A 230,686-nucleotide genomic window follows, 5' to 3' on the forward strand; every position below is an offset into this window, starting at 1 on the left:
TGAGTAATTATCGACGTTAGCGTTTCTTTTTTGATGTTGTTTGTAGTTTATTATTGGGTTGATATGTTGGTTCGACTCAGAAACTTTTTTAAAAAAGGGAAAGGTTATAAATGAAAATATTGTCAACCCAGCGGCAAAAAGTGCTTTACACTACAATTTTTGCAACCTTGTTGATGGCGGGGATTTCAGCGTACTCGTCGATACTCAGCCAGCAGGCCAGCATTGACGGTTGCAAACAGCACGAAATGGACGTCGCCGTTTCCATAATTCAGAGCAGTCTTCAAAGTGAAATGAACAATGCAGCGTCTAAAGCATCTGTAGTGGCGCATCTGCCATCTATCATAGATGCTTTTCGTGCAGGTAACCGTGAACAGATTTTAGCTAGACTTTTACCTGCGTTTCTAATACAGCGGGATCGTTATGGTGTAAATGAAGGGCAGTTTCACACTGCACCCGCGACATCATTCCTGCGAATTTATACGCCGGAAGCCGGACACGGTGAAGATCTGAGCAGCTTTCGCGAAATGGTCGTTAATACCAATAAAGAACACGCACCGAAAAAAGGCATTGAAGTCGGACGAGCGGGCATTAGTATTCGCGGGGTCGATTTGCTTAAGGACGCCGACGGCTACATCGGCAGTTTTGAAGTTGGCATGAGTTTCATGACTGTTCTGGATTATTTGAAGAAAAATACAGGTTTTGAAGGCGGGGCATTTGTGGATAATGAGCTGGTATCCCGCGTTGCAACTTTGCTTCCTCCGCCTGATGCCGAGCGAATTGTCGCGGGCCTTCGTAATGTGGAAGCAACCGACTGGAACGTCCTCAAGACGATAGTGACTCCTGAATTGCTGGCATCGGTGACTGGTGTAAAAACAGTATTGAAAACAGTAGCCGGTTCTGATTTTGGCATCGTTATTACTCCGCTACAGGATTACAAGGGCGTTGGTATCGGAGCCATCGTGGCGGTGAAAAAATTCGATGTGTTTCAAAAGGAATCGTCTGCCGCTGTAGTTCGAGCAATCGCTTTCGCGCTGTTGCAGGTACTGGTGCTTGCGGGAATCGTGCTGGTGATGATAAATATCATGTTTGTTCGGTCGGCATCGGTACAGGAGTCATCAAAATGATGCGGCATATACTGACGTTACTCCTGCTGATTTTCGTATCGGAAGGCGTGCTGCACGCAGAAGAGCTTCAAATTCCGGAGAATGCGCCCCGCCCGCTGAAAGTCGGCGTGGCGGTGACAGTTAATAATATCTCCAAAATCAATGATCAAGTTGGTACGATGGAAGCCGAAGTGGATGTCCAGTTGCGCTGGAAGGATCCTGATCTTGTTTTTGACTCTCGGGTAGTGGGTATGAATCGCATGGAGTTTAACCATGAGTCCGCTGAAAAAAAACTGGCAGGAATATGGACTCCCGCGTTGACGGTCGCAAACGTGACGATGCAGAGTACGGAGAAGGGGCTGTTTATTTATCCTAATGGCACAGTGGTACTCATTCAGCGGGTGAAAGGAGTTTTCAATGTCAAGTATCGGCTGGATGCTTTCCCTTTCGATACCCAGTCGCTGGCTGTTTCCATCGTGTCGGAAAAATATGATACGAACCAGATCGAACTCGTTCACGATCAGCGTGATATTAACGACTCGGGGCTCGGCAAAGACGTGAGGTTATCAGCTTGGCGGCCGCAGGCGCTTACGTTCTCCTCATCATACACATCTGGCTGGGATAAACGCAATTATCCTGCAATGCAAGCCAAAATTGTGCTTGTCCGGAATTCGTTTCCTCACCTGCTGATGATAGTCATGCCCTTTTTTCTTGTTATGCTCGTTCCGACCATTGGCATGTTTTACACTAAACTGGGCATACAATTCAGGCTGAACTTCTGGGCCGGATCCGTTCTGGCTCTGATTGCCCTGAGTTTTACTTACGCACAACGCTATTCAGGGTTGCCTCCGGACAGTATCATTACGCAGGTTATCGTGATTGGCGCAGGATATCAAACGCTCATGACAGTGCTGACCGTCACGCTTTTCGATCAGGATTACACTGACCGTTATTTTTCAAATACGGTTCTTGTTCAGGAGATAATAATTTACCTGCGTTGGGCGATTCCTCTGGGTCTGGCCGGCCTGATTCTTTCGCGAATTATGTTGACCGCATATATCGTGTGACATTTTCCACGGCTATAGTGAGCATTGAGTTGCAATTGGGCGGAAAGTCGGGTTGTACAGGAGTAAGCGGTCTGGAGTGCTGCTGTAACGAATTGCGAGCGAAACCGCTCAGACGGTATGCAACCAGCTTCTTTTAAGTCTCGGATTACCGTGTAAACCGCGTAGCGAACTCCGCGCGAACGATCTTGTCGGGGTGCCGGCGCGCAGACGCGTTGTCGTCAATATATGGATAACGCTCGGGATAGTTTTTTGATCGATCGCGTACCGGCACAGTTCATGCCGGTATGACGGATTAAATCAGTCGATCAGCTCGCGATGATCGTCAAGGATGGAAGTAGAACGCAGTTCCTACCACGGCGTAAACCATCAGCAACAGTACGCCTTCCAGCCAGTTGGAGCGTCCGTCGTTACTGATGGAATTGGTGATTAATACCGCTACCGCAATGGCTACCAGCTCGAAGGGGTGAAACTCCAGGTTCATCGGTTGCCCCCACAGCCGGCCGACGATGACAAGCAGCGGTGCGACAAACATGGCAATTTGCTGGCTGGAACCGGTTGCAACGGCGATGGCCAGGTCGATCTTGTTGCTTCTGGCGAAGCGTATCGCGGTCAAATACTCAACCATGCCGCCGAACAGCGGAATCAGAATAACACCGGTAAACAGCTGGGTCAGGTGCAGTTCATGTATGGTTTCTTCCAGACTGTGAACCAGTACTTCCGATACCAATGCCAGAATAATACTGGCAATCATCAAGGACACTATCGGGCGCACCAGTACATACGATGCGCCTTGACCGGTAGCCACTCTTTGCTGCGTATGTTCGGAAATCGCCCCGGTTTCGTACAGGGTGCGATGGGTTTTTATCGAAAACAGCAGGGTGAGCAGATAGTAGGTGAGCAATAAGATCGAGGCGATCAGCGAAAACCCGTCCAGCCAGCCCGGATCCGTGGTGCTGGATGTGGTTCGTATCGCGGTTGGAGTCAGCATAACCACCAGCGCCAGGTTTAAAGAGGATGCATTGATGCGCGCGACGCGCTGATTGAAATGCTGTTCGCTGAAACGCAGACCGCCGGCAAATATCGCCAGACCCATAGCCAATAACAGGTTGGCGACTATCGTGCCGCTGATGCTGGCCTTGACCAGATCCACCAGCCCGGATGACAATGCGACCAGCGCGATAATCATTTCGGTTGCATTGCCGAAAGTTGCATTAAGCAACCCGCCAAGGGTGGAGCCGACTTTGTCCGCAATGGTTTCTGTGGCCGATGCAATGATCGAAGCCAGAGGAATGATGGCGAGCCCGGATAGTACAAAGACCAGCAAGGGATCCCAAGCAAGCCAGTATCCTGCAAAACAGGCCGGAATGAAAACCAGCATGAACAATACCATGTGCTGTTTATCCGGCCGTGCGGCTTGTTTTAATAGTTTGGACTGTAATCTTGTATAACTCGCTCTACGATACACGGCTTTCGCCCTCAGCCGTTTTTAGAGTAAATGCGGACGATCTGTGGTTCATGCTTGCTTAAGTTGTAGTGTTTATCGATCTCAGGCAACTGTGCATCTGCACAGGATCCATTTCGTTTTGAATATCGAAAGAGTGCCAAATGTGCCGGGCACAAAAAAATGCGGCCCCTGGGGCAATCCGCCCAGGGGTCATGCATCACATCAGTAGTCGCCGCCTCAGGCGGTGGGGGAAATGCTGTTCCTGGTTTCTGCTACGGCGTCGAGTGCTGCGCGTGCGCCGTCAGTCAGACCGTGAGCAACCGGATTGTTTTTGGGGAATACGCCTGTGACAAAAACAACGCCGTACACGACGCCATAGGACAGCGTATAGGTGCTCTTGTAGACCAGCTTGGATAGCGAGTTGGAAATATTGATGCGTTGCAAGCCGGAACGCAGGTTTTCACTGGCGTTGCAAACGGCGTTTGATACGGATTTTAGCGGGCTTGAGCCTTCAATTTCACTAATGGTTGCTGCGGTCATTCGGTATCTCCTGATGAATAATAGATTTTACGAGTCTGCATGTACGTTCATTGAACATGCTAGCGTCAAATAAGACACCCGGCAAGGAAATTTGTTCAATTTCTGTACTCTATTGATATAGATAAATAATAACTATTGATTGGGTGACGAACGAAAAGTTCAGTCTGATTAAGCGGCGCTGCGCCTGATGTTCGGCGTTTCCGAGGATACAGCCTGACGTATGCTAAGGGGCAGGAAAAGTGTGCTTTTTATTGTCTTCGAGATAGGCTGTTTTCCCATGCAGGTTGGAAATAGGCCGGTAAAACCAATGCGGTTTTTACGTGGCTTGAACGAAGCGGACGGTTGTACTTTCCATGCTTTCCGCTTCATGCGAAGATAAGCGGAGCAGCTTTTTCATCCATTATCAAGATTGAAGGGGGCATTATGACTGTAAACCGTCGCTACATACGCTGGTTTAACGAGATTACCCTGGCCGATGTGCCGCTGGTCGGAGGTAAAAATGCCTCACTGGGTGAAATGTATCGAGAATTGACGGCGCATGGTGTGAACATACCCAACGGCTTTGCCGTGACGGCCGACGCCTATCGTCATGTGCTGGACAGCGCCGGTCTATGGGAAAGGCTGCATGAGTTGCTCGACGATCTGGAGGCGGACGATGTCGTGCAGTTGGCCGAGCGCGGCGCGCGCGTACGCGAACTGATCAATCTGGCGCCGCTTCCCGAAGATCTGCAGCGCGAAATCATCGGCGCTTATCACGACCTGCAGGCCGAATACGGCGATAATTTCAGCGTCGCGGTACGCAGTTCCGCCACTGCCGAAGATCTGCCCACGGCAAGTTTTGCCGGCCAGCAGGACACCTATCTTAATGTCAGCGGTGAAGTCGCATTGCTGGAGGCCTGCAAGCGCTGTTTCGCCAGCCTGTTTACCGACCGGGCCATACATTACCGCTACGATCAGGGTTTCGATCATTTTAAACTGGCGCTTTCCATCGTCGTCATGAAAATGGTGCGTTCCGATCTGGCGACCAGCGGCGTGATGTTTTCGCTCGACACAGATACCGGGTTTCGCGATACCGTGTTTATTACCGGCGCATACGGGCTGGGCGAGAACGTGGTTCAAGGCGTGGTCGATCCCGATGAGTATGTGGTTTACAAGCCCACGCTGAAACGCGGGCATCGCCATGTTTTGAAGCGTGTTAAAGGCGCCAAGGCCATTAAAATGATCTACGGCACCACGACGACCACGCTGAACGTGGAAACCTCGAAATTCGAACGCGACAGCTATTGTCTGAGCGGGGAAGAAGCGGTCAGGCTGGCGGAATACGCCGTTATCATTGAGGATTATTACAGCAAACAGGCCGGTTACGATAAACCGATGGACATGGAGTGGGCCAAGGACGGCATCGACGGGCAGTTGTACATCGTACAGGCGCGGCCGGAAACCGTGGCTTCACAAACGCAGCACAATGTGCTGGTGACGTTCGAACTGACCGGTAACGGCGAAGTGCTGGCCGAAGGGCGCGCGGTGGGCGCGCAAATAGGCATCGGACCCGCGCGGCTGATCAGCGGTCCCGAGCAAATGGCTCAATTCCGCAAAGGCGATGTGCTGGTCGCCGACATAACCACGCCGGATTGGGAACCGGTCATGAAAATTGCCTCCGCCATAGTTACCAATCGTGGGGGGCGCACTTGTCACGCCGCGATCGTCGCTCGCGAGTTGGGTATACCCGCCGTTGTCGGTTGTGATAATGCGACCCGTGTGATACCTGATGGCGAGTTGATTACCGTCGCCTGTTCGGAAGGCGATATCGGCAGAATTTATCGTGGTGAAATCGGGTTTCAACGCAACGAGACGCGGCTTGACGAACTGGCGCGCCCCAAAACCCATATCATGCTGAATCTTGGCAACCCCGATCTGGCGTTCAAGACCAGCTTCCTGCCGAACGAGGGGGTAGGGCTGGCGCGCATGGAATTCATCATCGCCAACCATATCAAGGCGCATCCGATGGCCTTGCTATATCCCGAACGCGTTGCCGAGGCCGACGCGCGTCAGGAAATTCAAACGCTGATACGCGATTATCCTGACGGCGCCACTTATTTCACGCACAAACTGGCGGAAGGGGTGGGAGTTATCGCCGCGGCTTTTTATCCTAAGCCGGTGATTGTGCGCATGTCCGACTTCAAAACCAACGAATATGCAACCTTACTGGGCGGTGCGGCGTTCGAACAGGACGAAAGCAATCCGATGATTGGTTTTAGAGGAGCTTCGCGTTATACTCATCCGGCATATGAAGAAGGTTTCGCATTGGAATGTGCGGCGATGAGGCGGGTGCGCGACGAATTCGGCTTAAGCAACGTCAGGTTGATGATTCCATTCGTGCGACGGGTGGAAGAAGCGCGGTGCGTGATCGAGCGTATGGCCGAGCTGGGTCTGGCGCGAGGAGAGAGGGGGCTGGAAATTTACATGATGTGCGAGATTCCGAATAACGTGGTGCAGATTGATGCGTTTCTCGAATATTTCGATGGCTTGTCGATAGGCTCCAACGATTTGACTCAGCTTGCGCTCGGCGTCGATCGCGACTCCGAGATTGTGGCTTTCGATTTCGACGAGCGTGATCCCGGCGTAAAAACATTGATCAGGCAGGCGGTGGAAGGCGCTGCCCGGCACGGTAAACATTCCGGTATCTGCGGTCAGGCGCCGTCCGATTATCCTGATATGGCCGAATATCTGGTGGAAATCGGTATCGATTCCATGAGTCTCAACCCCGACAGCGTACTGGATGTAACGCGGTCCGTGCTGGCGCTGGAGGCGAAGCTTGCCGGATGATACGAAGTTTCGGCAACCATTTCGCCCTGGATTTTGAGGTACGGGATTCGGCTCGCATACGCTTTGTTGCAAATCCTATTGTGGACAGATGAGCAACGTGTTACTGGTGTCAAATAGCCGATGTATTATTGGGTTTTTTTCTTAATGCTCCAGTGGTCGCTGTGCGTTCATGCCGGCGACTTTTTCGACGACCCGCTCGATACCGATAGTCTGGTAGGCGCCAGCGCCGGCAAGCAGGCGAATAGTCCGCAGAAGGGCGATCCCTGCCTGACAACGGGTAGAAAGCCGGAGGTCTGGAGCCTGCTGGAAATTATCGACCAGGCTTTGTGCCACAATCCGCAAACATGGCAGGCCTGGGCCGGCGCGCGCGTTCAAGCCGCGCAGGTCGGTGGCGCCAAAACGGCTTATCTGCCTACCGTATCGGTCAGTGTTCCCGTGAACGAAAGCAAGAATTCATCTTCGGTCAATTCCGGGACTGGCGGCAGCAACATTTCCGGCGCCGCAGTGGGGCTGCAGACGCGCATGACGCCAGCAGCAACGCTGAATTATCTGCTGTATGATTTCGGCGGCAGAAACGCGCGCCTGGACAATGCCATCGCCGCTCTGGAGGCAGCCAACTGGAGCCAGAACGTGGCGATACAGAACGTCATGTTTGGCGCGGTTCAGGCTTATTACCAGATGTTTGCTGCGCAAGCCGCCGCTGAAGCGGCACTGATATCATGGCAAACCAGCGACGAAATACTGAAAGCGACCCAGCTTCGTCACGACGTCGGCGCCGTAGCCATTTCGGATGTGCTGCAGGCCCAGACCGCTGCTACCCAGGCCAAGCTGACGCTGCAGCAAGCCGAGGGCAACTCCAGGATCTCGATGGGCGCGCTGGCAACCGCGATGGGCATGGATGCCGGCCCCAAACTCCGGGTGGCCACGCCGGATTACCAGAATCCCGACAATGAGCGCGAACAGGATGTCAACCATTTGATCGAACAGGCGAAAAACATGCGTCCCGATCTCGCGGCGGCGGCAGCCCAGGTCAAGGCTGCGGAAGCCAATGTTCGCGCAGCCGAAGCAACCGGCATGCCGCAAATCTCATTGACAGGTACTTATGGCTATAACTTTTCCTCGTTGAATAACTATGCCGCTCTTGTCAGCTGGTCGGCGGGCTTACAGATAAGCATGCCGTTGTTCAACGGTTTTTCGACTACCTATCAGGTTCACTCGGCCAAGGAGCAGGTCGCGCTTCAGGCGGCGAATCGCGATCAATTGGAGCAAACCATCTCTCAGGCGGTGTGGTCCAGCTATCACAGCATGAATACCGCGCGTGAAACTCTGCGCACCTCCCTGGTTTTGCTGGATAACGCCACGCAGAACGAAGGAGTTCTCTATGGACGCTATCAGGCTGGGGCGGGCAATATCATCGATTTGCTCAACTCGCAGGTCAATCTGTCCAATGCCCGCGTGCAACTGGTGCAGTCGCGTTATAACTGGAGCATCGCCAAGGCGCAACTGGCGCAGGCTATAGGCCGTCTTGATCTGGACGAATTAATGCGTGACTTCAAACTGACTTCCGGTAAACCCCGTTCTTGAGAATATTGATGAATATTCAGTTCCGTTCTTCTTGCGCGCCCATGCAAAGTCCGATGTTGCGGGAGGGCGGTTTATGAGCACGCGGAAACGTAGCGCGCTGTTGCTTATCGGCCTGGTGTTGCTTGCCGCAGCCGCTACCTGGTTTTTGTTCGCAGGCAAAAAAGATGCCGGGTTACGACCCGAACGCAAGACCGCGCCGATACCTGTTAAAACCGAGCAGGTGCGGTCCGGCGATCTGGCTGTTTATCTTAATGCCTTGGGCAATGTAACGGCTTTCAACACGGTTACCGTGAAAACCCGTGTCGGCGGCGAGCTGATGCGTATCGCCTTCAAGGAAGGGCAAACGGTTAGACAGGGCGATCTGCTTGCGGAAATCGACCCTCGTCCCTATCAGGCTCAATTGGATCAGGCTCAGGGGAAAATTACCGGGGACCGGGCACAGCTCGACTTTGCACGGCTGGAGCTCGATCGAGACAAGGTGCTGATCAAGAAGGACTATATTCCGCTTTCGCAGATGCAGACCCAGAGCGCATCGGTCAATCAGTTGCTTGGAACCATAGCTTCCGACCAGGGAGCGATAGACTCGGCGCGTTTGCAGTTGTCGTTCTGTCATATCCAGGCGCCGCTCAGCGGGCGCATAGGATTAAAAATGGTCGATCAAGGCAATATTCTGAATGTTTCCGATCCCATCGTCGTGATCACCCAGCTGCAGCCGATTTCGGTCATTTTCAGCGTGCCGCAGGATCAGCTTCCTGCTTTGCAGAGACGCATGAAAGAGGGGGCTGCGCTTCCTGTAGATGCCTTCGATCGTGATCGTAAAAACAAACTTGCGATCGGCCAGCTTTGGAGTAGCGATAATCTGATCGATACCACGACCGGAACGCTACGCTTAAAAGCGGTTTTCGACAATCAGGACGGCGCGCTCTTCCCCAATCAGTTTGTCAATATCCGCTTGCTGCTGGAAACGCGTGCGCAGCAGATACTGGCTCCTCGCTCCGCCGTGCAGCAGGATCCGCAGGGGTTTCATGTTTTTGTAGTCAAGCCGGACAACACCGTTACCGTCAGGCAGGTATCGACCGGACCTTCCGAAGGGGACTTCACCGTTATCGCCGCAGGGCTGGAAGCGGGAGAAAACGTGGTCACCGACGGGCTCGACAAGCTGCGAGAAGGCAGTACGATACGTCCGCCGGGCGACGCTGCGGAGAATACTTCCGCGCCTGCAGCCGGCGCGCCCGAGCGCAGCGCAGGAAAAAGACCTCCACAGTGAATATTTCCAAGCCGTTCATCCTGCGTCCGGTCGCCACCACCATGCTGATGATGGGGGTGCTGCTGGTCGGGTTACTCAGCTTCAAGCGTCTGCCGGTTTCGGCCTTGCCGCAAGTGGAATATCCGACCTTGCAGGTGCAGGTTTTTTACCCGGGCGCCAGTCCTGAAGTCGTCGCTTCCACTATTACCGCGCCGCTGGAAAAACAGCTGGGCCAGATTGCCGGTTTGCAGCAGATGTCGTCATCGAGTTCGCTGGGCGCGGCTGCGATCACGCTGCAATTTGCGCTCGAACTGAATATCGATATTGCCGAACAGCAAGTACAGGCGGCGATTAACGCCGCATCCAGTTATCTGCCTCGCGATCTGCCCACGCCGCCCACTTACAGCAAGCGTAATCCGGCCGATGCGCCGGTAATGACGCTGGCGCTGACTTCTTCGACCTTGCCGTTGACAGCGGTCGAAGATCTGGCCGATACGCGCATGGCGCAGAAAATTTCGCAGATGCCGGGGGTGGGTATGGTGAGTTTGAACGGGGGGCAAAAGCCCTCTACTCATATACGCGTAAACCCCACCGCGTTGTCGTCCTACGGCATCAGTATGGAGGACTTGCGGTCGGCATTGACGCTGGCCAGCGTCAATCAGGCCAAGGGCAGTTTCGACGGCACTACACTGGCGCACACCATACTGGCGAACGATCAGGTGATGAGCCTGGACGAGTTTCGCAAGCTGGTGATCGTATGGCGCAACAATGCGCCGGTGCGCATTTCCGATATCGCGGAAGTGAGCGAGGAGCCCGAAAATACCCGCCAGAAAAGCTGGATGGACGAGCAGCCGGCCATCGTATTGAATATACATCGCCAGCCCGGCGCGAATACCATAGAAGTTGTCGATCGCATCAAGGCGTTGTTGCCCCAGCTTAGGAGCAGTTTGCCTGCTTCCGTGGACGTGCGGGTGCTTTCCGATCGCACCGTTACCATACGCGCTTCCATAGAGGCCGTTGAGCATGAATTGCTGCTGACTATCGCGCTGGTGGTGATGGTGATTTTTCTGTTTCTGCGCAACCTGCCCGCCACATTGATACCCAGTTTATCGGTGCCGTTATCGCTGGTAGGTACTTTTACGGTGATGTACGCGCTGGATTACAGTCTGAATAACCTGACGCTGATGGCGTTGACCATCGCTACCGGTTTTGTTGTTGACGACGCCATCGTCATGCTGGAAAACATCATGCGCTACATCGAAAAAGGCATGTCTCCGCTTGATGCGGCATTGAAGGGGTCGGGCGAAATCGGTTTTACCATCCTGTCTCTGACCGCCTCGCTGATCGCGGTGCTGATCCCGTTGCTGCTGATGGGCGATGTGCTAGGGCGTTTGTTCAGGGAGTTTGCGGTGACGCTGAGCATCGCTATCCTGGTTTCCGCTTTCGTGTCGCTGACTCTGACGCCGATGTTGTGCGCGCGTTTGGGGAAACGGGATCGGCCTGATCAAGACACGGAGCGCGACGTCGATTTCTTTCACAAACTTGTTGCTGCATATGGACGCAGTCTGCAGTGGGTGCTGGCGCGCAGCAACCAGACCATCGTGATTGCCGTTGCGATGCTGGCGGTAACGGGCGCTTTGCTATGGATTGTTCCGAAGGGGTTTTTTCCGATCCAGGATACCGGCATGCTGCTGGGTTTTACCGAAGCGGATCAATCCATAGCCTACGATGCGATGACCGCTCGCCAGGAAGCCTTGAACCGTCTGATACTGCAGGATCCGGCAGTGGAAAGCCTGTCTTCCTTTGTCGGCGTGGATGGAGTCAACACCACTCTGAATAACGGCCGTATCCAGATCAACCTCAAATCGCTGGCCGAACGCGAGGGTGCCGATATCGTGATCAAACGTCTGCAGGCGGCCGCGGATACCATTAAAGGCATACGCCTCTATTTGCAGCCGGTGCAGGATCTTTCTGTAGAGGATAGATTGAGCCGTACACAATTCCAGCTCACACTGGAAAGCGCGGATCGCGCCGTACTGGACGAATGGACGCCGCGCGTATTGGAGAAGCTGAGCGCACTGCCCGAGTTGCGTGATGTTGCAGGCGATCTACAGAACAATGCACGCGTCACCCGTCTGATAATCGACCGCGATAGCGCGTCGCGTTTGGGTATTACGCCGCAAATGATAGACGATAATTTATACGATGCCTTCGGTCAGCGTCAGATCATTACCCGCTTTACGCAAATCAATCAGTATCGCGTAATCCTGGAAGTCGGCAGGCGTTTTCAGCGCGACCCGGAAAGTCTCGACCAGATTTTCATACCGGTAAATGGCGGCCGTGTCGTGCCATTGTCGGGTTTGACCCGGCGCGAAGAGCGCAATGGCCCGCTGGTTATCAACCGTCAGGGGCAGTTTCCGGTAGTTACGCTGTCATTCAATCTGGCGCCGAAAGCTTCGCTGGGCGATGCGGTGGATCAGGTGCAGACGGTGATCGACAGGCTGGAATTGCCTGCCAGCATACGCGTGCGTTTTCAGGGGACGGCAAAAGCGTTTCAGGGTGCGCTGGGCAGCGAGTTGCCGCTGCTGCTTGCCGCCGTGGTGACGGTTTATATCGTGCTGGGCGTATTGTATGAAAGCTATATCCATCCGGTGACCATACTGTCCACGCTGCCGTCTGCCGCGGTCGGCGCGGTACTGATGCTGCTGATTTTTGGGGCGGACCTGGATATCGTGGCGTTGATAGGTATTGTATTGCTGATCGGCATAGTCGAGAAAAACGCAATCATGATGATCGACTTCGCGCTGGACGCGCAGCGCAATGACGGTCTGTCGCCGCAGGAAGCGATTTTTCAGGCCTGTTTGCTGCGTTTTCGTCCGATAATGATGACAACCATGGCCGCCCTGCTGGCCGGCGTTCCGCTTGCCTTGGGTTCCGGGATGGGTCAGGAAATGCGCCGTCCATTGGGTATCGTCATCGTCGGAGGATTGGTGTTCAGTCAGCTGATGACGCTTTACACTACGCCCGCGATATATCTGGGTTTCGATCGGTTGGCGCAGCGGCTTAAAGTGTATGGAGCGAGCTAGAAAAGGGCTGCGCGTCTGACTTATAAAACCGGTCATTGCTGAAATAACGGCTGAGCGAACCATTCATTTCCTGTCAATCCCTGCAGGAGCGAACTTAAACCCGCTTCTGCAGGGAAATTCATCCGAAGCTGTTTTTTATGGACCCTGCGGACGGCGCAAGCGAATTTGCCGCGCGCTTGCCCGGCATTTATTTCAAAATTGCAGGATGCGAGTGTCGCAAATTGCCGGTCCTGTCCATTGGTGCCAATAGCTGCCGATATCGACGACGATAACCGTGTCATGTCGTGTATCCAGTTTTTTCGGCGCGGCTTCTCTTCAGTTTTCCTTGCCGTAGAGTATGTTGAGCGCAAAGGTTTTGCCATGTAGCGTAATCGAAATATCTTCGCCTTGTGGTACCTGTTTCAGGCGCTCCGGTGAACGCTGGTGCAATTCAATGAAGTTGACGGGATACAATCTTTCTCTTGTTATCAAAACATACATGTCTTATGTGCGTTGCAGGTATTCTGGTGTACGGGATGAAATGCGCTGAATAATGTTTACGAGCTTTATCTATGGCTAAGCATCCCTTTTTGGCGGATGCTGTTTTAATGTCATCGTTCAGATGGAAAGAAGCGGAGCGAGTAACCCTTAAGTAGTGTATGCGTAGGGTGAAATGATAGTGTATTGTTTTATAATGATTATTTATGGCATGTTATAGATAAAGCCAAAGATTACCCAGAAAGGTGTTGACGGTAACAGGAAGTTCTGTATAATGAGCGGCTCAGTTCGGCAGTAGATCAAAACGAACGGTTCTTTAAAAAAGCGGACAGATAATGGATGTGGTTTCCTGCGTTGGGTAAGGCGTAAGAAATCGGCGAAAGGGATGCGATGCAGGCGAAGCCTGTGTTGATTGCTTTGGCCAAAAGAAAGAAAAGATAAAAGCGTCGGGTTTAAACCTGATGCCTTGCAATTAAACTGAAGAGTTTGATCATGGCTCAGATTGAACGCTGGCGGCATGCTTAACACATGCAAGTCGAACGGTAACAGGCCTTCGGGCGCTGACGAGTGGCGGACGGGTGAGTAACGCGTAGGAATCTGCCCACGGGTGGGGGACAACTCGGGGAAACTCGAGCTAATACCGCATAAGCCCTGAGGGGGAAAGGGGGGGCTCGCAAGACCTCCCGCCGGTGGATGAGCCTGCGTAGGATTAGCTGGTTGGTAGGGTAAAGGCCTACCAAGGCGACGATCCTTAGCTGGTTTGAGAGAACGACCAGCCACACTGGGACTGAGACACGGCCCAGACTCCTACGGGAGGCAGCAGTGGGGAATATTGGACAATGGGCGGAAGCCTGATCCAGCAATGCCGCGTGTGTGAAGAAGGCCTGCGGGTTGTAAAGCACTTTGAGGTGGAAAGAAGGGTTCGGGGTTAATACCCCTGGACATTGACGTTACCACCAGAACAAGCACCGGCTAACTCCGTGCCAGCAGCCGCGGTAATACGGAGGGTGCGAGCGTTAATCGGAATTACTGGGCGTAAAGCGCGCGTAGGCGGTTTGTTCAGTCTGATGTGAAAGCCCCGGGCTTAACCTGGGAACGGCATTGGAAACTGGCAAGCTAGAGTGTGGGAGAGGGTAGTGGAATTTCCGGTGTAGCAGTGAAATGCGTAGAGATCGGAAGGAACACCAGTGGCGAAGGCGGCTACCTGGACCAACACTGACGCTGAGGTGCGAAGGCGTGGGGAGCAAACAGGATTAGATACCCTGGTAGTCCACGCGGTAAACGATGTCAACTAGCCGTTGGTGGCAATTGAGCTGTCAGTGGCGCAGCTAACGCGATAAGTTGACCGCCTGGGGAGTACGGCCGCAAGGTTAAAACTCAAATGAATTGACGGGGGCCCGCACAAGCGGTGGAGCATGTGGTTTAATTCGATGCAACGCGAAGAACCTTACCTGGCCTTGACATGTCGCGAATCCTGCAGAGATGCGGGAGTGCCTTCGGGAACGCGAACACAGGTGCTGCATGGCTGTCGTCAGCTCGTGTCGTGAGATGTTGGGTTAAGTCCCGTAACGAGCGCAACCCTTGTCCTTAGTTGCCAGCACGTAAAGGTGGGAACTCTAAGGAGACCGCCGGTGATAAACCGGAGGAAGGTGGGGATGACGTCAAGTCATCATGGCCCTTATGGCCAGGGCTACACACGTGCTACAATGGTCGGTACAGAGGGCAGCGAAGCCGCGAGGTGGAGCCAATCCCAGAAAGCCGATCTTAGTCCGGATTGCAGTCTGCAACTCGACTGCATGAAGTCGGAATCGCTAGTAATCGCAGATCAGAATGCTGCGGTGAATACGTTCCCGGGCCTTGTACACACCGCCCGTCACACCATGGGAGTGGGTTGCACCAGAAGTAGGTAGTCTAACCGCAAGGAGGGCGCTTACCACGGTGTGATTCATGACTGGGGTGAAGTCGTAACAAGGTAGCCGTAGGGGAACCTGCGGCTGGATCACCTCCTTAATAAGCCGGCCCCCGGCGCAGGAAGCCACAATCCATTATCTGACCGCAGAAAAAGTCGAGAAGTAAAGAAGCAAAAAAGCCAAAACCGCGCTTGGGTCTGTAGCTCAGGTGGTTAGAGCGCACCCCTGATAAGGGTGAGGTCGGAGGTTCAAATCCTCCCAGACCCACCACTGGCGGCGCAGAAAGCCAGGAGCGGAACAAACTTGGAAAGCCTAGACGGGGCCATAGCTCAGCTGGGAGAGCGCCTGCCTTGCACGCAGGAGGTCGGGAGTTCGATCCTCCCTGGCTCCACCAGACTCAGCGAAAGAGTCGAAAGTCTTGTACAGGTGAAAAGCCTTTACTTCAAGAAGTGATGAGCCGTAAGCGGGGCATTATGCATTGTACGGAAACATTGTTGCAGAAAGCGCGAAGAAAAGCGCGTAAAGCAGCGATAAAAAGACCGATACATAGCGGAAAGAAGACACGCTTACGAGTCATCATTGCATGACCGATCTTTAACAAACTGGAAGATGTACACTGTAACAAAACGCAAAGGCGCACGGAAACAAAAGGCCGTGTGACCCAAGTATGTGACATGCGAAACGATGTAAACCTGAGGTGGAGTCGCCGTAACAACGGAGGCCCGACCGATTGGGGTTATATGGTCAAGTGAAAAAGCGCATACGGTGGATGCCTAGGCGGTCAGAGGCGACGAAGGACGTATCAGCTTGCGAAAAGCTTCGGGGAGGTAGCAAAAAACCTTAGATCCGGAGATCTCCGAATGGGGCAACCCACCTGCAAAGGTATCCTGTCATGAATCCATAGTGGCAGGAAGCGAACCGAGGGAACTGAAACATCTAAGTACCTCGAGGAAAAGAAATCAACCGAGATTCCCCAAGTAGTGGCGAGCGAACGGGGAACAGCCCTTAAGTTGGTTGTGTGTTAGTGGAACAGACTGGAAAGTCCGGCGATAGAGGGTGATAGCCCCGTACACGAAAATGCGCATCCAATGAAAACGAGTAAGGCGAGGCACGTGAAACCTTGTCTGAACATGGGGGGACCATCCTCCAAGGCTAAATACTACTGACCGACCGATAGTGAACCAGTACCGTGAGGGAAAGGCGAAAAGAACCCCGGAGAGGGGAGTGAAATAGATCCTGAAACCGTATGCGTACAAGCAGTGGGAGCAGACTTGTTCTGTGACTGCGTACCTTTTGTATAATGGGTCAGCGACTTACTTTCAGTGGCGAGCTTAACCGACTAGGGGAGGCGTAGCGAAAGCGAGTCTGAACAGGGCGTTCAGTCGCTGGGAGTAGACCCGAAACCGGGCGATCTATCCATGACCAGGGTGAAGGTTAGGTAAAACTGACTGGAGGCCCGAACCGGGATCTGTTGAAAAAGATTCGGATGAGTTGTGGATCGGAGTGAAAGGCTAATCAAGCTCGGAGATAGCTGGTTCTCCTCGAAAGCTATTTAGGTAGCGCCTCGTGTATCACTGTTGGGGGTAGAGCACTGTTACGGCTAGGGGGTCATCCCGACTTACCAAACCGTTGCAAACTCCGAATACCAACAAGTGCGAGCACGGGAGACACACGGCGGGTGATAACGTTCGTCGTGAAGAGGGAAACAACCCAGACCGCCAGCTAAGGTCCCAAAATCATGGCTCAGTGGAAAACGATGTGGGAAGGCACAGACAGCCAGGAGGTTGGCTTAGAAGCAGCCATCCTTTAAAGAAAGCGTAATAGCTCACTGGTCGAGTCGGCCTGCGCGGAAGATTCAACGGGGCTCAAGCCATGTACCGAAGCTGCGGATTTGCCGCAAGGCAAGTGGTAGAGGAGCGTTCCGTAAGCCTGTGAAGGTCAATTGTAAAGTTGGCTGGAGGTATCGGAAGTGCGAATGCTGACATAAGTAACGATAAAACGGGTGAAAAACCCGTTCGCCGAAAGCCCAAGGATTCCTACGCAACGTTAATCGGCGTAGGGTAAGTCGGCACCTAAGGCGAGGCCGAAAGGCGTAGTCGATGGAAAACAGGTTAATATTCCTGTACCGGTCATTACTGCGATGGGGTGACGGAGAAGGCTAGGTTGGCCGGAGATTGGTAGTTCCGGTTCAAGCATGTAGGGAGTGTTCTCAGGCAAATCCGGGAGCACAATCCTGAGGTGTGATAACGAGTCTGCTTGCAGACGAAGCAACTAATGCCCAGCTTCCAAGAAAAGCCTCTAAGCATCAGGTAATGAGTGGCCGTACCATAAACCGACACAGGTGGGCAGGGTGAAAATCCCAAGGCGCTTGAGAGAACTCGGGTGAAGGAACTAGGCAAAATGATACCGTAACTTCGGGAGAAGGTATGCCCGTGGTAAGTGAAGTCCCTGCGGATGGAGCTGAAGCGGGTTGCAATAAAATGGTGGCTGCGACTGTTTATTAAAAACACAGCACTCTGCAAACACGAAAGTGGACGTATAGGGTGTGACGCCTGCCCGGTGCCGGAAGGTTAATTGATGGGGTCAACGCAAGTGAAGCTCTTGATCGAAGCCCCGGTAAACGGCGGCCGTAACTATAACGGTCCTAAGGTAGCGAAATTCCTTGTCGGGTAAGTTCCGACCTGCACGAATGGCGTAACGATGGCCACACTGTCTCCACCCGAGACTCAGTGAAATTGAATTGGCTGTGAAGATGCAGTGTACCCGCGGCTAGACGGAAAGACCCCGTGAACCTTTACTATAGCTTTACACTGGACTTTGAATCGACTTGTGTAGGATAGGTGGGAGGCAATGAAACTTGGACGCCAGTTCGAGTGGAGCCAACCTTGAAATACCACCCTGGTCTATTTGGAGTTCTAACCTAGATCCGTGATCCGGATCGGGGACCGTGTATGGTGGGTAGTTTGACTGGGGCGGTCTCCTCCCAAAGAGTAACGGAGGAGCACGAAGGTGCGCTCAGCGTGGTCGGAAATCACGCAAAGAGTGTAAAGGCAAAAGCGCGCTTGACTGCGAGACACACACGTCGAGCAGGTACGAAAGTAGGTCTTAGTGATCCGGTGGTTCTGAATGGAAGGGCCATCGCTCAACGGATAAAAGGTACTCCGGGGATAACAGGCTGATACCGCCCAAGAGTTCATATCGACGGCGGTGTTTGGCACCTCGATGTCGGCTCATCACATCCTGGGGCTGTAGTCGGTCCCAAGGGTATGGCTGTTCGCCATTTAAAGTGGTACGCGAGCTGGGTTTAGAACGTCGTGAGACAGTTCGGTCCCTATCTGCCGTGGGCGTTGGAGATTTGAGGGAAGTTGCTCCTAGTACGAGAGGACCGGAGTGAACGAACCGCTGGTGTTCCGGTTGTCATGCCAATGGCATTGCCGGGTAGCTATGTTCGGACAGGATAACCGCTGAAAGCATCTAAGCGGGAAGCCCCTCCCAAGATGAGATCTCCCTGGGACTTGAGTCCCCTGAAGGGCCCTGGAAGACTACCAGGTTGATAGGCTGGGTGTGGAAGCGCAGTAATGCGTGAAGCTGACCAGTACTAATTGCCCGAGAGGCTTGACCATATAACACCCAATCGGTTGGGCGTGTGTCACAACACAGTGGAGCGGCGTACGAGAATAAAAAAAACGTACGGTGGACCGAAAAAACAGAGTACATCCGACAGTTTGAAAGGCTTTGATAAAAACAATCAAAGCCGCTTGCAACAAGCAACCAGTTTTGCCTGGTGGCCAGAGCGAGCGGGAACCACCCGATCCCATCCCGACCTCGGAAGTGAAACCGCTTAGCGCCGATGATAGTGTGGACCTCCATGCGAAAGTAGGGAACTGCCAGGCTCCTATATCTAATCAACCGCCATGCAGTTGAAACTAAAACCGCTATCCTCCGCCAGAGGGTAGCGGTTTTTTTTCTTGATAAATTCGCCAGTTTATAACATATGGAGCCGCTAATTCGGCTACGGATGTAATAAAAAAATTAAAATCTTAGTATCTCCTGTTTTTTATAACTAAAAATGATTTGTCAGCGCCTGCCAACAATGTATAACTGACCCAAAAGCAGAAATGCCGCAAATCTACCTCATGCCAAGAGGTGCGGGTTACCGGCAGCAGTCGCGGTTGAGTGTACATTGGAGCATAAGCCTATGAATCCAGATGTCGTTTCAAGTCCGGAACTTTGGCCGTTAGTGGCCTATTTTCTTGCCGTGCTGGTGATAGTCGCCTTCATGATGGGCGCATCGCATCTGCTCGGCGAACGCAGCAGGAATCCATCTCCAGCTACTCTTGAGCCTTTCGAGTCCGGTATCGTCCCTACCGGTACCTCGTTGCTGCGCTTTTCCGTGCAGTTTTATCTAGTCGCCATTTTTTTTGTCATCTTCGATATCGAAGCCGTGTTCATCTTCGCGTGGGCCATTGCCTTTCGCGAAAGCGGATGGGCCGGTTATATCGAAATTCTGATTTTCATCGCCGTCCTGGTTGCTACCCTGGCCTATCTATGGCTGATCGGCGCTCTCGACTGGCGCACTGAACGCCAGAAATCCATAGCGCGTGATTTTGCCTAATGTAGAGGAGGAGCGATGTCCTGGACGCTTTCCCCTGTTAGTGTGAGTCCTGCCCCGAAACCGGGCGCACAAAGTTACGAAGAAGTTTTACGGCGCAATGTTTTTTTTGCGCGTCTCGAAGACATGGTTGCATGGGGACGCAAAAACTCGGTCTGGCCGTTCAATTTCGGCCTTTCCTGCTGCTATGTGGAAATGGCTACAGCATTTACCAGCCATTTCGATATCGCCCGTTTCGGATCCGAGGTGATACGCGCCAGTCCGCGCCAGGCCGACTTGATGGTGATTTCCGGCACCGTTTTCCTGAAAATGGCGCCGGTGGTCAAGCGTCTCTACGACCAGTTGCTGGAACCGAAGTGGATTATTTCCATGGGGTCCTGCGCAAACTCCGGCGGCATGTACGACATCTATAGCGTAGTGCAGGGCGTCGACAAGTTTCTGCCGGTGGATGTCTACGTACCGGGTTGTCCACCGCGCCCGGAAGCACTTTTACAGGGTTTGCTGCTGCTGCAGGAATCCATAGGCAAGGAAAGACGATCTCTAAGCTGGGTGGCAGGACCGCAAAATAATGAAAAACCAGAGGCCTACAGTCTCAGGGATCTGAAGCAGCAGGCGCGAATGAGGGCAACGGAATTGCGCGACCCGTTTCATCTGAAATAGCGGCTCGGAGGATATTCCATGGTCGCAGTGATTCAGACAGAACAGACCGCTTTCGCGCCGCCGCTGGTTCAACTACTGTATAGGCGCTTCGGCATGGAGGGCTTTACCGTACAAGCCACTGCCGACGAGATTGTGACCGTGTGGATAGGGAGGGAGCGTGTGATCCCGGTATTGCAATTTCTGAAGCGCAATATCGATTTCCCCTTTGCGATGCTTTACGATCTGACCGCGATCGACGAACGCGCTCGCACCCATCTTGACGGTCAGCCTGCAAGCGAATTCACGGTGCTTTATCATCTGCTGTCGTTCGGGCGCAATGAAGATCTGCGTTTGAAGGTTGCATTGTTCGAGCAGGATCTATGTATCCCCAGTATCACCTCTTTATGGTCTGCAGCGAACTGGTACGAGCGCGAAGCGTGGGATATGTTCGGCATACATTTCGACGGACATCCAAACCTGCGCCGCATCATCATGCCGTCAACTTGGCAGGGACATCCGCTACGCAAGGACCATCCGGCGCGCGCGACCGAGATGGAACCCTTTTCCCTGCCGGACGAACGAGAAGAGCGGGAGCAGGAGGCCTTGCGTTTCGTTCCTGAGAAATGGGGCATGCAACGGCAGAACGTAGACAGCGATTTCATGTTTCTGAACCTGGGTCCCAATCATCCCAGTGTGCATGGCGTGTTTCGCGTCGCGCTACAACTGGACGGCGAGGAGATAGTCGACGCGGTCCCCGATATCGGTTATCACCATCGCGGCGCCGAAAAAATGGGCGAACGTCAATCCTGGCATACTTATATACCTTATACAGACCGGGTTGATTATCTCGGCGGCTCAATGAACAATTTGCCGTATGTGATGGCGGTGGAAAAACTGGCGGGTATCGAGGTTCCCGAGCGCGCCCAGGTGATCCGCGTGATGATCTCGGAGTTCTATCGCATCGCCAGTCATCTGCTGTTTTACGGGACATTTGCCCAGGATGTCGGACAAATGTCGCCGATATTCTATATGTTCAGTGATCGCGAGCTGGTTTTCTCCATCCTCGAATCCATCACCGGCGCGCGCATGCATTCCAGTTTTTTTCGAATCGGCGGTGTGGCGATGGATTTGCCGGAAGGATGGTACAAGCTGATTTGCGAGTTCATCGAGTATTTTCCAAAACGTCTGCAGGAATATGACCGCACAGTATTGCAAAACCGGATACTGAAGCAGCGTACCCAGGGCATCGGCGCTTACAGTACGGCGGAGGCGATCGAGTGGGGGGTGAGCGGAGCGGGTTTGCGCGCCACCGGTTTCTGTTGGGATTACCGGAAGAAAAGACCCTATTCGGGCTATCAGAACTTCGAGTTCGACATTCCGGTCGCACAGCATGGCGATTGCTATGACCGTTGTGTGGTGAGAGTGGAGGAAATGCGGCAGAGCTTGCGCATCATCGAACAATGCATGCTGCAGATGCCCGCCGGACCCTTCAAGGCCCGGCATCCGCTGACCACGCCACCGTCAAAGCAACATGCGACGCATGATATAGAAACCTTGATCCAGCATTTCCTGAACGTGAGCTGGGGGCCGGTCATTCCACCCGGCGAGGCATGCTTCGCGATTGAGGCGACCAAGGGGGTGAACAGCTATTACCTGATTTCCGACGGCGGTATCCAGTCTTACCGGACGCGTATCCGCACGCCTTCATTTCCTCATTTGCAAATGATACCGCTGATGAGCCGCGGGATGATGGTGGCTGATCTGATCGCGATACTTGCCAGCATCGATTTCGTGATGGCGGATGTGGACCGATGAAGGAATAACATTGCAGGTTGGATTAGCCGCCAGTAGCAAAGCGCAACCCAACAAATAAACCAAGCGTGACGAACGGTCAATAGCAGGAGGAACAGTCCGGTGAGCCTGAGTCTAGCCGAAATAGAAGCGATACGCGCGGAGGCGGGCAGGTGGCCCGAAAAGTCCGCAGCAGTGATCGAAGCGTTGAAAATTGTGCAGCAGCAGCGCGGCTGGGTCAGCGACGACAGCGTAGGTGCGATTGCCGGGTTGCTCGGCATGTCGCTGGCGCAAGTCGACAGCGTCGCGAGTTTTTACAATCTGATTTACCGCAAGCCGGTCGGAAAGAAAGTCATTCATTATTGCAACAGCGTCGTGTGCTGGATGCTGGGCGCCGATCAAAACCGCGAGTGCATCAGCCGCTGTCTGGGCATAGACGTTGGAGAAACCGGAACGGACGGCGAGTACACCTTGCTGCCGATCGTATGCCTGGGTGCATGCGACAAGGCTCCGGTGCTGATGATAGGAGAAGAAACGCATTTCAATGTAGATCAAACCGCACTGAAGCGGATACTGGATGGCGGAGGGCAAGGCGATGGATAAACCATTGACTCGCAACATCAAGGGGGACGGTTCCGTCACCACGCTGAAGGACTATCAGCAGTCCGGCGGCTACGAGGGGCTACGGAAGGCGCTGAGCGGACATACGCCCCTGGAAATCCAGCAGCAGGTCAAGGATTCCGGCTTGCGCGGACGCGGCGGAGCGGGATTTCCTACCGGCGCCAAGTGGAGTTTTGTGCCGATGGGCGAAAATGCTCCGGCTACCAGGTATCTGGTGGTCAATGCCGATGAAATGGAACCGGGAACATTCAAGGACCGGTTGCTGATGGAGGGCGACCCGCATCAGTTGATTGAGGGCGTCATCATTAGCGCCTATGCGATTCAAGCGTCGACCGCCTATATCTTTCTGCGCGGCGAATATCATCTCGCCGCGCGCCGGATTCGAGCTGCCATAGCCGAAGCTTATGAAAATCGCTATTTGGGCGCGCATATCATCGGTTCGGATTTCAGCCTGGAACTGCATCTGCATACCAGCGCCGGACGCTATATCTGCGGTGAGGAAACCGCGCTGATCAACGCTTTGGAAGGCAAACGCGCGACGCCGCGCGCGAAACCCCCGTTTCCGCAAGCCGCCGGTCTGTTCGGCAAGCCGACCATCGTCAACAACGTGGAAACGCTCAGCAACATTCCTCATATCGTGAACCATGGCGTCGAATGGTACAAAAGCCTGAGCCGTAGCGCCGATGCCGGCACCAAGCTCTACGGCGTCAGTGGCCGCGTGAAACGGCCCGCCATCTGGGAGCTGCCGCTGGGCGTCACGGCCAGAGAGATAATCGAAGGGCATGCCGGCGGCATGCAGGACGGGTTTCAGTTACGCGGCTTTATGCCGGGCGGCGCGTCCACCGATTTTCTGTTGCCAGAGCATCTGGATGTGCCAATGGATTACGGCTCGATCGGCAAGGCCGGCAGCCGCCTTGGAACCGGCACCATGATCCTGCTGGACGATAAGACCTGTCCGGTCGAAATGGTGCTGAATCTGGAGCGATTTTTCGCTCAGGAATCCTGCGGCTGGTGTACGCCGTGCCGTGACGGTCTGCCTTGGGTCGCGACGCTGCTGGAAGATTTGCTGGCCGGACGCGGACGGGCAGAAGATCTGGCGACGCTGGAGTGGATGTGTTCCTTCCTGGGGCCGGGCAACACATTTTGCGCACTGGCTCCGGGAGCGATGGAGCCGCTGCAGAGCGCGCTGAAATATTTTCGCGCCGATTTCGAAAAATATCTGAACCAACCCGCATTGGCCGGAGGCGTTCATGTCTGAAAAAGTCGCAGAAATCGATTTGGCGCAGCCGCAAACCGGCCCGCAAATAGAAGTCGACGGCACCCGATACCCGGTCGCGCCCGGCGACAATCTGCTGCGCGCTTGTCTGTCGCTGGGTCTGGATCTTCCCTATTTCTGCTGGCATCCGAGCCTCGGTTCTGTGGGAGCCTGCCGCCAGTGCGCGGTCATTCAATACCGGAACGCGGAGGATCAGCACGGGCGCATCGTGATGGCCTGCATGACGCCGGTTGCCGACGGCATGCGCATCGGCCTGCAACACCCGGACGCACGGCGCTTCCGCGCCGGCGTGGTCGAATTGCTGATGACCAACCATCCGCACGACTGCCCGGTTTGCGAGGAAGGCGGCGAGTGTCATCTGCAGGACATGACGGAAATGACCGGCCATACCGCGCGCCGGTTTCGCGGACGCAAGAGGACGCATCGCAACCAGTATCTGGGGCCGTTCATCAATCATGAAATGAACCGCTGTATCGCCTGCTACCGCTGCGTGCGCTATTACCAGGATTATTGCGGCGGCAGCGATCTCCAGGCTTTCGCATCCCATAACCACGTTTATTTCGGTCGCGAACGGGATGGCGCGCTGGAAAACGAGTTCAGCGGCAATCTGGTGGAGGTCTGTCCCACCGGCGTATTCACCGACCGGACCTTCAGCCGGCATTATGCCCGTAAGTGGGATTTGCAGACCGCGCCGTCGATTTGCGTACACTGCGGCGTCGGCTGCAACATCAGCCCCGGCGAACGCTACGGCAGTTTGCGGCGTGTCGTCAACCGCTATCACGGCGAGATCAACGGTTATTTTCTGTGCGACCGAGGACGTTTCGGCTACGACTTCGTGAATAGCGAACAGCGTTTGCTGCAGGTTTTGCCGGGTAGCCACAACAATCCGGATGGGAAAGGCTCGGGCGATTGCTTTTCCTGGCTGCTCGACCATGCCGCGGGCGTGATCGGCATCGGTTCGCCGCGCGCCAGCGTGGAAGCCAACTTTGCGCTTCGCGAGCTGGTAGGCGCGGAAAATTTTCATCTCGGGTTTTCCGAAAGCGAATACCTGTTGATGGAATTGCTGCTGGATATCCTGCATTCTGCTCCGGTGCGAATCGCTTCGTTGCGAGAAACCGAAGAAGCGGATGCCGTGTTTATCCTGGGCGAAGACGTCACCCAGACGGCTCCGCGTCTGGCCTTGTCGTTGCGGCAATCCATCCGCAAACCGGCCTATCGGCGCGCGGACCAGCTCGGCATCCCGCGCTGGCAGGATGCGTCGGTGCGCGCTTCCTCGCCGCAAGAGCGTAGTGCATTGTTTATAGCCTGCGTCGCCGCCACCCGGTTGGACGATGCAGTGGTTGCGGTTAGTCATGGAGCGCCGGAAGATTTGGCCCGGCTCGGGTTTGCGGTAGCGCAGCGGATACACCCGGATGCGCCCGATGCGGCGGATCTGAGCCCGGAATGGCAGGAGCGGGCGGCTTTAATTGCGCAGGCATTGTCCGCTGCGCAACGCCCGCTGATCGTTTCCGGTCTCGGCTGTCAAAGCGCCGCCGTGCTGCAAGCCGCCGCGCAAGTGGCCTCGGCGCTAGCGGCGCGGCGCGGCGGAGCCGCTACCGACGTGCATTTTGCGGTTCCTGAATGCAACAGCATGGGGCTGGCCATGCTGGGCGGCGCTTCATTGGCGGCCGCGTTTGCCGCCGTCGAGGAGGGAAGAGCCGATACGGTCGTCGTGCTTGAAAACGATTTATACCGCCGAGCGCCGAAAAAAGCGGTCGACCGTTTCCTGTCCGTAGCGAAAAGCGTGGTCGCTATCGACCACATTCGTCATGAAACCGTGAACAAAGCCCAGCTCGCCCTGCCTGCGGCTACGTACGCCGAAAGCGAAGGAACGCTGATCAGCAGCGAGGGCAGGGCTCAGCGCTATTTTCCGGCATTTCCGCCATCAGGCGACGTTCGTGCGAGCTGGCGCTGGGTGGGTGGCGAGCGCGGCTTCGATCAGCTGCTCGCGGACTGCGCTGAACAGTTGCCGGTTTTCAGCGCGATCAAGCAAGCCGCTCCCTCGCAGGATTTTCGCATTCATGGACAAAAGATTCCGCGTCAAACTCAGCGTTACAGCGGGCGCACCGCGATGCTGGCCGATCAACATATCCATGAACCGAAACAAACGGCTGACTCAGATTCCGCGCTGGCTTTTTCGATGGAGGGCGCGCTGTCCGGCCTGCCGCCGGCGTTGCGTCCCTTTGCCTGGTCGCCGGGGTGGAACTCCAATCAGTCCGTCAACAAGTTTCAGCAGGAGATCGGCGGGCATTTGCAAGGCGGCGATCCCGGCATACGCCTGATTGAGGCGCGAGCCGGAGGCGAGCCGCGCTGGTTTACGCCAGCGGCCGTTTCCCCACCGTCGCAGCCGCCGCGTTTCCGTCTGGTTTCGCTATATCATCTGTTCGGCAGCGAGGAATTGAGCGCGCTGGCTCCGGCGATTGCGGAGCGTGTTGCGAAGCCTTATATCGCGTTGCATCCCGACGACGCGGCGGCAGCCGGACTCGAGCCGGGAGTCTGGGTCGAAGTTGAGGTAGCCGGCGAAACGCAGCGATTGCCGTTAATCATCCTGCCGAGTCTGGCTCGCGGCTTGGCGGCGCTTCCATCGGGTCTGAACGGTTTGCCAGGAGCCGCGACTGCGGCGGAGTTTTGGGAATATCGGCCGGACGCATCGGCCAAACAACAGGAGACGAGCCCATGACCATCGGTTCTCCGGCGAATATTGCGGGCATCCTGATAGTCGTCATCAGCTTGTCCGCCATGCTGATCTGGGTGGAGCGCCGCCTGATTGCGATCTGGCAAGATCGTCTGGGGCCGAACCGAGTCGGCCCGCTGGGCTTGCTGCAGGTGGTGGCGGACATGATCAAGATCTTCTTCAAGGAAGACTGGATTCCGCCCTTCGCCGACAAGCCGGTTTTTTTGCTCGCGCCCGCCGTAATCATGACCACCATGCTGCTCGGGTTCGTGATCGTGCCGTTTGCGCCGGGCATCGGCGTCATCGATTTCAATTTCGGTCTGCTGTATTTCTTCGCTTTGACCTCGCTGGCGGTCTATAGCGCGGTACTGGCCGGTTACGCGTCCAATAATAAATATGCGTTGCTCGGCAGCCTTCGCGCGGCGGCGCAGAGCATCAGCTACGAAGTATTCATGGGATTGTCGGTGATGGGCGTGGTGATACTGTCCGGCAGCTTCAATCTGCGCGAAATCGTGCTGGCGCAGCAGGGCGGCTGGTACTGCCTGCCTCAGTTCGTCGGCTTCGTGACTTTTACCATTGCCGCCGTCGCCGAAAGCCGCCGCGCGCCGCTCGATTTGCCCGAGGCCGAGCAGGAAATCGTCGCCGGTTTTCATACCGAATATTCCGGCATGAAGTTCGGCATGTTCTTCGTCGGTGAATATCTGGGCGTTACGCTGAATTCGGCGATGATCGTCACGCTGTTCTTCGGCGGCTGGCTCGGCCCCGCGTTGCTGCCGCCGCTGCTGTGGTTCGCGTTGAAAACCTCGATCGGTATCGCCTTTTTTCTTTTGATCCGCGCCGCCTTGCCGCGTCCGCGCTACGATCAATTGATGGCTTTCGGCTGGAAAGTGATGTTGCCGCTGAACCTGCTGAATATCGTCGTCACCGGCGCGGTTTTGCTCGCTTGGCCGGGAGGAGGGTGATATGTTCAGCCTGTTGCGTACCTTGTGGCGGGTGTTGCGGCATACCTTTACTCCGGCGGACACCGTTCAGTATCCCGAGGAAATGCCGGCTCTGTTTCCGCGCTATCGGGGCCGCATTGTGCTGACCCGCGACCCGGACGGACAGGAGCGCTGCGTTGCCTGCAACCTGTGCGCCGTCGTCTGTCCTGTGGACTGCATAGCGTTGCAGAAAGCGGAAGACGAGAACGGCCGCTGGTATCCGGAGTTTTTTCGCATCAATTTTTCCCGCTGCATACTCTGTGGCTTTTGCGAAGAAGCCTGTCCGACCTATGCGATACAACTGACCCCGGATTTCGAGATGTGCGAGTACGACCGGCGCAATCTGGTCTACGAAAAGGATAATCTGCTGATCCAGGGCACCGGTAAGTATCACGATTACAACTTTTACCGGGTTGCCGGAAAAGCGGTAGCCGGCAAGGACAAAGGCGAAGCGGAAAACGAAGCGCCGCCTATAGATGTAAGGAGCCTGATGCCATGAATAAAAGGGGCTTTCCACTTTAAACAGGGAAAGAAATGGTCCGCGAAAAACACGAAAGGCACGAAAAATTTACGGGGAAGTATTTAGTGAGTGCTTTTTTAGTCATGACTGAAGCGGTCGGGTTGTGGCTGACCAGACAAGACATGCGGAAGCGTGTCGGTAATACAGAAAAACTAGTGCCAATATCATTTTCGTACCTTTCGTGGATAAATTGCTTTTTCAGATAAAAAAGGGGTAAACGATGGAGCAGACGCTGTTTTTTATATCCGCGCTGATTGCGCTGATCTCCACTTTCATGGTGGTGATACAGCTCAATGCGGTTCATGCGTTGCTGTATCTGATCGTGTCCCTGCTGGCGTCCGGTTTCATTTTTTTTCTGCTGGGTGCTTATTTCGCAGCGGTGCTGGAAGTGATTATTTATGCGGGAGCAATCATGGTGCTGTTCGTCTTTGTGATCATGATGCTGAATCTGGGGCATAAAACCATCGATCAGGAAAAAAGCTGGTTCACTCCCGGCATCTGGCGCGGTCCGGTGAGCCTGTGCGGATTGCTGCTGGCGGAGCTGGTCTATGCCTTGTCTGCGGGACAGGCCGGCGGCGATGTTCATGTGGTCAGCGCCAAAAACCTCGGCATTGCGCTGTTCGGCCCGTATCTGTTGACGGTGGAAGCGGCTTCCATGCTGCTGCTGGCGGGGCTGGTCGGCGCTTACCATCTGGGCCGGCCGTTAAAGTCGAAGGTGACGTCATGACGGGGGTATCCATACAGCATGCCTTGTTGCTGGCGGCGCTGCTATTCACTCTCGGTCTGGTGGGGCTGCTGGTCAGGCGCAACCTGATCATGATGCTGATGTCGGTCGAAATCATGCTGAATGCGGCGGGACTCGCCTTTATCGCAGCCGGTTCGCGTTGGGGGCAGGCGGACGGACAGGTAATGTTCTTGTTGATTGTGGCGCTCGCCGCGGCGGAGATCGGCGTAGGACTGGGGCTGGTCATGCTGGTTCACCGGCGCTTCAATACCGTGGACGTAGATCGCTTGAGCGATATGCGAGGGTAAGGCGTGGGGTTGATAGCGTTTACGGTACACGCACAGTGTACCCCACCTTTGTAAAAAGGAGGCGTGGATGTTGAATCTGTTGTGGCTGGTGCCGGCCTGTCCGCTGCTGGGTTTCCTGGTGTTGTTCGGCACGGAGGGTAAGCTGTCGAAAAACCGGGTTCCGTGGATAGGCGCGGGCTCCGTCGGCGTGTCGGCCTTGCTTAGCGCCGGCATCGGCGTCGATTTTCTGGCGCATAATCCGGATCAATCCGTTTTCCGCCAGATGCTGTGGAGCTGGGTCGCTGTGTCCGACTTCAAGGTCGATTTTGCGCTCTATCTCGACGCCTTGTCGTTGAACATGATGTTGGTGGTGACCGGCGTCGGTTTTCTGATCCATGTCTACTCCGCCGGCTACATGGCGGACGATCCCGGTTACAGCCGCTTTTTCGCCTGCATGAATCTGTTCGTATTCGCGATGCTGATGCTGGTGCTGGCGGATAATCTGGGCCTGCTGTTTCTGGGCTGGGAAGGCGTCGGGCTGTGCAGCTATCTGCTGATCGGATTCTGGTACGACAAAGCCGAAAACGGCCATGCCGCGCGCAAGGCCTTTATCGTCACCCGCGCGGGCGACACCGCGATGGCGCTGGGTCTGTTCCTGCTGTTTACGCAATTAGGCAGCCTCGATATTCAGACCGCGATGGCCAAAGCCGTAGCCGGCTGGCCGCCCGGATCAAGCTACGCCGTCGCCGCAAGCCTGTTGCTGCTGGGCGGCGCGGTCGGCAAATCGGCGCAGCTGCCGCTGCAGGTCTGGCTGCCGGATGCGATGGCCGGCCCGACTCCGGTCAGCGCGCTGATACATGCGGCGACGATGGTGACGGCGGGCGTCTATCTGATTGCACGCACCCATGAGCTGTTCGCGCTGGTGCCGGACGTGCAGTTGCTGGTCGCGGCGATCGGCGCAATCACGCTGTTGCTGGCCGGTTTCGCCGCGCTGGCCCAGACCGATATCAAGCGGATACTGGCCTACTCCACGATCAGCCAGATCGGCTACATGTTTCTTGCTTTGGGCGTAGGGGCCTGGTCGTCGGCGATTTTTCACCTGATGACGCACGCCGTCTTCAAAGCGCTGTTGTTTCTTGCGGCTGGTGCGGTCATCCTGTCCATGCACCATGAGCAGAATATTTTCAACATGGGCGGTTTATGGAAGCGCCTGCCCGTTACTTTTTGGACTTTTCTGATCGGCGCGGCGGCCCTGGTTGCGCTGCCGTTTACGTCGGGTTACTACAGCAAGCATGAAATATTGCTGGCGGTTTATGCCGCGGGCTCGCATGGGCCCTGGCTATGGGCTGCGGGAATCGCGGGCGCGCTGCTGACAGCGTTGTACAGCGCACGGCTGATACTAGTGGCCTTTTTAGGCCCCGAGCACGGGCAGGTAAAAGAAGACTTGCCCGCAACCATCACCATGCCATTGGTGCTGCTGGCTTTGTTGGCAATGTTCGGCGGACGGCTGAAAATGCCGCTGGTCCCAGCGCTTGACTGCTCCGAACCGGAAAGCACCGTCGTTTGGATAACCGCGCTGATGCCGTGGGTAGGCATTTTTGCCGCTTATCTGATTTACGGCAGGGGTGCGGGTTTTATCAAACGCCTGAACGAAAACGCCATCGTTTCCGCTTTACAGCGCTTCTGTTTCAACGGCTGCGGATTCGATGCGCTTTATAGCCGACTGCTGGTGCAACCGTTTCTATGGCTGGCGGCGGTGAACAAGCGCGATGTAATCGATACTTTTTACCGGGATCTCGTCGCGCTGGTCATGGCCGGTCATCGCCTGCTGGCGCTGACCCAGAACGGCCGTTTGCGCTGGTATGCCGCCGCGATGGTGTGTGGCGTCGTAGCAGGTCTGACCTGGGGAATGCGGCCATGATCCTGTTCATTCTGATTATGATTCCATTGTGCGGCGGCACGCTGGCCTGGTTGGCGGAACGGCTGCGGCTCGCCGATCCGCGCTGGGTTGCGATTGCCGCTTTAATCCTTGAGGCTGCGCTGCTGTCCACTTTACCGTCAGCCGGAGACGGCTTAGGCGGTAATGGCTGGATACGGCAACTGGTCTGGCCATGGATACCGCGCTTCGGCATCGGTTTCCACCTGGGGCTCGACGGCGTCAGTTGGCTGCTGATCGCTCTGGCGGTTTTTCTCGGTTTCATCGCGGTCGGCTGTTCCTGGACCGAAATCGGCGAAGCCAGAGGCGCATTTTATTGCAACCTGCTTTTGACCCTGGCGGGAGTAATCGGCGTGTTCCTGGCGCTGGATTTATTCCTGTTTTTCGTTTTCTGGGAAGTGATGCTGATACCGATGTACTTTTTGATCAGTATCTGGGGCCATGAGCGGCGCGTCTACGCGGCGATGAAGTTTTTAATTTTCACCCAGGTAGGCGGCTTGTTGATGCTGATCGCGATACTGGCGCTGGTGTTCCTGCATAGGCAAGCGACCGGGAGCCTCAGCTTCGATTATTTCCAGTTGCTCGGCGATTACCTCGACCCGGCTGCGGCGTTCTGGATCATGCTGGGTTTTTTCATTGCCTTTGCCGTCAAGCTGCCCGCGCTGCCTTTTCATACCTGGCTGCCGGACGCCCATACCCAGGCGCCGACCGGCGGCAGCGTGCTGCTGGCGGGCATCCTGTTGAAAACAGGGGCTTACGGGCTGTTGCGTTTCGCGGTGCCGCTGTTCCCGGAAGCCGCGCATGCGTTTTCGCCGGTTGCGATGACGCTCGGAGCCGCCGGTATCCTGTACGCGGCGGAAGTCGCGTTCGCCCAGAACGACCTGAAACGGCTGATCGCCTATACCAGCGTCAGCCACATGGGGTTTGTGCTGGTGGGTATTTTCGCCGGCAGCGCGCTGGCTCTGCAGGGCGCGGTCATGACCTTGCTGGCGCATGGCGTTAGCGCCGCCGCATTGTTCATGATTGCCGGCGCGTTGCAGCAACGTCTGCATACACGGGATATGGACAGTATGGGCGGGTTTTGGAAATCCGTGCCTCGCATCGGCGCAATCACTCTGTTCTTTTCGGTCGCGTCGCTGGGCATGCCGGGACTCGGGAACTTCATCGGCGAATTCCTGGCGTTGCTCGGCACTTTCCGCGTCAGCATTCCGGTCACCGTTGTCGCCACGCTGGGTTTGATTCTGGCTCCTGTTTATTCGTTGCACGTCATCCAGAAAGTGTTCCACGGCCCTCCGAGCACTACTGTTCCGGGCAGCGATTTCGGTTTGCGCGAAATGCTGCTGATGCTGGCGATGATGACGGCCAGCGTAGTGATCGGGACTTATCCGCAGCCGCTGCTGGATATTTCCGCTCCGGCATTGCAAGGCCTGGCGGCCTCTCGGTTGGAGCGGGGAGCACAGCCATGAACATGACCGGACTCCTGGCATTGTTGCCGATGATTGTGGTGGCCGCGACCGCCGTCGTGGTGATGCTGGCCATCGCGTTGCGCCGCGACGGCCGTCTGGTTTTTTTCCTGACGCTGGCGGGATGCGCGCTGGCGCTGGCAGCGTTGCCGGTTGCGTTTCGGCTAGCGCCGGTCACGGTTACCGGACTGATACGAATCGACGCCTATGCGATTTTCTTCAGCGCGATGATACTGGCGTTGGCGGCGATCGTCGCATTGTTGTGCCGCGAATATTTTATCGGCGATCGATCCGAAAACGAGGAATTGTTCGTACTGCTGTCGACCGCCACGCTGGGCGGGATGATACTGGTGTCCGCCAGTCATTTCGCCTCGTTTTTCCTGGGGCTGGAGATACTGAGCATATCGCTGTTTCCGATGATCGCCTACCAGATGCAAAACACGCGCGCGCTGGAAGCGGGCGTCAAATATCTGATGCTCTCGGGCGTCGCTTCCGGCCTGCTGCTGTTCGGCATGGCGCTGATCTACAGCGAGAGCGGCGCAATGTCCTTCCAGCAATTGGGCCATTGGCTTGGAGATGCGAAAGCGTCGCCGCTGGTTCTGGCCGGAGCTGTGATGCTGCTGGCGGCGTTGAGTTTTAAACTCTCGCTGGTCCCTTTTCATTTATGGACGGCGGATATTTACGAAGGCGCGTCCGCTCCGGTTACCGCTTTCGTATCCACGGTATCGAAAACGGCGATATTCGCGCTGCTGCTGCGTTTCTGGCTGGTTACCGGGGCCTGGCGCTCGGCGGCTTTGATGGAGATGCTGATACCGGTCGCGGTGCTGTCCGTGCTGGCCGGCAATCTGCTGGCTCTGCGGCAAACTCGGCTCAAGCGGCTGCTGGCGTATTCTTCGATAGCGCATATGGGATATTTGTTGATCGCGCTGATAGCCGGGAGTATGCTGAAAACGGAATCCCTGGTGGAAAGCGTCGGCTTTTACCTGCTGGCCTATACGATCAGCAACCTGGGCGCAGTGGGCGTCGTGTCGGCCTTGTCCTGCGCCGGGCGCGAAGCGGAAAACCTGGATGATTTTGCCGGGCTGTTCCGGCGCGATCCGCTGCTGGCAGGGATTTTGACGCTGAACCTGCTGTCGCTGGCAGGCATTCCGTTGACGATAGGATTCATAGGGAAGTTTTACATCTATGCCGCAAGTGTCCATGCGGCGCTCTGGATGCCGGTGGTCGTGGTGATCATCGGCAGCGGCATGGGGCTTTATTATTACCTGCGCGTCGTCCTGGTAATGCTTGATCAAGCCCGGGTGTCCATGCAAATCAGGCCGGCGGATCAGATGCCGGTCAGGTTTGCCCTCGCGGGTCTTGCCTTATTGCTGCTATGGTCCGGAATTTTTCCGGAAGCCTTGATGGAAGCGTTGATGTCTGTTGCACAGGCCTTATCCTGATCAACCGCTCGACGCGTTTCGAGAATAATAATGAGGGGAATGTCCATGCACAATTTCGAACAAGTCAAAGATGTTATTCATTACGGCAAGGAAACCCATGCCGGGTTGCAACACCTGTATTCCACGATCAATACCTGCGATCAACACGTCCGCGTCGGCATGCTGCTGGATTTTCTGAGTCAGCACGAGCATCAGCGCGAACAGGGTCTAGCCGCTTTCGAGCAGGGAGGCGACGCGCACATACTGGATACCTGGATGCAGTATGCGCCCAACATCGATATCGGGCGTCAGATCGACGGCACACCCATACATGCCGGTATGTCGGTGGACGACGTGATCGGGCTGGTAATCAACTTCAACAACTCGTTGATGGAGCTTTACCGCGAGGCGGCCATGGAAACCGATATCCCGAGCGCCAGAGCGGTGTTCGATAATCTGCGCTGCATGGAAGGCAAGGAAAAGATGAAAATCGTGCGCGATGCCATGATGCTGCAGGATATGTAGCCTTGCCGGCGTTCCATATCCTTGGGGTTGGTTAGGCTAAAAGTGGGGCGAGATACGCCGTGATTCATGTTGGCATAGAAAGCGAGACGATCTGGCGTTCCCGCTTGAGCGCACTGCCTTTGCACGGACGCGAGCAAAACAAGACGGTTGTCCTTTTTTCCTCCGAGGCTGGATTGCCGGCTCGTATCTTGGCGGTGCAGCGAATTTTGATCAGGCTGTTATGGCTGCGATGGGGAACGCCCCTTCGCAGCCATAGCCGGAAATAAAAGAGTCCAGCTTACGCAACGGTTAGGCGCTGCCCGCTTTTTTTCTGTTTTTTTGCCAGATTCAGGGTAAGCACGCCATTATCGTAAGCCGCTTTGCTGGCCTGTTCGTCAATTTCCGACGAAAGTTTGAAACTGCGCGACACTTCACCGTAATAACGTTCCGTGCGCAGTGTTTTTTCATCTTTATTGCTGCTGTCAATCTGGCTGATCTGCGCGCGAATACTGATCACCTCACCATCTATATCCACATGGATATTTTCCTTGCTTGCTCCAGGAATCTCGGCGTGGATGATAAATTCGCCGGGGTTTTCCTTTACGTCCATTTTGATTTGGGCGGGCAAGGGGTCTCCATGTAACGGCTTTACAAAATATCCCGGATTCATTCCGCGAAACAGTTCGTCAAATAGGCTGTTGCTAACCAACGGATTAATGCTGCTCATGCTAATTCTCCTATGTATTTTGTGTAACAATGGTGCTACGTAGACGGATATGGAGTTTAAAAGCCGAAAATCAATACCGCCTGATAGACTTCGCCCGGAAAACCCGGTCTTGATTGACAGGTCAGACCGTGAGTGGGAAAGTCCGATCAACTTTGTGGGCCTCGATCCCGATAACGTGATAGGGACCCCACTCAGCGGATTCCATCAGGGACAGAAGCGTCAGCTTCAAGCAAAGTCCGGATGTATGAATGCAATCTTCACCTTAAACTGAAAAAAGCTCCATGTGAACCACCGCGGCGGATTCACTCATAATGCGACCACATTCTGAGTACACGAACAATACGTTCTGTCTCGAAAACCTCGTAAACAAGCCGGTGCTGAATATTGATACGGCGTGAATATGCGCCTTGAAGATCACCTACAAGTTTCTCGAAAGTAGGAGGGTTCTGAAACGGGTTGGATTCAAGCACCGCAAGCAGTTCCTGAGCCTTCGGTTTTAGACCGGATGCAGCAAGTTTCTTAGCGTCCTTGAGCGCTTGCTTGGCATACATCAGCTTCCAATTCACCACTCCAATTCCGTTGCTGACGACGCCAAGGGTTCAGCCATGCCTTGCTTGATGGACTCGCGCATGCCGGGCACGGCCAACAGAAACAGCGTTTCCTGAATTGCCTGCCAGTCTTCATTTGAGATTAGAACTGCGCTTGTTCGCTTCCCAGTAATGATGATCGGTTGGTGTGACTCAGCGGCCTGATCCATGAGCCGGTATAAATTCGCGCGGGCTTCGCTAGCGGTCAGTGTTTGCATGTTGTCCTCCATGAAGAGGGATCGTACGTTAAGGCGTACTTTGTGTCAACCAGCGAGCGATTGAAAAACCTTAAGCTGGAAACGCCGGCAAACCACCAGCAAAAATAACGGTAACACCTGGATAAGCCAATTATTTTACGCAAATGCCTAGGTTCTGTTGACGTATCACCGCAACCAAATGAGAGCTGAGACGAAGTGAAGGAAGGCCATGTAGTTGCGAGCTGTTTTTTCAAAACGCGAAAATATTCGTCGGTAATGTTTGATTTTGTTGAAGAAGCATTCAATCAGATGGCGTTCTTTGTAAATAAACCAATCGCACTCGCGTACCTTGTTTCGATTGCAGCGCGGAGGAATGACGGCTTTCATATCTCTCGCTACGATGGCCTGGACGAACGCATCGCTGTCATAGCCTTTGTCACCGACAAACGCACGCGCACCCGCCGGCGTCAGCGCCGGCAAGGTTTCAGCCTGTCCAATGTCACTGGCCTGCCCTCCTGTCAATACGAATTCGAGGGGATTCCCCAAGGCATCGGTGATGGCGTGAATCCTGGTAGTAAAGCCGCCCTTCGATCGTCCCAAGGCTTCATCCTCGGCATTGCTGCCCGCCGCGCCACCAGCGCAGGGATGAGCCCGGTTGATGGTGGAATCGATAAACACGCTTTGCAAATCAGGATGATGGATGCATCCGGCGAACAGCGACTGCCAAACCCCATGCTTGCTCCAGCGGGAAAAACGCTTGAACACGGAGTTCCACTTGCCATGCGCTTCCGGCAGCAAACGCCATTGCGATCCCGATCGAAGAATTTGCAGAACGGCAACCAGAAAGGCCCGGCACTGTTCCTCGGACGTCGATCGGACATGCCGATGTTTCACCAGTATGGGATAGATAACGTTCCAGTCTTCGGCGCTAATTTCGAGTCGGTCAGCCATTTTCGAAATGGTTCCAGCTTCACGGGTGGCGCGTGCTAATGTCAACAGAACCTAACGTAATGGGATGGACGCCCACTTTCCTTCAAGCCATCCACGCAGGCAATGAAGATGTCCTGTACTCCGCGGTTCTTGAGCTCGGTCAGCACCTGTAGCCAAAACCTGGCGCCTTCTGTCCGGGCGATCCGGATAACCCAGCAGTTCCTTCTCGCCGGACAGGTTGAGGCCCAGGGCCAGATAGACGGCCTTCGCCCTGACCGTGCCGGCATCTCGTGCCTTGACGTGATGCAGTCCAGATAAACGATGGGATATAGCGCCTGCAGCTGGCGGGATTGCCATGCCCTGGCATCGTCAATGACGGTATCGGTGACGGACGAGATCAGCGTCGCTGAGACTTCGGCCCCATACATCTCTTCCAGATGGCTCTGGATTTCCCGCACCGTCATGCCACGGGCATAGAGTGATGGAATCGTCGAAGTCCGTCCAGCGGGTTTGATGCCTGGGGATGATCTGTGGCTCGAAGCTGCCATGGCGGTCGCGGGGGATTTCTATCGGCAGTTCGCCAAACTCGCCTTTGAGCGTCTTCTTGCTCTTGCCGTTGCGGGTGTTACCGGCGGGGTTGGTTATAGGCTCATTGCGGGCGTGACCCAGGTGTTCGCTCATCCCGGCTTCCAGCGCCCGCTCGACCGGTTTCTTGGTGAGTTGCTTGAGCAGGCCATGCTCGCCTATCAAATCATCAGGTTTTTTGTAATCGGCCAGCAGCCTGTCGATCAATTCTTTGCTTACGGTCATTTTTACTCCTTAGATTAAAGTTACGGCAGTTTCCTGCCGAATGACCGTTTACATAAAGTTTCTTACACCCCCCAAGGGTGGAGGGTACCGCCGTTTTTTGCAGTTTGGTAATAACTTCCGCTTGCAGCTCGCTGAACCCGGCGTTTTTAAGTTCGGTTACAAATTCGTGGTATCGAATGTGATTGTGGACATGACTGGACCTTCTGCGCGTAGTCTAGCGCATTTGACATTTACAATCTTCCTGCGCCCGGGTGTTTACCCTGCCGGTTTCGACATTCGGTCCACACTCACCGGTTCCGCAGCATGGGCTTTTCATCCTTAGTGCTTTACGACCATGCTTGCACGCGCCATACTTCAACTACCATTCATTTTTAACATCTTTCAAGCTTCAGGGAGCAAGTATGACGCAAACAAGACATGCCAAACTGTTGATTCTGGGTTCCGGGCCGGCCGGTTACACTGCCGCGGTATATGGCGCAAGAGCCAATCTGAAGCCGCTGCTGATTACCGGTCTGCAACAGGGCGGACAGTTGACTACGACAACCGAGGTGGATAACTGGCCTGGCGACGCCGACGGCGTGCAGGGTCCCGAGTTGATGGAGCGCATGTTGAAGCATGCGCAACGTTTCGAAGCTGAAGTCGTATTCGACCATATACATACCGCCCGTCTGGGGCAAAAACCGTTCGAGCTGGTCGGAGACTCCGGTACTTATACGTGCGATGCGCTGATTATAGCGACTGGCGCATCGGCGCGTTACCTCGGTCTGGAATCGGAAGAAGCCTTTAAAGGCCGCGGCGTATCCGCTTGCGCGACCTGCGACGGGTTCTTTTATCGCAACCAGCATGTGGCTGTTATTGGCGGCGGCAATACCGCTGTTGAAGAAGCGCTCTATTTATCCAATATCGCAGCGAAAGTGACGGTGATTCATCGCCGTGACAAGTTCCGTTCGGAAAAAATTCTGGCGGACAAGCTGATCGAGCGTTCTGTGAACGGCAATGTGTCGATAGTCTGGAACCATCAGCTGGCTGAAGTGCTGGGCGATAAAACCGGGGTTACCGGCATGCGGGTCAAGGATGTGAGTACCGGCGAAACTCAGGATATCGAATTGCAGGGCGTCTTTATCGCAATAGGACATTCTCCCAACACCGAAATTTTCAACGGGCAATTGGAAATGCGCAACGGCTATATCGATATCCAGACCGGATTGGGCGGAAATGCCACTGCCACGAGTATACCAGGGGTCTTTGCCGCCGGTGATGTCGCCGACTCCGTTTACCGGCAGGCGATTACCTCGGCAGGCTCGGGATGCATGGCGGCACTGGACGCGGAGCGTTATCTCGATAATCTGGCGCCATAAGCCGCCGTTCGCACGATGCGTAAGCGGGCGGTTCCGGGTGCCCGCTTTGCGTTTCCGATTACGGCAATTGCACTGTCTCCGGATGATGCTGCCCATGTATATGGCTTTCGCTTTGTTTTACCGCTTTTACGCCTACACCGTAACGATAAACCATGTACCCGCCCAGATCGGCTCCGAAGAACAGCGCGACGACCATTAATGCCGCCAGTACCAGGTAAAATGTTTTCGCCATTGTGGTTTGCGGCAAGGGCCATTTCCAGCGCCATAGACTCAAACCCGTTGCGAGGCTGGCGACGGTCAGTCCGATGCGGCCATGCCACTCCATGATCTCATGCACTTCCTGTGAGTGCGGAACTGTTTTTGATGCGTATAAGCCGGCAGCCGTCGTTACGATGGCGCTGATTGCGCCCAAGTACAGCAACAGGCCGGAAAGCTGCTGCGGCTTTGTTTTGCGTGTAGCGACGGCATAACATTCGAATACGAAAAAGGCGTATAGAAAAGCGATCGGGAAATGCACCAGCAACGGATGAGGGTTGTCGGCCAGTGTATACAAGCCGGGCAGCCATTCCAGCGCCGGGCCGGACGCGGGCGGTTCGCCGCCGTCTCCTCCGATGCGCTGGGTTAAGTTCTCCAGCGCTTGATTAAGCAGGCCAACCCAGCCGCCGTCCGCAGTCGCATTGCCGCCATGCGCGGCAGGCAGTGCAGGCCAAAAGATATTGCTGTTATTAAAGCCGGTCATTACGTGTCCTCGCTTTTACGTTGTTTTTCAGGATTTTTTGTATTTCTGTTCAGTGTTTCCCGAACGGAACAGTGTGGCAGAACGAAGCTGTATATTCAAAATCGAAAGAGGTTTGGTATTTTCGGCCGAGGACCAGCAATTTTTTCTTTATATTGGAACGCGGATGAGTTTATAATACCCTCCTGCAAACAGCAGGCGCGTAGCTCAGTTGGTCAGAGCACCACCTTGACATGGTGGGGGTCGTTGGTTCGAGCCCAATCGCGCCTACCATGCAGGCTGTTAGCATAGGCCGCCGCGAGGCGGTTTTTTTATGTCGCACCGTTTACGGAGCGCGATCGGGCGCAAAGGGGTATCCTGATTGGCGCTTTCTCCCCGTTCTGTAATATCATGGCTGCCAGTCGTTTTTGTCTGTTGAGATTTCGTCATGCCGTTACGCTACGTTTTAGCTTTTTTATTGGTCATGCTAGCCTGTCCCGGTTTTGCGGCTGACGGAGAGCGTCAGCCTGAGTTGGTGCCGCTTGACGATCAACCCGATATCCCTGCGCCGATTGAAAGCGGCGAAACCATGCAGCCGGATGTGACGATCACCAAGCGCGGCAAGGATACGGTGGAAGAGTACCGTATCAATGATCGGCTCTATATGATAAAGATTACGCCGGTTATTGGGCCTTCATACTATATGGTGGATAGCGATGGCAATGGCACCCTGGATCAACGCAGGGGAACCATCACGGAAGGTATGAAAATACCTCAGTGGGTATTGTTCAGCTGGTAACCGGTAATCGCGTGTTTTAAAACAGCCTGTCTGAAAACACGTACTGAGAGCATGATGCGTAGTGAGTAAATTGTTTTTAAATATCAGTATAGAGCCGCGGCTTAAGCTTTTGACCGGCGGCGGCGCTGCGGAACTCTTGAAAGGCGGCCTCAAGGGGCTCGAAAAAGAAAGTTTACGCGTAACTCCCGAAGGCGGAATTGCCCAAACGCCGCATCCCGAAGCTTTAGGCTCGGCGCTGACGCATCCGTATATTACTACCGATTACTCCGAGGCTTTGCTTGAGCTGGTGACGCCAGCGTACGCGGATGCCGGCGATACGCTGGCTTTTTTGCACGACTTACACCGTTTCGTGTACGCGCAAATCGGCGATGAGGCGTTATGGAGCAACTCCATGCCTTGTCCGATTCGCGACGAGCGCAGCATACCGATAGCGCAATACGGCACGTCGAACGTCGGCACCATGAAACACGTTTACCGGCGCGGCCTTGATTGGCGCTATGGGCGTGCGATGCAGGCTATAGCCGGCATCCACTATAATTATTCCATTAACCAGGCGTTATGGCCGGTCTGGCAGGAATTGCTGGGCAATGGCTGCGCGCCCGAGCAGTTTATTTCCGATCAATATTTCGGGATGATACGCAACGTCAAGCGTTACGCATGGATCGTAATGTATCTGATGGGCGCTTCTCCGGCGTTTTCAAGCAGTTTCTTCTCCGGGCGGGATGAACTGTCGCGACGGTTTGAGCGTCTCGATGCCGATACGCTGTACCGCCCTCATGCCACGACCTTGCGCATGAGCGACATCGGTTATCGCAATGACAGTCAGGTCGATCTGGGGATTTGCTTTAACAGTCTGGATGGTTATGTCGCCAGCCTAGCCAGGGCGATCGATACCGCGAGTCCGGTGTTTGAGAAAATCGGCGTCAAGGTGGACGGCGAATATCGTCAGCTCAACGCCAATATCCTGCAAATTTCCAACGAATACTATAGCCCGGTCAGACCCAAGCAGATCGCGTTTGCGGGAGAACGTCCGACCATGGCGCTGTATAATCGCGGGGTACGCTACATCGAGCTGAGAGCGATAGATCTGGGCTGGCAGCGCCCATCAGGCATCAGTCTGGAAGACATGCGTTTTCTCGAGGTTTTTTTATTATTCTGTTTTTTACAGGAAAGCCCGCCGATTACCGCCGACGAAGACAGCGAAATTGCCAGAAATACCCTGGCTGTCGCCTGTTGCGGGCGTGGGCCGGAGTTTACCTTGCAGTGGCATGGACGGCATATCGCAATAACCGAGTTTGTGCGGGCATTGCAGGAGCCGATGCAAGCCATCACGGCAATTCTGGATCAGGGCGAGTCCATGCCGCTGTACCGGAAAAGTCTGGCGCATGCGTTCGTGGAGAACCCCGAGTCCACTCCTTCCGCCCGCATGCTGGCCGATATGCGGAGCCGCGGCGAAAGTTTTGCCGAATATCATTTGCGGCAGTCTCTGGAGCATGCAGCCGTATTTCGAACCGAACCTTTGGTGGGAACTCATGCGATTGATTTTGAAAGCGAAGCCACATTGTCACACGCAGAACAGGCGCGCATGGAAGCCGAGGATACGATGAGCTTCGATGATTATCTGCAGCATTACTTTTCCCAGGATAGGGTTCAGACTCAACCCGCGCGACGAAAGCAGTTGCTGAGTACGGCTCGGTATCCATGTTCTCCGGAGTGAACCATGAAAACACAATCTCCTTTTGATTTATCCGCGCTTCAGCAAACGCTGAAAGGCAAGGGCCCGTTGCCGATACTCAAAGCGGCGCTGGCTCATTATGAAAATATTGCAATTTCCTTCAGCGGCGCAGAGGATGTGGCATTGATCGACATGGCGTCGCGGCTGCGCGCCGGTATACGGATATTTACCCTGGATACCGGCAGATTGCATCCGGAAACCTATCAGTTTATTGAGAAGGTTCGCGAAACCTTCGATATTCGCCTCGAAATACTGAGTCCTGAAGCCGCACCGTTGCAGCAGATGGTCAATGAAAAAGGGCTTTACAGCTTTTTGCGCGATGGGCATCAGGAATGCTGCGCTATCCGCAAGGTCGAACCTCTGCGCCGGCAGCTGCAGGGGCTGGATGCCTGGCTTACCGGGCAGCGCCGGGATCAAAATCCGACTCGCGCCGAACTGGCGGAAGTGGAAATCGATGTTACATTTTCAGGTCCCGGAAAAACGCTGGTCAAATTCAATCCGCTTGCCAATTGGTCGTCGTCCCAGGTCTGGGATTATATCGAAGCCTATCAGGTGCCTTACAACGGTCTGCATGAGCGCGGCTTTATCAGTATCGGTTGCGAGCCTTGCACGCGTCCGGTCAGGCCCAATCAGCATGAGCGCGAAGGCCGTTGGTGGTGGGAGGACGGTGCCAAAAAAGAATGCGGTTTGCATGCCGCCAACCTGGAATCCTGAGATCGCCCACCATGCAGGCAATCAGTTCAGGAGACGGCGCGCATGCTTTGCAATGGGAACGCGGCATGGCAACCAAGCCCGGCCGCGAAGCCACGAGCGCCGCATATGGCGATTCAGCGTCATGAATCAACTGTTGGCCATCGTTGCGGGTGGATCGGTGGGCGCGGTGGCGCGTTTTTGGGTGGCAAACGCGGTGTACGCGTGGATCGGACGGGATTTTCCTTACGGCACGCTGGTGGTCAATGTATCAGGCGCATTGTGCATAGGCTTGCTGAGTGAAATGCTGTTGCAGCGTTTCGCATTTTCCGCCGAAGCGCGCGCTGCGTTGATGATTGGATTTTTGGGCGCCTACACCACTTTTTCGACCTTTGCGCTGGAAACGATTTATCTACTGGAAGCCGGTAGCTGGGTCAAGGCCGTTGTCAATGTCGTCGCCAGCGTCATCTTTTGTTTGCTGGCGGTATGGGGCGGCATCCTGGCGGGGCGCTATTTGACGACCCAGTTGATTGCGAGGTGCCTGTGAAACGAGAAACTGTCAGTGTCGTTCGTATCTATCTGCGGGAGTCGGAGCATCTGCTGCACAGAATAGAAAAACTGCTGCGCGAGGAAGGGAAGGTGGCCGGTTTGACGGTATTGCGCGCGGTGGAGGGCTTTACCGGTCAGGGCGAAAAACATTCGGCTTTTCTGCTGGATCTTTCGCTGGATTTGCCGCTGGTGATCGAGTTTTTCGACAGCCCGGAGCGTGTCGAGCAGTTGCTGGCGCTATTGACCGCGCATTTCGATCTTCCCCATATCATTACCTGGTCTGCGGATCGCGTATCCGCATAAATCCCGTTTTTCAAGGAGCTTGTAAATCATGCTGGATCCTCGTCTGTTCAGAACCAATCTTCAGGACATAGAAGCGGGTTTGGCCCGGCGCGGCTTTAAACTCGATACCGATGCGTTCACACAGCTGGAAGAGCGGCGTAAAGTGATCCAGGTTCAAACCCAGAATCTGCAGAATGAGCGTAACACGCGATCCAAATCCATAGGCCAGGCCAAGGCTCAGGGCCAGGATATCCAAGCCTTGCTGGACGAAGTGCAGCATTTGGGCGACGATTTGAAACAGCATGAGCAGCAGCTCGACGCCATACAGAGCGAGCTGGAAGCGCTGCTGCTGGCGATTCCGAACCTGCCGGATGCCGGCGTGCCCGAGGGGTTGAGCGAAAACGACAACGTCGAGCTGCATCGCTGGGGGACTCCTCCTCCGTTCGATTTCGAAGCGCGCGATCATGCCGACCTGGGTCTGAAACTGGGCATGGATTTTGAAGCTGCGGCGCGGATTACCGGTTCGCGTTTCGTCACCCTGCAAGGGCCGCTGGCGTCTTTGCAGCGTGCATTGGGGCAATTCATGCTCGATATCCATACCCGGCAGCACGGCTACACCGAGGTTTATGTGCCGTTCATGGTCAACGCCGAAAGCCTGCAAGGCACCGGGCAGCTGCCGAAGTTCGAGGACGAACTGTTCAGGGTGGTGCGCGATCCTGCGTATTACCTGATTCCTACCGCCGAGGTGCCGGTTACCAATCTGGTGCGCGATCAGATTCTCGATCCGTCGCAGCTTCCGTCCAGGTGGGTGTGCCATACCCCGTGTTTCCGTAGCGAGGCGGGCGCTTACGGCAAGGACACGCGCGGCATGATCCGCCAGCACCAGTTCGAAAAAGTAGAGCTGGTGCAGGTAGTGCGCCCGGAAGAATCCGAGACCGCGCACGAGGCGTTGACGCGCGATGCGGAATCGATATTGGAGCGCCTGCAACTGCCTTATCGCCGCATCGTGCTGTGCGCCGGCGACACCGGATTCTCTTCCGCGAAAACCTACGATCTCGAAGTATGGCTTCCCGGTCAGTCCGCTTACCGGGAAATCTCTTCCTGCAGTAATTTTCGCGATTTTCAGGCGCGCCGTTTGCGCGCGCGCTGGCGCAATCCGCAAACCGGAAAAACCGAGCTGGTGCATACGCTCAACGGTTCCGGGCTGGCGATAGGGCGCACGCTGGTCGCGGTCATGGAGAACTATCAGGACGAACACGGCCGTATACGCATTCCGGAAGTGTTGCAGTCCTATATGGGGGGCGCGCAAGTCATAGGTTAAGCGTGATCATGTAAATCGTAGCGGCCAAAATACGGTCGTGCCTGGATCGTGAATTTCTGGATAGTCTCATTAATGAAAATTTTTAACTCAGCTTGCGTCACGCCCAGCTAGGAGTCCAACCAATGTAAACGCATGACTCTTCTTGTGGTTTTTGCGATGTGGTTGCTGCCGTGTACAATGGATTTGGGTTGTATAAAGCCGTATTCAAGGCCTCACTGAATGTTTGGGGGACTCTTGTCCATGTTTCATCCAATGCGTAGTAGCATTTTCCGCGTGTGTCAAAGTGCTCGCCGTTTAGCATTAGACCGCGCTTAAAGTCGCCTTCTCTATTTGAATGTATAATCACAGCTTTTCCTGCAAGAAAAGCAGTATTGATATCATGCTCGGTTACTTCTGTTCCATCTTTGGTTCTGTACATTTTATTTCCGCATCTATTCGAATGGCAATATAATATTATTGTTGCTAATTGCTGATATTTTCACTCGAGCGTTAAATTCAGCGGCTGGCGCAGGTCAGTCGATACTCGCAATACATTGCCTGTTTTGCCGTTATACCAGCAACCATGAACAGGAATATCGCGCGGCACCAATGGATGATGGCGAATACGGCGCGCATGTTCGGCAAGGCGCTGTATGTGATTTTTGGGAGTACGCAAGTTTCTTGAGTCTTGCCTCCTGTCCCGGCGATTATCGTTCGAACTGTAAGAAAACTCGTCGAGCGACAAATTCTCATCGCAATTCGTATGGTGAATAATATACCATTCTCGAGTGCCAAGCAGTTTGCTGGAGTCTATCAATGCAAGTATGGCATCGCGCGTTGCCTGGCCGCCATTGCTATAAACGATATGTGTCTCTCTATCTGATATGCCGATGAGTTTGGCTGGATTCACCCGCCCATTTCCAATGCATTTGCATGTCAAAATGGCGTTGTGACGGCTGACTGTCGGCGTAGCTGCCAATGATTGCGATGATGGCGCTATGACCTGTTCATCGCGACCACAATTTTTCACATCAAGGTACTTAACATAAGGCGTGCGCGAGTTTTTCTGGTTCATCGGTATCTCTTTACAGTCCACGTAAAATCATTATAAAAATATTTTTGGCTGGATTGAGGATGGGATGGTTGAATTTTATTTTTGTCAATTTTAAAAACCTCATTGTATTGAGTGTAAGAATCGTTAAACTTAAACTGCCGGTTTTATCAAGATTATCATAAAATAATTATTTAATATTTTTTCCATAAAGGCGAATGGTTGCCATTTTGTTCTACGTTCCTGTTCTCGGCGTTTGTTTGATTAATCCAGTGATTCACAAATCACCGGAAAACCGGATTTGATGATCAGTTTGCTTTGAAAATGACGGATTATCAATCGGGTGGTTGCTTAAAAATATTAGGGAAATATTTAAAATAAATAGGGAAGTCCCTACACATATTTAAATAAAACATTATTGATATGATGTCGTTTATGAAATAAAATAATTCCCGATCGATTCAATCAGGGTATGTCTGGCGGAGACCGGCTATGGATACTCGCATGTGCGGGTAGAATCAGCATTGGTTGGGACGCATCAAAGGTCAAACGGCATCGAAACATTCGATGCCGTTTGACACCCGAGAGCAGCCGAGAGTAGCTGGGGCAGCGGCACAGGCCTTGGCGATCTCCCGCCACTTAACATCTAACAATGAATCAATAAAATACAAATTAACCTTTAGGGAACCGCTGGTTTAATCGAAATATTTTGATAAAAATCACGTAAAATCAATTAATTATGATGAAATTTCGTGCGGCAAGCCGATTAAATCAGTGCTACCTTAATCGTTGACTCAGTACAGGGCCGCATTGCGTTTAGAGCAATACCAAAGTCGGGCGGTTTGAAGATTCCGGTCTACTGAATAAACTGGATTACGCCTTGCGCTTCACAAAATGTACTGGATTGCAAACTTTGTGAGTTCATTGAATCAACAGGTTGGTGCATCTATATAGTGCTATCGCTTTGCCTATTTCCCTGTATGACCGGCTATCCCCCGGAAACTTCGTTATAATAAGCGCTGCCGTCTGTTTTCCTGGATCGAGAAGATGAAAAGAATCGAGTTTGGCCATGATTGGGTTCGTATCGAAGACCAGGATGTTTTCGGTTTTGGCGCCGAGGCGGCGAAGAGACTGTTCGCCAGACGTGTTTTCGGGCTGCCCGAGATTGCGTCGGCTGTTATCGAGCCGTCCTCGGGATTTGCGCTGCTTCGTTACCGGTTGCAGTCGAGCAGTCCGGACAGTTTCAGAAACAGGTTGAGCGGCGTGGTTGCCGGTCAGCATGGCGAGCTGGACGATCATAAACTGCCGGTCTGGTCCGGCAACGATAGAATTGCTTTACACCGCTGGAACGACAATATTTCCAGTCTACAAATCAAACACAGCGGGCGCGGGCGGCTGACGCTCCATCATCCGCTATTTAAAAAGGACCCGAACAAAACCGCAAACCGGGTAAAGCGTGCGCTTGATTCCCTGCCGGGAGTGGCGGCGGTTTCGATTTCCCCGTTGAGGGGCAATGTCCATGTGCGCTACTCCGCGGAAGTGGAACCTCTCAGTCTGGTACGCAAGGCCGAAGCCCAGATGCTCCCAGGTCTTATCTATCATCCGCTGCCGCAGCACAAGGCGGTAGGTTTCAGCGCCGCCAATGTGAATATGCTTTTGTGCACGGCGGGACACTTCGTGTTTCCGGCGATGATACCGCTGGCGTCCGGGGTGCTGCTTGCAACCCGTCACAAATTGATTCGTCAAGCCGCCACATCGCTTATCCACGGCAAAGTGGATGTGCCGGTATTTCAATCGTTGGTGGTCGCCTGCTCCGTCGCAACGGGGGCGCCGTTGGCATCGGCCCTGGGCGAATGGTTTGGCTGTTACTGGCAGCGGCGCTGGCGCAAAAAAGTGGCGGTCGAAACACGGGAGTTGCTTGATGAAGCGCTACCCATGACTGGCCGTGCGATACTGGTAGACGAAGCGGGCCGAGAAAATCCCGCTTCCGTTTCCGAACTCAATCCGGGCGACCGCATCAAGGTCGGCTCATCCGAGTTGATACCGGTGGACGGCATTGTGGTATTCGGAGAAGCGCTGGTCAGCGAGGCCGCAATACGCGGCATTCCGGGCACGAAACGCAAGCGTCCGTCTGACGATGTGTTTAACAGCAGCGTAGTCGTTTCCGGCAGTCTGGTCATCGAAGTGCGCCGCACACTGGCGCAAACGGAATCGGCAAAATTGGCGGACAGCATACTTGCGATGACGGCGCAACTGGCCGGCGATCGCGAGTTGAAACGGAAAGAACACGGCATGGCGCAGCGCAGCGTGCTGCCTACCCTCGCTCTTGCCGGCGTCGGCTGGGCGACCGGAAGTTTGCATACAGCCAGCGCCATTCTTCATCAGGACTGGATTACCGGTCCGTTCATTACCCTGCCTATGCAATCGTTTCAGGGAATGCGCGAATCCCTGCGATATGGCGCGCTGGTCAATACGGCAACCTCCTTGCCGCGTCTGGCTGAAGCCGACGTTCTGGTTATAGACGGTGACTACGATGCGCTGCTGGCGGCGCGTGTGGAGTTGAAAAGCGTACATACCGGGTTGAAGGATATCGATACATTACTGGCATTATGCGCTTCAGTGGCCGTATGCCTGGGCGACGCGCGTGCCGAAGCCATGATCCGTATCTGCAGCGAAAGGGGGCTGGAATTACGCGAACTCGATTCGGTTGCCTTGGCGCCAGGTAATACTCAGGTTGTCATTGGCGGGCATCGTATCGGTCTGCTGGAGCAGGAAAGCTCGCCTGAACAGCCCGGCCAGTCGTTGCTGTTGCAGGTGGATGGCATGGATATCGCCAGATTCACTTTCGGTTTTTCCACCTTGCCCAGAGCAGCGGAAAGTATCGCCGCGCTCAAAGCGTCGGGTCTGCATATTGCTGTCGTTTCTTCGCAATCCGATGAGGCCGCGCAGGATATTGCACTGAAACTTGGCGCCGACTTGTCATGCGGAGGCATGGGCAGCGCCGAGAGGGGCCGTTTTCTGCGGCGCTTGAAACAAGCAGGGCATAAGCCGGCCTATCTTGGTAAATACAATACCGTGCAGGAGCTTGTCAACGACGCGCACGTTTCCATAGCCATGGGCGGCGTTTTTGACGATGACGGGTCGGTCGATATTTTCATATTGAGCGAACTTATGGATCCGTTGCCACAGTTGCAGGCTGTAGGCCGGGAACAGGAGTCCCAGGTCGGTGCTGCCTGCAATAAAGTAATATTGCCGAATCTGCTCTGTATCGCGGGCGCCTTTAGCGGGGTATTGAACGGATCGACTTCGACGCTGCTCGCCAACGTCGGCGTGTCGAATGTCGATCAACACCAGCGTAAAGCGCTAAATAGCAGGGTATCTGCATCAAGGGTTAATGCAGCTGTTCCCCGTTTGGTAGCGACGGATTCGTCTTTGCAGCGCCTATTGGCGTCGGATGCCGGTTATGGAAGGCAATCCGGTTGGACTCCGGTTTATGCCGTCGATGCGGAATAGTCTGTTTTCCGCGTGTGCAATATCAACATAGCCTAAACGACCCAGTATGAGCGATTATCAAAAAATTTTTAATGACGTGCTGTCGAACAAGCCGTTTTTCGATGGCTTGACGCCATGGGATGATGCGAAAGTGTCTGAGCTGGAAGCTCGCGCCGCTACGCGCGCAGACAAACTGGCCGGTTTGCGGCAACAGAATCTGGAGCGGATACTGGGGCTGGCTCAACAGGTGGCCGTACCCGGGGAAATCAATAAAATGGCGCCGCATTCGGATGGTTGGCTGGCGCAGTTTCTAAGCTTTGCTCAGGATGTCACCGATGAGCGCGCGCAACAGTTCTGGGCGGATATCCTGGCTCATTATATTGCCGACCCGGACAGCATTTTCAAGCGCAGTCTGTTCCAGCTGCACCAGATGGATATGTGGGAACTGGAGGCGTTCATCGAATACTGCGCTTTTTCGTTCAGTCTCGAAAGCGGCTGGCGCTTCATGTTCGAAGAGGCGCTGACGCGTCAGGAATTGTGGGGTTATGTGCAGGGTAACGACTATACCCAGCACTTTATCAATGTAGGTCTGCTGTCCGGCGACATCAGCACGCTACATGCACGCAGCGCGCGCGGCATGCGTATCCGCTATGCGGAAAAAGAATACGCATTGCAATTCTCTGCCTCGGCGCAAACGGAATTTACCGCTGCGGGGGGGGAGGATGCTGCTGTACCGGCCCAGGCTGCATTTGGCTATCGCAAGTTTACCCCGGCAGGCCAGCAGCTGGCGCGTGCGGTGCGCTCCAAAACCTTTTACGGCTATGCCCGCAATCTGATCAAGGCGCTGGACAGTGAGCGCGGCGTCGTTTTTCAATTAATAGAGTCTGAAGCGGCTTCGTGAAACAGCATTCCGATAATCTTTCGGTCTTTTGTTCAGCCGTCGTAGCGTCCGGCCTCTGACTTCCCGTAAATACAATAGGTGCTTTGCCGCCTCTTTCCTTACAGGCCGAGAGACACTCTGCGCGTCATGCGCTGAGAGCCTGAACACTTGACATTAGCCTTGCAACTGGCACAGGATCATCTTTAGCCACAAACACCAAGAGATTCATCATGCATATGCATCGGCTATTAATTGTGCTCGGAATACTGGCGTCGCTGAACGTATATGTCGCTTTTCGTATCATTAGCCGTACAGACTGGCTGATACGGCATCGGTTTTGTGCATGGTTGATGGCTACCGGCTTCTTCGCGCTGCAATTGACAGCGCCTTTGGGGGACAGCGCTCTGTTTCCGGCGCTGAAGAAGCAAATCGCCATGGAAGCGCCATTCACCGTCATTAATTGGCTGTCCTATAGCGCGCTGGGTATTTTCTCTTGTCTGTCCGTTTACATGATCGCCGCCGATTGCATGGGGGCAGTCTGGAAACGGATTCCCAGGGCGCAGTCACTCCCCTTTAATTTTGAGCGGCGAGCGTTGCTTACATTGGGGGCTGCGGCGCTTGGCACCGGGGTTACCGGCATCGGACAGGCCGTATCCGGTCCGAGGGTGCGCGCGGTCAATATCCCTCTGTCCGGGCTTCCCGCCGGTTTTGATGGATTCAGGATAGCCCAGATATCCGATTTACATGTCGGGCCGACTATAGGACGCGACTATACTGAAAATGTGGTGCGTATGGTCAATGCGCTAAAACCGGATCTGATCGTACTCACCGGCGATTTTGTCGACGGCTCCGTCCGGGAGTTGAAGGACGATGTGGCGCCCTTGCGCGAGCTCGAAGCGCCGCACGGGACATTCTTTGTCACCGGAAATCACGAATACTATTCAGGGGCAGCCGAATGGATTGATGAATTCACTACGCTGGGCGCGCGCGTTTTAAGCAATGAACACGTCCTGATCCGGCGCAATAACGAAGAAATCGTGCTGGCCGGCGTGACCGACTACTCGACTTTGCACATGCAGACTCCCGACGCATCGAACCCGAAAAAAGCGCTCGAAGGGGCTCCGCATTCTCGCGTCAAAGTCCTGCTTGCCCACCAGCCGGTCAGTTACCGGATGGCGCAAGCGGCCGGCTTCGATCTGCAGCTTTCCGGCCATACACATGCCGGACAATATTTTCCGTTCAGCCTGTTCATCCGGCTATTTCAACGTTATTACAAAGGTTTGAATCGGTATGAAAATATGTGGGTATATGTCAACAGCGGTACCGGATATTGGGGGCCGCCATTAAGAGCGGGCGTGCCATCGGAAATTACTTTAATTCAACTAAAGCAGGAAGCTTAGAAGATATCCCATGAATAAGTTAATAGTGTTGCTGATAGTTTTTGTTGTGAACGGCTTGTCATCCTGCACATGGGTGGACGAAGAGAAGATGGGCGATCTGGTATATAACGAATACCCCAAGGGAAGTTCACCCCTGAGAATAACGCTGATTGACGATAACTCGCACATTAAAAACCCGACAGTAGAACTTTACAATATAAGTCTGGAATACGATCTTAAAGAAGCTTATTTAAACGGAATTAAATCCATGCTCATGTCGATATTTTCAGGTGTTGATATTAGCTCGTCTCCTGTTAACACGGATCGGTTTTATGCAATTCCCTACTTCGACTATGTAACCGATTATAGCGGCAAATATAACGCTGCATTTAAGTTTATGGTGCGTATCGATATATTCGAGTCGGATACCGGGGCGCTGGTAAAAAGTTACAGGACATCGGATCGTGTGGATTTCCAATCGCCGCATCATGCCACTAGTATCGGGATGCTGAATGCGTTTACGTTTTATTCCATGGCGCCCGTGACTATGCCTATCGCCTCCAAAATAGATGGCGAGTACGGAAAAAACTTGATTGAAGCAACTATCAAAAACTCGCTCGATGACATAAGATCTGAGATTAACAACGACGCGAGTCTTATCATGGATAAATCATCCATAGTCAATTGTTATTCAATCCTGAAATCAGATCCGTCTGTTGGTAATATCGCCTCCAAAATAGCAATAGGCAATATCGATGATCAATCTGTAGCGATGATGTCCAATGATGATAAACCCACTTTTGCCGAAACGAAGGAAATAGAAATATACAAGGAAAAAGCAGCCCAGTGCTGGGGCGATGCAGACCGGTTCTACTCGAACTCATACGTTTCCAAAGCGTTAAAGGTGCTGCACGAAGAAACAAAATCCGTTTTTCTTAATCTGCTTACGCTGTTGGAGAACAAGGCGATAACCTACGGAGAGTTTGCACGAATGAGGCAAAGTATAGCCAGTGCTTCCATTGCCGCCCGAGAGGATATAAATATTGAACTAAGCAAGGAAACAGCACCGCATGCTTGGAAAGCGCTGCAAATTGCTTCGGAAGCGCATAGTTCGGATAATAAAATAATCGAGGATATAGCGCATAAACTTCATGTAAATATAATCAATATAAAAAAGGAAAATGCCGAAAACTTTACCATGCATTAAATGCGCGGCCACCTTCTGCGATGACGCGGCTGCAACAACAGGCGTTCATGATAGAGGGCGATGCTCACGCTGTGGCCAGTCGATAGAGTAACGAAACAGCCACTCAGTCAAGGTCCGGGGTGCCGTATAAAACCATTAATACTCGCATAAAAAAGGAGAGTGTGAACATGATCAGAAAAATTGCTATCCCTTTATTGACCGCGGTTGCGATTTCGGGTTGCGTGACGCAAAAGCAATACGACAGAGATATGGGAGCCGAACGGCAGCTGAATCAGCAACTCAGTGCGGAAGTTCAGGCCGACAGGGTCAAAATTACCCAGCTTAACGATCGCTTAAGAGTGACGATGGAGGATGAGTTGCTTTTTTCTGAAGGCGGCTGGGAAATCCACTCAAACGGTAAGAGCGTTTTGGATAAAATCGTCCCGGCTTTACAGAAGACGACTGATCGCCGGGTCGAAGTGGAAGGCTATACGGATAATGTGCCTATCGGCGCTCATCTTCAGCATCGTTTCCCGAGCAACTGGGAGTTGTCCGCCTCCCGCGCTGCCGAGGTGGTCAAATATCTTCAGAAAAAGGGCGTCGATCCCAGCCGTTTGACGGCTGCGGGGCATGGCGAGTACCAACCGGTTGCCTCCAATGCGACGCCGGTGGGAAGGCAGCAAAATCGCCGTACGGATATCGATTTAGTGCCGATCCTGAAACAGTAAATAGTGGGTATTTATTGTTGATTTGTATCAGTTCAGCAGCCGGTTTGGGATTGGGGTAAGCCGTGTTCAGACTGGCTTACCTCAATCCGATGGTCTTCATTTCAAGCTCAATCGCTTTTTTTCAGCAAAGCGCCTAAATCGGCGAAGGCCTTGAAGGTGCCGGTTGTATCCTTGCCTCCGCTGTTCGAGCTGCGCGTCAGTTCGGCATTGATATAGCGTGAATGCTCATTATCATGGCAATACAGGCACAGCAACTCCCAATTGCTGCCATCTTCCGGATTGTCGTCATGATTATGATTTTTGTGATGGACAGTCAGCTCGGTTAAACTCTTGAGCGTGAATTCCCGTGCGCAACGTCCGCAAATCCACGGATACAATTTAAGCGCCCTTTCTCGATAGCCGCGTTCGCGATCTTCCTGATTGCGTCTGGCTTCGACAACGATACGGTCGAGCTTGGCATGATCCGGGTTGTTTTTTCTTACTGGCATGGACTTACCTTTGCAGTGCGCCGGTTTTGTCGAGCGAAGCCACGGGTACAACCGTTGACGGTTGGTGTGACCCTGTCCCCGCTGGTTTCACAAAAACCGTGTAGTCTTGATGAAATTATTTTGTCTTTTCGCTTTTTACTTCAACCTTGGCTGCCGACATAGTGTACTCAATGGTCACTTTCGCGCCTTTTTGCAGGTCGCCTTTAGTTTGAGTCTGTGCGTCGCGGGCAATTTCCCACTTTTCCTTGCCCTTCGCTACGGTAATGGTGCTGTCGGTAAGGTCCAGAACCGGTCCGGTGACTTGATAGGTTTTGCCGGCGAATGCCGGAGTGGTGACGGACAAGACGCCTACGAGAGCTAAAGCCTGTTTTAATGGTGATTTCATGGTAACAACTCCTTAGATAGTTTGTGAGAGCGTCAATAAGATAAAGACTTTTCTCGATAAAGGTCAAATAATATCGTTATCGAACCGAATAAAAAGATGACAAAGATTTTGAAAACCATGCATGTACAGTTCTTGTTCGTATACGGCAGTTTGATGCGCGGCGCCAGTCTGGATACTCACCCTTTGCTGGCGCAACACGCCGCGTATGTCTGCGCCGCGATGTGGCAGGGGAGGCTTTACCGGGTAGATTATTATCCGGGGGCGGTGAAAACCCAGACTGTCTCGGATCGCGTGCATGGGGAACTGTATCGGTTGCATGAACCCGGCGATTTGTTGGCGCGTCTGGATCAATATGAAGAGTGCGCTCCGGAGTTTCCCGAGCCGACCGAGTATGTTCGCAGCAAAGAAAGCGTGGTCATCGAGAATGGCGATAGTGTGCGCGCGTGGATTTATCTGTACAATTGGCCGCTGGTTAAACTCGAACGTATCGAATCCGGCGACTTCAGGCGTGGAGGGTAGGCTCTGACGTGGCGTCCAAGAAGCTGTTCATAATCTTTTCAGTAATAACGCCAGGAAGGCCAGATGGATAAACTGCAAGCCGGTATTGAGCTCGCGCTCGCAGTTTTTCCATAAACGCCGGCATTTTTCCAACCAGGCGAATGAACGTTCAACCATCCGGCGTTGAGGTATCACCGCAAAGGTATGTAGCTCGTTACGCCTGGCTGCCTGCACGGTTGCCCCCGGTTTCTCTTTAACCGCCCGGGCAAACGGTTGTCCGCTGTAACCGCCATCCACCAATCCGCTACGCACCTGCTGAAGACTCGAGAAACATCGATCGAAGGCCCCCGGCGCTCCCTGGCGATCGGTTACTTCCGCCGTGCTGACCGCAATCGCATGCGGCAGACCCTGCGTGTCCACGGCACTATGCCGCTTGATGCCGGAAGCTTTTTTGCCCGCGTCGTAGCCTTTATGCCGCGAGCTATCCGTGTTCCTGACGCTCTGCGCATCGACGATCAAAAAGCTTGTCGAGGCGTTACTGATATCGCTCGGGTATTTTTTCTCATTCTGCTATTTTACGACTTTTCAGCAAAAATCGTGAACAGCTTCTAAAGAGGTTTCGGCTATGATGATCGAGGTGAAGAGGTGAAGAGGTGAAGAGGTGAAGAGGTGAAGAGGTGAAGAGGTGAAGAGGTGAAGAGGTGAAGAGGTGAAGAGGTGAAGATCAATAAAGGCAAACGCCCTTCATGAGGCAAGACCAAGCTTGGTCCGTTAATGAAGAAGGGCGTCCTTTTTCCTCAATGGTTTTGCAGTATTAATAGTAATAGAATTATTTATTATTCATCGGGTAGGTCAGTGTCGTATTTCCTTTGCATTTGCCGTACTCAGGAATTGTCGGTCTTCCTTTGCCGCCCCATGGCGTTCCTGTATTGAAAACAGTGTAAGGAATGGAAAAGTTGCCAGCAAATAATTTTACAGTAGCATTCGGAGGTAAGTTATATAATACATGGGGGCTGTTTTTGACTGCATTGCGCATATCGCCAAGCGATAAGTCAATGACACGTTTTACGCCCCCGGAAGTAACTTCCGCTTTAATTGTGAGTTGACCTCCGTTTTTTCCCGGCTGCTTGAATTTTTCGAAAAATGATTCCTCAATCTCTATTGTAACGCATGCCGGTTCTGTTTTTTTCCAGTCAAAATTCCATAATGTAAAGTGAGATACGGCGCCTTCATAGCGGCCCGTATTCTTGTTTAAAGACGCTTCTTTAGCATCTTCTTTCCACGCGCCTTTGTTTTCATCATACGACCAGAGTTGTACTGATGATTCGGTACTGCTTGCCGGTATGGAAATGGCTGCCTGCTTTCCTGCCGCGAGTTTGTATTTAGCGCTGCCGTTGGCGTCGGTAAAATCGGCGGAAAAAACCCCTGCGCTTTCCAGGTAACCCGCAGTTGCATTGCTGCCGTCCATAAATCCCATGTCGCCCGGCATTTGTTCATTATCAAGATTGTATGTGTATACCGATACAGTTACGGGCGTGTTGGCTTTTAGTAATCGGCCTGATGCGTCCGTTAATGAGTTGGCGCCCAGTATGATTTGAGTTCCGCGTGAATCTTTTATGGTGTTGTCAATAGAGGAAATAATATTGATGGTTTCCGCCTTGGGTAAGGTGAGCTTAAGGTTTGTGTTCCCATAGTCATGCTCAACCTGGGAGGAAAAGCCGTAGCCGAATTTTTTTGCATTAATTGTGTAGCGGTTTGTTCGCGCAACTACGATTTCAAAATAGCCGTTTTTATCCGTTTTATAACCTGCGCCGTTCACAGTTACGGTTGCATTCTCAACCGGTTTTCCTGTCTGGTCATACACATAGCCTGCAAAAGGTTCTTGTTCGCCTGCAGCATAAGCCGACAGGGTGCTTGCTGTCAATAAAGTGTAAACAAGTATTGCCTTGTAAGTTAGTTTCATTGTGTTTTTCCCTGAGTCGACTCAAAACGTAACGTTTGAAGGTTGAATTATAAATATCAGGTAACGACCAATTCTATTCATCGACCGGTTTGCCTGCAGGCTATAATATGAGCCGCTGCTTATGTATGTGGATGAATAAGGGTTGTTGGATAAAACCCTGATGGTAAGCAGGCTGGAGTCTACGTTGCTTTGCTTGCACGGTCACCTGTCAAAGTTGACAGGTGACCGTGTGTTCCGTCAATTCATGGGGGTTGAGGGCGCCTGAATAAAACAACGCAGGGATCAATTGGGCCAGCAATCAGTCAAAAGTCTTGCGTAATCACATACCGTTACGCCGACTCTACCAGCTCCAATAGCGTTTCCACGAGTTCTTTACGTTGCCGTTCTTCGACCAGAGGACGATCATTCTGGTCGGTGATGTAAAAAATATCCTCGACGCGGCTGCCAAGCGTCGAGATTCGGGCATTGTGCAGGCGTATGCTGTGTTTATGAAACGCCCGGCCTACCCGCGACAGCAAACCGGGCCGGTCGGTTGAGATAAGCTCGAGGATCGAATAGCGGTTTTGAGGATCGTCGTGAAAGCGGATGTCGGTCGGCACTTTGAAATGCCTGGATTGACGGGACTGGCGGCGCTGCACATGAGGCAGGCTTGCATTGGGATCGCTGTTGCCGAGGCATTCGCGCAGCCGTGTGCAGATTTGTATGTGTCTGCGCTGATCCTTGATCGGGCTGCCGTTCTGTTCCAGAACCTGATAACTATTGATCGCGAAGCGGTTGCTGGTGGTTATGATTCTTGCATCCAGGATGGTTAGTCCGAGCTGGTCGAGTATTGCGCTGGTTTGTGTGAAGATGAAATCGCGGTTGTGCGTGTAGATGAACACTTCGGCGCTTCCCCGGTGACTGGTGGGGCGCAGCAGCACCAGCGGCAGTGTTTCCAACTCGCTGGAAGAGATGGCGACCGTATGCCAGGCAATTTCGTCGGCATGAAAGCGCAGAAAATACTCGTCGCCTATATTATCCCATACCTGAGTGATAGCGGCTTCATTCAGACCCAGACGCCGCAGCAGCGCGCGGGCCTCGCTACGCACGAAGGCGGTTTTGTCGGCAAGCGCAACAGGGTTCTCCAGGCCGCGCCGAAACGCGCTGCGCGTCGATGTAAACAGTTCTCTCAGCAACGCGCCTTTCCAGGCGTTCCATAAGTTGGGGTTGGTGGCGCGTATATCGGCAACCGTCAGCAGATACAGGTGATTCAGACGGTTGCTATCGCGGACCAGCGCGGCAAAGTCATGGATGACATCGGGGTCGCTGATATCCTTGCGTTGAGCGGTCATGGACATCAGCAGATGATGGCGTACCAGCCATTGCACCAGCGCGGTGTCTTCCGCATCAAGTCCGTGTCGTTTGCAAAACGCATGCGCAATGGTCTCGCCGACGACGGAGTGATCGCCGTTGCTGCCTTTGGCGATATCGTGCAGCAATCCGGCGATGTAGAGCAGCTCCGGTTTTTCGATCAGCGTAAAAATTTCATTACAGTGAGGGTGGTCGGACCTGAATTTGTCCAGTGCAAAACGGCGGAGATTGCTGACGACGAAAAGCGTATGCTCATCGACGGTGTAGACATGAAAAAGATCATACTGCATGCGTCCGACGACTCTGCCGAATTCGGGCAGGTAGGCGGCCAGCAAGCCGTAACGGTTCATTTGCCGGAGCTGATCGGTAATGCCGCTGGGCTGACGCAATATTTCCATGAACAGCCTGCTGGCGGCGGGACTGGCGCGAAAGTCCTCGTTAATCAGTGCGACGTTCTGGCGGATCAGGCGTATGGTTGACGCGCCGATGCCGAGCACGCCGGGTTCGCGCTGCAGGATTAAAAATACGTCCAGCAGTTTCAGCGGGTTATCGGCGAATACGTTTTCATGCCGTACTTCCAGATAATGATTGAGTATTTTAAAACTTTCGTCGATTTCGCGCGTTTGCGCCGATGACGGCGCGACTGTCAGATGCTCGCGAAACAGTTGCAGCACCATTTCGTTCAGGCGTTCTATGCTTACGACGGTGCGGAAATAGCGCTGCATGAACTGCTCGACCGCTGCATTCAAGTCATCCTCATGGCAGCCGAATTCGCCGGCCAGATCCTTCTGGTAGTCGAACAGCAAGCGATCCTCGCAGCGCCCGGTAAGCGCATGCAGCGCAAAGCGAACCGCCCACAAAAAGGACCGGTTATCCATGAGTTCGTCATACTCCGCCTGGGTAATCCATAGCCGTTCTACCAGGTCATGAATGTCTTGCGAGCTGTTTCGATGCTTGATGATCCAGCCCAGCAGATGAATATCTCTCAATCCTCCCGGCCCTTCCTTGATATTGGGTTCCAGGTTATAGGCTGTTTCATGATATTTGGCGTAACGCTGGTCCCGTTCGGCCAGTTTTGCAGCGAAGAAAGCGGGTTGCGACCATGGCGCATCGTCTGCAAGCCGCTGTTGCAGCGCATCCGACAGGCTCGCTGCCCCTTGCAGATGACGCAGTTCGGTCAGCGCGGTCCTTATGGTGTGATCGTTGGCGGCCAGAACGACGCATTCGTCGACGTTGCATACGTTGTGACCGATTTTGAGACCGATATCCCATAATGCGGTAGTGAACCGGGTCAGCGCGGAGCGCTGTTGCTGAGCTTGTTCGCCGTTGGCGGCGACCAGGATCAATAAATCAATATCGGCGTAGAGGTGCAGTTCCCGGCGTCCATAACCGCCGGTTGCCAGTAGCGCCGTCTGTTCGCCGTAATCGCCCAGAAACTCTCTCCAGAGTTCGGCAAGCAAGCGATCCATGAAGTCGGAGTTTTCAAGAATGATGGCGTTGATGTTGATAGGGCGTTGCGCGCGAAAATTCAGTATCGCAGCCGAGTTATTGCTCTGTATCAGGGTTTTGTAGTGCGCTATCGTATTGTGCACGGCGGTTATCGTTTACTGAGCGCGTGTGTCCGGTTTAACTTTCTGTAATTCTTCCTGCCTGAGAGTCAGAATTTCGTAGCCGTCGGCTGTGACCAGAACCATATGTTCCCATTGCGCGGACAGGCTGTGGTCGCGGGTAACCGCCGTCCAGCCGTCAGGCAGGATTCTAAGGTGGCGCTTGCCCAGGTTGATCATCGGCTCAACGGTAAAAATCATCCCTTCCCTGATTTCCAGTCCTTGTCCAGGCTGGCCGTAATGAAGCACCTGAGGCTCTTCATGGAAATTACGGCCGATGCCGTGTCCGCAAAATTCCTGCACTACCGAATAACTGTTGGATTCGGCATGGCGCTGTATGGCGTGGCCGATATCGCCCAGATGTGCGCCAGGTCTGATTTGTTCTATGCCCAGGAACATGGCCTCCTGCGCAATGGCAACCAGCCGTTTCGCCCGTATGGAGGTTTCGCCGATCAGAAACATTTTACTGGTGTCGCCGTGAAAACCGTCCTTGATCACCGTGATGTCAATATTGACAATATCGCCTTGCTTCAAAACCTTGGCTCCAGGGATACCGTGGCAGATCTGATGGTTGACGGAGGTGCAGATCGATTTGGGAAAACCCCGGTAGTTCAACGGCGCGGGTATCGCCTTCTGCGTGCCGACAATATAGTCATGGCAGATCCGATCGAGCTCTTCCGTCGTGACGCCCGGTAAGACATAAGGTTCCAGCATTTCCAATACTTCGGCGGCAAGTCGGCCGGCAATGCGCATTTTCTCGATTTCCGCAGATGTTTTTATCAGAACGCTCATGGTTGCCTGTCAGGTAAATAATTGTCGGGATAGGCCGGTTATGGTATAAAGGGTGGCTTTTTAAAGCAACTACACACACGTATCGTCACATGCATTGGGGTGCCGGCCCAAGCCGGTGAATGTCTGGGATACGTGGAGGATTAACCCACGCGAGGCGGCTCAGGCTGTCTCTTTTATCGTTTTCAGGAGTATAGATGTCAAATGTAACAATGCGTCAGATGTTGGAGGCGGGCGTACACTTCGGCCACCAGACGCGCTATTGGAATCCTAAAATGGCGCCATATATTTTCGGCGCGCGCAGCAACATACATATTATCAATCTCGAAAAAACATTGCCGCTGTTTAACGACGCAATGAAGTATATCGAGCAGGTCGTTGCCAATCGTGGAAAAATTTTGTTCGTAGGAACCAAAAAGACTACCCGTAGGGTCGTTCAGGAAGAGGCGAGCCGTTGTGGCATGCCCTTCGTAAATTATCGCTGGCTGGGCGGCATGCTCACCAACTTCAAGACCATTAAACAGTCCGTTTCACGCATGAAAGACCTTGAGGCCATGCGCGACGACGGCCGTTTAAACCGGTTCAGCAAAAAGGAAGCGCTGGGCATGATGCGCGAACTTGATAAACTGGTGCAGGGCCTGGGCGGAATCCGCGATATGGATAAGTTGCCGGACGTACTGTTCGTACTGGATGTCGGTTACGAGAAAAACGCCATCAGCGAGGCGCTGAAGCTGGGAATCCCGGTTGTCGGCATTGTCGACACCAATAACAGTCCGCTAGGGATCGACTATATCATACCCGGTAACGACGACTCCATACGCGCCGTGCAACTCTATGCGCATAGTGCAGCGGACTCTGTGTCGCAGGGTAAGAGCAGCGGCGCGAATTTTGTCGCGGGCGCCGACGACGAGTTCGTCGAATTGGAAGTTAGCGCCGAGATTGAAATCGATCAAGGCGAGTGATGACCGGTTTTTAGCCGTTCGCCCTCGGGTGAAAAACGCCTCCTGACCGGGAGGCGTTTTTATATTTTTATGATGGGGCGGGATGTATTGCTGTGCCTCTCCTGCTTGGGTGGCCGGATCATATCGCAGGTTGCCGGGTAGTGCTTGTTTATCTCATAAAAAGCATGTGATTTCAATGATGTGAGATTTTTTGCTCGCTATCGCTTAATATCCTCGGAAGAGGGCGGTTACTGATTAACGTAAGAGGTGCTTGAATGAATATTTCTGCAGGAATGGTTAAAGAGCTGCGCGAACGTACCGGCTCCGGGATGATGGAGTGTAAGAAGGCTTTGGTTGAAGCCGGCGGAGACCTGGAGGCGGCAGTCGAAATCATGCGTAAATCCGGATTGGCAAAGGCCGATAAAAAGTCGGGCAGGACGGCGGCGGAAGGGCTTGTTTCTATTGCCGTGAGCGAGGACAACAAACGCGCTGTGATTCTCGAAACCAATTGCGAAACCGATTTTGTCGCAAAAAATGAAGATTTGATCGAGTTTACCGATCAGGTCGCGCAATGCATACTTAACTCGCCGGTCGATGCGCTGGACGAGTTATTGGCGACGGTATTGCCAGGTGGTGCCGGCATCAGTATCGATGAGCGTAGAAAAGAGCTGATTGCCAAGCTGGGTGAAAATATCAACGTACGCCGTTTTGAGCGTTTTGTTTCCGAGGCGGGGATCAACGCCAGCTATCTGCACGGCGTGCGTATCGGCGTTCTGGTTGAAGTCGCGGGAGGCGATCAGGATCTGGGGCGTGACATCGCCATGCATATCGCAGCCAGCAGTCCGGTGTGCGTGGATGATTCCGGTGTGCCGGCCGAAACCATCGAAAAGGAAAAGACAATTTTTTCCGCTCAGGCGGAAACCAGCGGCAAACCGGCGAACATCATCGAGAAAATGGTCGAAGGCCGCATAAAGAAATTCCTTGCGGAAGTCACCCTGGTCGGACAGCCTTTTGTCAAGGACCCGGATCAAACGGTAGGTGCGCTGCTAAAATCAAAAGGAGCAAGCGTACCCCGGTTCGCTCGCTACGAAGTGGGGGAGGGCATAGAAAAGGAAGAAAGCAACTTTGCAGAAGAAGTAATGGCCCAGGTGCGCGGCTCCTGAAGCGGCTATTGTTCGGTGGAGCGTTCGGGGTTGAATGTTAAGGCTTGATGCGGGCGAATGAAACAATGCAGGAGGGTTTTGTTGTTGAAAGCTGCCTTAAAGCTTTGCAGGCCGTTTTGAGCAGGCAGGTATAAACTACACGGAGTCATTGAATGAGTAATCTAGCCTACAAACGTATTCTGCTGAAACTGAGCGGGGAAGTGTTGATGGGGGAGCAGGGCGCTGGAATAGATCCTCATACTGTTCAGCGTCTTGCCTCTGAAATCAACGATCTGTGCCGGGCCGGTATCGAACTGGGCCTGGTCATCGGCGGAGGTAATATCATTCGAGGCGCGGAAAAGGCTTCGGAGGCGCTGGACCGCGTTACCGGCGACCATATGGGCATGCTGGCTACCGTTATCAACGCGCTGGCGATGCAGGATGCGCTGGAGCATATGGGGCAGCAGGTGCGGGTGATGTCCGCGCTTAAGATCAACCAGGTTTGCGAGGACTACATCAGGCGGCGCGCCGTGCGCCATCTCGAGAAAGGTCGGGTGGTGATTTTTGCAGCCGGTACCGGTAATCCTTTTTTTACAACCGACTCCGCCGCCAGCCTGCGGGCGATCGAAATTGGAGCCGATCTGCTGATCAAGGCTACCAAGGTTAACGGCGTTTATTCAGCCGATCCGGTGAAGGTGGCTGATGCGGTTTTTTACCCAGAACTGACTTACGACGAGGCCTTGGATCAGCGCCTTAACGTGATGGACACCACTGCATTGGTGCTCTGTCGCGATCACAGCATACCGCTGCGCGTGATGAATGTTTTTCAGACGGGAGCGATTATGCGTCTGGCGCAGGGCGAAGCCATAGGTTCTTTGATAGTGAGCGAGAAATAACATGACAGATGATATCCAGCGCCGCACCAGCGAGCGGATGACAAAAAGCATAGAAGCGCTGAAACAGGAGTTGACGCGAATCAGAACGGGCCGGGCGCATCCCAGCCTGCTCGATCATGTCACGGTTAATTATTACGGTAACGACGTGCCGCTTTCCCAGGTCGCCAATGTCACGGTCGAGGACTCGCGCACCCTGGCGATAACGCCGTGGGAAAGAAGTATGATAGGCGCAATTGAAAAAGCGATCATGACTTCCGATCTCGGACTTAATCCCGCTACCAACGGACCGGTTATCCGCGTTCCTTTGCCGGCGTTGACCGAACAGCGGCGCAAAGACCTGGTGAAAGTCGTGCGCGCCGAGGCGGAAAACGGGCGCGTTGCTATCCGCAATATACGCAGGGATGCCAATACCGAGTTGAAAAATGCGTTAAAAGACAAGCTGATCTCCGAGGACGAGGGGAAAAAAAGCGAAGATCAAATACAAAAACTGACTGATCAGTATGTCAAGGAAGTGGAAGCCATTCTGGAGCAAAAGGAAAAAGATCTGCTCGCAATCTAGATAATGTTAAATTCAATCAACAGCATCCGGAACTTACATTGGTCGCCGAAATAACACAGCAACTACCACGACATATCGCCATAGTCATGGATGGGAATGGGCGCTGGGCGACACAGCGCCATCTCCCACGCTCGGCCGGTCATCAGGCCGGTGTTCAGACCGTGCGTAAAATTGTAGAGTTTTGCAGCAATCGCGGTATCGAGGTGTTGACGCTGTTTGCGTTCAGTAGTGAAAACTGGCGCAGGCCGGCTCAGGAAGTTACATTGCTGATGCGTTTGTTTCTGGAAGCTCTGGAGCGGGAAACCCGCCGTCTGCACGAAAAGAATGTGCGCCTGTGCATAATTGGCGATCGCCAGGCGCTGGCGCCGGCGCTGCAACAGCGCATGTTTTCCGCTGAGGCGCTGACGGCGGAAAATACCGGATTACGACTGGTAGTCGCCACCAATTATGGCGGCCGCTGGGACATAATCCAGGGTGCGAAACAGTTAGCGCTGCAGGTCGGGCAGGGTACGATAGCGGCACAGGATATTACCGAAGCCTTATTTGAGGAGTATCTGTCGTTAAACGGTTTTCCATCCCCGGATTTGCTGATACGCACCGGCGGAGAACACCGCATCAGTAATTTCCTGCTATGGCATCTGGCTTACACCGAGCTTTATTTTACCGATACGCTATGGCCGGACTTCGATGAAAGCTGCATGGAGGAGGCGCTCCGCGATTTTTCCTCTCGGCAGCGCCGCTTCGGACGTACAGGCGCGCAGGTCGATCAGTGCGCAACGAGGTTGTCCGGCAAGTAGCCTATTCCGTTAAAATCGTCAGCGTCTGTCCGGAGTTTGGCGAATCTCGGCTCGATGCCTTCGTCGTGCTCAGCTCTAACGGAGTCGAAGGCTCCGGCCGAAATTTCGTGTGTTTTGGTGTAACTATCCAATAGATTCAGATACGAGAAAGATCATGCTTAAAAACAGAGTTATTACAGCAGTTGCCCTGGCGCCGCTGATCATCCTGGGGATACTTTATCTTCCCGAGATATGGGTAGCTGTAGCTTTCGCTGCATTTATAGCGGTATCGGCATGGGAGTGGTCGGATTTGTCCGGGCTGACCGCGCTGAAATCCAGGCTGGGCTTTGTTGCATCGACCGTGCTGCTGATGGCGACCTACCGGTACTGGGCAGGCTACCTGCTGGAATGGCTGGCCTGGCCGGTCGTGGCGTGGTGGTTTGTGCTCAGCATCCTGATAAGAAGGATACCTGCAAAGCTGGTGTCATTTAACTACCCGGTAGCGTTCAGACTGTTTATCGGAGTTTTTGTACTGGTCAGCGCCTGGATACTGCTGGTCTGGACGCTGGTCAATCTGGGGCGGATACAATTGCTTTATCTGCTGCTGCTGATATGGGTTGCCGATATTGCCGCCTACTTTAGCGGGAAACAATGGGGGTTGACCAAACTTTGCCCTGAAATCAGCCCGGGGAAAACGGTTGCGGGATTGTATGGGGCGTTACTGGCCGCTATTGCGTTTGCAATAGCCGTTGGTGTGTACAAGGAATTCAAAACCGTATTACTGGTCGACTTCGTTGTGCTCTCCGCGCTTACCGTCGTGGTGTCGGTAGTCGGCGATCTTTTCGAGAGTTTGGCCAAACGTGTCAAAGGCGTAAAAGACAGCGGCTCCGTGCTTCCCGGCCACGGTGGCGTTCTGGATCGTATCGACAGTATTCTGGCGGGTGTGTCCGTCTTTTACGCCGGATGCTCTGAACTGGGGATCTACTTTCAATGAAAGGCATCTGCATATTGGGATCTACCGGTTCCATCGGCGTCAGTACGCTTGATGTCATTGCGCGCCATCCCGAACAATACAGCGTCGTTGCGTTAACCGCGAACAATAACCTGGATAGATTGTTCGAGCAATGCCTTAAGCACCGTCCTGTGTATGTCGTGTTGCTCGATCAGGCCAAGGCGGATGAATTCACACTCAAACTGAAATCGGCCGGACTAACCGGCATAGCAGTTCTGCGCGGCGCAGAAGCTCTGGAGCAAGTTGCGTCGCTGCCGGAAGTCGATAGCGTCATGGCCGCCATAGTCGGGGCCGCCGGTCTGCTGCCGACGCTCGCCGCGGCAAAAGCGGGTAAAACCGTGCTGCTGGCCAACAAGGAAGCCCTGGTGATGTCCGGCTCTCTGTTCATGCAGGAAGTCACGCGTTCCGGGGCACGGCTATTACCGATAGACAGCGAGCATAACGCGATTTTTCAGTGCATGCCGGCAAATTATTGCGCCGGTCATGCCGCCCTGGGCGTGAGACGGATACTGTTGACGGCGTCGGGTGGTCCGTTTCTCAATCGTGCGTTGAGCGATTTGCATGATGTAACGCCCGATCAAGCCTGCGCGCATCCGAATTGGGTCATGGGCAGGAAAATATCGGTCGATTCGGCGACCATGATGAACAAGGGGCTGGAAGTCATCGAAGCCTGTTTGTTGTTCAATCTTCCTCCCGAGCAGATTCAGGTCGTTATTCATCCGCAAAGCGTTATTCACTCCATGGTGGACTATGTCGACGGCAGTGTGCTGGCGCAGATGGGTAGTCCCGATATGCGTATTCCTATCGCTCATGCGCTGGCATGGCCGCAGCGTTTCGATTCAGGCGCGGAAATGCTGAATTTGTTCGCAATCGGGCAACTCAATTTTGTGGCGCCCGATTTCGAGCGTTTTCCTAACCTGCGTCTGGCTTATCAGGCTGTCAAGGCAGGCGGCGTCATGCCCGCAGTTTTAAATGCCGCCAATGAAGCGGCTGTAGCTGCATTCCTTGAGCGGCGGCTGCCTTTTACCGGAATTCCGCAGATAATCGAATCCTGCATGGAGAGAGTTAGTCAACGGCCGGCCGACAACATTGCGGCAGTGCTCGAAGCGGATGGCGAGACCAGAGCCCTGGCCGAAAGCGATATCAAGAATCGAGGTTAGACAGTCCATGTCATCTTTACCGATTGCGGCGCATACCCTGTTTTATTTTCTACTGGCGCTGGTTGTTTTGATTGCCGTGCATGAAACGGGACACTTTATTGCCGCGCGCAAAATGGGCGTCAAGGTGTTGCGGTTTTCGCTGGGTTTCGGGGTGACTCTGTATCGCTACCAAGCAAGGCCCGACGCGACGGAATTCGTGATTGGCGCGATACCGCTGGGCGGTTATGTCAAAATGGTTGACGAGCGCGAAGGCGCTGTTGCCGAGTCGGATTTGTCGTACGCCTTTAACCGGCAATCCCTGTATAAAAGAGCCTTGATTGTCGTAGCCGGCCCGCTGGCCAACCTGCTGCTCGCTTTCCTGCTGTACTGGACGGTTTTGGTGGTCGGCGAAACCGGAATGCGTCCGGTGCTGGGACCAGTGACGCCAGCCAGTCTGGCGGCTGTCGCCCAGTTTGAAGAAGGCGATGAAATCGTCGGTGTGGATAGTACGCGCACGCCCACGTGGAGTCTTGCGCTGACCACGATACTGGAAAAGCTGACCGATAAGGGAAGCGCCCGCGTGGAAGTGATAACTGAAACGGGGGAGCATCGCGAGCGCTTGCTGTCGGCGTCTGCCGATAGCGCACTGCACCCCGAGTTATTGCATGAAAAACTCGGCTTTCAACCGCGTCAACCGATATTGCCGGCGCAGGTGGGCCGCGTGATAGCCGGCGGCGCAGCCGAACGCGCCGGTTTGCAGGCAGGGGATCAGTTGCTCAGCGTCGATGATACGCCAATAAAAAACTGGCCTTTTTGGGTTGATTTCGTGCGTAAACACCCGGAGCAGACCCTGCATTTGCGTTATGAACGCGACGGCGTGCGTTTGGAAACTGTTATTACACCGATCGCGGTTGATACGACGGAGGGACGTGTCGGGCAAATAGGTGCAGCCGCGCATGTTCCCGATGCAATACGCGCGGCCATGGAAGTGGAGTATCGTCTGGCCCCGTTTCCAGCCTTATCGGCTGCGTGGACGCAAACGATTGATTTGAGCGGGTTGACCGTGCGCATGCTGGGGCGCATGGTGACCGGCCAAGCTTCCGTGGAAAATTTAAGCGGCCCGATCAGTATTGCCCAGTACGCCGGTCAATCCGCAAGCATGGGGTTTTTACATTTCATCAAGTTTCTTGCCGTTGTCAGCGTCAGTCTGGGCGTGTTGAATCTGATGCCCATACCTGTGCTGGATGGCGGGCATCTTTTTCTTTTTTTGCTCGAAGCGGTAAAAGGCTCGCCGGTTTCGGAGCGGACGCAGTTATACTTCCAGAAGCTCGGCGTAGTGTTGCTGGTTTCGTTAATGCTATTAGCCTTTTTTCTCGATATCAAGCGTGTCTTGGCTTGATTATGCTCTGAAATGTGAGTGTCCTATGAAAAAAATAATTCTGATTGTTTCAGTGCTCCTGGGCGGATTCTCCCTGCTTGCCGGCGGTGCGGCCAGAGCGGATTCGTCCGCAGTCGGCACTATAGAAAAATCCGTGGTTGAGGCTTTGCATGGTGAAAAGCCGGACTCGATCAAACCGTCTCCTATTCACGGGTTGTATGAAGTTACGATCGGGCCGAAACTGTTTTATGTATCGGATGATGGCGCCTTTCTGATACAGGGCCATATTGTCGATTTGAAGGCGAAAGACGATGTAACGGAGCCGCGTCAGGCCGCAGCCAGGATTGCTGCGCTGAATAAGCTTGGTCTCGACAAAATGATAGTTTTCAAGCCCAAAACCACTAAACACCCGATTTATGTGTTCACAGATATCGATTGCGGTTACTGCCGTAAACTGCATTCTGAAATCGATCAATATCTCGGGGTAGGAATAGAAGTGCGTTACCTGTTTTTTCCAAGGGCTGGTGAAGGTTCGGATTCCTGGCAGAAGGCGGAATCCGTCTGGTGCTCGAAAGATCGAAACGCCGCGATGACCAAGGCCAAAAAAGGAGAAACTACGCAAGCGCCTCCCTGCAAGAATCCAGTAGCCGAGCAATACAAGCTGGGTACCGATCTGGGGGCGAACGGCACGCCGATGATCGTAACAGAAAAAGGCAGTATTTTGCCGGGCTATGTTCCGGCTGCGCAGCTTTCCAAAATGCTGGATGAGGAATAGTTGCCATAACTGTCACGAGGGCAGCATAATGCTGCTGCCCCGTGTTTGGTTGTTTAGGCCGAGTTTGATCGATAGTCCTTGTTTGTATTCGGTCGTTTACGGAGTTCCAAACAAAACGCGCTTTCAGCAAATGATATGGCTCTTCGGCGGACGTAGAGCATTGTTTGGCCCGACTGCACCGGGTATTTTAATAGCTTGCGGGTACAGCTAGTCTTTTAGGGGAGTCTGCCCTGTTCATCCGGGCTGGCTGGCGCATGATTCATGCGCGATAAAGATACCCGTTATTGAAAAGATATCTTCAACATAGCGGAGGTAGCATGTTTAGAGCTTTTCTGCTTTTGGGCTCCATTTCCGCCTTTCTGGCCGTAGCGCTGGGCGCTATCGGCGCCCATGCGTTTCGAAGCCAACTTTCCGAATACAGCCTTTCTATTTACCAGACCGCTGTGCAATATCAATTCTTGCATGCGTTTGGGCTTATCCTGATAGCATTGCTGAGTGCAACCCGTCCCTCTTCCCGTATATTGTGCTGGTCAGGTTCACTAATGGTTATAGGTATCCTGCTTTTCTCTGGCAGTCTTTACACTCTGTCCATAACTGCTGATAAGTTTTACGCGATCTTTACCCCCATGGGCGGCATAGCTTTTTTATGTGCATGGATGCTGCTGGGCATCCATGCATGGCGATTACGTTAAAAGGATTCTAACTGCTCATGGCGCGAATGTCCCCACTATCAAGCAAAAACGCTCGCGCCATAATCCGATCCTCTCAACACAGCCTCTTCCCGGGGTGGTTGTCAGGTGTTCGCTTCGTGATTTGTACGAGTATGTTGTCTTGCTCGGCCGAAACGCTTGGCGGCGCTGCAGAGTTATGTCGGACTTTATTGTTGTGATATGCGATTAATTGACTCAGAATGCCTGACTGCCAGCAGCGGTTTTACGGTATCTGGTCAATCTCTCCCTGGGAGGTAAAATGACGCTTATTGCTCTCGTTATAGGTTTTTCCATCGTGGCCCTGGGCGCGCTGGGCATTATTTCACCAGCGAAGTTGCTCGGCTTTGTTCGGGGCTTCGACAGTTTGGCCGGATTATACGCCGCCGCGGCTTTTCGTATTGTGCTGGGCATCGCGTTGCTCTACGCCGCGCCGGTTTCCCACATGCCTGGGCTTATTCGCATATTGGGTATGGTTATTCTGGCTGCCGGACTGGTCTTGCCGTTTATCGGACTTAATCGTTTTCACCGGATCGTGGCTTGGTGGTGCTCTCAAGGGTTGACCGTTATTCGCGTTTGGGCGGGCTTTGTTTTCGCGTTTGGCCTGTTTCTGGTCTATGCTGTCGTAACCTGACTCTTCAGGCCGGGGAGGACTACGGTTTTTCCCTTGGCATCCGGCCAATTCGATAATTTCAAATGATTAGTACTTCTGGTCAAGAAAAGGCGTTATTGACCTTCCCCTCGGTTCCAGCATAATAATATTGTAACTATTCAGCATGCCCGCGGGAGATGAAGTAAGTTGAGTCAGGCGAGACCTTCTTGTACCCTTAAGGGCGGGGAGTGGAGAGCTTCCAGGGCTTGTTCTGAGCGTAGCCGAAGGGGATGGACTTGCAGTGGAAATATACCGCACGCATCCGTGTATCTCGAATGGCTTGCATTACTTCCCGCTGCTTCGGTCTCATGAATCAGCAGTACTCGCTGAATAATTACAAAATAATGAGCCAATATAAACGCCACTGTTGAGGAGTGAGCATACATGCGAGATCGCCAAAATTCGAAGCCGTTATTTCAATTTCTCATCAGCTTAATTCTGGGTATTGCGCTGGCCGCCTGCAGCGGGGGAAATGTAAAGAATGCCGGCGGCGTTCCAGCCATGGAAGTAGATCCCACAGTGAAAGGGCCGGTTTCAGGCGTGGGGATTGAGGCTTATGACATTGTTTCCATGACCGATAAAATGCTGAGGGATATTCTCGCCACCCCGCAGATTGCAGCTCGTCAAACCCCGCCCAGAATTATCATTGACGGTTCCGACTTTACCAACGAAGGGTCGCAGCCCATCAATAAGAACCTGATTATAAATCGTCTGCGAGTAGAGCTTAACCGCTCCGCCAAGGGTAAGATCAAATTTATCGGCCGTGAGTACGATTATGCACTGCAACGCGAGCGATCGCTCAAGCGTGAAGGTGAAACCGATATCGGCACAACCGGTCTGACTAAAGCGCTGTTCGGGGTCGATTTTAAGCTTGTCGGGAGTATCGGTACGCTCGATACCAGCTCTTTCCGCAGTAGCGGGATGTATCAGCGCTATACCCAGGTTACCTTCGAAATGCTCGACCTGGAGAGCGGGGAAATTATCTGGAGCAATAATTACGAAATTGAAAAAGCGGCCGCCGATAGCGCGGTATATCGCTGAGATCTAGCTTGTCCACCCGCTCTAATGACTGCGATACTCCAATGAAAATGCGGTCGCGTGGGGTACACAATGGTTACCGTTACGGGCAGGTAAGATATTCGTAACGGTAGCCTGCTCGTTGAAACCCGACTTCGAGCGAATAAGTTATTTCCGAAAATTAAGCTTAAATATTCAAATGCGGAAAAGTTATTGGTTTTTTGTCGCTGCGGCGCTTGTGGAGACGCTATTGAGCGGGTGCGCCTCAATTGATCGAAACTATCTTGCTCAACCTGCAGAAATACAGGCGTTTATTGCGAATAAACCCGCTGAGCTGCGCCCTTTTTTTAAAACGCTATTCGAAGATGGCGAGCGTAATGCAGTTTTAAATGAAGACCGCCTGGGACTTGCGGCCCTCGAAGCCCGGCACTATGCCATTGCGGAACATGCGCTTGATGACGCTATTGCGCGGATCGACGCTATTTATGCCAATAATCCGCAGGCGGAAGCGGCGCGTTCCAATTTTCATCAGGAAAAAGTTAAAGACTTCAAGGGCGAAGCCTACGAGCGCGCCATGACATATTATTATCGGGGACTTCTTTATCTGCGCTCAGGTGAGTACGACAACGCCAGGGCGGCTTTCCTCGGCGCCAGCCGTCAGGATAGATTTTCCGAAAACCCGAGCTACAACGAAGATTTCGGTCTTATGGATTATTTGGCGGGTTGGTCATCCATGTGCATGGGGGATCAGGCGTCGGCGCAGGATCATTTGCGCCGCGCCGCGCGCGTCACGCCATCGTTGACGAATCTGATCGATAATCCGGGCAAGTTTCTGGCTATCATGGAGTCCGGATATGCACCTCTAAAGATTAGAGAAGGTAAGTATCAGGAATTGCTGCAGTTTACCGACAATCCGGCCAACCGGAATAGCGATGTTCGATTGTACCAGGGGCATGCCGCCGTCGGCACGCCTGTTATGGCCGGGGATCTGTACTATCAGGCCGAGACCCAGGGCGTGCGCGTTGTCGATACGATCAACGCAGACAAGGCCCAATTCAAAAACAATGCGTATACTGCTGCCGGGGTGGGTGGCGTAATAGCCAGAACTGGAACGATGATGACATTCTCACGCGATTCGAAAAGCCGGGATGCGGGTTTGGCGATGATTGCGGCGGGTGCTTTGGTGAGTCTGATATCCAGCGGTATCGCGGCTGCTACTACGCCGGAGGCGGACATCCGGACGTGGGAAGGCTTGCCCAGGCACATTTATCTGGAACCCCTGGAAACTCCGCCATCCGATCTGGGCGCGCTGACCATGAAGGTGCATGCTGCTTCGGAGCCGGTTTCGTTCGCTGTGAACTCTCAGCATGGCGAATGCGGATTTGCCTGGGCGCATTTCCCTTCGGCAAAACAACAGTTACCCCAAGCCCAAATCATACCCGAAGATACCGGTGAGCAGCGCGGGCAAGAAAATATGGCCTTTCGCGAACGATTGAAAACGCAGTTTTAACGTGTTACGGAGACGATATATTATCGTCGGGGCCGCTAACCCAGTATTGTAAGCTGATTGCACTTGAGGAGAGAAACTTGATGAATCCCAAACTAACTCTGGTGCTGGCGGCAGCGCTGCTGGCCGCCGGATGCGCGGAGCCCCGGACCATGGTCGTGGAGTGCAAATTTCCAACTCAATATATGCCGGACGGGCCGGCCCTGGTCGCGCAGGAATACGGTGAAATGAGTCCAATTCCATTGGATGCCGTGCAATTCAACAACCCTCTGCTGAAGGAGCGGCTGGTGGTGCAAACATTGAAGGCCAGCCGTACCCCGACAAATACCGTGCAGGTTTCCGCACGCATAGTGAACTGTACCGATGCGCCGCTGGTGCTGGGGTTGCGCTCACATTTTATGGGCGAAGACGCGGTGGAGAACGAGCCGGAAAGTGTCTGGCGCAAACTTATTATCCAGCCCCGCGCGCTAGGTAATTACAAGGAGTCCTCCCTGACTGCGGATGTGAATAATTACCTGATTGAAATCAGGGACGCGTATTGATTCATAAAACGGATTCCGGATTCATAATGAATAAACTCAAGATTGTTGCATATACTTTGTCGCTGTTACTGCCGGCTATACTGCTGGGAGGACAAGCTGTGCCACCTCCCGATCCTGTTGAGTTAATCCCCGCCGCTCCGGCGGAAATGTATAGAAATAATTTACCGCCGGTGCTGGAAAAACACGCCACCGGCTATATCCCGGAAAATCCGGAAAAGTACCTGGTCATGCCCCAGGTGCCTCATTACCGCGATATCTCGCCGCCGGAGTCGGTGCTGGCGCCGGAAGCCGATTTGTCTGCGATGTTTCCAAAGCCCGGCAATCAGGGTAAACAGAATTCCTGTGTCGCCTGGGCGACGGCCTATACGCGCAGTTATCACGAAGCTCGCAAACAAGGCGGCAGCAAACCCAGCGATCCTGAACATATTTTCAGTCCGGCATTTATCTATAACCAGGTTAAAGTTGGAGGTTGCGATAGCGGCAGCAGTATTTCAGAGTCTTTGGGGCTGATGAAAAAAGCGGGCGTGGCCACGGAAGCGGTATTTCCTTACGAAGAAAACAATTGCTCGCGTTTGCCGGACGACCGGGCGTTAACTGACGCGTCGCATTTCCGCATCGACGGCTGGAAAAAACTGGATACTCAGGAGATCGATGATATTAAAGGGCAAATTATCGCTGGAAACCCGGTGATTTTCGGCATGTATGTTTCCGATTCTTTCGACAGGCTGCGCGGCGACCAGGTTTACGATGATTTAACCTCGCCACGCACCGGAGCGCATGTCGTGGTGCTGGTGGGCTATAGCGAAACCAGACAGGCATTCAAACTGTTAAACTCCTGGGGCGAAAATTGGGGCGATAAAGGTATGGGCTGGATATCCTACGGCGCCCTGAAAAAATGGGCGGAAAACGCCTTTGTAATCGAGCTCGCCAGCACCCAACCACATTAGATGTCGGAGATCCTGATACCGCCGCCTGCTACAAGAGACTTGCGGGCTGCGGTTGAAGTGGCGAGCCCGGAAACAAGTATTAACAACATTCAGTATTGTCACACTTGTGACTCCGCATTTCGGCTTTGTCCGGTTGCCTACACGTATTTTCTTTGAGCCCTGTTGTATTTGCTGCCTTCTATTATGGCATGTGGTTTGCTTTGCATAGGTATAGACACAGTATTCGTGAGGGTTCCAATGAAATCAGGCAAAGATATCGCACAGCTTTTGGACGAACCTGCTTGCGAGCATAACAAAAAATCGAAATCCGGGTGCGCCAAGCCCAAGCCGGGCGCGGCGGCGGGAGGGTGTGCGTTCGACGGCGCGCAGATCGCACTGCTGCCCATCGTCGATGTGGCGCATATCGTCCATGGTCCGATAGCCTGCGCGGGAAGTTCCTGGGATAACCGCGGCACGCGTTCATCCGGTCCCAAGCTGTACCGCATCGGGATGACAACTGATCTGACCGAGCAGGATATTATCATGGGGCGCTCGGAAAAACGCCTGTTTCATTCCATCAAGCAGGCTATAGACAGTTATGATCCGCCTGCAGTGTTTGTTTACAACACCTGTGTGCCGGCGCTGATTGGCGACGATATCGATGCGATTTGCAAGGCGGCCGCGGAAAAATACGGTACCCCGGTGGTGCCGGTGGATTCTGCCGGATTTTACGGTACCAAGAACATGGGTAACCGCATTGCCGGTGAATCGATGGTGAAATACGTCGTCGGCACGCGCGAGCCCGATCCTTTGCCGGAGAGCGCAAAGCGTTCGGGTATTCCGGTATACGATGTCAACCTGATAGGCGAATACAACATTGCCGGCGAGCTTTGGCATGTGATGCCGTTGCTGGACGAGCTCGGCTTGCGGGTCTTGTGTACTCTGTCCGGCGATGCGCGTTACCGCGAAGTGCAAACCATGCATCGTGCGCGCGTCAACATGATGGTTTGTTCCAAGGCAATGCTGAACGTTGCACGGAAACTGGAAAGCCAGTTCGGCACGCCGTGGTTCGAAGGCAGTTTTTACGGCATTACCGATACCAGTCAGGCGTTGCGCGATTTTGCTCGCGTCATCAATGATCCTGATTTGATCGAGCGAACCGAAGCCGTTATTGCCCGTGAGGAAGCGCGCATTGCCGCCGAGTTGGCGCCCTGGCGCGAAAGGCTGGGGGGAAAACGCGTTTTGCTCAACACTGGCGGAGTGAAGAGCTGGTCGGTGGTGTCCGCGCTACAGGATTTAGGCATGGTATTGGTTGCAACCGGCACCAAGAAATCCACTGAGGAAGACAAGGCGCGCATACGAGAACTGATGGGCGAAGAGGCGTTGATGCTTGATGACGTCAGTCCGCGCAAGCTGCTGCAGGTGGTGAAGGATTATCGCTGCGATATCCTGATAGCCGGCGGTCGCAACCTGTACACCGCTCTGAAGGCGCGTCTGCCTTTCCTGGATATCAATCAGGAACGTGAATTTGGCTATGCCGGTTATCGCGGCATGCTGGAGCTGGTCAGACAACTGGCTTTGACCATGGAAAGCCCGGTTTGGGAAGCGGTTCGTACGCCTGCGCCGTGGCATGTACCGAAAACCATCCAACCGCTAAGCGCGGAAACAGCCGAAGATGCTGACGAGTTGACCGAGTTCGGACATGGGGCGGAGGCGATACATGGCTGAGACTCCTGTTATCTCCAAGCGAAAAAAAGCGCTGTCGGTAAATCCGCTAAAGGCCAGTCAACCGGTTGGCGGCTCGCTGGCGACGCTGGGGTTTAACCGCTCCATGCCGATGCTGCATGGCTCGCAAGGTTGTACTGCGTTTGCCAAGGTTTATTTCGTGAGGCATTTCCGCGAGCCGATTCCGCTGCAGTCAAGCGCGATGGATCAGGCCAGTTCGGTGATGGGCGCGGACGATAATGTAATCGAAGGCTTGAAAAACATTGCTGAAAAGTCTGCGCCGGATTTGATTACCGTGCTGACTACCGGACTTTCCGAAACCCAAGGCACCGACATCAAGCGTTGCGTGCATGAGTTCCGTGCAAAGTATCCGCAGTTTGCTCATATTGGCGTGGTGGGAGTCAATACACCGGATTTTACCGGCTGCCTCGAAACCGGTTACGCAGCGACGCTGGTGCAGATCGTCAGCGAGTTGGTGCCGTTGGCGTCAGAAGCCGGCACCCGTCCCGGCAACCGGCCGCGTCAGGTTAACGTGCTGGCAGGATCGCTGTTGACACCGGGCGACCTCGAACATCTGCGCGATATTATAGAGTGGTTCGGCTTGCGGCCGGTTATTGTTCCAGATGTGTCCGATTCTCTGGACGGACATTTGACGGATGAGGATTTCAGTCCGGTCAGTCTGGGCGGAACGCCGATGTCCGAGTTGCGTACCTTGGGCGATTCCATCGCCAGTCTGGTTATCGGTACCTCGTTGAGCAAGGCGGGAGAAATACTGGAGCAGCGCACCGGCGTCAAATCCTTTTATTTTAATCATGTTTGCGGGCTGAAGGCGACCGACGCCCTGGTTAAAACCCTGGCCGATGTTGCAGCTGTACCGGTTCCGGAGCGCCTGGAACGTCAGCGCGCGCAATTGCTCGATTCCATGGTGGATACCCATTTCATGCTGGGTTTCCTTAGAGTTGCTATTGCAGCCGACCCGGATTTATTGGCCGCGTTGGCGAGCGTCGTGCATGAAATGGGCGGCCAGGTTGTTGCTGCGGTTGCGTCCAGCGACGGGCCGGCATTGGCGCTGGCGCCGGTGTCTGCGATCAAGATCGGTGATCTGGAAGATTTGGAAGCGCTGGCGCGTGAGACTGACGCCGAACTGCTGGTCGGCAACTCTCACGCCGCGCAGAGCGCCGAGCGTCTGAATATCCCCCTGTTACGGTGCGGTTTTCCGTTGTACGACACGGTGGGTGCTTATCAAAAGCGTTATGTCGGCTATGCGGGAACCCGGCAGACATTATTCGATTTTGCCAATCTGGCGCTGGCTATGGTTCATCGGCACGAAGTTCCCGTTTACCGGTCGATCTTCGGGCAAAAACCGGCCGAAGAGTTGGCAAGCTACCCGTTAGAGGCAGAATCCCATGGCGCTACTCCGACGCATGCGCATCATTGATCAGACCCAGGAACAATGTATGGCCCCACATTTGAAAATTGCTTTTGCTACCGAAGACATGAAGCAAATCAACCAGCATTTCGGCTCGGCTAAAACCTTTGCGATTTATGCGATCAATCAGGATGAGCATACGCTGGTAGAAGTCGCCGAATTCGGCAAGCTGGAGCAGGACGGCAACGAAGACAAGCTGGCATCGAAAATAGCCTTGCTGCACGATTGCGCCGCGGTGTATTGCGAAGCTATAGGCGCGTCGGCGGTGCGACAGTTGATGGCGAGCGGCATCCAGCCGGTCAAGGTCTATCGCGGCAGCCTGATCAGTGATTTGTTGTGCGACTTTCAGAACGAACTGCGTTCAGGGCCTTCCGCGTGGGTGGCCAAGGCGCTGGCCCGTCAGGCCGCTCCCGATATGAGCCGCTTCGACCGTTTGGAGGCCGAGGGTTGGGATGAGTAGTTACCCACGAACAGATTAAAAAGAGTTTTCCACGGAAAATACGAAAGACACGAAAAAAGCGCGGGTTGAATGGTTTGTGCTCAGACGCGAGTTGGCAGATAAAAATTTTCGTGATTTTCGTGGACAGTATGAAGTCAAAAAAACCTCGCGCAGCGAGACAAAAAACAGAGGAAACCATAATGACCGAAGCCGGGCTTGTAATCGAGGAAACCGATGAAACACTCCAGTCGGATATCTCAAAGGAAATTTTAAAACAACTGAAGGCCGTGGACAGCTACGGCACCTATGACGGCTGGTCGGATGCAAAGATACTCGATCCGTTGATTCTGACCAAGGAGCGTAAACGCGCCATTCCGATTATCGGCGATCCCGATGAAATTACCATGTCGCGCGTCAAATCCTATTACAACGCATTAGCCAGTCTGATCGAAAAGGAGTCCGGTCTGATGGCGGTGCCGGTGATTAATCTGTCGCATGAAGGTTTCGGGCGCGCATTTGTCACCGTCGGCAGGTTGATCGTGCTGGACAAGACCTTGCGCGATGTGCATCGCTTTGGCTTTCCGTCGCTGGCAAAGTTGAACGAAGAAGCTGTCACCCTGATTAACAGGGCGGTGGAGTTAATCAAGACCTATCCTGAGGTCGCCAATCTCTAGTTAGTGCGAGGAATGATAATGACCCCTGAAGAGTTGCAAAAACTGGAAAAGGAAGTTGCCAAGGCCAAGCGTATCGCCACGGAATGGGCATCGAAAGTCCATGATCTGGTGGAGGATCGACTGCCTGCCGGTTATGAAGAAATTCCCGAACTGGCTCAGTCAACCTTTGACGCATGCAAAGCCTGGGCCGAAGTAAACGAACGCCTGAAAGAGGCGAAGAAAGCATTGGCCGCCTGAGGCCGGGAGAAAAACATGAGCGATGTTGTAACCGGCGTAACCGCCGGCGGAACGGTATGGACGCCGACTTTTGTAAAGGCTATCGATCCGGCTCGTTGTATCGGATGCGGACGCTGTTTCAAGGTATGTCCGCGCGATGTCTTCGATCTGGTCGATCGCGGCGATGTCATGTCCGAGGAAGAAATCGACGAGTTCGAGGATCTGGACGAGGATAACGCGCAAGTCATGACCATAGCGCATGCCAATGATTGTATCGGCTGTTCGGCGTGTTCCCGCGTTTGTCCGAAAAGTTGTTTTACTCACGCGCCATTGGCCGTAGCGGCCTGAGGATAAGAGAAATGCCCAAACCCAGTAAACACGTTTTTGTCTGTGTTCAGCGCAGACAGGAAGGACACCCGCGCGGGTGCTGTGCTCAGCAGGGCGGCGATGCGGTGATGAATGCGTTCCTGACGCAAATCCAGCAGCGCAATCTGTTCAACACAATTTCGGTAACCAATACCGGTTGCCTGGGTCCTTGCAGTTTCGGAGCCAGCGTGCTCGTTTATCCGGAAGGAATTATGTACGGCAAGGTGACTCCCGAGGATGTACCGGCCATCATAGATGAACATCTGCTGAACGACGTACCGGTTGAGCGGCTCAAAGTGCCTGAGTTTGTTTGGGGGTAGGAGAGAATCATGACGCCGGTAGGATTTGTCGAAGACCCCGTTTTTTTTGGTGTGGGCATCAAACGCACGACGCACAGGCGTTTGCAGTATGCCGTATCCAGGAATCGCAGCAATCGCCTGGAAGCGGAGCGCGCGCTGTGGGAGGTCCAGGCCGACGACCCTTGCTGTTTGCAAGTGTATTTTGCGCTGTATAAATTTTATGCGCATCATTGTCGTTTGGGCGATGCTGAGCGTGCGGCGCGCCTGGCGTTGTCGGAGTCGGCGCGGCAGGGACGCTTTAATCCGAATTGGGATGAACTGGTTAAAAAGGCTGCCCCGCGTTCCTTGTATGCAAGTGAAGCTGGTTTGTTTTATCTGTTTTCGCTGAAGGCCTTGTCATTTATCAAGCTCAGGCAGCATAAGCCTGAAGAAGCCGCTTCGGTATTGAAAGTATTGTTCAAACTGGACCCGGATGATCGATCAGGTGCATCGGTAACGCGCGCACTGGCGGAGTCGGTGGGTGTGGAGTTCGAATGATGACGGTTAACGAATTATCGGTTGAAAACCGGATACGCGCCGAGCGGCTGTGTCGGCGTATCGGCGATGAACTGGCGGCTTTGCATTTTGCTTTGGGCGAAGCCGCCTCCCCCAGCGTGGATACCCTGCAATTTGAGGCTGTTAACGATCCCTACAGCGGCGAAGCATCGCATTGCGGGCGCTGGCTGGGGAATGGCGGCTATCGTATCGGTGAGATTACCCTGCATGCCGATGGGTCGTTTTATGGCGAATACGATGTCGTTCGTCCGCATCCGCACAAAAAAAACTGGTTTGTCGAAGCCATTGTCGTATGGGGGCGGGGCGAAACCATCAAGGCGGAAGCCCGTTTACAGCCGGCGCCGGACTCCGCATGATCGCACCTTACGAAATATACGATTTATTGCAGGACTATGCCGGAGGCTCGCAGGCGCTTGAAGAACTGATTCTGGGGCAGGTCTGGACTTATTGCGATGCGGGAGCAATCGGCTTGGCGATGAGCCCGGATGCGTCTACGCGCACATTGCAGTGGTCAGGAGAGTTGAAGGGGCAGCGCGTTTCGGCCCTGACGGGATGGTTGCGAGAGTTCGACGTTTGGAAATCCGTGGTCGGCATGGCGGTTGTCAATGCAGGCATCAATGCGCGCGCGTCCGCGCCTGAAGGCATTGATCTGACCTCGGAAGGTTTCAGTAATAATCTCGCGGTCTTCGAGCATTTCCGTTCCGAGCTGACGGGTAAACATGTCGTGGTGATCGGCCGTTACCCCGGATTGCACGAATGGGCGCAAAAAAATCAAATCGATATGGCCGTGCTTGAACGTCAGCCCGGCCCGCAGGATTATCCGGACAGCGCCTGCGAATATCTTCTGCCTGACGCCGACTGGGTATTTATTACCGCGAGCAGTCTGACCAATAAAACCTTCCCTCGGCTGGCGCAGCTCGCGCGCGGTTCAACCACGGTGTTAATGGGGCCGACCACGCCCTGGCTACCGGAGCTTTATCACTTCGGCATCGATTATCTGGCCGGCGTGGTCATGGACGACAGTGCGCAGATAAGAACAACGCTTGCCGAAGGCGGCGGCGTGCGGCTTTTCGAGGGGGGGCTGCACTACCGCATCGTCGCTGTCAGCCATGCCGCCTGTTCCGATTGGAGCAGGGCGCTTATCGCGCAGACGGCCAGAGAAAAGGAAAGCCTGAGCAAAGGCATGGAGCTTTGGTATGCACATGGCAACAAAGCGCGATTTCCCCATTATATTCAGCTCGAAGCGGTAAATCGGCGTCTTTCGCGCCTCGATACTTGTTTTAAAAAACTCTGGGATAGCTCCAAGCCTGAACACTGAATTCTTATGTCATTAACGGAACCTCATTTTCTCGCCTATCACAAGCAGGCGACCAGCGCCCGCACCCTGTTTTTGCGGATGAATAACGGCAGTGTCATGCTGCCGGAGCCTTTTCCGTTTTTGTCGTCTCCGCTGGAACCGGGTGAGGTTGTTTATGATAATGGCTGCGCGCAATTAGAACATCCCGCCACGCTGGGGCAACGTTTCTCGACCGTCCTGGGATTGCCTCCGGAAAGTGTTGAGGTCGAAACCGATTTTATTGAATCTGTTGAAATACCAAGCGGTACGGTCACGGTTTATCTGGCGCGTTTGAAGGCTATGGACCCCCCGCGCGCGCATTTTGCAGAAACCGGCGCCGGATTTTACCCAATCACCGAATTGCGCGGAGGGCATCCGGTCGAGATGGATTTGTTGCGCAAGGCCTATGAGTTTATTTTGGGCGGGTAGAAGGGGAGTCATGAGTCACCATGGGCGATTTTTCCAGAAGTGGCTGCCTGTCTCGCCCGGCTGCCTCTCGACCAGAGTACCTCCCACCCACTGATAGCCGGCTCTTATGTCCTTGCCCGCGGCTTCGCCATGGTTCTTGAGCTCGATAAAACCGGCAACGGTATGGTTTTTGATCGTCACACCGGTTCTGCCGATAGCAGCGCGGATCTTTCTGAAATTAACGCCACCAGCAACTCCGTCCAATTCCTCATCGGACAACTCCGCCGTTCTTTCGGGAATCACTATATGAAACAGGCTATCCGTGTTCTCCAAAGCTTTAACGGTAACGCCTTCAGCTAGCTCGAAGCCTTCCTCTTTCAGAGTTCCCTCGGTATTCGTAAGTAGTTTGGCCTTGAATGTAGCGTCCGACCAGCATTTGGCAATCAATCTTGCATATTGTACCTCATATTCCGCTTGCTCATCGTTCGCAACTTGCTTGTATTCTGTGTTCATTATTAATTCCATCATCGTTGCCAAGCTCCAATCGGATTTGATTTGGGACAGTCATTGTATAAGTAACAATACGCCATTATTAGTTCTCTTCGGTTAAAAACTGTACTCGATACCGGCTGCTCCCATGTTGTAGTACATGCCTCCAAAGTTGACATTCCATGGGGTGGTGGCAATATGGGTAGGGTATACGGTAGTGCCGAAAGTGTAATTGGTCGGAGAGATATAAAGAAAACGGTATTCGACAAACAGCGACAAGTGGTCGACAATCTCGGCGCGAACGCCTGCTTTGGCCTGGGTGGCAAACCCCCAGTTGGAAGCGTTCGGATTCGAGTTGAAATGGTTTATTCCCGGCTCAGCCGGATTTGTCTGCGCTGAGTTGGCGCCTGATATCGACACGATTGCGGCTCCGACGCCGGCCCCGACGTAGGGAAAGATAGTGTCCAGATAAGGGGTGCGCAGGCTGAACAGTGCGTTGGTCAAGAGTACCCCTGCATTAACGGGAAAGTTGTCGCTAAAAGTGTGTTCCGGAACTCTGGGGGTTGGATTCAGCAATTGCCCGCTTTGCGTGGTTCCTAGATAATAGCCTTCAAATTCGGCAGAAGGAAGCAGGCCCCATCTTGCCCCTTCCTGGCCCATCATCCACCCCGCCCATTCATAGCCAATATGAAGTCCGCCAATCCCGGTTGAATTGGAGTTGGCGGCGCCTTGCGCATTGACAACCAGGGGGCCGCCTTTGGCGTCGCCGTAAAGAGCCGTCCCACTCTGGGTGAAATTATTGTTGTTGGAGTTTCCTCCGCCCCCGAAAATACCCAGATATAGCCCTCGTGACATTGAAGGAAGTTCCTGTTGGCCTGGTGCGCAGGCCTCGGCTCCGTTCGCATCAAGGCAAGTCAGTTCCAACGATAAAAATCCCAATAGCACCAAAATATATTGCTTTCTGAATGACAAAAACACGCTGCTCCCTCGCTGTATGAACTTAATGAGCTTAAAGTATAAAGACTTCCCGGATATTTTTGTACCGTAAGTATACAGCGGCACGGAAGAAGATATGTTGACGAGCGGTGGAAAAGGTTGTAACGGCAGCTTATTATGGAGCTTCCCCTGCAAAAAAGGACACACTGATTTAACTGAATCCATGCAAATTGTTTTTCAACGTCTGCCAGACGCTTCCAATCGGGAGATGCCCCTCAAAAATCCGCTAGCCGGATAGAGTTTTTTGCGCGCGTAGCGGCCACATAATAGATGTTTATTTCTTCCTTCAATCTCGCCGGGTTGAGATCGGATTTGCCTGAATTGTAAAGCCGGGCCAGATCTTCGCGCGTGGTAAAGTCGTCCTGCACCATTTCCACATCTTCGTATTCCTGCCCTTTGGCTTTGTGAGTAGTGGTAAACACGGCTTGCGCGTATTGCTTTGCAACCAGACGTTCCTTTATGCTGCGGTCGAACTCGAACAGCCGGCTGCCATGACGCTGCACCAGATCCCAAGCCAGCGATAAGGCTTGACTCTGCGCGTCCTGCGCAAAGCGTTTTACTTCATCGAATGACGGAAAGCGCTGGATAAAGGGATCATTGATTTTTGCGGCTTGACCCTCTTTGAGATAATACAGGCCGACCACTCGCGAATTCAAAAAGCCATATCCAGGATGTCCTCCCTCAAAGTAGAGGTTGCGGGCGTTGCGCGTAATGTGCTCAATGACCGACTCAAACAGCGACAGGTTGCTGCGCGCGATAACGGTTTTGTGCGATTGCTGTTTCCGCACTTGTTTTCCGAAGCGGGTATCCTGTTCCGTACCCCGGATTTGCAGAGATATCGTTTCATCCAATATTTCATAGGCATTGTTGATTTGCGCGCTGAGATGGCGCGCGAGCTTATCGCCAAACCTGAACGTCTGAGTCAGCCAATAGCGATTGCCTTCGATGGCGCCGAGCGAGTCGATTGCAAAGCGGAATCCGTAAATCTGCTGAAAGGAGTCGCCGACAAATATCTGGCGCAAGTGTGATTGTCTGCGGACGATGGCCAGCATGACCGGCGACACGTCCTGCGCTTCGTCGACCATGACCAGATCGTAGGGTAGCCGGGCCGGAACAAACTGGAATAACTTCAGATAAAAATCATGTATCGCCGGCGTGCGTCCCGCTCGCATATCGGCCAGAATGTTGCGCAGGATGGCAAGCATTTCCTCGCCGTGCCGTTCGATAAGTGCGCCGGCCTGATCGCTGGGCGCCGTTATGGTCATGTGTGCGCGCAGCAGGCTGTCGTCCAGTGCGCGTATATCAGAATTCAGGTAGAAGTTGAGCAGATCCTTAAGCAGCCAGGCATAGAGCGTTGCGTGTTCGGTAGCGCGCTCCGCTGCCGGAACATATTGGTCGAGCAGGCGCCATTCGCTGATATCGCCTTCCAGCTTCAGACTGTGGCTGCCGGTGTAACGATAAGCCAGGCCGTGCATGGTGCTGACGGCGACATGCTTTAGATTGCGGGCCAGCAGCCTTTCTTTCAGCTCTGCGGCGGCCGAGCGATTATAGGCCAGATAAAGAATGCGTTCCCGGGGGCGGCAGGCCGCATATTCGATCAGTGTCGTGGTTTTTCCGCTGCCTGCTACGGCATTGATTATAGAAACCTGGTTATCCGATTCGATAACGGCGCGCTGTTCATCGGTGAGTCGCATGTCATCCGGAGCAGTAGTGGAACCGTGCGCACAGCAAGGTGCGTAAACAGGAAACTCCCAATGCTCCGGCTATCGCCATGGCCGGCAATAATGCGGAAATGTCGCCGTAATGGGTGTATCTCGCCATGAGTCCTATCGCCAAACCCAACGGAAGCGACCAGCCCAGCAAAAGTCTGCCGAGCGGAGAGAGCAAACTCAGCGTGACGAGCAATAGCGGCGCGATCCATGATTTCAGCGTAATTAATGGCGTATGGTGGAAAAGCCGCAGGCTAAAGATGTAAGGCTGGGGGACTTGTACCCAGGTCAAAGCAACCGTGTTGCCGAGCACGATGGATTGTCCGTATTTGTAAAGATACCAGCTGCCGGCTATAAGGGTGATCAGTGTAAATGCTTTTATGCAGAGTTTTCTGCACAGGAGATGGCATTGACACTTTCTTCCTGTCTGTATAAACCATACCAACGGAAGCGTCAGGGCCGGATAAATCCCGGAGATCTGTGTTACCGCCGCGCCGGCAGCGATGAATGTGGTTAATTTAAACAGCCAGATATGTTTGCGCCCGCTGGTTGTTCCCGACAGCACTAATGCATACCCTACCACCGAAACCAGATAAATAACCAGGTAGCCGGAAAACCCCGAGTAGGCGCAGGCCAGATTTTCGGTGAACGCGGCAAGCGCGATCAGCAGGACAAATCCCCAGCGTATTTCCCTTTTGTAGGCCGGAAGCAGCACAGCCATCCGCGACCAGATCAATGACGTTAAAATAACCCAGCAAAGCGGCAGCAGGCAGGCGAAAAGTTTTTCGTCGGTGCTTCCCATGAACAGGTAATTCAGGGATAAGAGCGCCGGGAGCATTTGCGGATAGTACCCTGTAGCATGGGGCAGGTGACCATGGTACCAGTCCTCCGCCCAACGATCCCAGAACATCAGAAACTCTTCTCCGGCAAATGCGGTTTTCATTTGCAGGAATATCAGCATTCCGCTGGCAAGCGCAAGCAACATCAGTAAACCGCTGGCATAATCGGGTATCAGATCGCGTATGCTCATCCATTCGCCCGCTCCTTCGGTATTGCGCTCGTCGTGCATCAGCGACAGTACCAGCAAGGCCTCGAATACAAACAAGGCGAGTACGGTTTCCTGGGTATAGATACCGGTCAAGGTCAGGGATGCTATCAGGCAGTAACTGGTGACGATACTGAGTGGAGCGACCAACAAAGCCTGATCTATGCGCGGCAGCCATCCCAGCCCGACGCTGGCTATCAGCCAGCCGGGCAGGAAAAACATCTGGATCAGGGACAATAGCCCCAACATGACCATAAACGCAACTCCGTAACCTTTAGGCGATTGTTTCGCCAAATTGCAGTGCGTGAAGTTCGGCAAAGCATGATCGGGCTTCAAGCAACTCCGCATGCGAGCCGGATTCGACTATACGTCCGTCGCGCATGACATGGATGCAGTTCGCATCCTGTATCGTCGATAGTCTGTGCGCTATCATCAGTGTGGTGCGGTTTTTCATTAATACATCAAGCGCTTGTTGTACATGGCGCTCCGATTCGGCATCAAGCGCCGAGGTTGCTTCATCCAGTATCAGTATCGGCGCGTTTTTAAGCAGCGCTCTGGCAATCGCAATGCGCTGACGCTGACCGCCGGAAAGCACGACGCCCTGTTGTCCGACCAGCGTATCAAAGCCCTGCGGCAGTTCTTCGATAAAGTCAAGCGCGTGAGCCTGTTGCGCCGCATCGCGTATTGCGACGAAAGGTACCTGCTCGCCTTTTTCTGCGCCGTAGGCAATGTTGTTGAGGATGGTGTCATTGAACAGTGTGACCTCTTGTCCTACGTAGGCAATGTGTTTGCGCAGGTTACGCAGGGAAAATTCGCGGATATTATGTCCGTCTATCAGGATTTCACCGTTGGTCGGATCATAAAGGCGCGGCAGCAGGCGTATCAGCGAGGTTTTTCCGCTGCCGGACTGTCCGACCAGCGCGACCGAGCAGCCAGCCGGAACTCGCAGGTTGACATCATCCAGCGCGTTGCCGAGGCGCCCGTCATAAGCCAGCGTGACATGACGATATTCGATATCGCCTTTCACATGATCCAGCTCCAATGTACCCCGGTCCGATTCACTATCCAGATCGACCAGTTCGAAAATACTGTCGGCTGCCGCTACGCCGCGCTGAATGACGCCAAAGTGCTGGGTAATGCGTTTGATTGGACTCTGCATCATCGCCATTGCCGCCACGAACGATATCAGGCTGCCCGGCGTGATGCTTGCCCGTACGCTGTCTATGGAAACGACATAGAGAATAGCTGAAAAACCGCAGATATAAATGAACTGGATCACTGAACTGCCCATCGCATCGTTCATGATCATTTTCATCTGCTGCGTTTGATTCCACTCGTTTTCCTTGGCGAACTTTGCTGCCTCGTAACTGCGTCCGTTGAAAACCTTGACGATGCGCTGGTTATCGATGACTTCCTGGGCCACATGGCCGACATTACCCATCGATTCCTGAATATGCGCGCTGATGCGGCGGAAACGTTTCGCAATTTTGCCAACGCCGCCAGCAAGTAACGGACCTATTACCAGGAAGACCAGAAAAAGCTGAATGTTTTCGTAAATCATCAGCGCGGTAAGTCCGATGATGGCCAGACCGTCCTTGACCAGACTGACAAAGCCACTGGTCATGGCGTGTGCGACTTGCTCGGTATTGTACAGCAGGCGCGACAGCAACTCGCCCGACGAGGATTTGTCGTAAAATTTACAGGGCAGGTTCAGCAGCTGATCGAAAAGCTTGCGACGCATATCGGCAATGATGCGCCTTCCGACCCAGCCCGAATAATAATCAGCCAGAAAGCCGGTGATCCCTCGAGCCAGAGATAAACCCAATAAAATAAAGGGCGCTTCGCGTAAAAAACTGGGGTCGTTCCTGATGAAGCTGCCATCGATCAACGGTTGGATCAGCTTGGCGAAAACCGGGGTAAGACTCGCGTAGATCGCCATCGAAACCAGAGATACGGCAAACATCTTCCAGTAGGGAAGGCCGATCTGCGACAACCTGCGGAATACGGCGAGGCTGTTGTTGCGATGAATTTTGGGCATGGATGGCTATTGTCGTTAGGGTCAAGCTCGTGGGGTTTTAATCTGGAACCTGCTTTGTATGTGCGGCTGGCGCTAATGGAGCTAAGTTTATCACAAAGTAAATGGCTTACTGATTTATTCGGAATGACCTGGTATTTCATTGATAATATTAACTACTTGTCAGCGATGGCGGTCCTGGGAAACGCCGGCTCAAGCAAGGCCAGTAAGCTTTCCGAGACCCGTTCCGGTTCGAGATCAGAGGTTTCGCAATAATTTGCGATAAGCGGACCGTCGGGTTCGCATAGAACGCCGAAGCGGCTGATAGCTGTGGACGGGTAAAGCCCGATGCCGGGTTTACGCAAAGCGGCGGCAAGATGCATGAGCCCTGTGTCGACGCCTACCACGCCTTGGCAGGATGCGACAATTGTGGCTAATTGCCTTAGTCCCATTGTCGGCAATACCGTGCCGCCATACGCGGCCAGTTGTTCGGCTCTCTGTTTCTCTCTGGCGTTGCCCCAAGGCAGGGCTACCGGCCAGCCAGCCTTCGAGCAGCGCTCGATCAATACTTTCCAGTCGGCGAGCGGGTATTCTTTTTCACGCCGTGCCGTTCCGTGCAGCGCCAGCAGATAGCGCGCCGGAAGAAAATCAGCGGGTGCGGTTGCGAAAACGGAGCCTATTCCGTAATTCAAAGGCGCATCGTCGGCTATTTGATAGCCTATTGCTCCGGCCATCAGCAGACGGTTGCGCAGTATGGCCGCAATGTTTTTTTCGACGGAAAAGCGTTTTTGTAAAAACAGGGACGAAAATGGCTCGCGCACAGAGGCAAAGCTGTAACCGCTACGCACGCCGCGAGCCAGCATGCCGACTGCGGCGCTTTTGATCAGCCCCTGGCTGTCGATAATGAGGTCGTAGGGTTCCTTTCGTAGGGATGCTGCAAAGCTGCCGATTTCGCGGCGTACCGATGCCGACAGCGGGGTTTTGCGCCAGCGTCTAAGTGCGATGGGAATAATGCGGCCAACTGCCGGATGCAGTTCGGGGATGGCGGCAAAATTCTCTTCCACGACCCAGTCGACGCTTAATCCGGGTAAACGCGCCGCTGCGTCGGTTAAGGCGGGAAGCATATGCACGATATCGCCCAGCGAGGTCATTTTGATAATCAGGATACGCATGTGAGGTTATCGGAATATGTGTGGACGAACAGCTTCGGCGTTCACGAAGGTTGATGGATACATTATGCCTTATATTAGCATTTTTATAGAAAAACGATATGATGTGCGGGTTGTTATTTGCAGGATAACGCCGGTCTGATTATGTTTTCCGTGCAATTGTTATGGAGGTAAATGTGAGGCAATTGCCTGTTAGTGTTATTCTTATCATTAAAAATGAAGAGCACAATTTAGATCGTTGTTTAAAATCCGTTCATGCTTTCGCTGGCGAAATTGTTGCTGTACTTAACGATTGCACAGACAATAGCGAGGCTATTCTCTTGCGATATGGAGCGCGTGTTTATCACCATCAGTGGCAGGGATTCGTCAATCAAAAAAATCTTGCATTGAGTTATGCCAGGAATGATTGGGTTTTCAGTATTGATGCCGATGAGGAAACTACGCCGGCGTTGAGAAATGAAATGGAAAAAGTTGTTGCAGAAAATGATGAAAGAATTGCAGCGGTAAGTTTTTGCCGTAAAACCTGGCTGCTCGATCGCTGGATAAAGCACGGTGATTGGTATCCGGATCGCGTGGTTCGTCTGTTCAGAAGGGATCGTGCGCGTTTCGAAGGTAATTATCTTCATGAGAAGCTGGTGGTAGATGGCGGGATATTGAAGTCGCGTGAAAATTTATTGCATTACAGCTTTCAAACCATGTACTTGTTTCTTGCAAAAAACGACAGCTTTACCAGGGCGTTTATCGACGCCAACCTCGGTGTAAAAAAATTCAGCATGGCGGGCGCCATTTGGCGTTCGTTTTGGAAGTTCTTTCGTGGCTATTTTATCAAGCTGGGGTTTCTGGATGGATATCCGGGGTTTATTATTGCGGTGCAGCAGGCTTACAGTACTTTCTTTCGTTATAATATGCTTCTGGAGTATTCCTTGAAAGATGGGCCGATTTATCGTGATAAGGAAGATGAATAGGCCTAAAATTCTGATTGTCGATGCTCAAATCGCCGGGCATCACATCCTGTGGCTGGGTCTGGTGGCGCGATCCATGCTTGAATTGGGCTGCGACGCTGTTTTGCTGGCGCATGGCGACCTTGATGAAGTAAAGAGCAGAATCAATCAATTAGACGGCGAGCTTCTTTCCGTAGTGACGCTGGCCGGTTTTCCGCGCGGGCGGAAAACGTCGGTGGAAACCTATTTGTCTGCGGTTGCGGCGGTGTTTTTGCAATATCGTTGCGACCGGATCATTCTGAATAATTTCGATACGATTGCGTCTGGTTTGTTTCGTAAGGTGTTGCTGGGTTATAGGCCGCCTCAGTGCTTGTTCGGTAAAATAAACGCGATATATCATCGTCCGCGCCCTCTAGACGTCACGCAGAAAACGCTGGGGAATACCTGGAAGCGCCAGGGAATGCGCTTGCTGTTACATCAAGGGTTTTTTGCCGGAATATTACTGCTCGACCCGTTTTTGATCGAAAGCTCCGTTGAAATGTACGGTGCTTATTCCCGCTTTGTATTTATTCCCGACCCGTGGCGCGATAACGACGAAGATCCGGTTTGTCCGCCGGAGTTGGTTGGCGCGCAGACCCGCGGAATACGGTTGCTGCAATATGGTGTTGGCGATAGGCGCAAGGGAACAGAATTGCTGGTAAACGCGCTAAAGCAGGCGGATGCAGATGTTCCGTTAACCTTGATAATTGCCGGGTTTCAAAGAAACACAGGGTTGACTGACAGTCTCGCTGGGTTGAAAAAACCGCATTCGTTCGTGTTGATCGACCGTTTTATCAGCGGTGCTGAAGAGAAATTTCTGCTGCAATACGCTGATTATCTAACGATACCTTATTTGTCGCATTATGGCTCATCCAATATATTATCCAAGGCGGCCCAATATGCGAAACCCGTTATTGCCAGCGATTATCATTTGATCGGGCGCCTGGTGGGGAATTATGGGTTGGGTGTCTTGTTTAAGGATAATGATGCGCGTGCGCTTGCTTCAGCAATCGAATCGTTGAGCGCAACTTCATCCTGTTCGGAACAGTTGAACAATTACCGTCATCAATGCTCCTATCAGGCGTTTAAAAAAGCGCTGGCAAGCATTATGCGCTTCGCATAGGCGCATTTAATAAGCTGTTGTAATTTTCATCTGCCGGTATAGGGATGCGCTGATTTAATCCGTTTGTACCATGAAATACGCGGCAAGCCTTTGATTGTATGTGCCCACAATCGTTTGAATTAATCAGTGGTTCCATAGATAAGCACCCGTTCCATGTGATCAAGATCCTGTTTCATTATCGCAAGACGCGCTATAGGTGATTTGAAAAGAACACGCATCAGTGTAATGGTTTAAGGTGATTAGCACTGAAATTCACGAAAGTATGGATTAGACCAATGGAGATCTTTGAATTATAATGATAAGATGATTTCCGCCCTGCACGAGTAATCAATGGCTTGTGAACATTAGCGCTAATCACCAAATTATATGTATCCAGTTTAGAATCAGGATGCATATTCCGTAATCGCTTCTGCGCCGTGGGGGGCGGCATATTGGTCAATCCCGTTTTGCGCCCGTATCTGCGCTTTTGCGAGCCGCTGCTCCAAATTTGCCCTATTGATTGCTTCACGGCTGCGGTCGCTCTCAGTGTGCCAGAGATGTAGGACGGGCAGCGCAAATTGTCCGTGCTTGCGCGATACTCCGCTATGCAGAAGACGTACCGCGAGATCGGCATCCTCGTGTCCCCAGCCTTGAAATGTTTCGTCAAAGCCATTGACGCGGAAAAAGTCGCTACGCCAGACAGCGAGATTAAAGGTGCGTATGCCTTTCCAATGCTTGTTTTTCTGCTTGCGCCACTTATGCCCTGGTAGCATTAGCAAAGGCAACAACCTATTGACATGCTTGCATAGCCGGGCTTGCAGCCAGAAAAAAGGGCCCCAATGTGCCGGTTGTTCCTGTTGTTGTTCTATGCGGCGGGTGAGTTCCTGCGAGCATAGAATGCGGCTACCCATGACTATATGCTTGGTTTCGGCCAGAGCCCGGTGTTTGGCTACAAAGTCGGGAAAAACCAGGCAATCGCCATCCAGAAAAATCAGATAATCGCTGCGCGATGCAACCACAGCACGGTTGCGCGACCGAGCCGCCCTAAACCCCAGATTTTTCTGCCACACGTGTTGCAGAGGGCACGGAAATTTTTTTTGCCAGATGCTGATCAGATCGGCTGTTTCCGCGCCGGAGCCGTCGTCGGCGATAATAACTTCGTCGGGTAGTCGAGTTTGCGCGGCAAGACTGGAAAGCACGCAATTGAGCGCGAGCGGTCTTTGATAGGTGGTGACAATGACGGCGATAGACATGATAATTCCAATGTGCGAACAATACGCTGAATTTTGGATCGACTGCTTACCCGCTCACAACCAGTGGAAACTCTCATTTTCCCTCTGCCCATGCATGCTGAAGCCGAATTGCCGGACCTCGGCATCGCGCCATGCCTTGAGTTGCCGGGTACGCGCCAGCTTTTTGAGCTTGCGCTCCAGCCAGGACTGTCGCAATAGATGGTGATTGTAACGGTAGCCGAGTTCGTCTTTCTGGGATAATCCTCGTTCCAGCTTCATGGCGGTTTGCGTGACCGAGCCGTAGTGATGCAGCCATGAGCGCCCGGTGATGCCGGGTTTTATTCCTGCTTTGTCCAGTTCGTGAAAAAACATGGTGTCTTCATAGCCTAACAGCTTGGGGACGGGTTGAAAGTAGCCAATCTCCATCCACACTGAACGATGCACAGCCATACAGACTGCATGCCCGACTCCCAGCCGCAAGGCCTGTTTCATCTTTACGCCGGCATTTGCGGCAAAAGCGTCGAAGTCATAGTCCAGCGCGCCTTCAATCATGGCAGGAGAGATCACTCTCAACTGATACTCCTCGGCAGCTTCGATCAGATTGTGAAGCCAACCCGCCGATACCAATACATCATTGTTCATGATGATGCTCCAGTCCGCCTGCAAGGCCAGAACGCCCTGATTCCACGCAACGCCGCAACCGAGGTTGTCCTGGTTGAAAATCAGTCCACCCAGCGGCAATGATCGCAGATAAGCGCGAGTATCGTCATGCGAACAATTGTCTACAACCACCAGACGGCTTAAATCCTGACCATGCCTGACCATGCTGTCTACGCATTGGCGAGTGTAGTCGACCTGGTTGTAACAGGCAAAGGTTATTGCGACGGTGGGAGGGGACATAACAGTTTACGATTCCAATGCGATGAGAGGGGCGCTCAGGCTGATCAGCATCAGCGCGTAGAGTGCTGCAGTGTATTTTAACTCGAATACCTCGGTAGTCATGGCACTGATCAACTCGATTATGACATAGCTGAATCCGACGACGGCGGTGTTGCGGGTCAGTTTGTCGCTGGCGCGCAGCCGCGAGCCGAACAGTAGAAGGGGCGCCAGAAAAAGCGCTACGCTGGAGCACAGACCCCAGACGCCGGAACGCACCATGTTGGTGGTGATTTCATTGTGAAAACCTGACATCACGGCGCCCCAGCGTCCGAACTGGCTGGTAAAAGCCGCAAACTCGGGCGTGTTAATGGCTGAGAAATAGCCCATATCTCCCCACCCGCCCCAGGGATGCATTAAAAACAGGTGATAGCCCATGCGCGCGAAAGAGATGCGCAGTCCCACCGAGGTGTCGGGGTTAACTTCGTTCCAGCGGTAGTCGGCAAACTCCCGTATTCCCAAAGCCAGTCTGTCATGTACGACATCAATGTGTTGATAAAGTAAAAGACTGGCCAGTATCGTTGCCAGCGTAGCGAGGATCTTCACCCATAAAGGATGTCTGCATTGAGGACCTTTGGTGAACGCCAGCAGGATCAGAACAAGAGGAAACGCCATCCACCCGGTTCGGCTGGCGGAACGTACCGACAGGTAGCAAGCCAGGATGAATGCGGCAACCTTGAACAGCTTGACTCCCCATTGATCAATTCCTGTCCAATTGACGGACGCGAGGCTCAGCAGCCCCAGGGACAGGGTAATACGGCCGAAGTTGAGCGGATCCGCTACCGAAGTCGCCAGTCTTTCTTCTCCCCAATGCAGGTTGGGAGCGTAAGACGCGATGGCCCAGGTTGCGAAGACTGAAAGCGGAATGCTTAGATGCAGCATGCGCGGCGTATTTACACGGGTGCGCAACAACGCCAGCAAAATCGGAATTGCGAGCAGAAAGCGCAACGGCGAGTCGAAACCCGGCCATGAAAATTGCTGTCGGAAAAGCTGTCCCAGAAAGACCGCTACGGCGGGAGCAAGCAAAATGACCGTCAAAACAGCGATCCAATTCCTGTGTGACTGTGATTGTCTGATGTTCCGGGTGCAAAATAGTATGTATAGAGCGATGAATGCGGCGGCGAAAATGGCGACATTAACCCAGCGCGGTACGGTTAGCGCAAAAACCGGGAAACCGGCCATGCATATGAAGAATAGCCGGCAGGCCGCTGTGAGTACGTTTGGTTTTTGTGTATCGGGAAAATCCATCAGCGGACAGGGATTAAACGGAGAGAGAACATTATTCGGTCTGAATTTATGTAGTATGCTTAAATTTTGGTAAACTAACGCTCAAATTCTAGCATACCCTGTTGATGTGGTGCCGTCATTAAAAAGACTGTTTCATTGAGCCTGTATCTGGCCGCTCATACGCTGCTGCGCATACTCGCTAATCCGTTCTGGCTACCGGTTGCGCTCGGAAAAATGGCTAATCTGTTAAAGGATACCGGGGTGGCAGGTTTCAAACAATACCTGTTCGGTGAATATCTGCCGCGCAATTATTTGCTGAAAACCCGCTATAGTCTGCGCGAACCCACGCCATCCGTTTATGAAAAGGTTGCTCCCTTGTTGCCGGACGGCTTTTTCCGGGACAAACAGGCTTATTCCGCACGAGGGTTTACCTGTAAACCGCGCATACTGGTGATACGATCCGGCGCTATGGGCGACGTCCTGCTGGCGACGCCGATTATCCGCAAACTGCATCAGGACAGGGAGGGGTATTGCGAAATAGATGTGGTTACCCGTTACCCCGAGGTGTTTGCCAACAGCCCGTATGTGCGCGCAGTGCTGACGCGCAAGTTGCTGAAAAAGCAGCGGCGGGCTTACGATCTGATAATCAATCTCGATATGGTGCTGGAGCGTAACAAGGCCGTGCACGTGACCGACTCTTACGCGCTGTATGCTCATGGCGTAACGGACTATGATAAACAGCCGGAGCTTTTTCCTGGGGAAGGAGATTCCGCCCAGGTGCGAGCGCTTACCAGCGGGTTTGTTCAGGGGTATATCGTTGCCCATAACCGGCGCGACCCCACTCAAGCTTACCGCAATGTAGATGAAACGCTTTGGAAACAACTGCTGGAAGATCTTTCCGTTTACGGCTTGCCTATCCTGCAGGTCGGCTTGCCGGGTCTGGATATTGCGCTTCAGGGCGCCGGGCTGATGGATTTCCGTAATCGTCTCAGTCTACAGCAATTACAGCTACTGATCGCAGACGCCCGTTTATTCGTAGGAACCGATGCCGGACCGCTGCATGTAGCGGCAACCACCTCAACGCCGATAGTCAGTTTTTTTACTCTGGCGCATCATGACGCACGTAAACCGTTACGTGCTTCGATGGATGAGCGTTTCATTCCAATTACGCCGGAACTCGATTGCTATGGCTGTAATCAGGATAATCCGCTACCATGGGGGGGGTTTTCGTGTAGACGCGGAGATAATGCCTGTTCCGGCGCTTTTTCGATGGATAAAGCGCGAGCCGCCTGTGTGCATCTCGGAAAACTTCTCGATTCATTATAACTGACTGATAAGCTGGTATTACTAATTGACTATGCTGATTCCTGTGATCTTGTCCGGCGGCGCCGGCACCCGGTTATGGCCGGTTTCGCGCGAAGGCCATCCGAAACCTTTCATGAAACTTGCCGATGGCGAAAGTCTGCTTGGCAAGACCTATCGGCGCGCTGCAGCATTACATGACAAGAATGGCGGCAAACCGAAAACTATATTGACGGTTACCCACCGCGATTATTACTTCATGAGCCGCGACGAGTTGGATCAGAGGGATTTGAACGGCGAGTTTTTATTGGAGCCTTTTAGCCGTAATACCGCCGCCGCGATTGCTCTGGCGGCTCGTTATGCGATAGCGCTCCATGAGCCGGAAGCGGTGTTGCTGATTTTGCCTGCAGACCATCTTATCCTGGATCAGGCTGCATTCGCACAAGCCGTCGTTCAGGCCGGACGTTTGGCTCAGCAAGGATATATGGTTACTTTCGGCATCAAACCCAACGCGCCTGAAACCGGTTTTGGTTATATCGAATGCGGGCAGCTTTTAGGCGGGGAGGGGGCTGGGTATGACGTCGCCCGTTTTGTCGAGAAGCCCGATCTGGAAACAGCAAAAGGTTATGTGGATTCGGGGCGGTACCTTTGGAATTCCGGCATGTTTGCATTTCAAGCGGCTACCTTTTTGCAGGAGTTGTCGCGTCATGCGCCTGAAGTGAGTCTGAGTGTCGAACAGTGCTGGAATCATCTGGCATCGTCCGCTAAAGACGCCAGCTTTATTGAAATACCGGCGGATATATTTGCGCATGTTCCTGATATATCAGTGGATTATGCCGTTTTTGAAAAGTCGGAACGCGTCGCTGTTGTGCCGGGCGATTTTGGCTGGAGCGATATAGGTTCTTGGAATGCGGTGCGCGATCTGCTGTCGCCAGATGAAAACAACAACCGTAGCTGCGGAGATGTCGTTCTGATCGATTCTTCAAATACCTATGTTCAAAGCGATGGACGGCTGGTGGCGGCGTTGGGCCTCGATAATGTCATGGTGATCGATACACCGGACGCATTGCTGGTCGCGCATCAGGATAAGGCGCAGGATGTCAAGAAAGTTGTCGCCCAGATTAAAAAAACCAATCATGAGGCCTACCGACTTCATCGCACCGTAGTGCGCCCGTGGGGTAGTTATACCGTTCTCGAAGAAGGCCCACACCATAAAATCAAGCGTATTGAAGTTAAACCGGGCGCATCGCTTTCACTGCAGTTGCATCATCATCGCAGCGAACATTGGGTGGTGGTTAGCGGAATGGCGAAAATTACCTGCGACGGTCGCGAAACGCTGATACAGGCCAACGAGTCCAGCTACATCCACGCCGGGCAGCAACACCGCCTGGAAAACCCAGGTATTCTTCCTTGCACGATGATAGAAGTTCAGTGCGGAGAGTATCTGGGGGAAGATGACATCGTGCGTTTCGACGATAAATACGGGCGTAGCACCGGGGCGCTTTGAAGGCGAGCAATGCCTGTCTTTTACTGTCCTTGTGCCGAGTGAAAAATCGGTCCGGGGGCATGCACTCCTGGACGCACTCAATGCGGCGACCCGAAATGTAGTTCCATAGCGCTTGCGTAATGCGGGGTACGCATGGCCCCCGCCCCCTGTTTTGTTAAAGGGCTATTTACACAGCCGGTTCAGCCGAAGGCGTAATACCAGATTGCCGGTCGTCAGGCAGGCTTTGAATTCCGTACAGGCTTAACAGTACGGATACTGCGACCAGTCCTAATGAAAGCGGCGTTTTCGGCAGGACCAGCAAAGTGAGGGCGGTTACAACAAATAATATCTGCAACAGCTTTTTCTTCGACTCATAACTCAGCGCGTAGTTTTGTTCCCAGTCGCGGAGAATGTCTCCGAGAAAGTGCGATTTCAGTAGTTGCGTGTGCAGCCTCGGCGAAGAACGCGCCAGATAATAGCTGGTGAGTATCAGAAACGGCAAGGTTGGGATACCGGGCAGGATCATTCCTATAATCGTCATTACAAAGCTGGCGGAGGCCTTTAAAAGCAGCCAGATACGTAGTTTGCCCGTAGCTACAATCGGCTGTGCGCGCAGCATTTCCGTATGGGTCTGCGTTGCGTCGTCTGATTTCCCTGCCGGTAGCGCCTTCCAGGCCGTCAGGCCGGCGCGAATGGCCTCGGCAACAGAGTTTGCCAGTTGATTCGGGCTATCGCACCCGGGAGTGAAATCGACGTTGAGCGTAGCAGCGTTCAGATCGATATAGGCGTGATCTATATTGGGCTGCCAGAGCAACGCCGCGATAATTTCACGGCATAAGCGTCTGTGCTTTGCTTGAAACAATACGTGGCATTGGATGTACAGCGCATTGCAGCCATTTGAAAATGAAATTTCGAATTTCGGCGCGCCGTGACCTTTTTTGTGCATTGAACTATTCCTCCTTCCGCAGCTATGCCTTGGATTATCATAGCAGACTATCATGCACGCCGGGTCACTGCGGAATTATCCGGAGGATTATTACTTCGGCAATGCCGAGTCTGTGCCGAGCTGAAGTTTGTTGATCCAAGCGTCCAGACCAAGCATGCCAGCCCCGCCAAACAATAGCGGTAACAGCATGGTCAGATCCAGCAGTGGCAATTTGTAGTTGCCGTGGCCGCTGTCGGTAATCGCATAGCCCGATAGCAGCTCCGCATAGCTTGACCATTGCGCAGGCGAGTGCACACTCGCAATGGCTACCAGGGTAATGGTTATCAGAGCAAAGCTGAAAAACCGCGTGGCTATTCCAGGCAATAACGATGCCGCGCCGATCAATTCGAACCAGGTAGCCAGCCACCAGTTTGTTTCCGTGGAAAACAGGCTGAAAGGAAACGGAAAGCTGAGATCGGTAAACCAATTTTCGCCGTACAGTTTCATCAATCCCGCTTCCCCGAACTCATAAGCGAGAATCAAGCTGAGAAAAAATGGTGGTATCAATGCAGCTTTACCATTCAACCAGTTTGATAGCTTACGGTAACCTTCGACTGTCCTGCTTGGCGTCGGCAGCCGGATCAATGCCTGAGCAGGACAAAGTGGACAGGTGTTTTCCGCAGTTTGATGGTGGGCTTGGTTTTTACTGCAATCGTTCATGGTTTGCTCCGTAGCTAAGGCAGTTTGCGGTAAAGGCGCTGTAGCGGCTATGCCACCCCGCTGTCTGAGTTGGTGAAGAATATCCAGGCCGAATGCAATAATTGCATCGGCATCGGGCGACTGCATTTCTGTTGCCAATTGCAGCAAGGCTTGCTTTCCGGATAAAACGCCGTTTGCCAGCAGTCCGATCAGACGTGCAGTCGCGGTGCGTTGATCTCGAGAAATTGAGCCTGATCGTCTCGGTCGCGAAAGCCGAAAACATATGTTTCCTCCTGCATGCGCTCTTGAAAGGACTCTTGTCGCCACGGTTGCCATTTTTGCCAATCGTGTTGTTCCGGTCCGATACGGTGTACCGGGTAGGCATAGCGCAATAGCGTTCTTACCGGCATGAAAATGATGCGGTTTTTCAGTAGATCGCCGTTGTTTTCCATCGGCTTTTCCTCAGCTTGTGCGATGGCGAGCACCAGTTCCATCCATTCGAAATGCGCAAGCTCGTTCAGAAAAGGCGGATCGGAAGGGTCTGAGCGTTCATGCTGAAGGAAGTTGATGAATTCGTCAGGTATTTGGCGGTAAAACGGCGACAGGCAGCGATGCCGGGCAATAAAGTCCTCGACCAGGTTTTCCCAGCGCCGTTCGCCCAGCAGCCCGTGGCTGATTGGAAAACAGCTCAACAAACTGTCTTCTATTTTATTTCTCAGCAAACCGGCGTAGATATCCATATCTGCCGTTGCAACGCCCTGTGGCGGCTGAACAGCGCGCGGATTCGCAAATACTGCGTAAACTCATGCTGGTAACGTTGAAAAGACGGGAGCGGGGTTGTTGCGCGCACTATCATTGCGATTACTCCTTCAGGCCGTGCGTTTTAGCTGGCTGACTTGATGGATGCGTTGCCGTTCGGCTATCTCTCCCACTTCGGACAGCAGATGTTCCAACGGCGGAATATTAAAATCGCGTTCCAGCAGGGTCGGGAACACGCCAAACGCGTCATATGCCGTATCCAGCAAATCCCAGACCGGATCGATCACCGGCTGTCCGTGAGTGTCGATGATCAAATCGGGTTTTTCCCGATCGTGTCCGGCGACATGCCTTGGTCTTGGCGGCCGTCGCCGCGTCGGGCGCTTTTTTAGCGCTGCATTTGCCTTCGCCGCATTTTCCGGCCTTCATCTTGTCGCTCGCTTCCGCGACCACCGTAGCGTTGGGCAGCGTTTTCATTGCGAAGGGATTTTCGCTTGCGTTCACGGAGGGAGAGAGCGCAACGGAAGCAGCAATAGCGCCCAGAGTCAGCGATAAGGTCTTGTTGTTCATGTCGTATTCCAAGGGTAATGATGGCCGAAAATATCAAAACAAATAGCGGGACAGAGCGCACATGATTTCAATAGGATGTTTTATTCATGTGCGTACTGTTTTTTTGATGCGTTCCCGTGCTTCGTCGCTGAGTCCGGCATGACCGGATTGATGCCGATCATCCAGCCGGTTAACCGCTTTGCGTAGAAACTTCAGTTGTTTCTCAAAGTTCGAGCAGGCGGAACAAAGCCAGAGATGGATGCGCAGCTCAATGCGTTTCATGCGCGTCAAGCGCTGATCCATCCCTTGCGACAGCAGGTAACCGGCTTCCTTGCAAGTCAACATTATTCTGCCTCCCGGCTGTTTTCAAACCAGCGATATTCCAGGCATTGCCGCAAACTCATACGGGCACGGTAGAGGATCACCCCTACGTTGGTCGCACTGCAATCCAGTTCATTACAAATTGCTTCGTTGCTCATGTCGTGTAACTCTTTCAGGATAAACACCTGGGCCATTCTGGGCGGCAAGCGCTCCATACAGCGCTGTAAAAAATCGAAAAACTGATGTTGTTCCAAAGTCTTGACGGGATTGCCCCAGCGCGCAGGGCGTGTATTCCAGTGTCCGTCCTCTCTAAAAAAAATCATCGGCATCCGTTTCGCCGGGTAACGCGGCGGCGCTATCCTCGTCCAGCGGCTGTTCGCGTCGGCTGCACCGGAAATGATCGATGATCTTGTGTTTGAGTATGCCGGTCAGCCAGGTGCGCTCGCTGGACAGTCCGGCACGCTGATGATGCGCGGACAAAGCGGCCAGCAGGGTTTCCTGCACCATATCTTCGGCAGTGCTTTCGTTTTGAACCCGCAGCAGCGCAAAGCGGAAAAGATAGTCGCCGTGTCCGTCCAGCCACTGTTCGGGCGTGGAACTATGACTGAAATCCCGTGATTGCATTACATCCATATTTAATAATGAATCTTGTTGCCTGTTACCGGTTTATACTGAAATGCTAAGCCGTATCAACCATAGGGGAGCATGGTTTAACACCCAGGCCTCGAAGGTTTTATCCAGTCCTGTGACGATCAGGATGCCTACTATCAATAGTAAGCATCCAAGCAGCTTCTTTCCTGTGTTGCCTGTAGCCGACAATCCGGTCTTGAAGCGCAGTATGGCCTGGTGAGACAAGCTACCCATCACGATCAGAGGAAGGCCCGCACCGAAGCCAAACAACGCCATGATCAATGCGGCCTGGCCCAGATTTTCTCCCTGACCGGCCAGCGTGATGGTTGCACCAAGGGTGGGGCCGACACAGGGGCTCCAGACAACGCCTAAAATCAGACCGAACAGAAACTGGCCGGTCAAGCTATCGCCGGATATATGTTCGAGCAGAGGTTGCCCGTCGCTGCTTAAACCTGATGCGGTGGAGGCAAACTTCTGCTGCAAACGTCCGGATAGCAATATCAGGCCGAACAGGATTAACAGAACGGCGGCGATGTTGCGGAGCAGAGCCTCATCCAGGCCGATCAACTTCCCTATCGTTGCCAGGAAGATGCCGACTACCGCAAACGACAGGCCCAGCCCGAACGCCAGGCCCCAGCCCGTGCGCGGTCAAGGCCGTGCCGACGAGTATCGGAATCAGCGGCAATACGTACGGAGACAGCGCGGAGAGTCTGCCTGCAAGGATACTGAATCCGTAAACGCCTAATGCAGCCAGCATGGTCAGTAGCTCAAAGCGCTTTTTTGAGCAACGCTTAGATACCCTGTTTGCTGGTATCGCCGAGGCTGCGCCCCATTTCCCGCCCGCCCTTGAACATAATGAGCGTGCTTTGTCTGTCGGCGTTGAAAGTTTTCACTACCTGTTTTTGCCCATCGAAATCGACGCGCAACGCGTTGATATGCCGGTAACTGTCCTGTTTGAGCAGTTTCTCGATGATGGGAGGCTTGCGCTCTGCATGTCGGGTACCAATCCGCATGGATGGAAATCAGAATCGGCTGACCTTCTTTCTGCAGACGATCGAACTTTTCCTGCGTAAAGGGTTCTTCGCCGGCAAAGGCCGGCGCGGCGAGCAATAGAGATAGAAAAGCGGAACGGAGTAATTTGATCATTTTACTGCCTCGAAAGAACAAAGCGATGCCGTGACTTGACATCAAAACCAGTTGAATAACCGGTGACCGGCTGCTCCCGGCATGGCCATCAAGATGATAAGTGTCGTCATCCATAATGCACGGGCCTTTGGTGGCGCAGCATTTATCGTTCATTCTACCCATCAGTGACATGGCGACTCCAATACGAAAGTGAAGGGGGATGGAATCACGGTTGCGATTCCGTTCATTAGTCGTGATAGGAAGCCTGTTGTTACAGAAGAACAAATCAAAGTACGAAAGTGGTCTACACGCCGGCCATCTTTAATGCCGTGCGCGCCGTACCCGTAATTGTGGTGCAATACAGCGCTTTTAACGCTGCGTCGTCCGCCAGTAACCAGGGGCATGCCCTAGCTCTGCCTTAAAGGTGCGGGTAAATGACGGCGCGGCTTCATAACCCAGACGATGGGCAATCTCTGCAATGGATACATTGCTATCGATCAGCATCCGGCAGGCCAGATTCATGCGCCAGCGCGTGATGTAGGTCATCACCGCCTCATTCATGGTTTCCCTGAAGCGGGCGGCGAAACGCGAAGGCGATAAGGCCACCGCATCGGCCAGTTTCGCCACGCTCCAGGGCGCGCCCGCCTCCGCGTGAATAAACCACAGCGCCTGCGCAATCTTGGGATCGTTCAGTCCGCGAAACCAGCCGGGCGGATGGTTTCCGCCGCGACGCCAGTAGGCGCGAATGGCCTCGGCGCAAAAAATTTCCAACAGGCGCGATGCGGTAAATCCTTCTCCGCGAGACGGGCGTGACAGTTCCAGCGTCAGCATGTCCGCCGCCAGCGCCAACATCGGATCGGCTTGCGGGCCGGCGGTCGCAACGGTTAATACCGGCGGCAGGGCCGACCATAACGGATTGAGGGGCGCGGCTTGCAGCATGAACACGCCGCATAAAAGCTCCGTGGTATCCGGCGCGTCCGGCGCTCCCGGAGCGGGCTCCGATCCGGAAATGACTTGCTCCAGCGTGACGGCTTGATCAGGCGACCCAAAGGTCATGCGGTGCGCCGCGCCGCCGGGGCAGATAACCACCTCATGCGTTCGCACCGTGACAGGCGCATCCTGTTCCATCTGAAGGCTGAATTCCCCCTTGCGCACCAGATGAAAGGGCACGACACGTTTTGAGCGGTCGAGTTTGAGCAACGCCTTGATCTGCGCTTGTTCGGGTAAATCGATAGCCCACGGCGGCGCATAGCATCTATGCAACAGCGCGCTGCCGCTGATACGTAAATCGGCTAAAGCGTCTTCGAAGGGTTTGTCCATTGACGAAAAGTTGTTTCTGCTAAAAAAACAGTATTAATAGATATATTTGCTACTGTGTCAACAGGGGATACTATTTCCTCCAGTCACTACTAGGAGCAACACACCATGCCACAAGCCATTACACATTTATCCAGCGAACTTTTATACACCGCGCTGACGGCGCTGTTCACCGGGCTGATCTGGGTACCGATCATCATTAACCGTCTGAGCGAAAACGGCGCATGGTCGGCGCTGAAAAATCCGAAACCCGATACCCGCGCGCGCGCCGAATGGGCCTACCGCGCGGATCACGCGCATCGCAATGCGATAGAAAACCTGGCGGTGTTCGCACCGCTGGCGATCATTGTGCATATACTGGGCCTTTCCACGCCGTTAACGGCGGCTGCGGCGCTGCTGTTTTTTGTCAACCGTGTCGCACACGCGGTCATTTATATTATGGGTATACCGCTGGCGCGCACCATCGCGTTTGCGATAGGCTTTTTCTGCCAGATGATACTGGCCTGGCGCATTTTAATGTAGGGAATGGCTCGACCGTCCGGCGGATGCGCTACGCTTATCCGCCCTACAATAGGGCGGCGTCATCTGCTGGGGTGACGAAGCGTAGCGCGTCCGCCAACACACTGTTCATTGGAGGAATCATGGCTATCAAATTTTATTATCTATCCGGTTCGCCGTTTGGCTGGAAAGTCTGGCTGGCGCTGGAACGCAAACGCATTGACTACGAGATGGTTTTACTCAGCGCCGATGGCGGCGATTTGAAGCAGCCCGGTTTTCTGGCCATCAACCCGCGCGGCAAAGTGCCGGCGATTAGCGATGACGGCTACAATCTTTATGAATCGTCGGCAATTTGCGAATACCTGGATGAGCGCTATGCCGATAGCGGCGCTGGTCTATGGCCTGGCAACTTGTGTGACAGAGCTACCGGAAGGCGCATGGAATCGGAAGTGGGCGCTTATATTTACCCGCCGCTGCGCCGTCTGGTTGAAGAGCTGCTGTTCAGGCGCGAGGGCATTCCCGATGAAGCGGCCATATCTTCGGCGCGCGAGGCCTTGGCAAGCGAATTAAACTTGTTCGCGCAGGCAGCCGTGGGGGATTTTCTGCTGGGACATGAGCCGTCGCTGGCCGATTTTGCTCTTTATCCGATGACAGCGCTGCTGGACCGACTCGATCTGCGCCACCCGCAACGCGCGTTTAGCGGGTTGATGCCCGAGCCGCTCAAATCCTGGTCCGGTCGCGTGGAGGCGCTGTCGTATTTTCAAAAGACCGTGCCGCCGCATTGGCGCGCCGGATAAAGCCCTTCATGCACCAACGATAACGGAGCGTCCCATGTCAAATATAAAAAATCCGGTCTGCGTCATAGTGGGCGCAGGACCCGGTAACGGAGCCGCTCTGGCGAAAAAATTCGCCGGGGAAGGCTTTGAAGTTGCGCTGCTGGCGCGCAACAGGGAGCGTTTGTCCGAATTGGCCGCCGCTTTGCCGCGAGCGCAAGCTTACGCCTGCGATGTCATCGATACCGCGTCGGTCAGTTCTGCATTTAACGCCATCGCTCGGGACATGGGCGCTGTGGATACCGTGATTTACAACGCGGGTAAAGGCATATTGGGCGACGCCTTATCGGTCTGCATTGATGACTTCGAATCAGCCTGGCGCGTCAACGCGCTTGGGGCCTTTGTCGTCGCCCAGCAGGTCTTGCCCGCGATGAGACAGGCGGACAAAGGGACGATTTTATTCATGGGCGCAACGGCTTCGCGGCGCGGCGGCGCGAAAACCGCCGCGTTTGCGCCTGCCAAGGCGGCTCAGCGCATTTTTGCGGAATCGCTCGCCCGCGCCTACGGGCCGGACGGTACTCATGTCGGCTTGATCATTATCGATGCGGTAGTGGACGAACCGTACGCGCGCTCGCAGTTTCCCGACCGCGAAGACAGCTTCTTCTGCAAACCCGCCGATATCGCCGACTCCGCGTTCATGCTGGCGAAACAATTGCCGTCGGCCTGGACATTCGAACTCGAGCTGCGTCCGTCCGGCGAGCGCTGGTAAGCGGCAACCAAATAGCCGGCGCGTGCAGGTAACTGCTGGGTTGGCAACCGCCGGGACGCTTGTCAGCTCAATGACTCGCATGTTAATTTTGTGCCGGCGGCAACCCGGAGCTTATTATGGCACTCGCATTGAAAGACAATAACTTGTACTGTTACGGCGACTATCTGAACTGGCCGGACGATGTCCGCTACGAGCTGATCGACGGTTATGCTTATTTGATGTCGCCCCCCGGACCCGATTTGTCGCATCAGGACATAGCGGGTGAAATTTATTTTCAGGTTCGACAAGCACTGCGAGGAAAACCCTGCCGCGCTTTTATTGCACCGCTGGATGTTCGCCTGCCCAAACAAAATGAAGCCGACGCGCAGATCGACACCGTGGTTCAACCCGACGTCATGGTGGTTTGCTCGCCTGAAAAGCTGGACAGGCGCGGCGTACGCGGCGCGCCGGACTGGGTCGTCGAGGTGCTGTCGCCGTCTACCTCCGGGCATGACCAGATCAAAAAGCGTAGCGTATACGAACGCCATGGCGTGCGCGAGTATTGGCTGGTGCATCCGACCGACCGCATTCTGACTGTTTACCGGCTGGAAAACGGCGAATACGGAAAGCCGCTGCAGTCGCAACTGGAAGGCGAAACCCCGGTTGGCATTCTGCCGGACATCGTGATTCGCTGGGACGAGGTGGTCGCGCGCTTACCAGAAGATCCTTATTGACTTGGTAGGGGTGCAAAGCAAAAGCGCTGTCCATGAAAGACACGAAAAGCACGAAATGTGGTGGCAGTTCAGCTCAATGAACCAGCGCAAGTCAGAATGGGGTCACCGATGAAGGGGTGTGGCAAACGCGAGTGCCGGATTGACAGGGCGACGGTCAGACGCATCCGGATGAACTGACGGAACGGACACATGGTTGGAAAACCAGGGATTCAGTCGGCCATTGATGCATATAATTGACCGGGAAGCGGATCCGGCTGGCCATTGGCGGCAATGGAACACAGCCGGGCAAAGATGGCGGGTACGGATCAGGGGCGGATCAAAAGTTCACTTTGAAAATCGGGCCCATAGCGTTGAGGAGGCAGCCCGGCAGCTGGTGTTCGAGCAGGTGCGTGGAGTGGATTGCAAAGGTCGGACGGGAGAATAATGGCTGGCCAGTGCCGAAGGGGTTGTCACCCGTCCCGCCCCAAAGGAAAAGACGCCCAAGGCCAACGGGTAACAGCCATTCCGGGCCACCCCTTAGCCGCCCGCTGGGTGGCTGGCCGGATACGGGACCAGGAAGGCAAGCTCCTCGCGGAATGGTATCTGCCGACCAACGCGGAGTTATCTGTTCCGGCAGAGCGGATTGCCTTGTGGTACAACTATCGCCGGCAGATAGAATCGTTCTTCAAACTGCTCAAGGCAGCGGGGCATCAGTTGGAATGCTGGAACAGGAAACCGGACCGGCGTTATTCAAGCGCGTCCTCATTGCCACGCAGGCGTGCGTACTGGCTTGGCGGCCGATGCGGGAAACCGGTGAACAGACGGTGCGCACGCGGGAGTTTTTGGTGCGTTTATCGGGACGGCAAACGAAGCGAACGCGCCCGGTCACCGCACCCGCTTTGCTGGATGGTCTGTTCAAGCGCTTCAGCCTATGGGGCGTCTTGAATGAATATTCCATTGAGGAATTGCAAGCCTTCGCCGACTTTGCCTTTCCTCGAAGGTTTGAAACTCCAGGAAAGGCGAAGGGAGATGTGTAGATGCCCATGCTCCCATGGAGAGGGAGTTAAAAACAATTACTTATTTACTTGCGTAGATACCCATGTCTAAAAGGGATAGGCAGCGGTATCTGAATAGTTACCTTTGATATTTTCGTGACTTTCGTGGGCATGCACGCTTTTTCTCTGAGTCTGTAATCGGCTATTGGCCCGGCTTTTCTCACTTCCCCACTCTTTTTTCCGCGACCATCGGCAAGTCTTTCGCTTCGAGCAGCGCGCTCAAGCGGTAACTCATCTGCGCCCGTTCGCCAACGGTCAATGCATCCAGACTCAGTAGCATATCGGCCATCCAGTCATCTTCGCAAAACAGATAGGCTACCGGCACCTCAAGCATCCGGGCAATTTTCTTCGCTACGTCGAAGGGCGGTTCATGCACGCCCGTCTCGTAACGGCTGATTCTCGCACTGCTGCAGCCTTCATCCAAACCGATCAACACCCCCAGGCGATCCTGAGGCATGCCAAGACGATTGCGCGCTTCGCGCATTCGTTTTCCGAAACAGCTGGTAATCTGCTTTTGTTTTTTTGCTCCCATGCGGGAATAGTCCCGGTATAGGCGTTGCGCCGTCTCTACGTTTTACGTAGAATGGAAAGCAGAACCCGAAAGTATACAGAATGATGAACCATTACTGTCAACGGCAAGGCAACGAAGCCGCCGTCTGAGCGGAATGGATTGCCGATGCCCGTCGGGGTATATCCGGCCGATCAAGGATTGTGTAAGCAAAATATTGTAAATGAAAGATTTCATAGCTGATTCACTATAAAATATAGATCCGGTGTCCAGACAACGGTTTCAATCAAAAACTAACGTCACCAACAGGATAAAGATGTATTCTGTTTTGCCCGCCATTGTTTCTCTGATATTCCTTTGCTACGGCATTTATGCGCTGATCGATCAGGGCTTTACCCAGATCAGCTTCAGCCTGTTTTTGCTGTGTATCACAACTTTCTGCTGGCAGTTCGGATGGACAGTGCTTTTCCAGCTAACCGATCCTGAAGCGGCTCTGTTCGTCATCAAGTTTGGCTATCTGATGATCCTTTTCATACCTGCCAGCATTTATCATTTCCTGAGCGAAATTTGCGAACGCAAGCAGGAGCGGCGCTATGTATATTTTTCCTACGGTTTTTCCGCGTTGCTCGCGGTTTTCCTGTTCGGCTCCGATCTTTTTGTTTCAGGATATTACCGCTATTTCTGGGGCTATTACCCCAAAGTCGGACCGCTTCACTCCGCGCATTTGTTGCAGACATTGATTGTGTTGATCCGCGGGCTTTATATTACGTACAGGGCGCAAAAGGATTCGGCTCCCAATATGCGCATGCGCTACAAGTTGTGTCTATGGAGCCTGTTAATCTATTCTTTTGCCGGAGTCGATTATCTTTGCAACTACGGATTCGAGTTCTATCCTCCGGGCGTGGCGTTTATCGCCATCAGCCTCGGAATCATCGCATTCGGTATCGTCAAATACGATATTCTTAACCCGATAGCAATTGCTGCAACGGTCGCGCACGAAATGCGTACGCCTCTGGCGACAATTCGCATTCAAGCGATGACAATCTCTCAATATTGGCCGGAACTGTTCGAAGGCTATCAGCTTGCGGTCAAACACGGGCTTTGCGAACAGCGTATCCGCCCCCGTCATTTGCACATTCTGTCCGACTTGTCGAACAGAATAGCGCGTGAAGTCGATCGTTCCAACATGGTGATCGATATGATGCTCGCATCGGCTTCAATAGAACAACCCGATACGCTGGTTTTCGAGCGACATTCCATTTGGCATTGCGTGGATGAAGCGCTGGAGCGTTACCCGTTTAGTGACGGCGCCAAGGAAAGGCTTAGCGTAAACAAAAACGACGCGGGTTTCGACTTTCATGGTTCGGATACGTTGCTGGTCTGCGTGCTGTTCAATCTGTTGAAGAATGCCTTGCATGCGCTGACATCTTCGGGCAGCGGCGAAATTTACATCAGCAGCGCCAAGGCGGGACAGTACAATCATTTAATAGTCACAGATACCGGCCCTGGCATTCCCGCCGAGTTACTGCCGCATATTTTCGATATCTTTTACACCACCAAGCGCACCAGTGGAAGCGCGGGGCTGGGGCTGGCATTTTGCAAGCGGGTAATGACCGCATTCGGCGGACGCATTTCATGCGACTCCAGCGTCGGCGAATATACCCGTTTCATACTGGAATTTCCGGCAATCGCTTAAACAGGCTACACAGTTTTTCCTGCCGCAGTCATATTCCTGATGCAGAATAAAGTCGCCCTAATCAGGGCCGGCTATGCATTGCGCGCCGAAATTTCTACATTTTTCTTCTTTCAGGAGTTAGACATGTTAAAAAAAACATTTTACTGCAAACTGATCTGACCACCCCGCTGGAGTCTCCTGCGAACTACGTGCCGGCGATTAACGCCCAAAAAACCTTCCGCCACATTCTGGATATTTGCCTCAAGGATTCGAATGCATACGGCAACACCTATTTCGCCCGGTATTTCGAGTGGCAAGGCGTCTGCCGCGAGCAATGGTTTTATCGCTGCGTTGCCAGCGACATGCTTCAATCGCAAGGCGTATTCGTCACAAAATGCGCCCATCAGGATTACGCGCATGAAACTTTCCCGTTCCAGACGGTGGAGTGCCATCTGAACAGCTTCAACGTCAGAGCCTGCTCCTTTCATCTGCTGTTCCGCTTTTATGTAGACGGCGTTCTTGCGTCTACAGGGTTTCAGCAAATCGTATTCGCCAGCCATGACCGGAAAATCATCAGGTTGCCGAAAAGCGTGATCGAAGAAATCAGGCTATACGAAGACGCTCAATTCGTGCCGAAAGGCTAAATCAAACGAGGCCCGCCGCTTTGGCGGGCCTTTCCCGATAAATATTCGGCAAAGAATTGCACTGTCACTATCTGCATCGTATACTTTACCTTGAACTCGAAAGAGTCCGTAAAATTCAAGCAAACACAAACTCTGGAGTACCAGCATGAGATGGGAAAAACCGAGCTACAACGATCTGCGCTTCGGCTTTGAAGTCACGATGTACATCTACAACCGTTAATCCGGTTTGATGTAGCGGAAACGGGGTAGTGCACATCAAGTACCACCCCGTTTTCAATGCGGTAATACTACTCGCCAACTCCGTGGCGTCTTATTCCAGCGGCCAAGGATTCTTGCCGGGCGGCAGCTGTTATCATTATCCCCGATTATTCAGGAAACAATCGTAGTTCCTATGGTTTTTCCATTCTGTGCATGAGTCGGCCTGACCTTTTTACCTGACACGTCGTCCACGTTGACGCCGGACATCGGAGACCATGATAGCGTACTCGGCTTATCCGCATACTCGACCTGCAAGCGGGTGCCGTTGTTCAGCGCGACGAACTCGCCGAAGCTTTCTATTTTTTTTGATATTGTATCTTCAGGTACTCAGTATCATTCGAACCACTCCTTCGGTTTGGAGGAACACAAGGACTGTACAAGGTTTATGATAGTCCGCAAGGCTGTCAAAACTGACTGGAAGCAATTCTACATGGCTGCAAGCATAGAGCGAGTATCCAACCATGACCATACAAATTGCAAATCGCATTGTTTGTTATCCCGATCCGTCGCCGTTGCAGGCTGCTATCGCCGGGGCTAGCGGTCTGATTAGGGAGTTGACAGCGGTTTTGGAACGCGAAGCCGGTGCCTTGTACGAAAATGCGATGCCTGCGGATTTGCTGGAAGTCAAGGCCGGTCTGATCGCCGCCCATGCTCGCGCACTTGAGCGTCTTCGCGCGACGCCTATAGCGCATGAGTTGACTCTGGACGAATTGCGGATGCTCGACGAATTGAAAGCGCTGGACGCCGCGTTGATGACGGCGGCCCTGGACAGCCTGATTGCAGCCGATCCCGGAGTAATCGAACTGCGTTTCCGCAGAGCCGGCATGCTGGTGCGACAGGGGCGCGATGAGGAGGCGCACCGCGACTATCTGGCTGTGCTGGACAAAGACGCTGCGCATTTCGACGCACTTAACGACTTCGGCAACCTGCTGTTCGATACCGGCTATCGCAGCGCAGCGCGCACCCTTTTTTCCCAGGCGGTGGATACGCACCCCCATCGGCCTGCCGGTTATGTCAACCTTGCCAACCTGTTGCTGTCGCAGGCCGATTATGATGCGGCGAAAAGCTTTTACCAGACAGCCCTGATTTTGGACTCCACGCTGGCCGAAGCGCATCGCGGCATGTCTTACGCCCTGAGCGAGCTGGGCGACGAAGCCGCAGCGTCCGCGCATCGAGAACCCGGCTTTCGCGGTCACGCGGTCATGACCTGGCCGCACCGCGGGCCGGGCAGAGCCTTGCCTTTGCTGGTGCTGAGTTCGGCGATAGGTGGCAACATTCCGTTCAAGCATCTACTCGACGAACGTACCTTTTTGTCTTCGGTCATCCTCAGCGAATATTTCGATCCGGAGACCCCCCTGCCGCCGCACCGGCTGATCATCAACATTGTCAGCGATGCCGATCTGTGCCGTCAGGGGCTGGACGCCGCCGAGCGTTTGCTGGCAAAAAGCCCTGCGCCGGTTATCAATTCACCGCAATTGATCCGGCCTACGGGGCGGCTGGATAACGCACGCCGGCTCGGCGTTCTTCCGGGCGTGATCGTACCCCGTTCCGCGCTGATACCGCGTGCGGAGCTGGTGAGCGACACGGCGCAGGATCTGCTGGCCGATCAGGATATCGGATTTCCGTTGCTGCTGCGCAGCCCCGGATTTCATACCGGACGGCATTTCGTGCGTGTGGATGCGCCGGAGGGTCTGGCAGCGGCGGCCGGCGCCTTGCCGGGAGCGGCGTTGCTGGTCATGCAGGCCCTGGACGCGCGCAACAGCCGCGGAGACCACCACAAATACCGCGTAATGTTCGTGAACGGAGCGCTTTATCCGTTGCATCTGGCCTTCTCCAATAACTGGAAAGTGCATTATTTTTCTTCCGCGATGGAAGATCAGCCTGAGTACCGGGCGCTGGAAGCGGCGTTTCTCAACGACATGCCCTCGGTGCTGGGCTCTAAAGCCATGACGGCTCTGAACAGCATTTGTCAGACATTGGGGCTGGATTACGGCGGCATCGACTTCGCGCTCGGCGACGATGGTGATATTCTGCTGTTCGAGGCCAATGCGACCATGGTGGTGTATCGTCCGGAGAACGACGAAAAATGGACCTATCGCCGGGCGGCGGTTGAGAGGATACTGGATGCGGTTCGGGCCATGGTCATTGAGCGGGCGCTGTGCGCCTGAGTGAGGCGCGGCGGCTGGAATCGTCAAACAGTTGTCATGATGTTTCGGATATGATTGCCTGCCGGATGATGGCATGATTGTGTCGACAGGGTGGGCTCTTGTCCGGATGTCATCCATGAGCGACCTTGAGGATAGCGTGAGGGCCGGCAAAGCGAGGCAAAACTTTTCTTAATCATTCAGGTTGTTAGCGGATGCGCTGTTATGGGGCGGGGGTTACGGGAAGTTATCGTTGACCAAACCCCTCAAGCCGATTGCTGAAATTGTTACAACCTTTCAAGCCGAGATAGGAGATAAAGCGATGACGGGTTCCAGACTGAGCGATATGACGCGCCCCGCAGACCTGGCTTTACATGGCAAGGGCACCGGGCCGAGCCGCAGCCAGCGTCCGGTTTATCTGGATTTATTGCCCCCTTGCAACAACGCCTGTCCCGCCGGCGAGAATATCCAGGCCTGGCTGGCGCTGGCGCAGGCCGGACATTACCAGCGCGCCTGGGAAACCCTGCTGCGCGACAATCCGATGCCGTCGGTGCACGGCCGCGTCTGCTACCACCCTTGCGAAAGCCAGTGCAACCGCGCGCAGGTCGACAGTTCCGTCAGCATCCACGCCGTGGAGCGTTTTCTCGGCGACCTGGCCTTGAGTTCCGGCTGGCAGATCAAACCGGACAAAGCGCCCAGCGGCAAGCGCGTGCTGGTGGTCGGGGCCGGCCCCAGCGGTTTGTCGGCGGCTTATCATCTGGCGCGCCTCGGTCATGCGGTCGAGATTTACGATGCCGGACCGGTAGCCGGCGGCATGATGTACTTCGGGATACCGGCCTACCGTTTGCCGCGTCATGAGCTGGCCCAGGAAATTTCGCGCATCGAATCCCTGGGGGTGAAGATCCGCCTGAACCGTAAGGTCGAAGATATCCTGGCGGAAAAAGCATCCGGAAATTTCGACGCGGTTTTTACCGCCGTCGGCGCGCATCTCAGTAAACGTGTCGATATACCGGCGCGCGATGCAGGCAAGATCTACGACGCCGTCAGTTTTCTGCGCGAGACCGCATCCGGACAGGCCCCGCTACTGGGGCGTCGCGTCGCCATTTATGGCGGCGGCAATACCGCGATGGATGCCGCGCGCACCGCTAAACGCCTCGGTGCGGAAGAAGCCTTGATCATCTACCGCCGCGACCGCGAACATATGCCCGCGCATAGCTTCGAAGCCGACGAAGCTATGGAAGAGGGCGTTAAAATCAATTGGCTGCGCACCATCAAGGAAATCGATCAGACCCGTATCCAGGTCGAAGTGATGAAGGTCAACGAGGAGGGTTATCCCGAGCCCACCGGTCAATTCGAAACCCTGGAGGCCGATGCGCTGATTTTGGCGCTGGGGCAGGATACCGATACCGGTTTTCTGAAAAATGTGCCGGATATCGAATTCAAGCGCGACGGCACGGTTATCGTCGATGCCAACATGATGACCGGCCATGCCGGCATTTTTGCCGGCGGCGACATGGTGCCGAGCGAGCGCACCGTTACCGTCGCGGTTGGACACGGCAAGAAAGCGGCGCGCCATATCGACGCCTATCTGCATGGCGAAACCTATGTCAAAGCGCCGAAACACGATCTGGTAGGCTACGAGAAACTGCATACCTGGTATCTGACCGAAGCCGAACAAACGCATCAGGACTCTGTGGCCGTCGAGCGTCGCAACTACGGCTTCGACGAAGTGATTCATGGTCTTGGCGAAGACGCGGCGCTGTTCGAAGCGCGGCGCTGCTTTTCCTGCGGCAACTGTTTCGAATGCGACGGCTGCTACGGCGCCTGCCCGGAGCAGGCCATCATCAAGCTCGGGCCAGGACAGCGCTACCGCTACGATTACGATCTTTGCACCGGTTGCGCGGTTTGTTACGAGCAATGCCCCTGCCACGCCATCGAAATGACACAAGAGCCAGGAGTGAACGTATGAGCCCAGTTCAGGTTACCACGCTGGAAGGCAACGAGGCGGTTGCGTACATCGCCTACCGCACCAACGAAATCTGCTCGATTTACCCGATCACCCCGTCCTCGACCATGGCCGAGCTGGCCGATCAATGGGCGTCGGAAGGCAAGACCAACATCTGGGGCAACATTCCGCTGGTGGTAGAGATGCAAAGCGAGGCCGGCGCGGCGGGCGCGGTGCACGGCGCATTGCAGACCGGCGCATTGACGACGACCTTCACCGCCTCGCAAGGCCTGCTGCTGATGATACCGAACATGTACAAAATCGCCGGCGAACTGACGCCCGCGGTTTTTCATGTCGCGGCGCGCGCGCTGGCGGCGCAGGGCTTGTCCATTTTTGGCGACCATTCCGATGTCGCCGCAGTGCGCAATACCGGGTTCGCGCAGCTGGCGTCCAGCTCGGTGCAGGAAGCGCACGACATGGCGCTGCTGGCGCAGGCCGCGACGCTGGAGTCGCGCATTCCGTTCGTGCATTTTTTCGACGGCTTCCGCACCTCGCACGAGGTCAATAAGATCGAGCTGATCGGCGACGAACAGATACGCGCGCTGATCGACGCAGATCGCGTGCGCGAACATCGCGCGCGCGGTCTCAACCCCGATAATCCGTTCATACGCGGCACCGCGCAAAATCCCGATATTTATTTTCAGGCGCGCGAAACCGTCAACCCGTTTTATCAGGCCCTGCCGCAGATCGTGCAGGATAAAATGGACGCCCTCGCCGCCTTGACCGGCAGGCAGTATCGTCTGTTCGATTATTTCGGCCACCCGCAAGCCGAGCGCGTGGCGGTCATCATCGGTTCCGGCGCGCAGACGCTGTACGAGACCGTCGATTACCTGCAACGGCAGGGCGAGAAAGTCGGCGTTATCAATGTGCGCCTGTGCCTGCCGTTTTCCTCCGAGCATTTCCTCACGGCGCTGCCAGCTACGACTCAGTCAATAGCGCTACTTGATCGCGTCAAACTGCCGGGTTCGAGCGGCGAGCCGTTGTACGGTGACGTGCTCACCTGCCTGAGCGAAGCCAACGCCGACGGACGCTTGCCGACACGCGGCCTGCCGCGCATCGTCGGCGGACGCTACGGCCTGTCGTCGAAGGAGTTTACCCCGGCGATGGCGAAAGCGGTGCTGGACGAGCTGAAAAAGGACAATCCGAAAAATCATTTCACCATCGGCATCAACGACGATATCACGCTGACCAGTCTGGACTACGATCCCGCTTTCGATATCGAGCCGGACCACGTGGTGCGCGCGCTATTTATCGGCCTCGGCGCGGACGGCACCGTCGGTGCCAACAAGAACAGCATCAAAATCATCGGCGAATCGACGCCGCTGCATGCGCAAGGCTATTTCGTCTACGATTCGAAAAAATCCGGGTCGCGCACGGTATCGCATGTGCGCTTCGGACCGAAGCCGATCCTGTCGCCCTATCTGATCCAGTCGGCGAGTTTTATCGGCTGCCATCAGTTCGGATTCGTCGATAAGATGGACGTACTCGCCAATGCCCGCGACGGCGCGACTTTCCTGCTGGACAGCCCGTACGGACCGGACGAGGTATGGCAGCATTTGCCGCAGCGTTTGCAGCGGCAGATCATCGACAGGAAAATCGCTTTCTACGTGATCGACGCGTCCAGCGTCGCGCGCGCGACCGGCATGGGCAATCGCACCAATACCATCATGCAGACCTGCTTTTTCGCGATTTCCGGCGTGTTGCCGCGCGATGAGGCCATAGCCAAAATCAAGCAGTCGATCAAGAAAACCTACGGCAAGAAAGGGGATGAAGTCGTCAATAAAAACTTCCTCGCGGTAGACCGGACCCTGGAGCAACTGCACCGTGTCGCTGTGCCGTCGGCTGCGAGCGGTGTGAACGAGGTTGTGCCGGTTGTGCCGGTGCAGGCGCCCGAGTTTGTGCGGAAAGTCACTGCGATGATGATGGCAGGAGCCGGCGATCAACTGCCGGTTTCGATGCTGCCGATCGACGGCACCTATCCATCCGGCACCACGCAATGGGAAAAACGCAATATTTCCGCATTCGTGCCGCATTGGGAGCCGGATATCTGCATCCAGTGCGGCAACTGCAGCTTCGTCTGTCCGCATGCGGTGATCCGCTCCAAGTTTTATCCGCAGACCCTGTTGCAGAGCGCGCCGGAAAACTTCAAGTCCGCGCCGATCAGCGCGCGCGGCTTCCCGGAAACGCGTTATACCCTGCAGATCTATGTAGAGGATTGCACCGGTTGCGCGCTGTGCGTCGAAGTCTGTCCGGCCAAGAGCCTGCAGCAAAGCGGCGTCAAGGCCATCAATATGAAGGAAAAGGCGCCGGTGCTGGAGCAGGAGCGCGCCAACATCGGCTTCTTCGAGCAGATACCGGTCAACGACCGCGCGCGCGTCGATTTTGCCTCTGTGCGCGGCGCTCAGTTTCTCGAACCTTTGTTCGAGTTTTCCGGCGCTTGCGCGGGTTGCGGCGAAACGCCTTACGTGCGGCTGCTGTCGCAGTTATTCGGCGACCGTCTGATTATGGCCAACGCCACCGGCTGTTCGTCGATATATGGCGGCAACCTGCCGACTACGCCATGGACCAAAAACGGCGAAGGGCGCGGCCCGGCCTGGTCGAATTCGCTGTTCGAAGACAATGCCGAGTTCGGTCTCGGATTCCGCCTGACCGCCGACAAGCATCTGGCGCTGGCGCACGATCTGGCTGCGGCGCTAAAAAATGAAATCAGTCCGGCATTGATAGACGGCATTCTTGATGCGCCGCAAACGACCGAATCGCAGATACGCCGACAGCGCATCCGTGTTGCGGAGCTCAAGGCGGCGCTGCTGAAACTGGACAGCGAGACGGCGCGCGATCTGCTGTCCGTCGTCGATCATCTGGTGCGGCGCAGCGTCTGGATCATGGGCGGCGACGGCTGGGCCTACGACATCGGTTCCGGCGGCGTCGACCATGTGCTGGCCAGCGGCAGGGATATCAACATCCTGGTGCTGGACACCGAAGTCTATTCCAATACCGGCGGCCAGATGTCCAAGGCGACGCCGATGGGCGCGGTCGCCAAGTTTGCAGCCGGCGGCAAGCCGCTGGCGAAGAAGGATCTGGCCTTGCAGGCGATTTCCTACGGCAACGTCTATGTCGCCAGAATCGCGATGGGAGCCAATCCGCAGCAGACCCTGCTGGCCCTGCGCGAAGCCGAGGCTTATCCCGGCCCGTCGCTGGTGCTGGCCTACAGCCATTGCATCGCGCATGGCATCAACATGCAGCACGGCCTGAAACAGCAGGATCTGGCGGTAGCGAGCGGACATTGGCCGCTGGTGCGCTACAACCCGGCGTTGCGCCAGAGCGACAGGAACCCGTTCGTACTCGATTCGCCGCGTCCGCACGTCAAGCTCAAGGATTATGCGTTCAACGAACTGCGTTACAAGATGCTGGCGCGCCAGCATCCGGCGGAAAGCGAACATCTGATGACTCTGGCACAGCAGGTAGTGAACCAGAAATGGGAAATTTACGAAGAAATGGCCAGCCGTAGCGGCAGTCATTTCCATCCCGATGCGGGTGTTAAATAATCGCTAACTATTCAGACCGATGAGCCGCCTGATGCTGAAATATTTTGTATGAGCGGGCTTTAGCCCGCGAAAATATAGCAGGCCGCTCGCGGGCTAAAGCCCGCTCCTACAAGGGTGGGTGGCGGTAGCTAAATAATTAGGTGATTAGCACTATTGTTCACAAGCCATTGATTACTGGTACAGGACGGAAATTAGCTTGTCCTTATAATTCAAATGCTTCCATTGGTCTAATCCATACTTTCGTGAATTTCGGTGCTAATCACCAATAATTATAGTAATTGTAAGAGTGGCTCGTCATTCCGGCAGGGATTGCCGGAATCCAGATAGCAGGGATGCGGACGGATCAAGATAAAGAGGGCGCTATGGATCTCACCACCAAGTACATGGGATTGGAACTGCGGCATCCGGTTGTCGCGTCGGCATCGCCGCTGTCCGGCACTCTGGACGGCATCAAGCGGCTGGAAGACAGCGGCGCGGCAGCGGTCGTGATGTTCTCGCTGTTTGAAGAACAAATCCGCCACGAAAACGAAGCGTTTTCTCACTTGATCGAATCCGGCAGCAACAGCTTTGCCGAATCGCTGAGCTATTTTCCCGATATCGACGAGCATCAGGCCGGTCCCGAGAGCTATCTGGCGCTGTTGCAACGCGCATCCGAAGCCACCGACATCCCGATCATCGCCAGTCTCAACTGCATCAGCAGCGAGGGCTGGATCGACTACGCGCATCAGATGCAACAGGCCGGGGCGGCCGGGCTGGAGCTGAACATTTATGCGATCGAAGCCGATCTCGAAATTTCCGGCGCGGAAGTCGAGCAGCGCTATCTCGATATCGTGCGCACGGTGAAGTCCAGCGTCGATATTCCGGTTGCGCTCAAGCTCAGCCCTTTCTTCAGCGCGATGGGCAACATGGCGAAGCGTCTGGACGCCGCCGGGGCCGACGCGCTGGTGCTGTTCAATCGCTTCTATCAGCCAGACATCGACATCAATAGCCTGGACGTATTGCCATCCCTGAGCCTGAGCTCGGCGAGCGAAATCCGTCTGCCGCTGCTGTGGATTGCGCTGTTGCACGGCAAAATCAAGGCCTCTCTGGGCGCAACGCGCGGCGTTGAGCGTCCGGACGAGGTCATCAAATACCTGCTCGCCGGCGCCGACGCGGTGATGACCACCTCGGTGCTGCTGCGCAACGGACCGGCGTATTTATCGGTGCTGGTCGAAGGCCTGAAACACTGGATGGAAGCGCGCGGCTTTACTTCCGTCGATCAATTCCGCGGCAGTATGAGTCACAGTAAAGTCGCCGATCCGGGCGCGTTTGAGCGCGCGAACTATATCAGGGTGCTGGAGAGTTATAAGAGCGCGTATATTTAACCGGGGTCCTGTCGGCTAGCCGGATAAATGCTTGATCCGGCCTCCGTTCGTCACCGGCGTTCAGTGTTATTCATGTCTCTGTTGTAGGTCGCCACCGCTACGGGGTCGATATGATCGATCAGGTCGCTATTGCCGAGTTGCCGGTATTGCGACAGATCCACGGTGTACGGCAGCATCAGGACATCGATTTGATCCTCGATCTGCATTAATTCGGTAAACGGCATTTCGTCTCCTTGATGGTCAGATCGATATCGGAGCCGGGGCGGTGTGTGCCTTTGGCGCGGGAGCCGTAGATCAGCACGGTTTCGATGCTGTTATGCCGGACAAACACGCTGTTGAGTTTATCGAGCGTTGCCGAAGACAAACCGAATGCGAAAGCAGCGCTCATGACAGGTTTTTTCCATTTCGGCTTGCAAGGTTACAAACAGCGGGAAGTACTGGCCGATAATGATGTCGACCAGCTTGTCGGCGGTGAGTTCGTCATAAGTATGCGAAGAGATATGGCGGCTTAGTATCATCGCCATCCACAGTTCGCCATCGGCGATCAGTTCGAGTTTGAAGGCTGCGCGTGTCGCGTCTTTCGAGCTTTTGATGTCATAATTGCCCTGATCCTGCAAAAAATCTTTCAATACCTTCCAGGCCAGTTCGTGGATAAATTCGAACGCCTGGATCACTCCCTGTTTCTCCAGCGACGACAGTTCGCGCTGCTCGCTCAGCTCTACCCCGTTTTGCAGTTGCCGAAGGGCTTTTTTATAATTGGCAAAGCGTTGCCGCCAACGGATATCGGGCTCGTTCATGGCGGTGTTTTCCGCAGGGTTTTAATGTCCATCACAAGGCTAAATTCATAATTGTGATTTTTTACAATGTCGTTTGTTTAATCTGTTCCCGCCAGCGTCAGCAATTTCAGCATGAAGCGATGAACATCCTCGTGAATTTCATCGCTAACCATGTTGAGCGCGACATCCGTTCGCGTCAGTTGCAGCGAGGGCGAGCCGCTTTTCAGTTGCTGGAACAGCGCATTGTCGTTATCGAACAGCAGCCGCTTTCCGTCGACCACGCTGAAAATATTGGCGCCGACATTGCGCCAGTTTCTTCCGGGCGGTAAAGTCAGGTTTTCCGCATTAAAAAACGTATCGATGATTTGCAGCGGTATTTTCGCAAACAGATCGTCCGCGCCCGATTGCAGTTGTTTGAGTGCTGCGCGTTTCCAGGCATCCGGCACCAATAGATAATTTTCGATATTTTTGCGCCGCCATTCGAATAATGCGGGGTTGTCCGCCCCGGGATGAAATGCGTCGTCGGTGCCGTCGTAATCGAACAGCATCAGTTTCGCCTTGTGCGGCAGAATTTGCCGTAAAGCGGAAAAGTGCCGCTTGGCTTCTTCCATCATCAACTGTTTAGTGCCGCCACCCATGATTTTGAAGAAAACCTTATCCACAGCCGCCTGAGCGCCGCAGGCTGCGGCCCATGCGCGCAACAGCCGTTCGTCGTCTTCGCCTTCCACATATACGATGCAGGGAGAAGCCGTCAGGAAGGTGATTTCCTCATTCGTAACATCCGACATCGCGCGCAGCATATCCGGGCTGGATTGCAAGCGTCTGGGTTCCAGCGCCAGCAGCGATACGATCTGGCAGGCGTCCACGCCGCGAACAAACTCCTCGGCATGCGTCGCAATCAGGAATTGCGTGCCCCTTTCCATCGATTTCTGCTTGAAATAGTCGAGAATTTCGCGCTGCAAGTTGACGTGCAAGTGTGCGTCCGGTTCGTCCAGCAGTATCGTGGTCGGTTTGTAACCGTAAAGAAATCCGAGCAATGTCAGCGTTTGATGGAAACCGCTGCCGCCGGCGATGATGTCGTAGTTTTTGCCGTTTTCTTCGCGATATTCGACGTTGATGTAAACATCCTTGGCCGAATCGTATTTCGGCTCACGGATTGTGACCGAGAACCAGCGTTCGACGATATCGGCCAGTTCCCGCCAGTCAGCCGGCGGCATATGGTTTTTAGTGATGCGCCCGTTCTCGCGGGGAGGTTCCGGGCATACCCTCAACAGCAAATTGCGCAGTACGCTGCCGGGTTGCCCCTTGCCTACCTGCTGTCGAATTGGAGAAATATCCAGCCACTTTTCCTCAGGTTCCAATCCAGAGAACGGCGGTACGTAAGCAATAACCGGCAAATCTCCTTGCTGCTCGCAGTCGCGGAATTTGGCCCAGCCGTCTTCCGGGATCACGTAGATGGTTTGCGGCGAGTGATAGCGTAATTGCACGCCGAAGGCGGCAGTTTCGCCCGTTGCGCGCCGCCATTCCACACGAATGCCGATTAGAACATATTCCAGTTTCTTATCGGGATAACGGCGTTCGGTTTTGTCCTTCCACAGCAGCAGGAATTCCGGCACCGGCAATGCCGTGAAGTTGGGCAAAACCACCTGGATGCCCTTGGAGCCGCTACGTTTTGAACGATGAAATTCGTTGACGCAGAACTGCCAGATCGCCAGCGCCTGCAGCACGGTACTCTTGCCGCTGTTGTTGCGTCCGACCAGCAGATCGAAGCGCGTAAAGTCGTAAGCCTGCTCGCCGATGCGCTTGAAGTTGCGTAAGGTTAACCGGGTAATCATGCGTCTCTTCCATTGCTGCCGAGTTAGTCACTTACACAGAATGTAACTCGTTGAGGTAAGCTCCCGGCTTTGCCAAGGGTAATTTAACTGATTCCGTACTTTTGCATTCTGTACAACAAGGTATCGCGCGTGATGCCGAGCAGTTGCGCGGAACGGGTGCGGTTGCCCTTGGTGCGCAGCAGTGCCTGGTTGATCAGGTCAATTTCCACTTTTTCAAGTTCGATGCCTGATTCGGGCAATTGTATGCATGAGGAACCGGGTTTGCTTTGGTGCGTAATTTCATTGGGCAGGTGAGCTTCTTCTATTGTTTGACCGGCCATCATGATGGCGAGCCGCTCGCACAGGTTTCTTAATTCGCGCACATTGCCCGGCCATGCATGATGTTGCAGGCGCGATATGGCGCTTTTACCCAGCGTCGCTTCGGGTAACTGGTGGCTTACAGCGAACCGCTTTAAAAAATGGCCCAGCAACAATTGGATATCGCCCATGCGTTCGCGCAACGGCGGCACTTCGAGGGGTACGACGTTGAGACGGTAATACAGATCCTTTCTGAACTCACCGCGCGAAATTCTTTCTTCCAGGTTGGAGTTGGTAGCGGCAATGATGCGGACATTGATGGTTTGCGCGCTGGTGTCGCCTACGGTTTGTATCTCGCCGGTTTCAAGAAAACGCAGTAACTTCGCCTGCAACGGCAGAGGCATCGAGTCTACTTCATCCATGAAAAGGGTGCCGCCGTGGGCGGCCGGAAGGCGGCCGGTCTGGTTTCCGACAGCCCCGGTAAAAGCTCCTTTACGATGACCGAACAATTCCGACTCGGCGATCGCTTCCGGCATGGCGGCACAGTTGAGCGTTACGAACGGTTTGTGCGCTCGCGCACTGTTTTTCTGCAATGCATTGGCCAACACTTCTTTTCCCGTACCGGTTTCGCCGACAATCAGCACGGTTACGTCGGTGGCGGCTATCATTCTGGCGCTTCTGATCAACGCTTCGAAATTGGGAGATTGCCCGATGATCGATTCAAACATATCCGCGCATTCCTTAAATCAGGTTAACCGATGAACCATGGGATTCAGCCATGGAAAAGCAGCCAGCAAAGCCAGAATCAGCAGTGATGCCCCTGCCAGTTTGCGAAACTCTTTCATTCTGGATAACTCGACCATCATGTTGGTCATCAGGCCTACGCCGGCAACCGCAGGCAGGGTGCCGAGGCCGAAGAACAGCATGGTGAGCGTGCTTCTGAACTCATTTCCGGCCGTGGCGGATAATGCCAGCGCGGCATAAACCAATCCACAGGGGAGCCAGCCCCATATCATGCCAAAAATATAAGCCTGTTTTAGCGTTTGCACCGGAAGCAGGCGGCGCCCATAAGGTTCGATTTCGCGCCATAACTGGGCTCCGGCGCGCTCGATATAGGCGAAGCGCGGGAACCAGCCGCCTATGTGCAGGCCGGCGCCGGTCATGACCAAAACCGAAATGATTTGCAGGATACGGTGTCCCTGGCCTTCTCCCAGCGGCAGCATCAGCACATTGTGCAGCAGCCCGGCAAGAAAACCGGCCAGGCCATAACTGCTGATGCGTCCGAGATTGTAGCTGAGTACAAAGGGCAGCAGTTGCGTTTTGTCTTCGCGAACTTCGCGCTTCAGGCTGAGCGTTAGAGAGCCGATGATGGAGCCGCACATGCTCAGGCAATGCAGCGTGCTGAATAGCCCCATGATAAAGGCTACCAGATACGAAGTGCTGAAACCGGGTTCCAGGTGATGCATAGAAGCCCTCATCCGTAAAGTAAACGTATTATTCTATCACGAATTCTTTCTGTCTCCCCGGGAAAAGCTGATAATTCAGCTTCTGCGCCGGTATGTCCGAATAGCCGTATTTTCTGTAAAGACGCTTATATTGTGCCATACCATCTGCGTTGAATGAGCATGCATTATTTACCCATTGCGTAACGGCATGGTATAGAATCATCTGCACGGAAACAGGTATTTCCGGATTCAGATGTTGTTAAATCAATATAATGGAGATCGTCATGGCATTGAAATTGAGCGCGCGTAATGTTCTAAAAGGCACCGTCAAATCCATTACGCATGGGGTTGTCGATAGCGAAGTGGTAATCGAGTTGTCGCCGGGCGTTGAGATCGTCTCGATTATTACCAAGAGTTCTGCGGAAAGTCTGGGGCTGAAAGTAGGTGATGCCGCCTCCGCCATTATCAAGGCGCCAAATGTGATTATCGGCGTTGAGTAAGACAGTAGGGTTTTCTCGGTGAGGGAGATAAAAAAAGACCCGCAAGGATGCGGGTCAAGGCTTAAGATAGGAGGAGAAACAACTACAGAGCGTCAGCGTCACTGTCTAAGTGAGCTATATGAATCGTTGAAGAGGCAGAACGCAATCGAGCCGCTCAACGTTGCTCCAAACAGCGAAACAAGTAGAAATTCAAGACCGGTCATGGGACACCTCATCGTTTGTTCATTGACGGTTCCTATTCTGAATCATTTCAATATAAATACAATATAGCCTGTATTTTACTTACTGTTTCTTAAAATGAAACTGTTGGGTGCGGCCTTACCCATCTGTTTTTATTCTTGTTTATTTACAACGATTTGTAATGACTCGTAGCTTGAGTGAAATGGTCGGTAATGAGGGCCGTTTCGCGAATTTGTAACGAAATCTTTACTTCAATTTTATGGAAAAGGATGTTGTAGAGCGGAGTTTGCTTGCTGGGTGAAGCGGTTTAGGGCGATTGAGAGCCCCAATTGCTCTTAAATTAATTCGTTTGTAGTCCGCCCGTTTAATATTGTTTGTTTAATTATCAACATGTTAGTGTCTTTTGTTGATCATTTGACAGGCATTCAGCGAACGGATAAATCAGATGCGTTACGCTTCTTTCAACGGTTCTCTGTTTCGAGTCGTTCACGCACGATTTCACGGACTTCTTCCGAAGGGTCGTGTAGCAGTTTTCTAACGGCCTCCAATGGCGCGCGCGCGGCGGCCATATAACGGATCAGCCATTCCTTGTCTTCCAGCACCACAATCAGCGAGTTCTCGTCCATGCGTTCGACTACCACCCGTCTGACTTCAAGTTGCGGGTCATGCGCCATCAGTCCCAGACTGTACACCGGCAGCCGTTTCGCAACTTCCTTCCGCACCTGTTCGTCTTCGTCGCAAATCATACGGAACAGCCGGCCGTGCGGCAGGCGCCGCGCCACGTAGGTGCGCACCATGTAATCCGGGTCGTCGACCATTTGCTCAAGCTGATGTGCGGGTAAGCGGTCGGCGACGGTAATGCGTACTTCACGGTCTGTGTCGCGCAGCAGGGTTTGCAGATGTTCGGGCGCAATGCGGTAAGCTACCGCCCTGCGCACCACTTCATCGTGGTCCCCGGTCAGCGGCAACAGGGATTCCAGCGGAGCATAGCGCACTGCGATGGCTCGCCTTTCCCAAAAATCGTCCTGTAGATACTGCTCGGCCAGCATCGGGTTGCGTTTCAGGAAACGGTCTATCTGCCGCCCGCTCATCGCGCGGATGCACGCATCTCCGGGCACGCACTGACCGCGGTCGAGCAGTAATGCGCGATGAGGACAATTTTCGCAATCCGCGCGAGGTGTTAGGTCGTCGGGCTCGCTCAAGGTCAGCCGTCAACCGATTTGCACAAGATTAGCTGCTTCGGCAGCTTTTTGTTTTTTCCACTCTTCCGGAGTGTAGGATTTAATGCTGAGCGCATGCAGCTCGCCGCTTTCCAGCCACGGCGTAGCCGCAGCATAGATCTGCTGTTGGCGTTTTACCGGTGAAAGTCCCTGGAAATGCGGGCTGACGACAAGGGCCGTCAGGCTGCAGGCTTCGCCTATCATGGTGACTTCGCTGTCCGCTACGGTAGCGGTTATGGCGCTTTTGAGTGCTTCTATATCCATGGGGTCGGAGGTCTCTGGTTGGGTTATTCGGTTACCGCACCTTTCAATATACCCGAAAGTTCGCCATTCTTGTGCAGTTCCTCAATAATGTCGCAGCCGCCGATCAATTCTCCCGCGACGAAAAGCTGTGGAAAAGTAGGCCATTTGGAAACTTTGGGGAGTTTTTCGCGGATGAACGGCGCATTCAGCACATCGACCCAGGCGAAGGGAACGCCGATGGATTGAATCAGAGCGACCGCTTTGGCGGAAAATCCGCATTGGGGCGCGTCCGGAACGCCTTTCATATAAATCAGTATAGGGTTGTTTTTGATCTGATCCAGTATTTTTTCTTCGGTAGTCATGGTGGTTCCTGTGGGAAACGTATAAAAATTAAACAGAGTAAGGTGCGTCCATCCATCTGCGCAAGGTTGCCGTATCGCGATCCGGCAGATAGGCGTAGTCTTTCTTCAGGTCGCGATGCACGCTTTCGCCGATGTGAGGCGAAATCAGGCCCTTGACCATGAAAAAGTACCAGGCAAACGGGTAGCCGGCCTGACTGTCGAAACGGCTCAGCAAGGTCGCCAGCGGTTTGCCGTGGCGGGTGTTGGCCGACGCGTCGAGACTGGGCAGGTTGGAACTGGTGTTGAGTACAACTTCCACATTCATGCGCTGTTCGCCGTGACGGCCCAGATGCTGAGAAAGTCGTAAACTCCAGAAGTCGGACAGCGTGTGCATATTTGCGGGAGAGCTGTGATTCCAGTCGTCGAAGAAACGTTGAGCAGGATGAGACTCGGCTCGGTGTTTGCCCAGTTCGCTCATGAATAACGCCACTTCGGTTTTTCTTCGATAGGCGTAGCGCGCGGACCCGATTGCAAACGGTTTGATCTTGATCGGGATGATCGGGTCGATGATGCTTTCTACATCGTCGGGAGGGTCATCGTTATTGACCAGATAGCGCTCTGCCCATTCCTGGGTGCGGTCGACTTCGATCTGCACGAAGTCTTCGGCATTTACGCCGGTTTGAGCGGTCAGGTAGAGTGTTACTCCCTTGTGGTGGGTAGCAAGCAGATTCTGTTCCTCGCAGAATTCGACCAAAGCGTCCATGTCCTGTCCGCATTCCAGAAATGTTCGTTCGGCCCATTCGTTGAGATCGGCGGCCATACGGCTGCCGTCGGGTTTGACAATGCCGCCGAGCCGGTACCATTCGTGTCCGAAGCGGGCGCGCTTGATTTCGTAATCCGGATAGGCTTTCTGTATGCGCGTAATTAATTGTTCGTCGCCCTCGACGGCCAGGCTATCCCGGCAAATGCGCGCCAGGGCGGGTCCGTCGAAGCTGGATACGGCTGGGGAGAGGCTTTCGGAAACTGCGTTGGATTTAGTCATCGGCGATGATCTCGGCAATGACCAGACCGGTGGCATGTTCCAGCGACTGCGTAAATTTGAGACAGTGCTCGCGTCCGTCAATCAGATAGAGATTGAATCCTTCGTGTTCCGCGTAGGGCGTTTGCACGCCGATATCGTCGTCCAGGCACCAGGTAAAATGGAGGCCCGGATAACTCTCACGCAGAATGGATAGGCTCGCTTCCTCCAGCGGCAGTTCGCCTATACGTTGTGCAATGTGCTGTACTTGCTCTGCTGTCAGCATGGTTATTCATCGTCCCAACTTTCTTCGCTATTGAAACGCCTGCGCGTAGCCGGTGTTTCCCCCATTATTTTTGCCAGCCAGGGCGGCGGGTGTCCGTTCAGTATGGTCTGCAGCTTTATGATGACTTCATGCGCGCTGCTTTCTTCCGCCAGCTTCATCGGGTAGATGCCTGCCTTGATGACTTTGGCGGCGGCAGGACCGCCGATGGATACAACGTAAAGAATTTGGCAGTCCTTGATCAGTTCCGCACGAAAACGATTTCTGTCGTCGGATTCATCCGCGCCTTCGCTTGAACGCAGATCTATCAACCGCGCTTCGTCCTTGCCGACCTGATAGATCAGGTAGCGCTGGCAAGAACCGAAGTGACCGTCCATTTCCGCGCCGGTATTTGAAGCTATCGCCACGCGTATGGAACCCGGCATGTCTCCTTCCCGCCAGTCTTGCGGTTTCGGCAAGTCGTCTCTGGCTACTTCTCCCCAGAGTATACGTACCGCTTCCTTGTAATGCGGTATGGTGAGGGTGTCGAGGTGTTCGGTGTCTTCTTCGCCGTCCGGACTGGCGAGTCCGGTTTTAAGCTGTGTAACAGTGACGAGCGAGAGTTTTTCTTCGGTAAGCGGCGCGCCGAGCTTGTCCAGCAGAACTTCTACCAGTTGCTGCGCGTTGATATCAGGCAGTACGCGAGCTGCAAGGCCTATGCGCAACGCCACATCCCTGTCCATAATGGCGGCTGTAGCATTCATGTTTTACCTCATTGGAAGATCCCTCTCCGCTGGGAGAGGGTGGCAAAAACAATTGGTTATAACGTTGTTTTGATATCCAGGTCGCAGGATGTGCAGCATATCAAATATCACGCGCGCTTGGCGCGCAACGTGATCGGTAATTTGGGTTGCGGGATCGGTTCCAGATAAAAACGCTGGCCGTCGCCCAGAACAACTTCGCCGCCCCACTTTTCCGGCGTATCGAACTCGATCGATTCTATATTTTCTTCCAGGTCCTTCTTGGGAACATAGAAAATGAGCTTGTCCGCTTTTTGGCTGATCATGACTTCCGGCATGTGGGTCTCCTGTTTCGATTGTAAAGCAAAAAATATCAGGCATGCCGGTAAAAGCATGCCTGACCAAAGACAGACGGACTAGCGAATAAGATCGTAGTTGTAGTCTGTCGTACCCATGCCGCGAGTATCTTCGTCCAGGCGATCCAGGATCGCATTGACAATTGTTTTTAACATATAAATAGCGCCTTCGTAGCCCAGCGTGGTGTCCCTGTGCAGGTGATGGCGATCGAAAATCGGGAAGCCGAGACGAATCAACGGCACCTCGAACTCCTTGCCTTTGTGCAGGGTGTCGCGCTGTATCCACTTACCGTAGCTGTTCCCGATCATGAAGTCCGGTTTGTCGGTGAATACCAGAGAGCGCATATGCCATAGATCGCAGCCGATGTAAACCTTGCTGTTAACGCCGTAAGGAGAGTCCGCCAGGATTGCTTCCACCGCTTTTTTCCAGCGCTTGTTGGCATGGTTGCAAAGAACGTGGATGGGTTCGGCGCCCACTTCAAGCAGGAACTTGGTCATGCCCATTACGAAGTCCGCATCGCCCCACAATGCAAAACGCTTGCCGTGCAGCCACGCATGTGAGTCGGTCAGCATATCGACCAGGCGTCCACGCTCCAGTTCCAGCGAGGCTGGAATGGGTTTGCCGGTGATTTCCGATACTTTCATCAGGAATTCGTCGGTCCATTCCAGGCCCATCGGAATATTCAGTTTCGGTACTTCGTGCTTCCAGGTGTTCTCGACGTATTTTTTGGTTTTCTCGAGCTGCCAGGGCTGTAACAGGATGGTATTCAGCGCATTGGGCGCATCCTTGATTTCGGCTTGCGTGGTGCCGCCCGAATACATGCGGAAATGGCCGTCGGCCGGCGTATCCAGTACTTCGGATGGATCGCTCAGCAGAGTATGCTCGACACCCATCTCATTGAGCATGCGGTGGATCACGCGGAAGTTGCCCAGGTAGGTTTCGAAGCCCGGCACCAGGTTCAGCTTGCCGTTGGAGCCTATTTCCTTGCCTTCCATGTAGTTGAGGGTATAGTAACGCGCCATGCCTTCGAACATATTGTCCCAGCCGGTGGTGTGGCTGCCGACAAAGCTTGGCGTATGTGCGAACGGGACCGGGAACTCCTGTTCGATATGGCCTTCCTTCTTGGCGTTGTTGATAAACGCGTTAAGGTCGTCGCCGATTACTTCCGCCATGCAGGTGGTGGACACCGCGATCACATCCGGTTTATACAGGGCCTTGGCGTTGGCCAGACCGTCGAACATGTTTTTTTGTCCACCGAACACTGCCGCGTCTTCGGTCATGGAGTCCGAAACGCAGGAAATCGGTTCTTTGAAATGGCGGTTGAAATAGGTGCGGAAGTAGGCGACGCAGCCTTGCGATCCATGCACATAAGGCAGAGTCTTCTCGAAGCCCAATGCGCACAGCACCGCGCCCAGAGGCTGACAGGCTTTTGCCGGATCAACGGTGAGGGCTTCGCGCTTGAAATTGAGCTCCTGATACTCCTGGGACGTCGTCCACTGGAAGACCTCGTCGATCTTTTCCTGGGGGTGGCGTTCTTCAAAGTTCTCCCGCTTGTCCGCCAGCATGGCTTTGTAGTCGTCCTCGCGGAACAGGGGGTAGCTCGGTTTGATATCGTCGATTGTTTGGCTCATGGTCATTCTCCTTTGCGCGCCACCAATCTGTGGACAGACGCAAATCGAAGTTGATTTAGTAAGGTCGGGTCAGGCTGATTGTGCGTAACCCGGCGCGGTGCCGCTGCTTGCCGGGTTACTGGTCACTACCCTGGCCGTGTTGGTTATACTGTTAAGCTACGGCGCGTTTGGCTTCCGATGCGTCTTCCGTCGCCGCTTTTTTCCACGGCGGCTGCATTTTGTTCCAGCACGGATTATTCAGCGTCAAATCCATATCCTTGGCGAAGATAGCGAAGCCGTCATAACCATGATACGGACCTGAGTAATCCCAGGAATGCATCTGGCGGAACGGAATGCCCATCTTCTGGAAGATGTATTTTTCCTTGATGCCGGAGCCGATCAGATCGGGTTTGATCCTTTTAACGAACTCTTCGAATTCGTAGCCGGTCACGTCGTCGTACAGCAGCGTCGCGTTGCCCATTTCCTTGATGGTCCGGTCGTAATCGTCGTTATGCGCGAATTCATAACCGGTGCCGACCACTTCCATTCCCAGATCTTCGTAGGCGCCGATTACATGACGCGGACGCAGACCGCCGATGTACAGCATGACCCGCTTGCCTTCCAGACGCGGGCGAAATTTGGCGATAACCGCTTCGTACTCGACCCGGTATTTCTCGATAACCCGTTCTGCGCCTTCCTTGATTTTGTCGTCGAAATGTGCGGCGATAGCGCGCAGGGATTCGGCGGTCTTGGTCGGTCCGAAGAAGTTGTACTCCATCCACGGAATGCCGTACTTCTCTTCCATGTGCCGTGAGATGTAGTTCATCGAACGGTAGCAATGGACGAGATTGAGCTTGACCTTCGGGGTCAACTCCATCTCAGCTATGGTGCCGTCGCCCGACCATTGAGCGACTACGCGCAGTCCCATTTCTTCCAGCACCATGCGCGACGGCCAGATATCGCCGCCGATGTTGTAGTCGCCGATGATCGCAACGTCGTAAGGCGTGGTTTCAAAGCTGTTGTCGCCGTCGCGGTTGCCGATGACGTGGTCGCGGATCGCATCGTTGGCGATATGATGACCCAGGGACTGCGATACGCCGCGGAAGCCTTCGCAACGTACCGGTACGACCGGTTTGTTGATTTCCTTCGAGGCCTTCTTGGAAACGGCTTCGATATCGTCGCCGATCAGGCCGATCGGGCATTCGGACTGAACCGAGATACCCTTGTTCAGCGGGAACAGGGTTTCGATTTCGCCGATCATTTTCGCCAGTTTTTTATCACCGCCGAAAACGATATCCTTCTCCTGGAAATCCGAGGTGAAGTTCAGCGTGACGAACGCATTGACGCCGGTCACACCGATATAATAGTTGCGGCGTCCCCCGCGCGAATACTGCCCGCAACCGACCGGACCATGGGAAATATGGATCATGTCCTTGATTGGACCCCAGACCACGCCGCGCGAACCGGCGTAGGCGCAACCGCGGATGGTCATCACGCCGGGCAGCGATTTGCGATTGGAGGTGATGCATTTGCTCGATTTTTCAACCGACTGGTCGTTGACCGCCAAGTGTTTGGCTCTGTCTTTCTTGGCCTTTTCAGGGTAAATCTCAAGCACCTCCTGGATGAGGGCTTCGGTTTCTTCTTTAGTAAGTGCAGACATAGCGATGTCTCCTGATGGGAAAGGAAAGGGTGGGCGGTAGCGCCCACCCCGGGCCTTGATGGTTAGGCGGCAGCCGCAGCCAGTTCGGCAGCGGTTTTGCCAATGGTGCTTTCGTCTTCTTCTTCCATGAGACCGAAGTTCATCAACAGTTCTTCCAGTTCATCCATGGTGATTGGAGTCGGGATGACCAGGTTCTTGTTGTTCATGACTTTTTGAGCCAAAGAGCGATACTCGTCCGCCTGCTTTGCAGCCGGCTCATACTCGATGACGGTCATACGGCGAATTTCGGCGCGTTGCACGACGTTGTCGCGGGGTACGAAATGGATCATATGCGTACCCATCTGCTTGGCCAGTTCCATGATGAGTTCATCTTCACGGGCAGTCTGACGCGAGTTGCAGATCAAGCCGGCCAGACGCACGCCGCCCGAGTTGGCGTATTTCACGATGCCCTTGGCGATGTTGTTGGCAGCGTACATGGCCATCATTTCGCCTGAGCAGACGATATAGATTTCCTGCGCCTTGTTTTCGCGAATCGGCATGGCGAAACCGCCGCAGACCACGTCTCCCAGTACGTCGTAGAATACGAAATCGAGGTCGTCGGTGTAGGCGCCTTCTTCTTCCAGGAAGTTGATCGCGGTGATAACGCCGCGGCCTGCGCAACCTACGCCTGGCTCCGGACCGCCGGACTCAACGCACTTGACATCGCCGTAGCCGACTTTCAATACATCTTCCAGCTCCAGATCTTCAACGCTGCCCGCATCGGCAGCCATCTGCATGATGGAGTTCTGTGCCTTGGAGTGAAGGATCAGACGGGTGGAGTCCGCTTTCGGGTCGCAGCCGACGATCATTACTTTCTTTCCTGCTTCAGCCAGAGCTGCAACCAGGTTCTGAGTGGTGGTGGACTTGCCGATACCACCTTTGCCGTATATGGCGCATTGACGTAAAGCCATTTTGCTCTCCTTATTCCTGTAATTGGGTTGATGGAAATACACACGCACTATGAGTAATGCAAGCGCTGTGCCAGTGTTTAATGTTGTATTAACATAATGAAAAATAAAATAATAATTGTTTGTTGATTGTTGCTGTCATGTGTAGCGACTCTGACAAACTCCGGATTTTTGTAGGGTGAAGCGTTGTTTTCTTGTGTAACGGAAGGCGTTGCCGTCATCCGTTATTGCTGGCGACTATATATGGAATGTCCGGGTTGTCCGCAGTTTGTTTGCTATCGCATGCCTGGTGACGCTGATAACTGACGGGTTTTGGTGGTGATTACGCGGCTATCTCAAAAATCGTGCTTGACTTGTGTTCAATAGGTTTTTATAGTCCCACCATATGTGGAGAATTGTGGTGAAAAATGGTTAAAGGTGGGGCGTGTTTCGCGGTGTAACCGCGATCAACCTGGACGAGAAGTGGCGATTGGCAATTCCGACTCGCTACCGTGCCGAACTTAAGGAATGCTGTGAGTATCAGTTGATATTGACCGTAAGCCTGGACAAGTGTCTGTTGCTTTATCCCTTGCCCGAATGGGAAGAGATCGAAAAAAAATTAGTCAAGCTCCCCGCGCTCAACAAACAGGCGAAACGCCTGCAACGCTTATTGATAGGCCATGCGACCGAATGCGAGATGGATAATCAAGGGCGTTTTCTTATTTCAGAGCCCTTGCGCAAATTTGCCGGAATCGAAAAGCGCGCCATGCTGATCGGTCAAGGCAACAAGTTTGAAATATGGGACGAGGAGAGCTGGAATACCAGTAGGGATGAATGGGTTAGCGATGAAACGCTGAACGATATCAGCGATCTGTCGCCCGAGCTGGAATCGCTATCATTCTAATGGAAACGGACCGCGCCCATTTTCCGGTGATGCTGCCTGAGGCCATGGAGGGGCTGGCTATCGATCCCGCCGGTTTTTACGTGGATTGTACCTTCGGGCGCGGGGGGCACAGCCGGGCGATTCTGGGCGCTTTGGGTGAGCACGGGCGTTTGTTGGCCTTGGATAAGGACCCTGATGCAGTTGTGTCGGCAGACGCGCGCGAACTTGAACAAGATCCCCGTTTCGAAATCGCCCATGCCAGTTACGCGGAACTACAGCAACAAATCGAACGGCGGCGGCAAACAGGGCGGGTTTCCGGTGTGCTGCTGGATTTGGGCGTTTCTTCGCCGCAACTTGACAGAGGCGAGAGGGGGTTCAGCTTTTTACGCGATGGCCCGCTTGATATGCGCATGAATACGGCCCGTGGCATGACCGCTGCGCAATGGCTGGATACGATAAAGGAAGAAGAGTTGATTTTTGTGTTGCGCGAATATGGTGAAGAGCGTTTTGCCGGACGAATCGCGCACGCGGTGCTTGCGGCAAGACCTTTGCGGACGACACTGGAGCTGGCGAAACTGATCGAATCCGCAGTACCGGCGCGCGAAAAAAACAAACACCCGGCAACCCGGAGTTTTCAGGCGATCAGAATGGCGTTGAACGATGAGCTGGGCGAGCTGGAGCTTTGTCTGCGGCAAACGCTAGATGTTTTGCGTGATCAGGGACGTCTGGTGGCTATTTCGTTTCATTCGCTGGAAGATCGGCTGGTCAAACGCTTTATACGCGATGAAGAGAAAGGTATTCCTGTTCCCAGGCATATGCCGGTGGTTGCCGTCCACGTTCCAAAAATGAAAAAGGTAGGCGTGGCAAGGAAAGCGTCGCAGGCGGAACTGAATGTCAATGTAAGGTCCCGTAGCGCGGTGCTCAGGGTGGCTGAAAGAGTTGTTCTATGAAATTCATGATGTTCCTTTTGCTCATGATATTGGCGTCGGCCATGGCGGTGGTGCATGCCAAATACCGGTCGCGGATGCTGTTTGCAGAAGTGCAGCGTATCGAGCAGGAATTGGAGGGTTACGAAGTCGAATGGGGACTCTTGCAGTTGGAGCAGAATACGTGGGCCGAGCACAGCCGCATAGAAGGGTTGGCTCGCAGCAAGCTGGGGATGGCGTTACCGTCCAGAAACGCTATTACTTACGTAAAACCTTGAGTAGAGGCTGACTATGATCATCACGCATGCTCGGACAGTAGATGAGGTTGAGTTTGCTGCGCGCTGGCGTTTTTTATTGCTGCTGTTGATGGGGGCAATGGTGGTGCTGGTTATGCGCGCAGCCTATCTGCAGGTAATTGATAATCAATTTTTACAAAAACAGGGCAACCTGCGCCATGTCGGCGTTATGCCAGTTCCCGCGCACCGGGGGCGTGTCGTCGATAGAAACGGCGAGTTGCTGGCTATCAGTTCTCCGGTTAAATCGGTCTGGGGCAACCCGAAGGAATTCGAGGCGTCTCCGCATGAAATCAGTGCGCTCAGCAATATGCTGGGTATGCCGGCCGGTGAAATAAAAAAGCGCCTGTTCGATGAGCACAGAGGGTTTTCTTATCTGAAACGGCGTATCAGCCCTGAAATAGCAGATCAGGTGCTGGCGTTGGGTATTCCCGGGATCTATGCCGATCGCGAGTATCGCCGATACTATCCGGTCGGAGAAGTAACTTCCCATATAGTCGGCTTTACCAATATCGACGATCAAGGACAGGAAGGAATAGAACTCGCTTATAATGATATGCTGAAGGGGGTTTCCGGCGCGCGACGCATCATGCGCGACGGTAAGCACCGAGTCATTGAGGATGTCGCCAGCGTCAGTTTGCCTGTTCCGGGCAAGGATATCACGCTGACCATCGATCAGCGCATGCAGTATCTGGCTTATCGCGAATTGAAAAAAGCAGTGATATCCCATCGCGCCAAATCCGGCTCGCTGGTGCTGCTGGACGCAAAGAACGGCGATGTGCTGGCGATGGTAAACCAGCCGTCGTTTAATCCCAATGCAAATTTTAGCGCCAACGGTGGTTTCACGCGTAATCGCGCTATTACCGACGTGTTCGAGCCGGGGTCGACCATCAAGCCGTTCGGCGTGGCATGTGCGATGGAACTGGGGCAGATACGCCCTGAAACGGTGATAGACACCTCTCCAGGCCAGATGCATGTCGGTCCCAATCTGGTTAAGGACGTGCACAATTACGGTGTGCTGGATGTGTCACGAATACTGCAAAAATCCAGCAATGTGGGAATGACCAAAATAGCGCTGAATTTGCCGTCGCGCAAATTCTGGGCTTTTTATAACAACCTGGGGTTCGGACAAGCGCTGGATACCGGTTTTCCCGGTGAGGCGCATGGACATCTTCCCGATTATCAAAGTTTGAGATCATTTACCCAGGCGACGCTTTCTTTCGGTTATGGGCTATCTTCATCGACGCTACAGCTGGCGCGGGCCTATCTGACCCTGGCCAACGGCGGCGTGATGCCGATGGTTGGGCTGGTGAATCGTGAAGGGGACAAGGCGCCGGAAATGCATCGCATCATGTCGGCGGCTACCGCCAACAGCGTGCGTACGATACTGGAATCCGTCGTTTCTCGTGAGGGTACGGCATTGAAAGCCAGCGTGCCGGGATTCCGGGTAGCCGGTAAAACCGGCACGGTCAAGAAAACCGGCGCGCGCGGTTACGAGGAATCGGTATATATGTCGCTGTTTGCCGGCATGGCGCCTGCGAGCGACCCGCGTCTGGTGATGGTGGTGATGATAGATGAGCCTACGGCCGGAGAGTATTACGGCGGCGCGGTAGCAGCCCCGGTATTTTCAAGTGTAATGGAAGGGGCGTTGCGGATGATAAACGTGGCGCCGGACCAGGCTATGCCGGGACCTGTCGTTACTGCGTCCAAGTAAGTGAAGCTCCCGGTAAGTTTGGTAAGAAATAAAATCATATAGTTGTCTGTAGAGGTAAAAGCTTGATTAATTCGGCGCTTCCACAAAGGATCACTTGATGACGGACTCCAGCCCGGTTGAAAATTATAGTTTGAAAAAACTGTTGCAGCGGTGGGTCAACGCTTCCGTGCTCCCTGCAAGGGATGTGACGGGGCTTTGTCTGGACAGTCGCCGGCTTGTAGCTGGCGATTTGTTTTTTGCGCTGTCGGGAAACGCCGAGCATGGCATGCGTCACGCGAGGCAGGCAATCAATGCCGGAGCCTGTGCGGTGGTTTTTGATCCCGATGGCGGCGGCGCGGAAATGGCGGCAGAAGAGTGGCCGGTTCCAGTCCTGCCGCTGCCTCGACTGAATCAGAAAATCGGCTGGATTGCCGATCAGTTTAATGGCGCGCCTTCAAGCGCGCTGGAAGTAATCGCGATCACCGGCACCAATGGGAAGACATCGTGCAGTCACTTTCTGGCGCAACTATTGGGTGAACTGGCGGAAACGGCTGTTATCGGCACGTTGGGCTGGGGGCGGATCGACCGTTTACAGCCGATCAGCCATACCACGCCGCATGCGCTGGATGTGCACCGTTATCTTGCCGCTCTTTGCAAGCAAGGCGTGCGTTTTGTCGCGATGGAGGCTTCATCGCACGGATTGGAGCAAGGACGCTTGAATGGCGTACGCTTTACCGGCGCATTGTTTACCAATCTGAGCCGCGATCATCTCGATTATCACGGCGATATGAATGCCTATCTGGATGCCAAGCTGCGTTTGTTGGAGAGTCCGGGGCTGGGTTTTGTTGTGTTCAATCTTGACGACGACAGCGCGCAAAAAATTATGGAGCGGTCGGTAGACCAGGCGTTGAAAATTGGTTTTACCCGGCGCGCTGCGCCGGCAGCGAACCCCGATGTTCATGTGCTGAGCGCGTCGAGTATCCGGCACACAGACGGAGGAATAGAGTTTGTTGTGGAATTTAATGGCCGGAGCGTGCTGGTCAATGCGCCTGTGCATGGCGATTTTAATGTCGAAAATTTGCTGGCTTGCCTTGCCGTGTTGCTGGCGCGAGGAGAAAAGCTGGAGTCCGCAGGACGCAGGCTGGCGCGTGTAAAACCGGTAAGCGGGCGCATGGAGTTTTTGCGCGACGCGCGAGGAGTCAATGTCGTGGTCGATTATGCGCATACGCCGGATGCGTTGGAGAAGTTGTTGCGCTCGCTGAAGCTTCGGCACGGAAAGCTCATCGCGGTGATTGGGTGCGGCGGCGATCGTGATCGCGGTAAACGTCCGCAAATGGGGGCCATTGCCGAGCAGTACGTCGATCGTATGGTTTTGACGGACGATAATCCTCGCTTCGAGGATGGCGCCAAGATTATTGAGGATATTCTCGCCGGTTGTAAACGGCATGATCACAGTGTGGTACGCGATCGTTTTGCCGCGATTCGCGCAGCAATCGAAATGGCGGAGGACGGCGATACCGTGGTGATAGCCGGCAAGGGGCATGAGGCGACGCAGGAAACAGCGGGCGTGCGCATTCCTTTTAACGACAAGGAGGTTGTCAGACAGATTTTCCGGGAAATGTCTCGCGAAAGGAGCGCACATGCTGCTTTCTGAGCTGGCGCAAATTGTCGGCGGAAGTCTGGTAGGGACTGACGTAGCGTTTGACGAAATCAGTACCGATAGCCGGACCTTGCATTCCGGTACCCTATTTGTCGCCCTTTCCGGCGAACGTTTCGACGGACATGATTTTGTCGCTGCGGTACAAGCGCAAGGCGCGGTCGCGGCGCTGGTCGAGCACGAGTGCGCTGTCGAGTTGCCGCTGCTTGTTGTGGATAATACGCGGCTTGCTCTGGGACGATATGGCGCATGGCGGCGTGCGTTGTACGCGCCCGTGGTGGCAGGCGTAACCGGCAGTAACGGCAAGACCACGGTAAAGGAAATGATAGCGGCTGTATTGGCAGGGATTGCGCCGGTGCATAAGACGCAAGGCAACCTTAATAATGATCTTGGCGTGCCTCTCACGCTGTTGCAACTGCAGCCCGAGCATGTTTATGCCGTGATAGAAATGGGCGCAAACCACACGGGTGAAATTGCCTACGCCGGCTCTCTGGCGCGCCCCGATGTAGCCGTGATCACCAATGCAGGGGTTGCTCATCTCGAAGGTTTTGGCGGACGCGATCAGGTGGCTGCAGCGAAAGGCGAGTTGCTGGGGGAGCTGGGCGAGCGGGGTGTGGCCGTTTTGAATGCCGATGACGAATACATTACGCTTTGGCGGAAACAAGCTGCGGCACGGAAAATCATCACCTTTGGCTTTTCGGCGGATGCCGACGTGCGGGGTATGAGCGAATCGGTGCAAGTCAGCGTCGATCGTAATGAGTTCAGGACGCATTGCAGGTATCGGTATCGCGAACATAGCCGTAATTTGACTTTGAGTCTGGCCGGACGGCACAACGTGGTAAATGCGCTGGCTGCAACCGCGGCCTGTCTGGCTCTCGACGTGAGTCTGGAGCAGATAGAACAGGCTTTGAGGGAACTGAAGCCTGTTCATGGGCGTATGGAGCCCGTACCGGCCTTCAATGGCGCGCTGTTGATCGATGATACCTACAATGCCAACCCTTCTTCGCTTGCTGCCGCGTTGGATGTCATGGCCGAGTTGCCGGGCGAACGCTGGGTCGCATTAGGCGCTTTTGCCGAACTGGGAGAGCATAGCGCCGCGCTGCATACGGAAATAGGGCTGTTGTTGAGGAATAAAGGCGTGAATCGCTTGTACGCGAGCGGAGAGTATTGCAAACACGCTGTCGCTGCTTTTGGCTCCGGCGCAGTTCACTGCCAAAGCCAGGGCGAATTAATCACATTACTGAAACAATCGTTGATCTGCGACAGCGTGCTGCTGGTAAAGGGTTCGCGGTCACAAAATATGGAGCGCGTCGTTGAAGCGCTTCGGATTCAAACACGGAGAAAAATCGCATGTTGTTAGAGCTTGCCAGAATTCTCGAGGCACATTTCGATGTATTCCGGGTTTTTCATTACCTGACTTTTCGCGCCATACTCGGCGTGTTGACCGCATTGATTATTTCCTTTGTCATCGGGCCCGTCATGATACGCCGCTTGAGTGAATTCAAGATCGGCCAAAGCGTGCGAGACGATGGTCCGCAATCCCATCTTTCCAAGTCGGGTACCCCGACGATGGGAGGCACTTTGATACTGATTTCCATCAGCGTCAGCACATTATTATGGGCGGATTTGACCAATCGCTACGTCTGGGTAACATTGCTGGTTACGCTGGCGTTCGGCGTAATCGGTTTTATCGACGACTACAAAAAACTGGTATTGAAAAACAGCAAAGGGCTTGCCGCACGCCATAAGTATTTATGGCAATCGCTGTTCGGTTTCGCCGCGGCCATTTTCCTTTACCAAAGTGCGACATCGCCGGCGGAAACTACTTTGATCGTACCCTTTTTTAAACAGATAACATTTAGCCTGGGCTGGTTTTATGTGGTGCTCTCGTATTTTGTCATTGTAGGCAGCAGTAATGCCGTCAATTTGACCGACGGTCTGGATGGGCTGGCCATTATGCCCACGGTATTGGTGGGTGGTGCGTTGGGTGTTTTTGCATACGCCTCGGGCAACAGCCATTTCGCAGAATATCTGGGTATCCCCTTTTTGCCTAAATCCGGCGAACTGATCGTGTTTTGCGGTGCGCTGGTGGGCGCAGGCCTGGGGTTTCTCTGGTTCAATACCTATCCCGCCCAGGTATTCATGGGCGATGTCGGCGCGCTGGCGCTGGGAGCCGGTTTAGGCACGCTGGCGATATTGGTGCGTCAGGAAATTGTTCTGGTCATCATGGGCGGGGTTTTTGTGGCGGAAACGCTTTCTGTCGTGCTGCAGGTAGTGTCGTTCAAGCTACGGGGCAAGCGTATATTCCGCATGGCACCGATTCATCATCACTACGAATTAAAAGGCTGGCCGGAACCCAAGGTGATAGTGCGTTTCTGGATTATTACCGTGATACTGGTTCTGGCAGGGTTGGCTACACTTAAACTGAGGTAATGTCTCTCATGAGTCATGTTGCAGAACGTGAAAACGCGCTGGACGTAAAGACGGCATTTTCGTCGTTGGGGTTGGATTATCAATCGCGCGTGCTGGTTATCGGGCTCGGTAAAACCGGACTTTCCGTTACGCGATTTCTTTCCAGTCTCAATCTAAAGGTCGCTGTGGTGGATTCCAGGCCCGCACCGCCGGAGCTTGGAACCTTGAGAGAGTTATTGCCGGATGTCGCCGTTTTTACAGGCGGATTTTCATCTCACGCGTTTAAGGCCGCCACACATTTGATAGTGAGTCCGGGCGTATCGCTGGAAATTCCCGAGATCAAGGCGGCTTTGATGCGCGGCGTGGAATTGATCAGCGATGTGGACTTGTTTGCCTGTGTCGCTCGCGCGCCGGTTATCGCCATCAGCGGCGCCAACGGCAAGAGCACGGTAACATGCCTGGTTGGCGCGATGGCCGAAGCGGATGATAAAAAGGCGGGTGTCGGCGGGAATTTGGGTACGCCCGCGCTGGATATGCTGAGAGACGATATTCAACTTTATATATTGGAGTTGTCGAGTTTCCAGACCGAGCGCACGCGTTTGCTGGAACCGTCGGCAGCCACCGTTTTAAATATCAGCCCGGACCACATGGACCGCTATTCCGGGGTGGAAGCATACGCAGAAGCGAAACGCCGCATATTTAACGGTAGCGGCGTAATGGTTTTGAATGAAGATGACGAACTCGTCGCGGCGATGGCGCGTTCCGGCAGAGATTGCCGCTGGTTCAGCACACGGCCCGAAAGCCGGGCCGATTACCGTTTGGAAACGATAAATGGAGAGGAATGGCTGCTTGCATGCGGCGAACCGCTGCTGCGCGGCAGCGAAGTTCGCATCAAGGGGCGGCACAATCTGGCGAACGCCTTGGCGGCATTGGCTTTGGGCGACGCTATGGGTTTTGCCCGTTCATCCTTGGTGCGCGCGCTGAAGCAGTTCAACGGGTTGGATCATCGTATGCAGTGGGTTGCAGAGCAGGGCGGCGTTACCTGGATCAACGATTCCAAGGCGACCAATATCGGAGCCTGCGTCGCTGCGCTTGAGGGCTTGCAGGGGGCCGCAGTATTGATAGCCGGAGGCGACAGCAAGGGGGCTGATTTTTCGCTGCTTGCACCGGTTGCGGAAAAAAAACTGCGTGCGGCCATATTAATGGGGAGGGATGCCGGTTTGCTCGAAGTCCATCTGGGCAAGGTCGTTAAAACCGTACGGGTCGAAAACATGAAGCAGGCAGTCGCTGCCGCCCGGACGCTGGCGCAGCCCGGCGATACGGTTTTGCTGGCGCCGGCATGCGCCAGCCTGGATCAATACAAGGATTATCAGGAGCGCGGACGGATTTTTGTTGAACAGGTAAGGGTTCAGGTCGTATGAATACACGTGCCCACTCTAAAAGCCGCGGTTTGGTTCTGCAGTGGAAGGAACAGCGATTTTATGTCGACACCTTGTTGTTGACCGCTTCGCTGGGCTTGCTGTTGTTTGGCTATATCATGGTAACTTCGGCGTCGCTGCATCTGGGGGAGAAGCTTGCCGACGACAGTTTTTACTTCCCCAAGCATCAATTGATACATATTGCGATAGGTTTGGCCGCCGCGCTGATGGTCGCTTCCAGGCCGCTGGAATTCTGGCAGAAATGGTCTATTCCATTATTATTTGCCGGCATGGGTTTGCTGGTAATCGTGCTGGTGCCGGGTTTGGGCAAGTCGGTTAACGGCAGCGTCAGATGGCTGAATATTCTGGGACTCAGAATCCAGGTGTCCGAGGTGTTCAAGCTGGTTGCTGTGATCTTCATGTCCAGTTATATCACCAGGCGTCTGGAATTGGTACGGCGTTCCGTTACCGGCGTGCTCTATCCGCTCGCGTTGCTGGGGGTGGCGGATTTATTGCTGCTCAAGGAGCCTGATTTCGGTTCGGTCGTCGTAGTGATGGCAACGGCGCTGGGCATGTTGTTTCTGGCCGGCGCGCGCATGTGGCTGTTTATAGCCTTGATGGTTCTGACCGGTGCAGGCGGTTCCTGGTTGATATATTCATCGTCATATCGTTTAAAACGGGTGCTGAGTTTTATCGATCCGTGGGCGGATCCGCTGAATTCCGGGTTTCAATTGACCCAGGCGCTGATTGCCTTCGGGCGTGGCGAATGGTTTGGCGTCGGTTTGGGGTCCAGCGTGCAGAAGCTTTTTTATCTGCCGGAAGCGCATACCGATTTTCTTTTTTCAGTGATAGGCGAGGAACTGGGGCTGCTGGGCGCCAGTTTTGTCATTTTATTGTTCTGCGCCATAGTCTGGCGCGCATTCGTGATAGGCCGCCTTGCTGCGCGTTCGAACAAACTGTTCGCATCGTATCTGGCTTACGGCTTGGGGATCTGGTTCGGGCTACAGGCTATTATCAATATGGGCGTGAACATGGGGATGCTGCCTACCAAGGGTTTGACGCTGCCTCTGATGAGTTATGGCGGCGGGAGCATGATCATGATGAGTTCGGCGTTGGCGATTTTGTTTCGCATCAGGAGCGAAGTAGTGGGAGCGAACCTGAGTTCCGCGCGGAGTACGGTATGGCTGCGCACATCCTGATTCTGGCCGGGGGTACGGGTGGTCATATTTATCCGGCGTTGGCTGTTGCCGAAGAGTTGATCGCACGCGGCTGCCGGGTTACCTGGATGGGTACGCGCTCAGGTATGGAGGCGGGTATCGTTCCTGCACGTGGAATACCCATGGAATGGCTAAATGTAGCCGGGTTCCGCGGCAAGGGCATTTCCGGCAAGCTACTAGCATTGTGGCGCGTTTTTCTGGCGGTGTTCCAGGCGAACCGTATAGTTGCCAGGTTAAAGCCGGACCTGGTGCTTGGCCTGGGCGGGTTCGTGGCCGGACCGGGCGGACTGGTCGCCTGGCTGCGACACGTACCACTGGTTATTCATGAGCAGAATCGCGTGCCAGGCACCACCAACCGTTTGCTGGCGCGATTTGCCAAAGTAAGACTGGAGGCGTTTCCCGGCAGTTTTTCCGCGAAAGTTGCAGCGCGCTGCATCGGAAATCCCTTACGCAAGGAAATCGTCGCGGCACTGGCTCCCAAGCGGAATGTACCTGAACGTGATAACGGCGTTTTGCACATACTGGTGCTGGGCGGCAGCCAGGGTGCTGCGGCTTTGAACGAGACAGTGCCGGCAGCCTTGGCGAAACTGGACGTCCGGCTGGAGATTATTCACCAGACTGGCGCGCGTCAACAGCTGGAAACGCAAGCGCTGTACCGGCAACTGGGTCTGGATGCCAAGGTGACGGCTTTTATTGAAGAGATGGCGGAAGCTTATCAATGGGCCGACCTGGCGGTATGCCGTTCTGGCGCAATGACCGTGAGCGAGTTGATGGCGGCAGGATTGCCTGCCGTACTGGTTCCATTTCCTCATGCGATAGACGACCATCAGACGCAAAATGCGCGTTATCTGGTGGATGCCGGAGCGGCAGTGCTGGTGCGGCAACCCGAATTGACCGCGCAGCACCTGGCCAGTACGCTGAAACTTGTGATTGAAAGTCCGGCTCTATTGAAGCAGATGTCCCGGCAGGCTTCCTTATTGGCGAAGACGAACGCCGCCAGCGAAGCAGCTGCGGTATGCATGGAATGGGGGAGCAGATAGATGATAAAACTGGCGACGCAGATGGCCGGGCGCTACGGCATGAATAGCATTAAACGTATCCATTTCGTAGGGATAGGCGGGAGTGGTATGAGCGGTATAGCGGAAGTGCTGCTGAATCTGGGGTATCGGGTATCGGGTTCGGATTTGAACCTGAATGCCACGGCATCGCGCCTTGCTACGCTGGGGATAGACGTCAGTAGCGGGCATGCCGCCGAACATGTAGCCGGAGCGGGCGTGGTGGTGGTTTCCAGCGCCGTCTCCGCCGAAAACCCGGAACTCGTTGCGGCGCGCAAGGCCAGGATTCCTGTCATATCGCGTGCGGAAATGCTGTCTGAGCTGATGCGTTTTCGTTATGGCATAGCCGTTGCCGGTACCCATGGCAAAACCACCACCACCAGCTTAATGGCCTCGGTATTGGCGGAGGCGGGGCTGGACCCCACTTTTGTCATCGGAGGACGCCTGAACAGCGCCGGTACCAATGCGCAGCTGGGTACCGGTGATTTCCTGGTGGCGGAAGCCGACGAAAGCGACGCCTCCTTTCTGCAGTTACAGCCGATGATGGCGATTGTGACCAATATCGATCAGGATCACATGGAAACTTACGGGGGAGATGTTAAGCAACTTCAGCAGACATTCGTGCGATTTTTGCATCATATTCCGTTTTACGGATTGGCATTGTTATGCCTGGACGACAAGGGCATCAAGGAAATATTGCCTCAGGTGAACAAACCGGTCAGAACGTATGGCGTCGACGCCGCAGCCGATATCCGGGCGGTAAATATAGTCCGTCAGGGTTTGCAGTCGCATTTCGATGTGGCCAGAAACGGGGTGGCGGGGTTGTTGCCGATAACGTTGAATCTGCCGGGGCATCACAATATTCTGAATGCGCTTGCAGTTATCGGCGTTGCTACGGAATTGGGCGTACCTGATGATAAAACTTCACGCGCGCTTGCCGGATTCAAGGGGATAGGCAGGCGTTTTCAATTGAATGGGAAAGTTACGGTGGGCGGCGGCGAAATCACTTTCGTGGACGATTACGGTCATCATCCCAAAGAACTGGAAGCGACCTTTGATTCCGCGCGTCATACATGGCCCGACAGGCGATTGGTGCTGATTTTCCAGCCGCATCGCTATACGCGGACTCGCGATTTGTTCGAGGATTTCGTGCGCGTGCTGTCGCGCGTGGATGTATTGCTGCTGCTGGATGTATACCCGGCGGGCGAAGAGGCGATTTCCGGAGCGGATGGGCGGTCCCTGTCCCGCGCTATTCGCGCGCGCGGACAGGTCGCTCCGATATTTGTAGACACTCCGGAAGAAGTAGTAGACATATTATCGTCCATCGCGGCGCCGGGTGACGTGGTTTTAACCATGGGAGCGGGAAGCGTAGGCGCTATCGCGGGCGATTTGCCTCAGCGGCTCCAGTCGGCGGTTGCCGGAAAATGAATGGTGTGAGCGCCTTTGTTGTAACGCCAACGCCCGATGCTTCGGCATCAGGCGGAGAACTGCTGCGCAATGTGCGTCTGGCTGATCATACTTCCTGGCGCGTGGGTGGAAACGCGGACCGCTTTTATTGGCCGGCAGGCAGTGAGGGTCTTGTCCGTTTCCTGCAGCAGTTGCCGGACGATGAGCCGTTGTTCTGGCTGGGGCTGGGGAGTAATCTGCTGGTGCGCGATGGCGGCATCAGAGGCACGGTGATTTGTACGCGTGGACGTCTGAAAGACATGAACCGGATTGCGGAGAATCGCATATACGTGGAAGCGGGTGTCCCCAGTGCTCATGTCGCCCGCTTTTGTGTGGAGCAGGGTTGCGCGGGAGCCGAATTTCTCGCGGGTATACCCGGCACCATGGGCGGCGCGCTGGCCATGAATGCTGGCGCGTTCGGCGGCGAGACCTGGTCGCTGGTCGATCACGTCTTAACCGTGGATCGTAGCGGCGTCGTGCGTAAACGTTTCAAAAGCGAATATGCGATCGGTTACAGAAGCGTTGCCGGAGCCGACGGCGAATGGTTTCTTGCAGCCGAATTAAAGCTGGAAACTGGAGACGTTGACGCCGGAAAGGAAAAAATCAGAGCGCTGCTGGCCGGACGCGCCGCTGCACAGCCGACAAACCAGCCGAACTGCGGTTCGGTTTTTCGCAACCCGGAAGGTGATTTTGCCGCTCGCTTGATCGAATCCAGCGGCTTGAAAGGCTATGCGATAGGCGATGCGCAGGTTTCCATGAAACACGCCAATTTCATCGTGAATCTGGGATCTGCGCGCGCCACCGATATAGAGGCATTGATTTATCATGTACAGCAACAGGTCGCGATGCGGCACGGCACTACCTTGCTGCCGGAAGTGCGCATCGTGGGCGTTGCCATGGAAGAGGTGTAGCAGGTGAGTAGACGAATACAGACAGCGGAGGAGTTTGGCCGCGTAGCGCTGTTGATGGGAGGTTACGCAGCAGAACGGGAGGTTTCGCTGAACAGCGGAAAGATGGTACTGGCTGCGCTGCAGGCGCAAGGTATTGATGCCGTGGCGTGCGATGTGGGACGCGACCTTGTTCGTCCGCTGCTTGATGAACGCTTTAACCGCGTCTTTAATATCATACATGGCAGAGGTGGTGAAGACGGTGTTCTGCAAGGCGCGCTGGAAGCGCTGTCGATTCCTTATACCGGGAGTGGCGTGCTTGCTTCCGCTTTGAGCATGGATAAGCTGCGAACCAAGTTATGCTGGCAGGGAGCAGGGTTGCCGACGCCGCAGTGGATGATTATTGACAGTGTTGCCGATCTGGAAGCATGCGAGCATCTGGGGTTTCCGTTGATAGTAAAACCGGCCGAGGAAGGCTCCAGTATCGGCATGAGCCGCGTCGAAAGCAGGGAGCAGCTCGCAGCGGCCTATGAAACGGCGGCGCGTTACGCCAGCCGGGTTTTCGCCGAATCCTGGGTTACCGGGAAGGAATATACCGTCGGCATATTGAACGGGCGTGCTTTGCCGCTGATAAGGTTGGAAACACCGAATGCATTTTACGATTTCGACGCCAAGTATCGCGCGGAAACGACGAAATATCATTGCCCTTGCGGGTTGGATGATAAGCAGGAGGCTGAATTGCAGGCGCTGGCATTGCGCGCTTGCGAGGTAGTGGGAGTTGAGGGTTGGGGGCGACTGGATTTGATGCTGGATACGCGGGGCCGGCCCTGGTTGATAGAAGTGAACACGGTACCAGGCATGACCGATCATAGTCTTGTTCCAATGGCGGCGCAAGCGGCCGGCATCGGCTTCAACGACCTGGTCTGGCTGATATTGGAAAGTAGTCTTTAACCGTGGTGGCGGTGGCAGAGTCAGGTATTTATCCTATGCGCGCGCGAAAAACGGGCGAAACAGGGCGGAGAAGCAGCGGACGCGTGCGTTCTTTCCTGCTTGATGTGGCGCTGCTGATTACCATGGCGGGCGGAGGGTACGCATTGTTCACTGACGCGTTACCGGGACAGCCGTGGTGCAGGATAGACTTTGTGCGCATCAACGGCGAAGCCGGAAACCTGAATATGCGTCGTTTGCAGCAAGCCTTGGAGCCAGAATTGGAAAAGGGATTTTTTGCGCTCAGTCTCGATAAACTTGAACAGACCGTCAGGACTTTTGCTTGGGTGGATAAGGTCAATGTCGCACGGATGTGGCCTGGCACGGTCATTTTGACAATTACCGAGCATAAAGCGGTTGCCCGTTGGGGAGATAATGCATTGTTGAGCGATCAGGGTTCGCGCTTCGCGCCTGAAGAAAATATAGCGTTTGCATCCGCTTTGCCTCGCATCATTGCGCCGGAGGGTACGGAGCATTTGACGTTGGAGGTTTTGAGGAAGCTGAACGCAATCTTTGAAGGGAAATCGCTGTCGGTCGCGTACATGGAGTTGAGTCCGCGTAACGCGTGGATAATCAAGCTGAATAATGGCCTGGAAATGTATTTTGGGCGTCAAAATCCGACCCGGCTGCTTCATCATTTTCTTGAGATAATTGCAAAAATCGGCGATGATGGACTGCGCCGGTTGCAGCGAGTCGATCTGCGTTATCATAGTGGATTTGCAGTTGTCTGGAACTCCGAACGGATGACTGGCGCGTTGGGAGATAATTCCGTACAGATGGCGCCTGAAGCGGCTTTGGGCGGGACTACCAACCAATTGGAAAAGGTCCATTGACTTTATGGCAAGAAAAACAGATAGAGACTTGATTGTCGGCCTGGATATAGGCACTTCGAAAATTGCCGCCATTGTCGGTGAGATAAACGAGGATGGCGAGATCGAAGTGATAGGCGTCGGCATCCATCCCTCGCGCGGACTCAAAAAAGGGGTGGTGATCAATCTGGAAACCACTGTTCAATCGATACAGCGCGCGGTGGAAGAAGCCGAGCTGATGGCGGGATGCCGAATACATTCGGTATTTGCCGGAATAGCCGGAAGTCATATTGTCAGCATGAACTCTCACGGCGTCGTTGCGATAAAGGATAAGGAGGTTGTACAGAGCGATGTCGACCGGGTTATCGATTCGGCGCGTGCTGTGGCGATACATGCTGATATGAAAATTCTGCATATCCTGCCCCAGGAATTTGTCATCGACAGACAGGAAGGCATCAAGGAGCCGGTAGGCATGTCTGGCATCCGTCTCGAAGCCGGGGTCCATATCGTTTTCGGCGCGGTCAGCGCCGTACAGAACATAGTCAAATGCATACGCCGTTGCGGTCTAGAGGTTGAGGATATTATCCTGGAGCAACTGGCCTCCAGTACTTCCGTCCTGACCGATGACGAGAAGAATCTGGGGGTATGTCTGGTCGACATTGGCGGCGGCACCACTGATATCGCCGTATTTACCGATGGTGCGATACGGCACACAGCCGTTATTCCGATAGCGGGAGATCAGGTAACCAATGATATTGCGGTTGCTTTGCGCACGCCGACGCAGCATGCGGAAGAAATCAAGATTAAACATGCGTGCGCTTTGACTCAACTGGCCAATCTGGCGGATACCATTGATGTGCCCAGCATCGGCGACAGGCCGATGCGGCAAATATCGAGGCTTAATCTTGCCGAGATCGTCGAACCGCGCTACGAGGAGTTGTTGCAGCTGGTTCACCAGGAACTGCGGCGTAGCGGTCTGGAAGATCTGGTAGCCGCAGGCGTAGTGTTGACCGGAGGTTCGGCCAGGGTTGAGGGCTTGATCGAATTGGCCGAGGAAATCTTCCATATGCCGGTACGCCTGGGCGCGCCCCAGTATGTAAGCGGCATGAGCGATGTGATACATAATCCCGCTTTATCTACGGGAGTAGGGTTGTTGCTTTTTGGACGCATGCACCATGCCGGCAGCGAACGCAGTTCGGTATCCGGCGCCGGGTTCAAGGGTGCATGGGAAAAAATGAAAAGCTGGTTTCAAGGTAATTTCTAGGCGCGTTGGAATCGACATGCTTTAACTGGTTCGTATGCAGGATTGTAAAAGCTTGTGAACACGAAAAGCATGTTTCCGGTTACGATGCAGATGCCGCGCTAAGGGTCAGGGATGATAGGTTTAATTATTCAATCGCCGCATGGCGGATACTTGAGTTTAAGGGCGGGGTATACATATGAAGTTTGAATTGGTTGATTCGTATAGCCAGAAGGCTGTAATCAAGGTTGTGGGCGTAGGCGGCGGCGGCGGTAATGCTGTCAATCACATGATGAACAGCCATGTCGAAGGCGTTGAATTCATTTGCGCCAATACCGACGCTCAAGCCCTGAAAAATGTGCATTCGCGTTCCGTCATCCAGTTGGGCAATGCATTGACCAAGGGACTTGGCGCCGGAGCAAACCCGGACATAGGGCGTCAGGCTGCCAAGGATGATCGTGAGCGCATACTTGAGGCGCTGGAAGGTTCCGATATGGTATTTATCACCGCCGGCATGGGCGGCGGAACCGGAACGGGCGCCGCGCCGGTGATAGCGGAAATTGCCAAGGAAGCGGGCATCCTCACTGTTGCCGTTGTGACCCGGCCGTTCTCGTTCGAGGGTAAGCGGCGCCGGTCGATAGCCGAAAAAGGCATAGACGAGCTGAGCGAGTATGTGGATTCGCTGATAACCATCCCAAATGAAAGATTATTGCCGGTATTGGGAAAAGACGTCAGTCTGGTACATGCATTTGCTACGGCAAATGATGTTTTGCTGCAGGCGGTGCAGGGTATAGCAGATTTGATCACGCGGCCGGGACTGATAAACGTCGATTTTGCCGACGTCAGGACTGTCATGGCCGAGATGGGATTGGCCATGATGGGAACCGGTATCGCCAGCGGTCCCGACCGGGCGCGCCAGGCCGCCGAGAAAGCGCTGCACAGCCCCCTGCTTGACGATATCAATCTGCAGGGTGCGCGCGGTATCCTGGTCAACATCGCCGGCGGTTCGGATATGGCGATAGGCGAGTTCAACGAAGTAGGCGATGTTGTCAATTCTTTCGCGTCGGAAGATGCCGTGGTGGTAACCGGACTTTCCATCGATCCTGACTTGAACGACGAATTGCGCGTGACTGTGGTAGCGACGGGCCTGTCGAGCAAGTCGGCCAGTGATGTTCCTACGCTGACGATAGTACCCAAACGCAATACAGGCGAAATTGCTTATGGCGAACTGGAAAAGCCAACCATTATTCGCAATAAGCCCAAGACTGCCGCCATGCGGAACGACGGTAAAAAGGAAATCGATCACGAATATCTGGATATTCCCGCTTTTTTGCGGCGTCAGGCGGATTAGATCGGAAACTTGTGAGACGAGGGTCGCAACCGTAGCCTTAGAGTGGTAGCTTCTCATCTCGTACCGATGTAACATAAACATAACAGTTTTTGCGGTCTTACAGGCAATAAGGAATGTCGCCGTGCCTCGTGCGGTGCGTCAGGGTGTTCGTTTGGTGTAAAAATGCCGATTATGGATGGACATGCGGTTTTTCCAATTGAAGGAGTACTGGTTCGTTGCATAAAGGCGTGGTTAACGATGGCAGTCTCAAGTTGTGAGATTTTGCTTTGGTGATGGAAAGCATCAGGAGAGTTGGATGATCCGACAAAGAACCTTAAAAAATGTAATTCGAGCAACCGGCGTTGGACTGCACACGGGGGAAAAAGTCTATTTGACTTTGCGCCCCGCAGCGCCAAATACAGGCATCCGTTTTCGACGGGTGGATTTGGCCGAGCCGGTAGTTATCGATGCAAACCCTGAAAGCGTGGGCGAGACCATACTTTCTACCACTCTGGTAAAGAATGGGGTCAAGGTGTCTACCGTTGAACATCTGTTGTCCGCGTTTGCCGGACTTGGAATTGATAATGCGTTTGTCGATGTCAGCGCGCCTGAAGTACCTATCATGGATGGGAGCGCCGGCCCTTTTGTTTTTCTGATTCAGTCCGCGGGCGTAGAAGAACAGAATGCGGCGAAGAAATTTATACGCATTAAAAAGCCGGTGTTGATCGAGGAAGGCGACAAATGGGCGAGATTCGAACCTTATGAAGGTTTCAAGGTCAGCTTTACCATTGATTTCGATCACCCCGTTTTCGACAAGGAAACGCAGAGCGCAACGATAGACTTTTCCTCTACCTCCTTCGTCAAGGAGGTCAGTCGCGCCAGAACATTCGGGTTCATGCGCGATATAGAAGCGCTGCGCAGAAATCGGCTGGCATTGGGCGGCAGCATGGACAATGCGATTGTCGTCGATAATTTCCGTATTTTGAATGAAGACGGGTTGCGCTATGCCGATGAGTTTGTGAAACACAAAATACTGGATGCAATCGGAGATCTGTATCTTCTTGGGCATAGCCTGATCGGTTCTTTTGAAGGCTATAAATCCGGACATGGTTTGAATAATCAGCTTCTGCGTGAGTTGTTGTTGCGCAAGGACGCGTGGGAATGCGTTACCTTTGATGATGAAAATAACCTGCCGATTTCCTATATGCATGCCGCCTTTGCTGCGGTACGATGACAAGCTGGAGAGTTTCGGGTATTTAAACAAAAAGGCTACGCAGGCGTAGCCTTTGTTTTATCCGGCGTTTTTGGTCGACAATAAGGTTAGCGCCAGTCTATGCAGCGATAGGCCGAGTTTGTGCTGCGCCATCGTGCTTGCGACGACGCCGAGCGCTTCCGCAGCCGAATTACGGTTGAAATCCGGTCTGCGAGACTTCCGTCCGGGCTGTGTCATAGACGGCGCTACGATTCTGAACCGGACCGAATTGACTCGCTCTCCCTGCGCCCTCACGCCGGACAGAATGTTTTCGGCGTAAAAGCGCAGGTTGAATGCCCATGCGGCGTTTTCGCAATAAACCAGCAGGCCGCCCTTGTCATTAATGCTGCAATCGAGGCAATGTGCGTCAACGGAAGACGGAAGCGCCGCTTTGATAAGTGACAGCAGTTCCCGGTGCTTTGCCATGCGCAGCAGTAGTTTGGAGTGTCCGGACAATGATAGGACGGAAGCGGCCGCATTGTTACGATTTTTGAGTTTTTGCGACATGTATGCGGACAAAACTTTAAGGCTCGTATTCAGTGTACAACCCTGGTCTTATTATTTGAAGCTATTTAGGTTATCATCTTATAATATTTTTACAATGTTGGAACACGATACATGCTCGGTAAACTGGTAAAAAATCTCTTTGGGAGTCGTAATGACAGACTCGTCAGAAAAAAAAGAAAGCTGGTTAAAAAAATAAACCTTCTGGAGCCGCAATTCCAGTCGCTGAGCGATGAGGCTTTAAAAAATAAGACCGTAGAGTTCAGAGAACGTCTGCACAACGGCGAAACACTGCAAGGTCTGCTGCCCGAAGCGTTCGCCACGGTACGCGAAGCTTCGCGGCGTGTGATGAACATGCGTCATTTCGATGTGCAGTTGATCGGCGGCATGGTGCTCCATGACGGCAAGATTGCCGAAATGAAAACCGGCGAAGGAAAAACGCTGGTAGCTACCCTGGCCGCTTACCTGAACGCGCTGCCCGGTAAGGGCGTGCATGTCGTTACGGTAAACGATTATCTGGCAAGCCGCGATGCCGAGTGGATGGGCAAGCTATACGGCTTCCTGGGGCTTACTACCGGGGTTATTGTCAACGGGCTGGATAACGAGGAGCGACGCCGCAATTACGCAGCCGATATTACCTATGGCACGAATAATGAATTCGGATTCGATTATCTTCGTGACAACATGGCGTTTACGCCTGAGCAACGGGTACAGCGCGAACGATTTTTCGCTATTGTGGACGAAGTCGATTCCATCCTGATAGATGAAGCCCGCACTCCTCTGATTATTTCAGGACCTACGGAAGACCGCAGCGATCTTTATCATAAAATAGACGAATTGATACCCTCGCTACGCAAGCAGGAAGTCGAGAATGGTCCCGGCGATTACAGCATGGATGAAAAGTCGCGGCAGGTTTTCCTGACCGAGGACGGTCATGAGCGCATAGAACAACTGATGGAGCGGCATGGGCTGATTTCCGCTGGCGAAAGTCTTTACGACGCCACCAATATCAGGTTGATGCACTATATCAACGCCGGTTTGCGCGCGCATGCCTTATTTCAGAAGGATGTCGATTATATCGTCCGCGAAGGTCAAATCATCATTGTCGACGAGTTCACCGGCCGTGCGATGACCGGACGCCGCTGGTCAGAAGGGCTGCATCAGGCTATCGAGGCCAAGGAAAGGGTGCCGGTTCAGAATGAAAATCAAACTCTGGCATCGATTACCTTCCAGAATTATTTCCGTTTGTACGAAAAACTGTCGGGCATGACCGGTACGGCCGACACCGAGGCTTTCGAGTTTCAACAGATTTATGGCCTGGAGGTCGTGGTTATCCCTTCCAATCGCGTCGTTGCGCGCAAGGATATGGGCGATCTGGTATACATGACGGTACGCGAGAAGTATGACGCCATCATCGTCGATATCAAGGGCTGTGTAGAGCGTGGCCAACCGGTGCTGGTAGGCACCACTTCGATTGAAAATTCCGAATACCTGGCTACGGAGCTCAAAAGGTCAGGCGTACCGCACCAGGTCCTGAACGCCAAACAGCACGAGATGGAAGCGCATATCATCGCCGAAGCAGGACGCCCGAGCGCCGTTACCATCGCCACCAATATGGCGGGGCGCGGTACCGATATCGTGCTGGGCGGCAATCTCGAAGAAGAAATTACGCGCCTGGGCCTGACCAATGCGGCTGATATAGAAAAAGCCACTGCCGAGTGGCAAATCCGTCACGATGAGGTCGTGAACAGCGGCGGACTTCATGTGATCGGCTCGGAGCGTCACGAGTCGCGCCGTATCGACAATCAGTTGCGCGGACGCTCCGGACGTCAGGGCGACCCTGGCTCTACCCGTTTTTACCTGTCCCTGCAGGATAATCTGATGCGTATCTTCGCATCGGACCGCGTGGCGATGATTATGCAGCGCCTCGGCATGGAGGAAGGCGAAGCGATAGAGCACCCCTGGGTAACGCGAGCGATTGAAAACGCCCAGCGCAAGGTAGAGGCGCGCAACTTCGATATACGCAAGCAGTTGCTGGAGTACGACAACGTGGCCAACGATCAGCGCCATGTGATTTATCACCAGCGCGATGAACTGATGGCTGCCGACGATATCAGCGAAACCATCAAGGCGGTGCGCGAGGATGTAGTCGATCAAATGATTACCCAGTTCATACCCTCTCATTCATTGGAAGAGCAGTGGGATGTTAAAGGCCTGGAAGAAGCATTGGAGCGTGAACTTGGCGTAGAGGTGCCGGTTCAGTTGTGGCTGGAGCAGGATCATCATTTGCATGAAGAGCAGCTACGGCAAAAGATACACGATGCCATAGATGCGAACTACGATGAAAAACTGGAGCGGATGGGACCCGGTATTCTGCATCATCTAGAGAAGTCGGTAATGCTGCAGGTGCTGGACAATTCATGGAAGGAGCACCTGGCGGCCATGGACCATTTACGGCAGGGAATTCATCTGCGCGGCTATGCGCAGAAGGATCCGAAGCAGGAATACAAGCGCGAAGCGTTCGAAATGTTTACGTCCATGCTGGACGGCGTCAAGGAAGAGGTTACGAGCGTACTTTCCAGAGTGCAGGTGCATAGCGAGGAAGATGTGGCGCGCATGGATGTGCAGAACCGTCCGTCCCTAGAGATGCATTACGAGCATGCCGATGCCGTATCGCTGATATCGGAAGAGCCGGATGCTGAGCATGAAGTTAGCGGTACGTCCGGGCTCGCCAACCCAGGCCGTTCTTCTGCACCGGCTGCACAGCAACCGTTTGTCAGGGATGCACAGAAAGTGGGCCGTAACGACCCTTGTCCTTGCGGCTCGGGTAAAAAATTCAAGCAGTGTCATGGGCGATTGAATTAGCGGTGAAGAAGGTACTGCCGCATTATTCTCCATGATTGCCGAGCCGGACATCGTTAGTATTTGATTCCATGACATCCGATAATCTGTCCAGATATATCAATCCTCCTGCTGTGCCGGGCATACGTTTGGGTTGCGCACAGGCCGGGATCAAACGCGCCGGGCGCGACGATTTGCTGCTGGTCGCGATGGCGCCGGGGGGGAGTTGCGCCGCGGTTTTTACGCGCAATCTATTTTGCGCCGCGCCGGTTGTTCTTGCCAGAAAGCATTTGAAGCACGCGCCTCGTTTACTGGTTGTTAATTCCGGTAATGCGAACGCCGGTACGGGAGCGCGTGGAAAGTCAGATGCCGAACAGACTTGCGCATGGGTTGCCGAGCTTGCACACACGGTTGAAACCGAGGTGATGCCGTTTTCCACCGGTGTCATTGGCGAGTATTTGCCGATGGAGAAAATATGGTCAGCCCTGCCTGCTGCCTGGGGTGCGCTGAGCGAAGAAGCCTGGGAGCGTGCGGCCGGAGCGATCATGACTACGGACACGCGTCCCAAGCTGAGCTACAGGGAGATCGAGCTTGACGGGCATAAGATCGTTATAGTCGGTATTGCTAAAGGTTCCGGCATGATACATCCGAATATGGCGACCATGCTGTCATTTATCGGCACAAATGCCGCAGTCGGATCCGCCACACTGCAACGATGTCTCACCGAAGCGGTGGAACGTTCATTTAATTGCATTACCGTGGATGGCGATACTTCAACCAACGACGCCTGTGTACTGTTGGCCTCCGCTGTTACTCAAGCCCCGGAAATTGAGCAGGGCAGTATCCATTACCATCGGTTTTCTTCGGCAATACAGGCTGTGTGCGACGACCTGGCTGAAGCGATAGTGCGTGACGGCGAAGGAGCAACCAAACTGGTGCGTATTCTGGTTGAGCAGGCGGAATCGGATGCGGAAGCGCTCGCTATCGCCAAAACTGTAGCGCATTCACCTCTGGTGAAAACGGCGCTGTTTGCCAGCGACCCTAATTGGGGGCGTATTCTGGCCGCGATAGGGCGATCAGACTGCAGCGGTCTCGATATTCAACGGGTTTCGATCTGGCTGGGCGATGCCTGTATCGTACAGAACGGGGAACGCGCCGATGGTTATACCGAATCGGCGGGGAAGCTGGCGCTTGCGCAGGATGAGGTTCTGATACGTGTCGTCATGGGGCGCGGTCAAGGACGGCAGCAAGTACTGACTTGCGATCTTTCCTACGATTATGTAAGGATCAACGCGGAATACCGGACATAAAGGACACTATTCGTATTCGCCGGCGATCAAATACCGTTCTTCCAGCTATTATAGAACGAGATAACACTGACATAAAGCAAAGTGCCGACGAGCGCGCCGGAAGCATTGGCTTCGGCATCCAGTAATGAAAATTGCCGCCGGGTTGTAAACAGAAATTGTGCAATCTCTATGGAAAAGCCTAAAACGATGACTGCGGCAAGAACGGCAAGTGTGTTGAGCGGATGTTTGCGGTGAGAGGGGCAGGATGCCAGCAGCATTATCGTCAACCCAGCATAGGCCAGACAATGGTCGATAAAATCCCATGTCAAAGATGAATCATCGGCAACCCCTGCCGGATCCGGACGCAACCAGGGGTTTAAGCTTAAAAAAAGCAATACGCTCAGGTAAATTAGAATGTATTTTTTCATAATGCGCATTATATGCGATGCATTGTAGTTTGTTAGGCACTTCTTCCATTTTAGGCGCGGATTTATGCTGTTAAGGATAATAACCCTCAGATTGCTTGATGCGCTGGTTTGGTTGCTTGCCGGCGAGCTGGCTGCGGAGCTGGTGTTCGGGCGGCTGTATCATGAAGATTACGGTAATGTTCACCAAACGCTGATCTACCTTTCCCCGTTCATAACCTGGCTGGTCAGTCCGGCAGCAGGACAATACCGTGTCGGCTGGGATGAGGAAGGCGCTTTGAAGATCGCAGGGCGAATTCTACTCGGCTGTTTTGCGACTTTCGCCTGCGGCATTATTATTGTCTATATCGTTCTACATCAATCGCACGTGCTTTCCCGTTTGTGGTGGGGGCTAACTCTGCTGTTTGCATTTGCGCTGAGCGGCATGCTGCGTATAGTGGCATTCGGAGTGGACCGGCGCGCCGGTTTTCGGCGCGGAATACGGAGTTACAAGCGCAGAATTGCCGTTATGGGCAGCGAAAAACCGGTAAAGGCATTGATAAATAGACTAATGAACGATGCGGATGCCGGTTACCGTGTCGAGGCGGCCCTGTGCGATGCGGACATCGGCGCTGCGTCAGAGGTGAACAAACTTCAAACTTTGGAACAACTCGAAACATTCGTCTATCAGCATCATATAAGGGAGGTCTGGCTTATGCCTGACCCTGAACGCGTTTATGATTGGCGGGAAGCCATTACTCGTCTGGAGAATACCGCGACAACATTGCGATGGTTTCCTGTGATGCCGGCTGCCGTGACGGAAAAGTTCGGTTATTGCGCGGGAGCGCCTTCTTTTGAACTTAATGCCGCCGTTATCGACAGCAAGGGGGTGTTGCACAAGACTTTGTTCGACCGCTTGTTTTCATTGGTTGTGTTGTTGATGCTGAGCCCGCTGTTGTCGGCGATTGCTGTCGCAATCAAGCTCAGCTCTCCCGGTCCGGTGCTGTTTAGGCAACTGCGACATGGTGTTGGTGGGAAAGCATTTACCTGTCTGAAATTCCGCACCATGAAACTGCATCAGGAGCAGGATAAGGTGACACAGGCCAAGACCCACGACCCTCGTACGACAAAAGTCGGGCGTTTTTTGCGTAAAACCAGTCTGGATGAATTGCCGCAATTTATCAACGTACTGATGGGGGATATGTCGGTAGTGGGGCCGCGCCCTCATGCCGTGCAGCACAACGATTATTACAGCCATGAAATCCAGCGTTATATGTTCAGGCATAAGGTAAAACCCGGTATTACCGGGTGGGCGCAAATTAACGGCTGTCGCGGAGAAACCGACACGCTGGATAAAATGCAGCGGCGCGTGGATCTGGATATTTACTACATCAGGCATTGGTCGTTCTGGCTGGATGTGAAGATAGTTTTCTGGACAGCATTTCGCGGCTGGTCAGGCAAACATGTGTATTGATATGGCAGCCTGGTTGAATATGTGCTGTATAGCGTAAGCCCGAGGGCCTTTTGAACCCTTTTCTGCGCAGAATGATAGCTGGCGTTGCAGCTCATGGCTTGGGGTTGGGGGGTACCATAGCTATCCAGCTGTTTTCAGTGCCGTTGTATCTGAGCGTCTGGAGCACAGCCGAATACGGCGAATGGTTGACTTTGTCTGCCATGCCGGTTTATCTGACTCTGGCCGATCTTGGACTGGTAAAAACAGCGGGTACCAGTATGACCATGGCGGTTGCGCGCGGAAACTTCAGCGAAGCCAATGTCCTTTTTCAAAGCGCTATAGTATTCAGTACGCTGGTTTGCGGTTTGCTGGCGCTGGTCATTATTCCAGGAGCGCTATATCTGCCGCTACCCGTGCAGGTGACGGATGAGCATAGATGGGCGCTGGCTTTGCTTTTCGCCAGCGTGTTGCTGACGACTTTCAGCGGTATATCCATTGCGGCGTATACCGCCACGCATCGATATGCGTTGGGTGAAATGATTTCTAACGTGGCGCGCCTGCTGGAGTGGTGCGGCGGTATAGCCGGACTGATTATATGGAAATCGTTTACTGCAGTAGCGCTTTGCGGTTTGTGCGTTCGTGTGTGCATGACGCTGGTGCTGTTAGGGGTACCCTTTGTCGATGCGCGCGGCCTGGTGTGGGGCGTAAGACTGGCGCGTTTGGGCATGATCAGGCAAATGGTGAAGCCGGCAGGCTCTTTCCTGCTACTTACATTGACCAGCGCATTGTCGTTGCAGGGCAGCACCCTGATGGTTGGTTATCTATTCGACAGTTCCAGCGTAACGCTATTTAATATTTATCGCACCTTTGCCCGCTTACCGGTACAGATGACCGCAATTGTTTGTTATACCATGGAGCCCGAATTTTCGCGTCTGTATGGGGGCAAGCAATATCAGGCAATCAAACGCAGCTATGTTCGGTTGTTCCTGCTGGCTTTTCTTCAGGTTTGCGTGACTTATTCCCTGTTGTACTGGTTCGCACCACGGTTGCTGGAAATTTGGACCAAGGGAAGCGTACCTATTGATTTAACATATATTGCATTGATTTTGGCCGCAATGGTCTGCGCCAGCCTGTTCTGGGTGCCACGCTCACTATTGGTCGCGCTCAACAGGCACCATCGACTCGCTGCCTGGGTATTCATGACAGTGCTGGCCGGGTTGGGATTGAGCTGGTCTTTGGGAAACGCGATGGGGCTGGAAGGCGTACTTGTCTCCGTATTGGCCACTGAATTCGTCGGCCTTTTGGTATGCACTTATCAGGCCAAAAAGGTTTTGCGTTGAACTTTACCATTTCCCTGGTGTTGTTATTTAATTTTGTTGCCCTTTACCTGGGTGATCTCGGATATCCCGGCTATCTTTTTTTTTCAGGCGTTGATGCCGCCATCTGTCTATGGGGATACGCGGTTTTCCTGTTCAGGCCGGAAAAGTCCAATCTTGCCGTCTTCTGTATGACTACGCTATTGGCGTTTTATGCCGTTAGCACGTTATCCACTGAGTTAAAGGCGTTGTCCAACCATGGCCGTAGCGTTGCCGAACTGGAGTTTTATCGTCAATATGCATTAAATTATGCATTGGCGGTGGTTAACCTATCTGCTTTTGTATTCATGCTGCTGGGGCGTTACAACTATCCGCTGGTTATTCACGGCGACAAGTTTAGACGCGAATGTCTGGTTTTTTTATATATGCTATGCATTTTCGCGATGTACGCCTTTGTAAGCGGACAAATAAAATATGCCGGCGTGATCACTATAGACGAAACCCGCAGCAACAAAATCTCCGCATTTGCCAGCATCACCGTACTGGCGCTTCCGGCCTTGCCTGCGGTCTTGCTTAGAGAGGCTATGCTGGCTACAAAGAAATGGGAAAAAACGCTCTGTCTCTGGTTAAGCGTTTTCTGCATGTTTGCGGTTTTTACCATGGGCCGGCGTTTGCTGATGGGATCTCTGTTGTTGGGATTGTTTGTGTGGGAGGCTTATGTCGCGCCCACCCTGCGCATTAACATGGTTAAGAAATATCTTTACTATGCGGTTCTGGGCTTGTTTGCCTCATTCGGCTACAAGCTTTACTATGCAATGCGTTTGGTAGGTTGGATGCATCCGGATGCCGAGCTTTATGATCAACTGATGATGGGGTTGGATTTTATGACCAGCAATGGCTCTGAACTGGCGGCGCAGCTGGCGGAAAATGCCGAGTTCAGAGCTTATATTATCGGTTATCTGTCTGAAATTGCAGAGGCCGTATCAAAAGGGCGGGTTACGGACGGCGCGGCCTTTTGGGAGAACCTGTTGATTGCAATTCCTTCGCTGTTTATCAATAAGGATGGATTGGAAAGCGGCGAATATGTGGTAACGAGATTTCTGGCGATGTGGGATACCGATTACCCCAGTTCCTTTCTAAGTTATGGCTATGCGGATTTTGGTTTGTTGGGCGTCGTACTTTATACCTGTTTTGATTATTTCAGTATTTATTGGTTTCTGCGTGTAATAGGCTGGTTGAACCTGGGTACGGCAAGCCTGTTTTTTATCCTTTTTGCATTAACCAGCTTTCAGCAGATTGAGGGTGAGTTTGTCTATGCTGTTTTCTTGCGGGAGGGCGCCATATTGCTTATCCTGTTTCTGGTAATAAAACATCTCGGCGTTCTGGATGTAAGGAAAAACGCGTAATTATGTTGTGCGATAGTTCATTGGGATTGAAGATGATTTTAGATGGAAGTATTGAGTCGGTATGCCCTGAGAGAATTATATTGTGATTTGTCCATCCAATAGTCTTTGTGTAAGGGAAATTAATGTAAAGCCGGGTTGTGGCTGTTTTAAAATATTTATGCCTTTTTTATCAGGCATTCGTTTTCTGGTTTTATTGTTTTTTATCATCGCGAATCTTCCCCTGCCGGCGATTGCGCAAACGAGCAAGAAGGCAGTCACGCGGGCTCCGGTTATATTCAATTACCAGCAATCGGCGAAACCGGGCGATTTGTTTTACTTACAGGGAAGCAATCTGTCAGGCGCGCAGGTTACGCTTGTTGGGCATGGCGCCATACCCGTGCTTAATTCATATAGAGCATCGGCGCTGACGGCGCAACTGCCGAAAAATGCAACCGGCGCACTTGCTGTTTATGTCAGAAATTCATCGGCAAGCAGTCCGGTGATCTATCTCAATCAGGCGCACCCCTATCATATGGACGCGTCATTGATAGCGCCAGGCGCGCCGTTTCGAATTTTCGGGAAGAACCTTCTGCTGGCGGGATACACGCCGATTGTGAACATAGGCGGACAAACTGCGATTATCAATGCAGCCAAAAGCACGGAAACCATATTGCTCGGCACCGTACCGGCTGGATTGCCCGAAGGGGCCGCCACTGTGACGGTCGACAATGGAAACGGCTCCGGAGCTTCGAAAATGGTGCAGCCGGTAGCGGTGATTGCCGGCAGCGGCGCTGATCCGTTCAGCCTTGACGTGGGATGGGCATCAGGCTTCACAGCGATTGCAAGCGTCGTAATCGACCCAACGACGGATACGCATGTAAACCCGCGCATGGTTGCCGATGGTGTGACGGATAATACGGATGCCCTTCAGGCCGCCATAGATTATGCGAGCGCAATAGGCGGAGGAACAATCGATATTCCGGTGGGCGCCTATTTGATAGAAAAAGGAAGTTTGCAACTGAAATCGAATGTCGTAATCAAGGGTGCGGGGAAAAGCGCTACGACTTTGAATTATACCGGAGCCCGTCCAATCTATTCGTTGCATAATGACCGTGTTGGACTTGCCAATTTGACCCTATCGACAGCAACAAGCCCGAATGCATTGTATTGGAATGGAAATAGCCGATCGTTTTTGAAAAATTTAGCGATTTCGTTCAAAACGTCAACACATGTATTTACCGAAGCCAACGTAAATCTGGCGATAGAAGACTGTAACTTCAGCCAGTCGGGGCCGGGGGTTAACGGGCAAGGTGTGCAGTGGCTGGCAGGAAACTCCGGGCTGATTGTTACCGGCAACACTTATCAGTTCCTGACCGGCTTAGCTTTTTCGGTAGATGGTTCGCAAGACGCGTATATTGCCAACAATACGATCATTTGGGATGGCTCCATGCAGAACAAAGCGGGTGGGAGCATCGTAACACATGGAGTAACCACGAATTTTCTGAAAAGGGCCACGATAGATTCAAATACGTTCAAAGTCGTCAATGGGCCTATCGTCAATCATAATCGGAACGATGGGGAAGCGCTGCTTTCCGAAGGCGGAGGGGCAGGCAGGACGGAGACGGTTGGAACCGCAACCTCAGCGACCTCGACTACGCTGACCGATGCGAAGAACAATCTGAATCGCTCCGATAGCTCCGGGATAACCGGGCTATCCGCTATTCATTCCATAATTATCATTTCCGGTACGGGTACCGGTCAGAAACGCGATATTATCGGATATAGCGGCCACACCATGACGGTTGATCGCCCGTGGGACGTAGTTCCGGATACATCAAGCAGGTATATGACCGCTGTCATGTCTATCGAGAATGTGATAATTAGCAACAACCGCTTCAGTCAATGGCCGAGGGGAACCTGGGTATACTTCGCTGCCACGGACGGTTTGGATATCATTAATAATACCTATACAGAGGGTGGGGGTATACTGCTCAGAGCGGAGAGCAGCGCTGCCGTACATGATACGTTGCTCAATATTAATGTCGCGGGCAACAGGGTTATCAATACAACGCACACTTGGGGGTCGTATTTCATGCTGGCCTATGTTGCTGATACGCAGAACTCCCCAGATGGGCTGGGGGCGGCTGGAGTTGTTTTTAAAAATAATGACTTGCAGGCGAACAATCCAAACTACGCGCCTGATTTGAAGGATGTAGCCAACTTTGAGGGCTATGGCAACTTTTTTTTGGCCTGGATGCCGCCCGGTCCTTATGCTCAGCCTGCAATGGGCGGGATCATAGGCACAATCTTTCAGGGGAATACGTGTACAAATTGTTCTGCGGTATTCCGAACCGGAACCAATGTTTTTGCCGGTGCGTATGTCGACACCTTACTGAAGAATTCATCTAAACTGGTGGTTGATTCCTATCTTGTGCCGGGGGCCGGCGCATCGCAGGGCGCTTACACACACTAAATAATCATGATTAAAGCATAGTACCAAGGATATTCTCATGGATCCCAACACATCTTATCGTAGCCGTATTTACAGTACTTATGTCAATGCCCGGAATACGGCATTGGCACCGGAATCGCTGGAAGGTTTAAAACCGCGCGCCGTTTACCTCACTCATCTGATACGCTCGCACTTTCCCGATAACCGCCAGTCGGATGTTTTGGAGCTTGGTTGTGGGCATGGCGCCATGATTTATTTCGCACGCAAAGAGGGGTATGTCAACATTGGCGGTGTGGATGGCTCGCCGGAACAGGTTGCCGCCGCCAGGCGGTTGGGTATAGCAGGTGTCGATGAAGGTGATCTGATGCAGGCATTAGCCGCGCTTCCCGACGAATCCAAAGACTGTATCGTAGCTTTCGATGTAATCGAGCACTTCACCCGCGATGAACTGATCAGACTGGTGGACGAAGTTCGGCGGGTTTTGCGGCCGGGCGGGCGCTGGATTATCCATGTGCCTAACGGCGAGTCGCCTTTTGCCGGGCGAATGAGATATTGGGATATTACCCACGAACTCGCGTTTACCCATACTTCGATAGGGCAGCTATTGCATTCATCCGGATTTTCGGAAGTACGTTCCTATGAGGACGCGCCCATTCCGCATGGGTTCAAGAGCTTCGTGCGCTGGTTGTTGTGGAGGTTTTTTCGAGCCATGTTACGTTTATATATTGCCGCCGAGACTGGCGATACTGAAAGCGATTGTATTTTCAGTCAGAATTTGCTTGCGGTAGCGAAAAAGTAGCGATCGAAGAAGAAATGCCGCAAGCTTTTCCGAGCGCGCGTTCTGTAGCTGAAATCACCTCATCGACAGAAATCGATCGCATGCATGGTTTCTCGGGTACATTGCACTGTTCCAGCAGGCAGCCGAAACAATCGGTCTTGTGATAAATCACTTGATGCCGGTTTCCATAGGGAAACCAGATTCCCGGTTTATCCTGGGCCGAGAATAGGGCTACACAGGGTGTGCCGACCGCAGCGCCCAAATGCATGGGGCCGCTGTCATGTCCGACAAAACATTGCGCCTGACCGATAACCCAGGCGCTTTCGCGTGGCGTCAGCATGCCGCAAAGATTCAGCGTCGGGCCTTTCCATAAGCGGGCTACGCTATCGCAGTGCGTTTTTTCGATGTTCGAGCCGATCAGCGCCAGTCCATAGTCAGGAAAGCGCTGGGAAAATGCTGCCGCCCATTGCTCCCAGCGATCCAGCCCCCAATCTTTGCTTTCCCATTTAGCGCCTATGGAACAGACGATATAGCGCCCGGCTCCGGCCCAGTTCTGTAGGATATTCGCCGCCCGGACGGTTTCATCGGTTTTTAATCCCAGATCCCATGCCGCTTCGGATTGTAGATCGATCTCACCCAAAACCGCCAGATTTCGCACTAATCTATGCGCTTCCGCTTCGAATAGTCCGGTTTTTTCGTCCCATAGATGAGGTTGCGCCTTGCTGTTCAAGGATAACCCGATAATTTTCGGAATCCCGACAACGAACTTAAAATAGAGCAGGTCCCTGAACAGTTGCAAACTGCTTCTGACCGGCATCATGTATATCAGCACTTCGGGGCGCCACTGCTGCAATGTTTTTCGGCAGGTCAGCAAGTCCGCCCATTGCTTCAATCCAAGGGGATAGTCGAAATATCCGTCCACCAATCCGGATTGACCAATGACGCTATGCAGGGGCGCGGCTTTCAATCCTCCGTCTATCGGAAAGTTGGTCAGCACCCTGATATCGGCGCTGGAAAAATGTTGGCGCACAAGGCGTAATGCCGGGATGGCGATGCAGGTATCTCCGAGACTGCCGTTGCGGAAGACAAGCACGCGCTTGGCCGAGGCTGTCATAGGTTTGTCAGGTAGGCGAATAGTCATCAATCTGGTTTTCGCGCAAATCGTCCGAGTCATCAACGGGTCATCGTCTCCGTTGTTAAAAGTAAATTAGTTGATATTATACCCGTATGGCGTGCAGCTATTTAGTATCCGTGAGGTTAGAACTGGTTAAAATGACCTGGCCCGGACCGAAACCGTCTGCTATGTAGTGAGTATGTATACGTTATGGCTAGCCTTTGTAGTCTATGTATTACTACCCGCCGCGGGTCATAAATAAGCCGGAGCGGTTTGCGGCGCATATTGCCAGTAAGTCCTTGGTTACATTTCAGGAAGATCCATGTGCGGATTGAGCGTTTTTTTTGCGCGTACTGCTTTGATTACGGAAGATAAGTTGCAATGTCTGCAGCGAGTGAGTGATCGCATGAGCGTGCGTGGGCCGGATTCTTCCGGCCATTGGGTCAGCGCCTGCAATCGCCTTGCATTAGCGCACCGGCGTCTGGCGATACAGGATCTCAGTCCTGCCGGGCATCAGCCGATGTCTGAGCCGTCTGGACGCTACACCATCGTATTCAATGGCGAGATTTATAATTTTTCCGAGTTACGCTCCCAACTGGCGCAGCGTGGGGTTGTTTTTCAGGGCCATTCCGATACCGAAGTGCTGATTCATTCCTACGCGGCCTGGGGCTTGGACTGTTTATCACGTCTGCGCGGCATGTTTGCATTCGTTATCTGGGATGCAGTGGAGCATGTTTTGTTTGCAGCGCGCGACGCCTTCGGCATCAAACCCTTGTATTGGGCGCAGGATGCAACTGCAGGCGGCGTCTGGTTCGCATCTCAGGTAAAGGCGCTGGCCATGGCCCTGCCGCGTATGACTGAGTCGGCTGCCGGACGAGCCGGTTTTCTGATTTGGGGGCATATACCGGAGCCGTTTACCCCGTTCAACGAAATACGCGCATTGCCCGCCGGGCATTATTTACTGTTGAGGGCGGGTGAAACCTCACAACCGACCCCGCGCCGCTGGTTTGATCTGGGTGCGTCGTTTATTGAGTGGAGCGCTGCCTCCTCGTTCCGTCCGAAGAGCGAGGCCGATTTGTGTGACTATGTGCGCTACAGCCTGCTGGACAGTGTTCATGCGCATCGTATTGCCGATGTGCCGGTCGGCGTATTTTTATCAGCCGGACTCGACAGCAGCACCTTGGCTGCGTTATGCGCGGAAGACGGCAGCAACGATAACCTGCGTGCGGTAACGCTGGGGTTTTCCGAGTATCGGGCCAGGTTACAGGACGAAGTGCCTTTGGCGACCGAGTTGGCCGAGCGTTTGGGCGCGAAGCATACGGTCATGTGGGTATCGAAGAGTGACTTCCTGCGCGATTTCGATCATATCCTCGACGTAATGGATCAGCCCAGTATCGATGGAGCGAACACTTACTACGTCAGTAAACTGGCGCATCAATCCGGACTTAAGGTGGCTATTTCCGGTTTGGGCGGCGACGAACTGTTCGGTGGCTACGGCAGTTTCAGACAGGTGCCGCAACTGGCCGCCTTACCTTCGTTCCTGCAATACCTTGGCAGGCCAGCGCGGGCCTTGCTTGAGCCGTTTTTATTAAACTGGAAGCCCAAGCTAGCGGGGGTACTGGAATATTCCGGCTCTTATGAGCGTGCCTATTTGCTGCGACGCGCGTTGTTCATGCCTTGGGAATTACATCGGGTGTTGGAGCCGGAACAAGCGGCTGAAGGTCTGGCGGCTCTGTCAACCTTGCCGCAACTGCGGTCGAGCCATGCGTCGGTAAGCGACGGTCAGTTGAAGGTTTCTTTGCTTGAAAGTCAGTGGTATATGCGTAACCAGTTGCTGCGCGACTCCGATTGGGCGAGTATGGCGCACAGCCTGGAATTGCGCGTGCCGCTGGTTGACTTGGAGTTTTGGCGGCGCATGGCGCCTTTACGTCTGAAGCCGACCCGCGTATCCAAGCAGGTTATGGCGCAAACGCCGCGGCTTGCGCTGACCCTGGAGCAGATCCGGCGTAAAAAAACCGGATTCGCCATTCCGATTACGCGCTGGTTTGCGGAGTCGATCAACGAAGGAGAACAAAACCTGTCCGGAGGGCTTGGGTTCAGGCATTGGGCGGTGAATCTGTATCCGCGCTGGTTGCAAACAATAAAAAAATGAAAATACTCCGTATTATTTCCAGCATGAATCCACGCTCAGGAGGGCCTTCGGAAGGCATACGTCAACTGGCGGTGCATATGCAGGCTTCCGGTCATGTAACCGAATGTTTGACAGCCGATGCCGCTGATGCCGACTGGCTCGCCGGGCAGCCGCTGACCATTCACGCCCTGGGGCCCGGACGCAGCGGTTATGCTTATTGCCCGGCCATGGGAGGCTGGTTACGCAGCCATGCTCATGAATACGATGCCATCATAGTCAGCGGACTGTGGCAATATCACGGGTTGATGGCGCGTAAGGTTTTGACGCGGCTGGGCATACCCTACCATGTCATGCCGCACGGCATGCTGGACCCTTGGTTCAAGCATACTTATCCACTCAAACATTTGAAAAAATGGCTGTATTGGCCGTGGGCCGAATACCGCGTGTTGCGTGACGCCCAAACAGTTATTTTTACCTGCGAGGAAGAGCGCTTACTGGCTCGCGAGTCTTTCTGGCTGTATCAATGCAACGAAAGGGTGACGGCATATGGCACCGATACGCCCCCTCAGGACAAGGAGCGCCTGCAAAACGTTTTCCTGGCACAATATCCGCAATTATCCGGCAAGCGTCTCATATTGTTCTTGAGCCGCATACACGTTAAAAAAGGCTGCGATCTGCTGATCGAAGCTTTTGCAAGTATAGCAGCGCAGTATTCCGACGCACACTTGCTGATGGCCGGGCCGGATCAAACCGGCTGGCAGCGGGAGCTGGAACAGCTCGCTCAGGCTTTGGGCATCGCTGACCGCATCAGCTGGCCCGGCATGTTGACGGGCGATATGAAATGGGGTGCATTTCACTCCAGCGAGGTGTTTTGTCTGCCTTCGCATCAGGAAAACTTTGGGATAGTGGTTGCCGAGGCGCTGGCTTGCGGCAAGCCCGTGCTTATTTCCAACAAGGTGAATATCTGGCGTGAAATCGAAGCCGATAGAGCCGGCTGGGTCAACGAGGACAGCATAAAGGGTACGCAGTCAGGGCTGCAATCCTGGCTGGGCAGTTCAGTGCAGCAGCGGGAGGAAATGAGCGCCAATGCGGTTGCATGCTTCAATAATCGCTTTAGAATAGACCGGGTTGCTGTACGTTTGTTGGAAATTATTAATAATAACGCATGAATAAACACGTACTGGATTACCGCGTAACCAATCCCAAAAGCGGCGGCCCCAGCTTTTCACTTAAAAACCGCATTATTCGCGCTTTATGGATAGTGGTTTGGGCGGTTTTCGCTTCATGGACTCCGCCGTTCATGGCGTCCTGGCGGCGGTCTTTGTTGAAACTGTTCGGCGCGCGCATGGGGCCGGGAACCTGCGTTTACGGCAGTGCGCGCGTCTGGTATCCGCCGTTGCTCGAGATGAAGTCCGGCGCTGCGCTGGGAAGCAAGGTGAATTGTTATAATCAGGACTGGGTGGTACTCGATGAAGGCGCGCTGGTATCGCAGGGCGCACATCTGTGCGCCGGCAGCCACAATATTAACGATGAGAGTTTTCAATTGATTACCAAGCCGATATACATTGGAAAAAATGCCTGGATCGCCGCGGAAGCTTTTGTCGGTCCCGGTGTGACCATACAGGATGATGCAGTGCTGGGCGCGCGCGCGGTCGCATTTTCCGATATAGGCAGGGGCATGGTTTTTATTGGAAATCCGGCAAAATTCCTTCGCTATAGAAAAAATGCAGGTAAGCAGCCATGAGCGGTATTTCCATTCTGATACTCACCAGGAACGAACAGGAAAATTTACCCGGCTGTTTGCAGAGCGTCGCGTGGTCGGACGATATTCATGTTTACGATTCCATGAGCAGCGATGACACCTCCGCCATAGCGGAACGCGCCGGCGCGCGCGTCACGCAACGCGTTTACGACAGCCAGCGCATATTCGGAGGCGACGAAGGCGAATACCGTACCTGGGGATTGCGTAACATTCCGTTTAAATACCCCTGGGTGTTTGTGATAGACGCAGATGAGCGCATGACGCCTGAGCTGATTTCATCGGTGCAGGCCGCTGTCGCATTGCCGCAGGGAATGGTTGCTTTTGATGTGCAGCGCCGTGATTTTTTTATGGGCATCTGGCTGCGCCATGTACAGGCTTCCCCGTTTTACCTGCGTTTGTTACGCCCGGAGAAGGCGCATTACGAGAGGTTGATCAATTGTGTCACCGTGGTCGACGGCGAGGCGGGGCGGCTTGGCGGCTATCTCGATCATTTTCCGTTTAATAGGGGCGTGGCGTATTGGATCGAACGGCATAACTGTTACAGTACGTTGGAAGCGAAGCATGCCCTTGAAAATAAGACCAAAGCGACAGAGTACCACTGGCGCAAGGCGCTTACCTCCAGGAGTTTTTATGAGCGGCGCTATCACCAGAAGATATTGTTTTACCGCATGCCGTGCCGGCCTATGATCAAGTTTTTTTGGTTGTATTTTGTAAAAGGCGGATTTCTTGATGGACGCGCCGGATTGACCTACGCGTTTTTGCAGTCGATTTACGAATATTTCATTGTGCTAAAGGTGCGTGAACCCGAAGATCCTATGTAAGAATGCGAGTGTAAGGGTAAAACTTTGAGTTATGCGGTCGAGGAAATTACTCGCGCACTAGCCCGACAGGGATGTTTCCGGAGTTTGCGATGCCCGTTGCAGGAATAATTTCTGCTCGTCATCGCCGCTTACGCGTTTTGTAACAATAGAATGTGTACGCTATATGTCTAATTGTTAATACCTCGCGTATTTCAGGGATATCATGTATCGAGACGAGGTATCCAGTTTCCGATTAACCCAATCCAAGGAGCACTTATGACCGGAGTTTCAAATATCTCAGCAAGCAGCTTGTCAGGAGATCAGTCGCTTAGCGCTTTTGGCAAAGCGCGCGCTACAGTCGACGGCGCTCCGCTGGCGCCCGATGAGCTGGTCGGAATGCATGCGTTCTGGCGCGCATGCAACTATCTGGCTGTAGGGATGATTTATCTCCGCGATAATCCGTTGCTGCGCGAGCCGCTGAAACCTGAGCATATTAAAAATCGCCTGCTTGGACACTGGGGCGCAAGCCCGGCGCTCTCGTTTTCCTATACGCATTTAAGCCGGATCATCAGGAAAAACGACCTGGATATCATTTTCATGGCGGGTCCGGGCCATGGCGCGCCGGGCGTGCTTGCGCCGGTTTATCTGGAGGGCAGCTATTCGGAAATCTATCCGGATAAAAGCCTGGACGAAGAAGGTTTGCTGCGGTTTTTCCGGCAATTTTCTTTCCCGGGCGGTATCGGCAGCCATTGCACCCCGGAAACGCCGGGCTCCATTCATGAGGGCGGCGAACTGGGCTATGTGTTGTCGCACGCCTGCGGCGCGGCATTCGATAACCCGGATTTGATCGTAGCGGCGGTGGTCGGCGACGGCGAAGCCGAAACCGGCCCGCTGGCCACCTCCTGGCACATCAGCAAGTTCCTGAATCCGATCCGTGATGGCGCGGTGCTGCCGATCCTGAATCTGAACGGTTACAAGATCAATAATCCGACCTTGCTGGCGCGCATCAGCCATCAGGAGCTGGAAGCGCTGTTTGTCGGCTACGGATACAAGCCTTATTTCGTCGAAGGCTCCGATCCCGAAACCATGCATCAGGCCATGGCTGCGACGCTGGATCAGTGCGTGAAGGATATACATGCGGCGCAACAGGAAGCGCGCAGCAGCGGCGTCGCCACGCGCCCGCGCTGGCCGATGATCGTGCTGAGAACGCCGAAAGGCTGGACCGGGCCGGGCGAAGTCCACGGTCACAAGGTTGAAGGCTTCTGGCGCGCGCATCAGGTGCCGGTCGGCGATGTGAAGAAAAATCCGGAGAGTCTGAAACTGCTGGAAAATTGGCTGCACAGCTATAAGCCGGAAGAGTTGTTCGACAGTAACGGCGCGCCGAGCTCTGCATTTGCGAATTTACTGCCCGCCGGTAATCGCCGCATGGGTTCCAATCCACATGCGAATGGCGGCTTGCTGCGCAAGGCTCTGCGTATGCCGGATTTCCGCGATTACGCGGTCGAAGTCCTGCATCCGGGGCAGAGCGAAGCGGAAAACACGGTGCCGATGGCAAAATTTCTGCGCGACATCATGAAAGCCAACATGAACAACTTCCGCGTGTTCGGCCCGGATGAAAACACCTCGAACAAGCTCGGGGCGATATACGAGGTCAGCAAGAAATTCTGGATTGCCGAGTATTTTCCGGAAGATTCGGATGGCACCGAACTGTCCACCGACGGTCGCGTCATCGAAATGCTCAGCGAACACACCATGGAAGGCATGCTGGAAGGCTATCTGCTGACCGGCCGCCACGGTTTCTTCTCTACCTACGAAGCATTCGTGCATGTGATCGATTCCATGTACAACCAGCACGCGAAGTGGCTGTCTATCTGCAATCACCTGCCGTGGCGGCAGAATATTTCGTCGCTGAACCTGTTGATCACTTCCACGGTATGGCGTCAGGATCACAACGGTTTCACCCATCAGGACCCCGGTTTTCTGGATGTGGTGGTTAATAAAAGCGCCGAGGTGACGCGCATCTACCTGCCGCCGGACGCCAATACTCTGCTGTCGGTGGCCGATCACTGCCTGGTTTCGCAAAACTATGTGAATGTCATTGTCTGCGACAAGCAATTGCATTTGCAGTATCTGGACATGGAAGCGGCGGTTATTCACTGCACCAAGGGTGTCAGTATCTGGGATTGGGCCAGCAACGATTACGGTGTGGAGCCCGATCTGGTCATGGCTTGCGCCGGCGATGTGCCTACCCAGGAAGCGCTGGCGGCAACCGCCTTGCTGAACGACGAGTTCCCGGATTTGAAAATCCGCTTTATCAATGTTGTCGATCTGCTGCGTCTGCAGCCGGAATCCGAACATTGCCACGGTTTGAGCGACCGTGACTTCGATGGCCTGTTTACCCGCGACAAGCCGATTATTTTCAACTTCCATGGCTATCCCTGGCTGATACACCGTCTGGCTTATCGCCGCACCAATCATGCCAACATGCATGTGCGCGGATACAAGGAAAAGGGTAATATCAACACGCCGCTGGAATTGGCGATCAGTAATCAGATCGACCGCTTCAGTCTGGCGATAGACGCGATCGACCGCGTGGAAAAACTGAGAGTAGTCGGCGCGCATGCCAAGGAGCGCTTCCGTAACCAGCAGATCGCCTGCCGTGCTTATGCGCATACGCACGGTGTCGACAATCCTGAAATCGTAAACTGGCGTTGGCCGGTGCGCCATGCAACAGATAGCGGTAGTTAACGCGGGATCGTCGACGCTCAAATTATCGCTTTTCGAGGGCTGCATCAGGCGGCTCAGCGTATTGGCAGACCGGCTTGACGGGCCTGATTCGCGGGTCTCGATTCGCAATGAGGATGGAGCGGTCTGTTTCGATGCTGTCATTGCTGTCGATGGCCATCACGGCGCATTGGCTTGGCTGTTCGACTGGCTTGCGGCCGAAAGGCCGCAGATCCGTCTGATGGCTGTCGGTCATCGCGTGGTGCACGGCGGTGATTTGTTGACGGAATCGGTCCTGGTCACCCCTGCGATTTGCGAGCAGATACGCGCGTTGATTCCACTGGCGCCTTTGCATCAGGAGCTTAACCTGGATGCAATTGAGTTTATCGCAAGGCGTTTTCCGGAACTTCCTCAGGTTGCCTGCTTCGATACTGCGTTCCATACGACGGCGGGACCCATGGAACGCATGTTCGCGTTGCCGCGCCGTTACCTGGAACAAGGCATACGCCGTTACGGTTTTCATGGACTGTCGTATGAATATATCTCCGGCCGCCTGCATGTCATGGAAACGGATTTGGCGGGCGGACGCAGCATCGTCTGTCACTTGGGTAATGGCGCCAGTCTCTGTGCGATGAAACGTGGACGCAGCATGGCGACGACCATGGCGTTTACCGCGCTGGAAGGTTTGCCGATGGGAACGCGTTGCGGCTCGATAGATCCAGGCGTGTTGCTGTATCTGCTGGAGCACGAAAAAATGTCGGCGGCGGAATTGTCCGATCTCCTATACAGGAAGTCCGGTCTGCTGGGTATTTCCGGTATCAGCCAGGATATGCGGGATCTGCTGGCAGACAATACGCCGACGGCAGCAGAAGCCGTGGAGTATTTCTGCTATCGCATAGCCAGAGAAATCGGCTCGCTGGCTGCAGTTTTGGGGGGGCTCGATACGCTGGTGTTTACCGGCGGCATAGGGGAGCATGCGCAATGGGTGCGTGCGCGCGTTTGCGCCTTGTCGCGCTGGCTGGGCGTCGATATCGATTTGTCCGCCAATACCCGTCATGCCGATGTTCTCAGTACCTGGAGCAGCGCCGTGCGCGTGCTGATCATACCGGCGAACGAAGAAAGCGTGATTGCCGGACACACCGTCCGCATCGCGATGCAATAGTGGCTTTGCGCGGCTGGTCCGCCGCGCAAAGCACACTTAATCGGGAGCGGGAGCCAAAGACCTTACCCTGATTTTTTGGCGACAACGACCATGCTCTTCCATAAGTAAGGTATACGCCCGACGCCGTGGAACCCGATCACGCTGAAACCGTTTTCAACAAGGAGCGTAGTGAGCGTCTCCCTGCTCCAAAACTTGATATGTCCTCCATGCCAAAGCGGATTGTGATGAAAATCCCATTTGTTAACGATGGATAGCGCCAGGTTTTTCAGGTAGCCGTGGTAGGGCGTGCTGATTATGAGATAACCGTCGTCCTTGAGTATCTGTTTCGCATAGACCGGCAGCAGATGCGGGGAGAAAAGATGCTCTATGACTTCCGTAGAAATAACGGCGTCGAAGGGTCTTTCGGCAGCCAGAAGCGCCTGGGGATCATCCTGGACGCCGAAGTTGTAAAAGTGAATATCCCGGTAGGCGGAGCGCGCAATCTCAACGCCTTTGGCATCATATTCAACGCCCGCTACTTCGTAGCCCTGGGCAGCCAGCATGGCGCATAACGCTCCATTACCCGCACCTAAATCCACCACTCGCTTGACATCCAACCTGTTAAGCAGCTTAAGAATGAATGGCGCGATGTATCCGCAAGAACATGGGGCTTCGACTGAACTCCAGCCGTAATTATCTGCAACGTCGTTCTTCATATGCTTTTCCGGTAGGCAAAGGTTTTGGGGAGGGCGATATTCGGGGGTAAATTGTTTGCGCTTCACATTTTAGCTTTAATCGCCTGGCTGTATGTTTCTGACGGGCAGTCGCCGAAATGATCCTGTGCGAGCCGCTCCATGCTTTGCTGGTAATCGACGCTGAATAGACCGAAACGTGGCGAATAGGTACCCCATTCGTAATTGTCGAACAATGACCAGTGAAAATACCCGAACAATGGGATGCCTTCCTTGACGATGCGCCGGACCTCGGCGACATGCAGACGCACGAAACGGCTGCGCGACATGCGGTCTCTGCGCTGGGAATGCGTGTTGTCCAGCGTGCGCCTGAGCGCCATGCCGTTTTCGGCTATCATGATGGGACGATCGAAGTTGGCGGCATGGTACTGACAGAAGAAGTGCATGCCTTCCGGCAGTACACGCCAATCCCACCATTTGCTGCGTATCGAGCCTATCAGTCTGGCGCGTAGCGAAGGGATAGGGTGGTGGTGATCGTGCCAGGCCGGCGCCCGTAAAATATGTGCAAAAAAAGGGTCGTAGTAATCAATGGCAATGTAGTCCAGCAGCCGTGGTCTTTGCGATTGCCGCAATGTTTGCAGAAATACGCTGAACTGATCGATGTTCAGGGTATGCCGTGCCATGATGTCGACCACCCACGCCAGCAACGCGCCGAAGAGGACGTTTTTCAGCGGCAGTTCGGCGGTTTTGACAGCCGTTGAAAATGCGCGCGCGCGTTCACGCAGGAAAGCGATGGTATCCTGCTCCTCTACCTGTTTTTCTCTTAGCGTCAGCAAGTCGAATATCAGCATATCCAGCCAATACAGATCGCTGCAATAGCTATTGATGGCGACTGACGGTTGCGTCCAGCGGTTGAGCTGGTACAGATCATGTATCGTGTTATAGGCCAGCACATGGGCGCTTAACAGGTGGCTCAATGCTTCGAAACCGGTTCGAAATCCCGATCTCGATCCGCCTGGAAACTCGTGGCCTATATAGGTGTTAAGCACCAGCATGCCCGGTTCGTTAATCGTGATGAAGTAGCGAAGCGGAGGGTGTTTGCGGGCCACAAGGCGCTGGTTGATGTAGTGGATACTGGTTGAGACGTAGTCGCTAAAGTATTTCAGCGTGTCGGCGCATAACCAGGCATCCGGGTGCAACCATGCGGGATGAATGAAATGGTGCAGGGTAACGATAGGCTCCAGCCCGTACTCACGGCAACTGAGCAGAATATCGGCATAATGTTCCAGCGCGTCGAAGTCAAAAGGCGGCGCCGCGCCCGGCGCGCGCGCGCTTTCCGTTATTGGTTGTATGCGGCTCCATTCCAGACTCAGGCGAAATGCATTGAGTCCCATCCGGCGGCAATGCGCAAAATCTTCGCGATAGTGATGCCAGAAGTCGGATGCCTGTCCCAATGCTTCGACATCACCTTTGCGTTCCGCTTCCGCCCAGTTGGTTTGCGGTTGTCCGGGCTGGTTGTATCCGCCTTCCGACTGGTAGGCGGAAGTGGCGACGCCCCATAAAAATTCAGTCACCTAAGTCGGCTCCGGTAATATTCAACATTTGGTTTCGTTGCTGGCGTGATAGCGCCAGAGGCGGCAACCGGTCTTCGATCAGGGTGTCGACTACCGTTAGCGCTGCATGGGGTTTGGCGATGCGCCGGGCATTATGGCGCATCTGCGCCAAGCGTTCCGGATTATCCAGCAGGCGCTCTATTTTCCAGGACAGCGTGCAAGGTTCATTGCATTTAATGGCGACGCCTTGCTCCAGCAGGTGATCGCTGTTGCGTTCCTCCTGTCCGGGGATCGGGTTGACGATGCAGATCGGAAGCTCGCTGGCAAGTGCTTCGGAAACAGTGAGGCCGCCGGGTTTGCCGATAAACAAATCGGCGGCCTGCATAAGCCGGTGCATTTCTTGGGTATAGCCCATGATTCTGAAATGGTCGGGATCATGGCCGACACGCTGTTCTATCTGCTGTTTAAGCTCTGCATTTCTTCCGCAAACGACCAGCGTTTGCGCTTCTCTGTTCAGGCAGCGCAAACGTTCCACCAGAAAATCGGTTTGGCTGGCGCCGAGCGCGCCGGCGGAAAGCAGTAAAACAGGTAGTTCCGAATTCAAACCCAGTTCAAGTTTGGCCTGCCGTAAATCGGTACGTTGCGAGAACACCGGGTCGATAGGAATACCGGAAACGGTAATACGCTCTTCCGGCAAGCCCAGCATCTGCAGGTAGGCCTGGGTTTCGTCCGATGCCACGAAGTAGCGGTGGAAGGCTCTGGATAGCCACATCGCATGAAAGTCGTAGTCGGTAACTACGATCGACAAATGTGCCTCGAGCTGTTTGTTGGTAATGAGGTGGGATATGATGCCTGCCGGCATGAAATGGGTGCAGACAGTGATATGCGGTTGATAGGAGCGAATAAAACGCACCAGCGGCTTGGTATTGAGACGATCCAGCATATGGCGCATGGTATCGGTGCTCCAGGGCTCATCGCTGGTTTTGTACCACCAGCCTAAAAAATTCGGCGCCGACTTGACCAGTGAATCGTAGAAGCGCGAATAAAAGTCGCGGAACAGCTTGTTGGTGTATTGCAGGGCATCCAGGTTGATGACTTCAGTCACCCTGTGGTCGGCTCGGAAACTTTTTTCCAACGCCTCGGCCGCTTTGATGTGACCGGCGCCGGCGCTCACCGAAATGATGAGTATGCGTTTTCCTGTCGGCGTAATCTGGTTACCCATAATGTTGAGCCGCTTGGTTTAATGTGCATGATACGGCTGCTGTGGCGCGGGACAGTAGCACTTATTTCCCTTGTGCGGCGTATTTAATCGCCATCTGCATCGTCTGGTAGTTGAATTCTTCTATACGGGAATAGTCTTCTGCGCTGGGGTGTACGAAAACGCTGGCGAAAATAAACAGGTCGTCGGCCTTCTCCACAGGAATGATACCGTCTACGAGGCATTGCGTTACGCCTCTGGCTATGCCGCGCTGAGCGGGGCCAAAAATAATCGCAGGTTGCTTGGAATGCTTGATCGCGATTTTGTTGCGCATAACCGTATAAGGTCGGCAGGGCAGGTTCGGTGCCATCAGCGCCAGTAAAGAAGTGAAGCCATCGTGGTTTCTGGTCAGCGTTTTTGCAAAAAGAAGCTCGGCGTTGCTGCCCCTGGGGCCGATGATCAGGTCAATATTAGCCACTTCGTGGCCGCTACCATAGTGTGCCTGACCTGTCAGCACGTTATCAAAAATAGACATTTTTTCTCCGTAATTTCGCTTTGGATGCTTCCCGGTCTGTTGGCGGATTATAACCGTGACTCCCATGATAAAGGTATGTTCTCTCCGGAGCAAATGACCTGCGCAACTGCGGTTATTGAGCCGGGTTTGGGGCTAATTGTAATTTTATCGTAGCTATTCAGCGTGAGCTTTTGGGGCATGACCGAGGCAGTCGTAAATAAGGCGAGCCGGTCGAGAGACGCGGAAGCGTGTCGGTAAATTAACCACGCGCCGTTAATCCATCCTTTCGACTACGCTCAAAACAAGCCATGAGGGCTCGTTGTGGCCATCCATGTGGCCACACGGGTTCCACCAGGCTTGCCTCACTTTCTCTACCACTGACTACGCTGAATAGTTACATTTTATCTTGACTAAAAGAAAATGATCCGCGATAATACTAAAATCAATTGGGAGTATAGTTATTGCTGGAAGGATTCCGGTCTCCTAATGCCGGGGTGGTGAAACTGGTAGACACGCATGTTTCAGGTACATGTGAGGCGACTCGTGGAGGTTCAAGTCCTCTCCTCGGCACCAAATTCTAGATTCAGGCAGTCTCATGCCGTCTCAGAACCCGCAAGCTACAAGGCTTAGCGGGTTTTTTATTGTCTCGCGTAGTCTCACTAAGTATCATCTAATACCATGAGTCATTATGGTATTTTCTATGGTATCGGCTCATACCATGAAAACCGATACCATAAAGCGAGGTGAAAGCCCATGTTGAGTGATATTCAGGTACGCAAAGCCAAGCTCCAAGAAAAGCCTTACAAGCTGGCCGATGAGCGGGCGCTGTATATGTTGGTCAACCCGACCGGCGCGAAACTATGGCGTATCAATTACCGTTTCAACGGCAAGCAAAAACCCCCACAGGCACTGGGTGTCTATCCCGAAGTTTCCCTATCCGATGCCCGCATCAAGCGCGATGAAGCGCGGCAACTGCTGGCGCAAGACATTGATCCCGGCGAACAGCGCAAGGCAACCAAGGTCATGAAGGCCGAGAGCCTGTCCAATAGCTTCGAGTTGCCGAGATTACCGCCAGCGAAATGCTGACCTTGTTAAACAGGACCGTGGAGCGGGGCAGGATTGATACAGCTACCCCGTCTGCGATCGCGTGTTTCGCTATGCGGTTGCGACAGAACGGGCGGAGCGTGGCCTACCGCTGAATTGATGAATCACTGCCGACGGTGGCGGTGGCAACGGCAGTCGGGTACGGCTTTGGAAATTGGAATTACAGAAACTGGCTGACGAGATCAAGATCCCTATTTATCTCTCTCACCAGCCTCCGGGTACAGTAAATGGAACAAAATTGAGCATCGCCTGTTCTCGTATATAAGCATGAATTGGCGTGGACAGCGATTGATTAGCCATGAAGTGATCGGCAATCTCATTGCTGGGACTACCACGCGTAAAGGGCTGAAAGTCCACGCCGAACAGGATTGCTCCTTGTACCCGTCAGGAATTAAAGTCAGCGATGCAGCGTTTGATGGTATTCATATTACCCGAAATGGATTTCATGGCGAATGGAACTACAGGATTGATCCAAACTAACTATGACTGAATATGTCATACATATTAATTAACGGCTCCTAATGTTGCCGAGCCAAGACCTCGCACAGCGAGACAATTAGCTCTCGGAGCTTTGGCAATCAGCCGGCGTGATGCATGCTGATTTTCCTCATCGTGGTTTCTATCCACTCTTTGGCGCGCCCGTTAACTTCCTGCGCGCTGAGTTGGCCGGCATCCAGTGGCGGGCCGATGTGCACTTCTATGGTGCCGGGCAATTTGAGGAATGCGTTGCGTTTCCAGAATTCTCCGGCATTGTGTGCTACCGGAACCACCATGCAGCCTGCACGGGCTGCCAGCAATCCACCGCTGGCATTGTATTTACCGGTTTGTCCTGGAGCAATGCGGGTTCCTTCGGGAAATATTACCACCCATTTGCCGCTACGCAGTCGCTCGTTGCCTTCCTTTAAAACCTGTTTTAGCGCGGCGCTGCGCGCCGAGCGATCTATGCTGATCGGCTCGAGCGTAGCCATCGCCCATCCCCAGAAAGGGATGCGCAGCAATTCCTGCTTCAGGATGAACACCATGGGTGGGAAAATGGTCTGCAAGGCCAGGGTTTCCCAGGCCGATTGGTGTTTGCACAGGATCACGCCGGCTTCATCAGGGATATTTTCCAGACCCGTTACTTCATGCTTGAGCCGGCAGACGGCGGCGAGAGACCACAGGTTGAAGCGTACCCATAATTGGGCCAGTCCATAGCGTTTTGAAAAGGGCAGGGGCTTTGCCAGCAGCATCAGCAGCGCAACGAGTACGGCAGAGCTTGCCATGCCGGTAAAATACACGCCGGAACGTAAATAAAGGAACAGCTTCTCAGCTGTAGTGACGCACGATGTACTTGGCTGCTTCATTGAGGTTGGCGAAATAGGGAAATTCAAAGTCGGGGTAGCGTTCCAGTGTGAGTTCGCCCTTGCCGGTTTCTACCAGCAGCGGCGCGCAACCGACGCGTTGGGCTGCCTGTATGTCGCGTATCGCGTCGCCGACCATGGGTATTCCGTCAAGGTCGACATCGTATTTCTGCGCGAACTGTTCGAAAAGTCCGGTCAGCGGCTTGCGGCAATTGCAATTGTCTTCGGGGCCGTGAGGGCAGTAAAAGATATCGGTGATTTTTCCGTCCGCAGCGGCAACGCTGGCATGCATCTTGGCGTGTATCCGCTCCAGTGTGTCGAGATCGTACAGTCCGCGCGCGATACCGGATTGATTGGTCACTACCACCACCTTGAATCCGTGCGCGTTCAGCAGCGCAACCGCTTCCGGGCTGCCGATAATCGGCTGCCATTCTTCCGGCGATTTGATGTAGTTGTCAGAGTCGTGGTTGATTACGCCGTCACGATCCAGTATGACCCATTTCATATGATTTATTGCAGGTAGGAAATATCGGCGATTTGCATGAATAGCCCTTCTATCAGGGTCAGCAGCCCCAGCCGCTGTTTGCGTAATGCTGCATCTTCGCTCATGACGATCACGTCGTTGAAAAAAGTATCCACAGGATCGCGTAGTGCGGCGAGACGGCGCAGCGCAGCGGTATAGTCGCGCTGCCGTATCAGTGGAGCGAGCTCTTGCTGTGCGCTTTCAGCTGCTTTCAATAAAGCTATTTCGGCTGTTTCGCTTAAAGCAGCCGCTTGCGGCGCTTCACTCGGCTCGTTTTCGTTTTTGCGCAAAATGTTGCGGATGCGCTTGTTGGCGGCCGCCAGACTTTCCGCTTCAGGCAATGTTCTGAATTCGGCTACGGCTTTCAGGCGCAACTCGAAATCAGTTAACAGCTGCGGCTGAGTCGCCAGTACCGCTTCGAATTCGTCGTAACGGGTGCCTTGATCCAGCAGGTAGCCGCGCAGGCGTTCGAGTACGAACGCTTCGAGTTGCTTTTGCACTGTCGCATGATCGAATGAATGCGTGTGTTGCGCCAGCGCGCTGCTTATCAATGCGGGCAGATCCAGCTCCAGGCCCGCTTCAATCATAATACGCACAATGCCGAGCGCGGCGCGGCGCAGAGCATAAGGATCTTTGTCGCCGGTCGGAACCATGCCGGTGCTGAAAATACCGCTCAACGTATCGAGCTTGTCGGCCAAGGCCAGTATTTGGCCTGTAGCTGTTGAAGGAATAACACCGCCGGAAACTTTCGGCAGATATTGTTCTTCGATAGCGGTGGCGACTTCGGCGTCTTCGCCATCAGCCAAGGCATAGTAACGTCCCATGGTGCCTTGCAGGTTGGGGAATTCGCCCACCATTTCTGTCAGTAGATCGGTTTTGGATAATAGCGCCGCGCGTTGCACATGCGCAGTCTCTTGCTCTAACAGTTCCGCGATGGTTTTACCAAGATTAGCGGTTCGCAGGGTTTTATCGTGCAGCGATCCCAGCTTCTGCTGGAATGTCACCTGTTTCAGGTGGCCGAGCCGTTCCTGCAATCGCTGCTTGCGATCCTGCGTCCAGAAAAACTCCGCATCCGAGAGCCGCGGGCGCACTACCCGTTCGTTGCCCTGGCGCACAGTATCCGGATTGTTGCTGTCGATATTGCTGAAGGTGATGAAATAGGGCAGCAGTTTGCCGCCGCCGTCCTCGACCGGAAAATACTTCTGGTTTTCCTGCATGGTGGTGATCAGAACTTCCGCCGGCAAGGTCAGATAGCGCGGGTCGAAGTGGCCGCGCACCGGTACCGGCCATTCAACCAGCGCGGCGACTTCATCCAGTAAATCGGGTTCGATATGCGCGATACCCTGCACGGCTTGTGCGCTTTGTTCGGCGAGCGCTTGAATTTTCAGCTTTCTTTCGGCGAAAGACGCGATGATCCTGCCTTGTGAATCCAAGGTTTCTTCATACGCAGCCGGTTCACTGATCAACAGTGCTTCCGGGTGGTGGAAGCGATGTCCGCGCGTCGCGCGTCCGGCGGTGATGCCGAGAATTTCCGCGTCGATGACATCGTTGCCCAGCAATAACATCACCCAATGTACCGGGCGCACGAACTCAGCGTTGCCGCTGCCCCAGCGCATGCGTTTGGCGATAGGGAGATTCGCCAGGGCGCTGCTGACGATGTCGGGGATCAATGTTCTGGCTTCAGCTCCTTTGATCAGCTCCCGGAAGCAGAGCCATTCGCCCCTGTCGGTGCTTAGTGTGATCAATTGGTTTATTGTTGCATTGCAACTGCGCAAAAAGCCTGCGGTTGCCTTGCTCGGGCTGCCGTCGGCGTTGTAGGCGGCATTGACTGCCGGACCGCGCTTTTCGATCTGCTGGTCCGGCTGGGCAAGCGGCAGATCGCGTATCAACAAAGCCAGCCTGCGCGGTGTGGCGTAAGCCGTGATAATGCCATGAGACAGCCCGGCTTTCTGCAGTCCGCTTTCAACTCCCGACTGTAACGCGTCAATCAGTGTCGACAGCGATTTCGGCGGTAGTTCCTCTGTACCCAGTTCGAATAAAAGATCGCGAGTCTCAGCCATGAGTCGAATCCTTTTTGTTTGGTTGCGGGGTTTTGTCCAGTAGCGGGAATCCAAGATGTTCGCGGCGCGCATAATAGGCTTCGGCAACCGCTTTGGCCAGTTCGCGCACTCGCAGGATATAACGCTGGCGCTCGGTTACCGAAATCGCGCGCCGCGCATCAAGCAGGTTAAAGGTATGCGAAGCCTTGAGCACCATTTCGTAAGCGGGCAATGGCAGACCTGTTGCTATCAGCTTCCTGCTTTCCTGTTCATGGAATGCGAAGTGTTCGAATAATTTGTCGATGTTGGCGTGCTCGAAATTGAATGCCGACATTTCCACTTCGTTTTGATGATAAACATCACCGTAACTGACGATTCCCTGCGGACCTTCGGTCCAGACCAGATCGTAGACGCTCTGCTTATCCTGTAAATACATCGCGATGCGTTCCAGTCCGTAGGTGATTTCGCCGCTGACCGGGCGGCATTCGAGGCCGCCAACCTGTTGAAAGTAGGTGAACTGGGTGACTTCCATGCCGTTGAGCCACACTTCCCAGCCCAGCCCCCAGGCGCCGAGGGTCGGCGAGTTCCAGTTATCTTCGACGAAACGCACGTCGTGTTCCAGCAGGTCGAGTCCGAGATGTCGCAACGAACCGAGATACAGTTCCTGGATATTCTCCGGCGAAGGTTTCATCAACACCTGAAATTGATAATAGTGTTGCAGCCGGTTCGGGTTCTCGCCGTAGCGTCCGTCGGTAGGACGCCGCGACGGTTGCACATAGGCGGCATTCCACGGCTCCGGGCCGATGGCGCGCAAAAAAGTAGCAGGATGGAACGTGCCTGCTCCCACTTCGATATCGAGCGGTTGCAGGATCACGCAGCCCTGGGCTGCCCAATATTCCTGCAGCGCGAGGATCAAGCCCTGGAAAGTTGACGATTTGTTTGCTGGTTTGGCCACGATGAACGCTAGACGGTAAAAATGTTGATGCCGATTATAGCGGATTTGCGGCTATTCGGCTTTATCCTGTCGCTGGCGGTGTGTCTGTTACGGTGTAGGATGCAGGGGGTTCAAAGTCTATGAGGCTTGATGTGGTGCTGCAACTCTGCAAATATAAGCGCTTTCTTTTTTGAAATTAAGTTGGTAGGGATAAACCACACTTTCATTGAAAACGATGGAAAGCATGGTCTTCCCCAGTTTTTTCCGACAACAGCAGAAAATTGCCTATGAGTCGGCTTCTACGATGTTAAGCAAGTACTCCTGTTCCACGCCTTCTACCTCTAAAGAGAAATCGAGGCTGGATGTGTAAAAATCTTCGTGATCACCGACATCGATAGGCCAGAACGGACATTGATTGCCGTTCTTGTCAAAAGCCCACATGAATTTATAGTTGCATTCGGTGGGGTTTTCACTTTTTAATACGCCGCCGACAACCCTGGTGCCGTCCGCATATGCGGTGGAAATAGCCATGACGATCGGGGTACCCGTATAGATCTTATTAGAGACAGGCGTGCTGCCCTGCATTATGTCGGTCCAGGCTTGCTTGCCGCCTTTGGGAAGGAGCATCACTGCTGTGTAATTGGGCTCGTTGCTCATGTTCTTCTCTCCTTATGATTAAAAGATGCGAAAAATAACGCTCTGAGTTCGTTGTTTTGTGCCTGTGCATATTAAGGCTGTTTCAGTGTACTATTTTCTATTTTTGCAGGTAAGCTGTCATTTCTGACAGTCATGCTTACTTATTTGGAGTGCAAGGCGCCCCGCGCGTTGCTGTTTAATGGATGGGGTAAGTGCTCTTCCCGTTTGGCGCGTACGGGTTTCGATTCCGCGCTACTGGCGGTACCGGCGCCTTGCTTTTCTGATGCCGCCTAAAAACTGCCGACCCGTCCCGAGCCACGTTGGCCTGTACTCTCGAACTCGAATTGATAATCGCAACGGATGCAATGATCCAGCCAGGTCGACAGGAAGTAATTCAGCTCCCATTTCAGCGCCAGCATTTCAGCGCCATAGTAGGGTTGGCAACTGCAGGCGCCTGCGCGCTGGTGATCGTATAGCGCTTCGATGTTGCACGCATCCAGATATACGCGCATAACAATGCCGGGTTCGAAGCTGTGATTGCCGGTGTTGGAAAAGTGATGCGTGAGTTGTATCGTGGCAGTGTAAGGCGATAGTTCCAGGCGTCTTAGTAATAAATCGGGGCCGCCGGGCGTCGTTCCCACCAGATCGTCCGGTAATTCGTCTATCGGGTAGGGCAGCAGCCGCGCAAGCTTTTGGTAGTTCTGGTCGCACAGCCGCGACAGCCAGAAGGATTTGTTGGCGGGCTCCAGAGTACACTGCACGCTGCCCCTGTTGAGAGTGGCGTTGCTCATAGTTCGGAATACAGTGCGCAGCAGCTTGAGGTTTCCCAGAGCGCGACGCTCTGTATGGGCAGACCTTCCGTCTTGAGGTAGTCGTATATCATGCGGGCAAGGTATTCGGCGGTTGGATGTTCCACTAGCGTCATGAACCGTTCGTTGGCTGTTTGCAATATTGAAACCAGCGGATCGTCCCGATGGAGCAGCAGATTATGATCGAGCTGTTTATCGATAAAACCTTCCGCCGCTGCGGCGATATCGGCAAAATCGCAGACCATGCCTTGATCGTTGAGTCGGGATGCGCTTAATGTGATCGCGGCTTTGACGCTATGTCCATGCAAATGCCGGCATTTACCGGGGTGTCCCATCAGTCTATGACCGTAACAAAAATATACTTCCTTGGTAATGCAGTACATCGGGCGTCTCTTATCCGAATTTATTAGGTTTTTCAATCGCTTTTTATTGCGCGTATGATAGCGGTAACGCGGAAACGGCTGTTATCCGATGGCTGGCACTCGGTTACTTCGACGAAGGCGGTAAAAACCGGGTCCAGCCCGTTGCGCGGCGTTATTTTTGCGGCAAGCGCATGCCCGGGCGCGCAGTATCTATCCGTAAGGAATAGCAGCCGGGTTTCATTGATCGATAAACAGCATCCTTGATGCTCGCTTTGTTGTCCCGCGGGGTGGAAACTGAGGTCGCAGCCTTCTCCCGGCTGGTTCTGGCTGTCGGCTTGAAGCACTATTCACCTTGCCGCATAAAAATCAACGTATTATTACCGCGTTTATCGTACAGTGATAAACGCTCTGCGTCTTCCCGGTAGCTGCTGCCTGCTTCCAGGGTTTTTAGAAAAAACGTCAGGCTTTCGGGGTGGAGGCAGTGTTTGCTGGGGTGAGAGTGCAACAGGATCAGGGCAATTCGGCCGTCTTCGGCTTCGTACATGCCGTCCCCCTTGAAACAGGGCGATTCTACATTGAACCAGCCGTCGGTTTTGAGTTCGAGAAAGTAATTATCGAGATGCAGCAAATGCCGTTTGTTGTCATGTGCCTGCACCGTCGTTACCCATTTCCAGCGCGCATTGGAAAGATGGGTTCCGTCATTGTAAATATCCGGGGCAGGAACGTCGGGTCTTATAGGCGCTTTTTTCGCCGATGTGGCAACTTTCGCAGGTTTGGCTGTGGTGCATGCGCCTGCGGCGCACAGGAACGCCAGTATTATCAGCAGCCGTGCGGCGAATCGATACGGATTGCTTGGCGTTGCTCGGGCTTTCATCTTGTCAGACCAGTTTCCTGATGCCGGTTGCGGCGCGTATTTTTTGCATGAAGGGTTGGCTGTAGCGGCGCGCTTTTTCCGCCCCAGTCTGTAATATATCTTCTATTTTTTCCGGTGTCTGTATTAATGCATCGTAGCGCTCGCGTGCGCTGTGCAGATGTTCATTCAGATGTTCGAACAGGAATTGTTTCATTTCGCCCCAGCCGATACCCTCTTCGTAACGCTTGCGTAACGCCAGTGTTTGCTCGCGCCCGGCAAATGCTTTGTAGATACTGAACAGTGTGCAGGTGTCGGGGTCTTTGGGGGCGCCCGGCTCAAGCGAGTTGGTTTTAATCTTCATGATCAGTTTTCTGAGCTGCTTTTCCTCTATGAACAACGGAATGGTGTTGTCGTAGCTTTTGCTCATCTTGCGTCCGTCCAAACCGCTCAGTATGGCGGTTTCTTCGGTGATTTCTGGTTCCGGCAGGGTGAAATGTTCGCCGTATATGTGGTTGAAACGTCCCGCTATGTCTCGCGCCATTTCGATGTGCTGTATCTGGTCCTTGCCGACCGGAACGCGATTGGCGTTGAACATCAAAATATCCGCGGCCATCAGGATCGGGTAATTGAACAGCCCCATGGTAACGCCCTTGTCGGGATCGTTTTCGCCGTTTTCTTCGTTGGTCTGCAGTGCGGCCTTGTAGGCATGCGAACGGTTCATCAGTCCCTTTGCGGTAACGCATCCCAGCAGCCAGCAGAGCTCGGCGATTTCCGGTATGTCCGATTGACGGTAGAACACCGCATTTTCGGTATCGAGCCCAAGCGCCAGCCAGGTTGCGGCTATCTCCAGCGTCGATAGACTGACACGCGCGGGTTCCTGGCATTTTATCAATGCATGATAATCGGCCAGAAAATAAAACGGCAAGACATCAGGGTCCTTACTGGCGGCTATAGCCGGCCTGATCGCGCCGACATAATTGCCCAGGTGCGGGGTGCCCGTTGTTGTAATGCCTGTTAATACAATAGCTTGCTTCATATTATAAAACCAGAGGGTTATGTTCGGGAGCGTATGCGGCGTTTCAGGCGCGTTGTTTGGCCGCCAGTTTTTTTTCCCAATCCAGCGAGGTTTTGACTATGAATGCAAGATCATCATAACGCGGTTTCCAGTTTAAGGTTTTTTGTATTTTATCAACTGCGGCTATCAACTGCGGTGGGTCGCCGGCGCGTCTGGGGTGTTCCACCACGGGAATGGGCGCGCCGTTCACGTGGTTGACGGTATCTATGACTTCGCGCACGCTGAAACCGTGTCCGTAACCGCAGTTGAGCGTTGTCGATGCTCCGCCTTGACGCAGGTAATTCAGGGCCTGGATATGCGCATCGGCCAGATCGTTGACATGTACATAGTCACGTACGCCGGTGCCGTCAGGCGTTGGGTAGTCGGTTCCGAACAGGGACAGGCTGGCTCTTTTTCCGGTGGCGACTTCGGCGGCGACCTTGATTAACAGCGTTGCGTTTTCCGTGGATTGTCCAATCAGCCCGTCAGGGTCCGATCCGGCCACGTTGAAGTAGCGCAGTATCACGTGGCGTAACGGATTGACGGCCGACACGTCTTTGAGCATGGTTTCGCTCATCAGTTTACTCGTGCCGTACGGGTTGATCGGTTGCAGCGGGCTTTCTTCCGAAAGCGCATGCTTTTCCTGTATGCCGTAAATCGTTCCTGTCGATGAAAAGATGAAATGCTCGACTCCGGCATCAATGCAGCATTGCAACAAGTTGCGGGTATTGCAGGTATTGTTCGCATAGTACTTGAGCGGCTGCGCCACCGACTCGGGGACTATGGTGTGAGCGGCAAAGTGCAGAACCGATTTGATCGAGCGGGTTGCGAGCAGCCGGCCTACCAGTTCCATGTCTCCGGTATTCCCTTCTACAAATTCGCCATAAAGCACGGCGTCGCGGAAGCCTGTGGACAAATTGTCCAGAACCACCAGGTTTTCGCCCATTTCGCCCAGTCGTTTGACGATGTGGCTGCCGATATAGCCGGCGCCGCCAGTGACCAGAATAGTATCATTACTCATGCGTTGAGTCTCGTTCGATATGCGGTTGGTAAGGTATAACTTACAATTATCCGATATTTTTGATGGATAAGGTATGTGTAACTATTCGGTTATCCGTGCGGTTTGCATGTAGGAGAGTATGAAATCGCGAATCTGTCCGGCATTGTTGATATCAAGATGAGGAATGTTCGTATCAGGAATCGGCCCGTTGTCGCTGGCCAATGCGATGATGGATGGGTCGTTTCGAAACTCGAGCGGGTTATCCCGTTGCTTTCGGTGCAGTTCGATCTTGGGAATATTCGCGTCTTTGAAGCCTTCGACCAGAATAATATCAAGGCCCTGCTGGTCTATCTGCGCCAGTTCCTCGCATAAATCCGGTTCTTTTTGCATGTCGTGTTCGACGATTATTGCGCGCCGGTAGGGGGAGCACAGCAAGACTGTGGCTGCGCCCGCCTGACGGAGGCGATAACTGTCTTTGCCGGGACGGTCGATTTCGATGTCGTGATGGCTTTTTTTGATCAATCCAACGCGTAATCCGCTTGCCTTGAGCAGCGGAATCAGTTTTTCGAGCAAGGTGGTTTTGCCTGTTCCGCTACGGGCGGCAAAACCCAATACCGGGATCGGCGCGTTGATCATCGATAGTAGTTTTTGTACCACTCGACAAAGCGCGCTACGCCGGTTTCTATGGATGTTTTGGGCTGGTAGCCGGTGTCTCTGCTTAGGTCGTCGATGTCTGCATAGGTGGCGGGTACGTCGCCGGGCTGCATCGGCAGGAAGTTTTTAAGGGCCGTTCTGCCAAGGTTGGTTTCAAGCAGCTCAATGAAATACATCAACTCGACGGGTTGATTGTTGCCGATATTGTAAATTCGGTAGGGCGCTTTACTGCTGCCCGGGTCGGGACGATCGCTGTCCCAATCGCTATTGGGTTGCGCGGCATGATCGATGCTGAGTACGATGCCGTCAATGATATCGTCGATATAGGTGAAGTCGCGTTTGTGCCGTCCGAAGTTGAATACGTCGATCGGTTTGTTTTCTAGAATATTGCGTGTAAACAGGAACGGAGCCATGTCGGGTCTGCCCCAGGGGCCGTAAACGGTAAAGAATCGAAGGCCGGTTACAGGCAGGTTGAACAGATGACTATAGGTATGCGCCATCAGCTCGTTGGCTTTTTTGGTTGCGGCGTACAGGCTGACAGGATGATCCACGTTGTCGTGTACCGAAAAGGGCATGGCCGTATTGGCCCCATACACCGAACTGCTGGACGCAAATACCAGATGCTCGATCCGATGGTGACGGCAGGCTTCGAGGATATTACAGAATCCGCTGACATTGGCGTCGATGTAGGCTTGCGGGTTGAGCAGCGAGTAACGCACGCCGGCCTGAGCCGCCAGATTGACGACGCGTTGCGGACGGTGTTCTTCGAATACCCGTTCAATCCGGGCGTTATCCTCAAGTGACGCTCGTACCTCGGTGAAACAGCGATAGTTTTTAAGGTGGGAAAGCCGCGCTTCCTTGAGCGCCGCGTCATAGTAGGCATTGACATTGTCGATGCCTACTACTTCATCTCCTCGTTCCAATAAGCGCCGGGCAAGCGCCGCGCCGATGAACCCCGCCGTTCCGGTTACAACCAGCTTCATGCAATCGATGTGGTTTCGCTTTCAGTTGCCGACGCTTGTGTATCCACGTTGCTGTTTTCAAAAGACTTACGTGCAGCGACAGTGCCGTCTGCGATCGCTTTACCCAGGAAGTTGCGGCCCGGTATAAACGATGAAACCACCAGGGCGCCGAAGACTATGCCGTACGAAGCATAATAAACGGAGGTATACACGGCCTTACCGATCAGATTTTTTGCTTTTTCCTGGTCGGCGATGAGGCCGGCGTCCGCCGTCAATGCAGGTGAATTCCCTGCGGATTCATTGATAGAGGATTTTGGCGAGATGTTTACTGATTTTTTTTTGGTGGTAGTAGTGCTGGTCATACTCAAAACTCCATGATTTCATGAACAAGTGATTTGATTTCTTTAGCGGCTGCGCCTTTCGGTTCGAACTCGAGGACCGAAAGACCTTGTGCCGCGCTTTCGGCGAAGGCCACGCGTTGACCCACTATGCTTTGGGTTAATGCAAAAGGGTAGCCTGCCAATGCGCTGGATACATCGCGGCCTATAGCCGTATTCGCTATTTTGCGATTGACTATGAAGAGCGCTTTGATGTTTTCGCGGAAAACGAGCGCTTCTTGGATGAGCTTGACAATTTCGTCTGCGGCCCAGACATCGTAGGGAGACGGCTGTAACGGAATAAGCACGATATGGCTGGCCATAATTGCAGAGCGCGCTACATCGTTGGCGCGCGGCGGGCCGTCGATGATAACGTGATCGTAAGGGCCGGCAAGTTCCGGTATATCCTTGTGCAGGGTGGGTTTGGCCAAACCGACGACAGGAAAAAGAGCCTCCTGTACACGGCTGGAATGCCAATCGAGCGCGCTTCCCTGTGTATCTGCGTCCACCAGCAATACCTTGTTGCTGCCCAGCGCAAGCGCTGTCGCGATATTGACGGAAAGAGTAGTCTTGCCTACGCCGCCTTTTTGATTGAGTACGCTGATAATCATCGTTTGTTTGTCTTGTAAGTGCAGCCGCGTATCCGCTTACGGTTAGTTTGACATGCATGGGCTCCGGCTTCAAGCTCACTAATCGTTATTTAGCATCAAGGCAATATTTTTTTGGGTATAAGCTTATATCGAAAATGTAAGGCATGAACACCCGATACTCAGCTAACATTATCAGCTGGAAAATCATAGTGTATGACGTTGCCTGGGCGCGGCATGCATCGGCGTGGTCACATTCGGGGTTTGGATAAAACTTTCAATGAACGTTTCGTTAATGACGGCAATAAGAAAACCCAGTGTGCTGCCTGGTTTTAATTTGACCATGGGCTTTACGCTGCTTTACCTCAGCCTGATTGTGCTGATTCCTCTGTCCGCCACTTTTCTGAAGAGCGCAACGCTGGGGTGGAGCGCTTTTTGGGACACGATCACTGCTCCAAGGGTGCTGGCATCCTATAAGCTGACATTTGCCGCATCGCTGATAGGCGCAACGATCAATACCTTTTTCGGGTTATTGGTGGCCTGGGTGCTGGTGCGTTATGAATTTTACGGCAAGCGTATCGTCGATGCCGTAGTGGATCTGCCTTTTGCACTGCCCACGGCGGTAGCCGGTATAGCGCTTGCCAATATTTATTCCACCAAAGGCTGGGTAGGGCAGTTATTTGCGCCCCTGGGCATCAAAATCGCGTTTACGCCATTGGGAGTGGTGATTGCGTTGACGTTTATCGGGCTGCCGTTTGTCGTTCGCACCGTACAGCCTGTCCTGGAGGATTTTGAATCCGAACTGGAAGAGGCGGCGGCCAGTCTCGGCGCGACGCGCTGGCAGACTTTTCGCATGGTTATCTTCCCCAGCGTGTGGCCGGCGTTGCTGACCGGTTTTGCAATGGCTTTCGCGCGCGCGATAGGCGAGTACGGCTCGGTTATCTTTATTGCCGGCAACATACCGATGGTATCCGAAATTACGCCGCTGCTGATTATTACCAAGCTCGAGCAATACGACTACGCAGGCGCGACTGCGCTGGCGGTGGCGATGCTTGTTGTCTCGTTCATGATGCTGCTGACAATTAACGTGCTTCAGTGGTGGGGCGCCAACCGTTACGGCAGACGCTGAAGATAAGAGGTTCATATGTCAACTCATTCCATTAGATTGGCTAATACCGAGCCGGCTGCCGTGCGGTGGGCATTGGTCGCGATTGCATTGCTGTTTCTGGGTGGATTTCTGTTCATGCCGTTGCTGGTCGTGTTTTTGCAAGCTTTCAACAAAGGGTTTTCCTTCTATTGGGGGGCGCTGGGCGACCCGACCGCGCTGGCGGCAATCCGCTTGACTTTGCTGGTGACAGCGATTGCTGTGCCGCTTAATATGGTGTTCGGACTGGCGGCGTCCTGGGCGATCGCCAAGTTCGATTTCCATGGCAAAAGCCTGCTGATTACCTTGATCGATCTGCCGTTTTCAGTGTCTCCGGTGGTGTCGGGATTGATTTATGTGTTGATGTTCGGCATGCAGGGCTGGATGGGCCCCTGGCTGGCCGAGCACAACATCCGTCTGATGTTTGCAGTACCCGGCATCGTGATGGCGACCGTGTTCGTGACCTTTCCGTTTGTCGCGCGTGAGCTGATCCCGTTGATGGAGGCACAAGGAAGTGATGAGGAGGAGGCGGCTATCGTGCTTGGCGCCAGCGGGTGGCAAACCTTCTGGCGGGTAACCTTGCCGAATATTAAATGGGGCCTGCTTTATGGCGTAATTCTGTGCAATGCGCGGGCGATGGGAGAGTTCGGCGCGGTTTCGGTCGTCTCCGGTCATATCAGGGGCTTGACCAACACCATACCTTTGCATGTCGAAATTCTGTACAACGAATATAACAGCACGGCGGCGTTCGCCGTCGCTTCCTTGCTGGCCATGCTGGCTCTGGTGACGCTGGTGCTGAAGAGCGGATTGGCCTGGCGCTTGAAATCGACCCTGGAAACCAGTGGCTAGGATTTAGGATAAAAGTCGCATGAGTATACGCATAATCAATATCGAGAAAAGTTTTGGCGGCTTCCGCGCGCTGAAGGGCATCGACCTGGAAATCAACTCCGGTGAACTGGTTGCCTTGCTCGGCCCGTCCGGGTGCGGCAAAACTTCTTTGCTCAGAATTATCGCAGGGCTGGAGGCGCCCGATTCGGGGCAAATACTGTTTTACGGAGAAGATGCGACACGGCGTCATGTGCGCGAGCGTCAGGTCGGGTTCGTGTTTCAGCACTATGCGTTGTTTCGCCACATGTCCGTGTTCGAAAATATCGCTTTCGGCCTGCGCGTGCGTCCGGCGGCAACGCGTCCTTCCGGTGCGGAAATCAGTGCAAAGGTGCATCAGCTATTGGCGCTGGTGCAGCTGGACTGGGTGGCTGACAGATACCCGCCCCAGCTTTCCGGCGGACAAAGGCAGCGCGTCGCGCTGGCGCGAGCTTTGGCGGTAGAACCGCGTGTGTTGCTGCTGGACGAGCCGTTTGGCGCGCTGGACGCCAAGGTGCGCAAGGATCTTCGCCGCTGGCTGCGCCGTATGCATGACGAGTTGCATGTGACCAGCGTCTTTGTGACCCACGATCAGGAGGAAGCGCTTGAGGTTGCGGACAGAGTGGTGGTGATGAATGCCGGGCAGATCGAACAGATAGGCTCTCCCGAAGAGGTATACGATAACCCCGCCACGCCTTTCGTTTACCATTTTCTGGGAGATGTTAATCTGTTCCATGGTCGGGTCAGCGATGGCAGCGCCACAATCGCCGATGCCGGCTTAGCCCTGCTGGATCAGGCGGAAAACCGCCCGGCTGCCGTGTTTTATGCGCGGCCTCATGAAATCGAAATTACCGCCTACCAGGATGGATCATCGGGAATCAAGGCGCGTATTCTTGATATCCGCCGTTTTGGTGCGCTGGTCAAATTCGAGCTGGAGCGTTCGGACGGGCAGGGTATCGTCGAGGCGGAGATGAATCGGGAAAATTTCCAGGGCAAAGCCTTTATCGAAGGCGATGAAGTGATCATTCAACCCAAGCGCCTGCGGGTTTTTACCGAAATAGATGAAACAGCTGCAGGCGGTTGTATCTAGAGATATACAGGAATTGGCACGGCGGTATATTATGATGGTAATAACGTCCCTGTGTTTTCAGGCGGATTTTTGGCATCACGATAACGGAGTGCACCGCTATGCCGGATTTTCTCTCGCCCGAAGAGCTTTCCGCTCTATTGCTTTCCATCAAGGTTTCGATTTGGGCGACCTTGATGAGCGCCCCGCTCGCCATTTTTACCGGCTGGCTGCTGGCTCGTAAAAACTTTCCAGGGAAAGGCGTGTTCGATGCGCTGATCCATTTGCCTCTGGTGTTGCCTCCCGTCGTTCCCGGCTACCTGCTGCTGCTGCTGTTCGGGCGGAACGGTCCGTTGGGACGCGCGCTGGACGGCTGTTGCGGAATTACGCTGGGTTTCAGCTGGAAAGGCGCGGCGCTGGCTTCCGCATTGATGGCTTTTCCATTGATGGTTCGATCGGTGCGCTTGTCGGTCAGTTTGATCGATATTCGCCTGGAAAGCGCGGCCAGAACGTTGGGTGCTTCGGCTTTGTCGGTTTTTTTCGCGATAACGCTGCCGATGGCGATGCCGGGCATCGTATCCGGTCTGGTGCTGGCCTTTTCACGCAGTTTGGGCGAGTTCGGCGCCACCATTACCTTTGTCGGCAATATCGCCGGTGAAACCAGGACGCTGCCATTGGCTATTTATACGGCCAGCCAGATACCCGATGGGGACATGCAGGCGATGCGCCTCATTGCATTGTCGCTGATCGTAGCGCTGGCCGCTCTGGTGGGCAGTGAGCAACTATCGCGCAGAATGGAGCGAAAACTCGGTTTGGGGGCGGTCGACAATGCTGGAGCTTGATATTGCTGTCAGGCGCAAGGGGTTCGACGCCCATTTCGCGGTGGAAATAAAAGAGCCGGTCAGCGGTGTTTTCGGCGCATCCGGTTCCGGCAAAACGACGCTGTTACATGCGCTATCCGGACTGATACGCCCGGATAGCGGGCGCATTGTTCTGAGCGGCAATGTGTTGTTCGATGCCGAGAGCGGGGTTTTCCTGCCGCCGGAGCAGCGGCGCATCGGACTGGTGTTCCAGGATGCCCAGCTTTTTCCGCATCTATCGGTGCGTGACAATCTTTTGTTCGGCTATAGACGCTTGTCTCCGCAAGCCCGGCAATTCGAATTGAAGGAAATAGTCGGGTTGCTTCATCTTGGGCATCTATTGGAACGTCGCCCCATCGCTTTGTCGGGCGGCGAAAAACAGCGTGTGGCGCTTGGGCGCGCATTGTTGTCCAGTCCGCTGCTGCTACTGTTGGACGAACCTCTGGCTTCGTTGGATGATGGGCTGAAACGCCAGATTCTTCCGTTTTTGCGGCGTGTGCGCGATGAAATTGCGCTGCCGATGCTTTGCGTCAGTCATGCGCTCGATGAGTTGCTGTATCTCAGCCCGGTGCTTACCCTGATAGAGGGTGGGCATGTTTTGGCGCACGGGCATTATCTTGATATTCTGGAACGCTTGCCGGGTTACGCGTCAGGCGAGTTCAGCGAAATGAAGAATTTCTGGCCGGTAGAAATAGTTGCGCTGGAGCCGGACGACGGGGTGGTTCTGGCTAAACTGGCTGGTCAGCCTATCGTCATGCCGGTGCGGTCCGCTTGGAGTCCGGGCCAAATTGTCACCATAGCGGTAAAGGCATCCATGATTGCATTGGCGCGCGAGCGAGTAGTGTGCAGCATACAAAATCAGTTATTCGGCCGGATAACGCGTTTTATTCCGCATAAATCCGGCATGCTTATTCTGGTCGATATCGGCGACGGTATCGAGCTGGTATCGGAAGTGAGCGAGCGTTCTGTGGAGAGGCTGGCATTACAGCTGGGCGAAACCGTCTGGTGCCTGATAAAATCCCAAGTCTTCGAATATACCGATACCGTAGAGAATATAGAATCCTAGTCATGCCCAGACTGAAAACCAAGCGAACTTCATCAATGCTGCTCTCCGCCGACTCCGGGAAATCGGAACATGCAGCGCCGCGTCTCAAACTTAATCTGCGTTTATTGCATGGCGATGTCGTCGCCATGGGGCCGGGAAAAGCCGACTTGCTTGATTTTATCGTTAAAACCGGCTCTATTTCCCAGGCCGGACGGGAAATGGGCATGAGTTATCGCCGTGCTTGGGTGTTGGTCGATGAGATGAATCATTGCTTCAAAAAACCCTTGGTAATAACAAGCAAGGGGGGGGCCGTAGGCGGCGGCGCCAGATTGTCCGAACTGGGCGAGCAGGTGCTGGCGCATTATCGCAAAATGGCTACGGCAGCCGCAGACGTTGCATTGGCTTATGTCGGCGTGTTCGAAGCGTTGATGGCGGATGACAAAGAAGCGCCTACGGGCGAATGAGCGTTTGAGGCGGTGGTATTCCGGAAAGAGGCCTCATTTAGTTAAATTACCCCCGGCTTTGCCGGGGGTAATTTAACTTCGCGTCGGTTAGCCATTTTCGTAATGGTTCCAGTCTCACTGTTGGCGCGTGCTAATGTCAACAGAACTTCGCCTTCAAGAAAAGTCTCTTAATCTGAAATAAAACTGCGATTTGTGTTTAACATATTGATTGTTAAAACATGGGGTTGGCGGTGCAGTTGTTTCCGTTAAGCCTGAATCTTTCCCGTGGAAGTTTATGCTGAATTAATGGATAATACCCAAAGGATGACGAGTTATTAACGAGTCAACAACCGTTGCACTTGGAATTTGAACCGCCTATTTAAAAAATGGCGTTTAAACAGGTTGGGTTTATCATGATTTCTGGTTTCGAAGGTATTGATATCAGTAAATTGATTCAGATTTCAGTAGCTCCTGTTTTTTTACTGGCTGGTATAGGCGCAATCATTTCCATCCTTTCCGTTCGTATATCGAGGATAATAGATGTCGCGCGCCAACTGGATCATCGGTTAGACGGTCTTGATGGGGTTTTCCATAATCATGTAGTTGAAGAACTAAAGATATTGTCTTATCGTTCAAAGATTGCTGGGTGTTCTATTGCTCTGTGTGTCATTTCAGAGCTATTGATTTGTATTCTTATTGCGCTTCACTTTATTGCTGGGCTGCTTGAATACAACGTATCTTTAGCTGTTGCAGTATTATTTGTAATTTCCATGTTGTTTCTTGTTGCAGGACTGATTTTGTTTTTGCATGAAATATTTGTCTCAACAATGTCAATTCGCATGGTTATAGAAAAAATATATAGTAGTCATCAGAAGCGTTTAAATTAAAATAAAAGCCGAGTCGAAGAGGTATGGCGAATCACTCGATAGATTCAAAACAAACTCAATATCAGTCGAGCAGATCATATCCACACCTACCCGATAGCCTTCTCTACTTTTACAGTCTGGAATATCCAACCCCATGATGAATATAAAAACGATAATGTGCTATGGTGATTCCAATACCTGGGGGCTTGATCCAGAAACAAGAACGCGTTATCCAATTAATATCCGTTGGACGGGGTTGCTACAGCAGCATTTAGGAAATGAAGTCCGGGTTATCGAAGAAGGACTGAGAGGACGGACAACCACGCGCGATGATCCGGTTCAGGCAGGGCGAAACGGGAGCCAGCTTTTATTGCCGCTACTGGAGTCACATGCCCCTGTCGATCTGGTTGTACTCATGCTGGGAACGAATGATTTTCAGGATGCTTACGATTATCAACCTGATGATGTCGCAAACGGCATTCAAAAATTGATCGACATAACTCTTCAGAGCAAGTCAGGGGTAAATAATAATCCGCCACAAATTCTTCTGATAAGTAATCACGTATAACATATGTGGAACTTTGTGCCGAAGTCATTCAGAAGCACTTGAACATTCTGAATCAACGTATCTCGTGTCCAGGAAGTGAAGTCACGCCAATGGTATTTTGCATGCTTCCAAAGTATTTCGATCAAATTCAGTTCCGGGCTGTAGGGCGGCAGATACAAAAGAACGAACCGATGGTCGACCAACCAACGGTCGGTGATTTCCGGCTCGATAGAATGATGTATCGAAGCGTTATCCATCCACACGAAAGTCCACTTTTCCTGCGCAGAAGAGGCAGCCAGGCGATCAAGAAAGTTAATGACATGTTCACGCCGGATAGTGTGGTCACAGACCTCGAAATGCAGGGCTCCTTGTGCATAATTCAGCGCCCCCATCACGTTGGCCCGTTTATGTCCGACACTCGCATCAGCGCAATGAGGCTTCCCCAAAGGCGACCAGCTTCGTTGCACAGAGGGCAGGCAAGAAAAACCCGCTTCATCGAAATAAAACAATTCAACCTTGCCGTTGTGAGCATCGCGCTGAATTTTCCCCATCGCTTCCTTCACCTGCTGAAACCGGGTTTCATCCCGTTTTTTTTCAAGGAAAGCCGGTTCCGCTTGAAAGAAAGCCCTCTGGCTTTCAGCCCCGCAGCGAGACGATCCAAACTGAAGCTGGGCGCATCGGGAAAACGTTCTGCTATGCGAACAGCAATCTTCGCCAAGGTTAGCGGCTCCTGGCAGGCTATTTCCGCAGCGACATCCAGCATTTCCTGGGTCAACTTCACCGGTGCTCCGCCTTTGTGTCCGCTCAGAATACCGGCAATGCCTTTCTCTCGCCAGCCTTTAGCCCAGTTGTATATCGGTTGATCACTGACATGCAAAAACTCACAAATATCGGCGACACTCCGTCCCGCATTCAATGCCAGCAGGCCCAGCGCGCGCCGACGGAAATCAGGATAGTGATGGTGTTTTGCGAGTTGTTCCAAGGTTTCGATCTCTTCACTGGTCAGCGGCTGATCGAGCAGATTTCGTTTTTGTATGTTGCGCTTCTTCATTCGGGCTTCTTGCTGTGGATGCCTCCAGCATACACCATAAAGTTCCACACTAGTAATACATGACTACTTATGTCCTCCGCCAATTGAAAATCCAACGAATGGCTTTCAATATCTGTTCTCAAACGAAAATCATAAATCGGCTTCCCTCCCCTTCTTTTACCGTTTGATAGCGAAGGAGAGTGGATGCTACTTCTTGGATGCTTCTGAAATAGTAAAACCAAGCCCCAAAGATGGTATACATTTGGATGAGATCGGGCACTTTCTGCTTGCAGAACAGATTTATTCAGCAATCAGTACCCTGCTTTTTGGCCCATTGGGAGGGAAGCCACAATTTGATGACATATAGTGACACCGCCACATAAAATCATCGTCAACGCTCTTAATATTATACCCAAATCAACTGCTGCCAAGGCTTGCTGTGGCGTATTCGTGGAACGATGCAGACACTTCGAGTTTGTCGACGCTTACCATCGACGAGTCCGCGTTGTTTTCAGGGATGACTGATGAATTACTGTTGCAAAGCCGGCCCCGGAAATAGGATCCCAGTGCAAGTGAGGTCTCTATTCTAACCGTCATAAGTGTTCAAGACTAACTGACGTGGAAGACACTTTGGCTCGTTTTCCAGCCCCAAAGCGTGTTGCTGGCGACACAAGCGCATATTTCCACGATGGTTAGACAGACACACTTACAGCATCCTGGCGCAGTGCCTGTTGAAACCATGCAAGCTTCAAAGCCAAGCTCGGCTGCCTGGCAGATCAATGGCTTTTAACAAAAGCGCACTGGATGGCTTGCGCGTTGTCTTCAGGGTTTAGCCTAAGCAGTAATTCTGAGCGGTGGGCCACATGGCTAGACGTATGCAAAGGCGGTAAATCCCTTACAGATGCAAGTTGTTTTTCGGTTATACAGCCCTTATCGTTGAGCAGTTAGCTCAGGTAATCCAAAAGCCCAAAGGACTGAGTTTCCCATCCACCCGCGCATGCTGCGCGATGCGATGAGCCGCATACTTGCCAACGACCGACAGGATATCCGGGCCGGGCGATACAGCATACCTTGGGTACCGAGCCAGTATTTTTCATTGATGTGATTGCGCCCTGCCAAGTAATTGTATCTATGCCGGCAGATTTTTCACATTCCAACGCCCGATATCGCGTTCCTGACCGATCAGCGCCAGCCCTTGCGCGATGGAATCGAACTGGTTGCCGGTTTCTATTTTTTCATCGCCGAAACGCTCGCTGAACAGCCGTCTTACCGCCGGAACGAACGAGGTGCCGCCGGTAAGGAATACCCGGTCTATTCCTGTGTTTACCAGGCCGATATCCGCGAGCAAAGTGTCGACGGCGTGGCCGATTCTGGCTACATCTTCGGCGATCCAGTTTTCGAAGTCGGCGCGTTCGATATCGGCTTCCAGTTGCACTCCAGGCGCGTCGAGTTTCAGCCGCGCGCCATCGGCGCCGGATAGCGTCACTTTGGCGTCGGATACGCTGCGGTATAGCGCATAAATGGCGTTGGTTTCCAGCAGCCGGATAAAGCGATTCAGCTCGTCCGGTTCCAGAGCGGTGTCCGCCAGCTGTTTCAGTTCGCGCAGCGTCGCGGGCGAGCGCAACAGCGACAGTTCGTTCCAGCGCGCGAAGCTGACATAGTATTGCCCCGGTATTTCCAGCTGTTTGTTGATCGACAGATAGCGGCTGCCTTTGCCCATTTGCGGCGAGATCGCGTTATCGATAATGCGGTAATCGAAGGTATCCCCGGCCAGCGGCAGGCCGCGATGTCCCATCGGTATGGATCGTATGCCCGATCCGGATTGCCCGAAGCGGATTACAGAGAAGTCGCTGGTGCCGCCGCCGAAATCGGCTACCAGGACATTGGCGTCTCGGGTTAGCCGTTGTGCGAAAAAAAATGCGGCGGCAACCGGTTCGTAGACGTAATGTATTTCGTTGAATCCGAAGCGGCGCAAGGCGGTTTCGTAACGTTTGATAGCCAGTGCTTCGTCCGGGTTGGCGCCGACGAAGGACACCGGGCGTCCCATGATGATGCGTTTGGGCGGTGCGCAGCCGCCGATGCCGGAGTTTTGCCAGAAGTTGCCGAGAAAGGTAGACAACAGATCCTCAAAGGCATAACGCTTTCCGAAAATCAGTGTCTCGTTGAACAAGCGGCTGGCGGCGAAGGATTTGAACGATTGCACCAGGCGGCAATCGTGCGGGTCTTCGATAAAACGTTCGATGGCCCATGGCCCGGCCGTGTCCAGCCGTAGCGTGGCGCGCCCGCTTTGCTCTTCCCAGAAGCACAGCACCGACCGGAATACCGACATCGCGTTGGCGTGATGCTGAAATTCCAGTGGGGTTGGAGTTCCGTCCTCAGACAGTAATGCCGCTACCGAATTGGTGGTTCCGAAATCTAAACCGAGGGTTTTGTTTGTCATGAGAGCGACTACGGGCCGACGCCCGTCTTAACGTACTTTTCTAATCTTGAAGTTGCGGCCTTTGATTTTTCCTTGCGACAAGCGCTGCAAGGCTTTGTCGGCGATGGAGCGCTCTATGGCTACATAGGCATGAAAATCGAAGATATCGATTTTTCCGACATGCTGTCCGGGAATGCCTGCATCGCCGGTAATCGCGCCCAGAATATCTCCCGGCCTGACTTTTTGCTTGCGTCCTCCATCAATACACAGCGTCACCATGGGCGCTTGTTGACTGTACGCCGCAGCCGTATTCAATGACGTGGGCTGTTGCGTGTGCGCCGGATTTTTTTGATAGGCTTCGATGGCGATGACTCTGTGAGCTTCCGCCGGGGAGTACAGGCTCAACGCGATGCCTTGCTTGCCTGCGCGCCCGGTGCGGCCTATGCGATGTACATGCACCTCCGGGTCGGGCGAGAGCTCGAAGTTGATGACGGCCTGTAAATCCTTGATATCCAAGCCGCGCGCGGCAACATCGGTAGCGACCAAAACGGAACAGCTTTTATTGGCGAAACGCACCAGTACCAGGTCGCGATCTTTTTGTTCCAGATCGCCGTGCAATGCCAGCGCGTCTATGCCCTTGTCCTGCAAGTGATCGGCGACATCCTGGCATTGTATTTTGGTATTGCAAAAAATCACGCTGGATTCGAGCTGATAATGTCCGAGCAACGCCGACAGGGTGTGTAGGCGCTTGGTGTCTTCTATTTCATAAAACCATTGTTCGATCTGGGTGCTGCTGTGCAGTGATTCCACGCTGACACGCGCCGGCTGCTTTTGAAACGAGCCGCTCAGCTTATCGATGCCTGCGGGGTAGGTGGCTGAGAACAGCAACGTCTGCCGTGTGCGAGGCGTTGTGGCGATGATGGCGCTGATAGCGTCGTTAAAGCCCATGTCCAGCATGCGGTCGGCTTCGTCCAGCACCAGCGTCTTGATCCGGTCCAGTTGCAGAGAGGCTTTCTGCAAATGATCCTGTATGCGTCCCGGCGTGCCGACGACGATGTCGGCGCCATGCGACAGCGACTCCAGCTGCGGACCCAGCGGCGTACCGCCACATAGGGTCAGTATCTTGATGTTGGGGATGAAGCGCGCCAGTTTACGCAGTTCCTTGGCTACCTGGTCGGCCAGCTCACGGGTGGGGCATAGCACCAGCGCTTGTATCTCATTGGCGTTCGGGTCCAGCTTGGCCAGCAGCCCGATGCCGAATGCGGCGGTCTTGCCGCTGCCGGTCTTTGCCTGTGCGATCAGATCCTTGTTTTCCAGGATATGCGGCAGGCTTTCGGCTTGGACCGGGGTCATGTATCGGTAGTCCATTGATGCCAGATTAGCCAGCATGGCCGGGGTGAGCGGCAGGGTAGAAAATTCGATGGTCAAGAAGGTGTCCTGAAGGAAACTAACGGGAGACGCGGGACTAAGGCTGAAACGCGATAATTTACAAGTGTGCCTGATATTTGCGATTACCGCCAGTTTTGTTTGTTGGCGGATATTCGGGCGCTTGTTTGGGTACCGGTTCAGCATATGTCCTGTATGTGTCGGACTACTTGCCTGCTCAGCAAACATGAGTATTTGCATAAATCGTAATGCCGTCATTCAGGCAGAGACTGTCCCGGAGTTGATCCTGTGGGTGCATGAATCCGGCGTCATGGACGCAACTTCGTCAACCTGCGAGTGATTTAGCGTTGCCTTTTAGTGAAGGTTCACATCCGTGTGGTTGGATACCGGCATCCGCCACTATGACGTTCTTTTTGTAAGCTGCTCAAGCTTGAGTAAATACCCATGCCTACTCAAGCAGCTTGTCGCCACACGTAGTTGAAACCATACATGAAGATTTGACAGGCTCGCTCCAAGCCTCTATTGGAGCGGAGTCGGGCTCTGTTGGCGCTCCGGATAGCTGTGTTGCTATAAAATCGTTGTAACTGGCCTTTTTTTTGCTAATAAATTATTACGGACGACTACTCCGATTTCATTCAGCGCTTTTCTACTTTTTTTTATATATAATTCATATGGATGCGTTGGTATAGAGGCTGCTGTTCGAATGAGAAACGCGCTATATGCAGAGCCTGCGTGTAGGGATGTTGACAAATGGCTCAAAGTAAATAAGAATGGTTCGCGTTATTATTTGTGTGGCGTTACTTTAGTTTCTTGCGACCGAGGTTACTTAATATGTACATTTGTGTCTGCCAAGCCGTTACCGAGCGTCAAATTCAGCAGGCCGCCCAGGACGGGGCGCGCTCGCTAAGAGATTTATCCAGGGATCTGGGAATTACGCGCGAATGCGGCCGCTGCGCCATTTGCGCGCGGCAGTGTTTGAAACAGGCCTTGGCTGATTGTCACTCTGCTGATGTAGCGTTATATGAAAACAACAGTTTGGCGGCATGAGCTATTGCGATTTTGATTGTATTACTGTTTCAGTTGATAGATAAAGTGTTCGTTGAACGGCTCGGTAAAAGCGTAGAATAGAAAGAGATTTATATGCATGTTTATGGCGGTAACAGCCATTCGGCAGTGTATAACCTCAAGGCTTTGACGACGAAATCTGACAAATGGACACTATACTGATCCGGGGCGCACGTACCCATAATCTCAAAAACATCGATCTGGATTTACCCCGCGACCGCTTGATTGTTATTACCGGCCTTTCCGGTTCGGGCAAATCGTCATTGGCGTTCGATACCATTTATGCCGAAGGCCAGCGCCGCTACGTCGAATCGCTGTCGGCATACGCGCGCCAGTTCCTGTCGGTGATGGAAAAGCCCGATGTCGATCATATCGAGGGCTTGTCTCCTGCCATATCCATCGAGCAGAAATCGACTTCACACAATCCGCGCTCTACAGTCGGCACCATCACCGAAATCTATGATTATCTGCGTTTGCTGTTTGCCCGCGCCGGCATACCGCATTGCCCGACCCACGGCATTTCGCTGGAAGCGCAAACCGTCAGCCAGATGGTTGATCATGTGCTTGGCCTGCCGGAAGACAGCCGCTGGATGCTGCTGGCCCCGGTCATCAGCGAACGCAAGGGAGAGCATGTGCAGACGCTGGAAGATTTGAAAAGCCAGGGTTTCATTCGCGCTCGCATCGACGGCGAAGTCTACGAGCTGGAGGAACCGCCCAAGCTGGATCTGCGCCGCAAACATACCATTGAGGTGGTTGTCGATCGTTTCAAGGTGCGGGCCGACCTGGGGCTGCGTCTGGCCGAGTCGTTCGAGACCGCGCTGAAGCTGGCCGGCGGCATTGCGCTGGTGGCGCCGATGGAGCCGGACGGGGGGCAGCCGCTGATTTATTCGAACCGCTATGCCTGCCCGCATTGCGGTTATTCGCTGAGCGAGCTGGAACCCCGTTTGTTTTCCTTCAATAACCCCAAAGGCGCTTGCAGCAGTTGCGACGGTCTGGGCGTGACCCTGTATTTCGATCCGGCCCTGCTGGTGCAGAATCCGCGTTTGAGTCTGGCCGACGGCGCGGTGCGCGGCTGGGACAAGCGCAACCCCTATTATTACCAGACTATCCAGTCGCTGGCCGAGCATTACGGTTTCGATCCAGAAGCGCCGTTTGCATCGTTGGCGGAAAGCGTCAAGCAAGTTATTTTCTACGGCAGTAATCGCGAGGAAGTCGCGTTTCATCATGTCAATGCGGCAGGTAAGCGGCAAACGCGTCTCCACGCCTTCGAAGGCATTATTTCGAATATGGAGCGCCGTTACCGCGAAACCGATTCCAGTCTGGTGCGCGAGGAGTTGTCGAAGTATCAGGCTTCCAAACCGTGCCCTGCCTGTGAAGGCACGCGCTTGAACCAGGGTGCGCGCCATGTGCGCGTCGCCGATCATGTGCTGCCGCAGATCACCGCGCTGCCGATACGCCGCTCGCTGGCGTTTTTCGAGACGCTGGCGCTGAGCGGACATCGCGGCGAAATCGCCGCCAGAATTGTGAAGGAAATACGCGCCCGCCTGCAGTTTTTGATCAACGTCGGGCTTGATTATCTGAGTCTGGATCGCAGCGCCGACACGCTGTCCGGAGGAGAGGCGCAGCGTATTCGCTTGGCCAGCCAGGTCGGAGCCGGACTGGTCGGCGTGATGTACGTGCTGGACGAGCCGTCCATCGGTCTGCATCAGCGCGACAACGAACGGCTGCTGAAAACGCTGATCCATCTGCGCGATATTGGCAATACCGTCATCGTGGTCGAGCATGACGAAGACGCGATACGCATGGCCGATCATGTCGTCGATATCGGGCCGGGCGCGGGAGCGCATGGCGGTCGTGTGATTGCGCAGGGTACGCCGGAGCAGATTCTGGCGCACCCGGACTCGTTGACCGGACAGTATTTATCGAAACGTCTGGTAATTCCGGTTCCGCCAAAGCGTCATTCATACGACACCGAAAAATGTCTGCGTATCAAAGGCGCCGCCGGCCATAACCTCAAAAAAGTGGATGTCGCGTTTCCGGCAGGCCTGCTGACCTGCGTCACCGGCGTTTCCGGTTCGGGCAAATCGACGCTGGTTAACGATACGCTGTACCGGCTGGCCGCGCGCGAGCTGAACGGCGCGGGCGTCGCGCCGGCTGCTTTTGCGGAAGTGGACGGTTTGGCGCTGTTCGATAAGGTGGTGGATATCGATCAAAGTCCGATAGGCCGGACGCCGCGCTCCAATCCGGCGACTTACACCGGCTTGTTTACTCCGATACGCGAATTGTTCGCGGCGACGCCGGAAGCGCGTTCGCGCGGTTATACGCCGGGGCGCTTCAGTTTCAACGTCAAGGGCGGGCGTTGCGAAGCCTGCGCCGGCGACGGCATGATCAAAGTCGAAATGCATTTTTTGCCGGACATTTTCGTGCACTGCGATGTCTGCAAGGGGCAGCGCTACAACCGCGAAACCCTGGATGTGCGCTACAAGGGGAAAACCATCCATGAAGTGCTGGAAATGACGGTAGAGGAAGCCGCAGCGTTTTTCTCGGCGATTCCGGTCATTCACCGCAAGTTGCAGACTTTGATGGATGTCGGCCTGAGCTACATCACGCTGGGGCAAAACGCTGTCACGCTTTCCGGCGGTGAAGCGCAACGCGTCAAGCTTTCGCGCGAACTCTCCAAGCGCGATACCGGCAATACCCTGTATATACTGGACGAGCCGACCACCGGCCTGCATTTTCACGACATCAAGCAATTGCTGGTGGTGTTGCACCAGTTGCGCGACCATGGCAACACCGTGATCGTGATCGAACACAACCTGGACGTGATCAAGACCGCCGACTGGATTATCGACATGGGACCGGAAGGCGGCGACGGCGGTGGCCAGATCGTTGTCGAAGGCACACCGGAGCGGGTGGCCGCGCATGCTGCGTCTCATACCGGGCGTTTTTTGAAAAATGTGCTTTAATGCTCTGTTTGGGGCGGGAGTCGCTGGTTTTTCAAGCGTGCCGTCGAGCCGGGTAAACTTGGGAGGGACAGTCGGCATGGGCGCCGTTTCGCGCATCCTGGGGTAGCAATCACCACTCGTCTCGACAGCCTTACCTCAAGTACCAAACCCGGCAGCCTAATAGCTTCCTTTTTTTGTACGTTCGATTATCGAACCATGCTGTTCCGCAAATCCTGTTCAATAGCGGTTATAGCGTCCGATATAATGTTTTTGAGAAAATCGACCATCACTGCGTGCGCTTTATCTTCCTCATTTCTCTCGACCTGCAAGGCTATGGATGCGCCCGGGCAAGGTTTGTAATCGGGCGCATTATTGGGTACTGCATCAAGTTCTACTTCTACCGACCAGGATATCGTGGAGCGGCGGTCACCGGGAGCAGTCGTTACTTCTATCGTGCATAGATAGTTTTTGATCGGAAAAGGGTGTTCGAAGCGCAAATAGCGAAACCTTTTATTTTCATAATCGATTTCATCAATGCGATCCCTCATTTTTCCGCCTTGCGCCAGTTCCAGCGTGCGCACCGCACCGACGCCTTCGCCTTCTACGGTACAGGTTTTAATCACCGGAAACCAGCGCTCCAAGCCGCCGATGCTGCTGATTGCCTTCCAGGCTTTTTCGGCAGGCACATCAATCGTTTTCGTTACATTTATCGTTTTTATCATAAATCATTCTTCTCGCCGTCAGCTTGTCAAAACATGCTGCTTTTTTATCCTTTTGCCTGACGTGTTTGTGCTGGAATATCCGCTTCTCTCGTGGCTGGAAGGTGGCAGGGCCATATTTCCACGCCGCCCTTATTGCATGTATCATTATAACGTTGATTGTTTGAAGAAAAACCGGTTTGACCGGCTCATGCGCTATGGTGACATAATAAGCGGAAAAATCGAGACGCCACGGGCTGTTGGATGAAAAAAATTACCACCGAACTTAAAGAGCACTTTGTTGCCATGTATGAAGCCCTCAGGGACGAAATCGTATCCTGGGCGCAAATTGCCAGTGATGCCTGGCCTTTGTTGCTGCTGTTGGGCATGGGGTTGGGCCTGACGACCTGGTTTGCGAAACCTGCTCCGCCCGATCACGTATATTTTGCGGCCAGCGATCCCGGCGGAGAGTTTTACGCCATGGGCAAGGAGTATGTGGATTTTTTTCGCGAGCGCGGCGTCACGTTGGAACTGGTTCCTTCTCATGGCGGAAAACAGAATTTCGATTTTCTGAAAAACAAACAGGATCTGGTACAGGCGGCGTTCGTGCAGAGCGGCATCGTTCCCGCGGACGAAACAGCCGGATTACTTTCGCTCGGCAGCATCAACTATCAGCCATTGTGGTTCTTTTACCGCGGTACGGATGATCAGGAGGCGGAGGAAAAAATCGGAAAATTTCTGAGCCGCAAAATTTCGATCGGACCCGAGGGAAGTTCGACGCGTATACAGGCATTACGCATTCTGGCCTTGAACGGCTTTCAGCCGACCCCGAACATGCTGGCGCTGTCTCATGACGAAGCAATCGCCGCGCTCAGGCGAGGGGACATAGATGGTATGTTTATTGTGCATGGTATTAACTCGCGGCGAATCCAGGAGTTGTTGCACGATACCAAACTACGGCTGGCCAGTTTTATACGCGCCCAGGCTTACGCCAGACAAATGGATTACATCAGCGTGCTCGAAGTGCCTATGGGCGGTTTCGATCTGGCGCGCAACTTCCCGCCGCGCGATACGCAATTGCTGACAACCACGGCCAGCCTGCTGGTTGATTCCGAACTGCATCCGGCGATCCAGATGCTGTTTCTGCAGGCAGCCACCGCCATCAATGGACGCGGCGATTATTTTGCCAGGATTAAGGAGTTCCCCGCCTATCGCGACGCGACGGTTCCTGAAAGTCCGGTCGCAATACGCTATCACAAATCCGGTCCGCCGTTCCTGATGCATTACCTTCCGTTCTGGATTGCGGAATTTATTGATCGTCTGGCGGTGCTGATCCTGCCGCTGGTTGCGTTTGCCTATCCCATTCTCAGTAAAATACCCGGCTACCGGCTTAACCGGTTGCGCGCCAGGCTGGCCAAAAGCTATGGGGAGCTGAAATTTCTAGAGGCCGATATAGTAAACCACTATAAGAGCGAAGCGCACGAAGAATACCGGCAGCGCTTGGGTGACCTTGAGCTCAACGTGATAGCCACGCGCATACCTTCGTCGCTCACCGAATATTATTTCGGCTTGCGCACGCATATCGATTATGTGCGTGATAAATTGATGCAAAGTCGAAAAGGGGTTTCAGAGGCCGCGGAGAGTTGAGCAGAGAGCTATTACTATCTCATCCTGGCCTTGATGGCCTGCGCCAGTTCATGCACCGCCATGGCGTAATGGGTGCTGTGATTATAGCGGGTGATGACGTAGAAGTTGTCATGGCCGATTCTGTACTCGTCGCCGGAGTTGGTGCTTAAGCGCAATAATTTATAATTGTTTTGATCCGGCAATGTGTTGTCCGCAACTTGTATGCCGTTGTCGCGTAGCGTATCCAGGCTGTAGTGCGTATCGTAACCGGCTTCCAGCGCGCCGGCGTTGCTGTTTACGGCGGTTGCCGGCGTTACGACGCGCCCGCCGCGCTGCCAGCCATGGCTGGAAAAGTAATTGGCAACGCTGCCTATCGCGTCGGCGGGCGACCAAAGATCTTTTTTACCGTCTCCATTCAGGTCCATGGCCCATTTCAGAAAACTGCCGGGCATGAATTGCCCCAGGCCCATCGCTCCGGCGTAAGAGCCGACCGGTTTGAGCGGGTCCATTTTTTCCTGTGTGGTCATCACGAAGAAATTTTCCAGCTCCTCGGCGAAGTAGGCGCCGCGTCTGGGGTAATCGAATGCCAGCGTCGTCAGCGCATCGACGATTCGATGGCTGCCGACATTTTTGCCGTAGCTGGTTTCAACGCCGATGATGCCGACGATATATTCGGGGGGAACGCCGTACTGTTCGCTGGCGCGGTGCAAGTCGTCGGCATGTTGACGCCAGAACTTTGTGCCGCCGGCGATGTGCTGTTCGTCCAGAAACTGTGAGCGGTAACGCGACCATGCGCCCGGTCTGGGTTTGGCGTTCGGGGATGATGGCGTTTCGCGCGCCAGGTAATCCAATGTCCATTGCTTGCGTTTTGCCTGGGATAAAACGCCGTACAGGTACTCCTTAGAATAGCCGTGATGCTCGCTCAGGCGTGCGATAAAGTCATCGACAGCGGAGTATCCTTGGAAATCGCCGCTTAATCTGGTCGCTCGATAACTTTTTTCGGGACGATCGCTATTGTTGGATGAATAGGGCGGAGCGGTGTCCTGTTCGGATATGGGCGGTTTGCTCAGGGTCTGCTGCTGAGCGGGGTGTTCCGTTTTCTGGCGGCCGGCGCAGGCAGGCAGGCTTAACGAGCCGGCTAATCCGAGGCAAATTACTATTTTATTATGGCGTTTCATGTTTTCGCACCCCGATGGCATACGCGACGATTGCTGCCTGTTTATTTTCGCGTACATCGTGTACGCGCAGAATTTTTACTCCGGCGTCGACGCCCAGTGCCGTGGTTGCAACGGTGGCACCCAGCAGGTTTTGCGCCTCTGTTTCGTCACATAGCGCGCCCATGAAACGCTTACGGCTCGTGCCAAGCAGCACAGGGTAGCCTAACGCGACCAGCGTATCGAGATGAGCCAGCAGGTCCAGGTTGTCCTGACGGCGTTTGCCGAAGCCGATGCCGGGATCGAACAGGATGTTTTCCCTGGCGATCCCGGCCTGTAAGGCGCATTTTGCGCGCGCCGTCAAATAATCGCATACTTCCTGTACGACGTGCCGATAGTGCGGATTGTCCTGCATGGTTTCCGGCTGACCCTGCATATGCATCAGCACGATAGGGCAACGATGGCGGGCGGCTATGTTAAACATGGCGGGATCGTTGATGCCGGCGCTAATATCGTTAATGATATCGACGCCGGCCACCAGCGCCGCCTCGGCAACGTCCGCCAGAGTTGTGTCGATGCTAATCAGTATATCAGGCAGGGCCGCACGTAGCGCGGTGATGATCGGCAACGAGCGCGCAAGCTGTTCTCCTGCGTTAACGGGAAGCGCGCCGGGGCGTGTCGACTCTCCGCCGATATCGATAATATCGGCGCCTTCGGCAGCCATTCGTATTGCATGTTCGATGGCCTTTCCGCTATCCAGATAACGTCCGCCGTCCGAAAAACTGTCCGGCGTCGCGTTGAGGATACCCATAATCAGCGGTAGCTTGTTTTGATGCAGCTTGCCGATTCTGTTCATCATGTTTCCGGTAAGGATTGCTGGAATTGGGAAAACCATTGGCCGCAGTTTTCCGGAGATGTGGGGTCGTAATAAAGCGACACCAGTTTTAAATAACCGTTTTCGCCTAGCTCCGCTCCCGGGGTCAGGGTTTTGAAGGCGTCGCCTCCCAGCAACTGGTGCGTGATGCTGTGGAAGAACCGGCCGATTTGTCTGTCTCTGAGCATGGTGTCCAGCATGTGCGGTCCGGCGATCAGATAGATGGATTTGTAACCGCGCCGTCCTAGGGCTTGTATCAAAGGCGCTCCGCCTACCAGTTTTCGCTGGCCGGTAAAGACGACTTCCACGCCCTGCTTTTGCCAGGCGTCCACTCTTTTGGGGTCGGCGTCGTCGACGGTGGCAATGTAGCATTTTTGCCCGTGTTTTTCGATGGATTGCGGCATGGGAAAGTCGAGGCTGGCGCTGGCGATCACTATCGCGGGTTGCGGCGGCAAGCCGTTGGCAATGCGCCACTCGGCAAGATATCCGGCATCCTCGCGCAAGCCCACCTGGAGGATATTCCCCAGCTTGCCGTTTGCCAGTGCGCGCAGGTAGCCGCCATGAGTAATCAGGCAATCGGCTTGCGCGTGCAGTTCGAGAAAAAGACGGAAATCATTATGCGTGGTGAGCTGCGGCGGAAGATAGGTTTTACCGCTTTTGGCATCCTCAAGCGCAATTCTGCCGTCCAGACTGGACAGAAAATTGGCGTAGACAAAGGGCTTTCCCGTTGTGCCGAGCCTGTGCAGGTTCAGGTCAAGATAAAGCCTTTTTAGGCGGACCCTGCCGCCCGGAAAGGGATATAGCTGGAAAAGGTCGTTTGACAGGCGCTGCGACACGGATGAGGGCGGGAAATCGTGTTGTGACTTAAGGCCGTCATACCGGGGCGGGGGAGCCGCCGGTATCCGGAAGGGGCGTTACTCAGCAATCATCAAGGAAGTTCGGATTCCGGCGTTCCATGCCGGAATGACGATCTATGTTACTGCTGTTGGTCGCTGGTTCCTGTCGTGTTGCTGCGCATATCTTCCATGTTGTGTCCGGCATGACCGCCCTGGCCTGCGCCGCCGCCGCTATTGCCTGCGCCGCCGCCCGAACCGCCGGTAGCCGCACTCACGCCCTGCGATTGACGCATGCCGATGGCTCCGCCTGATGCCTTGGCGATGTTTTCCGCGCTCAGACCACCCAGCGCGATGGCGTTGTCGACGATATAGGTGGTAACGGAGGAAATATCCATGCGTTCGGCAATAGGACTGGTTACCACGGCTTTGATGGGATCGCTGGAGACACCGCCTGCGGTTGGGTAGGCGGTCAGAACGATGGGGTAAGTCACATTGGCCGGAATTTTTACCGTGTATTTTCCACCGGTAAAGGTAGTGTTAAGTATGCCATTTCCCGTTTTGTCCTTTATTTCCAGACGTCCTTCCTGCACAGGACCGCGATGATCGGCAACGCTGCCGCTGATTTTCGCCTCGGTTTTTGCTACCGACGGGGTATTGCCGCCGCTTCCATCGTCGCAGCCGGTAATTGTAACGCTGCTTGAAAGTGCAATCGCAATCAGACCGAATTTTAAGAAATTCATATGATTCGGTTTGTTACTGGGTTTGATCATATTGGTTCACCCTGATGAGCCGCTATTGAACTGTTTTCGCACATCCGCCGCCCGATTGTCCGGAGGCGAGGCGGGCGTCCATGCGCATTTTTCCGAGTTACCAGTTGACGTCGGTAACGGCGGGAGCCTGATGTTTTTTTACTTCGCCGCGCTGTATCCGGGTATATTCTTCAAGCTGGCGCTTTGCCGCATCGAATGCATCGCGCAATGCGACATAGACGTCTTCATGCGCCTGTTTGTCGTGATGCTCGCGGCTTACAACGATATGTTTGTTGGGAACGCTCAGGTCTATTCTGACATGATAGAGGTTGCCCTGATGCTGGTTCTGATGCTCGGCTTCGACTGCAACCTTGCAGCCGATAATGCTGTCGGAAAACTGTTCCAGTTTATCGGTTTTTTCGCGTATGCGCGCTTCGACGGCATCCGAGTGAGGAATGCCGCGAAATGTAATTTCAAGTGGTATTTGCATGAGTTATCCTTGTTCAGTGTTATAAACTGCTATTATCGAGCAGTTGGTGTTTAAACTGGCGAATATCGCCTAAGTCCTGATCAATTTGGAGCGCAATGCGCGCTTCACAAATCATCTGCCCGTTGCATGTAACGGGTTGTCCATCGCAATGCGTAGTTTTTGCATGGAGGTTTGGTTATATTACACACTGACATAATCTTCTGTCGACTAAAGTTTTTGTCAATTTGTCATAAATCTTATTTGGAGCTTTAAACCATGCCGACATCCGGCACTGATGAACTGCTGCAGGACTGGCGGCAGCGCGCACTGCGATTCGAACAGGCGGTGAATGCGGTGATTTTGGGGCAGCAGCTGGCTGTGCGCCATATTGCCGTGGCTCTGTTCGCCGGCGGTCATGTCATGCTCGAAGGCGATGTCGGCGTAGGAAAAACGACTTTGCTGCGCGCGGTAACGCGCGGTCTGGGCGGTGTGTTCGAGCGCGTGGAAGGCGTCATCGATTTGATGCCCAGCGATCTGCTTTATCACACCCATATCAACGAACAGGGCCGGCCGGAAGTGAATCCGGGGCCTTTGCTGAAGCATGGCGAAGAGCTGTCGGTCTTTTTCTTTAACGAGATTAACCGCGCGCGCCCCCATGTACACGCCTTGATGCTGCGGGTGATGGCTGAGCGCAGCGTTTCCGCTTTCAATCGCGTGCATGAGCTGCCATACGTACTGGTTTTTGCCGACCGTAATCGCGTGGAGCGCAATGAGACTTTTGAGTTGCCTTCCGCCGTACGTGACCGCTTCCTGGTGGAGATACAAGTCGGCGTACCCGAATCCGAGGCGGACCAGTTGGCTCTGATGTTCGATACGCGTTTTCACGATGTGGAGCGCCTGCTGAACGCCGTGCCTGAAAATCTGCTGCCGTATCAGTCGGTACAGCATGTAGGACGCACTATCCAGGGCGCTGTTCAAGCCAGCGATGCGATACAGCATTATGCTCTGCGCTTATGGCAGGCGACGCGGAATCCGCTTGCCTATGGCATCCGTCTGCAGGGCGTGGAAATGGATCGGCTGATTCTTGCCGGAGCCAGCGCGCGCGCGATGGGCATGCTGATGCAGGCCGCGCGCGTCTCGGCGTGGCGCGAAGGCCGTAGCTATCTGTTGCCCGAAGATATCCGCTCGCTTTTCCATGAGGTGATTGCGCACCGGATTTTTCTGCAGCCGGTCTATGAAATGCGCCGCGAGCAAATCGTCAAGGAATTGGTGCGCGGCATACTCGATCAGGTTGCAGCGCCTTGATCGAACTGTTTCACTATCGGCTGGCATGGCGCGGTCCGGCTATGGCTGCCGGAGATCATGGGCGCGGCGATTTGCGCGGCGGCAGCGATTATGCGTCCACGCTTCCTTTCGACCGCTATCAGAACCCTCGTTCCGTTGATATGCGCGCCAGTGTTCAAAATCCTTACCAAACCTTGATGGTGAGGGACTGCCGCGAACGGGTCTCAGTGCCGGTTTATTTACTGCTTGATGTTTCCGCGTCCATGGGGTGCGGGAAAATCCTGGAAAAGATGTTGCGTTTCGCGCAGATGTGCGCCGCCTCCGCTTTTCATGCCGGTGACCGGTTGGGGATATTGGCCTGCGATAGCCGGATTCTTTGGGAGTATTGCCTGCCGTTATCGGCCAATGCCGCATTAACCGACGACTGGGGCAGGCGTTTCGCCAACATCCGGCCACAAGCGCGTAATACCGATGCTTTCATTGACCTGGCTAGCTATTTGGGACGGCAACGCGCGCTGGTATTTCTGCTTTCCGATTTCTACCTGCCGGATGCGCAGTTGCGAACCCTGCTGGAGGCCTTGTTTCGGCATGAGGTCGTTCCAGTGCAATTGGCTGTTGCGCCGGATTTCGGGCTTCAGCCGCGCTGGGGCTGGCTCAATCTGCAGGACCCTGAAACGGGGCTGTTGCGTCAGGTAATGATGCGTCCCGCTCTGCGCAGGCGCTGGCTGGACGAGTATGCGATGCGTCAACAGCGTTTACACGCGCTGTTAACCGGCTATGGCAGACGCTTGTTGCCGCTGGCCGATGATTTCGGCACAGACGACGTGACCCGGTATTTTTTGTCATGAATTACCGTGATCAATGCATAAAAAACGCACGGTCTCGCGCCTGCCCTAAAGAAAGTATGTGCGAGCGATAGCCAACTTTGCGGCGGAATCTTCCTCGCCGCTCGCCATGCGCTGAAAACCTGCCATCATTCACGGCGTGAATAGTTTAAGTTACGAAAGTTGAATTAACTTGCCGGGTCATTATTCAGTATACTGAAAACGGATACAGTGCTGACCACGGTCTGTTCCGCGTTTCTTTTGGAATGCTGATGCATTCTCATGCAGCGCAAGATGAATCTACTGTACCTCCTGTTTTTTTGGATAATCCTTTACTTGGGAGGAGCAAATGAAAATATACAACTTCAACTATTTCTGGTTGGCCTTATTGGCAATCTGCGGCCTGTTGCCGGGTATTTCCAATGATGCAGCTGCCGCCAGCTGTTTAACCGGCACAGTCAATTTCAGCGGTTCGGCATGGTACGCCAGCGGTACGGTAACGGTTACCAATAGCTGTTCGACCAATGTCGCATTGACCGGGCAGAGCATCAGCTTTACCGCTCAGGACAGCAAGGGTAATGCCGTTTCCGTCGGTACGCTGAACGATTGGTGGGTAAATAATGCCGCCTATACGCTGACCTTCAGTGGCGGCGCTACCCAGAGCGGTACTTTCGGCACCACAACTTCCGGAGCCACTCCGGTTATTAACGCCGGGCAGACATTAACCTTCAGCGGCGGTTTTAATTTAAATAACTCCGCTTTTAATAACGCGCTGGCAGCAAGCAGTCTGACGTTTGGCAGTTCAACTCCAACTCCAACTCCAACTCCAACTCCAACTCCAACTCCAGGCGGGTCCAGCATTACGACAGGCTCGGTTGGATTTCACTTGCTGCTGGGCGTAAACGGTTACACCAGCGCACAGGACAGTATTACCCTGACAGGCGACAATTACACCGATCTGATCATGTCCAATTTCATTGCCGGAGTGATGTACGGACATTTGTTGCAGAAATATACGCCCGGTATCCAGTTTGATAAGGATTACCTGTATGGCTCCATCATGGGTCAGTTGCTGCAGGAAAATCTGGCGACCGAATACTACAAGGCCTCCAGCAATCTGATCGATCCCTCTCCGGATCAGGCGGCCGTGATGGGTATGGGGCAGGGCGGGCCTTACCAGATCAACAATTATGCGGCCGATATGGTCTACGGCAGTTACAAGCCGCAAGGTAACTCCTTGATCAATTATGTGGCCGTTCAGAAAAATATCGGTTTCACCATGGCAGATGCAGCGACGCAGTACACCCAAAATACGCCCGCTTCCTTCAACAACAAGTACTATGGTCCGATACTGACTGCTTATTTTCATTTCAATGACTACGTAGCCTTGCAGAAAGTCGGTCCGGTTGGCGGCTATACGCCGGGTTGGGAGCCGTATTTCGATAAGGCATTGACCAATTTCAAGACGTTACCCAATAACTTCCTGGATGTTCTGTTGAATGTCGCTTATAACCAGGGCTATTACGGTACTTTGATGACCAGCTACAGCAAGTTGGGCGCCAATGCGAGCGCGGCGACCGTGGCGAATGTGAATTTGTACAGCTCGGTCTGGGGTGTTAACGATACTTATCAACAATACCCTTACCAGGTAAGGTATTATCTGGACCAGTTGTATGACAATCCGATTCCAAGCCCTGCCAATCAAAACACGGTTACCACGCCGGCTAATCATGTGGCATTCAGTATCGCAACCCTGGAGAGCGTATTTTCAAACGTGTTCCAGACGCTGGGCTACGTGAACGGCAGCAAGCAGTATGTATTTATCAGCGATGCGCAGGCCAGAACGGCGTTTAACAGCGCTCTGAGTTCGGCAGACGTGGCCAGCACCTCGACACTGGATTTGAGTACCGCAAGCCAGCGCGCCCAGATATTCAGCATACTGGAAGCTGCCATCAGCAATCTGGAAAGCAGCCTGGGTACCGACTTTACTGCGACTACCCTCAATCAGCTGTAATTACTGATTCTGTCTCCATGGCCCCGGATGCCGGTTCGCGCATCCGGGGCCTTTTTACGCCCAGCCATTTTCCTACTGGTTTCAACTCAAGTTTACTGCCTTTACGAAACTCGACCCAATCAACCTGCATCTGCTCGCCCGGCGCAGTCTCAAAGCGCACCACCGGCTCTGCCGCGCATGTGGACTTGAGGCTATGGCAGGTAGGCACGTAGCTGACTTTGTCCGCCGCTATCTATAACCCAATGCGGCTATCTCTCGATACATCACCGTCGCCGGTATCCAGGCCGGTTGTGCCGCAGCCTGCCGTTCCTGTAAATACGCATCAAATGGCGAAAGCCTGGTAGGGCGCTGCATTTTGCGTTCGTATCTGGGCAAGCTATCGCTTTCAAGATGACGGCGTACCGTGTTGACCACGCATCCGGTCTCTTCGGCAGTCTTGCGTAAACTCAGGCCGTGGTTTCTCAATAATTCAATTTCCACTATGGACATGCTGCTGGCATTGATTGCCGCCACACAGGTAACCACTCATAATACGCGCTGGTACCCGATTTCCATTCGCCAGTTCTTCATGTGTGAGCGCTATAGCGCTTGCTAACAGGCATTGCATTCAAAACCCTTTCATAAAAACACGCCATTGCGGGAGTTTCTGATGAGTCCAGCCCCTGTCACCAGTACTGCGCTGCGCCGCGAGCAGGATGAGTTGCAGAAGAGACGCGAGGAGGCGAAAAACCTCTTTGAAGAAGGGCTGCAACTCCTGAGCGGCGAAGGCGTGGAAAGAGATCTCGAAGAAGCTTTCTATCATTTTACCCAAGCCTCAAAAAGAGGGCATGCGGGCGCCACAAATAATCTCGGTGTTATGTATTGGTATGGTCTGGGCGTCTCTCAGGATTATGCAGCAGCGGTAGAAAAGTTTCGCTATGCGGAGCGTGAATGTCCTGCGGCAACCTGTAATCTGGGGATTGCGCATATCCAGGGGCGCGGGGTCGCCAAGAAAGACGGCTATGCGCATTTTCTCGACGCCAAGAGTCACAAGCCTGACTGTCCGTGGATTGCGCTCAATCTTGCCGAATCTGTCTTTTCCCATCTTATAGATCCCAAGGAAATCGCAAGTTTGGGAGCGGAGCTTGTGAGCGATTTGGAAGAGCGAGGATACGGTGCCATGGGCAAGCGCATGTTAGGTGCCTGTCTGGTCAGGATGAATCGTGTGGAAGAAGGGCGGAAATTGCTTGTGGAGGCATCGAAAAAGGACGTGCAAGCGCATTACGAGCTTGGCGTTCTCGGTCAAAAGACAATATATAATTTCTCTGTGGAGATAATGGCGCAGGCGAAAGCGCATTTGCGCGTCGCAGCATATCACGGCTTTCCGGAAGCCCAAATTATGCTGGCAAAGCTTTGCGAAAGCAGGGAGGGCAGTCTTCATCCGGATCACCCGATCGCGGCCCTATGTTATGACCAACTCGCAGTACAGGGAGACCCCGATGGGGCTAGATGCTGTTTTATGGAGCTGGGCAAGCTCGGAATGTTCGCAGGCAACGAGGTCATAGAGCGTGTTTATCACTCTCTCGGGCTTCATATCCTCACTGTGCCGCCCGAATTGACGGCGGATTATGAAAAGACGCGGGCGGCTACCAGTCAGGCAATCAATGCGATTACCCATCTGCCGCCAAAAAGTAAAAAGGAGTTGATGGCTCACTTGGCAACGGTGGAAACAGGGGATGCCGAGGCGATGTATCAGATGGGGAACTTCTGCGCAAGAACGGATCAAATCGGACATTACCCTTTGGCGCTTGCATGGCTGCAACTTGCGTTTGCCGGGGGGTATAAGGATGCCGCCTACAGACTCGCGCATTTATACGTGGCTGGGAGCGATTTTGTCGCGGTTCGTTCGGACTATACGCGAGCGATTTTATGGTATCACGTCGCGGCTGCTCAGAGCGGGCGCCCGGAGGCGCGCAGGAAGCTTTTTCAGACACTGGAGACACTCCTCATGCAAGAAAATCCTGCGTATATCGCAAGCACCTATGCCGCTCTTAGACGCGCGACGGGGGTGGTGATCGGGTGCTCCGTCTTGTATCCTCGTCCTCATATATCCCCGGCGCTTGTCGGGGCGGACGGGCTGGGAATTCTGAAGCCCATTTATTTTGTTGCGCCGCCCGGTTCTATCGAGAAAAGTTTCGATCGGCAGCCAAGTCCACAACATCCCGAGGCGAGATTTGCTCGCTAGCGTGACTCACCCGCGGCTGGTCAGCTTGTCGATAAAGCCGATTCCTGTGGTCTTTCTGGCGGTTTTGCGCGCGCTACCGAATGTTATGCGGTACTGAAAATTCCCGAGGCCGAATATGTCGAAGAGCCGTTGCGGCAAAGGCTGTTACTGGAGACATCAACCGCAAGGACGTAGACGGGTAGTGTCTTATGTTGTTTGCCTGTTTTCATTAAGTATCATCGCCGTTTTCCTCGACGTGTTTACCTCCGCCTGAAAAAACCGCCATCGCCGCACCCCCTCCGCCCGCCGCTTCGGCCAGCGTGTACTTGTCCAGCACCGCCATGAACGCCTGGCGCGACTCGTACAGCATGCCCTTCAACGCGCATCCACGCGCAATCCGGCATTGGTTGGTGCGCATATCGAAGCATTCGACCAGGTCGGTATGCGGTTCGGTGATGCGCACCAGCTCGCCGATGCCGATCGAGTTGGCCGGGCGCGCCAGACGTATGCCGCCGCCCTTGCCGCGCATGGTTTCGATGTAGCCATGATTGGCCAGATTATTGGCCGCCTTGACCAGATGCGCTTTTGAAATCTGAAAGTAGTCCGCGATTTCGGCGATGGTCGCCATGCCGGGTTCCGGCTGTCTTGCCAGATAAATCAGTGTGCGTAACGAATAGTCGGTAAATTGGGTAAGTTGCATAATAAATATACCTTTCCTTGTCTGTAAAAAATCTGTACGACCGCCCTCGCCATGCCGGAGGGTGCGCCAGATATGTTTTTCCTGTTTATGTAAAGATAATAAGATTTATTAACTTAAAAATCAATATATTGTTGTATTGTTGCGAGCACCCGTGAAAAGGGGGCTGGAGTGCTGGATAAACATGGCAGTACGGTTGACAAGGAGGCTTATGGTCTATAATATTCATTTGAAATACATGTTATGTCGGGCTACGGCAAATGCGCCGCCGTCGTGTTCATGTATTCTTATCGAATGACATCAACGCTTACAGGAGGACACACAATGACTGAAACCGGCAAATCGCTATATGGAAAAATCGGCGGCGAAGCCGCTGTTAATGCCGCGGTAGATATTTTTTACCGCAAGGTGCTGGCCGACGACCGCATCAGCTCTTTCTTCGAAGGGGTGGATATGAGCAAACAGGCGGCAAAACAAAAAGCGTTTTTGACCATGGCCTTCGGCGGCCCGCATAATTATAGCGGACTTGATATGCGTCGCGGTCATGCGCATTTGGTGGAAAAAGGCCTTAATGACAGCCATTTCGACGCGGTTATGGAAAATCTCGCCGCAACCATGCATGAACTGAAGGTACCGGATGAGCTGATAGCGGAGGCCGCTGCAATAGCCGAAAGTACCCGTAACGATGTGTTGGGCCGCTGAGTCATAGCGGGAGGGGAGCGTTATGGCGACTATCCGCTACGGCGATGATGCTTTCGAACTCACGCAAGACGAGTCGGTGCTGGACGGCCTTACCCGGCGGGGTATCTCCATACCGTCCGGTTGCCGTAGCGGTATTTGTCAAACCTGCATGATGCGCGCTCTGCACGGAATACCTCCGGCAGCGGCGCAGCAGGATTTGACCGGACATCAGCGCCAACAGGGCTGCTTTCTGTCCTGCATCTGCTATCCGCAACACAGTATGCTGGTGGCTTTGCCTGATGACGCGCATGCGCGGCTATCCGCCACGGTGGCGCGTGTCGAACGTTTGAATGCGGACATTATGCAGGTCACTTTGCACTGTCAAGCTGATCTGCGGTACCGGCCCGGCCAATTTATCAATCTGCATCGAAACGAGACATTAAGCCGCAGTTACTCGCTTGCCAGCGTGCCTGAACTGGACGATGGGCTGCACCTGCATGTCAAGCGCATTGCTCACGGCAAGGTCAGCGCCTGGGTGCACGAAGAGCTGGAGCCGGGACAGCAGATTGAAATTCAGGGCGCGATGGGCGATTGTTATTACACTCCGGACGACAAACACCAAGCTTTGCTGCTGGTCGGCACCGGGTCGGGACTGGCTCCGCTGTATGGCATCGTGCGCGACGCCTTGCATCAAGGCCACCGGGGCGAGATACGGCTTTATCACGGCAGCCGCGGCATAGGCGGCCTTTACTTACTGGACGAACTGAGGGCGCTGCAGGAACAATACGCAAACTTCAGCTATTTCCCCTGTCTGTCGCAGCAGACGTTATCCGGTTTCCGTTCCGGGCGCGCGCACGATCTGGCGTTGGCCGATCAGCCGGATCTGAAGAGCTGGAAAGTTTTTTTATGCGGCCACCCCGACATGGTGAACAGCGCACGAAAAAAGTCTTTTCTGGCGGGCGCTGCTTTTCAGGATATCCATGCCGATGCGTTTGTCGTTGCGCAGTAAACGTATGTCAATTCCAGGGCAGGGTATGATGAGCGCCCGGTCTGGCGGTTATCCTCGCCTGAGTGCGCGAGTTCAATTGAGCTCGTCGCTATGCGCGGGCGTATCGATTTTTGCTGCCGGCAGCCTGAGCCATCGCTTTATCGAAGGGGAGGGCTTCATGGTGTTGATGGCGTCGATGGGTGCTTCCGCGGTGATATTGTATTGCGTGCCCGATAGCCCCATGGCCAAGCCTTGGCCGTTGATAGGCGGGCATCTTTTTTCCGGCCTGACAGGTATTTGCTGCGCGCTTTGGTTGCCGGTTCCATGGCAGGCAGGCGCTGCCGTAGCCATTTCGATACTGGTCATGCATGTCACGCATACCCTGCACCCTCCTGGCGGCGCTACCGCGTTGACGGCGGTGCTGGGCGGAGAGCACGTTCATCAACTGGGATTCATGTTTTTGCTGACCCCGTTGGCGGTGAATGTCGGCCTCATGTTTCTGATGCATGCCGTTTATGTACTGTCGCGTAAACCGTTCAGCGTGCGGCATCCGGTCGAACTAAAACCGGTTCAGGACGATAATTCATTCGTGCAGCCCGGCGATTTACATGCCGCGCTTCAGGAGCTTGACGAATATGTCGATATTGATGAAGCCGAACTGGCGCGTATTTATCGTCTTGCCGCCGAGCATGCGGCGCAACGCGCTGCGGCGGCAAAATCCGATTCACGGGTAAAGAGCCATGATTGAACCGGTTTCCATCGATTTTCTGTTGCAGGCTGTTATTTCCGCGGCGCTGATTGTGCTGTTCGGCGCAGGATATGCGGCCGCATACGCCTGGTTCAGGTTGAACGGTCAACGCACCCTGCAACTGCTGTTGGCTTGCTGTTGTTATTTGCTGCTGGCCGCAGCGGCGCTGAATCTGGCGGCGGCCTGCCATCTGGTGGGCGCGTGGCGCGTGCTGGTGGGGCTGATGCTGTTCGGTTACCTGTTTGCGCCCCATTTTATCTGGCGGCTCTATATCCGCACTCATCCTTCCGCGCCTGGCCACGTCCGGGCGATCGGTATTTTTCGTTAAAACATGAAAGGGGGAAGCATGAGCAGTCAAACACCGCTTTGGGCGTCGGCCGATTTCTGGCGGAAGGTAGCGATTTGGGTTACTGCGGGATCGTTTGTAATACTGATTACCTTGACCTTCGATAGCCTGGCCAAAATCACTCCCGGTTATAAACAGGTGCCGGCCTATAACGTCATCAACCGTGAAATCGACTATAAATCCGATGCGCAGCATTTACGCTACATCCCTGTCGTCGGCAAGGAAGCGCCGCTGTTTGGCCGGTTGTGGTCGGATAGCGAAGCCGAGGCGCTGGTTACGCTCGGCAAGAAAACCATACAGGCCAAAAACTGCATGAATTGCCATACCCTGCTGGGGAATGGCGCCTACTATGCTCCCGATTTGACGCGCGCCTGGCTCGACCCCAACTGGAGCAGTTCTGACGAACGCGAAGCGCGCATGCTGGCTTTTCTGCTCGACCCTGAAAAAAATGCGGTGACCTTCGGTTCGGGACGAAAAATGCCGAATCTGGGCATTACCGACAAGGAAGCGCATGGCGTCGTGGCTTTTCTGAAATGGATGTCGGCGATAGACACCAATGGCTTCCCCCACAACTTCAAATCCATCAACCATCAACAGGATTGAGCATGAACGCGAGCGCTTTCGATAGAGCCGGTCTCAATGGCGGTCAGCGTCTGGCCGTGAGATATTTCATGGTGGCGGCAACGCTGTTTATCGCGCAGCTTTTATTTGGAATGCTGGCGGCGATACAGTTTGTGATGCCGGATTTTCTCTATAACCAACTCGATTTCAACGTCAATCGCATGGTGCATATCAACGCCATGATCGTTTGGCTGCTGTATGGCTTCATGGGCGCGGTTTACTGGTTGCTGGAAGATGAATCCGGCATCAAGGTGGTCGGCATCCGTTTGGGTCATATTGCATTCTGGATATTGACGGCGGCCGTCGCGGTGGTCGTCGCGGTGTACCTGCTGGTGCAAACCGGTCCGGGCAACGATACGACGCGATGGCTCATCAACGAAGGACGCGAGTATATCGAAGCGCCGCGCTGGGCCGATATCGGCATAGTCGCGGTGCTGCTGGTGTTTTTTTTCAATGTATCGGCCACCTTTTCCAAAGGGCGCTGGTCGGGGATTGCCGGCGTATTGACGCTGGATCTGGTGGCGCTGGCCGGATTGTATTGCGCAGGCATGTTTTACATGACTAATATTTCGGCGGATCAGTTCTGGTGGTGGTGGGTGATACACCTGTGGGTGGAGGCGACCTGGGAAGTGCTGGTCGGCTGCATCATGGCCTGGAGTCTGATGCAACTGCTCGGCGTCAGCCGCCGCATCGTGGAAACCTGGCTGTATATCGAAGTCGCGCTGATGTTCGGTTCCGGCATACTCGGCCTGGGACACCATTATTTCTGGATCGGCACGCCGGATTACTGGTTCACCATCGGCGGCTTCTTTTCGGCGCTGGAGCCGATTCCGCTGGTGGCGATGGTGGTGCATTCGGTTTACGATGCCGGCGTGCATCAATTCAAAAACAATAATCACCCGGCGCTGGCGTGGATTATTGCGCATACGTTCGGCAACTTTCTCGGGGCCGGCGTCTGGGGCTTCATGCACACCTTGCCGCAAATCAATCTTTATACCCATGGCACGCAGTGGACGGCTTCGCATGGCCATCTGGCGTTTTTCGGCGCTTATGCCACAATCAACATCGCTTTCTTCTACCTTGCGGCGCAGCGTGTACGCGGAACTTCCTGGACCGACGGCGGCATCGCCGATTACGGCTGGAAATGGAAGTGGTCGCTGGGTTTGCTGAACGCCGGCGTGATGGGCATGACCGTCGCGCTGTTGATCGCCGGTTACGAGCAGTCGTTTATCGAGCGGGCGGTCGAAGGCTCGACCTGGCAGGCCTATTTTTCAGCGCAAAATCATCCCTGGTTTAAACAGGCGATGATCTGGCGACTGGTTTGCGGCTTCGCCACGCTGGCGGGGGCTATCTTGTTGATCTGGGATTTGCTGACTATTTTCAAGCGAGATAATCGCATTGCCCGGCCCTCGCAATAAAAGGGCGCACCGTTGACGCCGTGATAGCAAGGGTAAGTCGAGGATGGCGCTTTGCTCATCCTCGTCGTGCGGGCGGGAAAACGGCGCAAGTTTACCGAAGAGACGGCGCAAACCAGTGTATGTGAAAGCTTGACTGCGCGTGTTGTTGGATAAACAGTATCTATATGTCGATTAGTAGCAATGCATTCGCTGATATTGTGGTATGGCAAGTTTCCAAATTTGTCCACGGAAGCGACCATATTGTTCAATATGCCGGCCGAATCCACCGCGAACACGCGACCAGAACCGACATAAGAATGCGCCGCGTTTGACTATGAAACAACAGGTTAACCGTGCCGCTGTCCGCTCCTGTTCCCGGCTTGCTTATCCCAGCGCCCGCACATGTTCAGCCGTCGATGCGGCCAATGCTTGCAGGTGGTAGCCGCCTTCCAGTACCGAAACAATGCGTCCGTTCGCATGCTGTGACGCCACATGTACCAGTTGTTCGGTCAGCCAGCCGTAATCTTCGGTTTCGAGATTGATCTGCGCCAAAGGATCGAGCCGGTGCGCGTCGAATCCGGCGGATATTAGCAGCAGCTGTGGTTTGAAATGGTGTAATGCCGGCAACAGTTGCCAGGTAACGGCCGAGCGAAAGCGCGAAGAACCGGAATCCGCCTGCAATGGGATATGGAGAAGGTTGCCTGCGCCATTTGGAATGGGCGCCCCTGTGTCCGGATACCACGGATGCTGGTGGGTGGAGGCGTAAAACAATTCCGGATGATTGATGACGGCGGCGGCGGTGCCGTTGCCGTGATGTACATCGAAATCGACTATGGCCACCCGCTCCAATTTGTGCCGGTGCAAGGCCCAGGCGGCGGCTATCGCGATATTGTTGAACACGCAAAACCCCATGCCCCGCTCAGGTTCGGCATGATGACCCGGGGGACGTACCGCACAGAAGGCGCGCATGCCGGTAGCAGAACATACTTCATCGACCGCAGCGCAGCAAGCGCCTGCCGCATGCCAGGCTGCTTCCATTGATATCGGGGACAGCGGGGTGTCTGCATCGAGATAAACATGTCCGTTGCCGGGTGTCAGCGTTTGCAGATGCGCGATATAGTCTGCCGCATGGATCAGCATGACTTGTTGCAACGTAGCGCGCGGGGCTTTCCTGCGCAGCAGATGCGCAAATTCGGGACGGCTTAACGCGGCGTTGACGGCTCGCAGGCGGTCGGCGCATTCGGGGTGTCCGGGGCCGGTGTCGTGATCCAGGAAAACGGAGTGGGTATAGTAGAGTAGTCGAGTACCGGCCATGTTTGCGTTAATCAGGGTATGCGGCGGTTTGTTTCATAGGGAGAATTATGCAGCGAGCACTTCCGGAAATGGTTGCGGCAGGCGGTATTGATATTGCCTCGCCGGTTACGGATAGCTGTCAGTAACAGCGGATTATACTCTGCCGGAGCGTTACGCAGGATATAGCGTGATGGCTGCGGAGGCGACGCCAAAGGCCATCGTCGATCCCGTCCGGGCTTCGATATTTCCGGGTATGCGCGCAACCGCTGCACGATGCATGGTGTCGGGCGCGCCGGCGTCATCGTCGAGGGTAAAATAGACTAGGGTTTCATGACCGAGGTGTTCGATCAGGTCCACACGCCCCGTCAACCGGTTGATATCGCCTTCCTGCCACAGGTGCAGCGCTTCGGGGCGGATGCCCACCGTGGTTTGCTGCGCCAGCTGTGTGATCGACATCGCACCCGGTACGACCTGCGCCGCGAGTATCTGTTGAGACCCCAGACTGATGTTGATGTCGCCATTGCGGACGAAGGCTGCTCCATTAAATAAATTCATCGGAGGATTGCCGATGAAGCCGGCTACAAACGGGTTGGCCGGATAGCGGTACAGCCTGCTCGGGGTATCGACTTGCAGCAAACAGCCCTGATCTATCACCGCAATGCGGTGGCCCAGGGTCATCGCTTCCACCTGGTCGTGGGTGACATAAATCATCGTGGCGCCGGTGCGCCGCTGTAATTCGCCGATTTCCGAACGCATTTGCGTGCGCAGTTTCGCGTCAAGGTTTGAGAGCGGCTCATCCATCAAGAATGCGCGCGGATTTCGCACCAGCGCTCTTCCCATCGCGACGCGCTGGCGCTGGCCCCCCGACAGTTCTTTCGGGAGCCGCTCTACCAGCGCTTCGATATTCAGCAGTTGCACTATTTCTTCGACCTTGCTGCGAATAGCAGCGCGCGGCAAGCCGCGCATTTTCAGTGGAAACTCCAGGTTGCCCCTGACCGTCATATTGGGGTACAGGGCGTAGTCCTGAAAAACCATCGCGATATTGCGCGTCTGCGGGGTAAGTTCGTTGGCGACCTCGTTGTCGATCAGTATGCGTCCCGATGTGGCGGTTTCAAGACCCGCCAGTATCCTCAGCAGAGTGGATTTTCCGCATCCTGAAGGGCCGACCAAAACCATGAACTCGCCGTCGTCTATGCTTAGACTGAAGTCCTTGATTGCATTGTGGCTGTTGGGATAGATTTTTGCGATATGTTCGAAGGTAATGCTGGCCATTATTGCAGGTGCTCAATCGAAAAAGTTTTCGATGCCCAGCAGCGGGATGATGTTTTGTATCCACGGGTCTGCCGCAAAGTGATTCTGTATGGCATGGTTGGCCAGGTGGTTTGCCAGCGACACCAGTATCATGGCCTGGTTCAGGCACAGGTATTTCCAGGCGACCTGACCCGAGCGCGGTTCGATGGCATCGTAAAAACCGAGTTCGCCGTAAGCGTCGTAACGCTGACGCAGTACTTTCAGATTCTCGGTTGCTTCTTCCGGGCGGGTGATCAGAGCCAGCGCCGCGGCATGCGGCGTCACTACGCCGTCCTTGTAGCCCATGGAGCCCAGAATCCTGACGCCGAATTCGTCGTAGCGGCTGGTGTTCGGCACCGAACTGGGGGACATCCCCCATACCGGGTAATCCAGATCTTCCCGCGCATAAACACGCTGAATATCGGTATGCACCAGACTGTTTTGCCCGAGGCTGGCGGGCGCGTAACGGTTTTCCTCCAGCAGCAGGCCCGGCATCAGCGCTTCGAACATGCTGCCGCCCCATGAGGGTATGTATTTGAACTCACGCCATTGATAATATCCGTCGCTCCAACGGAAAGCGTTTTTGATTTTTTCGTGGCGGTTGACGGGCTGGCGCGTTTGCCAGGTAACTTCATTGGGATAGGTGCGGTACATTGCGAACCAGTGTTCGGCCGGGACGTCGCCCTTGCCGATCGCGATCAGGCTGCCCAGGCGCGCTTCGGAATAAAGCGATCCGTAATGATAGCTGGCGCGCTCGTTCCGGTCCACGTAGTAGCCGTGCGACATTTGTTTCATTTGCGGGTCGTAGAAGAAACGGTAATCTTCCTGTTTGAGCAGTTCGTTGCAGCGCTGCACCAGCTCCGGGAATGCCGAGCGCAAGGTAAGAAGCCCGGCGGTCAGCCAGGACGAATCGACAAAGGAGATGAAGTTCGAGGTGCGCTCCAGCGAGGTGGTGTTATAGTAGTTATAGAAGAAACCGCGATAGGTTTCCATTTTTTCCAGGGAGCCCAGCGTGGTTTTCAGTTTTTCCAGTGCGTTGCCGCGGTCGATGAGTCCCAGTTCATATGCGGAAATAATCGATAAAAAATGGAAGCCGATGTTGGTGACGCTGGTGTAGTCGCCTATCAGTGCGGTTTCCGGCGCAGTGCTGCCTTTTTCCAGATGTATCCGGTCCAGCGGCAAGCCGTTTTCGCGATCGGAGAGCATGTCAAGTCCATGCCAGGTGTCCCGCGCCAGTTGCATCAGAAACTCATGATTATCGTCCGGCAGTTGCTTGCCGTTTTTCAACGATTGGGCAGGCCAGCCGTTCAGACGGTTCTTGAGCGCCATATGAGCCGCCATGCCGCCGCCTTGTGCGCTGTCCCAGGCGTTTTTTCGATAGGCTTCGACCTGTTCGTTGGCGTACGGACCGGGG

The 230,686-nt window shown here is 53.9% G+C and carries 216 protein-coding genes, 4 tRNA genes, 3 rRNA genes and 6 pseudogenes (2 of these 229 only partly in view); 138 read left to right on the plus strand and 91 right to left on the minus strand.

The genetic code is table 11. The features are described 5' to 3' along the window. The 3 genes from F6R98_RS04145 to F6R98_RS04155 form a co-directional block, all read left to right on the plus strand. On the plus strand, positions 1–20 hold the 3' end of the coding sequence (locus F6R98_RS04145; protein WP_228125221.1) for a lytic transglycosylase domain-containing protein. It extends 631 nt beyond the left edge of the window; 20 of the gene's 651 nt are visible here — the last part of the coding sequence; the start codon falls outside the window, past its left edge; its stop codon occupies positions 18–20. Between the two features lie 90 nt (positions 21–110). Continuing rightward, entirely contained in the window at positions 111–1,124 is a 1,014-nt protein-coding gene (locus F6R98_RS04150) for a cache domain-containing protein (protein WP_153247903.1), read from the plus strand. Beyond that, entirely contained in the window at positions 1,121–2,170 is a 1,050-nt protein-coding gene (locus F6R98_RS04155) for a ligand-gated ion channel (RefSeq protein ID WP_153247904.1), read from the plus strand. Before F6R98_RS04150 ends, F6R98_RS04155 begins: the two co-directional genes overlap by 4 nt. A 322-nt stretch (positions 2,171–2,492) precedes the next feature. Here the strand turns inward: F6R98_RS04155 and cax are convergent, their stop codons facing one another. Both cax and F6R98_RS04165 read right to left on the minus strand, forming a co-directional pair. Further along, entirely contained in the window at positions 2,493–3,548 is a 1,056-nt protein-coding gene (gene cax / locus F6R98_RS04160; protein WP_228125079.1) for a calcium/proton exchanger, read from the minus strand. A gap of 303 nt (positions 3,549–3,851) precedes the next feature. Continuing rightward, a complete protein-coding gene (locus F6R98_RS04165) occupies positions 3,852–4,154 on the minus strand; it encodes a hypothetical protein (protein ID WP_153247906.1) in 303 nt (100 codons plus the stop codon). 423 nt (positions 4,155–4,577) lie between these two features. Here F6R98_RS04165 and ppsA point away from each other — a divergent pair, with 423 nt between their 5' ends. The 4 genes from ppsA to F6R98_RS04185 all read left to right on the plus strand — a co-directional run bounded on the left by ppsA (position 4,578) and on the right by F6R98_RS04185 (position 12,896). Further along, complete coding sequence (ppsA, locus tag F6R98_RS04170) at positions 4,578–6,980, plus strand: phosphoenolpyruvate synthase (protein WP_153247907.1); 2,403 nt, start codon at positions 4,578–4,580, stop codon at positions 6,978–6,980. 144 nt (positions 6,981–7,124) lie between these two features. Continuing rightward, positions 7,125–8,564, plus strand: coding sequence for a TolC family protein (locus F6R98_RS04175; RefSeq protein WP_194270130.1), 1,440 nt, complete (start codon positions 7,125–7,127; stop codon positions 8,562–8,564). Positions 8,565–8,637: 73 nt separating this feature from the next. After that, positions 8,638–9,831, plus strand: coding sequence for an efflux RND transporter periplasmic adaptor subunit (locus F6R98_RS04180; RefSeq protein ID WP_153247909.1), 1,194 nt, complete (start codon positions 8,638–8,640; stop codon positions 9,829–9,831). Continuing rightward, positions 9,828–12,896, plus strand: coding sequence for an efflux RND transporter permease subunit (locus F6R98_RS04185; RefSeq protein WP_153247910.1), 3,069 nt, complete (start codon positions 9,828–9,830; stop codon positions 12,894–12,896). The genes F6R98_RS04180 and F6R98_RS04185 overlap by 4 nt, the downstream gene beginning before the upstream one ends. Positions 12,897–13,211: 315 nt before the next feature. Here the strand turns inward: F6R98_RS04185 and F6R98_RS04190 are convergent, their stop codons facing one another. Then, positions 13,212–13,376: a hypothetical protein gene (locus F6R98_RS04190; RefSeq protein ID WP_194270131.1), complete on the minus strand. Its 165-nt coding sequence runs from the start codon at positions 13,374–13,376 to the stop codon at positions 13,212–13,214. Between the two features lie 471 nt (positions 13,377–13,847). Between F6R98_RS04190 and F6R98_RS04195 the strand changes: the two genes are divergently transcribed. The 19 genes from F6R98_RS04195 (at position 13,848) to F6R98_RS04285 (ending at position 34,791) form a co-directional block, all read left to right on the plus strand. Beyond that, a 16S ribosomal RNA gene (locus F6R98_RS04195) occupies positions 13,848–15,383 on the plus strand. A gap of 93 nt (positions 15,384–15,476) precedes the next feature. Next, positions 15,477–15,553 (plus strand) — tRNA-Ile (locus F6R98_RS04200). 48 nt (positions 15,554–15,601) lie between these two features. After that, a tRNA-Ala gene (locus F6R98_RS04205) sits at positions 15,602–15,677 on the plus strand. Positions 15,678–16,025: 348 nt separating this feature from the next. Beyond that, positions 16,026–18,906, plus strand: a 23S ribosomal RNA gene (locus F6R98_RS04210). Positions 18,907–19,063: 157 nt separating this feature from the next. Next, positions 19,064–19,176: ribosomal RNA gene (rrf, locus tag F6R98_RS04215) — 5S ribosomal RNA — on the plus strand. The 16S, 23S and 5S rRNA genes sit together here with 2 tRNA genes alongside, the layout of an rRNA operon. Positions 19,177–19,481: 305 nt before the next feature. Continuing rightward, a complete protein-coding gene (gene ndhC / locus F6R98_RS04220) occupies positions 19,482–19,898 on the plus strand; it encodes an NADH-quinone oxidoreductase subunit A (protein ID WP_153247912.1) in 417 nt (138 codons plus the stop codon). Positions 19,899–19,913: 15 nt separating this feature from the next. Beyond that, positions 19,914–20,555: a NuoB/complex I 20 kDa subunit family protein gene (locus tag F6R98_RS04225; RefSeq protein ID WP_153247913.1), complete on the plus strand. Its 642-nt coding sequence runs from the start codon at positions 19,914–19,916 to the stop codon at positions 20,553–20,555. A gap of 18 nt (positions 20,556–20,573) precedes the next feature. Next, on the plus strand, positions 20,574–22,349 hold the full coding sequence (gene nuoC, locus F6R98_RS04230; RefSeq protein WP_153247914.1) for an NADH-quinone oxidoreductase subunit C/D: 1,776 nt from the start codon (positions 20,574–20,576) through the stop codon (positions 22,347–22,349). Between the two features lie 99 nt (positions 22,350–22,448). Next, positions 22,449–22,928 (plus strand): NADH-quinone oxidoreductase subunit NuoE, encoded by a 480-nt coding sequence (gene nuoE / locus F6R98_RS04235; protein WP_153247915.1) that lies wholly within the window; start codon positions 22,449–22,451, stop codon positions 22,926–22,928. Next, positions 22,903–24,204, plus strand: coding sequence for an NADH-quinone oxidoreductase subunit NuoF (gene nuoF / locus F6R98_RS04240; RefSeq protein ID WP_228125080.1), 1,302 nt, complete (start codon positions 22,903–22,905; stop codon positions 24,202–24,204). Before nuoE ends, nuoF begins: the two co-directional genes overlap by 26 nt. Continuing rightward, a complete protein-coding gene (gene nuoG / locus F6R98_RS04245) occupies positions 24,197–26,941 on the plus strand; it encodes an NADH-quinone oxidoreductase subunit NuoG (RefSeq protein ID WP_153247916.1) in 2,745 nt (914 codons plus the stop codon). Before nuoF ends, nuoG begins: the two co-directional genes overlap by 8 nt. Then, positions 26,938–27,897, plus strand: a complete 960-nt coding sequence (nuoH, locus tag F6R98_RS04250; RefSeq protein WP_153247917.1) for an NADH-quinone oxidoreductase subunit NuoH — start codon at positions 26,938–26,940, stop codon at positions 27,895–27,897. Before nuoG ends, nuoH begins: the two co-directional genes overlap by 4 nt. 1 nt (position 27,898) lies before the next feature. Continuing rightward, entirely contained in the window at positions 27,899–28,414 is a 516-nt protein-coding gene (gene nuoI, locus F6R98_RS04255) for an NADH-quinone oxidoreductase subunit NuoI (RefSeq protein WP_153247918.1), read from the plus strand. A gap of 241 nt (positions 28,415–28,655) precedes the next feature. Further along, positions 28,656–29,162 (plus strand): NADH-quinone oxidoreductase subunit J, encoded by a 507-nt coding sequence (gene nuoJ, locus F6R98_RS04260; RefSeq protein WP_153247919.1) that lies wholly within the window; start codon positions 28,656–28,658, stop codon positions 29,160–29,162. After that, a complete protein-coding gene (gene nuoK, locus F6R98_RS04265) occupies positions 29,159–29,467 on the plus strand; it encodes an NADH-quinone oxidoreductase subunit NuoK (RefSeq protein WP_153247920.1) in 309 nt (102 codons plus the stop codon). Before nuoJ ends, nuoK begins: the two co-directional genes overlap by 4 nt. A gap of 67 nt (positions 29,468–29,534) precedes the next feature. After that, positions 29,535–31,367 (plus strand): NADH-quinone oxidoreductase subunit L, encoded by a 1,833-nt coding sequence (gene nuoL / locus F6R98_RS04270; protein ID WP_153247921.1) that lies wholly within the window; start codon positions 29,535–29,537, stop codon positions 31,365–31,367. Continuing rightward, positions 31,364–32,848 (plus strand): NADH-quinone oxidoreductase subunit M, encoded by a 1,485-nt coding sequence (gene nuoM, locus F6R98_RS04275; protein ID WP_153247922.1) that lies wholly within the window; start codon positions 31,364–31,366, stop codon positions 32,846–32,848. Before nuoL ends, nuoM begins: the two co-directional genes overlap by 4 nt. Then, positions 32,845–34,287 (plus strand): NADH-quinone oxidoreductase subunit N, encoded by a 1,443-nt coding sequence (locus F6R98_RS04280; RefSeq protein ID WP_153247923.1) that lies wholly within the window; start codon positions 32,845–32,847, stop codon positions 34,285–34,287. The genes nuoM and F6R98_RS04280 overlap by 4 nt, the downstream gene beginning before the upstream one ends. 45 nt (positions 34,288–34,332) lie before the next feature. Beyond that, positions 34,333–34,791, plus strand: coding sequence for a hypothetical protein (locus F6R98_RS04285; protein ID WP_153247924.1), 459 nt, complete (start codon positions 34,333–34,335; stop codon positions 34,789–34,791). 277 nt (positions 34,792–35,068) lie between these two features. On the opposite strand, the gene F6R98_RS04290 is transcribed toward F6R98_RS04285, so the two are convergent. From F6R98_RS04290 to F6R98_RS04310, 5 genes and pseudogenes are all read right to left on the minus strand, one after another. After that, entirely contained in the window at positions 35,069–35,497 is a 429-nt protein-coding gene (locus tag F6R98_RS04290; RefSeq protein WP_194270132.1) for an Hsp20/alpha crystallin family protein, read from the minus strand. 302 nt (positions 35,498–35,799) lie between these two features. Then, a complete protein-coding gene (locus F6R98_RS04295) occupies positions 35,800–36,063 on the minus strand; it encodes a Txe/YoeB family addiction module toxin (RefSeq protein ID WP_153247925.1) in 264 nt (87 codons plus the stop codon). Then, the gene (locus tag F6R98_RS04300; protein WP_153247926.1) at positions 36,060–36,302 is read right to left on the minus strand and encodes a type II toxin-antitoxin system Phd/YefM family antitoxin; all 243 of its coding nucleotides are present in this window, start codon (positions 36,300–36,302) and stop codon (positions 36,060–36,062) included. The genes F6R98_RS04295 and F6R98_RS04300 overlap by 4 nt, the downstream gene beginning before the upstream one ends. A 165-nt stretch (positions 36,303–36,467) precedes the next feature. Further along, positions 36,468–37,232 (minus strand): IS5 family transposase, encoded by a 765-nt coding sequence (locus F6R98_RS04305; RefSeq protein ID WP_153247927.1) that lies wholly within the window; start codon positions 37,230–37,232, stop codon positions 36,468–36,470. A gap of 41 nt (positions 37,233–37,273) precedes the next feature. Further along, positions 37,274–38,021 (minus strand): annotated as a pseudogene (locus tag F6R98_RS04310) (IS256 family transposase). A 401-nt stretch (positions 38,022–38,422) separates the two neighbouring features. Between F6R98_RS04310 and trxB the strand changes: the two are divergent. After that, positions 38,423–39,379, plus strand: a complete 957-nt coding sequence (trxB, locus tag F6R98_RS04315; protein ID WP_153247928.1) for a thioredoxin-disulfide reductase — start codon at positions 38,423–38,425, stop codon at positions 39,377–39,379. Between the two features lie 58 nt (positions 39,380–39,437). On the opposite strand, the gene F6R98_RS04320 is transcribed toward trxB, so the two are convergent. Next, positions 39,438–40,118, minus strand: a complete 681-nt coding sequence (locus F6R98_RS04320; RefSeq protein ID WP_153247929.1) for a DUF2231 domain-containing protein — start codon at positions 40,116–40,118, stop codon at positions 39,438–39,440. Between the two features lie 193 nt (positions 40,119–40,311). On the opposite strand from F6R98_RS04320, the gene F6R98_RS04325 reads away from it, so the two are divergent. The 7 genes from F6R98_RS04325 to serS all read left to right on the plus strand — a co-directional run bounded on the left by F6R98_RS04325 (position 40,312) and on the right by serS (position 45,470). Continuing rightward, positions 40,312–40,388, plus strand: a tRNA-Val gene (locus F6R98_RS04325). Positions 40,389–40,542: 154 nt separating this feature from the next. After that, positions 40,543–40,893 (plus strand): DUF2782 domain-containing protein, encoded by a 351-nt coding sequence (locus tag F6R98_RS04330; RefSeq protein WP_153247930.1) that lies wholly within the window; start codon positions 40,543–40,545, stop codon positions 40,891–40,893. 61 nt (positions 40,894–40,954) lie between these two features. Next, positions 40,955–42,610: a glutamate--cysteine ligase gene (gene gshA, locus F6R98_RS04335; RefSeq protein ID WP_228125081.1), complete on the plus strand. Its 1,656-nt coding sequence runs from the start codon at positions 40,955–40,957 to the stop codon at positions 42,608–42,610. A 3-nt stretch (positions 42,611–42,613) separates the two neighbouring features. Beyond that, entirely contained in the window at positions 42,614–43,342 is a 729-nt protein-coding gene (locus tag F6R98_RS04340) for a phosphoadenylyl-sulfate reductase (RefSeq protein ID WP_153247931.1), read from the plus strand. Positions 43,343–43,463: 121 nt separating this feature from the next. Further along, positions 43,464–43,865 carry a fluoride efflux transporter CrcB gene (gene crcB, locus F6R98_RS04345; RefSeq protein ID WP_153247932.1) on the plus strand — a complete coding sequence of 134 codons (402 nt, stop codon included), beginning with the start codon at positions 43,464–43,466 and terminating at the stop codon, positions 43,863–43,865. Next, a complete protein-coding gene (locus F6R98_RS04350; RefSeq protein ID WP_153247933.1) occupies positions 43,862–44,170 on the plus strand; it encodes a DUF190 domain-containing protein in 309 nt (102 codons plus the stop codon). The genes crcB and F6R98_RS04350 overlap by 4 nt, the downstream gene beginning before the upstream one ends. A gap of 28 nt (positions 44,171–44,198) precedes the next feature. After that, the gene (serS, locus tag F6R98_RS04355; protein WP_153247934.1) at positions 44,199–45,470 is read left to right on the plus strand and encodes a serine--tRNA ligase; all 1,272 of its coding nucleotides are present in this window, start codon (positions 44,199–44,201) and stop codon (positions 45,468–45,470) included. 97 nt (positions 45,471–45,567) lie between these two features. Here the strand turns inward: serS and F6R98_RS04360 are convergent, their stop codons facing one another. Beyond that, entirely contained in the window at positions 45,568–45,888 is a 321-nt protein-coding gene (locus F6R98_RS04360; RefSeq protein WP_153247935.1) for a hypothetical protein, read from the minus strand. Between the two features lie 60 nt (positions 45,889–45,948). Further along, complete coding sequence (locus tag F6R98_RS04365; protein WP_153247936.1) at positions 45,949–46,524, minus strand: carbonic anhydrase; 576 nt, start codon at positions 46,522–46,524, stop codon at positions 45,949–45,951. Between the two features lie 1,023 nt (positions 46,525–47,547). Here F6R98_RS04365 and F6R98_RS04370 point away from each other — a divergent pair. From F6R98_RS04370 to F6R98_RS04390, 5 genes are all read left to right on the plus strand, one after another. Beyond that, entirely contained in the window at positions 47,548–50,013 is a 2,466-nt protein-coding gene (locus F6R98_RS04370; RefSeq protein WP_153247937.1) for a heavy metal translocating P-type ATPase, read from the plus strand. 46 nt (positions 50,014–50,059) lie between these two features. Further along, positions 50,060–50,893 carry a DUF2806 domain-containing protein gene (locus F6R98_RS04375; RefSeq protein WP_153247938.1) on the plus strand — a complete coding sequence of 278 codons (834 nt, stop codon included), beginning with the start codon at positions 50,060–50,062 and terminating at the stop codon, positions 50,891–50,893. 209 nt (positions 50,894–51,102) lie between these two features. Then, on the plus strand, positions 51,103–52,272 hold the full coding sequence (locus F6R98_RS04380) for a metallophosphoesterase (protein WP_153247939.1): 1,170 nt from the start codon (positions 51,103–51,105) through the stop codon (positions 52,270–52,272). A gap of 10 nt (positions 52,273–52,282) precedes the next feature. Then, positions 52,283–53,458, plus strand: coding sequence for a hypothetical protein (locus F6R98_RS04385; protein ID WP_153247940.1), 1,176 nt, complete (start codon positions 52,283–52,285; stop codon positions 53,456–53,458). Positions 53,459–53,625: 167 nt separating this feature from the next. Next, complete coding sequence (locus F6R98_RS04390; protein ID WP_153247941.1) at positions 53,626–54,165, plus strand: OmpA/MotB family protein; 540 nt, start codon at positions 53,626–53,628, stop codon at positions 54,163–54,165. Between the two features lie 107 nt (positions 54,166–54,272). Here F6R98_RS04390 and F6R98_RS04395 read toward each other — a convergent pair whose 3' ends face one another. Together F6R98_RS04395 and F6R98_RS04400 are read right to left on the minus strand one after the other, a co-directional pair. Then, positions 54,273–54,653, minus strand: a complete 381-nt coding sequence (locus F6R98_RS04395) for a YajD family HNH nuclease (RefSeq protein ID WP_153247942.1) — start codon at positions 54,651–54,653, stop codon at positions 54,273–54,275. 115 nt (positions 54,654–54,768) lie between these two features. After that, positions 54,769–55,038, minus strand: coding sequence for a hypothetical protein (locus tag F6R98_RS04400; protein WP_153247943.1), 270 nt, complete (start codon positions 55,036–55,038; stop codon positions 54,769–54,771). 96 nt (positions 55,039–55,134) lie between these two features. On the opposite strand from F6R98_RS04400, the gene F6R98_RS04405 reads away from it, so the two are divergent. Continuing rightward, positions 55,135–55,557: a gamma-glutamylcyclotransferase family protein gene (locus tag F6R98_RS04405; protein WP_153247944.1), complete on the plus strand. Its 423-nt coding sequence runs from the start codon at positions 55,135–55,137 to the stop codon at positions 55,555–55,557. 27 nt (positions 55,558–55,584) lie between these two features. Here the strand turns inward: F6R98_RS04405 and F6R98_RS04410 are convergent. From F6R98_RS04410 to map, 4 genes and pseudogenes are all read right to left on the minus strand, one after another. Further along, positions 55,585–56,070: pseudogene (locus tag F6R98_RS04410) on the minus strand (IS5 family transposase); the annotation flags it as partial. A gap of 295 nt (positions 56,071–56,365) precedes the next feature. After that, positions 56,366–57,499, minus strand: a complete 1,134-nt coding sequence (locus F6R98_RS04415) for a carboxypeptidase regulatory-like domain-containing protein (RefSeq protein ID WP_153247945.1) — start codon at positions 57,497–57,499, stop codon at positions 56,366–56,368. 329 nt (positions 57,500–57,828) lie between these two features. Further along, the gene (gene glnD, locus F6R98_RS04420; protein WP_228125082.1) at positions 57,829–60,441 is read right to left on the minus strand and encodes a [protein-PII] uridylyltransferase; all 2,613 of its coding nucleotides are present in this window, start codon (positions 60,439–60,441) and stop codon (positions 57,829–57,831) included. 12 nt (positions 60,442–60,453) lie between these two features. Further along, positions 60,454–61,248 carry a type I methionyl aminopeptidase gene (map, locus tag F6R98_RS04425; protein WP_153247947.1) on the minus strand — a complete coding sequence of 265 codons (795 nt, stop codon included), beginning with the start codon at positions 61,246–61,248 and terminating at the stop codon, positions 60,454–60,456. A 194-nt stretch (positions 61,249–61,442) separates the two neighbouring features. On the opposite strand from map, the gene rpsB reads away from it, so the two are divergent. From rpsB to F6R98_RS04555, 26 genes are all read left to right on the plus strand, one after another. After that, positions 61,443–62,207, plus strand: coding sequence for a 30S ribosomal protein S2 (gene rpsB / locus F6R98_RS04430; RefSeq protein WP_153247948.1), 765 nt, complete (start codon positions 61,443–61,445; stop codon positions 62,205–62,207). 254 nt (positions 62,208–62,461) lie between these two features. Continuing rightward, on the plus strand, positions 62,462–63,349 hold the full coding sequence (gene tsf, locus F6R98_RS04435; protein WP_153247949.1) for a translation elongation factor Ts: 888 nt from the start codon (positions 62,462–62,464) through the stop codon (positions 63,347–63,349). Between the two features lie 152 nt (positions 63,350–63,501). Next, entirely contained in the window at positions 63,502–64,224 is a 723-nt protein-coding gene (pyrH, locus tag F6R98_RS04440; RefSeq protein WP_153247950.1) for a UMP kinase, read from the plus strand. 1 nt (position 64,225) lies between these two features. After that, complete coding sequence (gene frr, locus F6R98_RS04445; RefSeq protein WP_153247951.1) at positions 64,226–64,783, plus strand: ribosome recycling factor; 558 nt, start codon at positions 64,226–64,228, stop codon at positions 64,781–64,783. 38 nt (positions 64,784–64,821) lie between these two features. Beyond that, positions 64,822–65,580 (plus strand): isoprenyl transferase, encoded by a 759-nt coding sequence (locus F6R98_RS04450; RefSeq protein ID WP_153247952.1) that lies wholly within the window; start codon positions 64,822–64,824, stop codon positions 65,578–65,580. Between the two features lie 154 nt (positions 65,581–65,734). Continuing rightward, positions 65,735–66,553 (plus strand): phosphatidate cytidylyltransferase, encoded by an 819-nt coding sequence (locus tag F6R98_RS04455; RefSeq protein ID WP_153247953.1) that lies wholly within the window; start codon positions 65,735–65,737, stop codon positions 66,551–66,553. Further along, complete coding sequence (gene ispC / locus F6R98_RS04460) at positions 66,550–67,731, plus strand: 1-deoxy-D-xylulose-5-phosphate reductoisomerase (protein WP_153247954.1); 1,182 nt, start codon at positions 66,550–66,552, stop codon at positions 67,729–67,731. Before F6R98_RS04455 ends, ispC begins: the two co-directional genes overlap by 4 nt. Positions 67,732–67,738: 7 nt before the next feature. Beyond that, positions 67,739–69,109 carry an RIP metalloprotease RseP gene (gene rseP, locus F6R98_RS04465; RefSeq protein ID WP_153247955.1) on the plus strand — a complete coding sequence of 457 codons (1,371 nt, stop codon included), beginning with the start codon at positions 67,739–67,741 and terminating at the stop codon, positions 69,107–69,109. 25 nt (positions 69,110–69,134) lie between these two features. Then, positions 69,135–69,863 (plus strand): DsbC family protein, encoded by a 729-nt coding sequence (locus F6R98_RS04470; RefSeq protein ID WP_153247956.1) that lies wholly within the window; start codon positions 69,135–69,137, stop codon positions 69,861–69,863. Positions 69,864–70,180: 317 nt separating this feature from the next. After that, the gene (locus F6R98_RS04475) at positions 70,181–70,555 is read left to right on the plus strand and encodes a DUF423 domain-containing protein (protein ID WP_153247957.1); all 375 of its coding nucleotides are present in this window, start codon (positions 70,181–70,183) and stop codon (positions 70,553–70,555) included. Positions 70,556–70,832: 277 nt separating this feature from the next. Next, the gene (locus F6R98_RS04480) at positions 70,833–71,204 is read left to right on the plus strand and encodes a hypothetical protein (RefSeq protein WP_153247958.1); all 372 of its coding nucleotides are present in this window, start codon (positions 70,833–70,835) and stop codon (positions 71,202–71,204) included. A gap of 402 nt (positions 71,205–71,606) precedes the next feature. Continuing rightward, a complete protein-coding gene (locus F6R98_RS04485; protein WP_153247959.1) occupies positions 71,607–72,263 on the plus strand; it encodes a penicillin-binding protein activator LpoB in 657 nt (218 codons plus the stop codon). A 175-nt stretch (positions 72,264–72,438) separates the two neighbouring features. Further along, positions 72,439–73,749, plus strand: coding sequence for an outer membrane protein assembly factor BamD (locus F6R98_RS04490; RefSeq protein WP_153247960.1), 1,311 nt, complete (start codon positions 72,439–72,441; stop codon positions 73,747–73,749). Between the two features lie 80 nt (positions 73,750–73,829). Then, on the plus strand, positions 73,830–74,288 hold the full coding sequence (locus F6R98_RS04495) for a putative periplasmic lipoprotein (protein WP_153247961.1): 459 nt from the start codon (positions 73,830–73,832) through the stop codon (positions 74,286–74,288). A 26-nt stretch (positions 74,289–74,314) separates the two neighbouring features. Beyond that, positions 74,315–75,235, plus strand: a complete 921-nt coding sequence (locus F6R98_RS04500) for a C1 family peptidase (protein ID WP_153247962.1) — start codon at positions 74,315–74,317, stop codon at positions 75,233–75,235. 237 nt (positions 75,236–75,472) lie between these two features. Beyond that, complete coding sequence (gene nifE / locus F6R98_RS04505) at positions 75,473–76,942, plus strand: nitrogenase iron-molybdenum cofactor biosynthesis protein NifE (RefSeq protein ID WP_153247963.1); 1,470 nt, start codon at positions 75,473–75,475, stop codon at positions 76,940–76,942. Next, the gene (gene nifN, locus F6R98_RS04510) at positions 76,935–78,377 is read left to right on the plus strand and encodes a nitrogenase iron-molybdenum cofactor biosynthesis protein NifN (RefSeq protein ID WP_153247964.1); all 1,443 of its coding nucleotides are present in this window, start codon (positions 76,935–76,937) and stop codon (positions 78,375–78,377) included. The genes nifE and nifN overlap by 8 nt, the downstream gene beginning before the upstream one ends. Then, positions 78,346–78,828 (plus strand): nitrogen fixation protein NifX, encoded by a 483-nt coding sequence (gene nifX / locus F6R98_RS04515; RefSeq protein WP_194270133.1) that lies wholly within the window; start codon positions 78,346–78,348, stop codon positions 78,826–78,828. Before nifN ends, nifX (F6R98_RS04515) begins: the two co-directional genes overlap by 32 nt. Before the next feature lie 179 nt (positions 78,829–79,007). Then, positions 79,008–79,481, plus strand: a complete 474-nt coding sequence (locus F6R98_RS04520) for a NifX-associated nitrogen fixation protein (RefSeq protein WP_153247966.1) — start codon at positions 79,008–79,010, stop codon at positions 79,479–79,481. An 18-nt stretch (positions 79,482–79,499) separates the two neighbouring features. Further along, on the plus strand, positions 79,500–79,718 hold the full coding sequence (locus tag F6R98_RS04525; RefSeq protein ID WP_153247967.1) for a CCE_0567 family metalloprotein: 219 nt from the start codon (positions 79,500–79,502) through the stop codon (positions 79,716–79,718). Positions 79,719–79,733: 15 nt separating this feature from the next. After that, positions 79,734–80,045, plus strand: a complete 312-nt coding sequence (fdxB, locus tag F6R98_RS04530; RefSeq protein WP_153247968.1) for a ferredoxin III, nif-specific — start codon at positions 79,734–79,736, stop codon at positions 80,043–80,045. Positions 80,046–80,056: 11 nt separating this feature from the next. Next, on the plus strand, positions 80,057–80,383 hold the full coding sequence (locus F6R98_RS04535) for a (2Fe-2S) ferredoxin domain-containing protein (protein ID WP_153247969.1): 327 nt from the start codon (positions 80,057–80,059) through the stop codon (positions 80,381–80,383). A gap of 9 nt (positions 80,384–80,392) precedes the next feature. Beyond that, entirely contained in the window at positions 80,393–80,899 is a 507-nt protein-coding gene (locus tag F6R98_RS04540) for a hypothetical protein (RefSeq protein ID WP_153247970.1), read from the plus strand. Further along, positions 80,896–81,273: a hypothetical protein gene (locus F6R98_RS04545; RefSeq protein ID WP_153247971.1), complete on the plus strand. Its 378-nt coding sequence runs from the start codon at positions 80,896–80,898 to the stop codon at positions 81,271–81,273. Before F6R98_RS04540 ends, F6R98_RS04545 begins: the two co-directional genes overlap by 4 nt. Beyond that, on the plus strand, positions 81,270–82,235 hold the full coding sequence (locus F6R98_RS04550) for a DUF364 domain-containing protein (protein WP_153247972.1): 966 nt from the start codon (positions 81,270–81,272) through the stop codon (positions 82,233–82,235). Before F6R98_RS04545 ends, F6R98_RS04550 begins: the two co-directional genes overlap by 4 nt. A gap of 6 nt (positions 82,236–82,241) precedes the next feature. Next, positions 82,242–82,682, plus strand: a complete 441-nt coding sequence (locus F6R98_RS04555) for a hypothetical protein (protein WP_153247973.1) — start codon at positions 82,242–82,244, stop codon at positions 82,680–82,682. Positions 82,683–82,697: 15 nt separating this feature from the next. Here the strand turns inward: F6R98_RS04555 and F6R98_RS04560 are convergent, their stop codons facing one another. From F6R98_RS04560 to waaC, 6 genes are all read right to left on the minus strand, one after another. After that, the gene (locus tag F6R98_RS04560; RefSeq protein ID WP_228125083.1) at positions 82,698–83,189 is read right to left on the minus strand and encodes an NHLP leader peptide family RiPP precursor; all 492 of its coding nucleotides are present in this window, start codon (positions 83,187–83,189) and stop codon (positions 82,698–82,700) included. A 78-nt stretch (positions 83,190–83,267) separates the two neighbouring features. After that, positions 83,268–84,005 carry an outer membrane protein gene (locus tag F6R98_RS04565; RefSeq protein ID WP_153247975.1) on the minus strand — a complete coding sequence of 246 codons (738 nt, stop codon included), beginning with the start codon at positions 84,003–84,005 and terminating at the stop codon, positions 83,268–83,270. 356 nt (positions 84,006–84,361) lie between these two features. Continuing rightward, positions 84,362–85,840: a UvrD-helicase domain-containing protein gene (locus F6R98_RS04570; protein ID WP_153247976.1), complete on the minus strand. Its 1,479-nt coding sequence runs from the start codon at positions 85,838–85,840 to the stop codon at positions 84,362–84,364. A gap of 1 nt (position 85,841) precedes the next feature. Then, positions 85,842–87,149, minus strand: a complete 1,308-nt coding sequence (locus F6R98_RS04575) for a hypothetical protein (protein ID WP_194270134.1) — start codon at positions 87,147–87,149, stop codon at positions 85,842–85,844. A gap of 25 nt (positions 87,150–87,174) precedes the next feature. Then, positions 87,175–88,938 carry a lipid A export permease/ATP-binding protein MsbA gene (msbA, locus tag F6R98_RS04580; RefSeq protein WP_153247978.1) on the minus strand — a complete coding sequence of 588 codons (1,764 nt, stop codon included), beginning with the start codon at positions 88,936–88,938 and terminating at the stop codon, positions 87,175–87,177. Between the two features lie 152 nt (positions 88,939–89,090). Next, positions 89,091–90,086, minus strand: a complete 996-nt coding sequence (gene waaC / locus F6R98_RS04585) for a lipopolysaccharide heptosyltransferase I (protein ID WP_153247979.1) — start codon at positions 90,084–90,086, stop codon at positions 89,091–89,093. A gap of 173 nt (positions 90,087–90,259) precedes the next feature. Here waaC and F6R98_RS04590 point away from each other — a divergent pair, with 173 nt between their 5' ends. Continuing rightward, positions 90,260–91,048, plus strand: a complete 789-nt coding sequence (locus F6R98_RS04590) for a glycosyltransferase family 2 protein (RefSeq protein WP_194270135.1) — start codon at positions 90,260–90,262, stop codon at positions 91,046–91,048. Beyond that, positions 91,041–92,186, plus strand: a complete 1,146-nt coding sequence (locus F6R98_RS04595) for a glycosyltransferase (RefSeq protein ID WP_194270136.1) — start codon at positions 91,041–91,043, stop codon at positions 92,184–92,186. The genes F6R98_RS04590 and F6R98_RS04595 overlap by 8 nt, the downstream gene beginning before the upstream one ends. A 383-nt stretch (positions 92,187–92,569) precedes the next feature. Here F6R98_RS04595 and F6R98_RS04600 read toward each other — a convergent pair whose 3' ends face one another. Genes F6R98_RS04600 through F6R98_RS04610 form a run of 3 tightly spaced genes read right to left on the minus strand, consistent with a single transcriptional unit; the run spans position 92,570 to position 95,371 of the window. Next, positions 92,570–93,418 (minus strand): glycosyltransferase family 2 protein, encoded by an 849-nt coding sequence (locus F6R98_RS04600; RefSeq protein ID WP_153247982.1) that lies wholly within the window; start codon positions 93,416–93,418, stop codon positions 92,570–92,572. A gap of 54 nt (positions 93,419–93,472) precedes the next feature. Beyond that, the gene (locus F6R98_RS04605; RefSeq protein ID WP_153247983.1) at positions 93,473–94,297 is read right to left on the minus strand and encodes a glycosyltransferase family 2 protein; all 825 of its coding nucleotides are present in this window, start codon (positions 94,295–94,297) and stop codon (positions 93,473–93,475) included. A gap of 6 nt (positions 94,298–94,303) precedes the next feature. Further along, entirely contained in the window at positions 94,304–95,371 is a 1,068-nt protein-coding gene (locus F6R98_RS04610; protein ID WP_194270137.1) for an O-antigen ligase family protein, read from the minus strand. On the opposite strand from F6R98_RS04610, the gene F6R98_RS21515 reads away from it, so the two are divergent. The 3 genes from F6R98_RS21515 to F6R98_RS04620 all read left to right on the plus strand — a co-directional run bounded on the left by F6R98_RS21515 (position 95,361) and on the right by F6R98_RS04620 (position 98,369). Then, a complete protein-coding gene (locus tag F6R98_RS21515; protein WP_194270138.1) occupies positions 95,361–95,654 on the plus strand; it encodes a hypothetical protein in 294 nt (97 codons plus the stop codon). The genes F6R98_RS04610 and F6R98_RS21515 overlap by 11 nt on opposite strands. Before the next feature lie 62 nt (positions 95,655–95,716). Further along, positions 95,717–96,886, plus strand: a complete 1,170-nt coding sequence (locus tag F6R98_RS04615) for a glycosyltransferase family 9 protein (protein WP_153247985.1) — start codon at positions 95,717–95,719, stop codon at positions 96,884–96,886. A gap of 31 nt (positions 96,887–96,917) precedes the next feature. Then, entirely contained in the window at positions 96,918–98,369 is a 1,452-nt protein-coding gene (locus F6R98_RS04620; RefSeq protein ID WP_153250902.1) for a mannose-1-phosphate guanylyltransferase/mannose-6-phosphate isomerase, read from the plus strand. Between the two features lie 166 nt (positions 98,370–98,535). Here F6R98_RS04620 and F6R98_RS04625 read toward each other — a convergent pair whose 3' ends face one another. From F6R98_RS04625 to F6R98_RS04670, 11 genes and pseudogenes are all read right to left on the minus strand, one after another. Further along, a complete protein-coding gene (locus tag F6R98_RS04625; RefSeq protein ID WP_194270139.1) occupies positions 98,536–99,294 on the minus strand; it encodes a YbaN family protein in 759 nt (252 codons plus the stop codon). Positions 99,295–99,384: 90 nt separating this feature from the next. Next, on the minus strand, positions 99,385–100,140 hold the full coding sequence (locus F6R98_RS04630; RefSeq protein ID WP_228125084.1) for an HvfX family Cu-binding RiPP maturation protein: 756 nt from the start codon (positions 100,138–100,140) through the stop codon (positions 99,385–99,387). A gap of 41 nt (positions 100,141–100,181) precedes the next feature. After that, positions 100,182–100,745, minus strand: a pseudogene (locus F6R98_RS04635) (HvfC family RiPP maturation protein); the annotation flags it as partial. 96 nt (positions 100,746–100,841) lie between these two features. Further along, complete coding sequence (locus tag F6R98_RS04640) at positions 100,842–101,045, minus strand: multinuclear nonheme iron-dependent oxidase (protein WP_153247988.1); 204 nt, start codon at positions 101,043–101,045, stop codon at positions 100,842–100,844. Positions 101,046–101,382: 337 nt separating this feature from the next. Continuing rightward, on the minus strand, positions 101,383–101,622 hold the full coding sequence (locus F6R98_RS21520; protein ID WP_194270140.1) for an anti-sigma factor family protein: 240 nt from the start codon (positions 101,620–101,622) through the stop codon (positions 101,383–101,385). Then, positions 101,622–101,921: a sigma-70 family RNA polymerase sigma factor gene (locus F6R98_RS21860; RefSeq protein WP_228125085.1), complete on the minus strand. Its 300-nt coding sequence runs from the start codon at positions 101,919–101,921 to the stop codon at positions 101,622–101,624. Before F6R98_RS21860 ends, F6R98_RS21520 begins: the two co-directional genes overlap by 1 nt. Then, the gene (locus F6R98_RS21865; protein ID WP_228125086.1) at positions 101,908–102,231 is read right to left on the minus strand and encodes a sigma factor; all 324 of its coding nucleotides are present in this window, start codon (positions 102,229–102,231) and stop codon (positions 101,908–101,910) included. The genes F6R98_RS21860 and F6R98_RS21865 overlap by 14 nt, the downstream gene beginning before the upstream one ends. A gap of 33 nt (positions 102,232–102,264) precedes the next feature. Continuing rightward, positions 102,265–102,795, minus strand: a complete 531-nt coding sequence (locus tag F6R98_RS04660) for a cytochrome c biogenesis CcdA family protein (RefSeq protein ID WP_265588133.1) — start codon at positions 102,793–102,795, stop codon at positions 102,265–102,267. Then, entirely contained in the window at positions 102,779–102,985 is a 207-nt protein-coding gene (locus F6R98_RS21870) for a hypothetical protein (protein WP_228125087.1), read from the minus strand. Before F6R98_RS21870 ends, F6R98_RS04660 begins: the two co-directional genes overlap by 17 nt. Before the next feature lie 34 nt (positions 102,986–103,019). Further along, the gene (locus F6R98_RS21875; RefSeq protein ID WP_228125088.1) at positions 103,020–103,241 is read right to left on the minus strand and encodes a thioredoxin family protein; all 222 of its coding nucleotides are present in this window, start codon (positions 103,239–103,241) and stop codon (positions 103,020–103,022) included. Between the two features lie 481 nt (positions 103,242–103,722). Then, complete coding sequence (locus F6R98_RS04670; RefSeq protein ID WP_153247990.1) at positions 103,723–104,673, minus strand: AraC family transcriptional regulator; 951 nt, start codon at positions 104,671–104,673, stop codon at positions 103,723–103,725. A 105-nt stretch (positions 104,674–104,778) separates the two neighbouring features. Here F6R98_RS04670 and F6R98_RS04675 point away from each other — a divergent pair, with 105 nt between their 5' ends. From F6R98_RS04675 to F6R98_RS22965, 5 genes and pseudogenes are all read left to right on the plus strand, one after another. Beyond that, the gene (locus F6R98_RS04675) at positions 104,779–105,192 is read left to right on the plus strand and encodes an MAPEG family protein (protein ID WP_228125089.1); all 414 of its coding nucleotides are present in this window, start codon (positions 104,779–104,781) and stop codon (positions 105,190–105,192) included. 119 nt (positions 105,193–105,311) lie between these two features. Then, positions 105,312–105,965: a glutathione S-transferase family protein gene (locus F6R98_RS04680; protein WP_194270141.1), complete on the plus strand. Its 654-nt coding sequence runs from the start codon at positions 105,312–105,314 to the stop codon at positions 105,963–105,965. Between the two features lie 34 nt (positions 105,966–105,999). Continuing rightward, positions 106,000–106,710, plus strand: a complete 711-nt coding sequence (locus tag F6R98_RS04685) for an SDR family NAD(P)-dependent oxidoreductase (protein ID WP_228125090.1) — start codon at positions 106,000–106,002, stop codon at positions 106,708–106,710. Positions 106,711–106,826: 116 nt separating this feature from the next. Then, the gene (locus F6R98_RS04690) at positions 106,827–107,423 is read left to right on the plus strand and encodes a Uma2 family endonuclease (protein ID WP_153247992.1); all 597 of its coding nucleotides are present in this window, start codon (positions 106,827–106,829) and stop codon (positions 107,421–107,423) included. Between the two features lie 549 nt (positions 107,424–107,972). Then, positions 107,973–108,140, plus strand: a pseudogene (locus F6R98_RS22965) (IS4-like element ISPpr4 family transposase); the annotation flags it as partial. Positions 108,141–108,617: 477 nt separating this feature from the next. Here the strand turns inward: F6R98_RS22965 and F6R98_RS04700 are convergent. Next, a complete protein-coding gene (locus F6R98_RS04700) occupies positions 108,618–108,989 on the minus strand; it encodes a helix-turn-helix domain-containing protein (RefSeq protein ID WP_228125091.1) in 372 nt (123 codons plus the stop codon). A 292-nt stretch (positions 108,990–109,281) separates the two neighbouring features. Here F6R98_RS04700 and F6R98_RS04705 point away from each other — a divergent pair, with 292 nt between their 5' ends. The 7 genes from F6R98_RS04705 (at position 109,282) to F6R98_RS04735 (ending at position 120,600) form a co-directional block, all read left to right on the plus strand. Further along, on the plus strand, positions 109,282–110,661 hold the full coding sequence (locus tag F6R98_RS04705; RefSeq protein ID WP_153247994.1) for a sensor histidine kinase: 1,380 nt from the start codon (positions 109,282–109,284) through the stop codon (positions 110,659–110,661). A 188-nt stretch (positions 110,662–110,849) separates the two neighbouring features. After that, positions 110,850–111,284 (plus strand): acyl-CoA thioesterase, encoded by a 435-nt coding sequence (locus F6R98_RS04710; RefSeq protein ID WP_228125092.1) that lies wholly within the window; start codon positions 110,850–110,852, stop codon positions 111,282–111,284. A gap of 145 nt (positions 111,285–111,429) precedes the next feature. Further along, positions 111,430–111,504 carry a pyrroloquinoline quinone precursor peptide PqqA gene (pqqA, locus tag F6R98_RS04715; protein WP_082054260.1) on the plus strand — a complete coding sequence of 25 codons (75 nt, stop codon included), beginning with the start codon at positions 111,430–111,432 and terminating at the stop codon, positions 111,502–111,504. A gap of 499 nt (positions 111,505–112,003) precedes the next feature. Then, a complete protein-coding gene (locus tag F6R98_RS04720) occupies positions 112,004–113,710 on the plus strand; it encodes a tetratricopeptide repeat protein (protein WP_153247996.1) in 1,707 nt (568 codons plus the stop codon). 298 nt (positions 113,711–114,008) lie between these two features. Next, entirely contained in the window at positions 114,009–115,655 is a 1,647-nt protein-coding gene (locus F6R98_RS04725; RefSeq protein WP_153250907.1) for an NAD(P)-binding protein, read from the plus strand. Continuing rightward, complete coding sequence (gene nifJ / locus F6R98_RS04730; RefSeq protein ID WP_153247997.1) at positions 115,652–119,236, plus strand: pyruvate:ferredoxin (flavodoxin) oxidoreductase; 3,585 nt, start codon at positions 115,652–115,654, stop codon at positions 119,234–119,236. Before F6R98_RS04725 ends, nifJ begins: the two co-directional genes overlap by 4 nt. Positions 119,237–119,598: 362 nt before the next feature. Further along, positions 119,599–120,600, plus strand: a complete 1,002-nt coding sequence (locus tag F6R98_RS04735) for a dihydroorotate dehydrogenase-like protein (RefSeq protein WP_153247998.1) — start codon at positions 119,599–119,601, stop codon at positions 120,598–120,600. A gap of 50 nt (positions 120,601–120,650) precedes the next feature. Here F6R98_RS04735 and F6R98_RS21880 read toward each other — a convergent pair whose 3' ends face one another. The 6 genes from F6R98_RS21880 to F6R98_RS04760 all read right to left on the minus strand — a co-directional run bounded on the left by F6R98_RS21880 (position 120,651) and on the right by F6R98_RS04760 (position 124,974). Beyond that, positions 120,651–120,824, minus strand: a complete 174-nt coding sequence (locus tag F6R98_RS21880; RefSeq protein WP_228125093.1) for a hypothetical protein — start codon at positions 120,822–120,824, stop codon at positions 120,651–120,653. Beyond that, positions 120,806–120,988, minus strand: coding sequence for a nucleotidyltransferase domain-containing protein (locus F6R98_RS21885; protein ID WP_228125094.1), 183 nt, complete (start codon positions 120,986–120,988; stop codon positions 120,806–120,808). Before F6R98_RS21885 ends, F6R98_RS21880 begins: the two co-directional genes overlap by 19 nt. Continuing rightward, positions 120,942–121,397 carry a nucleotidyltransferase substrate binding protein gene (locus tag F6R98_RS04745; protein ID WP_153247999.1) on the minus strand — a complete coding sequence of 152 codons (456 nt, stop codon included), beginning with the start codon at positions 121,395–121,397 and terminating at the stop codon, positions 120,942–120,944. Before F6R98_RS04745 ends, F6R98_RS21885 begins: the two co-directional genes overlap by 47 nt. Positions 121,398–121,474: 77 nt before the next feature. Continuing rightward, positions 121,475–123,211 (minus strand): ATP-binding protein, encoded by a 1,737-nt coding sequence (locus F6R98_RS04750; protein ID WP_153248000.1) that lies wholly within the window; start codon positions 123,209–123,211, stop codon positions 121,475–121,477. 83 nt (positions 123,212–123,294) lie between these two features. Further along, entirely contained in the window at positions 123,295–124,236 is a 942-nt protein-coding gene (locus F6R98_RS04755) for a sigma-54 interaction domain-containing protein (protein WP_153248001.1), read from the minus strand. Between the two features lie 18 nt (positions 124,237–124,254). Beyond that, entirely contained in the window at positions 124,255–124,974 is a 720-nt protein-coding gene (locus F6R98_RS04760) for a sulfite exporter TauE/SafE family protein (protein WP_228125095.1), read from the minus strand. 263 nt (positions 124,975–125,237) lie between these two features. On the opposite strand from F6R98_RS04760, the gene F6R98_RS04765 reads away from it, so the two are divergent. Continuing rightward, positions 125,238–125,453, plus strand: a complete 216-nt coding sequence (locus F6R98_RS04765; protein ID WP_228125096.1) for a TOBE domain-containing protein — start codon at positions 125,238–125,240, stop codon at positions 125,451–125,453. A 641-nt stretch (positions 125,454–126,094) separates the two neighbouring features. Here the strand turns inward: F6R98_RS04765 and F6R98_RS04770 are convergent. The 10 genes from F6R98_RS04770 to nifH all read right to left on the minus strand — a co-directional run bounded on the left by F6R98_RS04770 (position 126,095) and on the right by nifH (position 134,034). After that, positions 126,095–126,835, minus strand: a complete 741-nt coding sequence (locus F6R98_RS04770) for a 4Fe4S-binding leucine-rich repeat protein (protein WP_320412160.1) — start codon at positions 126,833–126,835, stop codon at positions 126,095–126,097. Positions 126,836–126,844: 9 nt separating this feature from the next. Next, complete coding sequence (locus tag F6R98_RS04775; RefSeq protein ID WP_153248003.1) at positions 126,845–127,117, minus strand: BolA family protein; 273 nt, start codon at positions 127,115–127,117, stop codon at positions 126,845–126,847. A 23-nt stretch (positions 127,118–127,140) separates the two neighbouring features. Continuing rightward, positions 127,141–127,458, minus strand: coding sequence for a Grx4 family monothiol glutaredoxin (gene grxD / locus F6R98_RS04780; RefSeq protein ID WP_153248004.1), 318 nt, complete (start codon positions 127,456–127,458; stop codon positions 127,141–127,143). A 28-nt stretch (positions 127,459–127,486) separates the two neighbouring features. Beyond that, positions 127,487–128,479, minus strand: a complete 993-nt coding sequence (locus tag F6R98_RS04785; protein WP_153248005.1) for a hypothetical protein — start codon at positions 128,477–128,479, stop codon at positions 127,487–127,489. After that, positions 128,472–128,741, minus strand: a complete 270-nt coding sequence (locus F6R98_RS04790; RefSeq protein WP_153248006.1) for a DUF6129 family protein — start codon at positions 128,739–128,741, stop codon at positions 128,472–128,474. Before F6R98_RS04790 ends, F6R98_RS04785 begins: the two co-directional genes overlap by 8 nt. A gap of 2 nt (positions 128,742–128,743) precedes the next feature. Beyond that, positions 128,744–129,481, minus strand: coding sequence for a nitrogen fixation protein NifX (gene nifX / locus F6R98_RS04795; protein ID WP_153248007.1), 738 nt, complete (start codon positions 129,479–129,481; stop codon positions 128,744–128,746). A gap of 107 nt (positions 129,482–129,588) precedes the next feature. Beyond that, positions 129,589–129,795, minus strand: a complete 207-nt coding sequence (gene nifT, locus F6R98_RS04800) for a putative nitrogen fixation protein NifT (protein ID WP_153248008.1) — start codon at positions 129,793–129,795, stop codon at positions 129,589–129,591. 78 nt (positions 129,796–129,873) lie between these two features. Beyond that, positions 129,874–131,445, minus strand: a complete 1,572-nt coding sequence (nifK, locus tag F6R98_RS04805) for a nitrogenase molybdenum-iron protein subunit beta (protein WP_153248009.1) — start codon at positions 131,443–131,445, stop codon at positions 129,874–129,876. A gap of 151 nt (positions 131,446–131,596) precedes the next feature. Beyond that, on the minus strand, positions 131,597–133,084 hold the full coding sequence (nifD, locus tag F6R98_RS04810; RefSeq protein WP_153248010.1) for a nitrogenase molybdenum-iron protein alpha chain: 1,488 nt from the start codon (positions 133,082–133,084) through the stop codon (positions 131,597–131,599). A 62-nt stretch (positions 133,085–133,146) separates the two neighbouring features. Then, positions 133,147–134,034, minus strand: a complete 888-nt coding sequence (gene nifH / locus F6R98_RS04815) for a nitrogenase iron protein (protein ID WP_153248011.1) — start codon at positions 134,032–134,034, stop codon at positions 133,147–133,149. A 421-nt stretch (positions 134,035–134,455) separates the two neighbouring features. Here nifH and mraZ point away from each other — a divergent pair, with 421 nt between their 5' ends. The 17 genes from mraZ (at position 134,456) to lpxC (ending at position 153,497) form a co-directional block, all read left to right on the plus strand. Beyond that, positions 134,456–134,914, plus strand: coding sequence for a division/cell wall cluster transcriptional repressor MraZ (gene mraZ / locus F6R98_RS04820; protein ID WP_153248012.1), 459 nt, complete (start codon positions 134,456–134,458; stop codon positions 134,912–134,914). Next, entirely contained in the window at positions 134,914–135,843 is a 930-nt protein-coding gene (gene rsmH / locus F6R98_RS04825; RefSeq protein WP_153248013.1) for a 16S rRNA (cytosine(1402)-N(4))-methyltransferase RsmH, read from the plus strand. Before mraZ ends, rsmH begins: the two co-directional genes overlap by 1 nt. Then, positions 135,840–136,097, plus strand: coding sequence for a cell division protein FtsL (gene ftsL, locus F6R98_RS04830; protein ID WP_153248014.1), 258 nt, complete (start codon positions 135,840–135,842; stop codon positions 136,095–136,097). The genes rsmH and ftsL overlap by 4 nt, the downstream gene beginning before the upstream one ends. A gap of 13 nt (positions 136,098–136,110) precedes the next feature. Then, the gene (locus tag F6R98_RS04835; protein ID WP_153248015.1) at positions 136,111–137,826 is read left to right on the plus strand and encodes a peptidoglycan D,D-transpeptidase FtsI family protein; all 1,716 of its coding nucleotides are present in this window, start codon (positions 136,111–136,113) and stop codon (positions 137,824–137,826) included. Positions 137,827–137,923: 97 nt separating this feature from the next. Next, complete coding sequence (locus F6R98_RS04840; RefSeq protein WP_153248016.1) at positions 137,924–139,459, plus strand: UDP-N-acetylmuramoyl-L-alanyl-D-glutamate--2,6-diaminopimelate ligase; 1,536 nt, start codon at positions 137,924–137,926, stop codon at positions 139,457–139,459. Further along, on the plus strand, positions 139,446–140,822 hold the full coding sequence (locus F6R98_RS04845) for a UDP-N-acetylmuramoyl-tripeptide--D-alanyl-D-alanine ligase (RefSeq protein ID WP_153248017.1): 1,377 nt from the start codon (positions 139,446–139,448) through the stop codon (positions 140,820–140,822). The genes F6R98_RS04840 and F6R98_RS04845 overlap by 14 nt, the downstream gene beginning before the upstream one ends. Beyond that, positions 140,813–141,895: a phospho-N-acetylmuramoyl-pentapeptide-transferase gene (gene mraY / locus F6R98_RS04850; protein WP_153248018.1), complete on the plus strand. Its 1,083-nt coding sequence runs from the start codon at positions 140,813–140,815 to the stop codon at positions 141,893–141,895. The genes F6R98_RS04845 and mraY overlap by 10 nt, the downstream gene beginning before the upstream one ends. Positions 141,896–141,903: 8 nt before the next feature. After that, complete coding sequence (gene murD, locus F6R98_RS04855; RefSeq protein WP_153248019.1) at positions 141,904–143,295, plus strand: UDP-N-acetylmuramoyl-L-alanine--D-glutamate ligase; 1,392 nt, start codon at positions 141,904–141,906, stop codon at positions 143,293–143,295. After that, positions 143,292–144,491, plus strand: coding sequence for a putative lipid II flippase FtsW (gene ftsW / locus F6R98_RS04860; protein WP_153248020.1), 1,200 nt, complete (start codon positions 143,292–143,294; stop codon positions 144,489–144,491). Before murD ends, ftsW begins: the two co-directional genes overlap by 4 nt. Further along, positions 144,473–145,549 carry an undecaprenyldiphospho-muramoylpentapeptide beta-N-acetylglucosaminyltransferase gene (gene murG / locus F6R98_RS04865; RefSeq protein WP_153248021.1) on the plus strand — a complete coding sequence of 359 codons (1,077 nt, stop codon included), beginning with the start codon at positions 144,473–144,475 and terminating at the stop codon, positions 145,547–145,549. Before ftsW ends, murG begins: the two co-directional genes overlap by 19 nt. Positions 145,550–145,570: 21 nt before the next feature. Further along, positions 145,571–146,992: a UDP-N-acetylmuramate--L-alanine ligase gene (gene murC / locus F6R98_RS04870; protein ID WP_153250910.1), complete on the plus strand. Its 1,422-nt coding sequence runs from the start codon at positions 145,571–145,573 to the stop codon at positions 146,990–146,992. Positions 146,993–146,997: 5 nt separating this feature from the next. Further along, on the plus strand, positions 146,998–147,921 hold the full coding sequence (murB, locus tag F6R98_RS04875; RefSeq protein ID WP_228125098.1) for a UDP-N-acetylmuramate dehydrogenase: 924 nt from the start codon (positions 146,998–147,000) through the stop codon (positions 147,919–147,921). A 3-nt stretch (positions 147,922–147,924) separates the two neighbouring features. Further along, positions 147,925–148,848 carry a D-alanine--D-alanine ligase gene (locus F6R98_RS04880; protein ID WP_153248023.1) on the plus strand — a complete coding sequence of 308 codons (924 nt, stop codon included), beginning with the start codon at positions 147,925–147,927 and terminating at the stop codon, positions 148,846–148,848. A gap of 35 nt (positions 148,849–148,883) precedes the next feature. Beyond that, positions 148,884–149,717 carry a cell division protein FtsQ/DivIB gene (locus tag F6R98_RS04885; protein ID WP_153248024.1) on the plus strand — a complete coding sequence of 278 codons (834 nt, stop codon included), beginning with the start codon at positions 148,884–148,886 and terminating at the stop codon, positions 149,715–149,717. Between the two features lie 4 nt (positions 149,718–149,721). Then, complete coding sequence (gene ftsA, locus F6R98_RS04890) at positions 149,722–150,957, plus strand: cell division protein FtsA (RefSeq protein WP_153248025.1); 1,236 nt, start codon at positions 149,722–149,724, stop codon at positions 150,955–150,957. A gap of 175 nt (positions 150,958–151,132) precedes the next feature. Next, a complete protein-coding gene (gene ftsZ, locus F6R98_RS04895) occupies positions 151,133–152,284 on the plus strand; it encodes a cell division protein FtsZ (RefSeq protein WP_153248026.1) in 1,152 nt (383 codons plus the stop codon). A 295-nt stretch (positions 152,285–152,579) separates the two neighbouring features. After that, positions 152,580–153,497 (plus strand): UDP-3-O-acyl-N-acetylglucosamine deacetylase, encoded by a 918-nt coding sequence (gene lpxC, locus F6R98_RS04900; RefSeq protein WP_153248027.1) that lies wholly within the window; start codon positions 152,580–152,582, stop codon positions 153,495–153,497. Between the two features lie 57 nt (positions 153,498–153,554). Here lpxC and F6R98_RS04905 read toward each other — a convergent pair whose 3' ends face one another. After that, on the minus strand, positions 153,555–154,022 hold the full coding sequence (locus F6R98_RS04905) for a DciA family protein (RefSeq protein ID WP_153248028.1): 468 nt from the start codon (positions 154,020–154,022) through the stop codon (positions 153,555–153,557). A 111-nt stretch (positions 154,023–154,133) separates the two neighbouring features. Here F6R98_RS04905 and secA point away from each other — a divergent pair, with 111 nt between their 5' ends. Further along, positions 154,134–156,884 (plus strand): preprotein translocase subunit SecA, encoded by a 2,751-nt coding sequence (gene secA / locus F6R98_RS04910; RefSeq protein WP_153248029.1) that lies wholly within the window; start codon positions 154,134–154,136, stop codon positions 156,882–156,884. A 68-nt stretch (positions 156,885–156,952) separates the two neighbouring features. After that, positions 156,953–158,170 carry a bifunctional glutamate N-acetyltransferase/amino-acid acetyltransferase ArgJ gene (argJ, locus tag F6R98_RS04915; RefSeq protein ID WP_153248030.1) on the plus strand — a complete coding sequence of 406 codons (1,218 nt, stop codon included), beginning with the start codon at positions 156,953–156,955 and terminating at the stop codon, positions 158,168–158,170. 26 nt (positions 158,171–158,196) lie between these two features. On the opposite strand, the gene F6R98_RS04920 is transcribed toward argJ, so the two are convergent. Continuing rightward, on the minus strand, positions 158,197–158,577 hold the full coding sequence (locus F6R98_RS04920) for a VanZ family protein (RefSeq protein ID WP_153248031.1): 381 nt from the start codon (positions 158,575–158,577) through the stop codon (positions 158,197–158,199). A gap of 64 nt (positions 158,578–158,641) precedes the next feature. Between F6R98_RS04920 and F6R98_RS04925 the strand changes: the two genes are divergently transcribed. The 5 genes from F6R98_RS04925 to F6R98_RS04945 all read left to right on the plus strand — a co-directional run bounded on the left by F6R98_RS04925 (position 158,642) and on the right by F6R98_RS04945 (position 165,958). Further along, positions 158,642–160,027: an undecaprenyl-phosphate glucose phosphotransferase gene (locus F6R98_RS04925; protein WP_153248032.1), complete on the plus strand. Its 1,386-nt coding sequence runs from the start codon at positions 158,642–158,644 to the stop codon at positions 160,025–160,027. Positions 160,028–160,077: 50 nt separating this feature from the next. Continuing rightward, on the plus strand, positions 160,078–161,346 hold the full coding sequence (locus F6R98_RS04930) for a lipopolysaccharide biosynthesis protein (protein ID WP_153248033.1): 1,269 nt from the start codon (positions 160,078–160,080) through the stop codon (positions 161,344–161,346). Continuing rightward, positions 161,343–162,728, plus strand: coding sequence for a hypothetical protein (locus F6R98_RS04935; protein ID WP_153248034.1), 1,386 nt, complete (start codon positions 161,343–161,345; stop codon positions 162,726–162,728). The genes F6R98_RS04930 and F6R98_RS04935 overlap by 4 nt, the downstream gene beginning before the upstream one ends. 523 nt (positions 162,729–163,251) lie before the next feature. Beyond that, positions 163,252–165,180: a glycosyl hydrolase family 28-related protein gene (locus F6R98_RS04940; RefSeq protein WP_194270142.1), complete on the plus strand. Its 1,929-nt coding sequence runs from the start codon at positions 163,252–163,254 to the stop codon at positions 165,178–165,180. 37 nt (positions 165,181–165,217) lie between these two features. Next, entirely contained in the window at positions 165,218–165,958 is a 741-nt protein-coding gene (locus tag F6R98_RS04945; RefSeq protein ID WP_153248036.1) for an SAM-dependent methyltransferase, read from the plus strand. Here the strand turns inward: F6R98_RS04945 and F6R98_RS04950 are convergent. After that, positions 165,924–167,051: a glycosyltransferase family 9 protein gene (locus tag F6R98_RS04950; RefSeq protein WP_194270143.1), complete on the minus strand. Its 1,128-nt coding sequence runs from the start codon at positions 167,049–167,051 to the stop codon at positions 165,924–165,926. The genes F6R98_RS04945 and F6R98_RS04950 overlap by 35 nt on opposite strands. Positions 167,052–167,373: 322 nt before the next feature. On the opposite strand from F6R98_RS04950, the gene asnB reads away from it, so the two are divergent. From asnB to F6R98_RS04980, 6 genes are all read left to right on the plus strand, one after another. Continuing rightward, positions 167,374–169,203: an asparagine synthase (glutamine-hydrolyzing) gene (asnB, locus tag F6R98_RS04955; protein ID WP_153248038.1), complete on the plus strand. Its 1,830-nt coding sequence runs from the start codon at positions 167,374–167,376 to the stop codon at positions 169,201–169,203. Then, positions 169,200–170,351, plus strand: coding sequence for a glycosyltransferase (locus F6R98_RS04960; protein ID WP_153248039.1), 1,152 nt, complete (start codon positions 169,200–169,202; stop codon positions 170,349–170,351). The genes asnB and F6R98_RS04960 overlap by 4 nt, the downstream gene beginning before the upstream one ends. Beyond that, positions 170,348–170,926 carry an LbetaH domain-containing protein gene (locus tag F6R98_RS04965; RefSeq protein WP_153248040.1) on the plus strand — a complete coding sequence of 193 codons (579 nt, stop codon included), beginning with the start codon at positions 170,348–170,350 and terminating at the stop codon, positions 170,924–170,926. Before F6R98_RS04960 ends, F6R98_RS04965 begins: the two co-directional genes overlap by 4 nt. After that, positions 170,923–171,765: a glycosyltransferase family 2 protein gene (locus F6R98_RS04970; protein ID WP_153248041.1), complete on the plus strand. Its 843-nt coding sequence runs from the start codon at positions 170,923–170,925 to the stop codon at positions 171,763–171,765. Before F6R98_RS04965 ends, F6R98_RS04970 begins: the two co-directional genes overlap by 4 nt. Before the next feature lie 255 nt (positions 171,766–172,020). Further along, complete coding sequence (locus F6R98_RS04975; RefSeq protein WP_153248042.1) at positions 172,021–174,492, plus strand: phosphoketolase family protein; 2,472 nt, start codon at positions 172,021–172,023, stop codon at positions 174,490–174,492. After that, the gene (locus F6R98_RS04980; protein ID WP_153248043.1) at positions 174,470–175,630 is read left to right on the plus strand and encodes an acetate/propionate family kinase; all 1,161 of its coding nucleotides are present in this window, start codon (positions 174,470–174,472) and stop codon (positions 175,628–175,630) included. Before F6R98_RS04975 ends, F6R98_RS04980 begins: the two co-directional genes overlap by 23 nt. Before the next feature lie 62 nt (positions 175,631–175,692). Here F6R98_RS04980 and F6R98_RS04985 read toward each other — a convergent pair whose 3' ends face one another. The 4 genes from F6R98_RS04985 to fae form a co-directional block, all read right to left on the minus strand. Further along, positions 175,693–176,325 carry a class I SAM-dependent methyltransferase gene (locus F6R98_RS04985; RefSeq protein WP_153248044.1) on the minus strand — a complete coding sequence of 211 codons (633 nt, stop codon included), beginning with the start codon at positions 176,323–176,325 and terminating at the stop codon, positions 175,693–175,695. 62 nt (positions 176,326–176,387) lie between these two features. Further along, a complete protein-coding gene (locus F6R98_RS04990; protein ID WP_153248045.1) occupies positions 176,388–177,875 on the minus strand; it encodes a glycoside hydrolase family 1 protein in 1,488 nt (495 codons plus the stop codon). Beyond that, a complete protein-coding gene (locus tag F6R98_RS04995; RefSeq protein WP_153248046.1) occupies positions 177,868–179,076 on the minus strand; it encodes an MGDG synthase family glycosyltransferase in 1,209 nt (402 codons plus the stop codon). The genes F6R98_RS04990 and F6R98_RS04995 overlap by 8 nt, the downstream gene beginning before the upstream one ends. 61 nt (positions 179,077–179,137) lie before the next feature. After that, positions 179,138–179,587 carry a formaldehyde-activating enzyme gene (gene fae / locus F6R98_RS05000; RefSeq protein ID WP_194270144.1) on the minus strand — a complete coding sequence of 150 codons (450 nt, stop codon included), beginning with the start codon at positions 179,585–179,587 and terminating at the stop codon, positions 179,138–179,140. Positions 179,588–180,054: 467 nt separating this feature from the next. Here fae and F6R98_RS05005 point away from each other — a divergent pair. From F6R98_RS05005 to F6R98_RS05015, 3 genes and pseudogenes are all read left to right on the plus strand, one after another. Continuing rightward, positions 180,055–180,139 (plus strand) — tRNA-Leu (locus F6R98_RS05005). Positions 180,140–180,319: 180 nt separating this feature from the next. Continuing rightward, on the plus strand, positions 180,320–180,652 hold the full coding sequence (locus tag F6R98_RS05010; RefSeq protein ID WP_153248048.1) for an Arm DNA-binding domain-containing protein: 333 nt from the start codon (positions 180,320–180,322) through the stop codon (positions 180,650–180,652). Between the two features lie 121 nt (positions 180,653–180,773). After that, positions 180,774–181,150, plus strand: a pseudogene (locus tag F6R98_RS05015) (ISAzo13-like element transposase-related protein); the annotation flags it as partial. A gap of 98 nt (positions 181,151–181,248) precedes the next feature. On the opposite strand, the gene F6R98_RS05020 reads toward F6R98_RS05015, so the two are convergent. The 15 genes from F6R98_RS05020 to parA form a co-directional block, all read right to left on the minus strand. Continuing rightward, positions 181,249–181,932, minus strand: coding sequence for a lysophospholipid acyltransferase family protein (locus F6R98_RS05020; RefSeq protein ID WP_228125099.1), 684 nt, complete (start codon positions 181,930–181,932; stop codon positions 181,249–181,251). A gap of 43 nt (positions 181,933–181,975) precedes the next feature. Next, entirely contained in the window at positions 181,976–182,515 is a 540-nt protein-coding gene (gene gmhB / locus F6R98_RS05025) for a D-glycero-beta-D-manno-heptose 1,7-bisphosphate 7-phosphatase (protein ID WP_153248050.1), read from the minus strand. 5 nt (positions 182,516–182,520) lie between these two features. Beyond that, complete coding sequence (glyS, locus tag F6R98_RS05030) at positions 182,521–184,593, minus strand: glycine--tRNA ligase subunit beta (RefSeq protein WP_153248051.1); 2,073 nt, start codon at positions 184,591–184,593, stop codon at positions 182,521–182,523. Continuing rightward, positions 184,586–185,527, minus strand: a complete 942-nt coding sequence (gene glyQ / locus F6R98_RS05035) for a glycine--tRNA ligase subunit alpha (RefSeq protein ID WP_194270145.1) — start codon at positions 185,525–185,527, stop codon at positions 184,586–184,588. Before glyQ ends, glyS begins: the two co-directional genes overlap by 8 nt. A 264-nt stretch (positions 185,528–185,791) precedes the next feature. Then, entirely contained in the window at positions 185,792–186,163 is a 372-nt protein-coding gene (locus F6R98_RS05040) for a hypothetical protein (protein WP_153248053.1), read from the minus strand. Positions 186,164–186,432: 269 nt separating this feature from the next. Then, a complete protein-coding gene (locus tag F6R98_RS05045) occupies positions 186,433–186,933 on the minus strand; it encodes a DUF1249 domain-containing protein (protein WP_153248054.1) in 501 nt (166 codons plus the stop codon). Further along, entirely contained in the window at positions 186,930–187,334 is a 405-nt protein-coding gene (locus F6R98_RS05050) for a 6-pyruvoyl trahydropterin synthase family protein (protein ID WP_153248055.1), read from the minus strand. Before F6R98_RS05050 ends, F6R98_RS05045 begins: the two co-directional genes overlap by 4 nt. A 32-nt stretch (positions 187,335–187,366) precedes the next feature. Further along, positions 187,367–187,657 (minus strand): hypothetical protein, encoded by a 291-nt coding sequence (locus tag F6R98_RS05055; RefSeq protein ID WP_153248056.1) that lies wholly within the window; start codon positions 187,655–187,657, stop codon positions 187,367–187,369. After that, a complete protein-coding gene (locus tag F6R98_RS05060) occupies positions 187,657–188,187 on the minus strand; it encodes an META domain-containing protein (RefSeq protein ID WP_153248057.1) in 531 nt (176 codons plus the stop codon). Before F6R98_RS05060 ends, F6R98_RS05055 begins: the two co-directional genes overlap by 1 nt. A gap of 4 nt (positions 188,188–188,191) precedes the next feature. Further along, complete coding sequence (locus tag F6R98_RS05065; protein WP_153248058.1) at positions 188,192–189,202, minus strand: tryptophan--tRNA ligase; 1,011 nt, start codon at positions 189,200–189,202, stop codon at positions 188,192–188,194. A gap of 43 nt (positions 189,203–189,245) precedes the next feature. Then, positions 189,246–190,241 carry a UDP-glucose 4-epimerase GalE gene (gene galE, locus F6R98_RS05070; RefSeq protein WP_153248059.1) on the minus strand — a complete coding sequence of 332 codons (996 nt, stop codon included), beginning with the start codon at positions 190,239–190,241 and terminating at the stop codon, positions 189,246–189,248. A gap of 81 nt (positions 190,242–190,322) precedes the next feature. Continuing rightward, positions 190,323–190,856: a molybdopterin-guanine dinucleotide biosynthesis protein B gene (gene mobB, locus F6R98_RS05075; protein ID WP_153250911.1), complete on the minus strand. Its 534-nt coding sequence runs from the start codon at positions 190,854–190,856 to the stop codon at positions 190,323–190,325. Further along, the gene (locus F6R98_RS05080) at positions 190,853–191,857 is read right to left on the minus strand and encodes an NAD-dependent epimerase (RefSeq protein WP_153248060.1); all 1,005 of its coding nucleotides are present in this window, start codon (positions 191,855–191,857) and stop codon (positions 190,853–190,855) included. The genes mobB and F6R98_RS05080 overlap by 4 nt, the downstream gene beginning before the upstream one ends. Further along, positions 191,854–192,198: a hypothetical protein gene (locus F6R98_RS05085; protein ID WP_153248061.1), complete on the minus strand. Its 345-nt coding sequence runs from the start codon at positions 192,196–192,198 to the stop codon at positions 191,854–191,856. Before F6R98_RS05085 ends, F6R98_RS05080 begins: the two co-directional genes overlap by 4 nt. A 2-nt stretch (positions 192,199–192,200) precedes the next feature. Beyond that, positions 192,201–192,824 (minus strand): ParA family partition ATPase, encoded by a 624-nt coding sequence (gene parA / locus F6R98_RS05090; protein ID WP_153248062.1) that lies wholly within the window; start codon positions 192,822–192,824, stop codon positions 192,201–192,203. A gap of 256 nt (positions 192,825–193,080) precedes the next feature. Between parA and cysT the strand changes: the two genes are divergently transcribed. The 8 genes from cysT (at position 193,081) to F6R98_RS05130 (ending at position 199,656) form a co-directional block, all read left to right on the plus strand. Next, entirely contained in the window at positions 193,081–193,929 is an 849-nt protein-coding gene (gene cysT, locus F6R98_RS05095; RefSeq protein ID WP_228125100.1) for a sulfate ABC transporter permease subunit CysT, read from the plus strand. 15 nt (positions 193,930–193,944) lie between these two features. Beyond that, positions 193,945–194,793, plus strand: a complete 849-nt coding sequence (gene cysW / locus F6R98_RS05100) for a sulfate ABC transporter permease subunit CysW (protein WP_153248063.1) — start codon at positions 193,945–193,947, stop codon at positions 194,791–194,793. A 19-nt stretch (positions 194,794–194,812) separates the two neighbouring features. After that, positions 194,813–195,898, plus strand: coding sequence for a sulfate/molybdate ABC transporter ATP-binding protein (locus F6R98_RS05105; protein WP_153248064.1), 1,086 nt, complete (start codon positions 194,813–194,815; stop codon positions 195,896–195,898). Between the two features lie 98 nt (positions 195,899–195,996). Beyond that, the gene (gene modB / locus F6R98_RS05110) at positions 195,997–196,716 is read left to right on the plus strand and encodes a molybdate ABC transporter permease subunit (RefSeq protein WP_153248065.1); all 720 of its coding nucleotides are present in this window, start codon (positions 195,997–195,999) and stop codon (positions 196,714–196,716) included. Beyond that, positions 196,703–197,800, plus strand: a complete 1,098-nt coding sequence (modC, locus tag F6R98_RS05115) for a molybdenum ABC transporter ATP-binding protein (RefSeq protein WP_153248066.1) — start codon at positions 196,703–196,705, stop codon at positions 197,798–197,800. Before modB ends, modC begins: the two co-directional genes overlap by 14 nt. A 2-nt stretch (positions 197,801–197,802) precedes the next feature. Then, positions 197,803–198,243, plus strand: a complete 441-nt coding sequence (locus F6R98_RS05120; RefSeq protein WP_228125101.1) for a winged helix-turn-helix domain-containing protein — start codon at positions 197,803–197,805, stop codon at positions 198,241–198,243. Positions 198,244–198,608: 365 nt separating this feature from the next. After that, on the plus strand, positions 198,609–199,109 hold the full coding sequence (locus tag F6R98_RS05125; protein WP_153248067.1) for a DUF2721 domain-containing protein: 501 nt from the start codon (positions 198,609–198,611) through the stop codon (positions 199,107–199,109). A gap of 133 nt (positions 199,110–199,242) precedes the next feature. Continuing rightward, positions 199,243–199,656, plus strand: coding sequence for a GDSL-type esterase/lipase family protein (locus F6R98_RS05130; RefSeq protein WP_153248068.1), 414 nt, complete (start codon positions 199,243–199,245; stop codon positions 199,654–199,656). Here F6R98_RS05130 and F6R98_RS05135 read toward each other — a convergent pair. The 4 genes from F6R98_RS05135 to dbpA form a co-directional block, all read right to left on the minus strand. Further along, positions 199,647–200,186, minus strand: coding sequence for an IS630 family transposase (locus F6R98_RS05135; RefSeq protein WP_265588095.1), 540 nt, complete (start codon positions 200,184–200,186; stop codon positions 199,647–199,649). The two genes, F6R98_RS05130 and F6R98_RS05135, sit on opposite strands and share 10 nt — an antisense overlap. Before the next feature lie 8 nt (positions 200,187–200,194). Beyond that, on the minus strand, positions 200,195–200,686 hold the full coding sequence (locus F6R98_RS05140; protein ID WP_153247883.1) for a helix-turn-helix domain-containing protein: 492 nt from the start codon (positions 200,684–200,686) through the stop codon (positions 200,195–200,197). Between the two features lie 1,108 nt (positions 200,687–201,794). After that, complete coding sequence (locus F6R98_RS05145) at positions 201,795–203,105, minus strand: Hsp70 family protein (RefSeq protein WP_153248069.1); 1,311 nt, start codon at positions 203,103–203,105, stop codon at positions 201,795–201,797. A gap of 27 nt (positions 203,106–203,132) precedes the next feature. Next, positions 203,133–204,512, minus strand: coding sequence for an ATP-dependent RNA helicase DbpA (gene dbpA, locus F6R98_RS05150; protein WP_228125102.1), 1,380 nt, complete (start codon positions 204,510–204,512; stop codon positions 203,133–203,135). Positions 204,513–205,301: 789 nt separating this feature from the next. Between dbpA and F6R98_RS05155 the strand changes: the two genes are divergently transcribed. Together F6R98_RS05155 and uvrA are read left to right on the plus strand one after the other, a co-directional pair. Beyond that, positions 205,302–205,517 carry a (2Fe-2S)-binding protein gene (locus F6R98_RS05155; protein ID WP_153248071.1) on the plus strand — a complete coding sequence of 72 codons (216 nt, stop codon included), beginning with the start codon at positions 205,302–205,304 and terminating at the stop codon, positions 205,515–205,517. A gap of 164 nt (positions 205,518–205,681) precedes the next feature. Then, a complete protein-coding gene (gene uvrA, locus F6R98_RS05160) occupies positions 205,682–208,501 on the plus strand; it encodes an excinuclease ABC subunit UvrA (RefSeq protein ID WP_153248072.1) in 2,820 nt (939 codons plus the stop codon). Between the two features lie 185 nt (positions 208,502–208,686). Here uvrA and F6R98_RS05165 read toward each other — a convergent pair whose 3' ends face one another. Beyond that, entirely contained in the window at positions 208,687–209,202 is a 516-nt protein-coding gene (locus tag F6R98_RS05165; protein WP_153248073.1) for an SRPBCC family protein, read from the minus strand. A gap of 240 nt (positions 209,203–209,442) precedes the next feature. On the opposite strand from F6R98_RS05165, the gene F6R98_RS05170 reads away from it, so the two are divergent. Continuing rightward, positions 209,443–210,825, plus strand: coding sequence for a TAXI family TRAP transporter solute-binding subunit (locus tag F6R98_RS05170; protein ID WP_153248074.1), 1,383 nt, complete (start codon positions 209,443–209,445; stop codon positions 210,823–210,825). A 14-nt stretch (positions 210,826–210,839) separates the two neighbouring features. Here the strand turns inward: F6R98_RS05170 and mltB are convergent, their stop codons facing one another. The 5 genes from mltB to F6R98_RS05195 all read right to left on the minus strand — a co-directional run bounded on the left by mltB (position 210,840) and on the right by F6R98_RS05195 (position 214,907). Then, a complete protein-coding gene (mltB, locus tag F6R98_RS05175) occupies positions 210,840–211,982 on the minus strand; it encodes a lytic murein transglycosylase B (RefSeq protein WP_153248075.1) in 1,143 nt (380 codons plus the stop codon). Next, positions 211,969–212,817, minus strand: coding sequence for a dihydropteroate synthase (gene folP / locus F6R98_RS05180; protein ID WP_228125103.1), 849 nt, complete (start codon positions 212,815–212,817; stop codon positions 211,969–211,971). Before folP ends, mltB begins: the two co-directional genes overlap by 14 nt. Then, positions 212,814–213,668 (minus strand): RibD family protein, encoded by an 855-nt coding sequence (locus F6R98_RS05185; RefSeq protein WP_228125104.1) that lies wholly within the window; start codon positions 213,666–213,668, stop codon positions 212,814–212,816. The genes folP and F6R98_RS05185 overlap by 4 nt, the downstream gene beginning before the upstream one ends. Before the next feature lie 140 nt (positions 213,669–213,808). Beyond that, the gene (locus F6R98_RS05190; protein WP_194270146.1) at positions 213,809–214,438 is read right to left on the minus strand and encodes a hypothetical protein; all 630 of its coding nucleotides are present in this window, start codon (positions 214,436–214,438) and stop codon (positions 213,809–213,811) included. Positions 214,439–214,535: 97 nt separating this feature from the next. After that, complete coding sequence (locus F6R98_RS05195; RefSeq protein WP_153248077.1) at positions 214,536–214,907, minus strand: HPF/RaiA family ribosome-associated protein; 372 nt, start codon at positions 214,905–214,907, stop codon at positions 214,536–214,538. Between the two features lie 255 nt (positions 214,908–215,162). On the opposite strand from F6R98_RS05195, the gene F6R98_RS05200 reads away from it, so the two are divergent. From F6R98_RS05200 to F6R98_RS05210, 3 genes are all read left to right on the plus strand, one after another. Then, a complete protein-coding gene (locus F6R98_RS05200) occupies positions 215,163–216,191 on the plus strand; it encodes an AAA family ATPase (protein ID WP_153248078.1) in 1,029 nt (342 codons plus the stop codon). Beyond that, positions 216,188–217,018 (plus strand): DUF58 domain-containing protein, encoded by an 831-nt coding sequence (locus F6R98_RS05205; protein ID WP_153248079.1) that lies wholly within the window; start codon positions 216,188–216,190, stop codon positions 217,016–217,018. Before F6R98_RS05200 ends, F6R98_RS05205 begins: the two co-directional genes overlap by 4 nt. Before the next feature lie 325 nt (positions 217,019–217,343). After that, positions 217,344–219,008, plus strand: a complete 1,665-nt coding sequence (locus F6R98_RS05210) for a chitin-binding protein (protein ID WP_194270147.1) — start codon at positions 217,344–217,346, stop codon at positions 219,006–219,008. Positions 219,009–219,099: 91 nt separating this feature from the next. Here the strand turns inward: F6R98_RS05210 and F6R98_RS05215 are convergent. Further along, positions 219,100–219,497, minus strand: a pseudogene (locus tag F6R98_RS05215) (IS21 family transposase); the annotation flags it as partial. Positions 219,498–219,609: 112 nt separating this feature from the next. Between F6R98_RS05215 and F6R98_RS05220 the strand changes: the two are divergent. Then, entirely contained in the window at positions 219,610–221,232 is a 1,623-nt protein-coding gene (locus F6R98_RS05220; protein WP_153248080.1) for a tetratricopeptide repeat protein, read from the plus strand. Between the two features lie 208 nt (positions 221,233–221,440). On the opposite strand, the gene F6R98_RS05225 is transcribed toward F6R98_RS05220, so the two are convergent. Continuing rightward, entirely contained in the window at positions 221,441–221,911 is a 471-nt protein-coding gene (locus tag F6R98_RS05225) for an Rrf2 family transcriptional regulator (RefSeq protein WP_153248081.1), read from the minus strand. Between the two features lie 321 nt (positions 221,912–222,232). On the opposite strand from F6R98_RS05225, the gene F6R98_RS05230 reads away from it, so the two are divergent. The 6 genes from F6R98_RS05230 to F6R98_RS05255 are packed head-to-tail and all read left to right on the plus strand — an operon-like array spanning position 222,233 to position 226,710. Then, positions 222,233–222,610, plus strand: coding sequence for a group I truncated hemoglobin (locus F6R98_RS05230; protein WP_153248082.1), 378 nt, complete (start codon positions 222,233–222,235; stop codon positions 222,608–222,610). Between the two features lie 22 nt (positions 222,611–222,632). Continuing rightward, positions 222,633–223,598, plus strand: coding sequence for an FAD-binding oxidoreductase (locus tag F6R98_RS05235; protein ID WP_153248083.1), 966 nt, complete (start codon positions 222,633–222,635; stop codon positions 223,596–223,598). Positions 223,599–223,626: 28 nt separating this feature from the next. Next, a complete protein-coding gene (locus F6R98_RS05240; RefSeq protein WP_194270148.1) occupies positions 223,627–224,325 on the plus strand; it encodes an HPP family protein in 699 nt (232 codons plus the stop codon). Next, the gene (locus F6R98_RS05245) at positions 224,318–224,653 is read left to right on the plus strand and encodes a hypothetical protein (protein WP_153248085.1); all 336 of its coding nucleotides are present in this window, start codon (positions 224,318–224,320) and stop codon (positions 224,651–224,653) included. The genes F6R98_RS05240 and F6R98_RS05245 overlap by 8 nt, the downstream gene beginning before the upstream one ends. Positions 224,654–224,671: 18 nt before the next feature. After that, a complete protein-coding gene (locus F6R98_RS05250; RefSeq protein WP_153248086.1) occupies positions 224,672–225,274 on the plus strand; it encodes a cytochrome c in 603 nt (200 codons plus the stop codon). Between the two features lie 2 nt (positions 225,275–225,276). Next, on the plus strand, positions 225,277–226,710 hold the full coding sequence (locus tag F6R98_RS05255) for a cbb3-type cytochrome c oxidase subunit I (RefSeq protein ID WP_153248087.1): 1,434 nt from the start codon (positions 225,277–225,279) through the stop codon (positions 226,708–226,710). A gap of 363 nt (positions 226,711–227,073) precedes the next feature. Here the strand turns inward: F6R98_RS05255 and F6R98_RS05260 are convergent, their stop codons facing one another. The 3 genes from F6R98_RS05260 to F6R98_RS05270 form a co-directional block, all read right to left on the minus strand. Next, a complete protein-coding gene (locus tag F6R98_RS05260) occupies positions 227,074–228,003 on the minus strand; it encodes a histone deacetylase family protein (RefSeq protein ID WP_153248088.1) in 930 nt (309 codons plus the stop codon). 150 nt (positions 228,004–228,153) lie between these two features. Beyond that, positions 228,154–229,254: an ABC transporter ATP-binding protein gene (locus F6R98_RS05265; RefSeq protein WP_153248089.1), complete on the minus strand. Its 1,101-nt coding sequence runs from the start codon at positions 229,252–229,254 to the stop codon at positions 228,154–228,156. Between the two features lie 12 nt (positions 229,255–229,266). Continuing rightward, positions 229,267–230,686, minus strand: the 3' portion of a protein-coding gene (locus F6R98_RS05270) for a glucoamylase family protein (RefSeq protein WP_194270149.1). It continues 617 nt past the right edge of the window; 1,420 of the gene's 2,037 nt are visible here — the last part of the coding sequence; the start codon falls outside the window, past its right edge; its stop codon occupies positions 229,267–229,269.

The sequence above is a fragment of the Candidatus Methylospira mobilis genome, from assembly GCF_009498235.1.
In the GTDB taxonomy this organism is placed as follows: domain Bacteria; phylum Pseudomonadota; class Gammaproteobacteria; order Methylococcales; family Methylococcaceae; genus Methylospira; species Methylospira mobilis.

Coding starts and splice junctions, on each gene's coding strand:
- F6R98_RS04150 (WP_153247903.1), top strand. CDS start 111: ATGAAAATATTGTCAACCCAGCGGCAAAAAGTGCTTTACACTACAATT.
- F6R98_RS21520 (WP_194270140.1), bottom strand. CDS start 101,622: ATGTTGACTTGCAAGGAAGCCGGTTACCTGCTGTCGCAAGGGATGGAT.
- F6R98_RS04415 (WP_153247945.1), bottom strand. CDS start 57,499: ATGAAACTAACTTACAAGGCAATACTTGTTTACACTTTATTGACAGCA.
- F6R98_RS04750 (WP_153248000.1), bottom strand. CDS start 123,211: ATGATTACCCGGTTAACCTTACGCAACTTCAAGCGCATCGGCGAGCAG.
- F6R98_RS04380 (WP_153247939.1), top strand. CDS start 51,103: ATGCATATGCATCGGCTATTAATTGTGCTCGGAATACTGGCGTCGCTG.
- F6R98_RS04680 (WP_194270141.1), top strand. CDS start 105,312: ATGGCTATCAAATTTTATTATCTATCCGGTTCGCCGTTTGGCTGGAAA.
- nifE (WP_153247963.1), top strand. CDS start 75,473: ATGAAATCAGGCAAAGATATCGCACAGCTTTTGGACGAACCTGCTTGC.
- F6R98_RS05235 (WP_153248083.1), top strand. CDS start 222,633: ATGGCGACTATCCGCTACGGCGATGATGCTTTCGAACTCACGCAAGAC.
- F6R98_RS04490 (WP_153247960.1), top strand. CDS start 72,439: ATGCGGAAAAGTTATTGGTTTTTTGTCGCTGCGGCGCTTGTGGAGACG.
- F6R98_RS04575 (WP_194270134.1), bottom strand. CDS start 87,149: ATGTTGGGGCTATTGTCCCTGATCCAGATGTTTTTCCTGCCCGGCTGG.
- nifX (WP_194270133.1), top strand. CDS start 78,346: ATGGCGCTACTCCGACGCATGCGCATCATTGATCAGACCCAGGAACAA.
- nifX (WP_153248007.1), bottom strand. CDS start 129,481: ATGAATGCTACAGCCGCCATTATGGACAGGGATGTGGCGTTGCGCATA.
- F6R98_RS05105 (WP_153248064.1), top strand. CDS start 194,813: ATGAGTATACGCATAATCAATATCGAGAAAAGTTTTGGCGGCTTCCGC.
- modC (WP_153248066.1), top strand. CDS start 196,703: ATGCTGGAGCTTGATATTGCTGTCAGGCGCAAGGGGTTCGACGCCCAT.
- mraY (WP_153248018.1), top strand. CDS start 140,813: ATGTTGTTAGAGCTTGCCAGAATTCTCGAGGCACATTTCGATGTATTC.
- frr (WP_153247951.1), top strand. CDS start 64,226: ATGACAGATGATATCCAGCGCCGCACCAGCGAGCGGATGACAAAAAGC.
- trxB (WP_153247928.1), top strand. CDS start 38,423: ATGACGCAAACAAGACATGCCAAACTGTTGATTCTGGGTTCCGGGCCG.
- F6R98_RS04495 (WP_153247961.1), top strand. CDS start 73,830: ATGAATCCCAAACTAACTCTGGTGCTGGCGGCAGCGCTGCTGGCCGCC.
- F6R98_RS04685 (WP_228125090.1), top strand. CDS start 106,000: ATGTCAAATATAAAAAATCCGGTCTGCGTCATAGTGGGCGCAGGACCC.
- F6R98_RS21515 (WP_194270138.1), top strand. CDS start 95,361: ATGACCGTCAAAACAGCGATCCAATTCCTGTGTGACTGTGATTGTCTG.
- F6R98_RS05240 (WP_194270148.1), top strand. CDS start 223,627: ATGAGCGCCCGGTCTGGCGGTTATCCTCGCCTGAGTGCGCGAGTTCAA.
- F6R98_RS05045 (WP_153248054.1), bottom strand. CDS start 186,933: ATGAGCAACGCCACTCTCAACAGGGGCAGCGTGCAGTGTACTCTGGAG.
- F6R98_RS05195 (WP_153248077.1), bottom strand. CDS start 214,907: ATGCAAATACCACTTGAAATTACATTTCGCGGCATTCCTCACTCGGAT.
- nuoK (WP_153247920.1), top strand. CDS start 29,159: ATGACGGGGGTATCCATACAGCATGCCTTGTTGCTGGCGGCGCTGCTA.
- F6R98_RS04735 (WP_153247998.1), top strand. CDS start 119,599: ATGGATCTCACCACCAAGTACATGGGATTGGAACTGCGGCATCCGGTT.
- F6R98_RS04485 (WP_153247959.1), top strand. CDS start 71,607: ATGCGAGATCGCCAAAATTCGAAGCCGTTATTTCAATTTCTCATCAGC.
- fae (WP_194270144.1), bottom strand. CDS start 179,587: ATGTCTATTTTTGATAACGTGCTGACAGGTCAGGCACACTATGGTAGC.
- nuoC (WP_153247914.1), top strand. CDS start 20,574: ATGGTCGCAGTGATTCAGACAGAACAGACCGCTTTCGCGCCGCCGCTG.
- F6R98_RS21860 (WP_228125085.1), bottom strand. CDS start 101,921: ATGATTTTTTTTAGAGAGGACGGACACTGGAATACACGCCCTGCGCGC.
- F6R98_RS04320 (WP_153247929.1), bottom strand. CDS start 40,118: ATGACCGGCTTTAATAACAGCAATATCTTTTGGCCTGCACTGCCTGCC.
- nuoG (WP_153247916.1), top strand. CDS start 24,197: ATGTCTGAAAAAGTCGCAGAAATCGATTTGGCGCAGCCGCAAACCGGC.
- F6R98_RS04775 (WP_153248003.1), bottom strand. CDS start 127,117: ATGGATATAGAAGCACTCAAAAGCGCCATAACCGCTACCGTAGCGGAC.
- nifH (WP_153248011.1), bottom strand. CDS start 134,034: ATGGCTTTACGTCAATGCGCCATATACGGCAAAGGTGGTATCGGCAAG.
- F6R98_RS04845 (WP_153248017.1), top strand. CDS start 139,446: ATGCTGCTTTCTGAGCTGGCGCAAATTGTCGGCGGAAGTCTGGTAGGG.
- F6R98_RS04375 (WP_153247938.1), top strand. CDS start 50,060: ATGAGCGATTATCAAAAAATTTTTAATGACGTGCTGTCGAACAAGCCG.
- F6R98_RS04365 (WP_153247936.1), bottom strand. CDS start 46,524: ATGAACCAGAAAAACTCGCGCACGCCTTATGTTAAGTACCTTGATGTG.
- ppsA (WP_153247907.1), top strand. CDS start 4,578: ATGACTGTAAACCGTCGCTACATACGCTGGTTTAACGAGATTACCCTG.
- grxD (WP_153248004.1), bottom strand. CDS start 127,458: ATGACTACCGAAGAAAAAATACTGGATCAGATCAAAAACAACCCTATA.
- F6R98_RS05010 (WP_153248048.1), top strand. CDS start 180,320: ATGTTGAGTGATATTCAGGTACGCAAAGCCAAGCTCCAAGAAAAGCCT.
- glyS (WP_153248051.1), bottom strand. CDS start 184,593: ATGGCTGAGACTCGCGATCTTTTATTCGAACTGGGTACAGAGGAACTA.
- cysT (WP_228125100.1), top strand. CDS start 193,081: ATGAACGTTTCGTTAATGACGGCAATAAGAAAACCCAGTGTGCTGCCT.
- nuoL (WP_153247921.1), top strand. CDS start 29,535: ATGTTGAATCTGTTGTGGCTGGTGCCGGCCTGTCCGCTGCTGGGTTTC.
- F6R98_RS04540 (WP_153247970.1), top strand. CDS start 80,393: ATGACGCCGGTAGGATTTGTCGAAGACCCCGTTTTTTTTGGTGTGGGC.
- cysW (WP_153248063.1), top strand. CDS start 193,945: ATGTCAACTCATTCCATTAGATTGGCTAATACCGAGCCGGCTGCCGTG.
- F6R98_RS04340 (WP_153247931.1), top strand. CDS start 42,614: ATGAAAACACAATCTCCTTTTGATTTATCCGCGCTTCAGCAAACGCTG.
- F6R98_RS04405 (WP_153247944.1), top strand. CDS start 55,135: ATGACAAAGATTTTGAAAACCATGCATGTACAGTTCTTGTTCGTATAC.
- murG (WP_153248021.1), top strand. CDS start 144,473: ATGGCTGCGCACATCCTGATTCTGGCCGGGGGTACGGGTGGTCATATT.
- F6R98_RS05170 (WP_153248074.1), top strand. CDS start 209,443: ATGAAAAAAATTACCACCGAACTTAAAGAGCACTTTGTTGCCATGTAT.
- F6R98_RS05085 (WP_153248061.1), bottom strand. CDS start 192,198: ATGACCAGCACTACTACCACCAAAAAAAAATCAGTAAACATCTCGCCA.
- F6R98_RS05145 (WP_153248069.1), bottom strand. CDS start 203,105: ATGACAAACAAAACCCTCGGTTTAGATTTCGGAACCACCAATTCGGTA.
- F6R98_RS04975 (WP_153248042.1), top strand. CDS start 172,021: ATGACCGGAGTTTCAAATATCTCAGCAAGCAGCTTGTCAGGAGATCAG.
- F6R98_RS05050 (WP_153248055.1), bottom strand. CDS start 187,334: ATGTACTGCATTACCAAGGAAGTATATTTTTGTTACGGTCATAGACTG.
- F6R98_RS04705 (WP_153247994.1), top strand. CDS start 109,282: ATGTATTCTGTTTTGCCCGCCATTGTTTCTCTGATATTCCTTTGCTAC.
- F6R98_RS04745 (WP_153247999.1), bottom strand. CDS start 121,397: ATGAACGAGCCCGATATCCGTTGGCGGCAACGCTTTGCCAATTATAAA.
- F6R98_RS21880 (WP_228125093.1), bottom strand. CDS start 120,824: ATGCCGTTTACCGAATTAATGCAGATCGAGGATCAAATCGATGTCCTG.
- ispC (WP_153247954.1), top strand. CDS start 66,550: ATGAAAGGCATCTGCATATTGGGATCTACCGGTTCCATCGGCGTCAGT.
- F6R98_RS05040 (WP_153248053.1), bottom strand. CDS start 186,163: ATGAGCAACGAGCCCAATTACACAGCAGTGATGCTCCTTCCCAAAGGC.
- F6R98_RS04290 (WP_194270132.1), bottom strand. CDS start 35,497: ATGAGCAGCATTAATCCGTTGGTTAGCAACAGCCTATTTGACGAACTG.
- F6R98_RS04960 (WP_153248039.1), top strand. CDS start 169,200: ATGAAAATACTCCGTATTATTTCCAGCATGAATCCACGCTCAGGAGGG.
- F6R98_RS05065 (WP_153248058.1), bottom strand. CDS start 189,202: ATGAAGCAAGCTATTGTATTAACAGGCATTACAACAACGGGCACCCCG.
- mltB (WP_153248075.1), bottom strand. CDS start 211,982: ATGAAACGCCATAATAAAATAGTAATTTGCCTCGGATTAGCCGGCTCG.
- F6R98_RS05210 (WP_194270147.1), top strand. CDS start 217,344: ATGAAAATATACAACTTCAACTATTTCTGGTTGGCCTTATTGGCAATC.
- msbA (WP_153247978.1), bottom strand. CDS start 88,938: ATGCCCAAAATTCATCGCAACAACAGCCTCGCCGTATTCCGCAGGTTG.
- F6R98_RS04725 (WP_153250907.1), top strand. CDS start 114,009: ATGACGGGTTCCAGACTGAGCGATATGACGCGCCCCGCAGACCTGGCT.
- parA (WP_153248062.1), bottom strand. CDS start 192,824: ATGATTATCAGCGTACTCAATCAAAAAGGCGGCGTAGGCAAGACTACT.
- F6R98_RS05260 (WP_153248088.1), bottom strand. CDS start 228,003: ATGGCCGGTACTCGACTACTCTACTATACCCACTCCGTTTTCCTGGAT.
- nuoF (WP_228125080.1), top strand. CDS start 22,903: ATGGCGGAGGGCAAGGCGATGGATAAACCATTGACTCGCAACATCAAG.
- F6R98_RS04840 (WP_153248016.1), top strand. CDS start 137,924: ATGACGGACTCCAGCCCGGTTGAAAATTATAGTTTGAAAAAACTGTTG.
- F6R98_RS04625 (WP_194270139.1), bottom strand. CDS start 99,294: ATGCACAAAAAAGGTCACGGCGCGCCGAAATTCGAAATTTCATTTTCA.
- asnB (WP_153248038.1), top strand. CDS start 167,374: ATGTGCGGATTGAGCGTTTTTTTTGCGCGTACTGCTTTGATTACGGAA.
- F6R98_RS21865 (WP_228125086.1), bottom strand. CDS start 102,231: ATGGATGTAATGCAATCACGGGATTTCAGTCATAGTTCCACGCCCGAA.
- F6R98_RS04885 (WP_153248024.1), top strand. CDS start 148,884: ATGCGCGCGCGAAAAACGGGCGAAACAGGGCGGAGAAGCAGCGGACGC.
- ndhC (WP_153247912.1), top strand. CDS start 19,482: ATGAATCCAGATGTCGTTTCAAGTCCGGAACTTTGGCCGTTAGTGGCC.
- F6R98_RS04605 (WP_153247983.1), bottom strand. CDS start 94,297: ATGTCCCCTCCCACCGTCGCAATAACCTTTGCCTGTTACAACCAGGTC.
- F6R98_RS21885 (WP_228125094.1), bottom strand. CDS start 120,988: ATGAGCGCTGCTTTCGCATTCGGTTTGTCTTCGGCAACGCTCGATAAA.
- ftsW (WP_153248020.1), top strand. CDS start 143,292: ATGAATACACGTGCCCACTCTAAAAGCCGCGGTTTGGTTCTGCAGTGG.
- F6R98_RS05140 (WP_153247883.1), bottom strand. CDS start 200,686: ATGAAGAAGCGCAACATACAAAAACGAAATCTGCTCGATCAGCCGCTG.
- F6R98_RS04305 (WP_153247927.1), bottom strand. CDS start 37,232: ATGGCTGACCGACTCGAAATTAGCGCCGAAGACTGGAACGTTATCTAT.
- F6R98_RS05245 (WP_153248085.1), top strand. CDS start 224,318: ATGATTGAACCGGTTTCCATCGATTTTCTGTTGCAGGCTGTTATTTCC.
- F6R98_RS04155 (WP_153247904.1), top strand. CDS start 1,121: ATGATGCGGCATATACTGACGTTACTCCTGCTGATTTTCGTATCGGAA.
- rsmH (WP_153248013.1), top strand. CDS start 134,914: ATGGAAACGGACCGCGCCCATTTTCCGGTGATGCTGCCTGAGGCCATG.
- F6R98_RS21875 (WP_228125088.1), bottom strand. CDS start 103,241: ATGCGGATTGGTACCCGACATGCAGAGCGCAAGCCTCCCATCATCGAG.
- argJ (WP_153248030.1), top strand. CDS start 156,953: ATGACATCCGATAATCTGTCCAGATATATCAATCCTCCTGCTGTGCCG.
- F6R98_RS05265 (WP_153248089.1), bottom strand. CDS start 229,254: ATGGCCAGCATTACCTTCGAACATATCGCAAAAATCTATCCCAACAGC.
- F6R98_RS04835 (WP_153248015.1), top strand. CDS start 136,111: ATGATCATCACGCATGCTCGGACAGTAGATGAGGTTGAGTTTGCTGCG.
- rseP (WP_153247955.1), top strand. CDS start 67,739: ATGTCATCTTTACCGATTGCGGCGCATACCCTGTTTTATTTTCTACTG.
- F6R98_RS04970 (WP_153248041.1), top strand. CDS start 170,923: ATGAGCGGTATTTCCATTCTGATACTCACCAGGAACGAACAGGAAAAT.
- uvrA (WP_153248072.1), top strand. CDS start 205,682: ATGGACACTATACTGATCCGGGGCGCACGTACCCATAATCTCAAAAAC.
- nifT (WP_153248008.1), bottom strand. CDS start 129,795: ATGCCGGAAGTCATGATCAGCCAAAAAGCGGACAAGCTCATTTTCTAT.
- F6R98_RS04385 (WP_153247940.1), top strand. CDS start 52,283: ATGAATAAGTTAATAGTGTTGCTGATAGTTTTTGTTGTGAACGGCTTG.
- F6R98_RS04925 (WP_153248032.1), top strand. CDS start 158,642: ATGCTGTTAAGGATAATAACCCTCAGATTGCTTGATGCGCTGGTTTGG.
- F6R98_RS04475 (WP_153247957.1), top strand. CDS start 70,181: ATGTTTAGAGCTTTTCTGCTTTTGGGCTCCATTTCCGCCTTTCTGGCC.
- pyrH (WP_153247950.1), top strand. CDS start 63,502: ATGAGTAATCTAGCCTACAAACGTATTCTGCTGAAACTGAGCGGGGAA.
- F6R98_RS04785 (WP_153248005.1), bottom strand. CDS start 128,479: ATGACTAAATCCAACGCAGTTTCCGAAAGCCTCTCCCCAGCCGTATCC.
- F6R98_RS05250 (WP_153248086.1), top strand. CDS start 224,672: ATGAGCAGTCAAACACCGCTTTGGGCGTCGGCCGATTTCTGGCGGAAG.
- rpsB (WP_153247948.1), top strand. CDS start 61,443: ATGTCAAATGTAACAATGCGTCAGATGTTGGAGGCGGGCGTACACTTC.
- tsf (WP_153247949.1), top strand. CDS start 62,462: ATGAATATTTCTGCAGGAATGGTTAAAGAGCTGCGCGAACGTACCGGC.
- F6R98_RS04945 (WP_153248036.1), top strand. CDS start 165,218: ATGGATCCCAACACATCTTATCGTAGCCGTATTTACAGTACTTATGTC.
- F6R98_RS05125 (WP_153248067.1), top strand. CDS start 198,609: ATGGCGTTTAAACAGGTTGGGTTTATCATGATTTCTGGTTTCGAAGGT.
- F6R98_RS04670 (WP_153247990.1), bottom strand. CDS start 104,673: ATGGACAAACCCTTCGAAGACGCTTTAGCCGATTTACGTATCAGCGGC.
- F6R98_RS04765 (WP_228125096.1), top strand. CDS start 125,238: ATGGCATTGAAATTGAGCGCGCGTAATGTTCTAAAAGGCACCGTCAAA.
- F6R98_RS04175 (WP_194270130.1), top strand. CDS start 7,125: ATGCTCCAGTGGTCGCTGTGCGTTCATGCCGGCGACTTTTTCGACGAC.
- nuoJ (WP_153247919.1), top strand. CDS start 28,656: ATGGAGCAGACGCTGTTTTTTATATCCGCGCTGATTGCGCTGATCTCC.
- F6R98_RS04905 (WP_153248028.1), bottom strand. CDS start 154,022: ATGTCGCAAAAACTCAAAAATCGTAACAATGCGGCCGCTTCCGTCCTA.
- F6R98_RS04285 (WP_153247924.1), top strand. CDS start 34,333: ATGCACAATTTCGAACAAGTCAAAGATGTTATTCATTACGGCAAGGAA.
- F6R98_RS04370 (WP_153247937.1), top strand. CDS start 47,548: ATGAAAAGAATCGAGTTTGGCCATGATTGGGTTCGTATCGAAGACCAG.
- F6R98_RS04535 (WP_153247969.1), top strand. CDS start 80,057: ATGCCCAAACCCAGTAAACACGTTTTTGTCTGTGTTCAGCGCAGACAG.
- lpxC (WP_153248027.1), top strand. CDS start 152,580: ATGATCCGACAAAGAACCTTAAAAAATGTAATTCGAGCAACCGGCGTT.
- F6R98_RS04330 (WP_153247930.1), top strand. CDS start 40,543: ATGCCGTTACGCTACGTTTTAGCTTTTTTATTGGTCATGCTAGCCTGT.
- F6R98_RS04520 (WP_153247966.1), top strand. CDS start 79,008: ATGACCGAAGCCGGGCTTGTAATCGAGGAAACCGATGAAACACTCCAG.
- nifD (WP_153248010.1), bottom strand. CDS start 133,084: ATGTCTGCACTTACTAAAGAAGAAACCGAAGCCCTCATCCAGGAGGTG.
- F6R98_RS04790 (WP_153248006.1), bottom strand. CDS start 128,741: ATGCTGACAGCAGAGCAAGTACAGCACATTGCACAACGTATAGGCGAA.
- gmhB (WP_153248050.1), bottom strand. CDS start 182,515: ATGAAATGGGTCATACTGGATCGTGACGGCGTAATCAACCACGACTCT.
- F6R98_RS04920 (WP_153248031.1), bottom strand. CDS start 158,577: ATGAAAAAATACATTCTAATTTACCTGAGCGTATTGCTTTTTTTAAGC.
- F6R98_RS05200 (WP_153248078.1), top strand. CDS start 215,163: ATGCCGACATCCGGCACTGATGAACTGCTGCAGGACTGGCGGCAGCGC.
- F6R98_RS05020 (WP_228125099.1), bottom strand. CDS start 181,932: ATGGCAAGCTCTGCCGTACTCGTTGCGCTGCTGATGCTGCTGGCAAAG.
- ftsL (WP_153248014.1), top strand. CDS start 135,840: ATGAAATTCATGATGTTCCTTTTGCTCATGATATTGGCGTCGGCCATG.
- F6R98_RS04390 (WP_153247941.1), top strand. CDS start 53,626: ATGATCAGAAAAATTGCTATCCCTTTATTGACCGCGGTTGCGATTTCG.
- serS (WP_153247934.1), top strand. CDS start 44,199: ATGCTGGATCCTCGTCTGTTCAGAACCAATCTTCAGGACATAGAAGCG.
- nifN (WP_153247964.1), top strand. CDS start 76,935: ATGGCTGAGACTCCTGTTATCTCCAAGCGAAAAAAAGCGCTGTCGGTA.
- F6R98_RS21870 (WP_228125087.1), bottom strand. CDS start 102,985: ATGCTGGCTGCATTAGGCGTTTACGGATTCAGTATCCTTGCAGGCAGA.
- F6R98_RS04190 (WP_194270131.1), bottom strand. CDS start 13,376: ATGTATGTTTTGATAACAAGAGAAAGATTGTATCCCGTCAACTTCATT.
- F6R98_RS04675 (WP_228125089.1), top strand. CDS start 104,779: ATGCCACAAGCCATTACACATTTATCCAGCGAACTTTTATACACCGCG.
- murD (WP_153248019.1), top strand. CDS start 141,904: ATGAGTCATGTTGCAGAACGTGAAAACGCGCTGGACGTAAAGACGGCA.
- F6R98_RS04280 (WP_153247923.1), top strand. CDS start 32,845: ATGAACATGACCGGACTCCTGGCATTGTTGCCGATGATTGTGGTGGCC.
- F6R98_RS05130 (WP_153248068.1), top strand. CDS start 199,243: ATGATGAATATAAAAACGATAATGTGCTATGGTGATTCCAATACCTGG.
- waaC (WP_153247979.1), bottom strand. CDS start 90,086: ATGCGTATCCTGATTATCAAAATGACCTCGCTGGGCGATATCGTGCAT.
- F6R98_RS04395 (WP_153247942.1), bottom strand. CDS start 54,653: ATGCCAGTAAGAAAAAACAACCCGGATCATGCCAAGCTCGACCGTATC.
- galE (WP_153248059.1), bottom strand. CDS start 190,241: ATGAGTAATGATACTATTCTGGTCACTGGCGGCGCCGGCTATATCGGC.
- F6R98_RS04560 (WP_228125083.1), bottom strand. CDS start 83,189: ATGATGGAATTAATAATGAACACAGAATACAAGCAAGTTGCGAACGAT.
- F6R98_RS04965 (WP_153248040.1), top strand. CDS start 170,348: ATGAATAAACACGTACTGGATTACCGCGTAACCAATCCCAAAAGCGGC.
- F6R98_RS04500 (WP_153247962.1), top strand. CDS start 74,315: ATGAATAAACTCAAGATTGTTGCATATACTTTGTCGCTGTTACTGCCG.
- F6R98_RS05255 (WP_153248087.1), top strand. CDS start 225,277: ATGAACGCGAGCGCTTTCGATAGAGCCGGTCTCAATGGCGGTCAGCGT.
- F6R98_RS05225 (WP_153248081.1), bottom strand. CDS start 221,911: ATGCAACTTACCCAATTTACCGACTATTCGTTACGCACACTGATTTAT.
- F6R98_RS04760 (WP_228125095.1), bottom strand. CDS start 124,974: ATGCATCACCTGGAACCCGGTTTCAGCACTTCGTATCTGGTAGCCTTT.
- F6R98_RS04600 (WP_153247982.1), bottom strand. CDS start 93,418: ATGTCTATCGCCGTCATTGTCACCACCTATCAAAGACCGCTCGCGCTC.
- F6R98_RS04300 (WP_153247926.1), bottom strand. CDS start 36,302: ATGCAAACACTGACCGCTAGCGAAGCCCGCGCGAATTTATACCGGCTC.
- nuoH (WP_153247917.1), top strand. CDS start 26,938: ATGACCATCGGTTCTCCGGCGAATATTGCGGGCATCCTGATAGTCGTC.
- map (WP_153247947.1), bottom strand. CDS start 61,248: ATGAGCGTTCTGATAAAAACATCTGCGGAAATCGAGAAAATGCGCATT.
- ftsZ (WP_153248026.1), top strand. CDS start 151,133: ATGAAGTTTGAATTGGTTGATTCGTATAGCCAGAAGGCTGTAATCAAG.
- mobB (WP_153250911.1), bottom strand. CDS start 190,856: ATGATCAACGCGCCGATCCCGGTATTGGGTTTTGCCGCCCGTAGCGGA.
- F6R98_RS04480 (WP_153247958.1), top strand. CDS start 70,833: ATGACGCTTATTGCTCTCGTTATAGGTTTTTCCATCGTGGCCCTGGGC.
- F6R98_RS04525 (WP_153247967.1), top strand. CDS start 79,500: ATGACCCCTGAAGAGTTGCAAAAACTGGAAAAGGAAGTTGCCAAGGCC.
- F6R98_RS04545 (WP_153247971.1), top strand. CDS start 80,896: ATGATGACGGTTAACGAATTATCGGTTGAAAACCGGATACGCGCCGAG.
- F6R98_RS04455 (WP_153247953.1), top strand. CDS start 65,735: ATGCTTAAAAACAGAGTTATTACAGCAGTTGCCCTGGCGCCGCTGATC.
- F6R98_RS04620 (WP_153250902.1), top strand. CDS start 96,918: ATGCTGATTCCTGTGATCTTGTCCGGCGGCGCCGGCACCCGGTTATGG.
- crcB (WP_153247932.1), top strand. CDS start 43,464: ATGAATCAACTGTTGGCCATCGTTGCGGGTGGATCGGTGGGCGCGGTG.
- F6R98_RS05080 (WP_153248060.1), bottom strand. CDS start 191,857: ATGAAGCTGGTTGTAACCGGAACGGCGGGGTTCATCGGCGCGGCGCTT.
- F6R98_RS04980 (WP_153248043.1), top strand. CDS start 174,470: ATGCAACAGATAGCGGTAGTTAACGCGGGATCGTCGACGCTCAAATTA.
- F6R98_RS04400 (WP_153247943.1), bottom strand. CDS start 55,038: ATGAAATCACCATTAAAACAGGCTTTAGCTCTCGTAGGCGTCTTGTCC.
- F6R98_RS04165 (WP_153247906.1), bottom strand. CDS start 4,154: ATGACCGCAGCAACCATTAGTGAAATTGAAGGCTCAAGCCCGCTAAAA.
- F6R98_RS04550 (WP_153247972.1), top strand. CDS start 81,270: ATGATCGCACCTTACGAAATATACGATTTATTGCAGGACTATGCCGGA.
- F6R98_RS05190 (WP_194270146.1), bottom strand. CDS start 214,438: ATGATCAAACCCAGTAACAAACCGAATCATATGAATTTCTTAAAATTC.
- F6R98_RS04360 (WP_153247935.1), bottom strand. CDS start 45,888: ATGTACAGAACCAAAGATGGAACAGAAGTAACCGAGCATGATATCAAT.
- F6R98_RS04985 (WP_153248044.1), bottom strand. CDS start 176,325: ATGAAGAACGACGTTGCAGATAATTACGGCTGGAGTTCAGTCGAAGCC.
- murC (WP_153250910.1), top strand. CDS start 145,571: ATGGCCGGGCGCTACGGCATGAATAGCATTAAACGTATCCATTTCGTA.
- fdxB (WP_153247968.1), top strand. CDS start 79,734: ATGAGCGATGTTGTAACCGGCGTAACCGCCGGCGGAACGGTATGGACG.
- F6R98_RS04555 (WP_153247973.1), top strand. CDS start 82,242: ATGTCATTAACGGAACCTCATTTTCTCGCCTATCACAAGCAGGCGACC.
- F6R98_RS05135 (WP_265588095.1), bottom strand. CDS start 200,186: ATGGGGAAAATTCAGCGCGATGCTCACAACGGCAAGGTTGAATTGTTT.
- modB (WP_153248065.1), top strand. CDS start 195,997: ATGCCGGATTTTCTCTCGCCCGAAGAGCTTTCCGCTCTATTGCTTTCC.
- F6R98_RS05230 (WP_153248082.1), top strand. CDS start 222,233: ATGACTGAAACCGGCAAATCGCTATATGGAAAAATCGGCGGCGAAGCC.
- nuoM (WP_153247922.1), top strand. CDS start 31,364: ATGATCCTGTTCATTCTGATTATGATTCCATTGTGCGGCGGCACGCTG.
- F6R98_RS05165 (WP_153248073.1), bottom strand. CDS start 209,202: ATGATAAAAACGATAAATGTAACGAAAACGATTGATGTGCCTGCCGAA.
- nifK (WP_153248009.1), bottom strand. CDS start 131,445: ATGAGCCAAACAATCGACGATATCAAACCGAGCTACCCCCTGTTCCGC.
- F6R98_RS05155 (WP_153248071.1), top strand. CDS start 205,302: ATGTACATTTGTGTCTGCCAAGCCGTTACCGAGCGTCAAATTCAGCAG.
- F6R98_RS04700 (WP_228125091.1), bottom strand. CDS start 108,989: ATGGGAGCAAAAAAACAAAAGCAGATTACCAGCTGTTTCGGAAAACGA.
- F6R98_RS04470 (WP_153247956.1), top strand. CDS start 69,135: ATGAAAAAAATAATTCTGATTGTTTCAGTGCTCCTGGGCGGATTCTCC.
- F6R98_RS04950 (WP_194270143.1), bottom strand. CDS start 167,051: ATGACAGCCTCGGCCAAGCGCGTGCTTGTCTTCCGCAACGGCAGTCTC.
- secA (WP_153248029.1), top strand. CDS start 154,134: ATGCTCGGTAAACTGGTAAAAAATCTCTTTGGGAGTCGTAATGACAGA.
- F6R98_RS04755 (WP_153248001.1), bottom strand. CDS start 124,236: ATGTTTGAATCGATCATCGGGCAATCTCCCAATTTCGAAGCGTTGATC.
- cax (WP_228125079.1), bottom strand. CDS start 3,548: ATGCTGGTTTTCATTCCGGCCTGTTTTGCAGGATACTGGCTTGCTTGG.
- F6R98_RS04595 (WP_194270136.1), top strand. CDS start 91,041: ATGAATAGGCCTAAAATTCTGATTGTCGATGCTCAAATCGCCGGGCAT.
- F6R98_RS04570 (WP_153247976.1), bottom strand. CDS start 85,840: ATGCGACTCACCGATGAACAGCGCGCCGTTATCGAATCGGATAACCAG.
- F6R98_RS04225 (WP_153247913.1), top strand. CDS start 19,914: ATGTCCTGGACGCTTTCCCCTGTTAGTGTGAGTCCTGCCCCGAAACCG.
- F6R98_RS04565 (WP_153247975.1), bottom strand. CDS start 84,005: ATGTCACGAGGGCTATATCTGGGTATTTTCGGGGGCGGAGGAAACTCC.
- nuoI (WP_153247918.1), top strand. CDS start 27,899: ATGTTCAGCCTGTTGCGTACCTTGTGGCGGGTGTTGCGGCATACCTTT.
- F6R98_RS04995 (WP_153248046.1), bottom strand. CDS start 179,076: ATGGGTAACCAGATTACGCCGACAGGAAAACGCATACTCATCATTTCG.
- F6R98_RS05060 (WP_153248057.1), bottom strand. CDS start 188,187: ATGAAAGCCCGAGCAACGCCAAGCAATCCGTATCGATTCGCCGCACGG.
- F6R98_RS04180 (WP_153247909.1), top strand. CDS start 8,638: ATGAGCACGCGGAAACGTAGCGCGCTGTTGCTTATCGGCCTGGTGTTG.
- F6R98_RS05120 (WP_228125101.1), top strand. CDS start 197,803: ATGCCCAGACTGAAAACCAAGCGAACTTCATCAATGCTGCTCTCCGCC.
- F6R98_RS04720 (WP_153247996.1), top strand. CDS start 112,004: ATGACCATACAAATTGCAAATCGCATTGTTTGTTATCCCGATCCGTCG.
- ftsA (WP_153248025.1), top strand. CDS start 149,722: ATGGCAAGAAAAACAGATAGAGACTTGATTGTCGGCCTGGATATAGGC.
- folP (WP_228125103.1), bottom strand. CDS start 212,817: ATGATGAACAGAATCGGCAAGCTGCATCAAAACAAGCTACCGCTGATT.
- F6R98_RS04690 (WP_153247992.1), top strand. CDS start 106,827: ATGGCACTCGCATTGAAAGACAATAACTTGTACTGTTACGGCGACTAT.
- nifJ (WP_153247997.1), top strand. CDS start 115,652: ATGAGCCCAGTTCAGGTTACCACGCTGGAAGGCAACGAGGCGGTTGCG.